Origin of the sequence: Klebsiella sp. X13, from assembly GCF_003323835.1 — a bacterium.
In the GTDB taxonomy this organism is placed as follows: domain Bacteria; phylum Pseudomonadota; class Gammaproteobacteria; order Enterobacterales; family Enterobacteriaceae; genus Klebsiella; species Klebsiella ornithinolytica.
In genome coordinates, this window is record NZ_CP030874.1 from 1,655,963 (window position 1) to 1,886,648 (window position 230,686).

Consider the following 230,686-nt stretch of genomic DNA (forward strand, 5'->3'; position numbering starts at 1 on the left):
CTTTTACGACCGCCTGTTTGCTGAAATGGCTCAGCACAATATCACGCCGCTGGTGACGCTATCGCACTATGAAATGCCGTGGGCGCTGGTGAAAAACTACGGCGGCTGGGGCAGCCGCGAGGTGATTGGCTTCTTCGAACGCTACGCCAGAACGGTGTTTGCCCGCTATAAAGATAAGGTCAAGCTGTGGCTGACCTTTAACGAAATCAATATGTCTTTGCATGCCCCGATGACCGGCGTCGGCCTGCCGGAAGGGAGCAGTAAAGAGGCGGTCTATCAGGCTATTCACCATCAGCTGGTGGCGAGCGCCCTGGCGGTAAAAGCCTGTCATGAGATCGTGCCCGAGGGCAAAATCGGCAATATGCTGCTGGGCGGTTTAATGTACCCGCTAAGCTGTAAACCGGAAGATATCTTTGAAACCCTGCAACAGAATCGCAGCTGGCAGTTCTTCGGTGACGTGCAGTGTCGGGGCGAGTATCCGGGCTACATGCTGCGCTACTTCCGCGACCAGGGAATGACGATTACCATCACCGATGCCGACCGCGCGGCGCTGAAAGAGACCGTCGATTTTATCTCCTTCAGCTATTACATGACCGGCTGCGTCACCGCCGACGAGGAGCTGAACAAAAAGGCGCGTGGTAATATTCTCAGCATGGTGCCGAACCCGCATCTGGCGAGTTCCGAGTGGGGCTGGCAGATCGATCCGCTGGGTCTGCGGACGCTGCTTAACGTGCTGTGGGATCGCTATCAGAAGCCGCTGTTTATCGTTGAGAACGGGCTGGGGGCGAAAGATAAAGTTGAAGCTGACGGCAGCATTAACGATGACTACCGTATCAGCTACCTGAATGACCATCTGGTGCAGGCGCGAGAAGCCATTGAAGACGGCGTGGAGCTGCTGGGCTTTACCAGCTGGGGCCCCATCGACCTTGTCAGCGCGTCGAAAGCGGAGATGTCCAAACGTTACGGCTTTATCTACGTCGATCGCGATGACAGCGGCAACGGGACCCTGGCGCGCAGCAAGAAGAAAAGCTTCTACTGGTACAAAGAGGTGATTGCCAGCCGTGGCGGCAGCTTGAAAGAGTAATCGCCAGATGGCTTTGGTGGTCAGGGAAGGTATTAACCGCCCCCGACAGAGAGGCGATCACCGTCGCTAAAATCGCGTCGTCACCCCGTTCAAGGCCCGGAGATTCTCCGGGCCTTTTACTTATCATGCCGGTTTGCGGGCGCGCAGCAGAAAGATCATCGGCCGCTCTTTTTCCTCATCCAGCCCCGGCTGGGCGGCGATTTGCTCCGCCGTTGGCCCCCATTCATCGAGATGCTCAATGACAAAACCGGCGGCAACCAGCAGGTTTATCCAGCTGGCCAGCTTGCGGTGCTGTTTTTTCACCCCGTCGGCAAACCAGTTGCTGATTCGCTCTCCCTCTTGCTGATAGTGACTCACCGGCCAGATTTTCTGTCCGGCGTCATCGTTCTGCCAGCCCTGGCGGAGGGGGGCGGTGTAGACAGGGTGTTCTGCGGAAAAGAGCAGCGTGCCGCCGGGGGTCAGCGCCTGGTAAATCACGGCGAACAGCGGGGCGACATCGGGGAGATAGTGCAGGGCCAGCGAACTGTAGACCAGCTCGCATGAGTCGGCCGGCAGGGTCAGCGTCTGCAAATCTTCACAGCGGTAGTCAATATCGTCTCCCTGGCCCATTTCACGCGCGCGGTCGAGCATCCGGCTGGAAAGATCCACGCCGGTCACCTGGGCGGCGCCTTGTTCTCGCGCCCAGCGGCAGAACCAGCCGTAGCCGCAGCCGAGATCGACGACGCGCAGGCCGCGTAAAGCCGGCAGCATACGTTGAATAGCCGGCCATTCCGGCGCGCCGTCGAGCCCTTTAACCGACCGATCGAGAGTGGCATATCCTGCAAAAAAATCAGGATCATCGTAGATGTTCTGGCTCATTATCACTCCATGAATTATTTGTTTATTTTTAATTATCCAGGTGTTTAGTCACACACTTTACTAAACGGCTTAATTTTATTTAACTTAGTATAACCAACCTTGTTTAGTTACCTGACCTGTCTAATGAATCTTACTCTGAGAAAAAGCGTATTGGCTGGGTTCCCCCTGGTCATCGCTCTGGCTGGCTGCGCGCCGTCCCATGATATTGGCGAGCCGCCGCAGCAGCAGATACCTGCCTCCCATGTGTCAATGGATCTGCCCGCGGCGGTTAAAAATGGCTGGCCGCAAAGCAACTGGTGGCAGGATTACCACGACCCGCAGCTGAATAATTTGATCCAGCGCGCTCTGGCGAATGCTCCGGATATGCAGATTGCCGAACAGCGTATCAAGCTGGCGGAAGCTCAGGCTCGTATGTCGCAAGCCAGTCTTGGGCCGGAGATGGATTTCTCTGCCAATGTTGAACGGCAGAAAATGTCGGCGGAGGGGCTGATGGGGCCGTTTGCCACGGATACCGACGGCAATACCGGGCCCTGGTACACCAATGGCACCTTTGGTCTGACGGCGGGCTGGGATCTGGATCTGTGGGGGAAAAACCGGGCGCTGGTGAAAGCCCGCATCGGTGAACTTAAAGCACAAGTGGCGGAAGAGGCGCAAACCCGCGAACTGCTGGCCAGCAGCGTGGCGCGACTCTACTGGCAGTGGCAGACCGAAGCCGCGGTGAAAACCGTGCTCCAGCAGGTTAAAAGCGAACAGAATAATATTGTCAGCGTTGACCAGGCGCTGTATCAGCGCGGGATCACCAACTCGGCCGAAGGGGCTGAAAACGATATCAATGTCAGCAAAACCGACCAGCAGCTGGCGGACGTTGCGGGCAGCATGAAAGAGATCGAAGCGCGCCTGATGGCGCTGACCAACAGCCAGAGTCAGGCGCTGAATCTGCATCCGGCTAATCTTCCGCAGGTGAGCGCGCAGATGCCGACGGAGTTGGGGTATGAGCTGCTGGCGCGCCGCCCGGATCTGCAGGTGGCCCACTGGTATATTGAGGCCTCGCTGAGCGAGGTGGATGCGGCGAAAGCGGCGTTCTATCCGGACATCAACCTGATGGCCTTCCTGCAGCAGGATGCGCTGCACCTGAGCGATCTGTTCCGCCATTCCGCCCAGCAGATGGGGCTGTCCGCTGGGTTGACGCTGCCTGTCTTTGATAGCGGCAGACTGAATGCCAACCTCGATATTGCCAGCGCGCAGAATAATCTGTCGGTGGCAAAATATAACAAAGCGGTTGTGGACGCGGTGAACCAGGTGGCGAAGACCGCCAGCCAGGTTGAGACCCTGATGGAGAAGAATCAGCAGCAGCAGCAGGTTGAAAAAGATGCGCAGCGGACGGTGAATCTGGCGGAGGCTCGCATGATCGCCGGGATTCTTCCGGGGTCACGTGTCAGTATGGCCAGGCTGCCTGCGCTTCAGGAGCGCATTACCGCGCTGCGTCTGCGCGGCCAGTGGCTGGATGCCAGCATTCAGCTGACCTCGGCGCTGGGCGGCGGCTACCACCAGACCACGAAGTCAGATTAACGCCTGGCAAGGCACCCTCTGCGCGGCCGGGCTTTCCGGTCGTCAGGCGGTGCCGGCTCGGCGCTACTCTTTCTTTTTCGCCTCGCGGCGTCGGAACCACCAGTGCGCGGCTACCACCAGCGCGACCACCAGAATCAGCCAGATCCAGTGCTTCAGATGCGCATCAAGATGATGCAGCCACGGTCCAATGGCTTCCCCGCCCAGATAGCCCAGCGTGGTGAATAACAGCGCCCACACCAGCGCGCCGAGAATATTCAGCGGCAGGAACACTTTTGGCGGCAGGCGGCTGGCGCCGATCAATAACGGCCCGATGACCCGGAAACCGTACATAAAACGGGTCCCAATCACAAACAGATAGGGGCGGCGCTGAATCATGCGCTGCGCTTTGCGTATCCGCGCCTGATGGCGGGAAAAACGCTTCAGCAGCTTGCCGCCGAAGCGTCGGCCCAGCAGATACAGCAGCTGATCGCCGATCATTCCCCCGAGGGCAACGGAGAGAACGACCAGGGGAAATTTTAATAACCCCTGATGCGCGACCACGCCGCCCAGCAGAGTGATGGTTTCACCTTCCGCCATGCTGCCAATGACCAGCGCAGCGTAGCCATACTGGGAAATCAGGTTATTGATATCCATACAAAAATAAACTCCCTTACCCCTTATGCTTCCGCGCATGTCTGGCGACCAGCGGGGCCGGTTGTGCAGCGCGAAGCATCAACGGGATCAATCATCAATGGGTTAATCATACACCCTGGGGCTTAAAACGAGGTTAAGCGTCTATCTCATCAGGACGCTTTTGCTGGTCATTTTGCCGCAGGGCAGGGATCTCAACGATTTATGGCGGCCTGCCAGGGGGAACCCGCCTGCACGTGCTACGCCTACGCGGCGCATTCTCCGCGCTGTCGGTGTTCAAACCGCCTGCGCCAAAAACGCCTGCCAGGACAGGCTCTGAGCGCATTTTTAGTGCTGTACATAAACGAATCGCGCAGGGTGAATTATACTTGGATCAGTGCTGTACGAGGCCGTGACAAGGGGGACGCTATGAACCATGTCTGGGGACTATTCTCTCATCCGAATCAAGAGATGAGCGTTATCAAGAGCGAAAACGAGACGATTTCGCACCACTATACGCACCATGTGCTGGTCATGGCAGCGGTTCCGGTTATCTGCGCCTTTATCGGCACCACGCAGCTTGGCTGGAACTTTGGCGATGGCACCGTGGTAAAACTTTCGCTGATGACCGGTCTGGCGCTGGCGGTGGTGTTCTACGCCGTGATGCTGGGCGGGGTCGCGGTGATGGGGAGGATTATCTGGTGGATGGCCAGAAACTATCCGCAGCGGCCATCGCTTAAGCGCTGCATGGTGTTTGCCGGGTATGTCGCTACGCCGCTGTTTCTCAGCGGGCTGGTCGCGCTTTATCCGCTGGTCTGGCTGTGCGCACTGGTGGGGACGATCGCGCTGTTTTACACCGGCTACCTGCTGTATCTCGGCATCCCGACCTTCCTGAGTATTAATAAAGAAGAGGGACTCAGCTTTGCCAGTTCCACCCTGGCCATCGGGGTGCTGGTGCTTGAAGTCCTGCTGGCGATAACCGTTATTCTCTGGGGATACGGCTACCGACTGTTTTAATTCTGTTGCTGAACCGTTTGATGAGTGAATCTATTGCTGGCATAAATGGATTTTTATGCCAGCAATGCAGCATTTGCTCACGATTCTTATTAGTCAGGTCGCGTTCTGCCGGGGTATGATAGGGTCTGCCAGCGTTGCCTGTTGCCCGGCGACGCAGCGTACGTTAATAACGTGCAAGAATACTTTTCAGAATGCTCACGATGCCGAAATTTCGAGTTTCTTTGCTCAGCCTGACCTTGCTTCTGGCTGTGCCTTTTGCGCCCCAGGCGATAGCAAAAACCCCCGTGGCCGCCACGGCCCTGCAGCCGGAAATTGCTTCCGGCAGTGCGATGATCGTTGATCTTGCCAGCAAAAAGATTATTTACCAGAGCCAGCCGGATCTGGTTCGCCCCATCGCATCGATTACCAAAGTGATGACGGCGATGGTGGTTCTGGATGCGCATCTGCCGTTAGACGAGATGCTCACCGTAGATATCAGCCACACGCCGGAGATGAAAGGCATCTATTCACGCGTGCGGCTGAACAGCCAAATCAGCCGCCGCAATATGCTGCTGCTGGCGCTGATGTCCTCCGAAAACCGCGCTGCCGCGAGCCTGGCCCACCATTATCCTGGCGGCTATGACGCCTTTATTCGCGCCATGAACGCCAAGGCCCAGGCGCTGGGCATGACCCATACTCGCTACGTTGAGCCGACGGGCCTGTCGATTCACAACGTATCGACCGCGCGCGACCTGACGAAGCTGCTGATGGCCACCGAGCAGTATCCGCTGATCGGCCAGCTGAGCACTACCAAAGAAGATACCGCCACCTTCGCTCATCCGGCCTATACGCTGCCGTTCCGTAATACCAACCACCTGGTCTATCGGGATAACTGGAATATCCAGCTGACCAAAACCGGCTTTACTAATGCCGCGGGCCACTGCCTGGTCATGAGAACGGTGATTAATCAGCGCCCGGTGGCGCTGGTGGTGATGGATGCGTTCGGGAAATATACCCACTTTGCCGACGCCAGTCGTCTGCGTACCTGGGTTGAAACCGGGAAGGTGATGCCGGTTCCGGCCTCCGCGCTGAGCTATAAAAAACAGCGTGAGGCGCAGATGGCGGATGCGATGCTGAAAGGCGGCGCGCAGACCGCGCAAAACGATTAATGCCTCTCCCCCGACTCGCGCACGCGGGCGGGGGATTTTTTATTCCGGTATGGTTAAGTCGCCCTCGCCGAGCTGGCGCTGCATAATTAACGTATCCCGCCAGTCGCCCATCTTGTACCCGACGCTACGCAGCTGACCCGCCACGGTAAAACCAAATTTTTTGTGAATGGCGAGCGAGCCGGCATTGTTATGCCCGTCGCCGATAATCGCCAGCATCTGCCGCCACGGGCCTTGTTCGCACTTTGCAATCAGCTGCGTGAGCAGGGCGCTGCCGATGCCGCGCCCGCCCATGCCGGACTCGACATAAATCGACTCTTCAAGCGTGTAGCGATAGGCGGGGCGGGGACGGTAAAACGTCGCGTAGCAGTAGCCGACGATGGTGCCGCGCCACAGCGCCACCAGCCAGGGCAGCCCGTTGTCACGCACGGTTTTGATGCGCTTGCGCATTTCATCGACGGTCGGGGGAATATCTTCAAAGGAGGCGCGTCCGTTCAGCACGTGCCAGACGTACAGCGCCGCGATGGCGTGCGCGTCATCGGGCAGGGCTTCGCGGATCTCTAATTCAGCGCCGTGTAACATATCCGCTTCGGACATGATGGGACTCCTTAACCAGGTTTGCCGGAGAGGCGTTTCTCCGGCGTGCAGCGTAATACAGAATCCCGTAACTCGTCACCCCTGATTAGTGCTCTTCAGCGCCGTGACTCCCGTCCGCCTGGCGCTCACCCCAGTACTTCTGCTTACTGGTTTTTCCGAGCCCCGGGTTCATGCTGTTGGTCGGGTCATTCTGGCGGTAGAACTGTTTTAAGCTCTCCGGCGCTTCATAGAGATGGCCGACGTTATGCTCGGCGGGGTATTGCGCCCCGCGCGCCTTCAGCAGCTCCAGCATCTTCTCTTTCAGTTCGTGGGCATCGACGCCTTTTTTGACGATGTAGTCCTGGTGGAAGACGTGGCACATAAAGTGACCGTAATAGAGCTTGTGTACCAGCTGACTGTCGATCTCCGGCGGCAGATGCTCAAACCACTCGGTATCGTTACGGCGCAGAGCGATATCCAGCGCCAGAATATCTTCCACTTCGTCGGCATGTACCGCCTGGTAACGGATGGCGGCTCCTGCGGCGGCGAAGCGGTGAAGAAACGCTTTGCTGCCTTCTTCCGGCGTGCAGGCAAAGAAATCGCCCTCGGCCTCGCGGAAGTATGCCGTCAGCCAGGTCTGGGCTTCTTCGATGCCATCGCCCGCCATTTTCAGCAGCAGGTGATGTTCATATTTATCGCGCCAGCTTTTCATCCGCTCCGGGAGATGCGCCGGGAAGACGTGTCCGAGCTTCTGCATGAAGCGGTCGGTAAAGTGGGGCTTAAACAGCGACACTTTCTCCAGCATGGCGTCGGTGCGGCCTTTCATCGTGAAGAAGAACGGCATTTTGTCGGTGCCGAGCTTATCGATCATCAGGAAGGTGTCTTTCCCGTAGCGCTCGGCGATATCGTAGATATCGCGATGCATATACTCACCCGCCACCGGCAGGTGCTGAAACTCGGCGAGAATATGGCGACGGATCTCCGTCAGCACCGCCGGGTTATTGCTACCGATGTAAAAGACCTGCTGGCGTTTTTCCGCCGGAAAGGTATCGAGGCGCGCGGCGAATACCGCCAGCTTGCCGGCGCAGCCGGAGGATTCAAACAGGCGATCCGGGTCGGCATTGTAGCGCGCCGGGGTATCGGCATTGACGTCGCGCACGCGGGTGACGTAATCGTGGTCATGGGCGTGGCGGCCATCGTGCTGAATATCATCTTCTTTGATACGGTCGTCGTCGAGGCGGCTGAGGATCTGTTCCGGCGTGGCGCCGAGGTCAATCCCGAGGTGGTTCACCAGCCGCAGCTTGCCGTTTTCGTCAATCTGCGCAAATAACGACATCTCGGTATAGGCCGGGCCGCGTTGTACCAGCGAACCGCCGGAGTTGTTGCAGATCCCGCCGATCACCGAGGCGCCGATGCAGGAAGAACCGATCACCGAATGCGGCTCGCGACCCAGCGGCTTCAGCGCTTTTTCCAGCGAGTAGAGCGTGGTGCCCGGGAACGCCAGCACCTGTTCGCCTTTATCCAGCAGGTGCAGCTTATCGAGGCGCAGGGTGCTGATGATGACGATCTCACGGTCGTAGTCGTTGCCGCTTGGGGTTGAACCTTCGGTCAGCCCGGTGTTCGCCGCCTGCATCAAAATGATTTTATCGGCGTCGACACAGGCGCTCAGCACGCGCCACAGTTCCAGCAGGGTTCCCGGGAAGACCACCGCCAGCGCGTCGCCCTGGCCGGAGCGGAAACCTTTACGGTAGCGCTGGGTTTTTGCCGGATCGGTTAACAGATGGGAGGAGCCAACCAGTCTTGCCAGTTCCGCCAGAAAACCAGAATTATTCGATGTTGTTGCCGATGACATGATCCACTCCTTGTGGTGGTACCGAAAATATCGGAATTAAGCATAGCGCTTTGTATGACAATTTTGTGCACCAATGTGTCGAAAAATCAGAGAAGAACCTTAGCATTGTGCAGGCGTCTTGTTTATATATATGGCAAACTGCGGTTTTTATTATGTTTTGCCGTAACCCCGGCCTGAGAGAAAGAGAGATAAAAATGAAATGGCTCTGCACTATAGGCGTCGCCGTCAGTCTGGCGCTGCAACCCGCGCTGGCGGATGAACTGTTCGGCAATCACCCTCTGACGCCGCAGGCCCGCGATGCGTTCGTGAGTGAACTGCTCAAGAAGATGACCGTCGATGAAAAAATTGGCCAGCTAAGGCTGATCAGCGTCGGGCCGGATAACCCGAAAGAGGCGATCCGCGAGATGATCAAAGATGGCCAGGTCGGGGCCATTTTCAATACCGTGACCCGCCCGGATATCCGCGCGATGCAGGACCAGGTCATGCAGCTCAGCCGGTTGAAAATCCCGCTGTTTTTCGCCTATGACGTGATTCACGGTCAGCGCACCGTGTTCCCGATAAGCCTTGGTCTGGCCTCTTCCTTTAACCTGGACGCGGTAAAGACGGTGGGGCGTATTTCGGCGTATGAAGCCGCCGACGACGGTCTCAACATGACCTGGGCGCCGATGGTCGATGTCTCCCGCGATCCGCGCTGGGGCCGCGCTTCGGAAGGTTTCGGCGAAGATACCTATCTGACCACCGAAATGGGACGGGCGATGGTTGAGTCGATGCAGGGCAAAAGCCCGGCGGATCGCTACTCGGTGATGACCAGCGTGAAGCACTTCGCCGCCTATGGCGCGGTGGAGGGGGGCAAAGAGTACAACACCGTCGATATGAGCCCGCAGCGCCTGTTCAACGACTATATGCCGCCGTATAAAGCGGGGCTGGATGCCGGGAGCGGCGCGGTGATGGTGGCGCTCAACTCGCTGAACGGCACGCCGGCGACCTCCGATGCCTGGCTGCTGAAAGAGGTGCTGCGCGATGACTGGGGCTTTAAAGGCATCACCGTCTCCGATCACGGCGCGATCAAAGAGCTGATCAAGCACGGCGTTGCTGCCGATCCGGAAGATGCCGTGCGGGTAGCGCTGAAGTCGGGCATCAACATGAGTATGAGCGACGAGTACTACAGCAAATACCTGCCGGGGCTGGTTAAATCCGGCAAGGTGACGATGGCGGAGCTGGATGACGCCACCCGCCACGTGCTCAACGTTAAATATGATATGGGGCTGTTTAACGATCCGTACAGCCATCTCGGTCCGCAGGGATCCGATCCGCAGGATACCAACGCCGAAAGCCGCCTGCATCGCCAGGAGGCGCGCGAAGTCGCCCGGCAAAGCCTGGTGCTGCTGAAGAACCGTCTGGAGACGCTGCCGCTGAAAAAATCGGGAACCGTTGCGGTTATCGGGCCGCTGGCTGACAGCAAACGTGACATGATGGGCAGCTGGTCGGCGGCAGGGGTGGCGGATCAGTCGGTGACGGTGCTGACCGGCATCAAAGAGGCGCTGGGCGACAAAGGCAAGGTTATCTATGCCCGCGGCGCTAACGTCACCAACGATAAAGGTATTGTCGATTTCCTCAACCTGTATGAGAAAGCGGTGCAGGTCGATCCGCGCTCGCCGCAGGCGATGATCGATGAAGCGGTGGCGGCGGCGAAACAGTCCGACGTGGTGGTGGCCGTGGTGGGCGAGGCGCAGGGTATGGCCCATGAAGCCTCCAGCCGTACCGACATCACCTTGCCACAGAGCCAGGGCGATTTGATTAGCGCCCTGAAAGCCACCGGTAAGCCGCTGGTACTGGTGCTGATGAACGGTCGTCCGCTGGCGCTGGTGAAAGAAGATCAGCAGGCTGACGCTATCCTCGAAACCTGGTTCGCCGGGACCGAGGGGGGCCATGCCATTGCCGATGTGCTGTTCGGCGATGCCAACCCGTCCGGTAAACTGCCGATGTCGTTCCCGCGCTCGGTGGGGCAGATTCCGGTGTACTACAGCCATCTTAATACCGGCCGTCCGTACAATGCCGATAAACCGAACAAATACACCTCCCGCTACTTTGATGAAGCGAATGGCCCGCTGTACCCGTTCGGCTACGGCCTGAGCTACACCACCTTTAGCGTTTCCGACGTCAAAATGTCGGCGCCGACCCTGCAGCGCGACGGTAGCGTCACCGCCAGCGTACAGGTGACCAACACCGGCAAGCGCGAAGGGGCAACGGTGATTCAGCTCTATCTGCAGGATGTGACCGCCTCGATGAGCCGTCCGGTGAAAATGCTGCGCGGCTTTAAGCGCGTGACCCTCAAGCCGGGAGAGACGCAAACCGTCGCCTTCCCGATTGAAATTGACGCCCTGAAGTTCTGGAATCAGAAAATGAAATACGATGCCGAGCCGGGCAAATTCAACGTCTTTATTGGCGTCGACTCCGCCCGCGTGAAGCAGAGTGAATTCGAGCTACTGTAAGCGAGGAAACGGCGGGTTTCGCCGGCCGGGCCAGGCGCCAGCCGCCTCCCGGCAGAAACGCGGGCGTCCTGTTTAAAACAGCGTTGTCATCCTTCTCAAAGGCCGAATATTCGGCCTTTTCTTTTTCCGGATGCACTAAATGAACTACGCTTTTCTCTTAAGCTCCTGTTAATGGAGCGCTAATTAAAGAGGGACGCGGGGATGATAAAGGCACGTATCTGGTCAGGCGCGCTGGCGCTGGTCGCGCTGGTCAGCCTGCCGCTTCAGGCGGCGGAGCCGGTCAAAGTTGGCTCAAAAATCGACACCGAAGGGGCGCTGCTGGGCAATATTATTTTGCAGGTTCTGGAAAGTCATGGCGTGAAAACCGTGAATAAGATCCAGCTGGGAACCACCCCGGTGGTACGCGGGGCGATTACGGCGGGGGAATTAGACATTTATCCGGAATACACCGGCAACGGCGCCTTCTTCTTTAAAGACGAAAACGACCCGGCGTGGAAGAACGCGCAGCAGGGTTATGAGAAGGTCAAAACCCTCGACGCGCAGAAGAATAAGCTTATCTGGCTGACGCCTGCGCCGGCCAATAACACCTGGACCATTGCCGTGCGTCAGGATCTGGCGGAAAAAAATCATCTGACCTCGCTGGCCGATCTCAGCGCCTGGCTGCAAAAAGGGGGCGACTTTAAGCTCGCCGCCTCCGCCGAATTTATCGAACGTCCGGATGCGCTCCCGGCCTTTGAAAAAGCCTATGGCTTCAAGCTCAAGCAAAGTCAGCTGCTGTCGTTGGCGGGGGGCGATACGGCGGTGACCATCAAAGCGGCGGCCCAGCAGACTTCCGGGGTGAATGCGGCAATGGCCTACGGAACCGACGGGCCGGTGGCGGCGCTGGGGCTGCAAACGCTCAGCGATCCGCAGGGCGTACAGCCGATTTATGCCCCGACGCCCGTGGTGCGCGAAGCGGTGCTGAAAGCCTATCCGCAGATCGCGCAATGGCTCCAGCCGGTCTTTGCCAGCCTTGACGAGAAAACGCTGCAACAGCTCAATGCCAGTATTGCCGTGGAAGGGCTGGACGCGAAAAAAGTTGCCGCAGATTATCTGCAGCAAAAAGGGCTGCTGAAGTAGATTATTGGTGGCTATTCGCTGTTATAACCGCGTATCGCTGCTGCTGGCCTGTCTGCTGCTGCTGGTGGTGGCTCTGCCGTTCGTCAACTATGCGCCTAACCGTCTGCTCTCCGGGGAGGGACGCTGGCTTTGGCAACTCGCGCCGTGGCTGACGGCGGTGCAGGTCTGCGGCGCGCTGCTGCTGATTCTGCTCTGCTGGCTACCGGGACGCAGGCCGCTGCTGCTGAGCTTGCTGATGCTGGATGCGCTGCTGGCGCTGCTGTTCTGGGGGGCGGGGCAGACGGCGGTACAGCTGGCGCACAGCGGCTCCTCGCTGGCCCGCACCTCGCCGGGAAGCGGCCTGTGGCTGGCGCTGGCGCTGTGCTTACTGCTGGCCAGCGAGACAATCCGGCGTCTGACCACGCGGGCGCACTGGCGCTGGCTGCTCAATGTGCAAATCTGGTTGATTCCCTGCGTGCTGCTCGGCAGCGGAGCGCTGAATCAGCTCTCGCTACTGAAAGAGTATGCCAACCGTCAGGAGGTGTTTGATGACGCGCTGCGTCAACATTTGACCCTGCTGTTTGGCACGCTGTTGCCGGGGCTGCTGATCGGGCTGCCGGTAGGCATCGGCCTCTGGCGCCGGCCGCGGTGGCAGGCCCCGGTGTTTACCTTTCTCAATGTTATTCAAACGATTCCCTCCGTGGCGCTGTTTGGTCTGCTGATCGCGCCGCTGGCCGGTCTCGCCCGCCATTTCCCCGGTCTGGCGGAGCGCGGCATTTCCGGCACCGGGATGACGCCAGCGCTGATTGCGCTGGTGCTGTATGCCTTGCTGCCGCTGGTTCGCGGGGTGGTGACCGGTTTACAGCAGGTACCGCGCGATGTGCTTGAGAGCGCCGCGGCGATGGGGATGAGCGGCGCGCAGCGCTTCTGGCACGTGCAGCTGCCGCTGGCGCTGCCGGTTTTGCTGCGCAGTCTGCGGGTGGTGAGCGTGCAAACCGTCGGAATGGCGGTGGTCGCCGCCCTGATCGGCGCCGGTGGGTTTGGTGCGCTGGTCTTCCAGGGGCTGTTGAGCAGCGCCCTGGATCTGGTACTGCTGGGAGTGATGCCGACGATTGCGCTGGCGGTGGTGGTCGACGCGCTGTTTGCGCTGTGGGGGGCATTATTGAAAGGAGAGGCGGGTGATTGAATTTAACGGGGTCAACAAATCCTTCGCCGGGCTGCCGGCGGTGAAAAACCTGAACCTGCACCTGCGCGAAGGCGCATTCTCGGTCCTGATCGGAACCTCTGGATCGGGGAAATCAACCACCCTGAAAATGATTAACCGGCTGGTCGAACATGACAGCGGCACCATCCGTTTTGCCGGGCAGGATATTCGCCAGCAGCCGGTGCTGGCGCTACGTCGACGCATGGGCTATGCCATTCAGTCTATCGGCCTGTTTCCGCACTGGACGGTGGCGCAGAACATCGCCACCGTCCCGCAGCTGCAAAAATGGCCGCAGCGCAAAATCGCGGCGCGCATTGACGAATTAATGGCGCTGCTGGGGCTGGAGCCGACGCTGCGGGAGCGCTATCCGCATCAGCTCTCCGGCGGTCAGCAGCAGCGCGTTGGCGTGGCGCGGGCGCTGGCGGCCAATCCTGAAGTCCTGCTGATGGACGAACCGTTTGGCGCGCTGGATCCGGTCACCCGGGAAGCGCTCCAGCAGGAGATGATCCGCATCCATCGGCTGCTCGGGCGGACGATTGTGCTGGTGACCCACGATATTGATGAAGCCCTGCGGCTGGCGGATCACCTGGTGCTGATGGACGGTGGCGAAGTGATCCAGCAAGGGGCGCCGCTGCAGATGCTGCTCGAGCCTGAAAATACCTTCGTCGAGACTTTTTTTGGCCGCAGCGAACTGGGCGTCCGGCTGTTGTCGCTGCGCGGGGTGGGCGACTATCTGCGGCGTAATGAACGGCTTGCCGGCGATACGCTGAACGTCGCGATGACGCTGCGCGAAGCGCTGTCGCAGTTTATTGCCCATCGCTGCGACGTCCTGCCGGTAGTGGATGAACAGGGGGAGGCGTGCGGAACGCTGCATTTTGCCGATCTGCTCGGCGAGGAGGTGCGGCATGCGCGTACTTCGTGATCCGCTGCTGTGGCTGCTGGCGCTGTTTATCGCCATTTTGCTGCTGCTGCCTTATAGCACGCCGCTATTCAGCGCGCTGTTCCCCGAGCTGCCGCGCCCGGTGTATCAGCAGGAGAGTTTTGTCGCCCTGACTTTCGCCCACTGCTGGCTGGTGGTGCTTTCCAGCCTGGCGGCGACGGTGGTGGGCGTCGGGGCCGGGGTGGCGGTGACGCGTCCCGCAGGCCGCGAGTTTCGTCCATTGGTGGAGACCATCGCCGCGATGGGACAAACGTTTCCGCCGGTGGCGGTGCTGGCGATTGCCGTTCCGGTACTGGGGTTTGGCTGGCAGCCTGCGCTGATTGCGCTGGCGCTGTATGGCATATTACCGGTCCTGCAGGGGACCCTGGCCGGGCTGAGCGCCGTGCCGTCGGGGGTCGTGAGTATCGCCAACGGGATGGGCATGACGGGCTGGCAGAGACTTATTCGCGTGGAGATGCCGCTGGCTGCGCCGGTGATGCTGGCCGGTATCCGGACATCGACCATCGTCAATATCGGAACGGCGACCATTGCGTCAACGGTCGGGGCGAATACGCTCGGCACGCCGATCGTTATCGGCCTGAGCGGATTCAATACGGCTTATGTCATTCAGGGGGCGCTGCTGGTCGCGCTGGCGGCGATTATCGTCGACCGCGGCTTTGAACGGTTGAACCGGCGAATCAGCCGACACCACCGCGCACAATAAACGAGTAACCGGCCAGCATGACGCCGCCGATGCCGCTGATGGCCATGAATAAGAAGAGGGTGATAACCGCAATTTTCGCTGGCTTCATAATAGGCTCCTGATGTTAACGGAGGGATTATACGGTGAAGCACAGGTGTTAATGAAACATTAATTGCTATTTAGCCAGATAACGTGCCCCTGCTGCTGCCAGGCCTGCAGCTGATCCTGCTGCGCCAGGGTCGGGGTTTCGCCGCACCATACCAGGAGCGTGCTGTCAGGAAACAGATCGGGACGGATCTGGGTCAGAGAGTGGGGGAGGACATCGACCCGCCAGCCTTGTTCGCAGGCGATCCAGCCCTCCAGCCACAGCCGCGTGGTGTCGTTGACATTCCAGCCGAGCACCAGCGCATGGCTGCCCGGACGTTTCCAGGCGCTGGCGAGGCTGTGCGCGACATGGTTGATGAGAATCCCGTCGAGGATGCTGCGCAGCGCGGTAAGCGTCGGCTGCGGGCTGAGCAGGCGGTGGCGTAAGGGGATAAACAGATGGTTAACCAGGGTCAGCGCCGTATAGCTATGGCTGCGCTCTTTGATCCACAGCCGTAAACGGTGGTAGCTGCCGTCGTGGAGATACCCCAGCAGAATCTCCTGCTGCTCCCGCCAGCCGTCTTCCTCTCCACTCGTGTTGTCGTTAAGCAAGGTTTTGACCTTACTCACCTGAACGCCGGAATCAATCCAGCGCTTAATCTCGCGGATTCGGTCAATTTCCTGCTCGTTAAACAGGCGGTGCCCTCCGTCGGTGCGCTGCGGTTTCAGCAATCCGTAGCGTCGTTGCCAGGCGCGAAGCGTTACGGGGTTAATGTCACAGAGCTGAGCCACTTCACCAATCGTATAAAGCGCCATATATCCTCTCCCGCAAAGTCTCCCCTATAACTGTAGAAGCTGTTTACGGAAGAGGAAATATTCGCTCATTTTTTGTTCGTTTAAGTAACGAGAGGCGGGCAAGAAGTGTGATCCTGACCATGATTTGTGATTTTCTTGTAGTGCTTCAAAGAAAGTGATGACCCGGCAGTGTATGTTACGCGCTTTCGAGTGAAGCGTGGTCTGTGGGTATGTACGAGTTTGATCTGGTGTTGCTGCTGCTTCAGCAGATGTGCGTGTTTTTGGTCATTGCGTGGCTGATGAGCAAGACACGGCTGTTCATCCCGCTGATGCAGGTTACCGTTCGTCTACCGCATAAGCTGCTGTGCTACGTGACCTTCTCCATTTTCTGCATTATGGGGACCTATTTCGGTCTGCATATTGAAGACTCGATCGCCAATACCCGCGCCATCGGCGCCGTGATGGGCGGTCTGCTCGGTGGCCCGGTGGTCGGCGGCCTGGTGGGGCTGACCGGCGGGCTGCACCGCTACTCGCTCGGCGGTATGACGGCGTTAAGCTGCATGGTTTCCACCATAGTCGAGGGGCTGCTGGGCGGCCTGGTTCACAGCGTGCTGGTCAAGCGCGGGCGGCCGGATAAGGTCTTCAGCCCGCTCACCGCCGGGGCGATCACCTTCTTTGCCGAGCTGGTGCAGATGATGATCATTTTGCTGATCGCCCGGCCATTTCAGGACGCGCTGCATCTGGTGCAAAGCATCGCCGCGCCGATGATGGTGACCAACACCGTAGGCGCCGCGCTGTTTATGCGTATCCTGCTGGATAAGCGAGCGATGTTTGAGAAGTACACCTCGGCTTTTTCCGCCACCGCCCTCAAGGTGGCGGCCTCGACCGAGGGGATCCTGCGCCAGGGATTCAACGAAGAGAACAGCATGAAGGTGGCGCAGGTGCTTATTCAGGAGCTCGATATCGGCGCGGTGGCCATTACCGATCGCGACAAGCTGCTGGCGTTTACCGGTATCGGCGACGACCACCACCTGCCGGGCAAACCTATCTCTTCATCCTATACGCAAAAAGCGATTGATAGCGGCGAAGTGGTGTATGCCGACGGCAATGAAGTCCCCTACCGCTGTTCCATTCATCCCAACTGTAAGCTGGGGTCGACGCTGGTTATCCCGCTGCGCGGTGAAAATCAGCGGGTGATCGGCACCATCAAGCTGTATGAAGCGAAAAACCGCCTGTTCAGCTCCATCAATCGCACGCTCGGAGAGGGGATCGCTCAGCTGCTGTCGGCACAAATCCTCGCCGGGCAGTATGAGCGGCAGAAGGCGCTGCTGACGCAATCGGAGATCAAGCTGCTCCACGCGCAGGTGAATCCCCATTTTCTGTTTAATGCGTTGAATACCCTGAAGGCGGTGATTCGCCGCGACAGCGATCAGGCCGGGCAGCTGGTGCAGTACCTGTCGACCTTTTTCCGCAAGAATCTGAAGCGGCCGTCGGAGTTTGTGACGCTGGCGGATGAGATTGAACACGTGAATGCCTATCTGCAAATTGAGAAAGCGCGTTTCCAGGCCAATTTACAGATTCAGATGCTGGTGCCCGACGCGCTGGCTCACCATCAGCTGCCGGCGTTTACGCTGCAGCCGATTGTTGAAAACGCCATTAAACACGGCACGTCGCAGCATCTCGGGGTAGGGGAAATTACCATTCGCGCCAGCCAGCACGAGCGCTGGCTGCAGTTAGATATTGAGGATAACGCCGGCCTGTACCAGGACAATCCCAACGCCAGCGGGCTGGGAATGAGCCTGGTAGATCGCCGTTTACGGGCGCGCTTCGGCGCCGACTGCGGCATTACCGTGACCTGTGAAGCGGAACGTTTCACCCGCGTCACGCTGCGACTGCCTCTGGAGGAGAACGCGTGTTAAAAGTGTTGATAGTTGATGATGAACCGCTGGCACGAGAAAATCTGCGTGTTTTACTGGAGTCCGCCAGCGATATTGAGATCGTCGGGGAGTGCGCGAACGCGGTTGAAGCGATTGGCGCGGTGCACAAGCTGCGCCCGGACGTGCTGTTTCTCGATATTCAGATGCCGCGGATCAGCGGCCTGGAAATGGTCGGGATGCTCGACCCTGAACACCGGCCTTACATCGTGTTTCTGACCGCTTTTGACGAGTATGCGGTGAAGGCGTTCGAAGAGCATGCGTTTGATTATCTGCTGAAACCCATCGAAGCACCGCGGCTGGAGAAGACGCTGGCGCGTCTGCGCCAGGAGCGTAGCCTGCAGGATATCTCGCTGCTCGACGATACCCAGCAGGCGCTGAAATATATTCCCTGTACCGGCCACAGCCGAATCTGGCTGCTGCAGATGGAGGATGTCGCCTTTGTCAGCAGCCGGATGAGCGGAATTTATGTCACCGATCGTGAGGGGAAGGAGGGGTTTACGGAGCTGACCTTACGCACCCTTGAGAGCCGGACGCCGCTGCTGCGCTGTCATCGACAGTATCTGGTGAATATGGCCCATCTGAAAGAGATTCGCCTTGAGGAAAACGGCCAGGCGGAGCTGCTGATGCGGGCCGGGCAAACGGTGCCGGTGAGCCGTCGCTACTTAAAAAGTCTGAAAGAGGCGATTGGTCTGTAAAACGACGGAATCATGGTAGACTTAGCGCCAGCATTTTTCATCATGAAGGCATTATGATCAGTAACGATATCTTACGTAGCCTGCGCTACACCCTGAAAACCAATAATAACGACCTGGTGCGCATTTTTGCGCTGGGCGATTCCGTCGTCAGCGCAGAGCAGCTGGTACCGTGGCTGAAAAAGGAGGACGAAGAGGGCTTCCAGCGCTGCCCGGACATTATGTTGTCGATCTTCCTCAACGGCCTGATCTATGACAAACGCGGGAAAGATGAGGCGGCCCCGCCGCTGGCGGTTGAGCGTCGGGTGAATAACAATATCGTGCTGAAAAAGCTGCGCATCGCCTTTTCGCTGAAGAGCGATGACATCCTCGCCATTCTGACTCAGCAAAAGTTTCGCGTTTCGATGCCGGAAATCACCGCCATGATGCGCGCGCCGGATCATAAAAACTTCCGCGAATGCGGTGACCAGTTCCTGCGCTATTTCCTGCGCGGTCTGACCGAGCGCATCCACGGCAAAGCGTAATCTTCCTCTCCTGTTTTGCCCGGTCGGCGCTGTGCCGGCCGGGCAAGTCCTCTGTGCCGCCCCGGATCTGCGAGACCTATTTCACCTCTGTAAAACCCTGTTCGGCGAGGAGCTTCTCGGACACCGACATCGACACCTCCTGCAGCGCGCAGTTGGTCACCATTGAGCCGGGCAGCTTACACAGTTCGCTCATGTTAGCCCGGGTAAAATCCACGCTGAGATGTTCCAGCGCCTCGCTATCTTTGTAATCGATGCTCTGTTCCACGCCTTTAACGTCGAGATAAACGCTTCTCATCGGTTCAATTAACGCCCGCGCCTGCTCCTGATTCGCCGCGCCGATGGTCTGATAGGGAATGGTGTTATTAGCTTCCTGACGCAGGACTTTGTCACCGACATAATGGTAGGTAAACACCAGCCCGACGCCGTTTTCCATCCGGGTAAAGGTTTTGCTCTTTTCGTCGGGGTTATCGCAGCCTGCGAGGCCGACAATCACAAGCGAAGCCGCCAGAGCGGTAACCATCCTGCGGTAAATGTTCATCACGGTCCCTTGGTTGATAGTGAATCACGTACCGGTTTTTCAATCGGCAGACAGGTTGATTATTGTCAGGATTGCCGTAGCGCGCAACGCACAGAAAAGGCTGCAGGGGGCTGAATGGTCCGGCGGTGGCAGCGCGGAAGGGAAGGCGGAAGGGACAAAAAAAGCGCTGCCGGAGCAGCGCTTGATGCGGGATTATTTTACCTGCTGACCCGGCTGGGCGCCGCTGTCAGGGCTTAACAGGAAGATATCCTTCCCGCCAGGGCCCGCTGCCATCACCATCCCTTCCGAGATGCCGAAACGCATTTTACGCGGCGCCAGGTTGGCCACCATCACCGTCAGGCGACCAATCAACACCTGCGGATCCGGGTAGGCGCTACGAATGCCGGAGAAGACGTTACGTTTCTCGCCGCCCAGATCGAGGCTCAGGCGCAGCAGCTTGTCAGAACCATCAACAAATTCGGCGTTTTCAATCAGCGCGATGCGCATATCCACTTTGGCGAAATCGTCAAAGGTGATGGTGTCCTGAATCGGATCGTCCGCCAGCGGACCGGTAACCGGTGCGGCGGTGGCTTTCACCTCTTCTTTCGACGCGTCGACCAGGGCTTCAACCTGCTTCATCTCGATGCGGTTGTACAGCGCCTTGAAGGTGTTGACCTTATGCGACAGCAGCGGCTGCTGGATAGCATCCCAGTTCAGTTCGCTGTTGAGGAAGGCTTCGGCGCGGGCGGTCAGCTGCGGCAGGACCGGCTTGAGCCAGGTCATCAGCACGCGGAACATATTCAGGCCCATGGTGCAGATAGCCTGCAGATCGGCGTCGCGGCCTTCCTGTCTGGCGACGACCCACGGTGCCTGCTCGTCAACGTAGCGGTTAGCCACGTCGGCCAGCGCCATGATTTCACGGATGGCTTTACCGAACTCGCGGCTGTCCCACGCTTCGCCAATGCTTGCTGCCGCATCGGTGAAGGTTTTGTACAGCGCCGGATCGGCAAGCTCAGCGGACAGCATGCCGTCGAAACGCTTATTGATAAAACCGGCGTTGCGCGAGGCGAGGTTTACCACTTTGTTGACGATGTCGGCGTTCACGCGCTGCACGAAATCTTCCAGGTTCAGGTCGATATCATCGATGCGCGAAGAGAGCTTGGCGGTGTAGTAATAACGCAGGCTGTCGGCGTCAAAATGGTTCAGCCAGGTGCTGGCCTTGATAAAGGTGCCGCGTGATTTGGACATCTTGGCGCCGTTGACGGTGACGTAACCGTGAACGAACAGGTTGGTCGGCTTGCGGAAACCGCTGCCTTCCAGCATCGCCGGCCAGAACAGGCTGTGGAAGTAGACGATATCTTTGCCGATAAAGTGATACAGCTCGGCGTCGGAGTCTTTCTTCCAGTAGGCGTCAAAGCTTTCGCTATCGCCGCGTTTGTCACACAGGTTCTTGAAGGAGCCCATGTAGCCGATCGGCGCATCCAGCCAGACGTAGAAATATTTGCCCGGCGCGTTGGGGATTTCGAAGCCAAAGTACGGCGCGTCGCGGGAAATGTCCCACTGCTGCAGACCGGACTCGAACCACTCCTGCATTTTGTTCGCCACCTGCTCCTGCAGCGCGCCGCTGCGGGTCCACGCCTGCAGCATTTCGCTAAAGGACGGCAGGTCGAAGAAGAAGTGCTCGGATTCACGCATCACCGGGGTCGCCCCGGAAACCACCGATTTCGGGTCGATCAGCTCGGTCGGGCTGTAGGTCGCGCCGCACACTTCGCAGTTATCGCCATACTGATCCGGTGATTTACACTTCGGACAGGTGCCTTTCACGAAACGGTCCGGCAGGAACATCCCTTTTTCCGGATCGTAAAGCTGAGAGATGGTGCGGTTTTTGATAAAACCGTTCTCTTTCAGGCGGCCGTAGATCAGCTCAGACAGCTCGCGGTTCTCGTCGCTGTGCGTCGAGTGGTAGTTGTCGTAGCTAATATCAAAGCCCGCAAAATCGGTCTGATGCTCCTGACTCATTTCGCCAATCATCTGCTCCGGAGAGACGCCAAGCTGCTGAGCTTTCAGCATGATAGGCGTGCCGTGGGCGTCGTCAGCACAGATGAAATTGACCTCGTTGCCGCGCATTCGCTGGTAACGGACCCAGACATCAGCCTGGATGTGCTCCAGCATGTGGCCGAGGTGGATTGAGCCGTTAGCGTACGGCAGCGCGCACGTTACCAGAATTTTCTTCGCGACTTGAGTCATAGTGAGCATTACATCTTCTGTTGTAAAAAGGGCTTTTGATATTACCAAAAGGGCACTGGGTGCGCCATAAATGGCTGACCATATATGGATAATCCTCAGCTGTGATAAACTCAATGATTACTGAAAGCCTCTCATAACAACAAAGGAGTCGGGATGAATTCGCAATCCCAGGCCAAATCCCCCGAACGTCTACGTGCGATGGTCGCCGGAACGTTGGCTAATTTCCAGCACCCCACTTTGAAGCATAATCTCACCGCGCTGAAGGCACTGCACCACGTCGCCTGGCTCGACGATACCGTGCATATCGAGATCCAGATGCCGTTTGTCTGGCACAGTGCTTTTGAAGATTTAAAAGAGCAATGTAGCGCCGACCTGCTGCGCATTACCGGCGCGCAGGCGATTGACTGGAAGCTGTCGCATAACATTGCCACGCTGAAGCGGGTAAAAAATCAGCCGGGCGTAAACGGGGTCAAAAATATTATTGCCGTCAGCTCCGGCAAAGGCGGGGTGGGTAAATCCTCCACGGCGGTGAACCTGGCGCTGGCGCTGGCCGCGGAAGGGGCGAAAGTCGGGATCCTCGATGCCGATATTTATGGTCCGTCGATTCCCACCATGCTCGGTGCGGAAGATCAGCGTCCCACCTCGCCAGATGGCACCCATATGGCGCCGATCATGAAATTTGGCCTCGCCACCAACTCCATCGGCTACCTGGTGACCGACGATAACGCCATGGTATGGCGCGGTCCGATGGCCAGCAAGGCGCTGCTGCAGATGCTGCAGGAGACGCTGTGGCCGGATCTGGATTATCTGGTGCTGGATATGCCGCCAGGCACCGGCGACATTCAGCTGACTCTTGCGCAGAATATCCCGGTCACCGGCGCGGTAGTGGTGACGACGCCGCAGGATATCGCGCTGATCGATGCGAAAAAAGGCATCGTGATGTTTGAGAAGGTGGACGTTCCGGTCCTCGGCATCGTCGAAAACATGAGTATCCATATCTGCAGCAACTGTGGTCACCATGAGCCGATTTTCGGCACCGGCGGCGCCGAAAAGCTGGCGGAGCAATACCACACTCAGCTGCTGGCCCAGCTGCCGCTGCACATCAATTTGCGTGAAGATCTGGATAACGGTAAGCCGACCGTGGTTGCCCGTCCGGAGAGCGAGTTCACCGAAATTTACCGTCAGCTGGCGGGACGCGTGGCGGCCCGGCTCTACTGGCAGGGGGAAGTGATTCCCGGTGAGATTGCCTTCCGCGCGGTGTAGCGTCGGCGGATAGCACAACGCCCTGGACTTTTCTGATCCGCAGCGGACAGCAAAAGGACAGGGCGTTTTTGTTGGTCCGTCAGCCGACGGACCGTCAGCCATTAGTGCTGATAGAAGATTTCGCCGTCGTAAATTTTGACAATTTTACCTTCGGTATCGGTGATCAGCACGTAGCTGCCGCCCATATAGGTGTAGTGAGTACCGGCGTCCGGCGCGGGCAGGTTACGCTGCTGCCACTGTTTAATGGTGTATTCTGGCGTCAGATAAAGCGGCGGCACGGTGTCGCCTACGCGAAACTGCGTGAAGTCTGCGGTGAAACCATCAAGTTCATATTTTTGTACGCCGCTGGTGGATGCTGCCCAGACGGTACTGGTGCTGGCCAACAGTACGCCCAGAAGCATCATTTTTGTTTTACGCATAATTTCCTCATTATTATCCTGGATTACCCTGGACACAAAATCGCAGCCTCGTATCATTCCTGAAGCATGGCCGGGAAGGCAAGCGTTGGTTGCGTTAAAAATGTAAGAAAACGATGGGCCGGTTGCCGGATTTGGCGTCGAGCGGCGGTTTTGAGAACAATCCTGGTAGCAGGATTCGGGAGTCAATATGTTCAGACTGGAAGATCTGACGCTATTTGTTCGTGCGGCGGCGCTGGGGAGTTTTAGCGATGCGGCGCGGGAGGTCGGGCAGCAGCCGGCGCAGGTGAGTGCGGCGATTAAGCGCCTGGAGACCACGCTCAATATTCGTCTTTTTGCGCGCTCTACCCGCAGCTTACGTCTGACGCCCGAAGGGGAAACCTGGCTGCCCTATGCCACCCAGATGCTGGATACGCTGCATGCCGGGCTGCAAAAAATTCAGGTGCCGGACGACGAGGTCCGCGGGACGTTGCAAATTGCGGTACCCTCCGATCTGGGGCGTAATCTGCTGCTGAACGTCTTCCGCGCCTTTCGCCAGCGGCACCCGGCGCTGAAGCTGCGCATTCTCTTTTCCGACCATCGGACCGATGTGTTTAAAGATCCGGTCGATGTCGCCTTTCGCTACGGTGACAACGACGATGCTTCGTTTATTTCTCTCCCCGTCGCGCCGGAAAACCGGCGGGTGCTGGTGGCTTCTCCGCAGTGGATTGCCCGGCACGGCGAGCCGCAGACGCCGGAGGCGCTGGCGCAACACCCTGCGCTCCTGTACGTACTGCGCGGCAGGCAGTTCGATCGCTGGACCTTAAGTCTCAACGGCGTGGTTGAACATATGCAGGTTTCCGGCGACATCATCAGCGACGACGCCGAGGTGATTCGCCGCCTGGCCATTGCAGGGGAGGGGTTTGCCTATAAGTCAGCGCTGGATGTCAGCGATGATATTCGCGCAGGACGCCTGCAGATTCTGCTGCCGCACTATCAGGGCGACAGAGTCCCGCTCAATATGATTTGCCCGCACCGCAAGCAGCTTTCTGCGGCGGTGCGGTTACTCTATGAAGAGGTCAAAGCGCACTGTGAAACGGTGCAGGCCGACGCGCTACGCGGGCCTGTGGACGTTTAGTGCCTCACCAGGGTGGCGAAATAGTAGACCAGCGGAACGGCAAGGATCCATAAACCCAGCGGGATTTCTCGCCACTTTCCGGCGACCGTTTTAATCATGATGTAGAACAGCAGCCCGCCGGCGATACCGGTACCGAAGCTGTTGGCGATCAGGGTGATCATCACCATCATTAATACCGGCAGCCCGTCGGTGAAGCTGGAGAGATCGACTTTGCGCAGGCCGCTAAACATGTTGAGACCAATCAGGATCAGCGCCGGAGCGGTGGCCTCTTTGGGGATCATCAGGGCGATCGGCGTAAACAGCAGCATCAGCAGGAACATAACCGCCGCGGCCAGCGCGGTGAGCCCGGTTTTACCGCCCGCTTCGGCGGCGGCGGAAGACTCAATCAGCGCGGTCGCCGCCGGGATCCCCAGCCACGGGCCGAGGGCTGCCGCAATCGAATCGACCATAAACGGCCGGTTAATATGCGGCATATTGCCCTCTTCATCCAGCAGTCCCGCTTCGCCGCCCACCGCCAGCGTGGTCCCCATGGTGGAGAAAAACTCAGAGGCGAAAAAGACAAACAGGAACGGCAGGAAAGCGATATTCAGCGCGCCCAGCATATCGACGTGGCCGAAGACCGGCGCCAGCGAGTGCGGCATCGCGATAAAACTGTCCGGCAGACGGGTGACCCCCGCCGGAATCCCCACCAGGGTGGCAAACAGAATCGCCCATAAAATGGCGCCCGGGATGCGCCGCGCCTGCAGCGCAATCGCCAGAAACAGGCCGCACAGCGCCACCAGCGCGCCGGGAGATAAGAAATCACCCAGCATCAGGGCATTGGTTTTGGCATTCGCCAGCACCAGGCCGGCATTGCGAAAACCGAGCACCGCCACGAACAAACCGATTGAAGCCGTCAGTCCCAGCTTGATGGACTGGGGGACAGAACGGGTGACCACTTCACGCAGGCCGAATTTGGTTAACAGAAAGAACAGAATACCTGACCAGCAGGCGATGCCGAGGCCAATTTGCCAGCCGATCCCTTCGCTACCGGCCAGGGTGACGCCCACCAGCACCGAGCCGCCGATGCCTGGGCCGACGATAAACGGCAGGTTAGCGTAAAACGCCATCAGCAGCGTACCGGCGACGAAGACCAGAATCGTGCCCGTGGTGGCGGCGCCTTTGTCCATGCCGCCCACCGCCAGCAGGCCGGGGATGACCACCAGCAGATAGGCGGCCGCAAGAAAGCCAGTGATCCCCGAGAGGCACTCGGTACGCAGCGTGCTGCCGCGGGAGCGCAGGGCAAAACGGCGCTCCAGCCAGCTTCCTTGTGTTGAGGTATGCAGTGTGTTGTCGGCCATGCTCAGGCTCCCCGGAGATTATTGTTGTGAGGGTCGGTGGCCGGGGTTTCCCGGCAGTCTATCAGCGGTTCGACAATCTGGCGGGTGGTGCCGTCGGTCAAACCTAAATCGGTCAAATGTGGTCCGGCATTGCAGGCGAGGCAAGTGCCTTCGATGGCCTTAAATACCCGGTAGGGCGGCTCCCAGTCGGCGATTTCTGCGCTCAGGTCGCGTAATTCGCGGAACTGCCGCGCGAGTTCTGCCGCCGGCAGATCGGAGAGCATGCCGGCAATCGGCATCGCCACGTGGGCAAGAATATCCCCCTGACGGGAGAGCGCCATCCCGCCGCCGGAGGCAATCAGCCGGTTGGCGGCCAGCGCCATATCCTCAGCGTTACGTCCCAGCACCACCAGGTTGTGTGAATCGTGCGAGTAGCTGGTGGCGATAGCGCCGCGCAGCTCTCCCCAGCCTTCGAGCAGGGCGATTTGCGGCGTCGCCTGATGGCGGCCGTGGCGATGCTTCACCCAAATCAGGCTAAATCCAGCGGGCAGCTGAACTTCGCCGTGGCGTACCTGCACCTCGACTTCTCCCCACTGCGTAAAGCGCGCGCCGCGGATATGTCGCAGGCGGGCAACGCCGTGGACAATACCGGGGACCCGCAGCACAAAATCCTCGGTATTCAGCGGCGCCAGCTGCAGCGTATTGCGCGGCGGAGTGACACCCTCTGCGGCTGGAATGGGCTGGAGCAGCGCGCCGTCGCGGGCGACCAGTTTCCCGGCGACGTACACTTTCCGGGCCTCAAGCCTTTCCAGTGAATCAAATACCACCAGGTCGGCGCGGCGGCCGGCGGCAATCAGCCCTGAATCGTGACGCTGCAGGCGAATGGCGGCGTTGAGGGTGGCGAAGCGCAGGACGTCGGTGGCGGCGAGACCGTGTTCAATCAGCAGGTTGAGCAGGGCGATAATGCCGCCTTTTTCCAGCAGCATATCCGGCGGGACATCGTCGGTGCACACCGTGATCTGCGAGGAGAGATGCGGCAGGGTTTTCAGGGCCTTGACGATATCCGGCAGCAGATAGGGGTGCGAGCCGCGAATTTCGAGGGTCAAACCGGCGCGCAGCTTTTCCAGCGCGTCTTCCGCGGAGGTTAGCTCATGATCGGAGGTGACGCCCGCCGCGAGGTAGGCCTGGAGATCGGCGCCGCTCAGGCCGCGGGCGTGGCCTTCAATCAGCTTGCCGCTGTCGAGACCGGCCTGAACAATCTCCTGCATCCGGGCGCTGCCGTTGAGCACGCCGTGCATGTCCATCACTTCCGCCACGCCGCGCACTTCCGGCCATGCCAGCATGGTCGCCATCTCCGCTCCGGCAAAATCGGCGCCGGACATTTCCAGCCCCGGCGTCGAGGGTACGCTGGAGGGGGCGGCGACCATCACCTGCAGCGGCAGATGGCGGCTGGCGGCGACGGCATAGCGCACGCCTTCGACCCCGAGGACGTTGGCCAGCTCATGCGGGTCCCAGAAGACCGCGGTGGTTCCCTGGGCGAGGACAATTTCCGCGTAGCGTTCGGGAGGGAGGTGGGAACTCTCGAGATGGACATGGGTATCCATCAGCCCCGGTGACAGGTAGGCGCCGTCCAGCGCATGGCGTTGGTGGGCATCGGCGCGGCTGCCGCGCGGGTGCACGCTGGCGATCATCTCGCCGGTGATGCCGACATCGGCTTCGCGGACTTCACCGGTGACCATGTCGACTATCTGCGCCCCGGTCAACAACAGGTCAAAAGGTATTTCGCCCCGGGCGGCCATGACGGCGCGGCGGCGGTTTTCAGCATTGCTGGACATAACAACTCCGGCACAAGGATAATGGGGGTACTCTAGGGGCACAGCAAACGTTTGCCCAGATGAATAAATTTATCACCCGATAAGCTCGGGTTATTCTGCCCGATTACCCTTAGCGAAGAATAAGATGACCGAACCGTGGCAGCGCCTGCCTGCGCTTTCTCTTAAACAGCTACAGTACTTTGTTACCCTGGCGGAGCTGCGTCATTTTACCGATACCGCCAACCGTCTGGCTATCAGCCAACCGGCGCTGAGCAGCGCCCTGCGGCAAATCGAAACGGTGCTGGGCGGCAAGCTGGTGAACCGCACCGCCTCGTCGGTCACGCTGACCGAACTGGGCGCCGCCATTCTGCCGCACGCCCGGCGCGTGCTGAGCGTGGCCCAGCTGGCGTTTCATGACATGGAACAGATTGTCGCGGCCGGCGGCGATGGTACCGTGCGTATTGGTCTGGTGCCCTCGGTGAGCTCGCTGCTCTTTCCGCTTCTGCCGCAGGTGCTGGCGCAAACCTTTCCCCGGCTGCGGGTCGAGTTTCACGATCAGACCAATGATGCGCTGGTGCGTGAGCTGCAAAGCGGGCAGATTGATTTCGGTATCGGCGCCATCGACAGCTCGCTACCCGCCGCGCTACAGGTCTACCCGCTGCGTGAAGATCCGTTTGTGGCGGTGCTGCACGGTGACGATCCGCTGGCAGACCAGCCGCACCTGCCGTGGAAACTTCTCGCCGGACGCGATATTGCGGTGTTCTCGAAAGGGAACATTCAGCGACTGGTTGGCGCGCTGGCGGAAAGCCATCGTCTGACGCTGAACACGCGGTTTCAGGTCGACTATATTGAAACGCTGTATGGCCTGGTGCGCTCGCGTCTGGCGATTGCTATTCTGCCCGAGCTGTATACCACCCATCTGCAGGATCCGGTGCTGAAAATCGCGCAGCTCCAGCAGCCGGCGCTGGCGCGGACGGTGGCGATAATGCGTGGGCCGCAGCCGCTGCCGCCGCTGATTGAGCAGTGCTTTACGCTGCTGCTCAATTCGCTACGCGAGTCGTCGGCGCGGCTCAGGGCAGATGCCTGATCAGCACGTCTATCGTCAGATGATTAATATACTCCAGCGAATGAGATGCCATGACTCCCAGCAGGCGGTTGTGATGCCCGGCGATAATCAGGTCAATCCCCCGCTGGTTTACGCAGGCTTCAACATCTTCAAAACGGCGGGTGGTGACCAGCGACAGGGTTTGCACCGGCAGCGAGACGCTGGTCGCCAGCTCATTGAGCAGCACTTTCGCCTGGATCACCTCCTGAGACACATCGTCGTTCAGCAGGCTGTCGGAGACGTAATTCAGCGCCCGATAATCGGTGCTGATATGGGCGAGCGTGATGCGCATAGCGTTCTCTTCCGCCATTCTGGCCGCATGCTGGAGCAGCGGAACGCCGTCCTGGCTGCTGTTAATCAGCACCAGGGCATGGTGATAAACGGGCATAGCCGTACCTCGACGAGTGGAGGGACCGGGAACGTCGCTCCCTGATGTTCATTTTGTGCCCGCCGCAGTGGGAATGCAAATGGCGCGGGAGAGCGGGCGCCGGTTCGGTGAAGAGAGATGAAGGTTAAAGCCGAGGGAAAAGACAAAATGCCCCACGGCCGAAGGTCATGGGGCAGGGCAGCGTAGCCCGGGGAATTACGGGGTGACGATGTTGAACCAGAACTCAAACTTGTCCATGTAGCTCAGCATTTCGTCCAGCTTCGCGCCATTACCGCTAATTTTTACGTCGCCTTTCTCTTCAGCCTGCTTCAGCGTCTCCTGTTTCAGGATGATGTTGTTCAACGTGTCGCGGCTCAGCGTGATAGTGGCGTCGGCATCTTTCGCTTCGACGTTGGCGGTGTGGTTAAGCACGCCGTTTTCCAGCTCCAGTTTGTACTTCCCGCCGTCTTTGCCGAGGTCGATATTAAACACCGCTTTAGCATGGCCGGCTTTCACGCCATCGATATGGACGGCCAGATAATCGAAGAACATTTCCGGCGTCATGGCGCGTACGGTATCCGGGCTGGCGGTGTTCGGCGTCGGCAGTTTCTGTACGCCGTTACGCAGCTCCTGGGCGCCGGTGAGGTAGAAGTTACGCCACGGACCGGATTCGGCCTGATAGCCCAGTTGCTCCAGGGCATCCGCTTCCAGGTTTTTCGCCTGCTGGTTTTTCGGGTCGGCAAAGACCACTTTGCTGGTGACCTGGGCGACCCAGCGGTAGTTACCCTGGCGGTAATCGTCCTGGGCCTTTTTCAGCACCTTATCCGCGCCGCCCATGTATTCGACAAACTTCTTCGCCGCCTGCTCTGGCGCCAGTTCGTCGAGGGTTGCCGGGTTGCCATCGAACCAGCCGAGATAGAACACGTAGGTGGCTTTCACATCATGACTTACCGAACCATAGTAGCCGCGGCTTGCCCACTGTTTTTCCAGCGATGGCGGCAGCTTAAAGTTAGCGGCGATTTCATCACGGGTCAGCCCTTCGTTGGCCATGCGCAGAGTCTGGTCATTGATATAACGATACATATCGCGCTGACCTTTCATCAGCTTAACGATGTTGTCGTTACCCCAGGTCGGCCAGTGGTGCTGGGCAATAATGACTTCGGCATCGTTGCCCCAACGTTCGATGGCGGCATTGATATATTTCGACCAGGCCAGCGGATCGCGAATTTTTGCGCCGCGCAGCGAATAGGTATTGTGCAGCGTGTGGGTCACGTCTTCCGCGGCTTCGATCATTTTCTTCTCTTTGACGTACCACAGCATTTCTGACGGTGCCTCAGAGCCGGGGGCCATCATAAAGTCGTAGGTCAGGCCGTCGATCGTTTCTTCCTGCCCGGTGTGCGTAATATAGTGAGTTGGCTGCAGCAGGGTCACGGTACCGGCGGAGGTGGTGGTGCCGAGCCCGGCGCCGACCTGGCCTTTAGCATCAGGCTTCAGCAGGTTACCGTACATATAGCTGGCGCGGCGGCTCATGGCGTTGCCGGCCATAATGTTCTCTGATACGGCTTCTTCCATAAATCCGGCCGGGGCGTAAATTTTGACTTTGCCCGATTTCACATCGGCTTCATCCACCACCCCGCGGATACCGCCGTAGTGGTCAACATGGCTGTGGGTGAACAGAATGGCCACCACCGGTTTTTTACCGCGGTTTTTGAAGTACAGCTCCAGACCTTCTTTTGCCGGTTCTGCGCTCAGCAGCGGGTCAATAATAGTGATCCCTTTCGCGCCCTCAATAATGGTCATATTGGAGAGGTCAAGATTACGGATCTGATAAACACCGTCGGTGACTTTGTACAGACCGCTGATGTTGATCAGCTGCGACTGACGCCACAGGCTCGGATTGACGGTGGCCGGCGCTTTTTCCCCTTCTTTGATGAAGTCGTATTTTGCCGGGTCCCAAATAACGTTACCCTGTTCGCCTTTAATGACGTCCTGCGGCAGGGCGGCAACAAAGCCTTTATGTGCATTGTCAAAGTCGGTTTTATCAGCAAACGGCAGCGTGTTATACAGCGCGTTATTTGCCTGCTGAGTGGCTGCGGTGGCCTCTTTCGGCATAATCTGCGCGAAAGCAGAAACCGACAGCGTTGTTAAAACACCGGCCAGCGCCAGATGTTTTGCGATTTTATTTAATTTCATTGAAGGGCCTCTTGGATAATTATCGTCGGCGGTAAAGAATAATGATGAAACGACGAAAGCAAATCTGGATTCATTGTTGACCATTGTAAGGAAAATGCATGCGGGCGATAGTCCCATATGGGACTGGTCAGCAAGCGGAGTAATACCGTAGTGAATAAGCGTGATATTCGCTGCTATACTAAAGCCGACAGCCACCGGTGCTGGAAGGAGAAACGCGTGAATTTTCAGGAAGTACACAGCTATTATCAAACGCTGAAAATAGATACCTATCTCGCAGAAATAATCGAGGAAGGCGAAGCGTTATCCGCAGGAATAAATAAAAAAATAGAATTAAATCCCGGCTATATTTATTTTTGCATGGCTGGATCGATCGCGATGTTCATGCCCGGGAACGGATTAATTGTCGGTAATACTATTGAACATATGCCGGTTGGCCTGCTGGAAAGGTATTGTCCGCTGGCGAAGTTTGAATATAGTGCGGTGACGCCGGTAGAACTGATCAAAATACCCTATGCCGCGTTCGACCGTATTTTTATCCACAATAACCCGCAGCGCGTTCAGGAGCTGGTGACGATCATGGCGTACATGACTATCTTCACGCTCGATCTGCACAACGAACGTCGGCAGCTGACCAGCTATCAGACGATTCGGCCGATGCTTTTTCGGTATCTTTACCGCCAGCAAACCCATAAAGGCGAAAATGAAGGGCTGGCGCTGTTTATCATTAAGCGAACGAACCTGTCGCGGACTCACGTTTTCCGGGTGCTGGCTGACCTGAAAGCCGGGGGCTACATCACGATGGTGAGGGGCAAGCTGATCTCCATCGATCGGCCGCTGCCGGAGGAGTACTAGGGGATACTCCCGCAGCCGGGGCTGCGGGAGCGAGGCGTTACGGCGTGACGATATTGAACCAGAATTCAAACTTGTCCATATAGCCCAGCATCTCGTTCAGCTTCTCACCGTTACCGGTGACCTTCACTTCGCCCTTATCTTCAGCCTGTTTCAGGGTCTCTTCTTTCAGGATGATTTTGTTGAGCGTCGCGCGGTCAAGCACGATGGTTGCATCGGCATCTTTCGCTTCGGCATTGGCGGTGTGGTTCAACACGCCGTTTTCCAGCTCCAGCTTGTATTTGCCGCCGTCATTGCCGAGGTCGATGTTAAATACCGCTTTGGCCTTACCGGCTTTTTCACCGTTGATATGCACGGCCAGGTAGTCGAAGAACATTTCTGGCGTCATGGCGCGCACGGTGTCCGGGCTGGCGGTGTTCGGCGTCGGCAGTTTCTGCACGCCGTTACGCAATTCCTGCGCACCGGTGAGGTAGAAGTTACGCCACGGACCGGATTCGGCCTGATAGCCCAGCTGCTCCAGGGCATCCGCTTCGAGGTTACGCGCATCCTGGTTTTGCGGATCGGCGAAGACAATCTTGCTGACCACCTGGGCGACCCAGCGGTAGTTACCCTGCGAGTAGTCTTCTTTCGCTTTCTTCATGATGGCATCGGCGCCGCCCATGTATTCCACGAATTTCTTCGCCGCTTCTTCCGGCGGCAGTTCGTCGAGGGTCGCCGGGTTGCCGTCAAACCAGCCGAGATACAGCACGTAGGTGGCCTTCACGTCATGGCTGACGGAGCCGTAGTAACCGCGGTTCGCCCAGGTATGTGCCAGGCTGTCCGGCAGCTTGAATTTGGCTGCGATTTCGTCACGGGTCAGCCCTTCGTTGGCCATGCGCAGGGTCTGGTCGTTGATATAACGATACAGGTCACGCTGGCTTTTCAGCAGGTTAACGACGTTTTCGTTGCCCCAGGTCGGCCAGTGGTGCTGAGCCATGATGATCTCAGCTTTATCACCCCAGCGTACAATCGCTTCGTTGATATATTTCGACCATGGCAGCGGTTCACGAATTTTCGCGCCGCGCAGGGAGTAGGTGTTGTGCAGGGTATGGGTGACATCTTCCGCCGATTCGATGAGTTTCTTCTCTTCGATATACCACAGCATTTCGGACGGCGCTTCGGAGCCCGGCGCCAGCATAAAGTCGTAGGTCAGGCCGTCGATAACTTCTTTCTGCCCGTCCTTCTCGATGATATTGGTCGGGGCAATCAGGGTCACGGTACCGGCGGAGGTGGTGGTCCCCAGCCCGGCGCCCACCTGGCCTTTGGCATCAGGCTTGAGCAGGTTGCCGTACATGTAGCTGGCGCGACGGCTCATGACGTTACCGGCCATGATATTTTCCGCCACCGCGGCTTCCATAAAGCCGGACGGCGCATAGATTTTGACTTTGCCCGCTTTCACGTCGGCTTCATCGATCACGCCGCGCACGCCGCCGTAGTGGTCAACGTGGCTGTGGGTGTAGATAACCGCCACGACCGGTTTTTTACCGCGGTTTTTATAGTACAGATCCATCCCCACTTTCGCCGTTTCGGCGGAAACCAGCGGGTCAACCACGGTAATCCCTTCTTTCCCTTCGATGATGGTCATGTTGGACAGGTCGAGGTTACGAATCTGGTACACGCCGTCGGTGACTTCAAACAGACCGCTGATGTTGATCAGCTGAGACTGGCGCCACAGGCTCGGGTTAACGGTATCCGGCGCTTTTTCTCCCTCTTTAATGAAGGCGTACTGCTGCGGATCCCAGACCACGTTGCCTTGCTCGCCTTTGATGACCTCGGTAGGCAGGGCGGCGATAAAGCCTTTGTGGGCGTTGGTGAAATCGGTGTTATCGGAGAAAGGGAGCTGATTATACAGTGCGTCATTCGCTTGCTTTGTTGCTGCTGTTGCCTCTCCCGGTGCAACCTCAGCCCAGGCGGGAAGGGTAATGGCCGATAGCATTCCTGCTAATGCCATTCCTTTCACTATGGGGGTTAAGCTCATTGGAATCCTCATGTTTTCGCTGATTCACTCGGTATTTTCGATATGACGTCATGTTAAGATTTGTAACACTTACTTAAACAATAACCGCTTGTTTCCATTGATCAAGTTTATGGTTACAAAAATGTTTATTTAGTTAATAAATGGTATTGGCGGCGTTGGGGGGGATCGCGGCGGGGCGCTTGCGTCAGGCGTCGGCTTCCCGTAACCTGCCTGCAGAGAACGTTTATATCTTCTCAATGACTCGGGGTGCCCTTCCTGGTGAAGGCTGAGAAAGACCCGTACCACCTGATCTGGATAATGCCAGCGTAGGGAAGTCAGAGACCAAAGGGTCGTTGCTTCTTCATCGCCTGGCTGGAGCAAACGATGCAAGCTGAGCCTCTCAATCCCGCGCATATTGCGCATCTGCAACATCTTTTTCGCCGTCATTCCCCCCTTGTTCACTGCATGACTAACGATGTGGTACAGACCTTTACTGCCAACGTACTGCTGGCGGTCGGCGCCTCGCCCGCGATGGTGATCGATCCGCAGGAAGCGAGCCAGTTTGCGGCGCTCGCGGATGCGCTGCTGATTAACGTCGGAACCTTAACCGTCGACCGTGCGCAGGCGATGCGCGCCGCGGCACTCAGCGCGCAAAACGCGGGCAAACCGTGGGCGCTGGATCCGGTGGCGGTCGGGGCGTTAACCCTGCGCAGCGCGTTTTGCCATGAATTGTTAAGCCTGCAACCGGCCGCCATTCGCGGCAATGCGTCTGAGATTATGGCGCTGGCCGGAATGAGCGCCGGCGGACGCGGGGTCGATACTACCGATACCGCGGCGGCGGCGCTGCCCGCCGCACAGGCCCTGGCGCGGCAGATCAATACCATTGTCGCGGTGACCGGCGAAGTAGATTACGTCACCGACGGCCAGCGTACGCGTGCGGTCAGCGGCGGCGATCGGTTGATGACCCGGGTCGTGGGGACCGGCTGTGCGCTTTCGGCGGTGGTGGCGGCCAGTACCGCCATGCCTGGCGATCGCCTCGAAAACGTTGCTGCCGCCTGCGGGCTGATGAAACAGGCGGGCGGCGCGGCGGCGCGCGGCAGAGGGCCGGGCAGTTTTACCCCGGCATTTCTTGACGCGCTGTACGGGGAGAACAACGGATGAAACGAATTAATGCGCTGACTATTGCCGGTACTGATCCCAGCGGCGGCGCGGGGATCCAGGCCGACCTGAAAACTTTCTCTGCCCTCGGGGCCTATGGTTGTTCGGTGATCACCGCGCTGGTGGCGCAAAACACCCGCGGCGTGCAGTCGGTCTATCGCATCGACCCGGATTTTGTTGCCGCACAGCTGGATTCGGTATTCAGCGACGTCCGTATCGATACCACGAAAATTGGCATGCTGGCGGAAACGGATATCGTGGAAGCCGTGGCGGAGCGTCTGGCGCGCTATCAGATTGACAACGTTGTCCTGGATACGGTCATGCTGGCGAAAAGCGGCGATCCGCTGCTCTCGGCTTCGGCGGTGGCGACGCTACGCACCCGCCTGCTGCCGCAGGTTTCGCTGATCACGCCGAATCTGCCGGAGGCGGCGGCGCTGCTGGATGCGCCGCACGCGCAGAGCGAGAAAGAGATGCTGGAGCAGGGGCGGGCGCTGCTGGCGATGGGCTGCGGCGCAGTGCTGATGAAAGGCGGTCATCTCGACAACGCGGAAAGCCCGGACTGGCTGTTTACCCGCGATGGCGAGCAGCGCTTCACCGCGCCGCGGGTCCAGACTAAAAATACGCACGGAACCGGCTGTACGCTCTCCGCGGCGCTGGCGGCGCTGCGCCCGCGCTATCGCGACTGGGGAGAGACGGTTGCCGAGGCGAAAGGCTGGCTCTCTGCGGCGCTGGCGCAGGCGGATTCGCTGGAGGTGGGCCACGGTATCGGGCCGGTTCACCATTTCCACGCGTGGTGGTAAGCCTGATATACTGGCGTGAGAATTCTGCCAGGAAAAGATAAATGGAACAGGCGCATACCCGGTTAATTAGCCAGCTTGTTGAACGGATTGCGGCGTCGGATAACGCGCCGCTCTATCTGAAGTTTGCCGACACGATTAAGGATGCCGTGCGCAGCGGCTGGCTGGAAAATGGCAATATTCTTCCCGGTGAACGCGATCTCAGCCAGCTGACCGGCGTGTCGCGCATCACCGTCCGCAAAGCGCTCCAGCTGCTGGAAGACGAAGGCGTGGTGACCCGCTCGCGGGGTTACGGGACGCAGATCAACAATATCTTTGAATATTCGCTGAAAGAAGCGCGCGGCTTTACTCAGCAGGTGGTTTTACGCGGCAAGAAGCCGGATACGCTGTGGGTGAATAAACGCGTTGTCAAATGTCCGGAGGAGGTTGCCCGCCAGCTGGCAATCGCGGTGGGCAGCGATGTGTTTATGCTCAAACGCATTCGGTATGTTGATGAGGACGCGGTCTCGCTCGAAGAGTCCTGGGTGCCTGCGCATCTGATCCATGACGTCGATGCGATCAGCGTCTCGCTGTATGACTACTTTCGCAGCCAGCAGATTCTGCCGCAGCGGACCCGCTCGCGCGTCAGCGCCCGGATGCCGGACGCCGAATTTCAGTCGCATATTAAGATGGACAGCGCCATCCCGGTGCTGGTGATCAAGCAGGTTGCCCTCGATCAGTACCAGCACCCCATTGAATACAGCATCAGCTACTGCCGCAGCGATCTATACGTTTTTGTGTGCGAGGAGTAGCGCTTCGCGGTGCGGGGCGCAATCGCCGCCCCGATGGCCCACGACCCAGGCCGCAACGGCATTCCCCAGCGTCACCGCCTCCCCCAGACTCCAGCCGGCGGCCAGCCCGGCAAGCGTACCGCCGGCGTGACTGTCCCCGGCGCCGATCGTATCGACGACCGTGGTCGGGAAAGGGGCGGCGAGACCGCTCTCCTGCGGGCTGAAATAGCAGGCGCCTTCTTTATCCAGACGCACAATCAGCGGTGCGGCATATTTCTTCAGCCAGGCGGCGCCAAATGCGCTGACCTCGGGCGAAAATCCGTGCGCTTCAGCCGCGATGACGGCTTCCTGGCGGTTGACGGAAACCAGTGGCTTCAGGGCCATCAGACGCGTCATCAGCGTTTCGGGAATATCGGCAATCCGCGGGCCAAAGTCGATAAAGGCGCTTACCTGCGGCTGCCGTTCCAGCCAGGAGACCAGGCGTTCGCCGCTGGCGGATGCCAGCTGATAGCCGGAAAGATAGACCAGGCTGCCGGAGGGGGCATGCACGCGTTCGAGCCACGCATCACACCACTGATTTTCCACACCGCTGAAGGACATAAAGGTCCGCTCGCCGTCCGGCTCTACCAGCGCCAGGCACCAGCCATTGTCGCCGTCCGCCTGGCTGATGACGCTGGTTAACCCCTCTTTGGCGAGGCGCTGGCGGATAATTTCCGCCCACACGCCCTGGCCAATCGGCAGCGCATTTTGTGCATCGATCCCCAGCCTTTTTAAGGTCACGGCGATGTTTAACGCGCAGCCGCCGACATTGACGCTCTGTTGCTGCAGTTCGATATCACATCCGCGCCAGGGCAGAGCATAGGCGTCGGCGATCACGTCAATCACCGCGGAGCCGAGGACGGTGACCGGACGTTGCGCCTTCAGCGTGGCCAGTTTATCCATTAACTGTTGGGCATTCATTCGGCCTCCCGCTGCTGACGATAGTGCATCAGGGCATCGGCGTAGCGCGTGAAGTCCAGCTTATTGACCTCATCCAGGCGTACCTTGAAAGCGCTATCGATGGCGGAAACCCCGTGTAACGCGCCGCAAATCGCCGTCGCCATGGCCCCGATGGTATCGGTATCGCCGCCCAGATTGGCGCAGAGAATGGCGCAGCGGTTAGGGTCGGTACCGGCCAGTTCCACCATCGCTATCGCGCACGGGACGGATTCAATGGTGCTGGTTCCGGCGCCAATCAGCTGATAAAGCTGCTCGCTGGCGGACTCGAGGCCATCTGCCTGGCGTACGGTGCGTAACGCCAGCTCAATACGCAGCGCCAGCGAGGCGCTAAAGGTTGTGGTCTTCTGTTCCTGCGCGTGGCGCGCCACGGCCGGCAGGGCGTCAACAATCGCTGGCCAGCCGGCGCCGTCAACGGCGCGGGAGATTGCCCAGGCGATAACCGTCGCGCCGGCGATGGCTAAATCCGATTTATGCGTCGGGCTGGAGGCCGCGGCCACGTCGCTGATAAATGCATCAAGATTGTCGCCCGGCAGCAGGCAGCCCAGCGGCGAGGCGCGCATCGCCGCGCCGTTGGTCACGCCGTTATTGTCCAGTTCGCTTACCGGTTTGCCGTTGCGAATCGCGTTGAGAGCAATTTTCGATGTCGGTCCTAAGACGTTTTTATTAAATGCATCAAAGCCTTCTGCCCAACGCAGAATATGTCGGCCAATGACATCCGGGACGATCTGCCCGTCGCATTCGATAATGGCGTCAGCGAGGCACAGGGCCATCGAGGTGTCATCGGTAAATTCCGCCTCGGCAAAGTAGCAGGCGGCGTTATTCTCCGCCGGGCCCGGCAGGAAGCGGTCGATCCAGCCAAAATGGGCTTTCACCCGCGATCGTGGCCATAGCTCTGACGGCATGCCCATCGCATCCCCTAACGCCTGCCCGTAAAGAGCACCGAGAATACGTTCTGCTTTCATTTCACTTCCCCTTGTTTAAGCTCAGCATTTTCTGTATCGACGTCGATGGTCGTAATTTCTTTGTCCGATTCCCGGAAAAATACCATGAACAGCACGGCGATAATCGCAATCATGATGGCGCCGAACGTCCACATGCCCGCCCAGTTGAAGGTGAGCCCGTTGACGGGTTGCGGGTAGGCGAACATTTTTTCCATCATCACGCCGCCGAGGCGGTAACCGAGCAGGCTGCCAAAGCCCTGGCAGCAGAGCGTAATTAACCCCTGGGCCGCATTACGCATCGATACCGGCGCCTTCTTATCAACGTAGATATAGGCGGTAACGTAGTAAAAATCGTAGCTGACGCCGTGCAGCAGAATGCCGAGGAACATCAGCGTATAGGTGAAATAGTTCTCCGCGCCGCCGAAGACAAAAAAGCCATAGCGAATGGCGGCGGTGATCAGACCAAGTAACAGAACCTTTTTAATACCAAACCGTTTAGTAAAGAACGGCAGAGCCAGCATAAAGAAGATTTCAGAGAACTGGCCGAGGGTCATCCATCCGGTGGCGTGCTTCATGCCGGCTTCGGTGAGGTAGCCGTTGGCGAAGATGTAATAGAAGGCCAGCGGCATGGCAAACAGAAAAGAGCAGAAGAAAAAGACGAGGAAGTTTTTATCGCGCAGCAGGATTAACGCATCCAGCCCCAGCATCACTTTCAGGTCCAGTTTTCCACGGCTTTTTGGCGGCGTGTCCGGCAGGAACAGGGCAAAGACGCCGAGCAGCGCAGAGCTGCCGGCGGCAATCAGCAGCGGGACATTGGTGGGCGAAATGTCGCTCAGACCGAACATCTGCGGTAAAAATCCGCATACCAGCCCGGAGCCGATCCAGCCGATCGTCCCCATCACCCGAATCCGCGGGAAATCGCGCTCAACGTCCGCCACGTTAGAAAAGGCGATGCTGTTGGTCAGCGCAATGGTCGGCATGTAGGTTAACGAGTAGGCGAGCAGGAGCGGGAAGAAGCCGCCGAAGGTCGTCTGCTGCGCGGCGAAGTACATCAATATCGCCCCGGCGAACATCAGCACCGCCAGCACTCTCTGTGCGGAAAAGAAGCGGTCGGTCAGCGATCCCACCAGGATCGGCGAAAGAATCGCGGCGATGGCGGTACAGGCATAGGACCAGCCGATTTCACCGGCGCTGAAGCCGCTTTTACTCAGCCACAGCCAGAGAGGGACAAACCAGGCTCCCCAGATAAACCATTCAACGAACATCATGAACGACAGCTTTGCTGTAGTTTTCATCTTTAGATCCTTCATGACAGGTAGGGTACGCCTTTAAGATACCACTTGATAATACCTTTAAAATACCTTTGAGCGGATTGTTTGAGCAGGCTAACACTTTTTGTCCCTGAATCGTGCCAGCTGAAATGGCTGAAAAGTGCGATTCCGGCTGGAAAATATGCTAAGACGGTACCAGGCTTAACCTGCCCAAATAAGTGGGTCAGGATAATACATGCCGGCTGCGGCCGGCACTTACGGGAGCATAGCTATGACTGATATTACGCAGTTGCTTGGCAAAGATGCCGACAGCCTTTTACAGCACCGTTGTATGACCATTCCAGCCGACCAGCTTTATCTGCCGGGGGCGGATTACGTTGACCGGGTCATGGTGGATAACAATCGTCCGCCGGCGGTGCTGCGTAATATGCAGACCCTGTACAATACGGGGCGCCTGGCCGGAACCGGATACCTTTCCATCCTGCCGGTAGACCAGGGCGTGGAACACTCGGCGGGCGCCTCTTTTGCCGCCAACCCGCTCTACTTTGATCCGAAAAATATCGTCGAACTGGCTATCGAAGCCGGTTGTAACTGCGTAGCGTCCACCTATGGCGTACTGGCCTCGGTATCGCGTCGGTATGCGCACCGCATTCCCTTCCTGGTGAAGCTAAATCATAACGAGACGCTGAGTTACCCGAACACCTTCGACCAGACGCTGTACGCCAGCGTTGAGCAGGCCTTTAATATGGGGGCGGTGGCGGTGGGCGCGACGATCTATTTCGGTTCCGAAGAGTCGCGTCGGCAGATTGAAGAGATCTCCGCGGCGTTTGAACGCGCGCATGAACTGGGGCTGGTGACCGTGCTGTGGGCCTATCTGCGTAACCCGGCGTTTAAGAAAGATGGCGTCGATTATCATGTGTCGGCCGATTTAACCGGGCAGGCTAACCATCTGGCGGCCACCATTGGCGCTGATATCGTGAAGCAGAAAATGGCGGAAAATAACGGCGGCTATAAGGCGGTGAACTTTGGTTACACTGACGATCGCGTCTATAGCAAGCTGACCTCGGAGAATCCTATCGATCTGGTCCGTTATCAGCTGGCGAACTGCTATATGGGACGCGCCGGGTTGATTAACTCCGGCGGCGCGGCGGGCGGTGAAACTGACCTGTCGGATGCCGTACGTACGGCGGTCATCAATAAGCGTGCGGGCGGGATGGGGCTGATTCTCGGTCGTAAAGCGTTTAAAAAATCGATGAGCGACGGCGTGAAGCTGATCAACGCCGTACAGGATGTTTACCTCGATGGCAAAGTGACGATCGCCTGATCCTGAATGCGGTAAAAAAATCGCTCTGTCGGGCGTCATGCTGGCCACTTAAGGTGACCAGCATTTTTTTTGCTTTATCACCGGCGAGGACAGCCTCGCCTGCAGACGTGTTGAAAACCTGACAGCGCCGCATAAAAAACCGCCAATCTCTGTGAGGTGACGGATTCTTACACCTTTGCCGGATCGGTCAGCCGACCCGTAAACGATCGGCATTACTCTCTGTCGGGAAGGGGTTTTTATGCTCAGGAGACGCTCGTTTTCAGCGCGACGGCGACGGAGGGGCGGGTCACGCCCGGCTGCTCGACGCGAATATAGGCGCAGAGGAAAAAGGCCAGCACGTACAGCGCGGTGTACGCCACCACCACTCCAATCGTACTGAAGTACGGCAGCAGCACCACCGCAATCGCCGGCGCCAGGAAGTTGGACAGCCCCGCCGACAGGTTGTAGACCGAAATGGCCGCCCCTTTATGCTGCGGCTCCAGCGCCGGGAAGACCGCCGCCATCGGCACAAACGCCGCCACAAAAATCCCCAGCGCAATCGCCGGCACCAGCGCCATGGCAAAGTTATGCCCGAAATGCTGCGGGATGTAGTAAAACGCCAGACTCGACAGCGCCATCCCGATACAGCCAAACCAGCGAATCACCTTCATCCAGCCCATCTTCTCCGCCACGATCCCCCAGAAAACGTTAGAGAAAATGGTGGTGAAGAAGAAAGCCGCCCATACCTGGAGCCACTCGGAGGTGGTAAAGCCCAGCTCATCGACAAACATCATCGGCATGATCACCGCAAAGCCAAACAGCGACAGGGTGTTGATGATGCGCACCATGCTGGAAAGCAAAATATTGCGGTTGGTGTAGAGCAGGGTGGCGGCGCGCCCCAGCTCGGCAAACTTCTCGCGGGTGGTGAGGTTCTGCATATGGCGCGGCGTCTGAATGTGGCGCAGCGAGACCAGGGCGATAATGCCGCCGGTGATGCAGAACACCAGCGCCAGCCACAGGGTGCCCAGCTCGCCGATATGCGGGATGGTAAAGCTCGGGATATAGCTGCCGAAGACGCCAATGCCGACCGAGTAGACCGCCCAGAACCAGCCCAGCGCCGAGCTGGCGCTGTCGCTTTTCACGTTGTGCACGATGGCGACGATAAAGGAGTAGAGGAACAGCGGGTAGGCAAAGCCGCGAATACCGTAGAACAGCAGGATCAGCGGGTAGTTGGCGTGGCCGAGGCCGAAAATCAGGAACAGCACGTGGAACACGCACCACAGCACAAAGCCGATCAGCATGGTTTTCTGCGGAGTGATGATCTCGGCGACCACGCCGGAGATCCACGCCGACAGGGCGGCGGCGAGGCCGTAGAGGGTAAAGGCGAAGGAGGCCTGGGCCGGGGTGAAGCCCAGCTCCTTGATGTAGTGCGAGAGAAAAGCCAGCTCAAAGCCGTCGCCGGTCATAAACACGGCGATGGCGATGTATCCCCAGATCAGATTCAGCGGCAGACCGAACCACTGTTTGCTATTCACGGACATAATGACCTCGTTTTCAGGGTACAGGAAGACACTCCGGTGTCGTCACCGGAGGTTTTTTTATTATTAAAAGAGTGGGGCAGAGCCTCGGGACGCTACTCCCGAATCAGCCGGGCGGCCTGTTGCAACGCCAGGTAAGCTTCGTAGCGACGCTGATGAAGCGCTTGATATTGCGTCGTACAGCGGTAGGTTTTATCTACCCGGGTGAATTGCTTCATCGCTTCCGGCAGCGAGGCGGAAACCCGGCCGGCCACGGCGCCCAGAATGGCCGAACCTAACAGCACCGGTTCGCTGCATTCGGTGCTGACAATCGTCATACCGCAGGCATCGGCCAGCAGCTGGCGCACCAGCGGATGCTGCCCTGCGCCGCCGCTGATGACGATATTCTCGCTGTTAATCCCGCAGGCCTTTTGCGCGTCAACAATCTGCCGCAGGCCGTAGCCGATACCGCATAATCCCGCGACGTAGAGCGCCAGCAGATTATCCAGATCGCGCTCCATGCCCAATCCGGCAATGACCGCTTTGGCATCCGGGTCCGCCAGCGGCGCGCGGTTACCTAAGAACTCCGGCACCACGTGCAGTCCGGCGGCGAGTCCGGCGGCCTCGGAAGGGGTCGCCACCTGGGCCAGCACCCGATCGGCGAGATAGACCGGCAGCGGTACGCCCGCTTCCTGTGCCAGCTCGCGTGCCTGCGCCGCCGCAGGATGGAAACTTAACAGCTGGTCGATGGCGGCGCCTGCCGCGCTTTGCCCGCCTTCGCTCAGCCACAGGCCCGGTACCATGGCAGAGTAGTAAGGCCCCCAGACGCCGGGCACGAAGACGGCGTCTGGGGTGGTAGTCATGGTGCAGGAGGAGGTGCCGAAAACATAGGCCATGTTGCTGACCGCGCCGTTGAGAACCCCCACGGTGCCGATACCGCCGGCGTGGGCATCAATCATGCCCACCGCTACAGGGGTACCGACCGGCAGGCCCATCTCGTGCGCCACTTCTGCGCAAAGGCCCTGACCGCACGGCGTTCCCGGGTCGACAATACGCTGGCCAATGCGCGCAAAGTTATCTTCGGCCAGATCTCCCAGACCAATTTGCCGGAAGTAGCCGGCATCCCAGCGCTGCTCATGGGCCAGGTAGGTCCATTTGCAGGTGACGGTACACACCGAACGAGCTAAGTCGCCGGTGGCGCGCCAGGTCAGGTAATCGGCCAGGTCGAAAAAGTGGCGCGCCTGCTCATAGATATGCGGGCGGTTCTCCTTGAGCCAGAGGATTTTCGGCGTTTCCATCTCCGGCGAAATCCTGCCGCCGACGTACTGCAATACGGCATGTCCGGTGGTGTTAATCTGCTCCGCCTGGCCGATGGCGCGGTGATCCATCCAGACGATGATGTTGCGGTCAGGATCGTCGGAAGGCCCGACCGCCAGCGGCTCTCCGTTTTCACCAACCACGACTAACGAACAGGTGGCGTCAAAACCAATCCCGGCGACCGACTCCGGCGGCATGCCGGAGTGCGCCACGGCGGTTTTAATACACTCGCAGACCGCCTGCCAAATCTGGCGGCTGGATTGTTCCACCTGGTTTCCCGCGCTGCGAAACAGGGTGATTTCCCGCGTGGCATGGGCAAGCAGCTTGCCCTGAAGGTTGAAGATGCCGGCGCGCACGCTGCCGGAGCCGACATCAACGCCAATAATGGTTTGGGTATCGTTATTCATAAAGCCGTCCTTAAGCCTCCCGGGTTAAATAATCACAGATCGACGCTGTTAGGCAGGATAACGAGATCGCGTACGGTCACGTTTTTCGAGCGCGTTACCATAAACAGCACCGACTCCGCGACTTCAATCGGCTGCATCAGGCTGCCGTTGGCCAGCGCCTCTTCCATTTTTTCTTTCGGCCAGTCGTCAAGCAGGGCGGTTACTACCGGGCCCGGTAAGACGGCACCGACGCGCACGCCGTGCTGCGAAACCTGGCGGCGGGTGGTGTGTACAAAGGCCTGCACGGCGAATTTTGAGGCGGTGTAAATCGGTTCCCAGATGACCGGCACGACGCCGGCGATGGAGCTGGTAAAGATGATGTCACCGGACTTTTGCGCAATCATGTGCGGGAGTACGCTGCGCACGCAGCGGAAGGCGGCGTTGGTATTGAGATGCAGGACGCGATCCCAGACGTCCGGGTCGCCTTCGGCCACCGGTCCGCCGATGTAGGCGCCGGCATTAGCATGGAAAATATCCAGTCGCCCGGTGAGATTGAGAATGCCGGCCAGAATATTATCGACCTGATCGGCCTGCATTAAATCCACCTGCAGCGCGAAGGCGTTTTCGCCGAGTTCAGCCACAATCTTAGTGAGTTTTTCGCCTTCCCGGTCGATCAGCACCACTTTGGCACCCGCCGCGAGCAGGGTTCTGGCGCATTCGAGGCCGATACCGGATGCCGCACCGGTGACGGCGGCGACTTTACCATTGAGAGAAGTATTCATAGAGGATACAGAGTGGTTCATTTTATAATCCTTCATTGAGTCTGTTTGGTCAGTCGATCTGGTCCTCGATAAGCATGGGCCAGCGTTGATGTTATGCATGAAAAATTGTTAAGGTGTTGAATCAAAGCGTTATTTATAAATATGCGCTGAAAACTGAGCGATGAATAACGTCATTCGCCATGGAGCATAATGGTTGCTCAATCGATGAAGCTAATGTTGCGCCAGCTTCATCGATTGAGCAAGTGGGGAAATTAACAGCGAAATGAATTTGTGACGCAAGTTGGGAAAATGAAAAAAATCACTATCTACGATCTGGCGGAATTGTCCGGCGTTTCGGCCAGCGCGGTCAGTGCAATCCTCAATGGCAACTGGAAAAAACGGCGTATCAGCGCCAAACTTGCGGAAAAGGTGACGCGGATTGCTGAAGAGCAGGGCTACGCGATAAACCGCCAGGCCAGCATGCTGCGCAGTAAAAAATCGCATGTGATCGGCATGATTGTTCCCAAATACGACAACCGTTACTTCGGCTCCGTTGCGGAAAGCTTTGAAGAGATGGCGCGCGAGCGCGGTCTGCTGCCGATTATCACCTGTACCCGTCGTCGCCCTGAGCTGGAGATCGAAGCGGTGAAGGCGATGCTCTCCTGGCAGGTGGATTGGGTGGTAGCGACCGGGGCGACGAACCCGGATAAAATTACCGAGCTTTGTCAGCAGGCGGGGGTGCCTACCGTGAATCTCGATCTGCCGGGGACGCTTGCGCCGTCGGTCATTTCGGACAACTACGCCGGCGCCCGAGCGTTGACGGATAAGATCCTCGACAACAGCGCCAGGCGTCACGGCAGGCTGGCGCCGCTGACCTTCGTCGGCGGGCGCAGCAGCGACCACAATACCCTCGAACGTCTGCGCGGCTTTCGCGACGCGCACCAGGCGCGGGGCCTGAGCGTTCCCGATGAGAACGTGCTGGCTCCCGGTTATTCAAAGGGCAAAGTCGAGGCCTGTATGCAGGCCCGGTTCAGTACCCCGGAGGAACATCTGCAGGGGCTCTTCGTCAACTCGACGATTTCGCTGGAAGGGGTGGTCAGATGGCTGGCGCAGCTGGGATTAACCGGCACCGAGCAGCCGCCGATGGGCTGCTTCGACTGGGACCCGTTTGTCTATCTTCTCGGCCACGACATCGATATGGTGCAGCAGAATGTCCCGGCGATGCTGGAGGCGGTGTTCAGCATTATTGATGCCGGCGAGGCCCGCCAACAGCTGGTCGAGATCCCGCCGCTGCTGATCGGTAGCCGCGAACACCTCTGAGTCGTTGAGCGCGGCGGCGGCATGGCCTGCCGCTAGCGCGTCAGCAGCCAGCGGGCGGTGTGCTCATCCGTGACCAGGCCATTGATCCAGCCCCCCTTCAGCGCCGCCAGAATCGCCGGACGTTTATATTCTCCGCAGGCCACCGCAATGCGCGGGCACTGATTCTGGCGAATATCGTAGCTGGTGATCATCCGGTTGATATTACTCTCCACCACGCCGCCGTCGGCATCAATGAAGCGGCCGAGAATTTCGCCAATCCCGCCCTGGGCCGTCAGCTCATCCAGCTGCGCCTGGTTGATAAAGCCGTCTTTAAAGATGGGGCTGTTGGTGCCAAGCGGGCCGATGCCGACGAAAATCACGTCCGCCTGCTGCGCCACGCCTGAGACGTTGCGGAACAGGCGGCTGGTGCACCACATTTCATGTTCATCTACGGTTTGCGCGTAGCGCGGCGCGGGCCATTGATAATATTTGGCCTGGATTTTTCGCGCCAGCAGCAGAGGAACATCGTCGTAATAGTTGCACTGGCCGTCGGCGTCCATAGCGCTAATCAGCGCCACGCAGCGCGTATTCAGGCTGTCGAAGTCGATCCGCTGCATGGTCTTTTTCAGCGTCAGCCCGGAGCCGATGCCGATAATTTTCGCTTTATCATCCTGCAGATAGCGGGCCATCAGCTGGTAACAGCCGAAAGAGACGCTGTCTAGCGTGCTCTCTTCGCTCCACGCGGGAACGATATTGCAGTCGAGCAGCTGGTATTTCTCCTGCAACAGCTGCGCGTAGTCGAGGCAGTTGGCCACCGGATGGTGAAGGCCGATCGAGACGATTCCCTCTTCTTTAGCGGCGGCGATCATTCGCTGTACCACCGGCCTTGAAGTCCCCAGCTGGCTGGCGATCTCGCTTTGATTCAGACCGGCAATATAGTACATCCATGCGGCGCGGACCTTCTGATCCAGCCTGATATCTTCTTCTTTACCCATGATTCCCTGCCTTAAGCGTATGGTCATAAACAGGCCCGGCCTCATTCGATCCGATAAAGGGTTCCCGCGGTCTCTGGCGTCAGGAGTCTGCATGGCGAATGATTCAGGTGATAGCCGCATTCTCGCCGCGGTTTTTAAATCAGGCAAGCTTTTGCTCTTATTTGGTCATTTGTAATTTTATTGGGTAATTGCTCTTTTGTGATCTATGGCTCTTATTTGGAACAAATGATCATCTACAGTGAGTCCCATCACTCAAGGAGATCAGAATATGAATCAGCAATTCACATGGCTTCACATCGGTCTGGGTTCATTTCATCGTGCGCACCAGGCGTGGTATCTGCATCGTTTGATCGCATCCGGCGATACGCGCTGGCATATCGCGGCGGGCAATATTCGTCAGGATGCCGAGCAGGTGGTTGAGGCGCTTATCGCCCAGAACGGGCGCTACGTTCTGGAAACCGTCAGCCCGGAAGGGGAGCGCGAATATGAAGAGATCGCCTCGATTCAAAAACTGCTGCCGTGGCAGAACGGACTGCAGCCGCTGATTGACGAAGGGGCAAACCCGCAGACCAAAGTTATCGCCTTTACCGTGACGGAAGGGGGGTACTACCTGAATACCAGCCATAAGCTGGAGACCAGCAATGCGGATTTAATTAACGATCTGCAGGGGGGCTGCAAAACCATCTACGGCACCATCGCACGCATTCTGGAAAAACGCATGGCGGATAACGCCGGACCGCTGACGCTGCTCAACTGCGATAACGTTCGCCACAACGGCGAGCGCTTTCACGACGGGCTGGTGGAGTTTCTCCAGTTAACCGGCAAGCGGGCGGTAATAGCATGGCTGGCGGCGAATGCGACCTGCCCGAACACCATGGTGGACCGCATCACGCCGCGGCCAGCGGCCGATCTGCCGGCGCGCATCAAGGCGCAAACCGGTATTGACGATAAAGCGCCGGTGATGGGCGAGACCTTTATTCAGTGGGTGGTCGAAGATAATTTCCGCGCTGAGCGTCCGAACCTGGAGGCCGTCGGCGTGGAGATGGTTGACTCGGTTATCCCTTACGAAGAGGCTAAAATCCGCATTCTGAATGCGTCGCACAGCTGTATCGCGTGGGCCGGTACGTTAATGGGTCAACGCTATATCCACGAAAGCACGTTGACCGATTTTATTTACACTATTGCCGACCGCTACGTCACCGAAGATGTGATTCCGTGCCTCGGCGACAACGGAATCGATCTGGCGACCTACCGCGACGTGGTCCTTAAGCGCTTCACCAACCCCTATATTCAGGACACCAACCAGCGGGTTGCGGCGGATGGGTTCTCAAAAATCCCGGCGATGATCGCCCCGACCCTACAGGAGTGCTATCAGCGCGGCGCCCGCCCGGAGGCGACGGCCATGCTGCCCGCGCTGTTCTTTGTCTTTATGGAACAGTGGCACAAAGGCACTCTGCCTTACGAATACCAGGATGGCATTCTCGATGCTCAGGCGGTCCATGAAATGTTTGAATCCAGCGACCCGATTGCGCTTTATGCCAAAGATCGGGCGCTGTTTGGTTCCCTGGCTGAACGGGCTGATTTCCTGGCGCTGATGCGCGAGAAGATTGCCGCCGTCTATTCCCTGATTCAGTAGGAGCGGGCTATGTACTTAGGCATCGATCTTGGCACCTCGGAAGTGAAAGCGCTGGTTATTGATGAGAATAATGCGGTTGTCGCCAGCCATAGCGCGCCGTTGACTATTCAGCGGCCTCATCCGCACTGGTCAGAACAGGCGCCGCAGGCGTGGTGGGAAGCCACGGAATATCTGGTCGCCACACTGCGGGAAAAATGTGGCCATCACTGGTCCGCGATTAAGGCCGTTGGCCTCTCCGGGCAGATGCACGGGGCGGTACTGCTGGATAGCGGCGGGGAGGTGATCCGTCCGGCCATTTTGTGGAACGATACGCGCTGTGCCCAGGAGTGTCGTGAGCTGGAGGAGAGGGCGCCTGAGCTGCATCAGGTCGCCGGAAACCTGGCGATGCCGGGCTTCACCGCACCAAAACTGCTGTGGGTGCGCCGTCACGAGCCGGCAAACTTTCAGCGCACGGCAACGGTGATGCTGCCGAAGGATTATCTGCGCTACAAAATGACCGGTAAAAAAATCTCCGATATGTCGGATGCCGCCGGGACGCTGTGGCTGGACGTGGCGAAACGCGACTGGTCCGATGCGCTGCTGGATAAGTGTGGCCTGTCGCGCAGTCAGATGCCGACGCTGGTTGAAGGTTGCGAGGTGTCCGCCACCCTGGACCCGCAGGTTGCCGCGCGCTGGGGCCTGAATCCCTCGGTGGTGGTGGCCGGCGGCGGTGGCGATAACGCGGTCAGCGCGATCGGCGTCGGCGCGGTCTCGCCGGGCGATGCATTTATCTCGCTGGGCACTTCCGGGGTGTTGTTCGTGGTGACCGATGCCTATCGGCCGGCGCCGCAGTCGGCGGTGCACGCCTTCTGCCACGTCTTACCGAACCTGTGGCATCAGATGAGCGTGATGCTCAGCGCCGCCAGCTGCCTGCAGTGGTTCTGCCGTTTAACCAGCACCACCGAAGTGGCGCTGCTGGAAGAGATTGCCCAGTTGAGCGAGGAAGAGAAAGCCAACGCACCGTTCTTTCTGCCCTATCTTTCCGGGGAACGTACGCCGCATAACGATCCGGACGCGCGCGGAATGTTCTGGGGGATGACCCATTCCAGCCTACGTGCCCAGTTGGGTTACGCGGTGCTGGAGGGGGTGAGTTTCGGTATCAACGATGGCTTGCAGGTACTGAAAGAGAGCGGCACGCGGATTGAACAGTGTTCGCTGGTCGGCGGCGGCGCCCGCAGTCCGTTCTGGGCGCAGCTGCTGGCGGATATTCTTGCTATGCCGGTTGTGACCCACAAAGGCGGCGAAACCGGCGGTGCGCTGGGGGCGGCGCGGTTGGCCTGTCTGGCGGCAGGGAAACCGCTGGCTGCCGTCTGCGAAAAACCAGAGGTCTACCAGACCTGGCGCGCCGCGCCTGAACGCCATCACATTCTGATGCAACGCTATGCGCAATTTAAAGCGCTATATCTCAACGACCTGAATTACCGACATCACTGATTTTAATAATAAAAAATCCTCCGGTGGTTGCACCGGAGAGTCTTCCTGCACCCTGAAAACGAGGTCATTATGTCCGTGAATAGCAAACAGTGGTTCGGTCTGCCGCTGAATCTGATCTGGGGATACATCGCCATCGCCGTGTTTATGACCGGCGACGGCTTTGAGCTGGCTTTTCTCTCGCACTACATCAAGGAGCTGGGTTTCACCCCGGCCCAGGCTTCTTTCGCCTTTACCCTCTACGGCCTCGCCGCCGCCCTGTCGGCGTGGATCTCCGGCGTGGTCGCCGAGATCATCACCCCGCAGAAAACCATGCTGATCGGCTTTGTGCTGTGGTGCGTGTTCCACGTGCTGTTCCTGATTTTTGGCCTCGGCCACGCCAACTACCCGCTGATCCTGCTGTTCTACGGTATTCGCGGCTTTGCCTACCCGCTGTTCCTCTACTCCTTTATCGTCGCCATCGTGCACAACGTGAAAAGCGACGGCGCCAGCTCGGCGCTGGGCTGGTTCTGGGCGGTTTACTCAATTGGTATTGGCGTGTTCGGCAGCTATATCCCGAGCTTTACCATCCCGCATATCGGCGAGCTGGGCACCCTGTGGCTGGCGCTGGTGTTCTGCGTCACCGGCGGCATTATCGCCCTGGTCTCGCTGCGCCATATTCAGACGCCGCGCCATATGCAGAACCTTACCACCCGCGAGAAGTTTGCTGAGCTGGGGCGCGCCGCCACCCTGCTCTACACCAACCGCAATATTTTGCTTTCCAGCATGGTGCGCATCATCAACACCCTGTCGCTGTTTGGCTTTGCGGTGATCATGCCATTGATGTTTGTCGATGAGCTGGGCTTTACCACCTCCGAGTGGCTCCAGGTATGGGCGGCTTTCTTCTTCACCACCATTTTCTCCAACGTACTGTGGGGGATCCTCGGCGAGAAACTGGGCTGGATGAAAGTAGTGCGCTGGTTTGGCTGCATCGGGATGGCGCTGTCGAGTCTGGCGTTTTACTACATCCCGCAGCATTTCGGGCATAACTTTGCCATGGCGCTGGTGCCGGCGATTGCGCTGGGGATTTTCGTGGCGGCGTTTGTGCCGATGGCGGCGGTCTTCCCGGCGCTGGAGCCGCAGCATAAAGGGGCGGCCATTTCGGTCTACAACCTGTCGGCGGGGCTGTCCAACTTCCTGGCGCCGGCGATTGCGGTGGTGCTGCTGCCGTACTTCAGTACGATTGGGGTGGTGGTGGCGTACACCGCGCTGTACGTGCTGGCCTTTTTCCTCTGCGCCTATATTCGCGTCGAGCAGCCGGGCTTTACCCTGAAGCCTGTGCCTGTGCGCAAAAGCGTTGAGTTTTCCTGACACAGTTCCCGGGCTGACAGGCGAGCCCCGTCAGCCCGGTTTGAGGTAGAAGATGAGCATCAAAGCGGTTATTTTTGACATGGATGGGGTGATTATTGATTCAGAAGCCCTGTGGCGGCAGGCGCAACGGGAGGCGCTGGCCAGCTGGGGGGCGACGGTCAGCGAGGAGGAGTGTGAAACGCTGACGAAAGGTAAACGACTGGACGATATTGCCCGCGTGTGGTGTCGGCACTGCCGGCTGGCGATTGCGCCACAGCAGCTGGAAGCGCTCATTTTACAACGCATCGTTGGATTAATTACCGCCAAAGGAGCGGCGATGAGCGGCGTCAACGAGACATTGGCGCATTTTCGTGGCCTGGGCTACCGGATTGCGCTGGCGACCTCCTCATCTCACCAGGTGATTTCCGCGGTACTCGATAAGCTCTCTCTGCGCTCCTGTTTTGATGTGATTTCCAGCGCCGATGATGAGGCGTGGGGCAAACCGCACCCGGCGGTCTACCTCTCGACCCTGGGCAAGCTGGGGCTGAGCGCCGGGGAGTGTCTGGTTATCGAGGACAGTTTTCATGGCTTTTGCGCGGCGCAGGCGGCGGGCATTGCCACGGTCGTGATTGCGCCAGACTGCCAGCATCCGCGTTTTGCCGCCGCCGTCGCCCGCCATCGCTCGTTACCGGAACTGCTGCAGACGCGCTCTGAACCTGCTCTGCCCCTCGGGTAACGACCTTATCGGTGAGCGCAGAAGCCCTGGAGATGTAAACGGTCTTTTAATCTCTTCGTTCTGCGCTCACTTTCCACCTGGTATTATTTCAGCAGCGCGCAGTCCGGCGGCAGGCGGCAGCGCAGGGCGCCCGGGAGAATTTCCATGCGGAAATGCTTCCCGCTCAGCGGCTCGCCATCGAGGTTAAAGGTCATCTCGTGCGGCGCGGTGATTTCAAACCACGACGACACGCCGTCCACCAGGTTAGGGGAGTTGTCGGGGTTCGCCAGGGTAGTAAACAGCGCGGGGAGCAGCTCTTCGCCGGTAAAAACCCGCAAATGCAGCAGACCATCGTTAATCAGGGCCTGGGGGCAAAGCTGCTGACCGCCACCGGCCTGACGACCATTACCGATACCAATAACCAGCGCGTTTCCGCTCCAGCTAAAGTTTTCGCCGCGGATTTCGCAGCGATCGGGTTTCAGGGTGTCCATACGCATCAGGCCATGAATCAGATAGGAGACGCCGCCCAGCGCGGCTTTGAGTTTTTCCGGCGTTTCGGTGGTGATCCGGGTGCCGAAGCCACCGGTTGCCATATTAATAAAGCCGGTTTTGTCATTCACTCGCGCCACGTCTATGGCGATATCGCGGCCGACGATCGCCAGTTTCAGGGCGCTGGCGAGATCTTGCGGGATCCCGACGCTGGTGGCGAAATCATTGGCGGTACCCAGCGGCAGAATACCGAGCGGCACCTGGCTCTGACGTTGGACCAGCGCCGTGGCGACCTCATTGATGGTGCCATCGCCGCCGCCGGCAATCACCGTCCCCACCTTAAGCTGCAGCGCTTCATCGACAAAACGGACGGCATCGCCTTTTTCCCAGGTCACACGGACATGGATGTCGACACCTTCCTCGCGCAACAGCGCGATCGCTTCGCGCAACTGCGGCTCGTTAGCTCCTTTGCCATTGAGAATCAGTAAGCTGGCTGGAAACACGGGCATAGTTATGGCTTCCTTTTTGTACGAGATGCAGAAAGTGTACCCCATGAAGGCGAGGATGGACATTTTGTAAAACCGGACGGCGGCGAGAAAAGAAGGAGCGCACAGCGGCGTGATAAAAAATAAGCCCGCGTAAGGGAAAATCAACTCTCTTACTATTAGGTGCTTTCAACGGAGGGATTCGGGTTTGCGCGGCATACAAGAGCATTAAAAACCATTACTAGCTACCTCAATGCGGACACTATGTGGACGCAGTGGCTTAAGTGACCTACTATTCCGTGCAGCTATTTAGAAAACAAATACTAAAATTAGCCCAGATGCTAAGCAAAGCATGGATGATACTATGCCTGCAATTAGACCAATGACCCAGTGACGTTGTAAGTATTTTGCGATGCTAACTGCAATTGATAACCAATAAATCAGGCTTAGAAAGCCAAAGGTGTAGATCGAAAAAACAAAATACTTCAACCCTGGATTGGAATTCCATTGTTTTTCCCATGCATCTTGGTTCGATATCAATGTCTGGGTGATCGCTGATGCATCAGTGTTAAACATCCATGAGTAAAGTTTGGGATTGTATGATTTGAGAAGGAAAAAACCAAATGCAAAGCCAATTGTTGCCACCATGCAATTGATACCAATAAAAATAACTGACTGGCAAACCAGAATGTCAGCAGTTACTTTGACTCGCGTTATGAACCAAGAGATTTTTGAAGCGACTACATAAAGAAACAATGGCAAAAAAAGTAATGGAACAAGTTTGGTAGAAAACTCTTCATTTGAGGCAACGGAAAAACCAATGCTTAAACCAATAAATATCAATAATCCACCAACACTTATACAGTCAGTTAACCTTTTATCACTACTTAGCATTGTGTTAAACGTAGATATTGGCGTTATGAAAATCATCACGCAATGAATTAAGTAAACCTTAAGTAGGTCAAAAAATAGTGACATTTCCGCACCTGCTTTGTTGAACGATAACGGTAATTTATAGTTTTATGCTGTGTTTAATATTGAAGTTAGTTGACGTAGTAAATTTGTCAAGACCGGCTTTAATCTGAGTTCGGTGTATTAGTATAGCAAAATTGTATTAGCTTAATGTTGTGTTGTTGATGGGGAAATTCGTATCAATTGCAGTCGGATGCCCCCGGCAGCCCCCTCTTCTGTATGAAAACACAAGCTACACTTCAGGATATTCTGCACCTGCTGCACAATCTGATCCGCACCGGCGTCATCATCAAGACTGACCTCGCGGATGGGGCTTTTACGCGAGTTGAACTGTCAGGTCGGGAGATCGAGGGCTTTCGTAAGATCTGCGCACAATTGGCCGTGACATGGTGACTGCTCGAAAAAAAACGAATGCGAAGTGGAAGCGCTGACTACTCAGTTTAAAAATACAGAACGCCCGACGCGTGCACAGGCACAGGTGCTCGAATCGGCGAAATGGGCAGTTGAAGGGCTGCAAGCGAAATACAACAGCCTCACCAGGTTGGTTAAGCGACAATAGAAAGCGCTCGGGACGACAGGAATTAATAACCAAAACCTGACGAATGCAAGTAAAGGTCGAAAAACCGCATCAGCGAAACGACAGCGTAGTTAAATCACCAGCGAGAAACACTCGCGAAGGTCAACGCACAGCAGGCGAAGCTATCCGCTGTGAAATCCCGCTATGAGTTCGGGCTGGCACTCGCCGCCGTTGTGTAATGTTGGCATAGCTGTGGTCAGTATCTCCATGGTGGGAACGCTCGCTGTGTGAGCCTGTTACGTCCGGGTTATGATTTTTTACAGAAAAATTCCTGGCTTCAAGCCGTGCTCGGTGCCGACAAATAATCTACTGAAATGCAGGCGCTGCGCAAACATGCCCATCAGTTCGGCAACAACACCTCCTCGTTTATGATGATGCAACCAGTACGTAAATCATCATTGCAAAAGGCGACGGGGATGAGGTGGCTATTCCGGTGACAATGCCAGTGACACTGATGGCATTTGCCAACCAGCGCACGATGAAAGAGAACACCGCCGCGTTCAAAGAACTGTATGAAGATGATGTCTCTCCGACGCTGGTTTCAAAGGTCACCGATGCCGTCATTGAATAAGTTGTTGAATGGCAACATCGGCCATTGGATGAAGTTTATCCTGTTGTTTATCTTGACTGTATTGCCCTGAAAGTTCGGCAGGATATCCGCGTCATCAACAAATCGGTGTCCTTGGTACTGGGTATCAATATCGAAGGCCAGAAAGAGTTACCGGATAAGTGGCAGGCCGAGAATGAAGGCGCTAAGTTCCTGCTGAACGTGCCGACAGAACTGAAAAATCTCGGCAGAACGATATCCTCATCGCCTGTGATGACGGACCTAAAGGCTTCTCGGATGCCATCAACGCGGTGTATCCGGAAGCCCGGAGCCAGTTGCGAATCGTGTATATGGTTCGCAACAGCATGCGGTTCATCTCCTGAAAGGACTACAAGGTCCCGTGACCTAAAGGCCAGCGGTAGCGCTACAGGCATTGGATGTGTTTTGCGGTGCATGGGACAGTCGCTACCCACAGATAAGTCGAAGCTGGCAGGCAAACCGGGCTAATCTGGCGACGTTCTCCGCATACCCGGCAGACATCCGCACAGTCGTATACACAACCAACGCCATCGAGTTGTTGAACAGCGTAATCAGGCATGTGATAAAGAAACGTAAGGTGTTCCCAACAGATAGCTCAGTAAAAAGGTGGTGTGGTTGGCAATCCTGGCGGCCTCACAAAAGTGGACGATGCCGCTGAGGGACTGGCACATGGCAATGAGCTGCTTTATTATCGAGTTCGGTGACTGCCAGGGCGGTCAGTCAGGTCCGGGGTGGAGGAAATCAGCCGCAGCGACAGTCCTTCCCAAAAAAATAAGCCCGCGTAAGGGAGATTACGCAGGCTAAGGAGGTGGTTCCTGGTACAGCTAGCATTTATGGGTTATGTTTTTCAGCAGGATGGATGATACCCGCTTCAAACGAAGCGGTGTGTGATCCGTTTCTAATATCCGTGCATCCTGAAAAAATAACCCTGATAAACTAGTTGCTATGCGGATTTCTGGTCGTCTGACCAGTAAAGTTGCGCATCAGCAAAGCATACTGCAGCTCCATCTCTTCCGGCACAGGTAACCATACTGTATAGCCATCGCCAGGGGCGACCGGCATTGCCTCGCCTTTGGCATTCACCATATGTTCAAGGGTGAAGTTAACGTTGCCCTGCGGGGTCATCAGCTCAAGGCTGTCGCCGACGGAAAATTTATTCTTCACCGCCACGGCGGCCAGCTGGCCGTTGCGCTCACCGGTAAATTCACCGACAAACTGCTGGCGCTCGGAGAGGGAATAACCGTACTCGTAGTTCTGATAGTCGTCATGGGTATGACGACGCAGGAAGCCTTCGGTGTAGCCGCGGTGGGCCAACCCTTCCAGCGTTTCCAGCAGGCTTTCGTCAAACGGTTTACCCGCCGCGGCGTCATCGATAGCCTTGCGGTAAACCTGAGCGGTGCGCGCGCAGTAATAGAACGATTTAGTGCGGCCTTCGATTTTCAGCGAGTGCACGCCCATCTGCGTCAGGCGCTCGACGTGCGCAATGGCGCGCAGGTCTTTGGAGTTCATGATGTAGGTGCCGTGTTCATCTTCGAAGGCGGTCATGTATTCGCCAGGCCGTTTGGCCTCTTCAATCATAAACACCCGGTCGGTTGGCGCGCCGATCCCCAGCGTCGGTTCGACGGTCTTGACCGGAATCGGCTCATGCTGGTGGACGATATTGCCGACGTCGTCTTCTTTGCCTTCCTGGACGTTATATTCCCAGCGGCAGGCGTTGGTGCAGGTGCCCTGGTTCGGATCGCGTTTGTTGATATAGCCCGAGAGCAGGCAGCGGCCGGAATAGGCCATGCACAGGGCGCCGTGGACGAAAATCTCGAGTTCCATCTCCGGGACCTGGCTGCGGATTTCGCCGATTTCATCCAGCGACAGTTCGCGGGAAAGAATGACCCGGCTCAGCCCCATCTGCTGCCAGAATTTAACGGTCGCCCAGTTAACGGCGTTGGCCTGGACCGACAGATGAATCTGCATATCGGGGAAGTTTTCCCGTACCAGCATGATCAAACCCGGATCGGACATAATCAGCGCGTCCGGCCCCATATCCACCACCGGCTTCAGATCGCGAATGAAGGTTTTCAGCTTGGCGTTGTGCGGCGCAATGTTGACGACCACGTAGAATTTTTTCCCCAGCTGATGGGCTTCATTGATGCCCAGCTGCAGGTTTTCATGGTTGAATTCGTTGTTGCGCACGCGCAGAGAGTAACGCGGCTGGCCAGCATAAACGGCGTCTGCGCCATAAGCGAAGGCGTAACGCATATTTTTCAGCGTTCCCGCCGGGGAAAGGAGTTCCGGTTTAAACATGATGTTCTCGTTCTGATGACAGGTCAGATTCGCCACACCTGATGCGGCGACTTGGGGAAGCACCGTTATGAACAGTGCCCACACATTAAGGGCGGGCATTGTAGCGCTGTGGGTAAGGAGAGTAAACCTTCCCCTTACCCCAATCTACCCGTGTGAAACGAGGAGGGGACCTACGCCAGGCGACAGGCGTCGGCCTCCCAGCGGTAGCCGACGCCGTAGACGGCGCGGATAAAGGACTGCTCGGCGTCCAGCGACTCCAGCTTACGCCGCAGGTTTTTGATATGGCTGTCGATCGTTCTGTCGGTCACCACCCGATAGTCATCATACAGATGATTGAGCAGCTGCTCGCGGGAGAAAACCTTGCCCGGCTCCTGCGACAGGGTTTTCAGCAGACGAAACTCGGCAGGAGTCAGATCCAGCAGCTTATCGCGCCATGAGGCCTGAAAACGGCCCTCATCGACAATCAGCGGGCTTTCCGCATCCAGCGCCAGCAGATCCCGGCGCGGCCGGCAGCGGCGGAGGATCGTTTTCACCCTGGCGACGACTTCGCGCGGGCTGTAGGGCTTGCAGATATAATCGTCGGCGCCGATCTCCAGCCCAAGCAGGCGATCGATTTCCTCAATTTTCGCCGTCACCATCACCACCGGAACGTCGGAAAAGCGACGGATCTCCCGACATAGCGTCAGGCCATCGGTTCCCGGCAGCATCAGATCTAACAAGATCAAGTGCGGCGGGGTCTGGCGAACGTAAGGCAGAACCTTGTCGCCGTGATTAATCAGCGTTGGCGCATAACCTGCTGCGAACAGATAGTCGAGCAGCAACTGACCCAGTTTGGGTTCATCTTCCACGACAAGAATGCGTGGGGTATTTTCATCAACAGGTAATTCACTCATACGTCTCTCGGTGTATCACGTTCCAGAGGTAACTCTACTTTAATGCTAACCCCGCCAAAAGGCGAATGGTCGGCCCGTAAGGTGCCGCCGTGGGCAGCCACGATGTTGACACAAATAGCCAGCCCCAGTCCGGAGCCGCCGCTGGCGCGGTTGCGTGAACCTTCGGCACGATAAAAGCGCTCGCACAGCCGTTCCAGCTGTTGATCGCTGACGCCCGGACCGCTGTCGGCAAAATCAAGGATGATGCGACGGCCTGTCTGGCTGGCGCTGATCAGCAGACGTCCGCCGCTATCGGTATAGCGGAGGCTGTTTTCCAGCAGGTTATTAAAAAGCTGCATCAGGCGATCGCCGTCGCCAAATACCGTCGCGTTTTCCGGAAGCGAAACGGCGATGGTCAGCCCCCGGCTGGCAAAGCGTTCACGGAAAGCGCCCGCCGCGACTTCCAGCAGCGTAATGATATCCACGGAGGTTTTTTGATAGGCCAATGCGCCTTCGTCGGACATCGATAGCTGGTGTAGATCGTCGACCAGTTTGGTCAGGGTGGCGACCTCCGCCTGGAGCGAGGTCACGGAATCCGGGGTGAATTTGCGTACGCCGTCCTGAATCGCTTCCAGTTCGCCGCGCAGCACCGCCAGCGGGGTCCGCAGCTCATGAGAAATATCCGCCATCAGGTCGCGACGCATTTGCTGGTTGCGTTCCAGGGTGCTGGCGAGCTGGTTAAAATCCTGCGCCAGGCGGCCGAGTTCATCGCTGCTACTGACCGCCACGCGGGTGGTGAAATCTCCCGCCGCCAGGCGGTGGGTCCCTTCGACCAGACGTTTGACCGGTGCCAGCAGGCCGCGCGCCAGCGGGAAGGTTGCCAGCGCAGCAAGGATCGTCGACAGAGCAACAATCAGCCAGCTGGTGCGCTTTTGCTGACGGTCAAAGTTAATATCGGTATTGCGCGTCAGACGCTCGACCGGTGACGCGATAACCGCGCCCACCGACACGCCGTTAACCACAATGTTGCGACGGCTGCCGTCTTCAGGCACCCGCTCGCGCGGGCCAACCAGCACTCGTCCTTTCTGATCGACAACCCAGAAAAGCGTGCGCCAGCCGTGCGGGGGCATATCCGGGCCGGGGCCGCGTGGACCGTCCGGCGGAGGACCATCCGGCGGAGGACCATCGGTGTCAGGGGGGCCGATATCCAGGCGGCCGTCAGGCGTGCCGCCGGCGTTTGTTTTGCGCCCGCCGGGGAAGCGATCGTCGTTATCGCGATCGAACGACTTTAACAGCTGGAAAATAAACCGATCGTTATTGCGCAGAAATTTCCAGTTGCCGTGCAGGGCATACTGCTCGCTCAGCGCATCGCCCAGCATCGTCAGCCGCTGTTCATTTCCGCGCTTGATATAATCGATAAATCCGCGTTCAAAACTGATGCGCACCGCCCAGTGCATGCTGATCAGCAGCACGATGCAGGTGGCCAAAATCGCCAGGAACAGCTTGCCGGTAATACCGGGACGCCATAGCTTCACGGCTCACTCCTTTTATGTCGGGCGATAGCGGTATTGCTTGCAGTATCATCCGGAACGCGGGAAAAAAGGCATGCCGGCAGCGCGATAATCACCGCCATGCTCAGATAGGTATAGAGAAAGACCTGATGGGTGGTGGCGGCATCGGCGCTGATATGCTGTTGACCAAACAGGCCGAGCAGCATCCCGGCGAGGGTCACGCCAATACTCATCGACAGCTGCATGACCATCGACAGCATGCTGTTGCCGCTGCTGGCGAGATCATCCGGCAAATCTTTCAGCGTCAGGGTGTTCATCGATGAAAAGCGGCTGGAGTTGATCATCCCCTGCACAAACAGCACCACCGGCAGCAGCCAGTACCAACCGGCCAGGGCGACGGCCATAAACAGCAGGCTAACCAGCGCGAGACCCACGGTCGCCACCATTAAGACGCGGCGGTAGCCAAAGCGGTTCACTACCTGCACCACGATACGTTTCATGCCCATGCTGCCAAGCACCATCGGAATCATCATCATCCCGGCGTGAAACGGCGTAAAGCCAAGGCCAATTTGCAGGAATACCGGCGTCATAAAGGGCAACATACCGCTGCCGATGCGCCCGGCAAAGCTGCCGCTGAGCCCGAGGGAGAAGGTGCAGTTGCGAAACAGGTTCAGGCTGAACAGGGCGTTGTCGTTGCCCCGGGCGTACCATAAATAGAGCACAATCGAGGCCACGCCAATGACCACCAGCGCGCTCAGCAGCAGCGGGGATATCCCCAGCCCTTTTTTACCGTCGAGCACGAGGGTTAAGGTCGCCATCCCCAGCGCCAGCAGGATAAAGCCAAACATATCGAAGCGCCGGGTCTGCAGCGTGTAGTTCGGCATCAGCCACAAGGTGGCGATGGCGCCGATAATGCCCACCGGAATATTGATTAAGAAAATCCAGTGCCAGGAGGCGTATTCCACCAGCAGGCCGCCGAGGGCCGGGCCAAGCAGCGGGCCGACCTGGCCGGGGAGCGTAACAAAGGTCATGGCCGCCATATACTGGGCGCGCGGAACGATTTTCATCACCGTCAGGCGACCGACGGGTACCATCATGGCGCCGCCGACGCCCTGCAGTACGCGGGCCAGCACCAGCTGATCGAGGGTTGCGGCCTGGGCACAAAACAGCGACCCGAGCGTAAACAGAATGATGGCGCTAAAGAAGATATTGCGTACCCCCACCCGGTCCGCCAGCCAGCCGCTGGCCGGCAGCATAATCGCCACCGTCAGGACGTAGGAGACGATAACCATATGCATGTGCAGGGGGCTCTCCCCAAGGCTTTTAGCCATCGAGGGGAGGGCGGTATTCACGATGGTGGTGTCCAGCGACTGCATAAAGAAGCCGAAAGCCACTATCCATAATTGCCAGCGGACGCTGGAGGGCAGTTCTGTCATGTTATTCGCTTACCGGTTGGCTGAGTTTTCGCGAAAAACGCAACCGCAGACGGTCAAAGAACAGATAGACCACCGGCGTAGTGTAGAGGGTCAACAGCTGACTCATCACCAGCCCACCGACGATGGTGATCCCCAGCGGCTGACGCAGTTCCGAGCCGTCGCCGCCCGAGAGCACCAGCGGCAGCGCGCCAAACAGTGCCGCTAAGGTGGTCATCATAATCGGGCGGAAACGCAGCAGGCAGGCCTGGAAGATTGCCTCTTCCGGCGGCAGATTGCCGTTGCGCTGCGCCTCGAGGGCAAAGTCGACCATCATGATGGCGTTTTTCTTCACTATCCCAATTAATAGCATGATGCCGATCAGCGCAATCAGGCTAAACGGAGCGCCAAAGAGCTCCAGCGCCAGCAGCGCGCCTACCCCCGCCGAGGGGAGGGTGGAGAGAATCGTTAACGGATGCACATAGCTTTCGTAGAGGATCCCCAGCACGATATAGACCGTCGCAATGGCGGCCAGAATCAAAATAACCTGCGAGTTCATGGTCTGCTGGAAGACCTGCGCGGTGCCGGCATAGGAGCCCCGGACGCTGGAAGGCACTCCAAGCTGAGTCATCGCGCGGTTGATGGCATCGCTGGCTTCCGACAGCGATTTACCGGTCGGCAGGTTAAAGGAGATCGTCGACGCTGCCGACAATCCCTGGTGGTTGACCGACAGCGGCGCGTTAGCCGGCTGCCAGCGGGCGAAATAGGCGAGGGGGATCGGCTTACCTTCGCTGTTGATCACAAACATCTTATCCAGCGCGCTGACGTCCTGGGTATAAACCGGATCGACCTCCATCACCACTTTATACTGGTTCAGCGGCTGGTAAATCGTCGAGATCTGCCGCTGGCCGAAGGCGTTATTCAGCAGATTGTTGGCATCCTGAACGCTGATCCCGAGGCGCGACATGGTATCGCGATCGTAGATGAGGTCCATTTCGGCGCCGTTATCCTGCTGGTCAGAGTTGACGTCCGCCAGTTCCGGCAGCGCGGCCAGCGCTTTACGAATCTTCGGTTCCCATTCGCGCAGCGCCGAAAGATCGTCTGACAGCAGGGTGTACTGATAGCTGGCGTTGGCCTGACGGCCGCCGACGCGAATATCCTGCACCGCCATTAAGAACAGGTTGGCGCCCGGTTCTTTCGCCAGTTTTTTACGCAGCCGGTCGATAATCTGCTGCGCCGTTTCATGTCGCTGGTCGCGAGGTTTAAGGGTGATAAACATCATCCCGCCGTTCACCCGTGAGCCGCCGGTAAAGCCGGTCACGTTATCCACCGCCGGATCTTCGCGGATGATCTGCATAAAGTCCTGCAGTTTGCCGCGCATCGCCTGGAAAGAGATACTCTGGTCGGCCTGAATGCCGCCCATCAGCACGCCGGTATCCTGCTCCGGGAAGAAGGTTTTTGGAATAGAGATATAGAGCCAGACGCTGAGCGCCATGGTCCCCAACAGCACCAGACCGGTCATGCGGCTGTGTCTGAGGACCCATTTCAGCGATTTACCGTAGCCGCCCTGCACGGCGACCAGCAGGCGGCCGAAACCGCGGTTACGCGTGGGTTGAGAAGGTTTACCGCTCTTCAGCAGCCAGCCGCACATCATCGGCGTCAGGGTAAGGGAGACCGCCAGCGAGATGCCGATCGCCACCGATAAGGTGACGGCGAATTCGCGTAGCAGCCGCCCCGGCAGGCCGCCCATCAGCAGCAGCGGTAAAAAGACCGCCACCAGCGAGAGACTCATCGACAGCACGGTGAAGCCGACTTCACGGCTCCCCTGCAGCGCCGCCTGCAGCGGTTTCATCCCGGCCTCAAGATGGCGGGAGATATTTTCCAGCACCACGATAGCATCGTCGACGACGAAGCCGGTGGCGATGGTCAGGGCCATCAGCGACAGGTTGTTGAGGCTAAAGTCGCAAAGGTACATGGCCGCAAAGGTACCAATCAGCGAGACCGGCACCGCCACCGCCGGGATCAGCGTGGCTCTGCCGGAGCGCAGAAACAGGAACACCACGAGGATCACCAGCGCCACCGAGATCACCAGCGTCTGCTCGACTTCCTCCAGCGAGGCGCGGATGGTCGGCGAGCGGTCCTGGGCGATTTGCAGGTCGATAGCCGCCGGAATGGTTTTTTGCAGATCCGGCAGGCGGGCGCGAATGCTGTCGACCGTCTGGATGATATTGGCTTCCGGCAGCTTGCGGATCATCAGCAAAATTGCCGGCTTCGCGTTGGTCATCCCGGCGTTACGCACATCCTGCACCGAATCGCTGATCTGCGCGACGTCGCCAAGACGCACCGCCGCGCCGTTGTTGTAGTGTACGATCAGCGGCTGGTATTCCGCGGCGGTTTTGAGCTCATCGTTCGTTTGTACCTGCCAGCGCGAGCTGTGATCTTCCAGCGCCCCCTGCGGTCTACGGACGTTGGCGTTATCGATAGCGGTGCGCACGGCGTCCAGCGACACGCCCTGGTTAAACAGCGCCTGCGGGTTGAGGTCGACGCGCACCGCGGGCAGCGAGCTGCCGCCCACGTCGACGTCGCCAACGCCGTCAATCTGGGCGATGGTTTGCGCCAGTTGAGTCGAGGCAAAATCGTACAGCTCGCCCTGGGAGTAGGTATCCGAGGTGAGCGTGAGGATCATAATCGGCGCATCGGAAGGGTTGGCCTTGCGATAGGTCGGGCGGCTTGGCATGCCGCTCGGCAGCAGGCTTTGCGCGGCGTTGATCGCCGCCTGCACATCGCGGGCGGCGCCGTTAATATCGCGGTCGAAATTGAACTCCATAATAATGCGCGTGCTGCCCAGCGAACTGGTGGAGGTCATTTCCGACACGCCGGCGATCCGGCCGAGCGAGCGTTCAAGCGGCGTGGCCACCGACGAGGCCATGGTTTCCGGCGACGCGCCGGGCAGCGAGGCGCTGATCATGATCACCGGGAAATCCACCTGCGGCAGCGGGGCGACCGGCAGCAGACGGAAACCGAGTACCCCGCACAGGGTGATGGCGAGCGAAATCAGAATCGTCGCCACCGGGCGGTAAATGAAGAGGGCGAAAAACTTCATTTACGCCTCCTCCTCATGCCGTGGGAAGCGGCTCTTGATATACAGCGACAGGCGGTCGAAGAGCAGATAGATAACCGGGGTGGTGAACAGCGTCAGCACCTGGCTTAACATCAGACCGCCCACCATACCGATACCCAGAGGACGCCGTAGCTCGGCGCCGACGCCGGTGCTCAGCATCAGCGGCAGCGCGCCGAGCAGAGCGGCAAGCGTGGTCATCAGAATCGGGCGAAAACGCAGCAGGCAGGCCTGATAAATCGCCTCACGTGGCGGCATGCCCTGTTCGCGTTCGGCGGCCAGCGCAAAGTCGATCATCATGATGGCGTTCTTCTTGACGATACCAATCAGCAGGATAATCCCGATAATGGCGATAACATCCAGCTCGCTGCCTGCCAGCCACAGCGCCAGCAGCGCGCCGACGCCGGCGGTCGGTAAGGTCGACAGAATGGTTATCGGGTGGATAAAGCTTTCATACAGCACGCCGAGCACGATATACATCGCCACGACCGCCGCCACCACCAGCCAGACGGTGTTGCCGAGCGCCGACTGGAAGGCGAGGGTGCTGCCCTGGAACTGGGTGCGGATATCGGTCGGCAAATCCAGCGCCTGTTCGGCGGCGAGGATGGCGTCGACCGCATCGCCCAGCGAGTAGTTATCCGGGACGTTGAACGAAATGGTGGTCACCGGGAACTGATCGAGATGGTTAATCGACAGCGGCGCGAAGCGCTGCTCGACGCTGGCGATGGACTTCAGCGGCACGATGCCGCCCCCGCTGCTGGTCAGGCGAATATTGTCCAGCGCCGCCAGCCCCGGCGTCTCCCGGGTGTCATGCTCCAGCACCACGCGATACTGGTTGGCCTGAGTGTAGATGGTCGAGATCAGCCGCTGGCCGAAGGCGTTATACAGCGCATTATCGACATCGGCCATGCTGATGCCGAGACGGCTGGCGCTGTCGCGATCGACTTTGATATAGGCGGCGAGGCCCTTATCCTGCCAGTCGCTGCTGACGTCGGAGAGCTGCGGAAGCGCCTGGAGACGCGTCAGCAGCTGCGGTACCCAGTTACTGAGGGCATCCAGCGAGTTCGCCTGCAAGGTGAACTGATACTGGGTCCGGCTGACGGTGGTATCGATAGTCAGATCCTGGGTCGGCTGTAGGTAGAGCTCGACGCCGGGGATCCCGTCCACCGATTTTTGCAGGCGGCTAATCACGGCCTGCACACGGTCGTCGCGTTCATCCAGCGGTTTGAGGTTAATCTGCAGGCGGGCGCTATTCAGCGCCGGGTTGGTGCCGTCCACTCCGACGTAGGAGGTCAGGCTCTCGACGGCCGGGTCTTTGAGGATCGCCGCGGAAACCTGCTCCTGGCGCTGCGCCATATTCGCAAACGAAGCGGACTGCGGAGCCTGTAACGTCCCCTGAATAATGCCGTTGTCCTGAATCGGGAAGAAGCCTTTCGGAATGAAGACCCACAGCATGATTGACAGCACCAGCGTACCTAAGGCCACGCTCAGGGTCAGCCACGGGTGATTCAGCACCCGGCTAAGCATCCGACCATACGCGGCGATGACCCGCTCGAAGAAGCGCTCGCTGGCCCGCGAGAAGCGGTTTTGCTTACGCAGCGACTCGTGACTGAGCATGCGCGCGCACATCATTGGCGTCAGCGTCAGCGAGACGACGGCGGAAATTAATATTGCCACCGCGAGGGTAATGGCAAACTCGCGGAACAGCCGGCCGACGATATCGCCCATAAACAGCAGCGGGATCAGCACCGCAATCAGCGAGAAGGTCAACGAGATGATGGTAAAGCCGATCTCTCCGGCACCTTTCAGCGCGGCGGCGAGCGGCTTTTCGCCCTTTTCGATATAGCGCGAGATGTTTTCGATCACCACGATGGCGTCATCGACAACGAAGCCGGTGGCGATAGTGAGCGCCATCAGCGTCAGGTTGTTGATCGAGAAGTCGAGGAACACCATCACCGCGAAGGTGCCCACCAGCGACAGCGGCACGGCGACGCCGGGGATAATGGTCGCCGGTACGTTGCGCAGGAACAGGTAGATGATCATCACCACCAGCGCAATCGCCAGCATCAGCTCAAACTGGGTATCGCTCACCGACGCGCGAATGTTGGTGGTGCGGTCGGAAAGGACCTGCACCTTGACCGACTTCGGCAGGCTCTCGGTCAGCTGCGGCAGCATCTGACGCACGCTATCGGCGGTGGCGATGATGTTCGCTCCCGGCTGGCGTTGAACGTTCATGACGATCGCCTGCTGATTGTTCGCCCATGCGCCGAGCCAGCTGTTTTCCGCCCCTTGCTCAATGGTAGCGACATCGCCGAGACGAATCGGCGCGCCGTTCTGCCAGGCGACGATCAGGCGGCGATAATCTTCCGCCGACTGCATCTGATCGTTAGCGGAGAGGGTCACGGCGCGGGAAGGGCCGTCAAGGCTGCCTTTGGCCGAGTTGACGTTGGCGCTGGTGATAGCGGTGCGGATGGTTTCGCTGGTCAGCCCCAGCGCGGCAATCGCCTGCGCATTGAGCTTCACGCGGACCGCCGGGCGTTGGCCGCCCGCGAGGGTCACCAGCCCGACGCCGGATACCTGGGAAATTTTCTGCGCCACGCGGGTCTCCACCATATCTTCCACCTGGGTCATCGGAATGGCGGAGGAGGTGACCGCGAGGGTCATGATTGGCGGATCGGCCGGGTTGACTTTACTGTACACCGGCGGGTTCGGCAGGTCGGATGGCAGCAGGTTGGTGGCGGCGTTGATCGCGGCCTGGACCTCCTGTTCGGCCACGTCCAGCGGCAGGGTCAGCTGGAACTGGAGCGTGACCACCGAGGCGCCACCGGAACTTTGCGACGACATCTGCTTCAGGCCAGACATCTGGCCAAACTGGCGTTCCAGCGGGGCGGTAATCGCCGATGTGACGACGTCCGGGCTGGCGCCAGGATAGAGGGTGACTACCTGAATGGTCGGATAATCCACTTCCGGCAAGGCGGAAACCGGCAGGAATCGATAGCCGATGATCCCCGCCAGCATAATCGCCACCATCAGCAGCGTGGTGGCGACCGGGCGCAGAATAAACAGTCGGGAAGGGCCGCCCGTACTGCTCGGGGGTAATACCTGCATCAGGAGCGCGCTCCTTTATGGCCATACTCACGGCTGGTGGCTTTCTCCGCCGCGGCCGCCGGCGCGCTGTGCGGGTCCACCACTTCCACTTTTGCCCCTTCGGTCAGACGATCGATACCGTCAGTAACCACCCGGTCACCCGCCGACAGCCCGGCGGTAATCACCACCTTCAGACTGTCCTGAATACCCGGCGTGACGGTGTGCTTGCTGACTTTATTCTCATCGTTCAATACCCAGACGAAATGGCCTTCATTGCCCATCTGCAGTGCGGCAGTCGGGATGACGATGGCGTTCTGTTCCGTGTCTACCAGCATACGGGCGTTCACGAACTGGTTCGGGAACAGGGTGTCGTCCTGGTTGTTAAAGCGCGCTTTCAGTTTGATGGTCCCGGTGGTGGCGTCAATCTGGTTATCCAGACTCAGCAGCGACCCTTCGCTGATTTTTTGTTTGTTGGTCCGGTCCCAGGCCTCAACCTGCAGCGTTTTCCCGGCTTTCTGCGCCTGGACAACGGTCGCGATATCATTTTCCGGCAGCGTGAAGACCAAATCGATTGGGTGGGTTTGGGTTAACACCACGATGCCGGTGGTATCGCTGCTTGAAATCTGATTGCCGATATCCACCTGTTTTAAGCCAACGCGGCCGTCAATCGGCGCGGTGATGCGGCTCCAGTTCAGCTGCAGCTGGGCGCTGGCCACGGCGGCTTCGTCGGCTTTGATGGTGCCTTCCGTTTCGCTGACCAGCGACTGCTGGGTATCCAGCTCCTGGCGGGAAACAAGATTGCTCTTCACCAGCTGTTGATAGCGGGCGAGATCGCGTCGGGCGTTAGCGAGCGTGGCTTTATCTTTCGCCAACTGGCCCTGGGCCTGCGCCAGCGCGACTTTAAACTGACTGGGGTCGATTTCGGCGAGCAGATCGCCCGCTTTGACCTGCTGGCCTTCCTGGAAGTGGATAGCTAACAGCTGGCCATCCACCCGGCTGCGTACGGTCACCGTGTTGGCTGCCGTCACCGTACCGAGGCCGCTGAGATAGCGAGGCACCGATTCGCTGGTGGCTGTTGCCGCCTGAACCGGTGCCAGGGCCGCGCCGAAGCGGCCATGGCGACCGCCGCCTGGCGCCTGCGGCTGTGAGCCATTTGCCGCCGCAGGCGTAGCGTTTGTCGCTTCACGACTCTGCCAGAACCAGTACCCGGCACCGGCAATGACGATGACCGCCAGCGCGATGCCCCAACGGAGTGTATGACTGCCTTTCATTAATTTGCTATCTCATCCTGAAACGTTTCGCGAAATGATACTAGTTTAGTGACCAAACGCCCCGCAAAAATGGAGGAATTATGAAAAGACTGTTGAGATATGTCTGGATAAAACGCTTTTCGATGAGCTGGTTAGGCTAAAAAAGAGGGCAAAACTGACCCGTCATTCGCCGTAGCCTGCGCGTTTGCTCCAGGTTCTGGCTGGACGAGGCGATTTTTCATGTCTGGTATAACCGCCCTGACGCCATTATTATCAAGATTATAGATCTGTACTGCAGGGACGGGTACGTCGGGTGTCCGGATTTGTCACGCGAATACCGGCATCCACCAGGAGTTGTGCAGAGACGATGAAATTTATCCATAAGACGAAATGGCTGTTGACGGGCGGCGGCATCGCCGTGCTCCTTTCCGTTTTGCTGACCAACGCTGTGATGTTAAACAACCAGCGCGCTCAGCTTGATACGTTGAGCCATGAGCTTCTCGCCCACGCCGAAGATGTGACCACGCAAATCATCTCTTCTATTGATCACGCGCAGAAGCGACATCTTGATGGCTGTAACAAACAGGCGATCGCGGCCTTGCGAGAGGTTATCTGGAAGTATGCCAGCGTGGAAGACATTGGCATCGTGGAGAACGGTAAGCTGGCCTGCACCGCCAACTGGGGCAGGCTGGATAAACCGCTGCCGCTCCCCGCCGAAAAATATGTCGTACCGAATGGATACCGTATTTACCCGGGCGTAAAAAACTATCTCCCGTACGGGGTGGTTCTCGATATGACCCAACAAGGCAATATTATTTCCTTTACCTCATCATTTGCCTTTAGCACATTTTCCCGCCAGCACCACGGTTTTAATTTTTCTTTAACCAGCCTGAACGGTGAACATGTTTTTCTTAATAATATGAAATCCGCGATCGGGGCAAGGTCGTCGATAAGCGTTAGCTTATGCAGCAGTAAATTCGATATTTGCACTCATCTGACGGAGCGAAAACAGGGATTTTTGTCCCTCTCTCCGCTCCTTATCGTCCTCATGGTGGGCGCGGCTTTTATTCTCGGCGCCGCGATTGTCTATTCCATTCTGAGCTATCTCAGCGAACGGCGATCGCTGGAGTTTCGCTTAAAAAAAGCGATTATTAATCAGCGCATTTACATGGAATATCAGCCGTTGGTGTGCGCTAAAAATGAACGCATAGTCGGCGTAGAGGCGCTGGTTCGCTGGCATGATCCGCGCTATGGTCACATCTCTCCGGAGCTGTTTATTTCAATGGCCGAACAGCTGAGTGTTTACCACGATCTTTCGCAGCTGGTGATGGAGAAGGCCACCAGCGAGTTGAAAACCATTCTGCTCGCCGACGCCCGCTTTACCCTCGCGATTAATATCGGCAAATATGAAATTAATGACCCGCTTTATTTAGATAATCTCCTGCGGGTTTTGCAACATAAAGGTATTCGCCCTCAGCAGATTAAAATTGAGATTACCGAAAGAAGCGGCGAATACTATAAAAAAATCGCCGCCTTTTCTTTACAGGCGATGAACCGCGGATTGCGCATCGCCCTCGATGATTTCGGCACCGGCTCTTCAAACCTGCAGTGGTTAACCGAAGTGTTTTATGATGAGATAAAACTGGATAAATTTTTCGTCAACGGACTTAAGAATGAGTATAAACGAGCTATTCTGACCTCGCTTCTTGATGTCGTTTGCAGGCTGAATAAGCAAATCGTTTTTGAAGGCGTGGAGAGTAAAGCGGATTTTGAGTTCGTCAAATCCTTCGATGAAAATGCGTTAATTCAGGGATGGTATTTTTACCGGTCGATGCCGATCGAAAAACTCACCGCGCTGCTCCTTCCCGTCTCTCCCTCTCATCCGGCGGCAAACGCGCCGCGCTAGCCTTCGGCAAGAGCCCGTCACCCGACAGCGGAATGCGTCGTTTCCCCGGCAATATACAGCGTAAATTGACCTTTGTGGCCGGCTATTCAGCCGGACTGGTGACAACATCTGTTTGATAATCAAGAAAACCCGTTGCTTTACCGGCATGTCGGGAACAACAACGATCACTAGTCACCTGAGGGTTCTCTATGCATTTTAACCAGGCTATCGCCCGCCTGCCGGCCGCAACCTGTGCCGCCGGTCAAACCACCGCCCGGCTCGGCGCGCCGGATATTGCCGGCACCACGCGTCAGTTCCTCGCCTATGTCGAAACCTTGCTGCAGCTCGGCCTGAAAGTGACCGTATTGCCTGCGGCCGCGGATTATCCGGATGCCCACTTTGTTGAAGATACCGCGGTCGTCATGCCGGAACTGGCGGTCATCACTCATCCCGGCGCGCCGAGTCGCCAGGGGGAAGTGGCATCGATAGCGCCGGTGCTTGCCGGTTTTCGTCCACTGGTGCACATGAGTGAGCGGGGTCATATGGATGGCGGCGACGTGCTGCTGGTCGGTAAACAGTTCTTTGTTGGCCAGACGGCGCGTACCGATGAGCAGGGGATCCGCGAGTTTGCCGCTGCCGTTGAGCCGCATGGCTATCAGGTGACGTCCATTGACGTGAGCGCCGGGCTGCACCTGAAGTCCATCGTCAACTATGTCGGACGCAATACGTTGCTGCTGACGGAAGGGTACGTCAATCACCCGGCGTTTAGCGGGTTCAATACCATTGTGATCCCGGAGGAGGAGTCGTACGCCGGGAATACGCTCTGGATCAACGACACATTAATTACGCCTCAGGGGTACCCCTATACCCTGGGCGAAATCAGCAAGCTGGGGATGCCGGTTGTGCAACTCGATACCAGCGAATTTAAGAAAATGGATGGCGGCCTGACCTGCCTTTCACTGCGTTTTTAGCCACGTCGTTGACATCAGGGGTAACAGAATATGAAAACACACATTACCGTTTTACTGGCCTGTATGGCGCTGAGCGCGCCGCTCGCCGCCCAGCAGTTTGACACCATCAGCTTCGGCGTTGACGGTGGCTATCCGCCCTTTGACGTGCTGGCGCCCAGCGGCGAGATCACCGGCTTTGATATCGACATTGCCAATGCGCTCTGTACGCAGCTAAAAGCGAAGTGCGTCTTCGTCAAGCAGCCGTTTGAGAGCATGATCGCCGCGCTGAATGCGCATAAATTTGATGCAATTATTGCTTCGCTGAATATTACCGACGAACGTAAGAAGGAAGTGGATTTCACCGACCGCTACTACCGCAGCGCGGCGCAGCTGGTGGCGCGCAAGGGGAGTCCGCTGCTGCCGGAGGCCGCCAGTCTTAAGGGCAAGACCGTCGGCGTACAAACCGGCTCAACCCATGAAGCCTACGCCAGAACCCACTGGGCCGGTCAGGGCGTGAAGATCGTCGGTTACGCCAACCAGGACAACGTCTATCTGGATCTGCTCTCCGGGCGTATCGATGCCTCCTTACAGGATAATATCCAGGCGGCGACCAGCTTTGTTGACACGCCGCGCGGGCAAAAATTCGCCTTCGCTGGCCCGGTTATCAGCGACGGCAGCATCTCGTCTGATGTCGGCATTGCGGTCAATAAAGACAATCCGGCATTGCGCGACGCCCTCAACGAGGCCATCAAGCAGATCCGCGCCGACGGCACCTACGCCGCGATTGAGAAAAAGTACTTTAGCTTCGATATCTACGGCAATTAAGCCGTAAAGGGGAGGGCGCGGTCGGCGAGCGGCGCCCCTTTACGCAACGGGTGGAAGACAGAATATGGTTGCAGATTATTTACCGCTACTGTTACGCGGCGCGGGGGTATCGTTGTGCGTGATGCTGGTCTCACTGCTGGTGGCGCTGCTGCTGGGGCTGGTGAATGCGCTGATTAAGCTGTTCGGACCGCGTTGGCTGCGCTGGTTTTCCACCGGCTATACCACGCTGGTGCGCGGCATTCCGGAGCTGGTGATTATGCTGCTGCTGTTTTTTGGCGGCGAGATGCTGGTCAACGCGCTGCTGTCGCTGGCAGGACTTGGGCCGGTGCGTTTTAATACCTTTATTTCCGGCGTGCTGGCGATTGGCTTCGTGTTTGGCGCCTATTACACCGAGACGTTTCGCGGCGCGTTTCTCACCGTCGATCGGGGACAAACCGAAGCGGCTGAAGCCTACGGCATGCGGCCGTGGCTGGTCTTCCGGCGGATTATGCTGCCGCAGATGCTGAGCTTTGCCATTCCAGGCATCAATAATAACTGGTTGGGTTTGATGAAGGCGTCGGCGCTGGTCTCCATTCTCGGTTTAGAAGATATGGTGTGGCTGGCAGAACAGGCCGGGCGCGCCACGCAGAAACCCTTTTTGTTCTACTTCCTGGTCTCGCTGATTTATATGGTCATCACCGCCTTGTCCAGCTGGCTGTTTAGCCTTCTGGCGAAGCGCTACGCCCTGCGTTCGTCAACGGCGGGGGCGACGCAATGAATCTGCAGACCTTTATCGAGGCGGTACCGGGCTATCTGTGGAGTGACGGCAACGGTTCCACGAGCGGGCTGGCGATGACGGCGGAGCTGTTTTTGCTCGCCCTGGCGCCCGGCATGGTGCTGGCGGTGCTGCTGGCGATTGGCCAGGCCTACGGTCCGCGCCTGCTGGCCTGGCCCGTGCGCGGCTTCACCTGGTTTTTCCGCAGCACGCCGCTTTATCTGCAGCTGATGCTGATCTATTACGGGCTGTCTCAGTTCGACATCGTCCAGCTGGGCTGGCAAAACGATCGGCCGTTCTGGCTGCTGTTCCGCGACGCAACCTTCTGCGCCACCCTGGCGCTGGTGCTGAACACCGCGGCGTATGTCGCGGAATTGCTGGCGGGGATGATGGCGACGTTTCCGCGTCAGGAGTGGGTGGCCGGGGAAGCCTATGGCATGACTAAGTGGCAGATTATTCGCCGGCTGGTCCTGCCCGCTACGCTGCGGCGCGGGATCCCGGCGCTGAACAATGAGATGGTGTTTTTACTGCACGCCACTTCGCTCGCCAGTACCGTGACATTGCTGGATATCACCGGCGTGGCGCGCGCCTTCTATGCCATTACCTACTCGCCGTTTATCCCGTTCCTGATGGCCGCCGCGCTCTATTTAGTGTGCACTTTTTTGCTGATTTACCTCTTTTCGCGGGCGGAACGACGCTGGCTGGCGTTTATCAAGCGCCCCTGATCAGGAGCGTTTGATGGACTGCAGTTCCGTCAGGGTGACGATTTTATCGACGCGAAATTTTTTGCTGGTCAGCCAGCTGTCGGCCAGCTGGCAGTAGTGCGCCATGCTGCGACAGCCGATACGCACCAGAAAGTCAAAGCTGCCGCTGACCAGCCAGCAGTCGAGCACCTCCGGCGTCTGGCGCATCTCCTGTTCAAATACCGGCTGTGAGCGGCCGTGGTCGGCCAGCGCAATTTGCGCCTGCACCACGAAGGCATGCTCCGGTTCGGGGAGTTCAATCACCGCGCTGTAGCCACGGATAATGCCGTCACGCTCAAGGCCACGTACGCGTTCCAGGCAGGGACGGGCGGTGAGGTTTACCTGCTCCGAGAGCTTTTGATAAGAAATGCGGCCATCCCGGCGCAGGATTTCAAGGATCTTGTGATCGATACGGTCAAGCCGGGCTTTCTTTTCCACAGATAGGATGTCCAATGAAAATTAAACACTATACCTTACCTGAACATGCGTTGAGTGGGCAGCGGCAATTAACCCATTTTCACTTTGGCGAACCCGGCCGTGGAGAAAAAATCTATCTCCAGGCGGGACTGCACGCCGATGAAATCCCGGGCATGCTGGTTCTGCATTATCTTAAAAGATTACTCAACCAGGCGGAACGGCGCGCCGAGCTGCGCGGTGAAATTATCCTCGTCCCGGTCGCTAACCCGCCGGGCCTGGCTCAGGTGGTGCTCAACGGCGGTATCGGGCGATTTGACCTGGCGAGCGGTCGCAACTTTAACCGCGATTTTCCCGATCTGGCCCCCCTTGCGCAGCGGTATCTCTGCGCCGATGAACCGCTGACCCGTGAAGCATACCTGCAGCAGGTGCGCGAGGCGATGCGTGAGGCGCTGGCCGCCGAACCGCTGCGCAGCGAAGTTCAGGCGCTACGCCACCATCTGCTGAGTCTGGCCTGTGATGCTGACGTGGTGCTGGATCTGCACTGCGACGATCGGGCCATTTTGCACCTGTATGCCGATCCGGCCTGGCAGGCGGAGGCCGGCGTGGTGGCTGCCTTTTTAGGTATTGAAACGGTACTGCTGTCGCAAGAGAGCGGCGGTTACTCGTTTGATGAAGCCTGCGGGTTGCCCTGGCATCGCCTGGCCGCCCGCTTTCCGCAATGGCAGCACGGCCAGCCTGGCTGTATGGCGGTGACCGTGGAGCTGCGCGGTCAGCAGGATGTGAATCACGCGCTGGCCCGTGAGGATGCCGAACGTCTGTACCGTTACTTGCAATACCGCGGCGTGCTGGCGGGCGCATGCCCGCCGGTCCCACAGCAGGAGACGCTGATGTTGCCCTTTTCAGGGGGAGAGATTGTCACCGCGCCGGCGAGCGGGATCCTCGTACCGTTGAAACAGCCCGGCGAGTGGGTCAGCGCCGATGAGGTGGTGGCCGAGATTATTGACCCTCTCACCGATATGATTCAATCGGTCCGTCCACAGGTCGGCGGGTTGATTTACGCCAGCCGGCGGGCGCCATTTGTCACCTTTGGCGCCGAGGTGATGAAAATAGTCGGCAAGCAGCCTTATGCCGGCGGCGGGGGGCTGGCGATGTAAAACGGGCGGCCGGGAGACTTCAGCCATCGGGCGTCAGAATCCGCGGCGGCGGCCGCGGAGTGGATGAGGATTGATATGCATCAACAGTTTTATCAACTGCAGAGATAAATAACTAAAAAAGAGTTGTAACCCTTGCGTCTTTTATTCAATTTATGTGGTGAATGTTTAATGCATACGGATAAAAAAAACATATGTGCATTAAAATCAATACATTAAATAAATCAGGGGTTCATTGTTGTGGCAAGTGCAAACAAACTCACGCTGTTTATCGTTATTTTCATGCTGTTGGGGATCCTCTCCGGCGCGGTGATTCATGCGTATGCCTCTCCGGGCACAATTACCTCATGGGCAGAAAATATTACGCTCTTTACCGACATGTTTTTGCGGCTGATTAAGATGGTCATTGCGCCATTAGTCTTCAGTACGCTGACGGTGGGGATTATGCGTCTGGGAGAAACCGCGACTATCGGGCGAGTGGGCGGTAAGGCGATGGTGTGGTTCATCACCTCGTCGATCCTCTCTATTCTGGTCGGGCTGGTGATTGTGACTATTGAACATCCCGGCGCAGGCTTAAACCTGGCGATTCCTAAAGAGTCGGTGGATACCGGCCTTGCGGTCAGCGGAATGAGCTTAAAAGGGTTCCTGTCTCACACCATCCCGACCAGTATTACCGAGGCAATGGCGAACAACGAAATTCTGCAAATCGTGGTGTTCTCGATGTTCTTCGGCATCGCCGGGGCCTCGCTGGGGGAGAAATTCAACGCGCCGCTGGTCGCCGCGCTCAACGTCGTCTCTCATATCATGCTGAAGGTCACCGGATATGTGATGTACGTGGCTCCGCTGGCTATTTTTGCCGCCATCTCATCGGTTATCGCCTCGCAGGGGATGGGCATTTTGCTTAACTACGCCTCCTTTATCGGCGGCTACTACATCGCGGTGCTGCTGACCAGCGCGGTGCTGCTGGCGGTAGGTTATATGGTGCTGAAAAAAGAGGTCTTCCGCCTGCTCAACATGCTCAAAGATCCGGTGCTGGTGGCGTTCACCACCAGCAGCTCTGAGGCGGCGTATCCGAAGACCCTGGAGCGGCTGGTCAGTTTTGGCTGCTCGCGCAACATCGTCTCCTTCGTGCTGCCCATTGGCTACTCCTTTAACCTGGTGGGGTCGATGGTCTACTGCTCGTTCGCTTCGATGTTTATTGCCCAGGCTTATAACATCCAGCTGAGTTTTAGCGAAATTACCGTCATGATGCTGACCTTGATGCTGGCATCAAAAGGGATTGCCGGGGTCCCGCGTTCTGCGCTGGTGGTACTGGCCGCCACGATCCCGAGCTTCAATATCCCCGTCGCCGGGATTTTGCTGTTGATGGGCATCGACCATTTCCTTGATATGGGCCGTTCGGCGATCAATGTGCTGGGCAACGGAATTGCCACGGCGATGCTGTCGAAAAACGAAGGGCTGTTGCAGGAAGAGGAGCCGGAAGCGCAACCTCAGCAGGTGCAGGCCTGATTGCTCAACGCCCTCTTCGCGGAGGGCGTTCTCTCGTATAGCGCGGGAAAATGTTGCGGAAAAAGAGGCCCCCAACAGGCACGCAAGGGGCAATGTGACGAAACGAATCCACCCCGATTAACCTATTATTTTCATGGTACAAAAATACGCGGCAGTATCTTTATACCCGGGTGGTGAATAATTTTATCGGTTAGCTACGGTGGATGAGAAGTTATTTCCCGCGGGTAAGCTTGTTTTCAGAACGGATAACCTGAGCAACCCGTTGAATTCCTAATTTTCCCTGTTTCAATTGTGCGTGCAGATGCGCTGATTGATTTTATCCGCGTTCTTTTAACACGCTAATGAACTGAAAGAAGTCATAATGATTATTCAGTCCGTATTTTTCCATGATCTGATTTTTATGATAAATCACGGTCTTCGGGCTGAGCTGATGAAGGGCGGAAATTTTACCAATATCAAAGCCATTCATCAGACCATGGGCAACGACGACCTGCGAAGGCGACAGGCTTTTGTGCGGGCAGTTGGCGCATATTGATGTTGAGTCGAGCGCCCGTTTTGACTCCGGTTCTTCACTCCTGGCGAGCGCCCGGCCAATAATCTCACTCAGGCTGTCAATATTGACCGTTCTGACGGGAACGAAGGTGACATCTTTCAGGCAGTTGACGATCCGCGTCTTTTCCGGCAGCTCATCATAGCGGTGCAAAATGATCACTGAACTGTTTTTCTTACGGTTTTTAATGCTGGTATTACAGAGGTGAATCTCACCCGGGAGAATCTCAGCGATGATGATGTCCTGCGCGGACAACTCGCTGGAGTGACCGCTGAACTCAATCGTCAGGGCGTCGCTGGCCCGGGTGAGATCGTGGATAATTGCCATTAGCGACGCCCTGAGGAAGGTGTTGCGGCTGATAATCGCGATATTTATTTTTCTCATGACGTGACTATCCTGCGGCACTGGCATATAGCCATGCTGCGAGCAACCTTTCGGGCGTTTACGGCAATTGCCGTGTCTCAGGAATATCGTATTTACGAACGGAAGAATAACCTTTCATAACCACGACGGCAGTGGCAGGAGGCTGCCACGATTATTTTCTGCGCATTTTTCTGTTCGCGAAAGGAATACGCTCTTTTCTCCTGTCTTTTATATAAGAAATAAGGCTGTAAACGGAGACAGCGAGGAAAAACAGGCATAGCAATAAGGCCAGCCACGTTTGTAAGGCCATAATGAATAATCCTTAACTGAGTTTTATGCTGTGATAAATACGCCTCGGCGTGAATGCGAATATTATTATTCTGTTATTCCGCGTGAAGCTGCTAGCGTCGCGGCGTCTGCCGCAGAGAATATTCGCGTAACGTCGCCGCCTTGAACGAAACCCTGGCAGGGTTAAACCCCGCCTGTCCGCAGGTTGGCTAGTGCGAAAGGGGGGCGCGTTCCCCTTCCGCAGCATGGCTGATTTCGGTCACGACATTGCGGCATGAGGTCAATGTAAGAAAATTCTTAATTCACTGTCAGTCTCATTTCTCTCATTTCTCTCAAAAAATAAGAAAAATTAACAACAACAGCAAAATGAATAACTTATGGATAATAAAACTGGCGAAGAGTGCGTCTGCCTGCTGGCACGACGGCGATGAGAAACCTCAGGGAATAAACGCCAGGCCTTTGCCAAAAATGGCCCGGATGGGCAACGTTACGCCGTGCAGTCGCGCTTTGTTGCGCAGTCGGCTGATCACCACGTCAATGCGGTGCAGCTCCGCCTCAACTTCATCGGGGAAAAGAAACGCGTGCAGATCGACCTTGCGACAGACCTCGCCTGGATTGCGCATTAAGCGCGCCATCATCCGATGCTCCTGCTGGGTCAGCGGCAGCGCTATGCCGGACGGCGCCACCAGGTTTTCCGGCTGCAGTACCCAGGATGAAGAGGCTAATTTCTCGGCTACGGGGGCCGCGACCGGGGAGCCGGGGTGTTGCTGCATCAGCCGGGCGCCCAACACATGGATGGTCTCTGCCAGAACGGAAAAATTCACCGGCTTGATGAGATAGAAATCTGCGCCAAGATTGAACGCCTGCAGTTTATCCTGCTCATGCCCCCTGGCCGTCATCACAATCAGCCCGTACTCGCCAAGCTCATGCAGATAGTCCAGAACGCTGAAGCCATCTTCGCCAGGTAAGCCAATATCAACCAGTACAATATCCACCGGGTCACGATGCAGCTGCCGCCAGAAGGCTTCCGCGCTGTGTACCCCCCATGCGTCGAAGCCGCGAAAGCGCAGGAAGGCCAGCAGTTCATCGAGGAGATCGGCGCTATCTTCAATGATGGCCACGCGTAATGTCATGATTTACCCTTCTGCTGTGGTAGGTCATCCTGGGGCAGCGTGAGCGCAAATTCGCATCCCGTCGGACCGTTATTGGCCAGCCAAAGCTCGCCGCCGTGAGCTTGTATGATTTGCCGGGCGACATACAGTCCAAGACCGGTGCCGGCGGGCGTCGCGGTGCGGACTGCGCCGCGCCGGTAACGCTCAAAGATCTGGTCGATATGATCGACGGCAATACCCGGTCCCTGGTCACGGATCGCAATTTCACAGCAGTTCGCGTTTGGGCGAATGGCAATCGCAATCTCGCTGGACGGCGTGTACTTCACCGCATTGTCCAGGAGATTGGCCAGCGCAATGCACAGCAGCGCGCTATCGGCAAAGAGGGGGGGCGAACGGGTCGTCGCGTCGACGGTGCGCCCGGCCAGGGTGATCGTCAGAAAATGGTTTGACGAGAGTTCAACCACTGTTGCCGCCATGCGAATGACCGCTAGCAGATCGGCATTTTGCTTATCGACATGCAGCGCGCTGGATGAGAGCCGGGCATCGGCCAGACAGTTATCGGTTAACTGAACCAGACGCGTGGTGGCGCGCTGCATGCGGTCCAGGCGCGGCCGTTGCGCCGGCTCCGGAGAGCACAGGCGCAGGTTCTCCAGCGCGGCCTGGATAACCGAAAGCGGCGTTCTGAACTCGTGCGCCACCATCCCCATAAACTGACGTTGATGAAAGCTTGCTTCGCGTTCGATCTGCAGTTCGCGCGTCAGCTGTTGTTTTTGCACCAGCCTGCGATTTTCGGCCCGTACTCGCAGGACCGCAATGATAAGGACGGTGACAATATGAACAATCAGCGCGTACTGCCAGGCGGAATAGATGGTGTTATGAAAAGGGATCACCCCGTGTATCGAGAGAAGCACCAGCGCGGCGGAGGCCACGTAGACGGGCGGAAGCAGTCCCAACAGCAGCGTATTTAAATCGATGGCTTTGCGTCGCCAGAGCAGCCATGAGGTGATCAGCAGAATCGGCGCGGCAATAAAGAACATCGCCGCCTCGATCTGCATGGCCTGTCCGTAAAAGCCGAGGGGCACGCTGGCGAGAAGCACAATATTGACGCCAATAGCAACGAGCAGCAGCCGGTGCAGGCGCGGCATATTGTTTTTAAGATCAAAAACCTCGCTATGCAACCACAGCGCGGTGGCGTAGCTGAGCAATGACAGGTAGCTGATCATCGCATCCTGCACGGGGAGAACGGCATCGCCAAAAAACCATTCCGGGTAGCCGTGTAGCGCCGCCACCAGCGGATAGTTGAGGGAAAACAGGCAAATTCCCCACAGCAGGCGGCGACGTAACACTAAGGCAAGCCACAGGGCAATTCCGCTGGCGATCGCCGCCAGGCCAAAATAGAAGCTCCAGAATGCGGTATCCCGGGTTGCGGTGCTGACAAACTCCTGTGGAGAAGAGAGCGTCGCCAGCAGGAGCAGGGTACTGCTGCTGCGCAGGCGAAAAACCATCTCGTATCCCGCGTCGCCAGGGGGCGGCGGTAAGATCAGAACGCTTTCACGATAGTCCAGGTCGCTATCGCGGGTCGAGGCGTGGTCGCCAAACTCTTTGTGCGTCCACGGAAGATCGCTGCCGGCAGGACGATAGAAAACGCTGAGATGATCGATAAAGGAGGGGCCGAGCTGCAGCCAGCGAGATTCACCGTCAAAATCGGCCGCCGGCAGGCGGCTCTTAAACCAGTACGTTTTCGATGAGTAGCCAAATGAGGGGATGCGCTGCCCCGAATTGAGCTTACTCTCCGGCAGGGCGAGAAACGCCTCCAGCGTCATCGACCCGTCAATATCGGTCACCCACTGCACGGGAATATCAATGCCAATCTGACGACTTTGCGCCGCGACGGGGGAAGAAAACGACAGGCTGGCCGCAATGCTAAAGCCGACCCAGAAGAGCACTCTGTAGCCCCAGGCGAACGACGCGGCGAAGCCAGGAACGGCGCGTATACGATTCAAACTCCCCCCTGCGGCATGGATGAATAACGGTGACTGGAATAATCAATCATGTCTGCGACATGCACAGGCGGTCCCCCCGGATGTCGGGAAATAAAAGCGCAGTTTCAGACGGCACAGCATTCTGCAGGGGGCGGGGAGATTGTACCAGCGTTATTTGCAGCAGGTCATACTGGCCAGACCTGTTCGCTACGCCGCGTCAGACAAGGAATGCGCGGTGAGGGTATCTGGCATGACGAGCCCCAAACGGGGTAACATGATGTCGCTCTGGCTATGCTGCGATATAAAACGCTACTGCCGGGAAAGCAGGGCGATGATAAAACCGCAGGGAGCGCATGTTTGCCTGGCGAGAGCCCATTTCCGGGAAGCTGATTTATGCCATGGCGCGATTTTCGGCGGTGGCGTTCCGGGAGGAGAAGCCACAGAGGAAAACGGGGCAGGGCTGCCCCGTGAACGTTAAGCGAAAACGACCTGCGCCCAGCGGGCCAGACCGGCGGTAACGGAGCCAAAATCATCTCCGCCGGCGATCGGAATACCCGGCAGGTGGGCCGCCAGCGCTTTCTTAATCAGCGGTGAGCGGGCGCTCCCCCCGGTCAGGTAGATCACATCCGGCGTTTCGCGGCTGTTGTCCAGCGCCAGCTGAACCTGCTCCATAATACGCGTCAGCGGCTGATTCAACGCCGCTTCCAGTCCCTGCTGGCTGATAGCCGTGGCCAGTTCATTGCCGATAAACGGCAGCCCGGCGGTCACCTGCTCCTGCGCGGAGAGGGCGATTTTACTCTCCTCCGCACTGCGCACCAGGCGATAGCTCAGACGCTGGCGCCAGACTTTCAGCAGCAGCGCCACTTTATCGGCATCGCGGGCATCGCGCAGCAAGTCATTGAGCAAACGACCGTTGGCGCTGCTGTAGAAATCGGTTTGCGCCGGCACATCGTTGATCGCCACGGCGTTCCACCACGGCAGCACCGGTAAGGCGATCCCTTTTTCAGTTTCGCCACCCATCCCCAGCAGCGGCATCAGGCATTTAAAGGCCAGCGCGATGTCGAGATCGTTCCCGCCGACGCGGCAGCCGCTGTGGCCGAGTAAACTTTGCTGACGATCGGCTTTCTGCCGCCACTGCGGCCCCATCAGCAGCAGCGAACAGTCGGTGGTGCCGCCGCCGATATCGACGACCAGTACGCGTTTTTCTTCGCTGAGCGTCGCTTCGAAATCCAGCCCGGCGGCAACCGGTTCAAACTGGAAAACGACGTCACGGAAACCGGCGCGTTTCGCCGCGCGCTCGAGGATCCCCAGCGCCTGGGCATTGGCGTCATCGCCGCCCAGCCCCTGGAAGTTGATCGGCCGGCCAATTACCGCCTGGTCAATCGTCTCCGGAAGCTGGGTCTGCGCCTGCTGTTTAATATGCAGCATCATGGCGCATACCAGGTCTTCAAACAGCGCAACCTGCTGCGGCTTCAGGCCGCTGGCGCCGAGGAACGATTTCGGGGATTTAACGAAGTACACTTCTTCCGGATCGTCGACATATTGATGCAGCGAGGCCAGACCGAACTGGACGCTGTTGCCGAGGACGTCGATGTCTTCATCGCGGTTATAGTTGATGGCGCGACGCAGCAGCGCCTGGTTTTCAGCGCCGTTGGTCGGCACGTCATGATGGCGATAGAGCCATTCGCTAACCGCTTCGCGGGTCGGCGCCGACAGCATTGATGGCAGCAGCTTGCTGCCGTTTTCCAGCGTTAACAATTGCGGAAGGTTATCGCGCATTACGGCAACCGAACAGTTGGCGGTTCCGTAGTCAAAACCAATAAACATGACCTGAAAAATCCCCATGCCAGTGAAGAAGGGGGGCGACTTTAGCGGATTGCCGCCACGGCGACAACTGGAATTTAAAAGCAAGGTATGTCGGACGTGGAGCGTCTATCATTGAGGCAATTAAAGAAGGAGAAATGATGACGCTGTTACCCTGGCACGCCCCCTACGACCCGGAATGGATATTCGGTTTTCTAAGCGCCCGTGCGGTGGCGGGTATTGAAACGTTCAGCGCGGGGCGTTACACCCGCAGCTTTTCCCTCGCGGGCCATCGCGGCCTGATCGTGGTTGAGCCCGATATGGCGGCGCAGGGATTACGCGTAACCTTATCTGACGGCCTGCAGCCGGTGGCCGATGCATGCCACGACCGGGTTGCGCGCTTGTTTGATTTAGCCTGTGACCCGCATCGGGTGGCCCAGACGCTGGGCGCGCTGGCCAGCGCGCGTCCTGGGCTGCGCCTGCCGGGATCGCTTGATGCCTTTGAACAAGGAGTGCGCGCGGTGCTGGGGCAGCTGGTCAGCGTGGCGATGGCGGCGAAGCTGACGGCAAAAGTGGCGGCGGCTTACGGGGAAACGCTGGCGGAGGCGCCGGAATACAGGCTCTTTCCTGAACCACAAAGCCTGGCGCGAGCGGATCCGTTAGCGCTTAAAGCGCTGGGGATGTCGCTGCGGCGCGCCGAGGCCCTGATCCATCTGGCGCAGGCGGTGATTGACGGTCAGCTGCCGCTGGTGGCGCCGGACGACATTGAGGCCGGGATGAAACAGCTGCAAACGCTGCCCGGTATCGGCCGCTGGACCGCCAGCTATTTTGCCCTGCGCGGCTGGCAGGCGAAGGACATTTTTCTGCCGGATGATTACCTGATTAAGCAGCGGTTTAGCGGTATGACCCCGGCGCGCATTGCCCGTTACGCCAGCCGCTGGCAGCCGTGGCGTTCCTATGCGTTGTTGCATATCTGGTATAGCGAAGGATGGGCGCCGACTGAGGAATAGCCATGCAGGGTGCATATCACTGGTATCGACGCGCTGAAATCCCTATAATTGCCGCGTTTGACGGTCAAACGTCACCCTTCCAATACATGAAATTATTCGAGATGCGCCTCAAAACTCGTTAGCGTTTTGAACAAACCCCACAGGGGCGAGGCTGCAAGCCGAGTCACGCGGCGGCAGCTCGAAGGGTTATGTGTATATACATCCAGGTTAATCAGGTCGCAAAAAAGTTATGACTGATACGTCTCATCAGTGCGTCATTATAGGTATCGCCGGCGCATCGGCTTCGGGAAAAAGTCTTATCGCCAGCACGCTGTATCGCGAATTGCGTGAACAGGTTGGTGATGAACATATTGGCGTTATTCCGGAAGACAGCTACTACAAAGATCAAAGTCATTTGTCGATGGAAGAGCGTGTTAAAACGAACTATGACCATCCCAGCTCGATGGATCACAGTTTACTGTTTCAACATTTGCAGATGTTGAAAAGCGGCCAGCCGATTGAATTACCGGTTTACAGCTACGTTGAACATACGCGTATGCCGGAAACGATCCACATTGAACCCAAGAAAGTGATCATCCTCGAAGGGATTTTATTGCTGACGGATGTTCGCCTGCGCAATGAGCTGAGCTTCTCGATCTTCGTTGATACGCCGCTGGATATCTGCCTGATGCGCCGCATCAAGCGCGATGTGAATGAACGCGGGCGCTCGATGGACTCGGTGATGGCGCAATATCAGAAAACGGTTCGTCCGATGTTCCTGCAGTTTATTGACCCTTCCAAGCAGTATGCCGACATTATTGTGCCTCGCGGCGGTAAAAACCGCATCGCGATTGATATTCTGAAGGCAAAAATCAGCCAGTTCTTTGAATAACACAGACGAATTGTGTAACGTGCAAAGAGAACCCAAATTGCCCTTAGCCCCGGAAGGTGTAGGGGCGCGATGCCATAAAGGAGAGAGCTCATGCGTCTGTGCGACCGAGATATAGAAGCCTGGTTGGATGAGGGGCGGCTATCTATCAGCCCGCGCCCGCCCATTGAACGTATTAACGGCGCGACCGTAGACGTTCGGCTGGGGAATAAATTCCGCACGTTTCGCGGCCACACTGCGCCCTTTATCGATCTGAGCGGGCCAAAAGCGGAAGTGACCGCGGCGCTGGATCGGGTGATGAGCGAAGAGATCGTGCTGCCGGAAGGCGAAGCCTTCTATCTGCATCCGGGAGAGCTGGCGCTGGCGGTGACCTATGAGTCGGTGACGCTACCGGCCGATCTGGTTGGCTGGCTGGACGGACGCTCCTCTCTGGCGCGTCTGGGGCTGATGGTGCACGTCACCGCTCACCGTATCGATCCCGGCTGGTCTGGCTGCATCGTGCTCGAGTTCTTTAACTCCGGCAAGCTGCCGCTGGCGCTGCGCCCGGGGATGCCGATCGGCGCATTGAGTTTTGAACCGCTGTCAGGCCCTGCGGCACGGCCCTATAACCGCCGTGAAGACGCCAAATATCGCGACCAGCAGGGCGCGGTGGCGAGCCGAATCGACAAGGATTGATAACGTAAGCGGTGTACTGAGGGTGCCATGAGACGAATTCTGACGACGCTGATGATCTTGCTGGCGGTGGTTGTCGCCGGGCTGACCGCGTTGGTATTGCTGGTCAATCCCAACGATTTTCGCGCCTATATGGTGCATAAGGTGGCGGAACGTAGCGGTTATCAGCTCGAACTCGATGGCCCGCTGCGCTGGCACGTCTGGCCGCAGCTGAGTATTCTTTCCGGCCGCATGACGCTGACGGCGCCGGGGGCGGCTGAACCGGTGGTGCGCGCGGACAATATGCGTCTCGATGTCGTCCTTATGCCGCTGATTTCCCATCAGCTGCAGGTCAAACAGGTGATGCTCAAGGGCGCGGTCATTCAGCTGACGCCGAAGACCGAGGCTGTTCGCGGCCAGGATGCGCCGGTGGTTCCTCATGATAATCCGCTGCCGCTGGTGGCGGAAGACAGCGGCTGGTCCTACGACGTGCGGCAGCTGCAGGTGGTGGACAGCGTCCTCTTTTTCCAGCATGAAGATGGCGAACAGGTGACCGTGCGCGATATTCGTCTGCAGATGGATCAAGATGAGCATCATCACGCGACCCTCGACTTTGCCGGGCGAATCAACCGCGATCAGCGCGATCTGGCGCTCTCTTTCACTGCTGAGGTTCAGGGCGGTGACTATCCGCACTCTCTGAAGGCTGACATCTCCCGGCTCGACTGGCAGCTGCGCGGCGCCGAGCTGCCGGCTAACGGGGTGAGCGGGCAGGGCAGTATGCAGGCGAACTGGCAGGAAGACGAGAAAAAGCTGAGCTTCGATAACCTCAATCTGACGGCGAACGGCAGCACGATTGCCGGCAACGCCAGCGTGATTTTAGGCGACCGGGCCGACTGGAATCTCAATCTTCACGCCACGACTCTTGACCTCGACAGTCTGCTGACGCACGGTTCACCGGCGACGGACTCTGGCGTCAGCCAGCAGGGACAAAGCCAGCCGAGGCAGCTGCGCCCGGTGATTGCCGACAGCGATATTCAGGAAGATTACGACAGCCTGCGCGGCTTTACCGCCCATATGGCGCTGACGGCCGACCAGCTTCAGTGGCGTGGGATGACCTTTACTCAGGTGAAAAGCGACATCAGTAATCAGCTCGGACTGCTGACCATCAACCAGCTTCAGGGCGAACTGGATGGCGGCCTGATATCGTTGCCCGGCACCCTCGACGCGCGGGGAGAGACCTCGCAAGCCTCTTTCCAGCCCAAACTGGATAACGTTGAGATTGCCACCATCCTGAAAGCCTTTAACTATTCGCTCAATCTGACCGGTAAGCTCTCTTTAAGCGGAGATTTCTCCGGCGAAAGAATTGATGCCGACGATTTCCGTCGTCGCTGGCAAGGGGATGCGCAGATACAGATGGCGAATACCCGCACTGAAGGGCTTAACTTCCAGCAGCTCGTGCAGCAGGCCGTTGAGCGCAGCACCAATGTGCAGGCGCAGGAAAATTACGACAACGCGACCCGCCTCGATGCCATGAGCAGCGAGCTGCAGCTGGCGCAGGGACAGGTCACCTTACATAGCCTGCAGGGGCAATCAGAGATGATGGCGCTGACCGGGCAGGGCGACCTGAATTTGCTGAAAGAAGAGTGCGATATGCGCTTTAACGTGCGCGTGCTGGGCGGCTGGAAAGGCGAAAGCAAGCTTATCGACAAGCTCAAACAGACCGCGATTCCGCTGCGTATCTACGGGAAATGGCAGGCGCTGAGCTACAGTCTGCAGGTTGACCAGGTACTGCGTAAACAGCTGCAGGATGAAGCTAAACAGCGGCTTAATGACTGGATTGAACGTAATAAAAACAGCCAGGACGGGAAAGAAGTGAAGAAGTTGCTTGAGAAACACTAACCGGGATTGACCGGTGGAGCGACTTTACCGGCCCGGATAGCGGCGCTAATGCCTTATCCGGGCTACCTGAGCGGACTCTCCCTGTAGCCCCGGTAAGCGCAGCGCCAGCGGGGCGTATCTGCCGACTGCGGGGATTACACTTCGTAGCTCAGTTCATCTTCCCGCGGCGGCGGCGGGATAATCTGCACTTTCTGTACCCGGTGGCTCTCGACCTGCAGCGTACGTACGATGTAGTCGCCGATTTTCACCTCTTCTCCCGCTTCGGGGACATGCTGCAGATTTTCCATCAACAGACCGGCAATCGTGTGATACTCGCGCTTATCATCGAGCGGCAGGGGGATGTACTGCACTAAATCTTCCAGCGGCATATGCCCATTGGCGGTCCAGCTGCCGTCAGGATTTTTTGCGATATCGTGGCGGGCATCAATCTCTTCAGCTTCGTTGGGTAAATTGCCGGCGATGGTTTCCATCACATCGCTCAGGGTCACTACCCCCTCAACGGAACCAAACTCATCCACCACGAAGGCGAAATGGGTCCTGGCATGGCGGAACTGCTCCAGCGCTGGCAACAGAGGCAGCGTCTCAGGGAACACCAGCGGCTGACGAAGCAGGACGCGCAGGTCGAGCGGTTCATGACGCAGCGATTGCTGTAGCAGGTCGATGACGTGAACCACGCCGAGCAGATCTTCATCATCATTTCCGCCGGTGACGACCAGTCGGGTATGCTGGTTTTTCTCCAGCAAGGCGCGAATTTCCTCTTCCGGGGCGCTAAGGTCTATATGCTCGATATCATGGCGCGAGGTCATAATGCTGCTGACGGTGCGCTGGTTGAGATTAAGCACCCGCTCAATCATCCGGCGTTCCTGGGGGTTGAACAGCGGGTTATCGGCCTGGCTGTCGATCAGCGCGGCCGTATCGCTGCTGAGCTCGGCGTGTTCTTTATGCCCGCTAAGTAGATTCATCACCGCTTCGGTTGTGCGTTGGCGGAGCGTGAGATTGGCGGAGAGGAAGCGACGGCGGTTGAACAGCGCCAGCTGGTTCAGCGACTCAATGATGACGGAGAAGCCAATGGCCGCATACAGATAACCTTTCGGGATGGGGAATCCAAACCCTTCGGCAATCAGGCTGAAACCAATCATCAGCAGGAAGCTCAGACAGAGAATAACGATAGTCGGGTGGCTGTTGACAAAACGCGTCAGCGCTTTGCTGGCGAGCAGCATCAAACTCATGGCAATAACTACCGCTGCCATCATCACCGCCAGATGGTCGACCATGCCGACGGCGGTGATCACCGAATCGAGGGAGAAGATGGCATCCAGCACCACAATCTGAGCGACCACTCCCCAGAACTTCGCGCCCTTGCGCTGAACCGGATTATCGCTGTCTTTGCCTTCCAGTCGCTCATTGAGCTCAACAGTCGCTTTAAACAGCAGGAATAACCCGCCAAACAACATAATCAAATCTCGCGCGCTAAAGCTGAGATCGTGGTAGGAGAACAGCGGTTTGGTCAGGGTGACCAGCCAGGAGATCGAGGCGAGCAGCAGCAGACGCATCAGCATCGCCAGCAGCAGGCCAATCACCCGCGCGCGGTCACGCTGAGTCGCAGGGAGCTTTTCCGCGAGGATCGCGATAAAAACGAGGTTATCAATACCGAGGACCAGCTCTATAACCACCAGCGTTATGAGACCGGCCCAAATTGAGGGGTCGGCAATCCATTCCATCATTCGCTAAAACCTATACTACCTGAGAGTGCCATCCGACGATCATGGATAAGCGACCGATAAATTGCAATATATTCTCGTCTTATGACGTCAGGCTGGCGCGGGGACGGGAGAAATGCCGCGGCTGGCAATATTAAACTGCATGAATTATAGCCGTGCGCGCTTATTTTTTATGCAAATAAGCTTATTAATAAAAGATATGACTGTGGACGACCGAATATAAACTTGCAGAGAGTGCACCGGATCAATAATGCCGGTTATTGCCCCTTCTGACCAAACAGAAGTATGAAAATCAGACGGATTCAGAAGCAGAGGTGTAAACACCCGATTCAATCACTCAATCGTAGCGATCCAGGTTTTCATACTACTGAATGTCGTGGCTTGCAAAATATCTTGTTTAATCAGACGATATCAGAAGATTTTAATCAGGTGTAAAAGCCAGTGCCGATGGATGACATGGATAGCGGGCAACAGGTGAAGGAGGGCATGATGAGCGCAGCGGTGAGCTTTCTGCGCTATTTTCTATTGAAAATAGTGTCTGCAGATTATTTTTATGAATTATGTCCTGGTGTTCATGGGAATAAACCCTCTTTTTTTCTGCATTTTACGCATTATCCAAACGCTTCTTCTGCAGTATTCTCTGCCGGGAATACAGCGATAAGTCCTGCGGGTGAAGAAAGTGCAGATGAAAATCCTGAGGCAGCGCGCCATATGACTCCTGAGTCATCAGAATTTTCTTAAACCGCTCTGTCGGAGCTAATACTTTGAGTGTATTCTCTGATGAAACATGTAGTTTCGGAATTTTGCTGGAAGTCGGACTGATAGCAAAACGGTAATATCATAGATTGATACCAGGGGAACCTGTAATCAGGCGGGTATCGAAGATTTATCACTATATGGGTGGATATGAGAATGGCAAGTTTGAAAGCAGTTATTCCGGTAGCCGGATTGGGGATGCATATGTTGCCGGCCACCAAGGCGATTCCGAAGGAGATGCTGCCAATCGTTGATAAGCCAATGGTTCAGTATATCGTCGACGAGATTGTGGCGGCAGGCATCAAGGAAATTGTACTGGTTACCCACTCGTCTAAGAATGCCGTGGAAAACCATTTCGATACCTCCTATGAACTGGAAGCGCTGCTTGAGCAGCGTGTTAAACGTCAGCTGCTGGCTGAGGTACAGGCAATCTGTCCGCCGGGCGTGACTATCATGAACGTACGCCAGGCGCAGCCGCTGGGGCTGGGACACTCTATTCTCTGCGCGCGCCCGATCGTCGGAGATAATCCGTTCGTTGTGGTGCTGCCGGACATCGTGCTGGACGATGCCAGCGCTGACCCGCTGCGCTATAACCTCGCGGCGATGGTGGCCCGTTTTAATGAAACCGGGCGCAGCCAGGTGCTGGCCAAGAGAATGGACGGCGACCTGTCGGAGTATTCCGTGATCCAGACTAAAGACCCGCTGAACATAGAAGGGCAGATTGGCCGGATCGTCGAGTTTATCGAGAAACCTGACGAACCGCAGACCCTGGATTCCGATCTGATGGCCGTAGGACGCTATGTGCTTTCCGCCGATGTGTGGGCCGAGCTGGAGCGGACTCAACCTGGCGCATGGGGCCGTATTCAGCTGACCGATGCGATCGCGGAACTGGCGAAGAAGCAGCCCGTTGACGCGATGCTAATGACCGGCGATAGCTACGACTGCGGGAAAAAAATGGGCTATATGCAGGCCTTCGTAAACTACGGGCTGCGTAACCACAAAGAAGGCACGAAATTCCGCGAGAGCATTAAGAAGTTACTCGCGTAAATAGGCTCTGCCGGATTTCAGAAGTGTGAAAATGTAGGGTTTACAGAAGTATGTGGCTTAAGTCCGCGATGTTGCATGCTTCTGTAGACAGCCCTGCGGATTAAATAAGTCTATTTTAGATAAATATTAATCAATATAAATCAGATGGTTATGCTGATTTGCTGAAACACGCTTAATGTGTAAACAAAAAGCGACTTCAGAGACATCTGGTTGTTGTGCTGGCCCTCCTGTGATGGAATGGTCGGAGTAGCATAATTTTATGTTTGCTAATAATGAGTTAGTCAGAATCTTCTTAAAAAAATATGCCTGCCGCTGGCTGTCATAAAAAAATAAAACTTGACTGAGATCATGCTTACGCATTAAACAACAGTGATGCATGCATAAAAATGTGAAGTTATCGGATGTGTATGCCCATACCAACGTCATGGACAAAGGCGCTGCGAACTGGAAAATCGTCAAAGGATGAAAAATAAATGAACTGGCAGTGGGTCTCTTTTTTTGGCGATAGTACCGTGCTGTTACCCAGCGCGGCAGCCGTGTTCATGGTTTTATTTCTGCGCAGGCCTTCCAGACAGATTGCCTGGCAATGGGGATTGCTGTTTGGTATTACCGGCGCCATCGTCAGTGCATCAAAACTGGCTTTTATGGGCTGGGGCATCGGCATCCGCGAGTTAGATTTTACCGGTTTTAGCGGGCACACCGCTTTATCTACCGCCTTCTGGCCTATTTTCTTATGGCTGCTCTGCGCTCGCGGTAGCGTTGTTTTACGCCGGACTGCCATGGTGATGGGGTATCTGCTGGCTGGCCTCGTGGGGTATTCCCGTCTGGCGATTCATGCCCACTCCCCATCTGAAGTGATTGCCGGGCTGCTGCTTGGCGCCTGCGGTAGCGCGCTGTTTCTGCTGCTGCAGCGGAATTCATCACGTGTCGTCGATGCGCAGCTCTCCTGGGGCGGGGTGCTCAGTCTGATTATCATCCCCGTCGTGTTACTAAATACCGGTACTAAAGCGCCGACTCAGTCTTTGCTGGGTGAAATTGCCGTCAAGCTTGGGCCGCTGGAAAAACCCTTTACCCGGGCGGATATGCATAAGCATTTTTACTGAGTGTGCTGCTGACAATGAAAGAGACCTGCGAAAATAATAGAATCAGTCCCGGCCTCGCACATTCATATTCATGAAATAAATAGTTGATACTACATTCTGCAGCAATGTTTTGCTGGCACAGGAAATAACGTGGCTGAGAACAATCCTAAATAGACAGCCAGGACCTGATACTCGAAGTTAAATTATCTTTGTCAAGTATAAAAAGGGAATGAAAGGTATTAATTTTTGTAGTTGACGAAAGTGATGACAATTTGAAGGGTTAGTTTATTTTGTCAGTAAAACCCTTAAAAAACATGATGTTACTTTTGTATTGATGCGTGGGTAAGTTTCGCTGGCTGGAACAGCGAGATATTATTAAACAATCTTATTGTGATGTCGTCCGCTTGTCGGAGGAGTAAGATTTGGTTGTTTTTATAAGCGAATAGTTGTCATTTTTACTCCCATTTGCCGGCAGAATCTCGTAAACTTGATGCCGCTAAAATATTGTCAGTGACTAATAATCCGGCGGGCGCTGCGCCAGCAAAAATGTATAAATGAAGTACAGTGCATTGGTAGCTGTTAAGCCAAGGGCGGTAGCGTATCGAAACCGTCAGCGTCAATTCTTCAGTCATCTTCTATATGTTCGAAATTCCTAAAACCGGTTGCGACGGATGATTATCCGCAAGCACCGTATATAATCGGCACTCTTTCTGACTCAACGGTGTTTTATCCCTCTGGTTGACCTGAGATAGCTCATGTCCAGGGTCGGCGGTGATCGATGTGAGGGGCGTCGCTGGCGTTTTGACTGTGGAACTGACATTTCAAATAGTGCGTGGCTGATTACGTTCGAAGGGACTGCTTATTGCATCATCACTGCTGAACAAACATACTACGACTGGCGTCAGCGTGCGCTCTCTAAACTCATATTCCCCATGACTCGCCAGCTTGCGGAAACGGGGCTAAAAATGGATCTTGTATAATGATGAAAATCGCGCGTCTTGCACTTGCTTTGGGGCTGTTGACATCGGTGAGTGCGCAGGTTTATGCCTCTGGTCTGGTACTCAATGATAACGAACTGCGTAACGATCTCTCCTGGCTGTCTGACCGGGGAGTTATCCAGCTTAGCCTTTCGACCTGGCCCTTGAGTCAGGAAGAGATTACCCGGGCGTTAAAAAAGGCCAAACCCTCCTATTCTTCTGAACAGGTGGTGCTGACGCGTATTAATCAGAGGCTTTCTTCATTAAAGGCTGATTTCCGCGTCAGCGGCTACACCTCTACCGATCAACCGGGAACCCCGCAGGGCTTTGCACAAAGCCAACCGGCAGATAACTCGCTATCGCTGGCCTTTAATAACAGCGGCGACTGGTGGGATGTTCACCTGCAGGGCAATGTAGAAGGCGGTGAGCGCATCAGCAATGGCTCCCGCTTCAATGCCAACGGCGCGTACGGCGCGGTGAAGTTCTGGAACCAATGGCTGTCGTTTGGCCAGATGCCACAGTGGTGGGGGCCCGGCTATGAAGGAAGCCTGATCCGCGGGGATGCTGCGAGACCGATGACCGGACTCCTGATGCAGCGCGCTGAACAGGCGGCTCCGGAAACCTGGTGGCTACGCTGGATTGGCCCCTGGCAGTACCAGATTTCCGCCAGCCAGATGAACCAGTACACGGCGGTACCTCATGCCAAGATTATCGGCGGCCGTTTGACCTTCACTCCGTTCCAGTCTCTTGAACTCGGTGCGTCACGCATCATGCAGTGGGGAGGTGAGGGACGCCCTCAATCCTTTAGCAGCTTTTGGGATGGTTTTACCGGGCATGATAATACCGGGACGGATGATGAACCCGGGAACCAGTTGGCGGGATTTGATTTCAAACTGAAGCTCGAGCCAACGCTAGGCTGGCCGGTAAGTCTGTACGGCCAGATGATAGGGGAAGATGAATCCGGGTACCTGCCTTCGGCCAATATGTATCTGGGCGGAATTGAAGGGCACCACGGTTGGGGTAAAGATGCGATAAACTGGTATGTTGAGGCGCATGATACCCGTACTAATATGAGCCGAACGGGCTATACCTATACCCACCATATTTATAAAGATGGTTACTATCAGCAGGGATATCCGCTAGGCGATGCTATGGGGGGAGACGGGCAGCTGTTTGCCGGCAAAGTTGAGCTGGTTACCGAAGATAATCAGCGCTGGAGCAGTCGTCTGGTCTATGCCAAAGTAAATCCTAAAGATCAATCAATTAATAAGGCATTCCCGCATGCTGACACATTGAAAGGTATACAACTCGGCTGGAGTGGGGATGTCTATAAGACAGTCCGCCTCAACACCTCGTTGTGGTATACCAATGCAGACCATAGCGATAGTGATGATGTTGGCGCAAGCGCAGGGATTGAAATCCCTTTTAGTTTATAGGCTGAATGCGGCAGATTGGTAAAGAGATTGTGTAACGTTGCAGGAAGCAAATCGTATAGATCTCTATATCTGACCACACAAGGATGTGCTGGATAATCAATAGCTGTTCAGGAAATGGCAAATTTTGGTTTACTGATGATGTGACATTATGAAGAAAAAAATTGTTAGATTTTCGGCATTAGCATTGGCAATAGGTTTTTTATCGGGTTGTACCATTATTCCTGGTCAAGGATTAAATAGCTTACGGAAGAATACGGTTGAACTACCTGATAGCGATTACGATCTGGATAAACTTGTTAATGTATATCCTATGACTCCTAGTTTGGTCGATCAGTTGCGCCCAGAAACGCTGATGGCGAGACCGAATCCGCAACTGGATACTTTGCTTAAAAACTACGAGTACCGTATTGGGGTTGGGGATGTACTGATGGTGACGGTGTGGGATCATCCTGAATTGACCACACCTGCAGGTCAGTACCGGAGTGCTAGTGATACGGGTAACTGGGTCAATTCTGACGGAACTATTTTCTACCCTTATATTGGAAAGGTCCAGGTTGCAGGCAAGACATTGAGTCAAGTACGTCAGGAGATTGCGAGTCGCTTGACTACCTACATCGAAAGCCCTCAGGTTGATGTAAGTATTGCTGCATTTCGATCCCAGAAAGTTTATGTCACTGGAGAAGTAACTAACTCAGGAAAGCAGGCGATAACAAATATTCCATTGACGGTTATGGATGCTATTAATGCTGCTGGTGGACTAGCTGCCGATGCAGACTGGCGAAATGTAGTGTTGACTCATAATGGCAAAGATACACTAATTTCATTATATGCTTTGATGCAGAAGGGTGATTTGACTCAGAACCATCTATTGTATCCTGGTGATATTTTGTTTGTGCCTCGTAACGATGATCTTAAAGTTTTTGTTATGGGTGAGGTTGGTAAACAGAGCACTATGAAGATGGATCGTAGTGGTATGACCCTTACTGAAGCGATTGGTAATGCTGAAGGTATGTCACAAGCATTTAGTGATGCCACTGGTGTATTTGTTATTCGCCAGTTGAAGGGAGATAAGCAAGGGAAAATTGCTAATATCTATCAACTCAATGCACAAGATGCTTCAGCAATGGTTTTAGGAACTGAGTTCCAGTTGCAGCCTTATGATATTGTCTACGTTACCACTGCTCCTTTGGTTCGTTGGAATCGAGTGATTTCACAGTTGGTTCCGACGATTACTGGTGTGCATGATATGACAGAAACAATGCGTTATATTCAGAGATGGCCCAACTAATGTTTGATTCAATTTTAATAGTATGCACAGGAAATATTTGCCGCTCTCCGATTGGTGAGCGCTTTCTACGTCGTGAGTTACCAAACAAAAAAATAGATTCAGCTGGTACAGGTGCATTAGTCGATCATGATGCAGACGAAAGCGCAATTAAAGTTTCTGCTAAACATGGATTATCCTTAGATGGGCATAAGGGTCGGCAATTCACAGCTTCTCTAGGACGTCAGTATGATTTAATACTAGTCATGGAAAAGTATCATATTGAACAAATTGGCCGTATCGCCCCCGAAGCCAGAGGGAAAACGATGCTGTTTGGCCAATGGTTGAATAGTAGAGAAATTCCAGATCCGTATCGTAAGAGTGAAGAAGCATTTAACTCTGTATATCAATTGATCGAGCAAGCCGGCTTGCGCTGGGTTGAGAAATTAGGCGCATAAATATCAGGAAAAATTGCATGTCATCAGTTAAGCATAAATCTGTTGAGAAAGAGACAGATGAAATAGATTTAGGACGCATAGTTGGGGAAATAATTGATTATCGGAAATTAATTATTTCGATAGTGTCATTATTCACATTACTAGCGATAGTATATGCATTATTCGCTACTCCAGTGTATCAAGCAGATGCTCTAGTACAGGTTGAAGAAAAGCAAGCAAATGCCATATTGAGTAATCTGAGTCAAATGTTACCGGATAGTCAACCTCAATCGGCTCCAGAAATTGCTTTGTTACAATCGAGAATGATCTTAGGCAAAACGGTAGATGATCTAAATCTACAAGCTGAAGTTAGACAGAAGTATTTTCCTGTTTTTGGCAGTGGTTGGGCAAGATTAATGGGGGACAAACCGGGCGAAATATATGTTTCTAGACTATATGTCCCTATGACTAATGAAGACATCCCTGAATTAACTTTGAAAGTTATAGATAATAGTAATTATACTATATCTGGAGATGGGTTCGAGTTGTCAGGAAAAACAGGTGTTTTATTAGATAGTAACGGATTATCAATAAAGATAGATAAAATAGATGCTAAACCAGGAACTGAGTTCACAATTACGTACTTAACTCGGTTGCAAGCCATTACGGAATTACAAAAAATACTCACTGTTACGGACCAAGGAAAAGATACTGGAATCTTGAGTATATCGCTCACTGGTGAAAATAGAAAACTAATTGAAAGCATTGTTGATAGTATAATTGGGAACTATTTAGCACAAAATATTTCTCGGCAGGCTGCTCAGGATTCTAAAAGTTTAGAATTTTTGAGTTTACAATTACCTAAGGTCCGGACTGAATTAGATTTGGCAGAAGATAAGCTTAATGCATATCGTCGTCAAAATGATTCCGTTGATCTTTCATTAGAAGCAAAGTCTGTTTTAGATCAGATAGTTAATGCTGACAATCAATTAAATGAATTAACTTTTCGTGAATCAGAAATCTCTCAACTCTACACAAAGGAACATCCTACATATAAAGCGTTAATGGAAAAAAGAAAGACGCTACAAGATGAGAAACTGAAACTAAATAAAAAAGTTTCGTCAATGCCAGAAACACAACAGGAAATATTGCGTCTTAGTCGTGACGTAGAATCCGGGCGTGCTGTATATATGCAGTTGCTGAATAGACAACAAGAGCTCAATATTGCAAAATCTAGTGCAATTGGTAATGTCCGAATTATCGATGAAGCCGTTACACAACCTAAACCTGTTAAACCGAAAAAAATATTAGTGGTTTTAGCTGGGTTTATTCTTGGCGGAATCATTTCAATTGGATTAGTAATGATTCAAATGTTCTTGCGTAGAGGTATAGAAACTCCCGAGCAATTAGAAGATTTAGGTATCAACGTATACGCAAGTATTCCTATTTCAGACGATTTTGCAAAGAGAGTAGCCCAGGAACAAAGATGGAAAAGAAGAAAGCTTAGTGAAGTCCATGGACTTTTAGCTATTGATAACCCTGCAGACCTTGCAATTGAGGCTATAAGAGGGTTACGTACAAGCTTGCATTTTGCAATGATGGAAGCAAGGAATAACGTATTAATGATTTCTGGAGCTAGTCCAAATGCCGGGAAAACATTTGTGAGTTCAAACCTTGCTGCTGTTATATCTCAAAGCAGTAAAAGAGTTTTATTTATTGATGTTGATATGCGTAAAGGTTATACGCATAAATTATTTAATGTAAGCAATGATAATGGGCTCTCAGATATACTTTCGGGTAAAGTTGAAGCTCAAAAAGCAATAAGGTCGATTTCGACGGTTGGATTCGATTTTATCCCACGTGGTATGGTACCGCCTAATCCAGCCGAACTACTGATGCATCGACGTTTTGGGGAGTTGGTTACGTGGGCTAGTGCTAATTATGATATGGTTATTTTAGATACACCGCCAATTCTGGCAGTTACGGATGCTGCAATAATTGGTAACTATGCTGGGACTACTTTGCTAATAGCACGCTTCGAGACGAACACAGCCAAAGAGATAGAGGTAAGTGTTAAACGGTTAGAGCAGAGTGGAGTACTAGTGAAAGGATGTATTCTATATGGCGTGGTAAAGAAAGCAGGTAGCTATTATGGATACGGATATAACTATTATGGTTACAAGTATACTGATGATAAATAACCGCTGATATCAGGCACTGAGGGAAGGTCCTTCAGTGCTTATATAATGTTATATTCTGTTTTCGAGAAATAGATGAGTAAGTTTTCTTTAAGATATACTACATTATTATATTTTAACTATGTTAAACCAAAGATGTATTGACAAAATATTATTTGTTAAATGACCGAATAAAATAAAGTGGTAACTTTTAGTTAGAGTAGAACATGAAGTTGTATATAGCGATATACGTATTAGTATTTTACCATCAGTGATTTCTGCTTTATATTCAATTCTATGACCTAATGGATTTAATGATGAATATTCTTCCTGAAAGGTATCAAATCTCTGGTAATGCTTCAATTATTTCAATGATACAGAGATTGTTTGATATTGTGGTTGTTTCTTCCTCTCTATATATAGTATATTTAATTAATAACCTACAATATGACTTAGCTTTCGGAGTGTTAATATTATTCGCTCTTGTTGTTTTTCAAATGATTGGTGGGATAACAGACTTTTATCGTTCATGGAGAGGAAATAAACTCTCACTTGAATTGTTAATGATAATAAAAAACTGGACGTTAAGCTTAACAATCCTGTTTTTAATCTCAACTGTATATCCAATACCCAATGCTGAGCATTATATTTTTTATCAATGGTATATTATCGTATGTGTTGGTTTTATTTCTTTTAGATGCTTCATTAGATATGGTATTGGTGTTCTAAGAAATCTCGGTTATAATCGCCGCACCGTCGCTATGGTTGGAGCTATGCCTAGTGGTATTGCATTATTCAAAAGTTTTCAGGAACAAACGTGGCTTGGATTCGTAGTTAAAGGTATTTACGATGATACATATACTGATAATTTACAAGGAATACCATATGCTGGCGATTTAAATAAACTTGTTGAGGATGCAAAGTCTGGGAAAGTGGATAGAGTTTATATTGCTCTTGCTATTGAAGATGAAGATAAAATAAAGCAAGTACTTAAAGAGTTAACTGATACAACATGCTCAGTCCTATTAATTCCTGATTTATTTACATTCAATATATTACAATCTCGAACAGAGGAAATTAATGGAGTACCTGTTGTACCATTATTTGATACCCCTCTAAATGGAATCAATATGGTTTTTAAGAGATTAGAAGATATAGTAGTTTCAACAGTTATTCTCATCTTAATTTCCCCTGTTTTGATATTGATTTCGTGTGTTGTTAAATTTACGTCTCCTGGTCCCGTCTTTTTTCGGCAGATACGTTATGGAATGGATGGTAAACCAATTAGAGTATGGAAATTCCGCTCAATGACTGTTATGGAAAATGATGGTAACGTCAAACAAGCAACTAAAAATGATGTTAGAATTACTAAAGTTGGTAAGATCTTACGTAAGACCTCTTTAGATGAGCTACCGCAGTTTTTTAATGTACTCTTTGGACAGATGTCAGTGGTTGGTCCAAGACCACATGCAGTTTCTCACAATGAGCAATATAGAGCACTTATCCAAGGATACATGTTAAGGCATAAAGTTAAGCCAGGTATTACAGGTTTAGCACAGATTAATGGCTGGCGTGGTGAAACTGACACGCTAGAAAAAATGGAAAAAAGAATCGAATATGATTTGATTTATATCCGTAATTGGAGTATTTGGTTAGATTTGAAGATAATTTTTCTTACAATTTTCAAAGGTTTTGTGAATAAATCAGCTTATTAGTATTTTCGTAGTAAAAAAGCAGGAGATAATTAAAGTGCTTTTATCTCCTGCCTGTCATTACTAATAAATATAGGCAATGTGTATTGGTTAAAACATGGCACGCAGTAATATAGTATCACCAAAGTACACTATATAAAAAGGTGAATGTTATTTATTATATTTTATCTTGATCTTTGTCAACATACACCTGTAATATAGAATACGTAATCTTAATTATCTATCAAGAAACTATCGTGTAATGGATAAAAGGAATTAAGACAAATTTTAATTATTACGAGATAAAAAATGCTCCCATATATTATTGCACTATTACTTGTCTATTCTTGGGTTGTTGCTGAATATAAAATATTAAATAGAAAATCCGTCCTCTTCCCATTGCTTATATTGGTGATCTTAGCCACGATGAGACATTATGAGATTGGGACCGATGCGAATGTTTATACTCGTTATTTCCGTTTTCCTTTTAATAATTATGCATTTCAATTCGATCCAGAAGTAGAGACTGGTTACCAATACTTAGTATATTTGGTTCGTGAGATTTATAGTAGTGATTATTCACTGTATTTTTTCGTGATGGCGATAGTTTCCATTTTTCCTGTTATATATACTTTAAAATCAAGGTCTGTAGATTACCCTCTTTCAATATATGTTTATATTACATTTGGTTTGTATATGGCGATGTACAATCAAATTCGCCAGTGTATTGCGATGGGGATTTGTTTCTTAGCGACAAAATATCTAGTGAATAAAAATTTCATTAAATATTTTATTGTAATCTTAATTGCATCACAATTTCATGTGACCGCGTCTCTTATGTTGATATTTTATTTCGTATGCCATAATAAATTGAGAATAGAATATAAAATAATACCTATTGTTTTAAGTAGCGCTATAGCTGCGCCTCTTATGATAGCACATATGGCTCTGAATAACTCAAGATACGAACATTACACAGAGGAAGCATCAAAAGGAAAAAATGGATTATTAACCGTTCTGTTATATGTAGTGATTGCATTATTTTTCTATATAATAGGAAAGCGATTAAGGAAAGAAAACTTAGAATATAGAATCTATGAGTGCATGTATTTATGTGGGGTAGCTCTGTTACTCCCTGTAGCTATGCTAGGAACAGATCCAGCAGGCCCTCAACGAATTATTCAGTATTTTTTATATTATGTTATGTTGATGTTTCCTATAGTATTCAAAAAAATAAATAACAAATTTATTTATGTTACCTTCATGATTGTATCTTTTATATATTTTGTACTGATGATTGCAAGCAATATTGCTGGTGTTTATCCATATCAATTCAATCCAGTGTTTGACTTTTTTTGACAATAGAAAATTACTGAGGTCATATAAATGAAAGTACTACATGTAGCAGAAACCTTTAAAGGAGGCGTTGCTACCGTTATAAATAGTTTGGCCACATATCAATTAAATAATAACGAAATTGACGGCGTAGAAGTCATTGTGCCAAATGAACATATTTCAGAAATATCACCAATACTAAAGGATAACGTGATAACCTTCAAAAGGAAAAAAAGAGGAGTAGCATCATTAATAAATCTTGGTATTGTTTTATATAAAAAGATAAAAATATATAAGCCCGATATAGTTCATCTTCACAGCACTTTTGCTGGAGTCATTGGACGCGTATTAATACTTACTGTATTTAATAATAAAAATATTAAAGTCGTCTATTGTCCTCATGCTTTTCCGTTTTTGATGGATTCGCATAAACTCAAAAAAACATTATATATAAAATGCGAAAAAATATTATCAAGGTGTACGAGTAAAATTATTTGCGTTGGGGATAGCGAATATAGTGATGCTTCTCTGGCTGGTATTCCTAGAGATAAAATGGTTGTAATTAATAATGGCGTCAATATTCCGACGGTATCAAATGAAGTTAATTGCAACAATTGTGAAGAATACACTTTGTTGTATGTTGGACGCTTCGATTACCAGAAAGGCACTGATATTTTCATAAAGGCATTGAAAATTATAGATAGTGCGGCATTAACTTATAAAATTAAAGTTATCATGGTTGGCGAACCAGTAAATGACAGTATTGATTATAAGAATCTAGAATTTAAAAACATCAATGTAATATTTACTGGTTGGATTAATCAAGAATCACTATTTGATTATTACCTAAAGGCCAATTGTTTAGTTATTCCTTCTCGATGGGAGGGGCTTGCTATGGTCCCACTTGAGGCGATAAGCTATAAGCTACCTGTTATCGCAAGCAATATAAGTGCCTTTCAAACAATAAATGATCTAAGTGGTCTCTCATTTACAAATGAAGATGCGGCTTCACTTGCAAAATTATTATCTAGTTTAAATGATTATGATTTGAACAAAATAAAAGATATCTTGTATGAAAAGGTTGTAACCGAATATACACAAGAATTAATGAATGATAAAACCTTTGCAGTATATAAAAATGCACTTTCTTAAGAGATATTGAAATGAAAGATAATCCGTTAGTAACTGTCTATATTCCGACTTATAATCGAATGGAGTTATTAAAGCGCGCACTTAACTCAGTTGTCAATCAGACGTATAAGAATTTAGAAATAATCGTCGTTGATGATAATTCGAGTGATGGAACTCAAGAGTTTCTTAAGAACTTTAATAAACAAGATTCACGGGTAAGTTATATCTTTAAAACAAATAACTCTGGCGCTTGTGTTAGTCGAAACTTAGCTATAGATAAAGCATCTGGGCTATTTATAACTGGATTAGATGATGATGATTATTTCGCACCAAACAGGATCGAACAATTAATAGATAAATCACATCTGTTGAACAAATATGTATTTTTATATACATATTACCTGACTGTTGTGGCTGGAGGGAAGTATAAAAAGGTTAGACACCTTAATTCAATCTTGCCAACGACAATAACAGGAAGAGATTTGTTACATAAAAATATCATTGGCAATCAATGTTTTACTTATACAAAAAGATTGAGAGATGCCGGTAAGTTTTCTCCAGATATGCCAGCATGGCAAGATATGGAACTTTTCTATAGATTGCTTACATATTCTGAACTAAATAAAGCATATCTGATTAATATGCCTTTGTATTACCAAGATACCTCACATGACAAAAATAGAATATCGCTAAGCAATAAACAGAAGATATATAATGCGTTCGAAATATTCTGCGAAAGGAATAATATTGAAAATAGAGAGCGAGAAATACTAAAAGCGCAGTTAATCAGTTATGGTATTAAAATAGAATATTCATCACTATTTAAACGTATCATAGGTAATACAAATGTCTATTCCTATTTAGTAGACATTTTCCTGCTTATAAAAAACATGAGCAATGAAAAAATCGTATGAGAAGCATATCTAGATGAGATAAGGTATTAATTATGCGTAACCTTTTGTTTATTATGTTTCTTTTGTTTTTCTCATCCACCGCGAATGCTGTCGACAACACAAAAATTCTAGGAGTGTGCTTTCACCCTGAAAAGTTAAGCATAGATAACACTACAATTTTTGAGTTGCTAAAAAAATATCATTTTGTTTCATATCGCACAGATTATAGATGGCAGTATGTAGAAATAAATAAAGGAGAATATAAAGTCCCTAATGACAGACTAGATAAGTTGATTAAAGAATCAAACAAAAATAATATTACGCCTTTACTTATATTAGGATATAAAAATCCAATATACAGTCATGAAAAACCGATCGATCCAGTGACCAGAACTGCGTTCGTCAACTATGTCAATTGGGTAGTGAATAGATACAAAAAATACAATGTAACTTATGAGATATATAATGAGTGGTGGTCGAAAGATATTAAGGGTTATAATTCCGATCGAATCATTATATCGGCAAATAATTATTTAGAGTTGATAAAGGAAACAAGCTCTAAAATTCGCTCTATTTCGCCAGGTGCTAAAATTATAGCTGGCAGTTTGAATCCTCTAGACCGACGACATGTTTATTGGCTAGAGGTGATGATGCAAAAAGGTTTAATGAACTATGTTGATGGCATATCTATTCATCCCTATTCTGTGAATGATCCTGAAAAAGATTTTAAGAAAATAGATGATTTTCAACGAGAGATCAGTAAAGGGTTCAATAATGGGAGAATGGTTGATATTTATATCACTGAAATGGGTTATTCAAATTCTAGTAAAGGAAGGATAAATGCTTTCGAACAAGAGCAATATATTACTAAATATATCAATCTTGTCAACTCAAGAGGCTATATAAAAGGAATTTGGTGGTATCAATTGGTCAATGAGAAGAATACAACGGAATATGAATCCAATTTAGGATTGCTCAATTCGGACCTATCAGAAAAAAGTATAATGAAAGGTTTGATGTCGAGATGACAAATTTAGATTTTATGTTTTTTTTAACTTCTAGATGTTAAATGTTATCATGAAACCTCTTACTTGCTAAGCATCTATTGAAAACCATCTAGGTAGAAATAGAATGCGTGCATACAGTATGCTCTTTTGAAGTATAAAAACTTATCAAATATACGTTATAGTACTTTTATTGGGATGCATCTAATACTCAGCGCTGTAGTGTATAGCTGGCGTACTGTAATGTTAAGTTTATAATTATCATACAATTCAATGTCCTTTTTTTATTTCCACCCAGTGTCACTTATAAAAATAATTTTACCCTATGCTCTTAACCATCTTTGAGCTAACATAATCATCACATTTAAGCTGCGAGCGTGTCGCAGTGACCACACCAGACAGGAGTATGTAATGTCCAAGCAACAGATCGGGGTTGTCGGTATGGCAGTAATGGGGCGCAACCTTGCGCTCAACATCGAAAGCCGTGGTTATACCGTCTCTGTTTTCAACCGCTCCCGTGAAAAGACCGAAGAAGTGATTGCCGAGAATCCGGGTAAGAAACTGGTCCCACATTATACTGTTAAAGAGTTTGTTGAATCCCTCGAAACTCCACGCCGCATCCTGTTGATGGTGAAAGCAGGCGCAGGCACTGATAGTGCGATCGATTCTCTTAAGCCATATCTGGACAAAGGTGACATCATCATTGATGGGGGTAACACCTTCTTCCAGGACACAATTCGTCGCAACCGCGAACTGTCTGCTGAAGGTTTTAACTTCATTGGTACCGGTGTTTCTGGTGGGGAAGAGGGCGCACTGAAAGGCCCGTCTATCATGCCTGGTGGGCAGAAAGAAGCTTATGAGCTGGTAGCGCCAATTCTTGAGCAGATCGCTGCGCGCGCCGAAGACGGTGAATCATGTGTCGCCTATATTGGTGCTGACGGTGCTGGTCACTATGTCAAGATGGTGCATAACGGCATCGAGTATGGCGATATGCAGCTTATCGCGGAAGCATACTCTTTACTGAAAGGTGGCCTGGCGCTTTCTAATGAAGAACTGGCAACAACCTTTACCGAGTGGAACGAAGGCGAGCTCAGCAGCTACCTGATTGATATCACCAAAGACATCTTCACTAAAAAAGATGAAGAAGGTAAATACCTGGTTGATGTGATTCTTGATGAAGCGGCCAACAAAGGTACCGGTAAATGGACCAGCCAGAGCTCACTCGACCTGGGTGAACCATTGTCTCTGATCACCGAATCTGTCTTTGCGCGCTATATCTCTTCACTTAAGGACCAGCGTGTAGCAGCGTCTAAAGTCCTGACTGGGCCAAAATCTCAACCGGCTGGTGACAAGGCTGAATTTGTAGAGAAAGTTCGTCGCGCTCTGTATCTGGGCAAAATCGTTTCTTATGCTCAGGGCTTCTCCCAGCTGCGTGCTGCGTCTGATGAATACAACTGGGATCTGAACTACGGTGAGATTGCCAAAATCTTCCGTGCCGGTTGCATTATCCGTGCTCAGTTCCTGCAGAAGATCACTGATGCCTACGAGCAGAATGCGGGTATCGCCAATCTGCTGCTGGCGCCATACTTCAAGCAGATTGCTGATGAATATCAGCAGGCACTGCGTGATGTCGTGGCTTATGCTGTTCAGAACGGCATCCCTGTTCCGACATTCTCTGCTGCTATTGCCTACTACGACAGCTATCGTTCTGCAGTCCTGCCGGCTAACCTGATTCAGGCTCAGCGCGACTATTTCGGTGCTCATACCTATAAGCGCACTGATAAAGAAGGTACATTCCATACAGAGTGGTCTAACTAATGTTAGACCAAAAATAATATTTTAATTTACATCGCAATAATTAAAACCACCTCTCTAGAGGTGGTTTTTGTACATTGAGTATTTTTATCGATTATTCTCATAATCAAGCGTGTTTATATTCTTTTTTCTTGTCTAATTCAATTGTCATAATAAACTGTAATAACCTAATTTATTTCTCTATTTGTATGGAATGTAAATTAATTTTATCATTAGGTAAAATCATAATGGATTTCATGGAATAAATTTAATTTAATTGACTTTATTATACTTCGATGGAAAAAGCTTAATGTTGGAAGGTGGTGATTTATTTTAGCATTGTTTATTAATTTTCTGTGTGCTTATATCTTAAATCTATCGGTTAATGGGATGTATACTAATAAGTAGCAGGAATAAGATATGTGATGTTAATTATTTATATCAATGACTTTTATATATAGATATAGAATTCAGTTAATACACTATAAAAGAATGACTTTTTTGAAATTAATTTGAGGTCTTATGAAATTACTATTGGTAGGTAATCATACGTGTGGAAACCGTGGAGATGCTGCAATTCTTAGAGGTCTTTTAGATACTCTTCGAAAGTTAGATAAAAATTTCGAAATTGATATTCTTAGTCGATACTCAAAAAGTTCAGAATATCTGTTGGGTGAAACTATAATTCAAGATCCTCTTTTTAACAAATCTTCTAAGAAGAAAACAGGGGCATTATCAATTCTTTTTGATAAAGTTAAAAACAAATGCTTACCACTTGTTTTGATGAGCCATATAGAAAAGAAAGGGTTATTAAGGGTATTCCCTTTACCACAACATATTACTGAATTTGCTGATCAATTAAAAAAATATGATGCTATAATTCAAGTCGGTGGTTCTTTTTTTGTCGACTTGTATGGTGTGTCTCAGTTCGAGCATATTCTATGTTCACTTCTTGCAAATAAAAAGATATATCTCATTGGGCACAGTGTTGGCCCTTTTGAAGGAAAAAACTTCAATCGTGTTGCAAAATACTCTTTTTCTCATGTTGAGTTGGTTCAGTTACGAGAAAGAGTGAGTTATGACCTTATGGTTAAATATGGATTTGACTTGAAAAATGTGTCTTCGAGTGTAGATACTGCATTTTTAGTTGGTCCTAATTCTGATGATTTAAATAATTATATGACTAATCATTGGAGCAAATTGATTTCGGAAAAGAAAACAATAGCTATAACTGTTAGGAAATTAGCGCCGTTTGATAAAAGACTGGGTGTGACTCAACTACAGTATGAAACGGCTTTCGCAAAAATAATTGATTATTTAAATGATTTGGGGTATCAAGTTATAGCTTTCTCTACTTGTACAGGTATTGAGAGTTATAATAATGATGATAGAATTATTGGCCTATCAATTAAAGATCTGGTAAAAAATAAAGAAAACTATCATGTTGTCATGGATGAATTAAATGATCTTCAACTTGGCTGCCTATTCCAGAAATGTATACTGACAATCGGGACAAGATTGCACTCAGCAATAATATCAATGAATTTCGGTACTCCAGCTATTGCTTTTAACTATGAACATAAATCACGAGGAGTGATGAATGAACTAGGCATGGATTTTCTGTCATCAGATATCAATGAATTAATAACGGGTAGTGTTATCGATAAAATAAATCATGTATTAGAAAATAATGATGATGTTAAAAATACACTAGCGCAAAGAATTAATACAACAAGGGCTAGAGGATATGAGAATATCAAGGAAATTTTAGAAGGTTTGAAATAAAATGAATATTACTTTTTTTTGTGCCACATTTCCAGTAGCTTCGGAAACTTTTATTCAAAATCAAATTATTTCATTTATAAAAATGGGACATGATGTGCGAATATTAGCGCTTTATCCGGGGGATATGAACTGTTTGCATGAGGATTTTCTAAATTATAACTTAAAGGAAAAAGTTGATTATGTATTTCCTTCAAACTTTACAACGCATGGGCGATTGGCAGTACTAGAGAAAAGGCTTTCACATTCATTAAAGTGCCTAACTCCCGGTAGAATAAAAGCATTTAATATATTTAAATATGGACATTTGTCTCATAGTTTATATTTGCCCTCCATTGTCGGGAATATAAGGTCAGTATATCAAGCTGATTATTTCGTAGCGCATTTTGGCACATGTGGTACCATAGCCAACTCTTTAAGAGAGTTGGGAGTATTAGACGGTAAAATAGTTACTGTTTTCCATGGTTTCGACATTTCGATAAAAGAGATTCTTTCCAGATATAAAAAACAATATACTAATTTATTTGCTGAAGGAGATCTATTCTTTCCTATAAGTCATTTGTGGAAAGACAAAATGATCTCACTGGGTTGCGAATCATCAAAAATTGAAGTTATCAGAATGGGTATTCATGTTGATGAGTTTTTATATAATGAAAGGAGCATTGGGGAGACATTAAATATAGTGTCTGTATGTCGACTTATTGAAAAGAAAGGCATCGAATATTCAATTCGCGCTTGTTCAATACTAAAGGCGAATAATATTCCTTTCAAATATACGATTGTAGGTTACGGTCCCCTTGAATCAAGTTTAAGGTCTTTAATAGATCAGCTTGGGCTGGCAGATATGGTAACGATAACAGGATTTCAATCTCAATCTAACGTTAAGACTATTCTTGATAAAAGTAATGTTTTTGTATTGCCATCAATAACATCTGAGAATGGTGATATGGAAGGGATACCTGTTGCTCTGATGGAGGCGATGGCGAATGGTTTACCTGTAGTATCGACCTTTCATAGTGGTATTCCGGAATTAATTGAAAACAACATTAGTGGATATTTGTGCGATGAAAAAAACATAAAACAAATTTCTGATAAATTAATGTTTATATTTAATAACCCAGATTCTGTTCTTAGCTCTACCGTTAATGCTCGTAAAAAAATTGAAGAGACATTTAATATAGATGTAGAATACAAAAAAATGACCTCACTTATGGAGAAATATCTGTGAGTGGAATAAAAGGACAGGCTGCATGGTTATTAGGTAGTAATTTTATTTCTGCAATTCTCCAAATAATACAAATCAGTATTCTTGCAAGAGTATTAGAACTCAATGAGTTGGGCGTTTTAGCAATAATAAATACCGTTCTTGCTATTGCTATGATTTTGCAAGACATGGGAATGAGTAGTTATATTGTTTACAAACAAGATATGACCAGGGAGCAACAAAGTACTATATATTGGATTAATTTTTTATTGAGTCTATTTACCGGGCTTATTGTATTCGCATCATCACTACCGATATCCGAATTTTATAATATGCCGCAGTTAGAATCATTAATTATGTTAGCTAGTATTAATTTTGTTTTTCTTGGTTCCTTGTCGCAATATCAAGCTCATTATATAAAATCTAAAAAAATGATTTTATTATCTCAAATTGAAATTGGGGCTAAGTTTATATCTTTCTTTTTCGTGGTATGGGCTATTTATAAAACGGATCTAAGAACTTCTGCTGTCATTTTAGGTCTGATATTGAATGCAGTTTTGAGGTTATGTTTTATGTCGTTATTTGGAAGTCGAGAATGGCGACCGCTTTTCAAATTTGAAAAGGGAATTGTGCATGATGTTTTTAAATATGGTGTGTATCAATTAGGCTCTCAAGTTATTAATCAATTGCGTACGCAATTAGATGTAATTATTGTTGGTAAAGTTCTTGGTGGAGAATCTCTTGGATTATATTCTTTAGCAAAAGATTTAATCCTACAACCTTTAAAATTAGTTTCACCAGTTATTAATAGATTAGCATTGCCAAGATTTGCAGAGAATCAGCGAGAGTTACATGAACTAAAAGCAATATTCCTTAAAGGTACTTTTATTATTGTGGCGTTTAGTTCATGCATTTATATAGGTATCTACTTGTTTTCTCCGGTAATTATAACATTACTGTATGGCAGTGAAAGAATGCCAATTATGAACATCTTGCCATTTATGCTGATTTTTGGAGCGCTAAGGCCTATGGGAGGATTGACCGGTGCCATTGCTCAAGCTAATGGAAAGACAAATGTTGAGTTTGTATGGAATATAGTTGCAGGGATTGCTGTACTATGTATTAGTTCTACCATAATTATGTTCCCTACTTTGTGGTATGTTTCATTAACATTATCGATAGCACAACTATTAGTGTCATTTTTAGTTTTCCCTTTCTTCATCAAACCTATTGTGAGTGTAAGTTTTATCTCTTATATACGACAGTGGATTCCTGTTATCGTGATATTTATCATAATAACAGCATTGATTTATGAATTTAATATTCATTTATATCCCTTTTGGTGATTATTGATATCGTAAATGAAAACTTATCGATGGAGTTAGGTTTATTTTTGAAAAAATAACGTGTTTTTTTTTACCCAAGCTGAGGGTTTTAAATGTCTCAGCCTTAATATCCTAAGGCATAAAGGTTACTTACTATATTTAGTAAGTTATAGCGGTTACTTTCAAGCAGACAGCATATTGTTTCCTTGACATGCACTAGAGCTCAGGGTAAAAACATTAACAGTGTTGATTCAGAACGTGGCTATCAGCCATTATCCAGTTAACTGATAAAAGTGTAATCGAATGAAAATTACTATTTCCGGTACAGGTTATGTTGGCTTATCTAATGGTGTTCTTATTGCACAGCATCATGAAGTTGTTGCATTGGATATCGTACAAGCCAAAGTGGATATGCTCAACCAGAAACTATCTCCAATTGTGGATAAAGAGATTCAGGAATATTTGACCGAGAAACCACTGAACTTTCGTGCAACAACGGACAAATATGATGCATACCGTGGTGCTGATTATGTCATCATTGCGACTCCAACAGATTATGATCCGAAAACTAACTATTTCAATACATCAACTGTTGAGGCTGTAATACGTGATGTTTCTGAGATCAACCCTGAAGCTGTTATGATTATCAAATCGACAATTCCGGTTGGTTTTACCCGTGGTATAAAAGAGCGTTTGGGTATCGATAATGTCATTTTCTCCCCAGAATTTCTTCGTGAAGGGCGCGCCCTGTACGATAATCTCCACCCTTCCCGTATTGTCATTGGTGAACGCTCAGAACGTGCACAACGTTTTGCAAATTTGCTAAAAGAAGGTGCTATTAAGAAAGATATCCCGATTCTTTTTACAGATTCTACCGAAGCAGAAGCGATTAAACTTTTTGCAAACACCTATCTTGCTTTACGAGTTTCATATTTTAATGAGCTAGATAGTTATGCAGAAAGTCAAGGATTAAATAGCAAGCAAATAATTGAAGGTGTATGCTTAGACCCTCGTATTGGTGATCACTACAACAATCCTTCTTTTGGTTATGGGGGCTATTGTTTGCCAAAAGATACTAAGCAACTACTCGCTAACTACGAATCTGTACCAAATAACATCATATCTGCAATAGTTGATGCCAACCGTACACGTAAAGATTTTATTGCTGATTCAATTCTAAGTCGTAAACCTAAAGTGGTAGGTGTATATCGACTTATTATGAAGAGTGGTTCGGACAATTTTCGGGCGTCCTCTATCCAAGGGATTATGAAACGTATTAAGGCGAAAGGAATTCCGGTCATTATTTATGAACCAGTTATGAAAGAAGATGAGTTTTTCAATTCTCGCGTAGTTCGCGACTTGAATGATTTCAAGCAAGAAGCTGATGTTATTATTTCTAATCGAATGGCAGAGGAGCTTGCTGATGTAAAAGAAAAGGTTTATACCCGCGACCTTTTTGGTAACGATTAGTTTTGTTGTTAAGCTGGCGACGTTTGTCGCCGGCTTTGATAAGTAATATTATTACATTCCTTTGTTTGTTATCATAAATAATATCAATCATTTATTGTTGCCACCCTAAAACATATCGATCTTTATTGGCTGGTGTAAAAAGAGATTTATATCCTCAGAAATATAATCTTCTAATATTTACTATTAGCAATCCTTATATAGAGCAGATTAGAAGTTAATGTAACATATTACTATACAAGTGTACTGCCTACTTACTCGATTCAGTGTACTCTGTCGGCTAGATACGTATACTATTATAGAAATATTGAAATAAAGTTTACTGCCAGCATTGATTTGCTATCTCTTACGACTGTTATAATAGTATGTGTGCTATAATTTTTAGTAAGTGAGGTTGCTCGCTGTAAATAAATTTATTGACTGGACTAAATGGGATTTCCTTAAGTAATGTAGCTGAGTATCTGCTTAGCTTGCTATTTTTTTTATCGCTTACTTACTGAATGCAATGAAATGCCCAGAGGTCTAAAAAATAAGATTATATTAAAATCTTAACTTCTCCTATTATTAAAAAAGGTAATGAACGAAAGTTCTTTTTAGAAGACGTCCAGCATCCATTACCAGATGACAATGGTAGTTACATAAATATAATTTACTTAATTGCTAAATTAACATAGTATAGTTTCATCATAAATTTCATATTCAGAGCTATTAATGAAAATTTCTGGACAAATCAATTCAATACAAATACTAAGGGGAATTGCTGCATTGGTAGTTCTTTTTAGTCATGCCAATCACAAAACGATACAGTTAGGGCTGCAAGATACAAATCTATTTTCCTGGGGGGGGATCGGCGTAGATATTTTCTTTATTATATCAGGCTTTATCATGATGCTTGTGACTAATAAAAATAGTTCAAAGTTACAATTTATTAGTAACAGGATAATTAGAATAATACCGGCCTACTGGACTGTTTCCTTTCTGGCTTTGGGCGTATATTTGATTGCTCCTTCTTTAGTTAACTCATCTGGAGGGCAAACTGGGATTATTCAATCTTTTACTTTAATAAAGTACCCGTTTGATATAAAGTTTTTAGTGCAGAATGGATGGACTTTAACGTTTGAGTTTTTCTTTTATCTTACATTTATTTTCTTTATAAACAGAAATGGAGCACAAAAAGCTTTTTTTACTTTTGTGTTGTTCCTGTTTATTGATATTATTTTTCTTTCTACTGGAGAAGGAATTCGGTCATTTTTAAACGATCCCATTAAGTATGAATTTATCTTTGGAGCAGCCTTATTCCTTATTTATGCTGGTTCATTGAATGAGAAAATAGTCGGGCTTTTACTTATCACTCTTGCTTCTTTTGCTGCTAAATTATTATCTATATCTATTGCAGTGAGAACCATTGAGTTCGGTCTTCCTGCATTATTATTCGTAGGTGGACTCTTAAGTATTGAAAGATTATTATTGCAGTGCAAGGATAAAATTAAATATCCTCTTTTTCTTGGTGAAATATCATATAGTCTGTATTTAATTCACCCTTTCGTTATCCAGACTATTGCTATTTTAACTAAAAAAATAAGATTTTTACAATATGCTCCTTTATTTTATATTTTGGTTATTGTTTTTTCGATAATTGCATCTAATATTTTTTATCATTTGATTGAGAAAAAGCTAACTATGAAGATAAGGGATTTATCAGTATTTAAATCTAGGTTGAAATCTGGTGTGGATTGAGTGGTTGGCCTTTTCTTTATTTAATTATAGAGAAAAGGCTAAATATTATTTTAGAGTTTAGTGAATGATAGTGTTTTCATTTTTTATAACAATGCTTTAAGGTTAATTGTGATAAATATTAATGGCAAAGTAAGTGTGGACAATGTGAGTATTATTCTATGTATATTTTTGTATTCTTGCTACCATATATTATATTCCTGTAAGCACACCTGTTTTAGTTCCACGCACTTTTTGAGAGTTCCGGGCTTTCCGCCATCAGTCGGTACTCTTCCGGCGTCAGGTTGTTCAGGGATTCATGAGGTCGCTCGCTGTTATATTCGGCCAGCCAGCGCTCCGTGATTTCCCGTGCTTCATTCAGGGTTCTGAACAGATAAAAATCCAGGATTTCTGTCCGGTACGTCCGGTTAAAGCGTTCGATAAACGCATTCTGCGTCGGCTTACCTGGTTTGATAAATTCCAGCATCACACCATGTTCCTCAGCCCATTGTGCCAGCGCCAGTGAGACCAGTTCTGGTCCGTTGTCCATCCGCATCTTCAGCGGGTAGCCCCGGTTTGCCACGATCCTGTCCAGCACTCTGACCATCCGCTGCGCCGGGATATTCAGATCGATTTCTATTGCGAGAGCCTCGCGGTTAAAGTCATCCACCACATTGAAGGTCCGGAAGCGTCTGCCACAGACCAGCGCATCGTGCATAAAATCGATGGACCAACTCTGGTTCAACGCACCTGGCGTCACCAGTGGCACCGGGTTGCGTCCTGGCGAACGTTGCTTTCCCTTGCGGCGAAAATTCAGTTTCAGCAGACAGTAAATGCGGTGAACGCGTTTATGATTCCAGGCCTTACCCTGCCTGCGTAGCAACTGGAACAGCTTCTTAAAACCTGGCGCTCTGCCAGCTCAGTCAGCACCTGGATCACCGGTTCATCACGCCAGGTATTGGGCTGGTAAAAATACACTGTCCTGCTCAGCGATAATGCCCTGCAGGCCTGGCGTAAGCTCATGGAAAATTGCGCCGTCAGGTAGCTGACGAGTTCACGCTTTATCACTGGTTTTAAAGCTTTTTTTCGATAACATTTTTCAGGACCCAGCATTCAAGGCTGAGATCGGCAAACATCTGTTTGAGACGGCGATTTTCGTCCTCGAGACCTTTTATCTTTTTGATATCAGAGGTTTCCATACCACCAAACTTCGTTTTTCAGTTGTAATAGCTGGCTTCTGAGATACCGGCTTCGCGGCAGACATCCTTAACGGTACGTTCGGCTTCGACGGACTTCAGAACGGCAATGATCTGATGCCCGGTGAATCGGGCTTTACGCATGGCGATCTCCTCAGAGGAAATAATCAGTATGTCGGAAGATCTCCAAAAGTGAATGGTGCGGATTGCAGGGATGCTTACACCCGGCTTACGGTGGTCGGATATGTTAAATCATACCTTGTGAAGAGCTACCGTCACTGAGATGTAGATGCCGGAGATAAGCGCCGGAAGGAAAAAGAAGCCTGCTATGCGGGCTTTTTTTGTTTTTGTACTCAGGGATCGGCTACTAGGCAAGCAGGAGAACCGACCAAAGCGGAGGCTAATCAAAGCTTGCGTAAAATTTGGGAACAAAAAACCGCAACCATCGATTGCGGTTCAGAAAGAATCAGGTAACCACTCAGGCGTTGTAATACGCCTTGTACCACTCCACGAATTTCTTCACGCCATCCTTAACGGATGTCTGCGGTTTAAAGCCAACCAGATCATACAGTGGTTTGGTATCGGCGCTGGTTTCCAGGACATCGCCCGGCTGGATCGGCATCATGTTTTTCTCAGCTTCCATCCCCATCGCTTCTTCCAGAGCGGTGATGTAGTCCATCAACTCCACCGGCGAGCTGTTGCCGATATTATAGATTCGATAAGGGGCTGAACTGGTGGCCGGTGAGCCGTTTTCTACGGTCCATTCAGGATCTGCCTGTGGAATGACATCCTGCACGCGGACAATCGCTTCTACGATGTCATCAATGTAGGTGAAATCACGTTTCATCTTGCCGTAGTTGTAGACGTCGATACTCTTACCTTCCAGCATCGCCTTGGTGAATTTGAACAGGGCCATATCCGGACGCCCCCACGGGCCATACACGGTGAAGAAACGTAAGCCGGTGGTGGGGATGCCATAGAGATGAGAGTAGGTATGCGCCATCAGTTCATTGGCTTTTTTGGTTGCCGCATACAGTGACACCGGGTGATCGACCGAATCATCCGTGGAGAACGGCATCTTGCGGTTCAGGCCATACACTGAACTGGAAGAGGCGTACAGCAAATGTTGTACTTTGTTATGTCGGCAGCCTTCCAGAATGTTCAGATAACCAATCAGGTTGGCATCGGCATAGGCATGCGGATTTTCCAGCGAATAACGCACGCCAGCCTGCGCTGCCAGATGGATCACCCGATCAAACTTCTCAGTAGCAAAAATTTGCGCCATGCCTTCGCGATCGGCAAGATCGGTTTTGTAAAAACTGAACAGAGGGGACTGTAAAAGATCCAGGCGAGACTGCTTGAGATTGACATCGTAGTAATCGTTCATGTTGTCGATGCCAACAACCTCATGACCCGCCTCCAGAAGGCGCTGACTTGCATGAAAGCCGATAAATCCTGCGGCTCCAGTGACTAAAAACTTCATATTCATCCTCCGGGTTCGGTGTTCCCCGCTATATATATTTGTCGATTTTACACTGGCTTGCCTTCGGGATCATCTGCTTTACCGTTGCAGGATATAAGCGTATGTGGAAGAGGCGGCATGACCTCGTACATAGCGCCTGATTGGTGAGTGTCTCCAGAGCGGAGTTTTATTGGAAATAGCAATCATTATCATTTTAGTAAGTTAGCACAATAATAATTCCGGATGTTTTTTTACGGTAGTTAATATTCATCGTTTCATCACGCCATTCCGGCCGGTTTCGAGACATGTACCGTCTGTTCATATTGTATCCGTTTATATATTTTCCGAACATTTCCTGAAAAACCATTCGTGATTACTATATGAATGGTTTGCTGGTTTGAGTATTTTTGTTTTAAATCAGATAGTTACGAGTTATTTGATTATGCGCTCAATTAATGTCACACAGTTGTTTAATTTTTACCTGAGCGCATTCATCATGCTTTTTGATTTTTATTCTTACAGACCAGAGCTATAATGCGCGCGTGATTCATCTGTGGTACGGATGCATTATTGAACAGATCAACATATAGCCCCAACAGATCGGTGGGTGAGCTGCACCGTAGAAGGCAGAGCAAATCACCTATAACAGAACATAAGATTCTCGTAGCGTTGCCATTTTAGCCGGGCTATCCCTGTTGAGTGATTTTGATGTCGTCCCGATAACGCTTTGTTGCCGGTTGTCGGTTTTTACTGCGTTGTTTGTAAGTACCGTTCTGATCCAGAGGCCCGGCTTGTCGTGAGACCGTTGAGCAAATGAGAAAGTCCTGATGGATAGAGTGGGGCATAAAGGCGAGAGTAATGGGCTCATTGTGCCATTTGATCTGTAGATAACAAGTTTGAAAACAGAGCTATGTCGGCTGATATACCTCTGTTTTTCGCTTTTAGGCGCCAGGTTGACTAGTCTGCTTGTGTTGGTGTGAACTTCACCGTTGAAGCCGGTGGGCAGCAGACGAGAGTTGCAGCCTCCTGTAACTCTCCGGCCGGGCGACATGAATACAGTCTGGTAGCGTTGCGCGCTTTGGTTGCGATAGCCAATGGCGGTAGCGTGTCTGAAATATAAGATATGTGCCCGAGCGGCATTTAACTCATTGAAAACGAGAGAGAGTATGAAGATCCTTGTCACCGGTGGCGCTGGGTTTATTGGTTCTGCCGTTGTTCGTCATATTATTGAGAATACCCAGGACGATGTACGCGTTGTGGACTGCCTGACCTATGCAGGTAATCTCGAATCTCTGGCCTCAGTAGCCGATAATGAACGCTATTCTTTCTCGCGTACGGATATTACCGACGCCCAGGGGATTGCAGAGCAGTTCAGTGAGTTTCAACCTGATATTGTGATGCATCTGGCGGCAGAAAGTCATGTCGATCGTTCCATTGATGGCCCGGCGGCTTTTATCCAGACCAACCTTATTGGTACCTTCACGCTGCTGGAAGCAACGCGTCATTATTACGCCTCTTTGAATGAAGCGCGGAAAACCAGTTTCCGCTTCCACCATATTTCGACGGATGAGGTTTATGGTGATCTGGAAGGTACTGACGATTTATTCACCGAAGAGACGCCGTACGCACCGAGCAGCCCTTACTCTGCCTCTAAAGCCGGGAGTGACCATCTGGTGCGCGCCTGGAACCGCACCTACGGTCTGCCGGTGGTGGTGACCAACTGCTCGAACAACTACGGTCCCTATCATTTCCCGGAAAAACTGATCCCGCTGACCATCCTTAACGCGCTGGCGGGCAAACCGCTGCCGGTATATGGCAACGGCCAGCAAATTCGTGACTGGCTTTACGTGGAAGATCACGCCCGGGCGCTGTATAAAGTCGCTACCGAAGGTCAGAACGGTGAAACCTATAACATCGGTGGTCATAATGAACGCAAAAACATCGATGTAGTGAAAACCATATGTGCCATTCTCGATAAGGTTGTTGAGACGAAGCCAGGCAACATCAGCCAGTTTGCAGACCTGATTACCTTTGTGACCGACCGCCCTGGCCATGACCTGCGTTACGCGATTGATGCGACAAAAATTGCGCGCGATCTCGGTTGGGTACCGCTGGAAACCTTCGAAAGCGGGATTGAGAAAACGGTCCGCTGGTATCTGGATAACCCGACGTGGTGGCAGCGCGTGCTGGACGGCTCCTATGCCGGTGAACGCCTGGGTCTGAATAACTAATAAAGGAACAGTAGAATGAAAGGTATTGTTCTCGCCGGGGGCTCTGGAACCCGCCTGTACCCAATCACGCAGGGCGTGTCTAAACAGCTGTTGCCGATTTACGATAAACCGATGATTTACTATCCGGTGTCGGTACTGATGCTGGCCGGTATCCGGGACATCCTGATTATTACCACGCCGGAAGATATGCCGGCGTTCCAGCGTCTGCTGGGGGATGGTTCTCAGTTCGGCGTCAATTTCTCTTACGCTATTCAGCCTTCTCCGGACGGTCTGGCGCAGGCCTTTATCATCGGTGAAGAGTTTATCGGCAATGATTCCTGTGCGTTAGTGCTGGGTGATAACATCTACTTCGGACAAAGCTTCGGTAAGAAACTGGAAGCGGCAGCGAGTAAAACCTCCGGTGCCACCGTCTTTGGCTATCAGGTCCTCGATCCGGAACGTTTTGGCGTGGTCGAGTTTGATGAAAACTTCACCGCACTGTCGATTGAAGAAAAGCCGCTGAAGCCAAAATCTAACTGGGCGGTGACCGGTCTCTACTTTTATGACAATGATGTTGTCAAAATGGCCAAAGAGGTGAAACCTTCCGCGCGTGACGAGCTGGAAATTACCACCCTCAACCAGATGTATCTGGAGCGCGGCGATCTGCAGGTTGAACTGCTGGGTCGCGGTTTTGCCTGGTTGGATACCGGCACCCACGACAGCCTGATGGAAGCTTCTCAGTTCATCCATACCATTGAGAAGCGCCAGGGCATGAAAGTAGCCTGCCTGGAAGAAATTGCCTTCCGTAACAAATGGCTGTCTGCTGAAGGGGTTGCGTCTCAGGCCGAACGGCTGAAGAAAACGGAATATGGCCGTTATCTGAATATGTTGATTAACGAGCGTTAATACCTTTTCGCGTGCGAAGTGACAATAATACAGAGTATTCGTTTATGAAGATTTTACTTATTGGAAAGAATGGTCAGGTCGGCTGGGAGCTACAGCGTGCGCTTGCCCCACTGGGTGAAGTGGTCGCCGTTGACTATTTCGATAAGGAACTGTGCGGCGATCTGACGGATCTCGCCGGGATTGCGCAAACCGTTCGCCAGGTAAAACCGGATGTTATCGTGAATGCCGCCGCTCACACGGCGGTGGACAAGGCCGAAAGCGAGCGTGAGCTTTCCGACCTGCTGAACGACAAGGGCGTTGCGGTGCTGGCGGAAGAGTCGGCGAAGCTGGGTGCCCTGATGGTGCATTACTCCACCGATTATGTGTTCGACGGGGAGGGGAGTCACTATCGCCAGGAAGAGGAGACTACCGGGCCGCTGAATGTCTACGGTGAGACCAAGCGTGCCGGAGAAATTGCGCTAGAGCAGGCAAACCCCCGCCATCTGATTTTCCGCACCAGCTGGGTGTATGCGACCCGTGGAGCGAACTTTGCCAAAACCATGCTGCGTCTGGCGAGTGAGAAAGAGACGCTGTCGATCATTAACGATCAGCACGGTGCACCGACCGGGGCAGAACTGCTGGCGGACTGCACTGCTATCGCTATCCGTGAAGCGCTGCGCAATGACGCGGTTGCCGGAACCTACCATCTGGTGGCCAGCGGTGAAACCAGCTGGTATGACTATGCCCGCTTTGTCTTTGATATCGCGCGTGCGAACGGCGTGCAGCTGGCCATCAAAGAGGTTAACGGGATCCCGACAACGGCCTATCCAACGCCGGCGAAACGTCCGTTAAATTCCCGCCTGTCGAATGAAAAATTCCAGCGGGTATTTGGCGTGACGCTCCCGGACTGGCGTCAGGGCGTTGAACGTGTTGTTGTTGAAGTTTCAGGTAAGTAAGCGAGTACAGAAGCATGAATATTATTAAAACGGACATTCCGGAAGTTTTAGTCTGTGAGCCACGAGTCTTTGGCGATGCGCGCGGATTTTTCTTTGAAAGCTTCAGCAGCAAGGTTTTTGATGAGGCGGTTGGTCGTCATGTCGAGTTTGTACAGGACAACCATTCGCAGTCGCAAAAGGGCGTTTTACGTGGCCTGCACTACCAGCTGGCCCCTCATGCCCAGGGAAAACTGGTGCGCTGCGTGGAAGGTGAAGTATTCGATGTGGCGGTGGATGTCCGTCGTTCATCGCCAACCTTTGGCCAGTGGGTCGGCGTCGTGCTCAGTGCTGAAAATAAGCGTCAGCTGTGGATCCCGGAAGGATTTGCTCATGGTTTTCTCGCGCTGAGCGACACGGTGCAGTTTGTTTACAAGGCAACTAATTACTATGCCCCGCAGTCGGAGCGCAGTATCCGTTGGGATGACCCGCAGATTAACATTGAGTGGCCCGATCTGAACGGCTGCGCGTTTTCATTGTCAGAGAAAGACATGCAGGCTCATACATTGGCAACAGCTGAAGTTTATGCCTGACAAGAAGTTATGTTTTACAATTGATTCACTTAACACATCCTCTTTTATTCATTAAAAATTATAACAATAACGACATAGCGGTGTTTACTCTAAAGGTAATAGATTAATGACTTATGAAGCAATGAAGCCGAAGATTATCGCTTCTATTGTATTATTTAATCATTCCTATGATGATATTAAGGATACATTGATCTCATTATGTCATGAGAATGGTGTTGAAAAAGTTGTCCTAGTTGATAATGGTGGCTGTCAATGGGTAACAGAGCTGGATGAACCAAAGGTCAGTTATATTAAATCGCCTTACAATTGCGGATTCGGTGCTGGTCACAATCTGGCAATCAAGGCCAATGCTGATTTTAACGGCTATTTCTTGATCTGTAACCCTGATATTAGTTTCGACCGCGGGGAGCTTGATAAGCTATTATCCTTTGCCTGGGATAATCAGTTTACGTTTGTCTCACCTAAAATTCTCTATAAAAATGGCGATCGGCAGTATAGCTGCCGTCTGTTACCCACACCCGTTAATCTGTTTTTACGTCGTTTTTTACCGACAACAGCGCTTAAATTTGATCTCGAGTATGAGCTAATGGATGCCGAGTACGATAAGGTTTTCTCTCCACCTTCTGTCTCTGGCTGCTTTATGCTCCTGACAAATGCTCTGTTACAGAAGCTTGATGGCTTTGATGAGCGCTATTTCATGTATCTGGAAGATGTTGATTTATGTCGCCGTGCATTGCCATTGACTAAAATATATTATTGCCCGGAAACGACAATTATCCACGTTTTCAATAAAGGGTCGTATAAAAGTAAACTGTTGCTTTGGTATCATGTTCGCTCTGCTATTGCCTACTTTAACAAATGGGGATGGTTTTTTGATCGCAAGAGGCATGCGTACAATAAAAAAGCCCTTCTTGAAATCCCCCGGAAGTTAGGTTGATTTTTCAGTTAATTTTATTACGAGTTTAAAATGAAAAACCCGCATCAAAAACTTTCATCATCACCGATAGAAATTCTACGTAGTATTTCTGGCCACTGGAGTATTATCCTCCAGATGGCAAAGCGTGATGTTATCGGAAGATATAAAGGTTCAGTGATGGGCTTGCTTTGGTCCTTTCTGAACCCACTGTTCATGCTGACTGTGTATACCTTTGTCTTCTCCGTGGTGTTTAAAGCGCGTTGGTCGACCGGCGGCGATGAGAGCAGAACTCAGTTTGCGATAATCCTGTTTGTTGGCATGATTGTGCACGGTTTCTTTAGTGAAGTTATCAACAAAGCACCGCTGATCATCCTCAGCAATACCAACTACGTAAAAAAGGTCATCTTTCCGTTGGAAACCCTGCCGGTCATTTCGTTGCTGGCGGCACTCTTTCATACCTGCATTAGTCTGTTCGTTCTGCTGGTGGCCTTTGTCCTCTTTAACGGCTATCTGCACTGGACGATTGTGTTCCTGCCGTTAGTTTTCTTCCCGTTAATCATTTTCTGTCTTGGTCTATCGTGGATCCTGGCCTCATTGGGTGTTTTCCTGCGTGACGTAAGCCAGACCACGGTAATTATTACCACCGTCATGATGTTCTTATCTCCGGTATTTTTCCCGATAAGTGCCTTGCCTGCGAAATATCATATTTGGATCATGCTTAACCCGCTGACTTTTATTATTGAACAAGCCCGAAACGTTCTGATTTGGGGCGGAATGCCTAACTTTTTGGGTATCTTACTGTATACCATCGGGGCCTTAGTTGTCGCCTGGCTGGGTTTTGTCTTCTTCCAGAAAACAAGGAAGGGGTTTGCTGATGTCCTCTAATGAAATTGCAATTCAGGTCACTAATCTGAGCAAATGCTATCAGATCTATGCGAGTCCGACCGATCGTCTAAAACAGTTTTTTGTGCCAAAAATTCAGCAAGTCGCCAGAAGAGAGCGTAACTGTTATTTCCGGGAGTTTTGGGCATTAGACGATGTTTCCTTCAGCATTAAGAAGGGAGAAACCGTTGGTATTATTGGTCGTAACGGCGCGGGTAAATCGACGCTTCTGCAAATTATCTGCGGGACTTTAACACCTTCGTCGGGCGATGTCCGGGTCAACGGGCGTATTGCTGCCCTGTTGGAACTGGGGGCCGGTTTTAACCCGGAATTTACCGGTCGTGAGAACGTCTATATGAACGGCTCGGTATTAGGGTTAAGCAAAGAACAAATCTCGGCAAAATTTGCCGAGATTGAAGAGTTTGCCGATATCGGCCAGTTTATCGACCAGCCGGTGAAAACCTACTCCAGCGGGATGTACGTGCGTCTTGCGTTTGCCGTGCAGGCCTGCGTGGAGCCGGAAATTTTAATCGTCGATGAGGCGTTGGCAGTCGGTGATATTGGCTTCCAGTACAAGTGCTATAAGCGGATGGAAGCGCTGCGTGCGAAGGGCGTTACCATCATCATGGTGACCCACTCGACCGGCAGCATTCTCGAGTATGCCGATCGCTGCCTGGTCATGGATCACGGTAAGCTGATTGGCGATACAACGGATGTCCTGGCGGCGGTTCTGGCCTATGAAAAAGGGATGATTCTTGCCAACGGCAGCGAGAAGCCCGCCGTAGGCAGCAAAACTGACAAAGATTCCGTTGAAGATGTCAGTCTTGAAGAGCTGAAAGCTATTCAGCAACGTACTACTAGTGAGGCGATTGGCGAGAAGCGCTTTGGTAGCGCGCGCGCAATTATTGAGGACCTGACAATTTATAAATCGGATGGTACCTCCCTTGCCGAGAAGCCGCTGATTAAATCCGGTGAAGATGTGACCTTTGATTTTTCGATTCTCGCATCCGAAGAGATTAAAGACATCGCGTTAGGGATTTCAATATCGAAAGCGCAGGGAGGGGATATCTGGGGTGACAGTAACATAGGAGCCGGTACCGCTATTACTCTGCGGCCCGGGCGCCAGCGTATCGTGTATAAAGCCACGTTACCTGTCAACTCAGGAGATTACCTCATCCATTGCGGGCTAGCGAAGGTTGGCAGCGGCGACAGGGAAGAGCTTGATCAGCGTCGTCCGATGATGAAAGTTAAATTTTGGTCTGCAAGGGAGTTGGGTGGTGTGATTCACGCTCCGTTGAAAATTATTTCGAATGGAGAGTAATGATGCTGGCCGTATTTTTACCTCCCTATCCGTTCAGGGGGCTTAAGGCCCCTTATTTATGGCTGTTTTACAAATATCTTCACTGCGCAACGGACAAAATTTTGTTTATTACCGGTGATGATTATTTAGACATTATAAATGATGACTCTCAACATGGACGCTGGGAATATGATTCGGCGTCGATGGCGTCGCTCGGGTATGCGTTACCCGATGATGCAAGTATCGCGCGTCATGAATACCTGCATCTCGATAATGGCTTATATGAAACGCTCCTTTCTCATCATCATCATGACCCGATTAAATCATTTTCGGCGTTTCTGACCGAGCGGATCCCCGAACTGGAAATGGAACTGCATGCTTTGCTGGGTAGCAAAGAAGGCATAGTTGACCAGATCGATGCGTTTATCTCTATTTGTAACTGTCCTTCTCTGGAGCATATTGCGAAGACTCTCGGGAAAGAGGTTATGCATATCGAGATTGGCCCGCTACGTGCACCGATGTACCGCAATACCGCCTATCTTGACTTTGCCGGGGTGAATGGCGGGACCGAGGCCAGCGCAAGGTATGAACAATGCCGGGCAGAACTGGATATCAAGGCCTCGCTGGACGATTTGCATCACTATTTTCTTGAGGCTTTGCCGCCCACTGAGAACACTAACTCTTCGGCTGCGGGCGTGGTGCTTCAGGTTGAGGATGATTCCAACCTGATCGCCTATAACCACGGCTTTACTAATATTTCACTTATTTCGTACGTTCGTCAGCTTCATGAAAAAGACGATATCCTGGTGCGTGCGCATCCGGGAAGTTTGTTTCGTTTAAGAAACGATGTCTTTACGATTGATGATTCGGCCAATAGCCTTGCTTTCATTAATAAGTGCAAAGAAGTGTTCACCATTAACTCAAGCGTCGGTCTTGAGGCCATGTTAACCGGAAAGAAAATTACGGTTTTAGGTGACTGCTCTTACTCTTTTATCAATGAATTAAGCGGAGATCCGGCCAGAGTCAATGCCGCCGCGTTTTATCTCTTCTCTTACCTGGTACCTTTTGATCTGGTATTCGATCAGGAGTATCTCAACTTCAGATTACGCCATCCTGAAGAACAAGAGATTGTCGGCAAACATCTTGAGTTTTACTCAGCGGATATGCCGGGTAACCCCTCAGAGGTTGCGCATACCCTGTCATCATTGATAAATGAAGCCATTTCCCAAGACAAAGCGATGAGAAAGATTTTAGAAAATTCCCTGCAGGAACATAACAAACAGCTTGATTTGTTAAAGAACCAACTTGCTGCTGAAGTGGCCGAACGTGAAAAGCTTGCGGCCACGCTCGTGCAATTGCAGGACAAGGCTGAGGCTGAGACGCATGCCAAAGCCGGATGGATATCGGCTGTCGAAACGAAGCAGGAAGAGATCAACCGCATGCGTAATAGCCTGTCGTGGAAACTGACCATGCCGGTACGTATGTCGGGCCGAGTTTTACGCGGTGAATTCTCAACGATTAAGGCGATGGCACGCTATCACGCTACGTCGGGGAATGGAACGTTATCGCGTTTTCTGCTCTCGGGGGGGCTTCTGTCAAAATCGAAATATAAAACCGCCCTGCGTCTTATTATGTCCGGTAACTGGAAAGGGGCAGCGGACGGTTTTAAACGTGTGATGAATCGCGCGGCGACAGATTCGGCCCCGGCAGCGGCATTCCTTGATAACGGCGATGTGCGTATTCTCGCCACGCAACATACCTTGTTCGTTGCCCATCTCATCGAGAAGAGTCTGCGAGAGAACGGGGTGACCGCGCAAGTCAGTACCGCTTATGTCGCAGAGCATGATAATGGTCAGCTGCATATCGTCGTCTGTCCACAGATGTTTGAACAACTGCCTAAGCACTATATCGCTTTCCAGATGGAGCAGTCGGTTAACTCCAGATGGTTCACCGAGGACTATTTTGCCCGCTTAAATAACGCAGTGGCGATATTTGATTACTCGCTGAAAAATATTGAGTACCTTCTGCAGCAGGGAATCGCCTATCAGAAATTGTTCTATATGCCGATCTCCAGCTATGCAGATTATCCTTCTTATCTCTCGCAGATTGGTTATGACCTGAGCGAGAAGAAGGGCGATAAAGCCGCTGACGTTCTATTCTATGGCGATCCGAATTGCGAGCGTCGTAAAGCCTATCTGCAGGAGTTGAAGAAACATTTCAATGTCACCGTCGCTTCTGAAGTGTTTGGCGATCGCCTGACCAAAATGGTTAATGATGCGCGGGTCGTCATCAATATCCATTATTATGAGGATGCGCTGCTGGAGACGACGCGTTTGTATGAAACGCTGTCGTTAGGTACGCCGATCGTCAGTGAAAGCAGTTCGGATATTGAAGAACATCAGGACCTGCAAGGGGTGATTGATTTCTGTCCGGTTGGCGATATCCAGTCGATGGTGGAAAAGCTACGGGCGCTGCTGTCTGATGAGCAACACTACTGCGAGAAGCGGGCAACAATTGCGCGATTTACCGCCGAGGATAAGAAAAACAACGTCTATCTTAAGCGTTATTTACTGTCGATCGATAAGCTTACGTTCCCGCAATACGAAAGCAGCTACAGCTTTGAGGATATCGAGGAAAACGATATTCCCCGTCTGTGTCTGTCGCTGTCTGAAACGCCGGTGCGCAGAAAGGCGTTCTTTAAGAGCCCTTCGCATGGCTTCCGTTTCTTTGACGGTATTCGTTATCGTATCGGCTGGATTGGTTGCGGGATGAGCTATAAATATATGCTTACCGCGATGTTGGCCAGTAAGGCTAAAATGGGCATTATCTGCGAAGATGATGTAATTTTCCCGCTTGATTACGACCAGAAGCTGAATAAGATTATCGACCATCTGCAGACGACCGAGGTCGAATGGCATATTTTTGCTGGTATCATCGCGCATCTTCATGACGATACCCGAATCATTGATGTCAGAGAGATCGACGGTATCGAATATGTCTATATCGATAAAATGACCAGCATGGTGATGAATATCTACTCGCGCAGCGGGATGGCGTTGATTTCGCAGTGGGACGAAACCAACATCGATGCGGAGACCAATACTATCGACCGCTACGTCGAATCTGCGCAAGATCTGGTGGTGGTCACCACGGTTCCATTCCTGGTGGGATATGCGGAAGAGCAGCAGTCGACGTTATGGGGCTTTGAAAACTCGCAATATACCTCGCTAATCAAAGCCAGCGAAGAGCTGCTGGCGAAGAAGGTAGCTGAGTTTAAACGCAACCGCTAGTCATCTGCGGCGGTAGAGCAAAAGGCCGGGAGTTGAACAGGATCCTGAGTAAGGATGGTTCAATTCCCGGCCTTTTTTATAGCCTAAACCTGCCTTTCTTACTGATGGCGGCTTTTTAAGTTGGCAATGATATCGTCCAGCGACAGCCCCTGATCCTGCAGCAGTACCAGTAGGTGATACATCAGATCCGACGCTTCGTTCTTCAGTTCGAACTGGTCATGCACCGTCGCGGCCAGCGCGGTTTCCACGCCTTCTTCCCCGACCTTTTGCGCAATACGCTTGGTACCGCTGGCGTACAGCTTCGCGGTATATGAGCTTTGCGGATCCGCATGCTTACGCTCGGCCAGCAGTTGCTCCAGCTGATACAGGAACAGCCACTGGTGGCCGGCGTCACCGAAGCAGCTTGATGTGCCTTTATGGCAGGTCGGACCGATTGGGTTAACCAGCACCAGCAGGGTATCGTTGTCGCAATCCGGCGTAATGCTCACCACGTTGAGAAAGTTGCCGGAGGTTTCCCCTTTGGTCCACAGACGCTGTTTGGTCCGCGAATAAAAGGTCACTTTACCGCTCTCTTCGGTCTTCGCCAGCGCATCCTGATTCATATAGCCCAACATCAGGACTTCGCCGGAGATGGCGTGCTGTACGATGGCCGGCATCATGCCGTCGGTTTTTTCCCAGTCCAGCTGTTCAGTTAACATACCCTAATCTCCACGCCCTGTGCTGCCAGGTACGTTTTTAGTTCACCAATATTAATAATCTGCTTGTGGAACACCGACGCCGCCAGCGCACCGTCGACGTTGGCGTCGCGGAAGGCTTCAAGGAAGTGCTCCATGGTGCCGGCGCCGCCGGAGGCGATAAGCGGTACGTGGCAGACGGCGCGGACTTTGCGCAACTGCTCAAGATCGTAGCCGTTACGCACGCCGTCCTGATTCATCATGTTCAGCACGATCTCGCCGGCGCCACGTTTCTGGACTTCCTGCACCCAGTCGAGAGTCTCCCACTGAGTCACGCGCGTGCGGCTCTCATCGCCGGTGTACTGGTTAACGTGATATTTACCGCTCTCGGCATCAAACCAGGTGTCGATACCCACCACAATACACTGCACGCCAAAACGATCGGCCAGACGGGTAATCAGCGTCGGATCGGCCAGCGCCGGGGAGTTAATCGAAATCTTATCGGCGCCGAAGGAGAGAATCTGCGCCGCATCGTCGAGGGATTTAATTCCGCCCGCGACGCAGAAAGGAATATCGATCACTTCCGCTACCCGCGACACCCAGCTTTTATCGACGACGCGGCCGTCGCTGGAGGCGGTGATATCGTAGAACACCAGCTCATCAGCGCCTTCGTCGGCATAGCGTTTTGCCAGCGGGACGATATCGCCGATGATTTCGTGATTACGGAACTGCACGCCTTTCACTACCTGGCCGTCACGAACGTCGAGGCAGGGGATTATCCGTTTTGCCAGCATTGAATGGCCTCCGTTACATTAAATTTACCTTCCAGTAGCGCGCGACCGACAATCACGCCGCGCACACCGGTTCCGCGCAGCGCGGCAATATCCTGCAGTTCGCCGATACCGCCAGAAGACTGAAAGGCCACCTGCGGATAGCGGGCGCACACTTCTTCATACAGCGCGACGTTGGACCCCGCCAGAGTGCCATCGCGAGAGATATCGGTGCACAGGACGTGCTGCAGCCCGACGGATTGATAGCTCTCCACCAGCTCCTCCAGCGTCACGCCGGAGTTTTCCTGCCAGCCGCTCACTGCCACCTGCTTGTTGCCTTCCGCGTCGATACGCACGTCCAGCGCCAGCACCAGATGCTGCGGGCCAAAACGCTTAAACCAGCCTTTTACCACTTCCGGCGATTTCACCGCCGTCGAACCCACCACCACGCGCGCCACGCCTGCGGCAAGCAGGGCCGCCACATCTTCTTCCGTCCGCACGCCGCCGCCAACCTGCACCGGTACGTTCACGCCGGCCACCAGCGTTTTCAGCAGCGGGATCTGGCGCCTGGCCGGGTTTTTCGCGCCGGTCAGGTCGACCAGATGCAGCACTTCGGCCCCTTGGGCCGCGTAGGACTGCAGGCGCGGCAGCGGATCGTTGCCGTAGTCGCGCTGCTGACCGTAATCGCCCTGATGGAGACGGACAACCGTGCCGTCAATTAAATCTAAAGCAGGAATGATCATCACATCTCCAGGAAGTTTTTCAGCAGCTGCGCGCCGGCGCTGCCCGAGCGTTCCGGGTGGAACTGGACGCCAAAAAAGTTATCTTTCTGTACCGCCGCGGTGAACGGCTCGCCGTAATGACATTGGGCGATGGTGTAAGGATTCACCGGCATGGCATAGCTGTGAACGAAATAAAAATAAGCGCCGTCATCGATACCGCGGAACAGACGGTTCCCGGCTTTCGGATAGACCCGGTTCCAGCCCATATGCGGCAGCGGCAACCCGTGGTCGGTCATTTTAGGCACGTCTTCTTCGATAATGCCCAGCAAATCCACGCCGTTGCTCTCTTCGCTGCGCCGCCCCAGCAGTTGCATGCCGAGGCAGATGCCGAGCACCGGCTGGGTGCAGGCTTTCACCAGCTCAATCAGCTCGCGTTCGCGAATCTGGTCCATAGCCGCCTGCGCGGTACCGACGCCGGGTAAAAACAGTTTATCGGCGCGCAGCACCACATCCGGATCGCGGCTGACCGCCGGCTCGTAGCCGTGGCGGCCGATTGCCGACTTTACCGAATTGAGGTTGGCGCAGCCGGTGTCGAGGATCACCACGTTCATCACAGGACTCCTTTCGACGAGGGCAGCGTATCGCCCTGCACGCGAATGGCCTGACGCAGCGTACGGCCAAAGGCCTTAAACAGGCTTTCGACGCGATGATGGTCGTTCTTGCCCTTCGTTTTCAGGTGCAGCGTGACCGCCATGGTGTAGGAGAGCGAGCGGAAGAAGTGCTCAACCATCTCGGTGCTCAGATCGCCGACGCGCTGATAGGCGAAGTCGGCTTTATATTCCAGGTGCGGGCGACCGGAAATATCCAGCGCGCAGCGGGCCAGACATTCGTCCATCGGCAGCACAAACCCAAAACGGTTGATCCCGCGCTTATCGCCCAGCGCCAGCCTCAACGCCTCGCCCAGCGCCAGACCGGTATCTTCCACGGTGTGGTGATCGTCAATATAGAGGTCGCCGCCAACGTTAATTTCAAGACGGAAGCCGCCGTGGGTGGCGATTTGATCGAGCATATGATCGAAGAAGCCGACGCCGGTGTGGATTTTGCTGCCGCCTTCGCGATCCAGCCAGACTTTGACATCCACCTGGGTCTCTTTGGTGTTGCGCTCAACGTGGGCATAGCGGTCGCGGCGAGTCAGCTGTTCGCAGATAGTCGGCCAGTTCAGCGTCTCGCGATCATAGCGCAGGCCAGTAATGCCCATGTTATCCGCCAGCTGGATGTCGGTGGCGCGATCGCCGATAACATAGCTGTGAGCTTTATCCATGACGCCTTCTTCCAGCCACGGCAGCACCAGCTGGGTTTTCGGCTTACGGCATTCGCAGTTGTCAGCCGGCAGATGCGGACAAATCAGCACGTCGTCGAAACTGACGCCCTGGGAAGAGAACACCTGCATCATCAGATTGTGCGGGCCGTCAAACTCCGCCTGCGGCAGACTGTCGGTCCCCAGACCGTCCTGATTGGTGATCATCACCAGTTTGTAACCTTCCTGCTGCAGTTTCAGCAGGGCCGGGATCACCTGCGGCTCAAAGGCCAGCTTTTCAAAGCGGTCTACCTGAAAATCAACCGGTGGCTCGGAAATCAGCGTACCGTCACGGTCAATAAAGAGAAACTTCTGGGTCATACATTCTCCGCAGTCAAAGCGTCAATCACGCGCTGGCTCTCTGCACGGGTACCGATAGTGATACGCAAACAGCCGCTTAATGAGGGTTGTTTATTCTGGTCTCGTAAGATAATGCCCTGATCCCACAAAGATTTAAACACTGCGCTGGACGCTTTAAAGCGCACGAGGACATAGTTAGTCTCGGAGTCAAAGACCTGTTCAACGCACGGGATACCGCGCAGCTGGCCGATCAGATACTCGCGCTCGTCGAGAATCTGCGCCACGCGCGCGCGCATCGCGGCGATACCCTGCTCGTTGAGCGCCTGGGCGGCAATGTCGGCTACCGGCGTTGACAGCGGGTAGGGGGCGATGACCTTCATTAACAGGCTAATCACCTCGGCGTTCGCGAGGGTAAACCCACAGCGCAGTCCGGCGAGGGCAAAGGCTTTTGACAACGTGCGCAGCACCACCAGGTGCGGATAGTCGCTCAGCCAGCCGGCCAGCGTCGCCTGTGGGCAGAATTCGATATAGGCTTCATCGGCCACCACGATCGCCTTCCCGCGGGTCATCTCCAGCAGCTTACGCATGTCGTCGGGATTGATAATCTGTCCGGTCGGGTTATTGGGGCTGCAAACAAAAACCACCTTCACACCGTCGAGATTGGCGGCAATACCGGGCAGATCGAGCTGCCAGTCGCTCAGGGCCGGCACGGTATGACAGGCCACGCCGATGGTTTCGGCGCTGACGCTGTACATGCCGTAGGTTGGCGGGCAATAGAGCACCGCATCTTGTCCCGGTTCGCAGAAGGCGCGGATCAGCAGCTCGATACCTTCATCGGCGCCGCGGCTGACCAGAACCTGCTCCAGCTTAACGCCGGCATAGCGGGCATAATTCTCAACCACCGCCTTGGGCTGGCATTCCGGATAGCGGTTCAGCGTCTGCTGGGTCAGCTGAAATTCGACGGCGGTCGGGAATTCATTGGCGTTCAACCAGACATCGCCTTTGCCGCCCAGACGGCGAGCAGACTGATAAGGCGTCAGATCGCGCACGTTAGCGCGGGCTAAATCTTCGATGCTCATGCTTGCTCCTTAAGGGCTGCAACGCGCAGCGTAACGGCATTTTTGTGGGCGGTCAGGCGCTCTGCGGCGGCGAGGATCTCAATGGTCGAGGCGAGGGCGGCAAAACCTTCGCGCGACAGCTCCTGCACGGTCATTCGTTTCTGGAAGTCCGCCAGTCCCAGACTTGAACAGGTGGCGGTATAGCCATAGGTCGGCAGCACGTGGTTGGTGCCGGAGGCATAATCACCGGCGGACTCCGGCGACCAGTCGCCGAGGAACACCGAACCGGCGCTGGTAATGCTGTCAACCAGTTCACGGGCGTTACGGGTCTGGATAATCAGGTGTTCCGGACCGTACTGGTTGGAGATTTCTACGCACTGGGCGAGATCGCGGGCCACGATAATACGGCTGGCCGAGAGCGCTTCCCGGGCGGTCTCCGCCCGCGGCAGTTCCGCCAGCTGGCGCTCAACGGCGCGGGCGACCTGTTGCCCCATCGCCGCATCCGGCGTCAGCAGGATCACCTGAGAATCCGGGCCGTGCTCCGCCTGCGACAGCAGATCAGAGGCGACAAAGTCCGGCGTCGCGCCGCCGTCGGCAATCACCAGCACTTCCGACGGTCCCGCCGGCATATCGATCGCCGCGCCGTCCAGTCGCTGGCTGACCTGGCGCTTGGCTTCGGTGACGAAGGCGTTGCCCGGGCCAAAAATCTTATCAACTTTTGCCACCGACTCGGTGCCGAAAGCGAGGGCGGCAATCGCCTGAGCGCCGCCGACGTTGAAGATTGTGCGCACGCCGCAAAGCTGGGCCGCGTAAAGAATCTCATCGGCAATCGGCGGCGGCGAGCACAGAACCACCTGCTGGCATCCCGCGATGCGCGCCGGCGTCGCCAGCATCAGTACCGTCGAGAACAGCGGCGCAGAACCGCCGGGAATATAGAGGCCGACGGAGGCGATAGGGCGAGTCACCTGCTGGCAACGTACGCCCGGCAGCGTCTCCACATCCACGCCCGGCAGTTTTTGCGCGTTGTGGAAGGTCTCGATATTGCTGACCGCGACCGCCATGGCTTGTTTCAGCTCATCGCTGAGGCGCGCGCCGGCGGCGGCAATCTCTTCTTCGCTGACTTGCAGCGTTTTGACGTCGGTTTTATCAAACTTTGCGCTGTATTCACGCAGCGCCGCGTCGCCATTGTTTTTGACGTTATCAAGAATGTCCGCCACCGTGCGGGTGATGCTGTCGGAGGCAGAAATCGCCGGGCGCATTAAGAGCTGCTGCTGCTGTTGTGCGCTACAGCTGTTCCAGTCGATGATGGTATTGAAGCTCATGGTCGTTTCCCCTGTCTAATCTCTGAGACAGACCCGTCGGGCCTGTTCCCCGTGGATTACTCCATCATTTTCTCGATGGGCAGTACCAGAATGGAGCTGGCACCCAGCGCTTTCAGTTTTTCCATGGTTTCCCAGAACAGGGTTTCGCTGCTGACCATGTGCATGGCAACGCGCTGTTTGTCACCTGCCAGCGGCAGAATGGTCGGGCGCTCAGCGCCAGGCAGCAGGGCCACCACTTCCTCCAGACGTTCGGTCGGGGCGTGCATCATGATGTATTTGGATTCGCGCGCCTGAATCACCCCCTGAATACGGGTCAGCAGGCGGTCGATTAGCTGCTGTTTGGCATCGGCCATTTCGCCATCGCGCTGAATCAGGCAGGCTTTAGAGCGGAACATCACTTCTACTTCGCGCAGACCGTTGGCCTCCAGGGTGGCGCCGGTGGAGACCAGGTCGCAAATGGCGTCGGCCAGGCCAGCGCGCGGGGCGACTTCAACGGAACCGTTCAGCAGACAGGATTTAAAGGAGATGCCTTTCTGATCGAGGTAGCGCTTCAGCAGGTGCGGGTAGGAGGTGGCAATACGTTTGCCGTCCAGCGACGCCGGGCCGTCCCAGCGTTCATCCGCCGGAGTGGCCAGCGACAGGCGGCAGCCGCCAAAATCAAGACGACGCAGAGTGAAATAGCGCGGGTCTTCACCCTGAGCGCGACGGCTCAGCAGCTCTTCTTCCAGCACGTTCTCGCCAATGATGCCCAGATCCACCACGCCGTCCATAATCAGGCCCGGGATATCGTCATCGCGGACACGCAGAATGTCGATCGGCATATTTTCCGCCAGCGCAATCAGACGCTGGGTGTGCAAATTCACTTTAATGCCACAACGGCTCAGTAATTCGCGTGAATCTTCACTCAGGCGGCCTGATTTTTGAATAGCTATGCGTAAACGGCTGTTGTCTAACATTCTTGTTTCCTCTTAATTCCTGTCTGAATCTGTCCGAATTTGGTTCAAAAAAAAGCCCCCGGAAGTAAATCTTCCGGGGGCTCTATTCGCGCTCATGCACCTCTGGAAGATCTAAACGTCTTCCAGCACACATCGCCTGAAAGACTAGTCAGGATGATGGTGATGATGATGGTGTTTAAATTGAACGCTGTTCATAAAATTCTCTTTGAATGACTATGCATTTGATGCCTTTTAACCTAAACCACTTCAAGCGCAGAAAGCAAGGGCTTTTTACCATCATTAATTCATTTCATCTTCACTGAAGAAATTGTCAGTTGCCGCTGGCTGGCGTAGCCTTAAGTCAGCACAGCGAAAGAGTCAGGAGCCAGGTATGAAAAAGGTCGCAATTGTCGGTTTAGGATGGCTGGGCATGCCGCTCGCTTTGTCATTGAGCGCGCGGGGATGGCAGGTTACCGGCAGCAAAACCACCCAGGACGGCGTGGAGGCGGCGAGGATGTGCGGTATCGACAGCTTTCCGTTACGCCTGGAGCCGCAGCTGGTCTGCGATGCCGAAGATCTGGATGCATTGATGAACGTGGATGCGCTGGTGATTACGCTGCCGGCTCGCCGCAGCGGGCCCGGGGAGGATTTTTATCTGCAGGCGGTACAGGAGCTCGTCGATACGGCGCTGGCCTACCATATCCCGCGGATCGTCTTCACCAGTTCCACTTCCGTATACGGCAATGCCAGCGGGACGTTAAAAGAAAATTCGCCGCGCGATCCGCAAACCGCCAGCGGCAGGGTGTTGAAGGAGCTGGAGGACTGGCTGCACAACCTTCCGGGCACCTCGGTGGATATTTTGCGTCTGGCCGGACTGGTAGGGCCCTCTCGTCATCCCGGGCGTTTCTTTGCCGGGAAGTCCGCGCCGGACGGTCAGCACGGCGTGAACCTGGTACACCTGCAGGATGTCATTTCAGCAATCGAGCTGCTGCTGCAGGCTCCGAAGGGCGGACACATCTATAATATATGTGCGCCCAAACATCCGGCGCGCGGCGTGTTCTATCCGCAAATGGCCCGTGAACTTGGCTTACCGGCCCCGGTGTTTGCCGATAGTCCAAATGGCGGCAGCGGAAAAATTATCGACGGTAACCGTATCTGCTATGAACTGGGGTTTGACTATCAGTACCCCGATCCGCTGGTGATGCCGATGGAGTAATCCGCCAGCGGGGAATCGCGAACCTAAGGGGGCGGCGATGAAACCACTGCTGGATGTCCTCGTCATTCTGGATGCGCTGGAAAAAGAGGGGAGCTTTGCCGCGGCGTCGGCAAAGCTGTACAAAACGCCTTCTGCGCTGAGCTATACCATTCATAAACTGGAAAGCGATCTCAATATTCAGCTGCTTGACCGCAGCGGCCATCGGGCGCGCTTTACCCCCACCGGACAGATGCTGCTGGAAAAGGGGCGCGAAGTTCTGCATACCGTCCGCGAGCTGGAAAAACAGGCGATTAAACTGCATCAGGGCTGGGAAAATGCGCTGGTGCTGGCGGTGGATAACACCTTTCCCTTCTTTTTACTGGCGCCTCTGGTGAGCCGCTTCTATCAGCAGCATACCGCTGCCCGACTGCGTTTTGTCCGCGATACGCCGGCCAGCGGCTGGAGTGCGCTGGTGGAAGGGCGGGCTGATATCGTCGTAGGGGTCTTAAGCGACCCGCCGGCGCTCGTCGGCTATGGTTTTAGCCCGCTGGGCGAGCTGGCGCACATCTTTGTTATCGCGCCGCAGCATCCGCTGGCAAAAATGGATGCGCCGCTAAGCTGGCGGGCGATGAAACACTATCGGGCTATCGTCAGCGGGGGAGAATGGCCGCCGGTTGACGATCAGGAAAGCCTCGTGACGTACGATTTTGCCGGCCAGCTGATGTTGATTAGCGCGGGGCTCGGATGGGGGTATGTGCCCAGGTATCTGGTGCAGGATCAGCTGGAAAGCGGTGAGCTGATAGAGAAAGAGGTGGCCTCTCATTTACCCGCGCATCGGGCATGGCTTGGCTGGAATGAAGACGCCGCCGGGCTCTCTTGCGCATGGTGGCGCAGCGAGATTTTAGCAAATAATGCTATCCATACGATCTATGATATTAAAATTGTATAAATATTAATCTGTTAAGTAATTGTGGCGACGATTTGCCGCTTCAACATCTTGTCATTTGGCCAGTAAGTGTTGCAAAATACGCGGCCTGAAAAAATAGAAACTAGCCGACGCTTTTTTAAAGTGTCGGTTATTTTTTTGCTTTAAAGACACATCATTCAATACCAAGAGGCCGGGCTTCGTACCGGATAGATATTTACTAAAAACCGACAGTCGTTGTCGCTGAGGAATACACTAAAATGGGGCAATTTTTTGCTTACGCGCTGGCCTTCGCCGTAAAAGGGGATAACCACCATGTCGCATAACGCTACTCCAAAAACCTCTCGCGTGGAATTACGTAAAACGCTTACGTTGATTCCGGTTGTAATGATGGGCCTGGCCTATATGCAGCCGATGACGCTGTTCGATACGTTTGGTATCGTCTCTGGTTTGACCGACGGTCACGTCGCGACGGCTTACGCCTTCGCGTTGATCGCCATTCTCTTTACGGCACTCAGCTACGGTAAACTGGTTCGTCGTTTCCCGTCAGCGGGTTCCGCTTACACCTACGCTCAGAAATCCATCAGCCCGGCCGTGGGCTTTATGGTGGGCTGGTCATCGCTGCTGGACTATCTGTTCATGCCGATGATCAACATTCTGCTGGCCAAAATTTACTTTGAAGCGCTGGTGCCTTCTATTCCTTCGTGGATCTTCGTTGTCGCGCTGGTGGCCTTTATGACCATCTCTAACCTGCGCAGCATCAAGACCGTAGCAAACTTCAACACCCTGATCGTTATCCTGCAGATGGGGATCGTGGCGGTGATTGTTGGCCTGATTATCTACGGCGTGATGCACGGCGAAGGCGCAGGCACACTGACCAGCACCCGTCCGTTCTGGTCTGAAGGGGCGCACGTGGTGCCGATGATTACCGGTGCGACCATTCTGTGCTTCTCGTTCCTGGGCTTCGATGGCATCTCTTCGCTGTCTGAAGAGACCAAAGACGCTGAGCGCGTGATTCCGAAGGCTATCTTCCTGACTGCGTTGATTGGCGGCCTGATTTTCATCGGTGCCTCTTACTTCCTGCAGCTCTATTTCCCGGATATCTCGCGCTTTAAAGATCCGGACGCATCGCAGCCTGAAATTATGCTGTACGTCGCGGGTAAAACCTTCCAGTGGGGCGTGCTGATCTTCTCCAGCGTGACCGTGCTGGCTTCCGGCATGGCCGCACATGCAGGCGTTTCTCGTCTGATGTACGTCATGGGCCGCGATGGCGTGTTCCCGACCCGTTTCTTCGGCTACGTACACCCGAAATGGCGTACTCCGGCGTGGAACGTGCTGCTGGTTGGCGCGATTGCTCTGCTGGCGATTAAATTCGACCTGGTGACGGCGACGGCGCTGATTAACTTTGGTGCGCTGGTGGCATTTACCTTCGTTAACCTGTCGGTCATCTCCCAGTTCTGGATCCGTGAAAAGCGTAACAAGACGCTGAAAGATCACTTTAACTACCTGATCCTGCCGGTGTGCGGCGCCCTGACCGTGGGTGCGCTGTGGATTAACCTGGAAGAGAGCTCAATGATTCTGGGCCTGATCTGGGGCGGTATTGGTCTGGTGTACCTGGCCTGCGTGACCAAAAGCTTCCGCAACCCGGTACCGCAGTACGAAGACGTAGCGTAACCATCGCCCGTTGTGATTAAAAAAGCCGGAGGGAAACCTCCGGCTTTTTTGTTTTTGTCCTCGGCCGTTCCCGGCCTGACTGCGGCTGATAACCCGAATCACGCCTTCCTACATCACCTTCAGAAGCGCATCCAGCAGCCCGGGAAAGCGCGCGTCGAGATCCTCCCGGCGCAGGGAAATCATATTCTCCCGCCCCTGAGGGCGCTGCCAGATGACGCCGCTATCGCGCAGGACGCGCCAGTGGTGGGTCATCGTCGACTTGGCGATGTCTTCATGACGCAATGCGTTACAGCTCTGCTCGCTGCCGTCGGCCAGGATGCGAACGATCTCCAGGCGCATCGGGTTACCAAGGGCAAAAAGAACATTTTCCAGGCGAATGTGTTCACGTTCGGGGTGATTGGCGATCATAATAATCCTGTGTCGGCGGTTGCGCGGCTCCCGGGAGTCGCGGCCCGTATCGGCGGCTGGCAGCTAATATATCCAAACTGAGGGTCTAACGCCACGCGTGCAAGCCGTCGCTTCACCAATGACAGTAATAGCAAAAATAGTTCGAATATACTCGTACAGTTGTACTATGATGACGGCAGTTAACCACTCTGCGGCACCATTTGGCCGCTTACTGACAGTCAAAATGACTAAGGACGCATCATGCCCCGACCCATCCCTCTCGAACGTTATCGCAACATCGGTATCTCCGCGCATATCGATGCCGGTAAAACCACCACCACCGAGCGCATTCTGTTTTACACCGGAATGAGCCACAAACTGGGTGAAGTACACGATGGCGCGGCAACCACTGACTGGATGGCGCAGGAGCAAGAGCGCGGAATTACGATTACTTCCGCTGCGGTGAGCTGCTTCTGGCCCGGCATGGACCGTAGCTTCGAGCCGCATCGTATCAATATTATCGATACCCCGGGCCACGTGGATTTCACCATCGAAGTAGAGCGCTCGATGCGCGTGCTGGATGGTGCGGTGATGGTCTATGACTCCGTCGGCGGCGTGCAGCCGCAATCGGAAACCGTGTGGCGACAGGCGAATAAATATCACGTTCCGCGGCTGGCCTTCGTCAATAAAATGGACCGTCCGGGCGCCGACTTCTTCCGCGTCGTGCAGATGATGATTGACCGCCTGAAAGCGAATCCCGTGCCGATCGTAATCCCCGTTGGTGCCGAGGAGCATTTCACCGGCGTGGTGGATCTCATCAAAATGCGCGCCATTTTATGGGATGACGCAACCCAGGGGATGACTTTCAGCTATGCGCCGGTACCGGACGAGCTGCTGGCAACCGCCCGGCAGTGGCGAGAAAAAATGGTCTCCGCAGCGGCGGAAGCTAACGATGAGCTGATGGATAAATATCTCGAGAGCGGCGAGTTGAGCGAGGCCGATATTGTGGCCGGGCTGCGTAAACGTACCGTCGGCGGCGAAATTCAGCCGGTGCTGTGCGGCAGCGCCTTTAAAAATAAAGGCGTGCAGCGGATGCTGGATGCGGTTATCGAACTGATGCCTTCGCCGCAGGATGTGCCGGCGATTGACGGCGTTGATGAGAAAGGGCTGCCGGCGGAACGCCATCCTGGCGACGACGAACCGTTCTCGGCGCTGGCGTTTAAACTGATGACCGACCCGTACGTCGGCCAGCTGACCTTTATTCGTGTCTATTCCGGCACCCTGAAAAAAGGCGATGCGGTCTATAATCCGGTCAAAGGCAAGAAAGAACGTATCGGGCGTATTGTGCTGATGCATGCCAACGATCGCCATGAAGTGGATGAGCTGCATGCCGGAGATATTGCCGCCTGCGTCGGGTTGAAAGATGTCACCACCGGCGACACCCTGTGCGATCCGAATGCGATCATTACCCTGGAACGGATGGAGTTCCCGGAGCCGGTGATTTCGCTGGCGATTGAGCCGAAAACCAAAGCGGATCAGGAGAAAATGGGGATTGCCCTACAGCGGCTGGCCTCTGAGGATCCCTCTTTCCGTCTGCATACGGATGAAGAGTCCGGACAGACAATTATTTCCGGGATGGGCGAACTGCACCTGGAAATTATCGTCGACCGGATGAAGCGTGAGTTTGGCGTTGAGGCGAATATCGGCCGTCCACAGGTCACCTACCGCGAAACACTGCGTAAAACGGTGAAAGAGGTGGAAGGTAAATTTGTCCGTCAGTCCGGCGGGAAAGGGCAGTATGGTCATGTTGTGCTGACCCTCGAACCGCTGGCGCCGGGGAGCGGTTTTGTGTTTGAAGACGCAACGAAAGGCGGCGTGGTGCCACGCGAGTACATTCCTTCGGTGGAGAAAGGCTTGCGTGAAGCGATGGGCACCGGCGTGCTGGCGGGTTATCCGGTCGTCGATGTCAAAGCGACCCTGACATTTGGTTCGTATCATGATGTCGACTCATCGGAAATGGCCTTCCGCATGGCGGCGATTTTTGGCTTCAAGGAGGGGGCGCGCAGAGCCGATCCGGTGATTCTCGAACCGGTGATGCATGTGGAGGTGGAAACGCCGGAAGAGTATGCCGGGAATATTATGGGCGATCTCTCTTCTCGTCGTGGCATGGTGCAGGGGATGGAAGAGCGATTCGGCAGCCAGATTATCCGCGCGGATGTTCCGCTGGCTGAAATGTTTGGCTATTCCACTACGCTGCGCTCGATGTCGCAGGGACGAGCGACCTACAGTATGGAGTTCCATCACTACGCGGAAGCCCCGCGCAACGTGGCTGACGCGATTATCGCCAGCCGCGCCAAAGGCTAAATCACCGTTCCCGGGTCGTGGCTCTTGCCTCACCCGGGAGACGGGAGCGTGCTGTATTGGGTTTTATCGCCCGGACAGGGCGCAGCAAGCGCCGCCTCCGGGCGCTCCCGCAAATTAAACAATCTCCTGCGCGTATTGCCACAGCGCCTTCAACTGCGCGAGCTTTTCACTGTCCTGTTCATGCTGTTGATACAGCATCTGCAACTCATCGGCATAGGCCTGCAAAAACGCCGGCGTAAACACCTCGCGACGATGTTCTAACCAGCGCTGCTGCTCGGCCTCGTCAAGGCTGCCGGGGAAGTTGCGGGCGCGGTAGTTAAACAGCAGACGCTCGATCCGTTTGTCGGCAAAAGTAATATCCAGCGCCGGCAGGTTGCGCGGCTCGGTTTCCAGCACAATTTTCATCGCCGCGCGGTCGGCATCGCTGAAAAAGCCGTTATAGAGCTGAGTATCGACGTTGTCGGAGGGAACAAACGGCTCCGCTTCAGCGAAAATAGCCACCGCTTTTTCCCGCACCTGCGGATGACTGCGCAACAGCTGCAGGTTATCCAGACAGCGCTGGCGGTTAATCCCCAGGCGGTCGGCATCCTGCGGGCGTAGCGTATTATCCTGAGCCAGCACCGGGCATTTGTTGAGATGAACCAGCTTAATCGGTACCGCCGCCAGTTCGCCCAGATCGGCTTTTGGCGTGTACAGACGCTCGCGTAGGGTATCGGCATCCAGTTCCAGTAGCGGAGTCATATCGCCGGCCAGATCGACCATGATCACCGCATTGCGGTTATCCGGATGCCAGGCCAGCGGAGCCACCAGGCTGGTGTTGCCGCGCGCCGCGCCGAACATGCCGGAAACATGGACCAGCGGCTTCATTTGCGGAACGTCGATCAGCGTCGCCAGCTTGCGCTTGTTGCGATGACTATAGAGATAGTCAAACAGACGCGGTTGCCGGGCTTTGACCAGTTTTGCCATGGCGATGGTGGCGTAAACGTCGGCCATCGCGTCGTGGGCGTTGCTGTGTTCAATATCATTAGCGACAGTCAGATGCTCAAGGCGAAAGCTTGGCAGTCCGTCGTCGTTCTCCGGCCAGTTGATCCCTTCCGGGCGCAGGGCGTAACAGGCGCGCATTACATCCAGCAGATCCCAGCGAGAGTTGTCGTGCTGCCAGCTCCAGGCGTAGGGATCGTAAAAGTTACGATAGAAAATATTCCGGCTGACCTCATCATCGAAGCGCACGTTGTTATAGCCGACGATGCAGGTTTTCGGCACCGTGAACAGATCGTGAATCCGGCGGGCAAAGGCGGCTTCATTATCGCCTTTGGCGTTCGCTTCCTGCGGGGTGATCCCGGTTATCATCACCGCCTGCGGCTGCGGCAGATAGTCGTCGGCCAGTTTGCAGTAGAAAACCTCCGGCTCACCGATGATATTCAGTTCGGCATCGGTGCGAATGGCGGCGAACTGGGCCGGCCGATCGAGCGCAGGGTGGGTACCGAAGGTTTCGTAATCGTGGAATAAAAATCCGGGCTGGTTGGCGCTATCTTGCATAATCTGTTCATTTTCCATGGTGGCTGGCACCCGTTATGGTAAACGATTTACCTGGGCATCAGAAGGGCGTTGGCTGCGCGGCGCTTTTGCCGTGTCATATTTTCTTGCAATTAAACCCTGATTTGAAAGGAGAATTTCCGTAAAAAGGACGGCGAATCTGTCAATTTAGAGGATATGCCGTTGAAAGGCCGTTTTTTTATTGCTGTAACTTTGCTCGCTTCGAGCGTTTCTTGCGCATTTGCTGCCAATGATTTCCCCGTCACCGTGCCGCCACCGTCCATTCAGGCGGGCTCCTGGGTACTGATGGATTACACGACCGGGCAGATCCTGACTGCGGGTAATGAACACCAGCAGCGCAACCCTGCCAGCCTGACCAAACTCATGACCGGATACGTCGTCGATCGCGCCATCGACAGTCATCGTATCTCCTTTGACGATATTGTGACCGTCGGCCGCGACGCCTGGGCGAAAGGCAACCCTGTCTTTGACGGCTCGTCGTTGATGTTCCTTAAGGCCGGCGATCGGGTCAGCGTCCGGGATTTAAGCCGCGGCCTCATCGTCGACTCCGGCAATGATGCCTGCGTGGCGCTGGCTGATTATGTCGCAGGCGGCCAGCCGCAGTTCGTGGCCATGATGAATGAGTACGTAAAAAAACTGCATCTGCAGGATACCCACTTTGAAACCGTGCATGGCCTGGATGCGCCGGGTCAACACAGCTCGGCGTACGATCTTGCGGTGCTGTCGCGGGCGATCATTCACGGCGAGCCTGACGTTTATCACATGTACAGCCAAAAAAGCCTGACGTGGAACGGGATCACCCAGCAGAACCGGAACGGGCTGCTGTGGGATAAGACCATGAATGTTGATGGATTAAAGACCGGGCATACCTCCGGCGCCGGCTTTAACCTGATTGCCTCCGCGGTGGACGGCCAGCGGCGCCTGATTGCCGTAGTGATGGGGGCCGATAGCCCGAAAGGGCGCGAACAGCAGGCGGCAAAACTGCTGCACTGGGGTCAGCAAAATTTCGACACCGTTCAGGTGCTGCAAAAGGGCAAAAAGGTCGGCAGCGAACGTATCTGGTACGGTGATAAAGAACAAATCCAGCTGGGCACCGATCAGGATTTCTGGCTGGCGCTGCCAAAGTCGGAAGTGCCGCGTATTAAAGCCAAATATGTGCTGGATAAAAAAGATCTTGAGGCGCCAATTGCCGCAAATCAACGGGTCGGGGAAATCTCACTCTATGACGGCGATAAAGTGGTCGCTCACTGGCCGCTGGTGACGCTGGAAAGCGTCGGCAAGGGCGGGGTGTTCTCGCGGATGAGCGATTATCTGCATCACGCGCTGTAACCGCAACGCCCCGCACGGGGCGTTTTTTTTGCTCATTTTTCGCCCCCCTTCATTGGCCACTCTGTGAATCAGCGCACATACTGATGTGCATCACCTGGCTACAGTATATGTACATTTATACAGTTGTTATCACTGGTGGAGGCAATATGAACTACAGCGTGAAGTCCGTCGGCAAACGAACCATTGCCGGTTTTCATATGGTGGGGCCCTGGGAGCAGACCGTTAAGCTGGGTTTTGAGCAGCTTATGGCGTGGGTCAGCGGCCGTCAGATTCCGGCACAGGAGTGGGTGGCCGTTTACTATGACAATCCCGATCAGGTTCCACCGGAGAAGCTGCGCTGCGATACGGTGGTCACCGTAGCAGACGATTTCGTCATTCCGCCCAACAGCGAAGGGGTTATTCTCACTGAGATTGCCGGGGGAGAGTATGCAGTCGCCAGCGCGCGGGTGGAAAATCACGACTTCTCGACGCCGTGGCTGGCGTTCTTCAATAGCCTGGTGCAGAGCAAGGCGTATCGGCTGGCGGAAAAACCCTGTTTTGAGGTCTATCTCAACGACGGCAATCAGGACGGTTATTGGGACATCGAAATGTATGTCGCGGTGGAACGGGTGGCGAAATAAGCGCTTACCCCTGCAGTGGACAAGGTTTTTTACATTAGCGTACTGCTTACATTGAAAAAGCAGTTACAATTGGCCTTTGCTTCCTGCCGCCGTTTGCTTGCTGGAGAGGTCTGTGCGCGCTGATAAATCACTTAAGCCTTTCGAAATCCGTCTGTATCGCCACTATCGCGTGGTGCATGGTATTCGAATTGCTCTGGCCTTTGTCCTTACCTTTTTGCTGGTTCGTTTGCTGAATGTACCGGAAGGGACGTGGCCTCTGATCACTCTGGTGGTGGTGATGGGGCCGATTTCGTTCTGGGGCAACGTCGTACCGCGCGCCTTTGAGCGTATCGGCGGCACTATCCTGGGCTCGGCACTCGGGCTGGTGGCGTTAAAGCTTGAGCTTATCTCCTTACCCGTCATGGTGCTGTGGTGCGCGGTGGCGATGTTCCTCTGCGGCTGGCTGGCGTTAGGGAAAAAACCGTATCAGGCGCTGCTCATCGGCATTACGCTGGCGGTGGTGGTGGGCGCGCCGCCAGGGGATATGCACACCGCGCTATGGCGAAGCGGCGATGTTATCTTTGGTTCCCTGCTGGCCATGCTGTTCACCGGCATCTGGCCGCAGCGGGCGTTCCTGCACTGGCGAATCCAGATGGCAAATTACGTCACCGCCTTCAACCGTCTTTATCAGGCCGGATTCTCCCCCAATCTGGTGGAAAGACCGCGGCTGGAAAAACATCTGCAAAAAGTGCTTAACGATGTGGTGAAGATGCGCGGGCTGATTACCCCGGCGAGTAAAGAAACCCATATCCAGAAAGCCATCTTTGAAGCTATTCAAACCGTGAGTCGTAACCTGGTCTGCATGCTGGAACTGCAGATCAATGCATACTGGAGCTCGCGTCCCGGCCATTTTGTGATGCTGAACGCCCACACGCTGCGCGAGACCCAGCAGATGACCCAGCAAACGCTGCTGACGATTGCGCATGCGCTGTATGAAGGTAATCCGCAGCCGATTCGCGCCAACACGGAAAAACTCAATGATATCGTCGCCGAACTGCGCGAACTAATGAAAGAGCATCAGGGAGATAGCCTGGCGGAAACCCCGATCCACGGCTACGTCTGGCTGACGATAGAACTGGCGCGCCAGCTTGAACTGCTGTCGAATTTAATCTGCCGGGCTTTGCGTAAATAAAAACCAGATGCGCGCAATTTGCCCACAGGTTGCTTCGATTCAGCAGCATTTAGGGTTATGATAAACGTAAAGGAAAAAACATTGTCATCCGCGGCTGCTAACAGTTATGTTAGCCCTATATAGCAGTCGCTTTAGCGAATCCGAATCTCAAATATTAGGGGTGTAAAAATGGAAACAACTAAGCCTTCTTTCCAGGACGTACTGGAGTTTGTTCGTCTGTATCGTCGTAAGAACAAATTGCAGCGTGAAATTCAGGACGTTGAGAAAAAGATCCGTGATAACCAGAAGCGCGTACTGCTGCTGGACAACCTCAGTGACTACATCAAACCGGGCATGAGCGTTGAAGCTATTCAGGGCATCATCGCCAGCATGAAAAGCGATTACGAAGATCGTGTTGATGACTACATCATCAAAAACGCCGAACTGTCGAAAGAACGTCGTGACATTTCCAAAAAGCTGAAAGTCATGGGCGAAGCGAAGGTCGAAGAGTAATCGCATCGTACCTGCCCGGCGGCGGCTCTCGCCGTCGGGAATTATCCCCTCTCTGATTTATCTCCTTCTCCCGGTGGCGAACCGCTGCGTCACGCCAGCTTTCATGCGCGACGGCGTTCACGACGGGCTATGGCAAATCACCTGCAAGTGCTACGAGGAACATGATGGACAATCTTTCGGCCTTCATCGCCGACATTCCGCTGCCGGACCGCGCGGCGATGGCTCAGGCGCAACAACATCTGGATGGGTTATTGAAACCCCCGGGCAGTCTGGGACGACTGGAGGCGCTGGCAGTACAGCTGGCCGGAATGCCAGGGCTGCAGGGACAGCTGCAGCTGGCGGAAAAAGCCATTGTGGTGATGTGCGCCGATCACGGCGTCTGGCACGAAGGGGTGGCGATCTCGCCGCAGGCCGTTACGGCGATTCAGGCGATAAACATGACCCGCAAGAATACTGGCGTCTGCGTGCTGGCGGCCCAGGCGGGCGCGCAGGTGCATGTAGTCGATGCCGGTATCGACGCGGATCCGATCCCTGGTCTGGTGGATATGAGAGTGGCGCGCGGCAGCGGTAATATTGCCCGCACGGCGGCAATGAGCCGGGAACAGGCGACGGCGCTGCTACTGGCCAGCATTCGCTATACGCGAGAACTGGCGTCGCAGGGCGTACGCGTGTTCGGCGTTGGCGAACTGGGGATGGCGAACACCACGCCGGCGGCGGCGGTCGTCAGCGTTCTTACCGGGAACGACGCGCAGGATGTGGTGGGCATCGGCGCTAACCTGCCGGTCTCCCAGCTGGGACACAAAGCCGATGTCGTCCGTCAGGCGATTGCTGTGAATCAGCCGCAGGCCGACGATGGTCTTGACGTGCTGGCAAAAGTCGGCGGATTTGATTTGGTGGGGATGACCGGTGTGATGCTGGGTGCCGCCTCCTGCGGACTGCCGGTTGTGCTGGACGGTTTCCTCTCCTATGCCTCCGCACTGGCAGCCTGCCGTCTGGCTCCAGGCGTGCATTCGTATCTGATCCCTTCACATCTGTCGGCGGAAAAAGGGGCGCGTATTGCGCTGGAACATCTGCAGCTGAAGCCCTATCTGGATATGGATATGCGGCTGGGAGAGGGGAGCGGTGCCGCGCTGGCGATGCATCTTGTGCAGGCGGCGTGCACCGTATTTAACGAAATGGGCACCCTGGCGGAGAGTAATATCGTGCTGCCGGAAAGCCGCTAAGCCAGATTCAGGGCGACGGCCGTCGCCCTGAATTTTTGCGGATTTACAGCGCTTTTTGCCATACGCTCTGCGGCAGCAGATAGACATTCGCTTCCGCGTTCATGCCGTCCGTGACGATGTGATGAATCCCGCTGGCCATGACGGCGAGGGTTACGTCAAAGGCGTTCAGGCTGTCACCAAATCCCGCAGTCAGGTTCAGCATTGAGCCGTTGGCCATCAGGTAGACGGTTTTATCGCCCACCCGGTACGCATTAATATACGGCATCACCTCATCGTGGCTGAACTGACGCAGGTAGCCGCAGTCGATCTCTTCCGCAACGTGGCCGACATTGAGAATAAAGACGCCATCTTTGGCGTTATCCAGCGCCGTACTATTGACCACTTTTTTTGCACCGGTTGCCGTAGCGACCACATCTGCCGAGGCGATGGCATCCTGTAAATCAACAACATGCCAGCCATCATAGGCCGCCTGCAGGCGACGGGCGGGATCGATCTCTGCCACCATCACCTGTCCGCCAAAGGCTTTTGCTGCGGCGGCAACGCCTTGTCCCACCAGACCGTAGCCAATGACCAGCACTTTCTTCTCATGCAGCGTCAGGTGAGTCGTCTGGAAGAAGGTGTGCCAGGCCGTGAGACCCACCATATGGCGGTTATGCAGTCCCTCTTTAACCGGGAGATCGTCCCAGTTAAAGATAGGGTAGCCGGGACGAATATCGCCCAGGCGGCTGACGCCGGAACCGGTTGCTTCCAGACCGGCGACGATGTTGCCAAATTCCCCGCGCTGGTGCAGCAGGGTGGTGATATCGGCGCCCATTTCACACAGATGGGTCGGGCCCCAGGCGATCGCTTTTTCCCAGGACTGCTGCCAGTCGGCATCGCTCATATCGCGCCAGGCGCAGGCTTGTGCACCGCGCTCTACCAGCCAGGCGACAACGTCGTCCTGAACGGTGGTGGGGTTACAGGTGGTCAGAAAGACTTTCGCTCCTTTCTCCAGTATCCCCTGCACCAGCGGAATCATTTTCATATCCAGATGCATGCAGCAGGCCAGGCGGACATGGCTCAGATCGGGAAGGGCGGCGACCTGACGCAGCGTGCGCGGCATATTCTGGCTGGCCCATGCCACGTCTTTCACTAAATTTGTCTTATTATTCACTGTATTGTGACCTTCAATCCGTAGAGTGGGTTAAATCCCGGTGGGGAAATGATTCTAACGTAGTGTCCCGGGATCACATAACGGCGGCGCATCGCTAAATTCAGGGGGGGGAGGGAAGTAGCCCTTCGAAAGATATGGTTGTTAAAATATGGTTAAAAAATGAAAATAAAATATAAGTAATTTATATGACGTGAGTGAGCCGTTCGATGTTAAGCGTTTTACCGACCGCACTGTTTTCGCGGGTCCGCATTTTTCTTGGCCGATTAAAGCCGCATGCTCTGCCCGTTGCCCGAAAACATATCCTCATCGGCTCGATAGGTGCCGGTACGGGGCTGGCCGTCACCAGTATGTTCAGTCACTGGCTGCTGGGTGAGATGAATCTGTGGTTTATTGCGCCGATGGGGGCCTCTGCAGTGCTGCTGTTCGGCGTGCCGAGCAGTCCGCTGGCGCAGCCGTGGTCAATCGTCGGGGGGAATGTGGTTTCGGCGTTGATCGGTGTTACCGTCGGGATGTGGGTGCCTCAGCTTGCCCTGGCCTGTGGTCTGGCAGCCGGACTGGCTATCGCCGCCATGTACTTCCTCCGCTGTCTGCATCCGCCCGGCGGTGCCGTTGCGCTGACGGCTATCCTCGGCGGAGCGGGCGTACACAGCGCGGGATACCACTTTGTGCTGACGCCGGTACTGCTAAATTCGGCGATGCTGGCGCTACTGGCAATCATCTTCAACAACCTGGTCGGGCGCCGCTATCCCCACCCTCTGGCGGCTGAAGAGGTCAAACCCAAGGTTGTGCCGCTGGGGATCCCGGTGACTCGTGAAGATATTCATGCCGCATTACTCGACGGTCAGTTCCTTGATATTGATGAGGATGACGTGCAGGAACTGCTGGAAAACATCGAGCAAAAGGCACGTATGCGGATGGCCGCCGCGCCGAAAGCATAACGGCACGGGGCCCGGGAAGGTTAAAGCTCTCCGGTCATATATTGGGCGACGCCGCGGCCAAAACTCCAGTCGCCTTTCTGGTTACCGATCATGGAAATCATCAGGTCATCAGCGCTGAGTCCGCAATGTTCCTGCAGCTCAGCGAGCAGGGTGGCATAGAAGAGCTGCTTTTGTTCTTCGCTGCGCGGGCTGGTGTACACCCGCACGACCAGCAGCTTGTTGCTGCGCGTGAATCCCAGTCCGGTATCCTCAATCACCATATGGTGGGCCTTGTTTTCGTGAACAATCTGGTAGCGATCGCGCTCCGGCACTTTAAACGCATGAATAACCGCGCGATGTGCGGCATCCAGCAGAGTATTAAGTTCGCGTTCGCTACGGCCTTCAATCACATCAAATATCAGTAACGGCATGGCAGGTACTCCTTACTTCCGCGGTTGGTAAGCTGACTTCCGCGATGCTAATCCATGTTCTGCCGGGCAAAAACCGCTATAGTGGAATTCATTGTTTATACAGGTGAACAATCGAGATGAATGAGATTCGCCCGGAGAGTTACTGGACCCATCTGTACTGGCTGACGGTGCTGGAAGAGCAAAAAAGCTATACCCGCGCCGCGGAAAAACTGGCGGTCAGCAAGTCGGCGATCAGTCAGAAAATTAGCGAGCTGGAACGGATCACCGGCAAAAAGCTGGTGCATCGCACGACGCGGAATGTGACGCTCAGCGAGGATGGCCTGCGGCTGGTGGCGGAGCTGAACGAACCTTTCGGACAGCTGCGCGATATTTTTGCCGGTACCTGTGATGAAGGCGGGCCGCTGCGGGGAACGCTACGGGTCACGGCGCCGGTCGCCTTTTCCCGTCAACAGCTGGTACCGGCGATTACGCCATTTTTGCACCAGCACCCGCAGCTGCAACTGCAGCTGGAGGTGACCGACCGGCTGGTATCCCTGGCCAGCGAGGGATTTGACCTGGCGATACGTCACTGCCGCCGCGAAGCGTTGCCGGAGACCCACGTGGCCTGGCCGCTGTGCAGTACGGCGACGCTGATCGTCGCCTCGGCAGAGTATATCCGCCGTTTTGGCCGTCCGGATTCCCCGGAGACGTTGCGCCATCATCAGTGTCTGACCTATCCGCGCGGGGCGCAAAGCCCGCAGTGGACGTTCGAGTCCAGCGAGCAACCGGCCGAACGGGTGAGTGTCAAGGTTCATGGCCCCTTCGCGACCAACAATAGCGAATCGCTTCGTGATGCGGTGCTGGCAGGGCTGGGTATTGCGCTGCTGCCTGATTTCAGCGCCCGGGAGGCCATCGGCCGTGGGCTGGTGCAGGAGTTGCTTCCTGGCTGGCGGCCGGTCGAGGTTTTCGCGCCAAATCTGTACGTTATCCGCCCCTATGCACCGCGCGTATCACGCGCGGTAGAGACATTCAGCCACTATTTGAAGCACACCTTCAGCTGAACAGCGCCAGCTGTTCCGCCAACGCCTGGTGAAAGCGGGGAAGTAACTCTGTTTCGCCGGGCAGCAGCTGCGCCAGCGTCACGGTTTTATCAGCACGATAGACCCGGCCACTGTTGAGGCGGGCTTCAAAATCGTTCGCGGCCTGATGCGCGCCGATCAGATCGGTATCCACTAAAATCACCGCATGCGCCAGGACAACATGTCCTCGATCATCGGCCAGCGGTCGCCAGTACTGGGCAGTACCGACAATTTTGCGGGCATGGTCACCCTCGCCGCAGGCCAGATTGTAGCGCCCGTCGCAAAATGATCCCGTCACCGCCTGATAGTGACTCCCGACGCCAAACGTTGCCAGCGTGCGCTGAAGTAGCCCGCAGAGCTGCTGATAGATAGGTTCTGCCGCTTCGCCCAGCGGTTGCGCGATAGGCCAGGCGAGGCTGAGATTGATAATCCCGGGGCCCTGCGGGACCAGTCCACCGCCGGAGCGGCGAAGCCACACCGGCCAGCCGCGGCGGGAAAAAAGCGCGCTGACGGCGCTGAGCTCACTGAATTTGCGATAGCTGCCAGGCACCACCAGTCCTTGCGGCGCCTGCCAGATCTGCGCCACCGCATCGCCGCGGCGGGCCTGTTCAAACAGCGGCTGCTCAGCCAGCGTCGGGTCAGGGCAGTAGAGCAGCGGTAGCGGCTGGGGATGAAACTGTGCGGGCCAGCAGGCCGGGCGGTTGTCCTGAATCATAAGGTCTCCATGTACGCGGCGGTTCCCCGGCGCGTACCGCGCAATCAGGGGTGAGGGGTCTTTTTCATCAACATGGCGGTGACGGCAGAGAGCAGACAGCCGCCGGTCAGGTAAATCGCCACGCTGTGCCAGGAGCCACCGGAGAAGGTGACCAATGCCGCGGCAATAAATGGCGTAAAGCCGCCGCCAATGACGCTGGCGACCTGATAGCCGACGCCGGCCCCGCTGTAACGATAGCTGGCGCCAAACATCTCGGTGAACATCGGTTGCTGAACGCAAACCACCATATCATGGGCGATATTGGCCAACATCAGGGCGAAAAAGAGGATCCAGAAGTACGACTGACTCTCCAGCGCCATAAAGAACGGGAACGCGCTGAGCGTGCCGATTAGCGCACCGGTAATGTAGATCCGCCGGCGGCCAAAGCGATCCGCAAGCCAGGCGAAGCAGGGGATTGTCAGACAGCTAATCCCACCGACCAGCAGGCCGATATTAAGGAACAGTTCACGCGGCAGGCCGAGGTTCTGCGTTGAGTAATTCAGGGCGAAGGCGGTGACAATATACATGGTCAGCAGTTCGCACAGACGCAGGGCGATAATCAGTAAAAACGCCCCGGGATGACGAAACAGGGCTTCGACGACCGGCAGGCGCTTTTTGGCCGTTTTCAGCTGCGCTTCCTGCTGCTGATTTTCAAATTCGGCGGATTCGGCCATGCCGTTGCGGATCCACAGCGCAACTAACACCAGCACCACGCTGAACAAGAACGGCAGGCGCCAGCCCCAGCTGAGAAACTGCTCGTTGGTGGTGTTGGCGCTGATCAGCGAGACCAGGCCGGTGGAAAGCAGCAGACCCACGCCGTAACCCACCTGAACTCCGCTGCTGTAGAAGGCTTTTTTATTTTTGGGCGCACTTTCTACTGCCAGCAGCGCCGCGCCGCCCCATTCTCCGCCGACGGCGAAGCCCTGAATAGCGCGTAGGGTGACAAGCAGCACGGGGGCCCACCAGCCGATTTGATTGAAAGAAGGGAGCAGACCAATGCAGGCGGTCGCAATCCCCATCATCCAGACGGTCATCATCAGCATCCGTTTGCGGCCGAGGCGATCGCCGAAATGACCGAAGATAATGCCGCCGAGGGGACGAAACAGGAAGCCGACGCCGAAAGTTGCAAAGGCGGCCAGCGTACCCATTGCCGGGCTAATCTGCGGGAAAAATTCGCGGTTAAAAACCAGCGCGGCGGTAATGCCGTAGAGTAAAAAATCGTACCAGTCAACCACCGCGCCGGCAAAGCTGCCCCAGGCCGCTCTTCTGGCGCGATTGAGTGAACATGTCTCCTTGCCGGGGCGGGAGGAAATAAGCGTTGAGTCCATACCTGTCCTGTCTGTTGCCGTGTTTATCATTATTGGAATGAGACGCAGTCTTAGCGGCGTCTGTACAAAGACTACCGCGCTCCAGGATGAGAGAAAAGATTTTTACCGAAAGTGCTGCCTTAATGGCAAAAAATGTGCTTTTTATCGTCAGGCGTAAACACAGGTTCAGAGTGTTCTGGAAAGAGAAAATATTTTTAATCGAGAACCTCACAACCCGCTGCTGACGTCTTTTAAGAATTGACCTTAATGGTTTACAATTAACTTATCTCCAATTCCGGAATGGTGAGCTAAATGCGTCTACTTTTCGCAGTTTTATTTTGTGTTATGGTTTTGCCTAATGCTTTTGCAGAAAAACTGCCTGCCCCTACGGGGAAGCCCGTTTTAACCATTTCCGGCTTGATTGGAAATACAAATGCAGGCGATACCGCGGTTTTTGACCTGGCGGCATTAGAAAAACTGGGGATGGAGACCATTGTCACCACCACGCCCTGGTACTCAGGAAAAGTGCGCTTTGAGGGCGTTTCCCTTAGCAAACTCATGGATTTAGTCGGTGCCAGAGGCAAGACGGCCAAGGTTATTGCCTTGAACGACTATACGACGATGGTCCCGCTCGATGATTTTCGCCAGTTCCCTGTTATCCTCGCGCTAAAATTAAATGGCGAATATATGCACATCCGTGATAAAGGCCCTTTATTTATTGTTTATCCGTACGATAGCAGCCCTGAACTGCAAAACCAGGTTTATTATTCCCGTTCAGCGTGGCAAGTTTCAAAAATTATCATTGAGTAAGGGTTTGATCTTGAATCGAATACTTACCGGGATTATTTTGTCGCTGTTCATCATCACCGGATACATTACCTATCTGGTGCATGAGCGGCAAAGTGAGTTACAGAAATTAACCCGCTATACGGACTCCTGGTCAGTCGCCCAGATAGTATCCGAGTATATGCGGCTGGAGTCGAGTTTAGGCGCATTCGCACTTGGCGTGGAGAGCGCTGACCGCGATCAGGTACGTCTGCGCCTGGATATTATGTTGAGCCAGATTGAACTGTTGCAGCAGGGCGAACTGAGGAATTTTATTCATAAAGATGCCGGGCGCCAGGCTACCGTCGATACGTTGTTCGCTATTTTGCAGCAGCTCGATAGCGGGCTGGATAAAATGACACCTGCTCAGATTAAGACGGTGTTAGGCAAAATGAGAGAGATTGACGGCCCGATGACCTCGCTCGCCTCCACCTCGCTGGTGCAGGGGATTGACGTTGTTAATCATACTCACGATAAAATTCAGAATCTGTATTACATCTATTCAATTATCTCCATCCTGTTGATTACAACCTGTATCACGTTGGGCCTGTTGATGCTGCGGCAGAATAACAATCTGCGGCGTGCCCATGTGCGAATGAAGCTGCTGGCCGACGATCTGCAGCTGTCAAAAGAGAAGCTGCAGGTGCAAAACCGCCGTCTGCAGTACGATGCTTACCATGACTCGCTGACCGGTATGCCGAATCGGCTCTCCTTCTGGCAAAAGTTGCAGGAAATTGTCAATCAGGTCAGGCCTTACGATGGCTGTGCCGTGGTGATGCTTTTCGACCTCGATAATTTTAAAGATGTAAACGATACGCTGGGCCACGATTCCGGCGATAAACTGCTGCAGGAACTGGCCAGCCGCCTGTCGTTTTTCCGTAAAACTGCGGAAACGCTCTATCGTCTGGGAGGCGATGAATTCGCCCTGATCTCCTGTGACCTGAGCGAAGAGATGGCGCTGGAACGGGCGATGGTGATCCGGGAAAAAATCATCCAGCCCTATCAAATCTATGACTCGATGATCAACATCGATGCCTGCATCGGCATCGTGCTTTCCGATCGCGAAACGCGCACCGATTATTTATATAAATGTGCCGATCTGGCGCTGTATGAGGCGAAAAAAGAGGGCGCAGGTACCGTCAAGGTCTTCCGCGCCGGCATGCTGCAACGTCTGCAGGAGAATAAATCGTTCGAGGATGATCTGCTGCAGGCGCTCGGTAATGGTGAATTCCGGGTGTATTACCAACCGATAGCCGACACGGTCAGCGGTGAAATTTACGGTTACGAAGCGCTGGTGCGCTGGTTCCATCCGGTACGCGGCGTGGTTCCGCCGAGCACCTTTATTCCGATTGCCGAGAAAACGGGCATGATAAACGCCCTCGGCGAGTGGGTGCTCAGCACCGCCTGCGAAGAGGCGGCGCGTTGGTCATCGCCGCTTAAGGTCTCGGTAAACGTGTCGCCTATTCAGTTGATTAACAGCTCGTTGACCGATGTGATTGTCAGCGTATTGAAAAAAACGGGCCTCGATCCGCATCGTCTGGATCTGGAGATTACCGAGTCGGATGTGTTCAATGAAAACACCCGCTCTTTAGAGATTCTCAGCCAGCTGCGTGAGCTGGGGATCCAGATTTCGATTGATGATTTTGGTACCGGCTACTCGTCATTGTCGCGGTTGAGCTATTTCCCGTTCGATAAGATAAAAATCGATCGCTCGTTTGTGATTAATATTCCGCTGCAAAAAGACGATCTTGATATTGTGCGTCTGATCATCAGCATGGGAAAAAGTTTACATATGCGTATTGTCGCCGAAGGCGTCGAAACAGAAGAACAACTCCATTCGCTGCAACAATTAGGTTGCGATCTGGTTCAGGGTTATCTAATTGGTAAACCCGGCCCCCTGAACACGCCGGTAAAATAAATCATCTTCTCTCCTGTCTTATCGCGGATCTGATTCACAGGTCCGTCCATTTTTATATTTCAGAAAAACTAACCCTTATTGAGTATTAACGGGGGTAGAAAATTCTCATCTTTAAAAATAATACCCTTAGTGATTAAAAGGGGTATATCATATGCAACATATTTCACCGTTCCCACCGCACGCAAGGGTGCGGAAAGCGAGGCCGAATCATGCAGCGAATTATTATTCCCACCCACTATGTTCATACGCGAACTACGCCCCTGTGGACTACAGAGACGGCGCCCGCCTCTATCTGGCAGCGGCATCTTGATGCCGGAACCCGGCAGGGAGTCTATCCCCGTCTGGCTGTGATGCAGGGGGCTATCCGCTATTACGGCTATGCCGATGAGACCAGCCCGCAGCCGGTGGAAACGCTGACCATTGAAGCCGGACAGTTTGGCGTATTTCCGCCGGAGAAATGGCACCGAATTGAAGCATTGACTGAAGACACCGTCTTCAACGTAGATTTTTATGTCGATCCTCAAATTCTGATAGAGGGATAAGGCTGCACGTATGAACAACGAAAATAGAGGTTATTCACTGGCTGTTGCTAATGGCAACAATAATGACAGACAAGAGAAAGTCTATTTGAAGCCGATGGCGCTATATATTCCCGCCATGGCCGAGCAGGCGCTGGCAGAACTTGTTGCCCCGCTGTCGTCTGACAATAGCCAGGGGAAGGGGTTCACGCTGTCGGTGACCAATAATAATAATGGTGTATCGGTGGATAAAGAGTTTGCCTCCCTGAATGAGCTGCAGGCGCCGGGGGTGGCTGCCGATGCCGTCAAAGATCTGATTAATATCGTGCGCGGTTATGAATCGGATGAAGAGACCAACGTCTGCGGCTGGTAGTTTACAAGCGAAATATCGGGCAGACACCCCGGGTGTCTGCTTTCTTCACCGGCCAGCCCATCTTAGCTGGCGGTATTGTCACTTCCGCTCTTTCCGCTGTCACCTGAAAAGCAGCATCTGACGCTCCTTCGGATCGATTTTCGTACGACAAGCTTATTGTCCCGGCACGGATCCGTCGCCTGCCGTTCCCTCGCTTTATGCGCGTTCTTATTTATAAATATAACTAACTAGTTGGTTATGTGATTGCTGTCGTATTTACCCAACATATTAATTTCTATAATGCTTTGTTGAGAAAAATGATGCTCAACTTATCTGGTTTAACGTTTTTCAGGCACAAAACACTGAGGTCACAGAGATGAGTCAACCCGACAGCCGTAAACTATCCCTCAATACCGCCACGGTGCGGGAGAAATGGACACTTGATCAGATCATTGAAGGCTGTGCCCGGCATGAGATTCGCGGCATTGCGCCCTGGCGCGATCAGGTCCAGGCGCTGGGGCTGAAAGAGTCCGCACGTCTTATCCGCCACCATGACCTGCTGCTGAGCGGCTATTGTCGCGGCGGTATGTTTCCCGGCAGCACCCCGGAGGAGCGTCGGGAGAAGGCTCTGGATAACCGGCGGGCAGTGGATGAAGCTCTGGAGCTTGGCGCACCTTGCCTGGTGCTGGTGGTCGGAGGGCTGCCTGCGGGATCGAAAGATTTACTCGCCGCCAGGCAGCAGGTGCGTGATGGGCTGAGTGAACTGCTGGACTACGCGCGCCCGCTCGGCATGCCGCTGGCGATTGAGCCCCTGCATCCGATGTACGCCGCCGAGCGCGCCTGCGTAAATACGCTGGCCCAGGCCAACGATCTTTGCGACGAACTAGGCGACGAGGGGCTGGGTATCGCCGTGGATCTCTATCACACCTGGTGGGATCCGCAGTTTCAGCAGCAGATTGAACGGGCAGGCGTCGATCGGCTGTTGGCTTTCCATATTTGCGACTGGTTAGTGCCCACTACGGATATGCTGCTGGATCGCGGCATGATGGGGGACGGAGTTATCGACATTCGTAGCCATCGCCAGGCTATCGAGGCGCTGGGCTACAGCGGTCTGCACGAAGTGGAGATATTCTCCCGTAACAACTGGTGGCAGCGGGACCCGGATGAGGTGCTTGCTATCTGCAAGCAGCGGCACCGCGAATTTGGCTAGGGGAGGGGGTTCCCAGAGCGGTGACTCTGGGAAATAAACGCCTCGTCGCATAATACTCAGAGGCCATAAACCGTCAGCAGATTTTTCATTCGCCGGGTAGCCAGCTGCGGATCTTGCAACAGACCGGCCTGGTCCGCCAGGCGGAAAATTTCGGCATAGTGGCTAATCTCGCGTGCCGCCTGCATGCCGCCGGCCATCGAGAAATGACTCTGGTGACCGTTGAGCCAGGCCAGAAATACAATGCCCGCTTTGTAATACTGCGTCGGCGCTTTAAAGATTTCCCGCGACAGGGCGACAGTGGGGTTCATCAGCCGATAGTATTCCCCGCTATTGCCCAGCGCCAGTTCGTTGAGTGCGGCGGCGGCTACCGGGGCGATAGCGTCGAAAATACCTAACAGCGCATGCGAGTAATGGCCATCCTCTCCGGCAATCAGTTCGGGATAGTTGAAATCGTCGCCGGTGTACATTTTCACCTGTGAAGGCAGGCGCTTACGGAAGGCGACCTCTTTTTCTTTACTCAGCAGCGAAATCTTAATGCCTTCCACTTTATCAACGTTGTTGGCGATGATCTCCAGCACGGTATCCGCGGCGGCGGCATAATCCGTCGACCCCCAGTAGCCGGCTAACGCCGGGTCAAACATCTCTCCCAGCCAGTGGAGGATAATTTTATCCTGGCTTTGTTCCAGCAGACGGTTATAGACGGCAAGATAATCCTGCGGCGTTTTTGCCACTTTGGCTAAGGCCCGGCTGGCCATCAAAATGATTTTGCCGTTATGTTGTTCGACCAGTTCCATCTGCTCTTCATAGGCCGCGATAACCTGTTCCAGCGTGGTGGCGTGGGCCGCCTCCAGCTGATCGGTCCCCACGCCGGCAGCAAGATCGGCACCGGGTACGGTTTGCGCCTCTTGCAGCGAACGGATAATCAGCTCTTTGGCGATCTCCCAGCTGACTCCCATGCCGCGCTGGGCGGTGTCCATTGCTTCGGCAATATTAAACCCCAGTCGCCAGAGATGGTGGCGATAGGCCAGCGTCGCGTCCCAGTCTATGCGCGGATTGTTCAGCCAGTCCGCTCCCTGATGCCGCGGGTCGATCACCACGTGGGCGGCGGCATAGGCGATACGGTTAAACGCGGGGGTGATAACCGTCGGACGTTCTTCTGTGGTCACGAGCGGATAATTCGTCATGATCCCTTGTGGGGTTGGCAGGTGAATGCTAAGCATATTGACTCCTCAGTTAAGTATCTATTTAGTTACTTTTAGGTGTACTTTTTGCCCGCGGAAAAGTCAAGATACTCACGACTAAAGTGATAAGCCGGGCAGCGAATGGTGAGCTGACCGCTGCCTGTGATTGCAATATTTGTCGATTGGTTAACAACAATTATTTAACTGGATTGACAACCATATTTATCCAATGTAGTAACTATCTGGTTATTTAATTAATGTGTTCGAATGTCGTGAGAAACAGACGGCATGACTAATAGCTGGCAGGAGGATGACCATGTATTTGACTGAAACCCATCAACAGATCCGCGAGATGACCCGTAAGTTTGCCGACGAAGTGATTCGGCCTCAGGCGGAAGAGCTGGACAGAGAAGAGCGCTTTGCCGCGGAGATCTACCAACAAATGGGGGAGCTGGGGCTGTTCGGTATCACCGTTCCGGAAGAGTATGGCGGCGTCGGACTGGATGCGGTGGCCTATGCCGTGGTGATGGAAGAACTGTCGCGCGGTTACGCCTCGATTGCCGATCAGTGCGGCCTGGTCGAGCTGCTGGGAACGCTGTTATCAAAATACGGGGATGATGCGCAACGCGCCCAGTGGCTGCCGGGCCTGCTGAATGCCTCGCTGAAAGGGGCCTATTGCATCACCGAAGCCGGGGCCGGTTCCGATGTCTCAGGAATTAAAACCACCGCGACCCGTACTGCGGATGGTTGGGTGATGAACGGGAGTAAGCTGTGGATCCATAATGCGCCGGTGGCCGATGTGGCCTTTGTGCTGGCGCGCACGGATAAAGAGGCTGGTCACCGCGGCATGAGCATCTTTATTGTCGATTGCTCCCGCGATGGCGTCTCCCGTGGCCCGAAAGAGCACAAAATGGGTCAGCGCTCATCGCAGGTGGGCGAACTGCATTTCAACCAGGTCAGACTGCCGGCACACGCGCTGCTGGGGCCGGAAAACCGCGGCTTTCACATTATGATGAGCGTGCTGAATAAAGGTCGGGTGGGCATCGGCGCGCTGGCAGTCGGTATTGCCCGCGCCGGGCTGGAAGCGGCGATTGAGTATGCGAAACAGCGCGAACAGTTCGGCAAACCGATTGCTGATTTCCAGGGCGTGCAGTTTATGCTGGCGGATATCGCCAAAGATACCGAAGCCGCTCGTCTGCTGGTGCACAGCGCGGCCTATAAAATTGACACTGACGCCGCGGATACTTCGATTGCCTGCTCGATGGCGAAATGCTTTGCCGGCGATGTTGCGGTGCAGCACAGCGGCAATGCGGTGCAAATTTTTGGCGGCGGCGGCTATATTCGCGGCGTGGAGGTGGAACGCCTGTACCGCGACGCCAAGATAACTCAGATCTATGAAGGGACTAACCAGATTCAGCGCATGATTATCGGTCGCAATTTACTGGCGTAATCCTCTGTTACCCGGAAGAACAGGCACTCCAGACGGGGTGCTTTTTTTTGCCTGTCACCGGCATATAGCGGGAAGGGGGCAGAACGCAGGTAAAGCAAACCCCGATAAAGAAAACCCCGGCGCTGCCGGGGTAAAGAACTGATCACATATTCGGGTAGTTGGGGCCGCTGCCCCCTTCGGGCACCGTCCAGACGATATTCTGCAGAGGATCTTTGATGTCGCAGGTTTTACAGTGCACGCAGTTTTGCGCATTAATCTGCAATTTAGGCTTTCCGGCAAGGGTGATGATTTCATAAACCCCCGCCGGGCAATAACGCTGGGCCGGTTCAGCAAAACGCGGCAGCGTTTCCCGTACCGACAGCTCAGGATCTTTTAACCTGAGATGGCAGGGCTGATCTTCATCGTGCGACGTGTTCGCCAGATAGACGGAGGAGGGCTTATCAAAACTCAGCTGGTTATCCGGTTTGGGATAGTTAATGGGGGGGCTTTGTTCCGCTGTCTGCAGCTGCAAGTGATCCGCTTGACGGTCATGCAGCGTGAACGGTAGCTTACCTTTGAACCAGTTCTGATCGATATAGTTAAGCGCCCCGCCTGTCAGCGTACCAAAGCGGTGCAGCAGCGGGCCAAAGTTACGTGACTGGCGTAGCTCTTCCCCGAGCCATGATTGATGAAACGCCTGCGCAAAATCAGCAAGGTCCCGTTTGTCATCGGGGGTTTGTATCAGCGCCCGATAGACCGATTCAGCGGCCAGCATCCCGCTTTTCATCGCCGTGTGGCTTCCTTTAATTTTGGCGAAATTGAGCGTGCCCGCGTCGCAGCCAATCAGCAGCCCGCCGGGAAAATGCATTTTGGGCAGCGCGTTGATACCCCCTTTGGTGATGGCGCGCGCGCCGTAGGAGAGACGTTTTCCGCCGCTGAGGGTTTCGCTAAAGGCCGGGTGATGCTTCATACGCTGAAACTCATCGAACGGGCTTAAATAAGGGTTACGGTAGTTGAGATCGACAATCAGCCCGACGACCACCTGATTATTCCCGGCGTGGTAGAGAAAACTCCCCCCCGATGCGCCGTCGCTCAGCGGCCAGCCGGAAGCGTGGATAACCTCTCCGGGGCGGCTTTTTTCCGCTGGGATCTCCCACAGCTCTTTAATACCCAGCGCGTAGTGCTGCGGATCCCGGCCGGCATCAAGTTGATAATTCGCGATCAGCTGTTTGCCCAGATGACCGCGGCAGCCTTCGGCGAACAGCGTATATTTCGCCAGCAGGTTCATACCCGGGGTAAAACCGGGTTTTTCTTCCCCCCGGGCATTAATCCCCATATCGCCGGTGGTGATGCCGGCGACGGCGCCGGCATCGTCATACAGGATGCTGGCGGCGGCAAAACCGGGGAAAATATCTACTCCCATCGCTTCTGCCTGGCGGGCCAGCCAGCGGCAAAAATCCCCCAGGCTAATGACGTAATTACCCGCGTTATGCATTGGGGCAGGGATAAAAGCCGCCGGGATCTTCCACGCTTTTTCACCATCGCGCAGCAACAAGAGTTCATCTTGCGTCACCGGCGTGTTCAGCGGTGCGCCGAGCGACGGCCAGTCGGGGAAGAGTTCGTTGAGCGCCCGGGGTTCGAACAGTGCTCCGGAAAGAATATGCGCGCCAACCTCAGCCCCTTTTTCAATGACGCAAACGCTCAGCTGACGTTGTTCCTGCTGCGCCATTTGCATCAACCGGCAGGCTGCCGATAGCCCGGCGGGTCCTCCACCGACAATGAGGACGTCAAATTCCATCGTTTCACGTTCCACCATAACCTCCATCTTTTGTTGCCTGCCCCATGCTCATCACAGTTTCGCGACCAGCTGCGGCACAATCTCAAACAGATCGCCCACGAGGCTGTAGTCGGCGATTTTGAAAATTGGCGCTTCTTCGTCGCTGTTGATCGCCACGATGACTTTGGCATTGCTCATCCCGGCCAGGTGCTGAATGGCCCCGGAAATACCCACTGCGATATACAGCTCCGGCGCGACAATTTTTCCGGTCTGCCCGACCTGCAGATCGTTGGCGACCATCCCGGCATCGACCGCTGCGCGGGATGCGCCGACGGCGCCGTGCAGTTTGTCGGCAAGCTGTTCGATCAGAGCAAAGTTTTCGCGGCTGCCCAGCGCGCGACCGCCGGAAACCACCACGCGGGCGGTAGCAAGCTGCGGGCGATCGGATTGCGCCAGCTCTTCATGAATAAAACGGGATAGCGGCTGGTGAGCGACGCCGGCGACCTGCTCAATGGGCGCGGCAGACTCGCTTTCTTGCGCTGCCGGGAAGCTGGAGGCGCGCAGGGTCATGACCACCTGCGGGTCGAGACTCTCAACGGTGGCGATTGCGCTGCCCGCATAAACCGGACGTTTGAAGACCCTGGGGCCGACCACTGCAATCACGTCGGAGATTTGCGCGACGTCGGCGAGGGCCGCAACGCGCGGCAGGATGTTTTTCCCGTTTGCGCTGGCGACGGCGAGCAGATGGCTGTAATCCCCGCGGAGCGAAAGCATCAGCGCGGCGACGTTTTCGGCCAGCTGATGTCTAAAGGCGCTATCGTCAGCGAGCAGCACTTTCGCCACCCCGGCAATGCGCGCAGCCTGTTCCGCCACCGCGCGGCAGTTTTCGCCCGCCACCAGCAGGGTCACCTCGCCACCCAGCTCCCGGGCGGCGCTGACCGCATTTTTGGTCACTGCGTTGAGCTGGTTATTGTCATGTTCGACAAGGAGTAAAGTAGCCATATCAAATCACCTTCGCTTCGTTTTTCAGCTTGTTCAACAGTTCATCCACGCTATCGACGCGTACGCCGGCTTCGCGCACTGGCGGGGTTTCGACTTTTAACAGGGTCGTGTGCGGGCGTAGCTCAAGACCAAACTCCTCCACCGGCAGGATGCTGAGCGGTTTCTTTTTCGCTTTCATCATGTTGGGCAGGGAGGTATAGCGCGGCTGGTTAAGGCGCAGGTCGGTGGTGACCACTGCCGGCAGCGTCAACGACACGGTCTGCAGGCCGCCGTCAATTTCACGGGTAACCAGCGCCTGGCCATTCTCAATACGCAGCTCGGCGGCAAAAGTTCCCTGCGGATAACCGCACAGCGCGGCAAGCATTTGCCCGGTCTGGTTATTGTCGCCATCGATGGACTGTTTCCCCATCAGGATTAACGACGGCTGCTCCCGTTCGACCACTTTCGCCAGCAGCTTTGCCAGGTTGAGCGGTTCGAGGGACGAAGGGGTAGCGATGAGCAACCCGCGGTCGGCTCCCATCGCCAGCGCGCTGCGCAGCTGCTCCTGGGCCACTTCTTCACCGATGGTGACCACTACGATCTCGCTGGCGATGCCGAGCTCTTTCAGGCGAATGGCTTCTTCAACCGCAATTTCGCAGAACGGGTTGAGCGCCATTTTCGCGTTGCTCAGATCAACCTGGCTGCCATCGTTTTGTACGCGGATCTTAACGTTATGATCGACAACGCGTTTTACGGGGACGAGAACTTTCATCGTTACCTCTCGGGATGTTGACATGTCTTTCTGGTTTTAAGTAAATAACTATTTAGTTATTTATTCAACCAATTTTTGCCCATGAAAACGAACATGGGCGACAATTTGTGATCAGTGCGACGCGATAATCAGATCGCTGGCTTTCTCGGCGATCATAATGGTGGGGGCATTGGTGTTGGAGCTGACCAGATCGGGCATCACCGACGAGTCCACCACGCGCAGCCCTTCAATGCCGCGAACGCGTAATTGGGTATCGACCACCGACATTTCGTCGACGCCCATTTTGCAGGTGCCCACCGGGTGATAGCAGGTGCGCGCAAACTGGCGGATGTAGTTTTCCAGATCTTTATCGCTTTGCGCGTCCTGTCCCGGCATATGTTCGCGGCGAATATAGGGCGAGAAGGCGCTTTGTTGCATGATATCGCGCATCAGCTTGCAGCCTTCGACACTCATTTTGAGATCGTACGGATCGCTGAGATAGTTCGGGTCGATCAGCGGAGCATCGCTGGCGTTAGCCGAGCGTAATGTGACCCGACCGCGGCTGCGCGGACGCAGGAAGTAGCTGTTAATCGTCACCCCGGAGCCGGAAGGCACCGGTTCGATACCGGCTTCCACCCCGGCACCCGCCAGGAAGTGAATTTGCGTATCGGGAGTGACGGACTGTTTATCGACATACCAGAACGCGCCGCCTTCGACGATGTTCGAACATACCGGCCCTTTGCGGAACAGCAGATATTCCAGCCCGGCCCACAGCATCCAGTGCGTCTTTTTGTACTTGTCATAGCTCAGCGCGTTACTGAGCTCAAAGATCAGGTCGATGCCCAGATGGTCCTGCAGGTTTTCCCCGACCCCCGGGAGATCGGCAACCACCGGAATGCCTTTTTTACTCAGCTCATCGGCCGCGCCAATTCCCGAAAGCTGCAGCAGTTTAGGAGAACCAATGGCTCCGGCGCTGACGATGACTTCACGGCTGGCATGCAGTCGTTGCGGTGTGCCATCCTGATAGATCTCCACGCCGACGGCGCGCTGGTTATCGATAAGCAGCCGGGAAATATGGCAGCCGGTCTTAATCGTGAGATTGCTCCGCTGGCGCGCGTCTTTCAGATAGCCCACCGCCGCAGAACAGCGACGGGCGTTGCGGGTGGTGGTCTGATACAGACCGCAGCCGGCCTGGGTCGCGCCGTTGAAGTCGGGATTGTAGGGCAGTCCCGCCTGCTGGCAGGCTTGACTGAAGGTTTTGCTCATCAGATTAGCGCCGATCGGGCTGGAGACGCCGAGCGGGCCGCCGACGCCGTGCCAGGCGTCAGAAAAGGTGTCGTTATCTTCGGATTTAATAAAATAGCGCTGAATATCGGCAAATGACCAACCGTCACAGCCCTTTTCCGCCGCCCAGCGGTCATAGTCCGCCGGCGTACCGCGGGTGAATACTTCGGCGTTGATAGAACTCCCGCCGCCCAGCACCCGCCCCTGGGCAAACAGCAGCTCACGATTGCCGAGCTGGGGCTGCGGTACCGTTTTATAACCCCATGTCAGCGGCCCGGCGGTGAGTTTGCTAAAGCCAACCGGTAAATGGATGTAGGGGTTGCTGTCCTTTGGACCGGCCTCAACCAGCAGCACTTTGCAGTCGGCGTTTTCGCTTAAGCGCGACGCAAGGACGCTGCCCGCCGAACCGCCGCCAATAATAATGTAGTCGTACATGTCTGATCCTCTGCCCCAAAATCACTCAGCGAGCCATTTAGCGCGCTTGCCCAACTGGATATGTACGGATTTAATCTCGGTATATTCATCCAGACCATAGCTGCCGCTTTCGCGCCCGATACCGGACTGTTTAAAGCCGCCGGAAGGGAGCTCGGGGCCGCCGGCGATAGTGGTATTCACCCACAGTCTGCCCGCCTTCAGATCGCGGAAGCCCTGCACCGCCTTATCCAGATTCGACGTCCAGATGCTGGCCGCCAGCCCGTAGCAGGTGTCATTGGCAATGCCGATCGCCTCTTCATAGCTGTCGAACGGGGTAACGCAGAGCACCGGGCCGAAGATCTCTTCGCGGAAAATAGTCATTTCCGGGGTCACATCATCGAAAATGGTCGGTTCGATAAACAGCCCATTCCCGGTGGGAACCGCCTTGCCGCCGGTGAGCAGGGTCGCCCCCTCATTTTTCCCCTGCTCGATATAGCCGAGCACGGTCTGGTAGTGTTTCTCCGTAACGATCGCGCCAATCTGGGTGCTTTCATTCAGCGGATCGCCGCTGCGCACTTTCTGCGCGCGTTCAACCAGCTTCTGGCAGAAATCTTTATGGATAGAACGTTCAACCAGTAAACGACTGCCGCTGACGCAGCACTGCCCGGTATTGAACAGGAAGCCAAACAGCGTACCGTCCAGCGCGGCGTCAATATCGGCATCGGCAAAAACCACCTGCGGATTTTTACCGCCCAGCTCCAGACCAAGGCGTTTGATGTTTTTTGCCGACGCGTGCAGCGCCATCTGTCCGACGGCGGTGGATCCGGTGAAAGAGACCATATCGATATCGACATGTTCGGTGATCCGCTGGCCGACGACCGAACCGCTGCCGGTGACGACGTTAAATACGCCGTCGGGCAGCCCCGCCTCTTTAAGAATACCGGCCAACAGCAGAGTCGTGCCGGATGTGATCTCGGCGGCTTTCGCCACCAGCGTACAGCCGGCGGCCAGAATATAGGGGTAGCGTTCTGCGCCAATAAAGAAAGGGAAGTTCCACGGCGTGATGACGCCGACGACGCCGATGGGTTCGCGAGTCACCAGACCCAGCATGTTGTCGCCGAGATTATTAAAGCTGTCGCCATTGATGCTGCGCGCCAGGCCGGCGGCATATTCCCAGATATCGGCCGCGCCCTGGATCTCGCCGCGCGACTGGGCGATAGGTTTACCGGTTTCCAGCGTTTCCAGCAGCGCCAGTTCCGCAAGGTTCTCGCGAATGAGCTGGGCGGTTTTCAGCAATACCGCCGCACGCGCTGCGCCGCTAATGCGCGACCATTTTCCGCAGTTAAAGGCGTCTCTGGCTGCCTTTACCGCCTCATCAACGTCTTCAACGGTTCCCGCCGGATAGGTGCTAACGACAATATCGTGGGCCGGGCTTTTACGAACAAAACTTTCGCTGCTGTGGCCCGTGGTCCATTTGCCATTGATGAACATCTGAAATTCACGCGCTTTTTCAGGCAGCAAAGGGTGGTTAACGTCTACAGGGTGAAATGTATTACTCATCGTCCTCTTCCCATCGTTCATAGCCTTCCTTACCGCTCGGTAAGAGCCAGCGAGTGATCGTTGTCATCCTGTCCATCGCATTTTTAGATGGGGACAAGATGGGTTGATTGTGTTTGTGTTTAACTTTATGTTTTATAAGTATAATGTTATTTATATATAACTATATGGTTACATATATTAGCATGCTGTTTTTGGATTGAATAAGGAAACGCCAGCCCTTGTAATGAAATTGTTAAGCGGCTAGCAGAAAGGAGATTAGCGAAAAATTTTTCTTGATTTCCGCCAATGAGTAAGGGTTAATCATCAGCCAGATCCGCAACCAAAACGATGTAATGACTAAATCAGCTACGGAAAAAACAGTACAGGTCCGTGACCCTGTTGCGACACAAAATCGGATCCTGAAAGCCGCGAAACGAGAGTTCGCGCAAAAGGGACTCGGCGGCGCACGCATTGACGTTGTCGCTGAAAAAGCAAAATCAAATAAGCGTATGATTTATCACTATTTTGGTAGCAAGGAGCAGCTTTTCCAGAAAGTGGTCGAAGATTCCTACCTTGATATTCGTGCCGCGGAAAAAAAATTAAATCTCGACAGTCTGGAGCCGAAAGAAGCGGTTGAAGCGCTGGTCAGGTTTACCTGGAACTACTACCTGAAAAACCCGGAGTTTCTGACGCTGGTGAACAGCGAAAACCTGCATCGCGCCGTACATCTGAAAAAATCAGTGGCGATCAAGTCGGCACAGAAATCAATGGTTACCCTGATGGAGGGGATTCTGCAGCGCGGTGTGGAGCAGGGTGTTTTCCGGGCGGGCGTTGATGCTGAACAGCTGGTGATCACCATTGCGGCGGTCAACTATTATTACTTCAATAATAAATATACCGGCGCCATTCTGTTCGATCGCAATTTCATGGATGCTGATTCCCTTCAGCAGCGCCTTGATTTTAACGTCGAAACGATAATGCGGATATTACAGCCCTGATATCCGCATCGCTTTGCTCATTCAGAGAGAGACGACCGCGGGGCTGTCGACTTTCGGGCAGAATTGCATACGCTGCAATACATCCTGCTCGAGGTTAACCCCGCTGACGATTGCCGCCAGCTCCACGCCTTCTTCCGTCAGCCGGAAAATGGCGCGCTCCGTAACGTACAACACTTCCTGTCCGCGTTTTATGGCTTCCGGCCCGCTGAAAGTGATATGGCGAACTTTCCGCACCAGTTTGGGAATTTGCCCATGGGACTCGATCTGTAAACGCGCACCCTGCTGGCACACCTGTAGGCCTTTTGCTTCGAAGGTGCCGCAGAAAACGACCTTTTTGGCACCGCAGGTAATATCGATAAAGCCGCCCGGTCCGACGATAGTGTCGCCCAGCTGCGAAACGTTGACATTCCCTTCAGCGTCCATCTCGCCCATGCCGAGGAAGGTGATATCCAGCCCGCCGCCGCTAAACAGATCGAACTGATCGAGCGAGCTGACAATGGCATGCGGATATTTTGCCGCGCCGAACAGCGCGCCGTCGAGAAGCTGGCCGTTGTGAATGCCTTGTTCCACCATTTGCCAGCAGGAGTCGACCAGCGATTTGTCCGCCATGGCTGAGATCCCGCCGGGGATGCCGAACCCATAATTGACCCGCATATTTGGCTTCAGCTCCCGTACCGCCAGACCCGAGATCAGGCGGCGAATGCCCTCTGCCGGCGCGTCGAGCGGGTGTTCATCCGGCGGGGCGACCTGTCCGGAGATGGCCGGATCGTATTCGGCAAGATAGCTCTGCCACTGCGCCGGGCATTCAACGATATGGTCGATCATCACGCCGGGGACGGTGACCTTACGGGCCGGGACAAAGTGCTGATCGGCGGTGGATTTCACCTGGGCGATAACCATCCCACCGTTGTTGTGTGCTGCTAAGGCGACGGCATAAGTATCCAGCTCCGCGGGCTCTTCGCTGGTGGATATGTTCGCCACGACGTCCGCCTGCGATCCGTGAATCACCGCAACATCCACTTTAAACGGTTTGTAATGCAGCCAGGTTTTACCGTCGAGTTCAATACGCGAAACGATATCCTCGCAGGTGATGTCATTGCATTTGCCACCGCTTATCAACGGGTCGACAAAAGTGCCCAGCCCGACGCTGGAAATGACGCCCGGTCGCCCGGCGCCGCTTTCGCGATACAGCGTCATGATGATGCCGGTGGGCAGACAGTAGGCCTCGATCTCATTGTCGCGGGCCATTTTTTGTAGCTCGGAAGACCATGACCAGTGGCCGCCGATGATCCGTTTCACCAGTCCCGGTATAGCGAGGCGGCCAAGACCGGATCCTTTGCCATTGCCAATCCCTAAAGCATGAATCAGGGTGAGATTCCGCGGATGTCCGGTTTCGCGGTAGCGCGTCGCGATGGCCGCCATGACGTAGTCAGACTCCAGCAGGCCGCCGCCGGAGCCGGTGAAGGCAACGGTGGAGTTATCTTTAATCAAAGCAACCGCTTCTTCGACGCTTTTTAGTTTGCCATGCATGCTCGTTATCCTCGTTGAACTCAGTACAAAATAAACTAACTAGTTAGTTACAATTGCAGAAAGTAAAAGCCGGATCAACGTCATTAATGCCGCTTTGTTATCCAGGTAACATTTTCACAACATTCGTTTTGATATAACTATCTTGTTAGTTAATTAAACTCTAAACCTGCAGGAGCACAGACATGGATCCATCACAGAAGAATGCGTTTGGCCGTACCGCTGTTCAGGTTACGGCAATGGGTTACGGTGCCGCGCCAATTGGCAATATTTTCCGTCCCATCAGTGAACAAGAATCGCAGAACATGATTCGCCAGGCGTGGGACAACGGTCTGCGCTATTTTGATACCGCGCCGCTGTATGGCCATGGTCTGAGCGAAGCGAGGATTGGCCACGGTTTGCGCTGGTATCCACGCGATGAGTATGTGTTGTCCACTAAGGTCGGTCGTCTGCTGAAGCCGAAAAAACGTAGCGAAATTGATTCCGGGGTGTGGGTCAACCCGCTGCCGTTTGAGGCGGTCTTTGATTACTCCTATTCGGCAACGATGCGATCCATCGAAGACAGTCTGCAGCGCATGGCGCTGGAGCATATCGATATCGCGTTTATTCACGACTGCGATTTTTATACTCACGGGGATAAACAGCCGCACTACTTTCGTCAGGCGATGGACGGCGCATGGCGCGCGCTGGCGCAGCTGCGCGATGAAGGCGTGATTAAAGCGGTAGGGATGGGCGTCAATGAATGGCAGGTGTGCCATGCTGCGCTGCAGGAAGCCGACTTTGACTGTTTCCTGCTGGCCGGGCGCTATACGCTGCTGGAACAGGAGGCGTTAAAAGCGTTCCTGCCGCTGTGCGAAGAGCGTAATGCGGCGGTGGTGATTGGCGGGGGATTCAACAGCGGGATACTGGCGACCGGGGCGGTTGAGAACGCGAAATATAACTATGGCCCGGCCAGCCCGGCGATTCTGCAAAAAGTCAGCAAAATTGAAAACGTCTGCCGCGATTATCACGTCAGTCTGCCAGCGGCCGCGCTGCAGTTTGTCCTGGCTCACCCGGCGGTGCCCACGATTATTCCCGGCACCCGCACGGTAGCGCAGCTGGAAAACTGCCTGGAGTGGATTGCCGCGCCGATCCCGGATGATTTCTGGCGTACGCTGCAACAACAGGGCCTGCTGGATGAAGGGGCGCCGACGCCAGCCGACCGCAAAGCCTGAGTGACCCGGGAAGGCAAAAAAGGTGCTCATCAGGAGCACCTTTTTTTATTGTCATCCCTAAACCACCTCCTGGGGAGGTGGTGATTGATTCTGCCGTCTTATCCGTGCGGCGGAAATCTTACTCCTCGGCAATACGTAGCTGAATTTTCAGGTGCTGCGGATGAGCGAGCAGGGTGGAGAAAACCTGCTGAATATCCTCCAGCGGGTGAACGGACTCGCGGAACGGGGCGGTAATAAAACGTTGATGGCTCAGCAGATGCAGCGCCTGGTGCATATCTTCCCCCATCCCGGCCACGCTGCCCTGAATCCTTTGCTCCTTTAAAATTATCTCCAGCGGTTTAATGGCTATCTCGGTTTCCGCATCGGTTAAACCGAAGGCCAGCAGCCGTCCGCCTGGGCGCATAAACGTTAGCGCCTGTTGATACAATTCCGGATGGCCGACGCTTTCGATGACCACGTCGGCGCCGCGTCCCTCCGTAAGCGCCTTGATCTGCTCCAGCGCGCGTTCGGGGTCGGTGATGACGCTATCCGCACCGCACTGTCTGGCGAGCTCGGCCCGCTGCGGATTCAGCTCCACGGCAATAATCGGCGCGGCGCCCAGCAAACGCGCCATCTGAATATGCATGTTGCCCACCGGGCCCGCGCCAATCACCACCACGGACTCTGCCACGCTGAGGCCGATTTTTTTACTGGCGCGCACCACGCAAGAGAAGGGTTCGGTCAGGCAGGCAACGCTATCCGCAATCTCATCGCCGATCGGGATCACCAGACGGGCTGGAATCGCCACATACTGCGCAAACGCGCCGTGGGTGTGAATGCCGAGCTGGCGGATCTCCGGGCAGTTCAGCAGTTCGTTGCGCCGACAATAATAACAGTGGCCGCAGCCGATATTGATATCGGCGACCACCCGCTGGCCCGGCGTCAGAGTAGAGACCTGGCGACCAACGGCAACAATTTCCCCGCTGAACTCGTGGCCGGGAATTAACGGCAGCTTATCCTGGGAGTAATGGCCATTATAGATATGAATATCGGTTCCGCAGATTGAACAGCGGGTGACGCGAATCAGTACCTCGTCGTCGCCGTAGGCGGGGACCGCAACCTGGCGTATTTCGAACGTTTTAGGTGCCGTCAGCACCGCGGCCTTCATTAATTTGGGGATCATCGCCTGCTCCGGTTATTTAACGGTGGAAATTTTGGCGCGATCGATGGTCATCGCGATCGCCGCAATCATCAGCACGCCGAAGAAGATCTGCTGCGCCTGCGCTTCGACGTTCAGATAAGTCATACTGGTACGAATAACGGCCACGATGAGGGTGCCGATAAGCGTGCTCAATACGCCGCCCACGCCCCCGGTCAGCGGCGTGCCGCCCAGCAGCACCGCAACGATGGCCGGTAGCAGGAACTGGTCGGCCATGGTCGGCGATGCGCCGGAAAGACGCGTCGCCAGCAGCACCCCGGCGGCGGCGGAGAACGCGCCGGCAATGGCGAAGGTGATAATCTTCACCTTGATAACCTTCACGCCGCTGGCGAGCGCCGCGGACTCGCCGGCGCCAATCGCCTTCATGTGGCGTCCCAGCGCGGTGCGTCTTTCCATCAGCAGGGCCAGCAGCAGCAGTACCGCCGCGATAATGATTTCCATCGGCAGCGTAAAGACAGTGGAGGTCATCCAGCCAACCGTCTGGCTGCGAATATCCCCTGGAATATAAAACGCGCGTTGTCCGGAAATGACCTGTCCGCTGGCATAGGCAATTCCGCCGACGGCGAGCGTGGTTATGAATGACGATATTTTGAAGCGGGTATGCACCCAGCCGGAGATCGCGCCGAACAGCGCGCCGACCGCCAGGGTGAGCGGAATCGCCAGCACGCCGGTTTGCGACAACAGAATGACCAGCACCACCGTTGACATACTGGCAATCGACTGGGCGGATAAATCTATGCCGCCGATATAAATCACAAAAGTCATGCCAATCGCCATAATAAACAGCGTCGACGCATCCTGCAGGAGCTGGAATATATTGTCGGGTTTAAGAAAATCCGGGTTATAGAGGCTGACGAGGGCGACTAATACCACCAGGGTCAGAATGGGTAAATAACGGGTGATTTTTTCACGCCCGGTTAACGGCGGCCGGGTCGGGCTGCCGGTATTATTTTTTGTCGGCACTGCTAATAAATCAGAACGGGTGATTTTCATGGAGATTTGCCTTAATAACCTAGACGAAGTGCTGCAATAATTCATATTGCTCCGGACGCTTCTCTTCACAGCCGGTGAACTGATATCTCAGCTGGCCGTCCTTAAAAATAGCGATGGTATGGGCGAGACCGATGGCCTCCTCCAGAGAGTCGGCGATCAAAATGACGCCGCATTGTTCATCGGTGAAGTCGCGGACTAAGTCGTAGACATCCTCTTTGGCGCCGATATCGAGGCCGCGGGTAGGGTGGTCGAGCAGGATGATTTTCGCCTCGGCGGTTCGCCATTTAGACAGCACCACCTTTTGCTGATTGCCGCCGGAGAGCTTGCCGCACTGTGTATCAATGCTGGCGGTTTTAATCGACAGCTTTTTAACCCACTCATTGGCCAGCTGGCGCTCGTGATGCACCTGCAGCAGTCCGGCGCGGGAATAGTCCTGCAGGTTGGCGAGAGTGATGTTTTCCACCACCGACATTCCTTCGACGATACCCTCGATTTTGCGCTCGCGCGGGATATATCCCACCCCTTCAGCGATGCTGTGCGTGGGGCTGAATTTACGTACCGCTCTACCGTTGAGGATCACTTCTCCCTGCTCGGGCTGCAGCAAACCGAAGATGGTGCGGATAATCTCTTCGGTACCTGCCCCTTCGGTGCCAACCAGCGCCAGCACTTCGCCGGCGTGCAGCGACAGCGAGACATTCTGATAATGGCCCGGTAATGAGATATTTTTTAACTCGACGAGGGTGGTCGCTTTATGAATGCCATGCTTGCGATGCTCGCGATAATAGCGTTCATCAATATCCCGACCGACCATCTGGCGCTGAATATTCACCACATCAAAACGGTCGCGGGTGAGCATATCCATGACCTGCCCGTCCTTCATCACGTAGATGCGGTCGGAAAGGGTCATCACTTCGTCAAGACGATGCGAAACAAAAATGAAAGAGGCCCGGCTTTTTAGCTCTCTGACCAGCGCAAACAGCAGCTCTATCTCCTGGGCAGGTAACACCGAGGTCGGCTCATCGAGCAGGATGATTAAATGGCCGCTGCTCCTCTCCTCGAGAGTTAAAACCTTCGCCAGCTCTACCAGCTGACGTTGGGTAAACGAAAGCTCTGAGGTGATTGTTTTCGGGTCGATATCCAGTTTGACTTTCGCCAGCTGCTTTCTGGCGGCCGCCGCCATTTTTTTCCAGTTAATCACCCCAAGTTTTTTAAACGGTTGTTCAAAGCCGAGGAAAATATTTTCCATTACGCTCAGATTGGAAATTAGCGACTGCTCCTGAAACACCATCCCGATACCTTGCATCATGGCATCGCGCGGTGAGCGAAATACCACCGGCTGGCCATTAATCAGCACTTCGCCTTTATCGTGCTGATAGGCGCCATATATGATTTTCATCAGCGTAGATTTTCCGGCGCCGTTTTCACCGACTAATCCAACAATTTCTCCGGGATTAATTTGCAGATTAATATTTTGCAAAGCCAGAACGCCCGGAAACGATTTACCAACATTTTTGAATTCAAGCATAATCGTCACTTCACTATTTGCAGACGTTTACGATTAGTGACTAATGCCACCGAGATAATAACTAACGCGCCTAAAACGCCCTGTTGGATATAGGTCGGGAACCCGACCAGCACCATGCCATTGTTAATCACGTTGATAATCAGCACGCCGATCAGGCTTTGCCATACGCCGCCGTTGCCGCCCATTAAGGAGGTACCGCCGACGACCACGGAGGTGATGGCGATAAAGGTGTAACCGTCGCCCAGGTTGCTGGCGACCGACCCCAGGCGGGCCACCGCGAAGACGGCGCCCAGGCCGTAAAAGACCCCGGCCAGCGCAAAGCCGAGCACGCGAATACGTTTTACCGACAGACCGGACGCGTAGGCCAGGTGCTCGCCGCCGCCGACCGCATAAAAATTACGTCCCAGCGCGGTATAGCGTTGAATAAACCAGGCGCACAGCAGGGCCGCCCCGGCGAGATAGACCATCAGCGGGAAATCAAAAATGCGTTCGGTCAGCAGGAGCCGGAATGTCCGGTCGGGCAGGGGAATGCGTTCGCCGCCGGTAATCACCATGGTGACACCAATTAAGCTGAAACCAATTCCCAGGCTGACCAGGAACGAGGGGATTTTTAGCGTGACGTGAATCAGACCATTAATGAGCCCACAGGCGGCCGAAATAAGAATCGCTGCGGGGATCGCTAAATAACCGAGTTCGCTAAAGCCGCCCAGCTTCACCATAATAATGGCCAGCATCGAACCGCAGAAAGCCATAATGCCTTCAATTGACAGGTCGATCGAACCCATAATGATGATAAACGTCACGCCAATCGCGATCATTAACGGCGCGGCGCTGGCGGTCAGTAAACGCGAGAAATTACGCACCGATAAAAATCCGGGATAAATCACGCTGATGATGGTGCACAGGAGCAGCAGCACCATCAGCGGCGCCCATTTGCGCAAAAACTCTTTATAGCTTGAATGTGATGACATGTTCGACCTTCACTCATTGAATGTATAACGTCTTCATTGAGAATAAATATTCGCAGAAGGGGGAATACTATAATTTGCGATACTGAATGGGGCCTTTCGACGCCTGCCAGAAATTGTTCCAGTCGACCACCGGCGTATTCACGATATTCTCCTGATACCATTTCTGCGCGTCATCTTTGGTTATCATGATCGTCGGGCCATAAAATTCGCGATGCTCATGCGGTTCGGCGGATGGTTTGAAGCTGCCGATAGCCGCATGGTGAGCCAGGGAAAGCGCGATGCCGCCGGCCCAGTAGGGGTCAGTGCTCACGGTGCAGAGTATTTCACCGCTGATGCACAGCTTGACGGCGTCCGGGGTACCGTCGTAGGAGACAATGGGTATCTGCCCCGCGAGGCCTTCAGCGCGCAGCGCTTCAATAATGCCGAGAGTCATGCTGTCGTTGGAGGAGAAAATACCTTTGATATCATCCCCGAAGCGGGTGAGCATCGTTGACATCATGTCGTTGGCTTTTGACGTACTCCAGTCCGCATCCTGCCAGTCCAGCAGCTTGATATCCGGATTCTCCTTCAGCTTGTGCATCAACCCCGCTTTGCGTTCAATCGCCGGGACGTTAGAGGCGATACCGCCCAGCCCGACAATCCCGCCCTTTTTGCCCATCGCGTCAAACAGCAGCTGCGCGCACTGCTGGGCCGGTTCGAAATCAGACCAGCTGATATGGGCGACGTAGTTGTCGCCAAAATCCCACGGATGCAGATCGTCGGTTTTGTTCCAGATAGTGGTAATAAATGCGCCGCGCTGCTGACAGGCCGTCACCACCGCCCGGGCGTTAGGGGCATCGTTCGGATCGCAGCCGATCGCCAGCTTCCCTTCGGTTTTCGAGAGCAGGGCTTTGATATCAGAGAGCACCTTCTCGTTATTACCGCCGTTAATCAGACTCACCATCGGCGAGTTTTGCGTCTTCGCATAAGATTGCCCCCCGGCGGCAATCGCGTTCCAGTAGGAGTTATCAGGATCGCGGTAGCCCCAGGCCAGAGTGAAATTCCCCCCTTCGGCTGCCATGGCTTTCGACAGTGGGCTGATAAGCGGGAGCGCAGCCATGCCGCCGATGCCAAGGGCGCTTTTCAGCAGGAATTCACGTCGGCTAATCACGCTTTTTTCAACGAATTTTTTAATAAATGACATAGCGATATTTCCTGTCTTTTCGGTTCACATGGAGGATCGTTTCTGGTGATAAAACCCGTAACATGTAAATAACTAATTACTTACAAGTTGAGGATATATCATCCAGGAAAGTAATTGGCAATGAAGGGGGAGAGAGACAGTTTGCCTGGCGTTTTTATCTGATTAGGAATTATCTAGTTATTTGTTTTTATTGATTATTCATGAATGTACCGTTGGCAAATGCGTCAGCGCCGGTGTGACGGTTCTTTGTCAGCGAATTACTCTTATCGCTATGATTTATATTGTTTTTGTTGTTATTTTTCTGCGGGCGGTGTTTTGCTTGCGTTTGGGAGATCAGTCACAAAGATTTTGCTGACGATCTTGCCCTCAACTCCGCTATCTACCTGGATCGCATATTTGACATTTGTAAGTAACTATTTATTTACAAGTGGCGAGAGCCGTCGCTATGATTTCGGCGTATGCTCAACCAACAATGGGACGAAAAGATGACGGTTAAAACACGACAGGTTGCGTTTATCACCGGCGGGGCTCGCGGCATTGGTTTTGAGATTGCTGCGAAGCTGGCGCAGGCCGGTTTTGATATTGCGCTGAATGATTATCAGGATTCCGCCACGCTACAGGCATCCGTAGCGCGGCTGGAAGGTTGGGGGGTGAATGCGGTTGCGATCCCCGGGGATGTGGCGGATATCAGCCTGCACGACAGGATGCTGGCGCGGGCGGAAAATGCGCTTGGACCGTTGACGACGTTCGTGAATAACGCCGGCGTCTCGGTGACCAGCCGCGGCGATCTCCTCGACGTGACGCCGGAAAGCTACGATCGCTGTCAGGCGGTTAACGCCCGCGCCACGTTCTTCCTCTGTCAGGCTTTTGCCAGACGCCTGCTGGCGCGCACCTGCCAGCCAGAACTGCACTACAGCCTGATCGTGGTCTCTTCTTCGAACGCCTCCGCGGCCTCCATCAATCGCGGAGAGTACTGCGTGTCGAAAGCCGGGGCGGCGATGGTGGCGAAACTGTTTGCCGCGCGACTGGCGCAGGCCGGAGTGCAGGTTTTTGATATCCAGCCGGGGCTGATTGTCACCGAAATGACCCAGCCCTCGCTGGCCATGTATCAACAGCGCGTCGATGAAGGCTTAACGCTGTTGCCGGAGCTGGGGACTCCCGCTCAGATAGGCACGATCGTGACCACCCTCGCCAGCGGGGGAATGCCCTATTTAACCGGTCAGGTGATTAGCGCCGATGGCGGAATGCTGGTTCCCCGTTTCTGATTTAAGCAGGTAAATGCGATGAAAATAATTATTGCCCCGGACTCCTTCAAGGAGAGCCTCTCCGCCAGCGCGGTGGCTGATGCTATCGAACGCGGTCTGCGCAGAGCGCTGCCAGATGCGGAATACGTGAAACTGCCGATCGCCGATGGCGGCGAAGGCACGGTTGACGCGCTGATTAATGCCACCGCCGGACAGCTGATTTTCGTCCCGGTTACCGGGCCGATGGGAAGGCCGGTGAACGGTTTTTTTGGCCTGCTGGGGGATGGGAAAACGGCGGTCATTGAAGTGGCCGCCGCCTGCGGTTTGCAGTGGGTGGCGCCGCAGGAGAGGGACCCGCTGATAGCGACCAGTTATGGGGTCGGGGAGCTCATTCGCGCGGCGCTGGATCGCGAGGTCGACAAAATCATTATTGGTCTGGGCGGCAGCGCCACCAATGAGGGGGGGATTGGCATGCTGCAGGCGTTGGGCTGTCGCTGTACCACCGCCGGCGGAGACGAGGTCTCGTGGGGCGCCGGGGGACTTGATCAACTGGCTGAGATTGATTGCTCCGGTCTCGATCCGCGATTAGCCGGGGTAACGTTCCAGCTGGCCTGCGATGTGAACAATACGTTGCTCGGCGAGCAGGGCGCTACGGCCGTTTTTGGTCCGCAAAAAGGGGTGACCGCGCACACGGCGCTGAGAATTGAAAACAACCTCGCCCGGGTCGCCAGCGTTCTCAAGGGCCGCTCCGGAACGGATATCGCCAGCCTCAAGGGCGGCGGTGCGGCCGGCGGAATGGGCGCTACGCTGCAGGGGATACTGGGAGCCGATATCTCCAGCGGCATCGATCTTGTGCTCAACACGCTTAACTTTGATGAGCAGGTGCGCGGGGCCGATCTGGTGATTACCGGTGAAGGGCGCCTTGACGCCCAGACCAGTCGCGGCAAAGGGCCTGCCGGCGTGATCAGCCGTGCGCATGCCCACGGTTGCCCCAGTATTGCGCTGGCCGGGTCGCTCGGCAGTGGTTATGAAGCGCTGTACGCGCTCGGGCTCCGTTCGGCATTTTCGCTGGTTCCCGGCATTATCTCCTATGAACGCGCGCTGCGCGAAGCCGCCGCTCTGCTGGAATCGACGGCGTTCAATATTGCCTCGTTGTGGCATCTGGCTGCGAGCCAGGCGGTTTGTCGCCAGCGCCCTCCGTTGAGGGAAAAAGCATGAATATTCTTTATCAGCCCGAGTTTATCCGCGGTTTTGGCACCTATAAACTGCGCGCAGAGAGATTAATGACGGCCCTGGAACAGGCTCTGAACGTGGGCTATCGGGCGATTGATACCGCGCAGATGTACGAAAATGAACAGGAGATTGGGCAAGTCCTGCGTCATCATCCCGTCGCTCGCAGCGAACTTTGTATTACCACCAAAGTGCTGCCGGCGAATTACTCCGCTGAGCGGTTTATGGCTTCGGTGGCGCAAAGCCTGGTGGCATTGAATGTTGAACAGGTGGATGTGTTGTTGCTGCATAGTCCGCCAAAGCAGGATTTCAGCGCCACGTTGCGTTTGCTGGAACAGGCGCAGCGGCAAGGGCTGACGAAATATATCGGCTTAAGTAATTTCTCTCCGCAGCAGATGGTAAGGGCACGTGAAGCCATTGCCGCGCCGCTGGTTGTCAATCAGGTGGAGTTCCATCCGCTGCTGGATCAAAGCGACTTATTGCAGGCCGCGGTCGCTACGCAAATCCCGCTCTCCTCATACTGTTCAATAGCCCGGGGGGAAGTGCTTAAATACCGGCTTATTCAGAGTCTGGCGGAATATTATGCCCGCACGCCAGCGCAAATTATTTTGCGCTGGATTTTACAGTCGGGCGTGCAGTCAAATACCATGTCCTCCGATCCGCAGAGAATGGCTGAGAACTTCGCGATCCTCGATTTTACGCTGTCCCATATCCACATGCAGCAGATAGCCGAATTAAAAAGTGCCAATTATCGCGTTGTGATGGTGTAAGCCGCGTTATGCGGCGGTGTCTGACGGGGAAGGCGAGTATCGCCTTCCCCGTTATTGTTTATTTTGACGCTGTGACCGTGTCAGCGTCTGGCTGGCGGCTAAGACGTGAAACCGAGTTGTTCCCCCACAGTTCCTGATAACGCAGACCGGTAATCTCCTCGAGAATACGCTGGTTTTGCGGACTTGCGGGGGCGAGTGGCCCGCCGGCGAGGCGCATTCTGTCGCACTCCTCGCGCAGTACCGCATGCGTTTTGATATTCAGCGTAAAGCGACGTGACGCCAGGTAACCGCCAATCAGAAGCAGAGTGGTGCCGAGACTGAGTACGGCCAGGATAATGTAATGCACCGACGCCGGTTGCTGTGGCTGGCCGGGATTAAAATGCGCCAGCTGCAGCAGAACGCCGACGAGCATCACCGCGACCGCCTGCGATGCCTTACGCGTCATGGTCATGACGCCGGCGAAAATACCTTCGCGCCGCAAACCGGTGATCGCTTCGTCGACGTCGGCCATATAGGTGTAGGTATTCCACGGGATATAGTTAATACCGCCGCGACCGAAGCCCGCTACCGCCGAGACCAGCATCAATACGGCAAGATGGGTAAAATCCCCGAGCCATAAAAAACCGTAGGTCAGGCAGGCAAGCGCAAAAAAGGCCACCGCCAGACGATAGGCCGGGGCGGGGCCCCAATGAATACACAGTGGGATCATGCAGAGTACGGCGATCAGCTGCATGATGGACATGATGCCGAGCAATTCGGAGGAGACGGTGGCGGTCTGGAACAGGACGTAGATGACGTAGTAGGTGAAAACGGCATTAAATACATCCTGGGCGATAAACCCGCCGAGATACATCCCAAGATGGGTGCGGAAGGCCTTCACTTTCAGGGTGGAGAGTGCGTCGCTGAAAAAACGCTTGAGTAAAGATCCGGACGCCGCAGGCGGCGCCTGCTGGTCAACGCTGCGCTCTCGTTCCCACGTATTGCAATACACCAACGTCAGGGCGATGGCGCAGATGATGGCAATCACCAGCCCGGCATAAAAGAAGGCGTGGGGGTTATCTTTTCCATACCAGCTAAAAAACAGGGCCGGCAGGTAGGCCGTGATGATGTACGACAGCTGGGCGAAAGAGATTCTGGCCCCTGAGAAGCGGGTTTTCTTTTTGAAGTCATCGGTCATTTCCGGAACCAGGGTTTCATACGGCACCAGAACCATGCTGTAGACCAGTTCGAAGACAAGGTAGGTCAACAGATAATAGAGGTAACCCATATCGCTGACCCAGATAAAACAGTAGGAAAAGACGGCGGGGATACCCGACAGAATAAAGAATTTGCGGCGACCAAACTTTTTCCCCAGAAAAGTATGGCCGAAGTTATCGGTAATATAGCCCATTAACGGACTGGCGATGGCATCGAAGACTCGCGCAATGGCGAAAATGGATGCCGCTTCAACCGCGCTCAGGTGACAGAAATTGGTATAAAAGAACAGCAGCCAGGCACCGGTGAGTGCCGTCGTTCCCATACCAAAAAAATCCCCTGAGCCGTAGCTGAGATAGTGTTTTAACGTGATTTTTCTTGCCATGATATACGCCTGTTATCTGAGTAACGAGTTCGCAGTACCATAGTTCACTGATATCTAAAAGTAACCAACTTGTTAGTTACTTTTGATCGTGGATCACATTTCATTAACCACCAGTCACGCCGTTACCGGCAGCAGGGGAACGTGAAAAAAGCAGCGGTCTACGCCCGATGGGCGCGGCGTGCATCCCGGGTAAATCGGCTGCTTAACCAAAACAGCGGGAGCTGAGCTATCGTCACCAGGAGTACACCGGCTAAGGGGGTCATCGCCATCAGCCCCTTCGCCACGACAGCACTGCCCAGCGTTTCACCGAGGGTTATCCCCAAATTAAACGCCGCAATATTTAAGGCTGAAGCAAAATCGACGGCTTTTGGCGTCCAGCGTTCAGCGGTGCTCAGCATGCCGGCCTGAAAAGCCGGTGACATCCCGAACGCCAGCAGTCCCCACAGGAATAACAGGACCATCACAGGCAGGCGCCAGGGTAATGCCACGGCCAGTAAAATGAGGGTGACTGCCAGCAGCAACAGCATCCGGCGTAATGCGGATGTCCAGCCCCGGGTCACCGTCAGTTTGCCGCCGAGTTGATTCCCGATTAGCGTGGCGATGCCAAAAATAATCAGCAGCAAACTCGCGGTCTGCGATGAAAAGCCGCTGATGTCGGTCAGGATCGGCGTAATAAACGTGAACGCGGCAAAGCTGGCGCCAAAGCCGGTGACGGTTATCGCCATCATGGCCAGAATTTCCGGCCGCAGTAACGCCGCGAGTTGCGTGACGGTTTTACCGGCCTCAGGTACGGCCAGCCGGGGCACCCAGATTGCCGTGGCGACCCACGCTATCACCGCCAGCCCGGCGACGGCGTAAAACGGTAGCCGCCACCCGACGCTATTACCGATCAGGCTGCCCAGCGGGACGCCGATCACCATGGCTAACGTCAGGCCGGAAAACATCAGGGCAATCGCTCGTCCGCCTTGCCCAGGTGGCGCGAGGCGGCTGGCCACGGTCGCGCCGATGGCAAAGAAACTGCCGTGCGCCACCGCGGTGATGGCCCGGCCTGCCAGCAGCAGCGGGTAGCTGTCCGCCAGCGAGGAGAGGATATTGCCGGCCAGGAATAGCGTTATCAGGCTCAACAACACCGTTTTACGCGCTAACCGCGCCAGACCCAGTACCGCCAGCGGCGTGCCAATCGCCAGTGCGAGCGCATAGAGTCCGACCAGTTTACCCGCCGCGGCCAACGAGACGTGGAGATCTTGCGCGATGGCCGGAAGAACCCCGACAACAATGAACTCAGCTACGCCAATGGCAAAAGAGGTCACCGCCAGGGCCCAAATCCCCGGATGTATTGGCGTTTTCTGACTCATCGTTCACCTGCAGCGGCCTGGGCGATAGACTGATCCTGTTCAACCGTGGCGCCCGCGACACCGACGGCGCCCAGTATGTCGCCATTCGTATCATGTAGTACCACGCCGCCGCCAAAGCTGATTAATCCGCCGTTGGTGTGTTCCAGGCTATAGATGGCCCCGCCGGGCTGGGCGTGTTCGCCAAGGTCAATGCTGTCGACGCCAAATAAGGCGGCGGTGCGCGCTTTCTTGATCGATACGTCAATGGTTCCGGCAACCGCACCGTCCATACGCAGGAACTGACACAGCAGGCCTGAATCGTCGACGACGCAAATTGAAACCGAAAAACCTCGCTCACGGGCCAGGGTTGAGGCACGTAAAATAACATCCCGGGAAAGCTGCTCTAATTTCATTTTCAAAACTCCTCGTGTTAACAGGTGTTTTGATGATTCCAGAACGGCCGGGATGAAGAAACAGGGGAGGGAGATATCCGCTTATTGTTTGATAATGTCAAACTTTCCACCGCATCAATTGTGTGACGAGGTGGTTGATTCGCTCTGCGCTCAGGCGCTGAGAGGGGCCGGAAATACCCAGCGCGGCAACAATTTTCCCGTGTTGACGTAGCGGGAGCGCCAGGCAGTGCAATCCGCATTCAGCTTCTTCGAGATCAACGGCATAGCCCTGACGGATAATCGCCTGCAGTTCTTTTTCCAGCTCTGCGGACATCCCGTCCGCCCGGCGCAGGCTGCGAATAATTTCCGCTTTATCGGCGAGGAGCACTTTGCCGATGGCTGAGGTGGTCATGCCTTCTCTGCGGCCACGCGCGCTGAATACCGGCAGCGGGCCGTTAGCATCGATGGCATCCAGGTAGAGGTATTCGCGCGTTCCGCACGGCACCGCCAGATAACACACCTCGCCGCTGATTTCCGCCGCATATTGCAGCAACGGGGCGAAAAAGGATTTCACCTCCTGGTCGGCATCAATCAGCGTCTGGGCAATGGTTCTTAAGCGCAGACCCAGCGAGTAGCGGGTGCCGTTACGGGTGATATACCCCATTGACGCTAAAGTATTCAGCAACCCGTATATCGTACTTTTATGCAGTGCCGACCGGCGGGCCAGATCGACTAATCGGGCATCGCCACCCTGCTCAGCGATGATCTCAAGGAGATTCATCGCCCGTTCTACGGACTGAATTTTACGACTTTCATCGATCATCGATGTTTCTCTCTGTTGTCGATCCCGACGCTCAATGGCGGGGCAGATAATGGGGCGAATAATGAATAAAAAAGACCGGTGATACAATACGGCGTGTCGATTGCCGCGCGCTCCTGTGCCGTCACTTTTTTGCGTAATTGAAAATGATATTGCTAACCATTATCATCATGGCGCTACGTGAATAAGGCTTATCCGCCAGAGTGATACGGGAAAAACAGGTGAAGAGAGAGTATCAACAGGGGAAGGATCATCCGTCCCGAAACAGGGTCCAGCGCATCGCGGTATCTTGCATGCTCTCCTGTATGGCGCTGCTGTACGCCGGAAAAAGCGCGGCGAAACCGGATATGAAACCGCTGGGGCCGAATATTGCCGATCGCGGGTCTGCGGTATATCACTTCAGCGTTCATCAGTTTGACTCTGCGGATGGCAAAAGGCACTACCGGGTCTGGACCGGCGTACCTGACACATCGCCGCCGCCATCGGGCTACCCGGTCCTGTATATGCTGGACGGTAATGCGCTGATGGACCGCTTGTCTGATGAGCTACTGAAACAGCTGACCCAAAAAACGCCGCCGGTGATTGTGGCGATTGGCTACCAGACGCCGCTGCCTTTCGACACCCGCGCCAGAGCCTACGACTATACGCCTGCGGTGCAGCAGGGGGCCGGGGCCGTTGCCGTCGGCCATTATACGCGCGAGGGCGGCGGCAGCGCGACGTTCCGCCGGCTGCTGGAAGGGCGTATCGCCCCGACGGTAGAAAAAAATATTAACATCGACCCTAATAAACGAGGCCTCTGGGGACACTCCTTTGGCGGGCTGTTCGTACTGGACAGCTGGTTAAGCTCCTCTTTCTTCCACTTTTATTATGCGGCCAGCCCCTCTCTGGGCAGAGATAATTTCGCCCTGCTGACGAGAATGGAATCGCTTAATAAGCAAGAGGCCTGCCACAAGCAGCTCTATTTACTGGAGGGCGACGACCCGTTGGGAAGCAGCGCCGCCGCCGGTGCGGCCGGTGTGCTGAGCAGAGTGCGTAACACGGTTTCCCTCCTGAAGGAGGAGGGGCTGGCAGCCACCTACTGGCATTATCCGGGGCTGACGCACGGGCCGATGTTTAATGCCTCCTTCCGGAGTGCTTTGCTGCATATCGCTACGGCTGGCGAGAGCGGTGAGCAACGGTGCGAACACCGCTAGCCCGAACGGTGTGCTCGGCGAGGCATCTCTCCTGACGCGCTGTCACTGAGGGGGCGCGAGGTGATAATTTAAGCGAGCCGCCGGCGCGGTCTGTCGCATCGGGGGGCATCTTCCTCCCGATGGCAGGGGCTGTTTCGCTGAGCGCAGAAAAGCAAAAAGCCTGCTCGAAAGCAGGCTTTTCTATGTATGGCTCCTCTGACTGGACTCGAACCAGTGACATACGGATTAACAGTCCGCCGTTCTACCGACTGAACTACAGAGGAATCGTTGTGGAGTCGTATCTTAGCGGCGAAAAAAATTTTGTCAAACATCAATTTGCCCGCAAATGTTCAACTGCCGCTTCCATCAACAATTTGTTGCTATTACCGACAATTAATAAGGAAAAATGTTTTGCAGGATCCCTCATTCTCTATCATTATTTGAAATGTAGTTTCAACTTTTCTCACTAAGGTCTCCTTTGAACGTCACCTCCGCAGTAAGCCAGGTCCTGGGACGCACCACCTGGTTCAAAAAGCGTAAAAGTTATCGTGTACTTTACTGGCGTGAAATCAGCCCTCTTGCGGTGCCGATTTTCCTCGAAAACACCTGCGTTTTGCTGATGGGCGTCCTGAGTACGTTCCTCGTCAGCTGGCTAGGAAAAGAGGCCATGGCCGGGGTGGGACTGGCCGACAGTTTTAATATGGTGATTATGTCGTTCTTCGCCGCCATCGATCTCGGCACCACGGTGGTGGTCGCCTTTAGCCTCGGCAAACGCGACCGGCGGCGGGCGAGAGCGGCGGCAAGACAATCGCTGGCGATTATGACGCTGTTCTCGGTTCTGCTGGCGGTCGCGATCCATGCATTTGGCCGCGAGATCATTAATTTTGTCGCCGGCGATGCCTCGGCGCAGGTGAAGGCCATGGCGCTGACCTATCTGGAGCTGACGGTCTTGAGCTACCCGGCGGCGGCCATTGCGCTTATTGGCAGCGGAGCGCTGCGCGGGGCGGGGAATACCAAAATTCCCCTGCTGATCAATGGCGGGATGAACATCCTCAACATCATTATCAGCAGCATCCTGATCTACGGCATTTTTTCCTGGCCGGGTCTGGGGTTTGTCGGCGCCGGTCTCGGGCTGACCATCGCCCGCTATATTGGCGCCGTGGCGATAGTCTGGGTGCTGGCAATTGGTTTTAACCCGGCGCTGCGCATCTCGCTGAAGAGCTACTTCCAGCCGTTCAATCTGGCGATTATCTGGGAAGTGATGGGCATTGGCATCCCGGCGAGTATTGAGTCGGTCCTGTTCAATGGTGGCAAGCTGCTGACGCAGATGTTTGTTGCGGGGATGGGGACCAACGTTATCGCCGGCAACTTTATTGCTTTTTCCTTCGCTGCGTTGATTAACCTGCCGGGGAACGCGCTGGGTTCCGCTTCGACGATTATTACCGGTAAACGGCTGGGGAAAGGGCAAATCGGACAGGCAGAGCGCCAGGCGTGGCATGTTTTTTGGTTATCCACCATCGTTCTGACGGTGATTGCCTGGGGGACGGCGCCGTTTGCCAATCTTATTGCCTCTTTCTACACCAGCGAAGAAGATGTCAAAGTAGTGGTTAAAGAGCTTCTGTGGCTCAACGCCTTCTTTATGCCTATCTGGGCGACTTCGTGGATCCTGCCCTGCGCCTTTAAAGGCGCGCGCGATGTGCGCTACACCATGTGGGTATCGATGCTGGGAATGTGGGGCTGCCGTGTCGTGGCGGGTTATACCCTGGGCATTGTGCTGGGAATGGGGGTGATTGGCGTCTGGCTGGGAATGGTGCTCGACTGGGCGGTGCGCGGCATGCTGTTCTATAGTCGAATGGTCAGCGGGCGCTGGCTATGGAAATATCCGCGCAGCAAGATTCAAGTGGACGAAACATAACCATTTTTCGGGCGTAACGGTACTTTTTGCCCAAAGTGGAGAATAAATCGGCAAACGATTTAAATTGTGAAAACAGCCTTTGACAAGGCCCGGCGGCGCCGTTAATATTCGCCCCGTTCACACGATTCCTCTGTAGTTCAGTCGGTAGAACGGCGGACTGTTAATCCGTATGTCACTGGTTCGAGTCCAGTCAGAGGAGCCATATTTAAGAAGCCCGCTTAAGGAAACTTAAGCGGGCTTTTTGCTTTCAACGCTATCCCCGATAGCCGACCACAATCCCGCGTCGTCCTACCCACGCGACTGCTGGGCCCTGAGGGGGGCGCTGCTATCGCCGTCAGGCATTCGCTTTCATCTACTGACTTCGCCGTTCCCGCAAGATGTGCTCCGGATGCCGGGCGGTGAAAAGAGAGTGCCGATACCCGCCCCCAAAGCGACCGCCCGGGATAAAACGATTTCCGCCTGGCGGGAAGGTCAACTCTCTCTATGCCTGCTGACGGCTACCGGCGGATTAAAGCCCGGCCTTAAGCCGCGATGCCGGCGCTGTTTTGTGCTCCAGTATTTTATCCACCCCTTCGATAAAACCGTCTCCCCCGGGGCCCACGCTTATCCACGCAGGCAGCGTCGGGATGGTCGCCAGGTGATGGCGTAGGGTACTCATACCGAGGGTATGTCTGAATCCGGCAAACATCGGGGCGTCATTTTCAGAGTCTCCGCTATAAAAGACGCTCTCCAGTCCGGCCCGTTCATCCAGGTGGTAAAAGGTCCTGAGGACGTGACGGCTCATGATTAACTTATCGTATTCCCCGGACCAGGCCAGCACCCATAGATTATTCACCGTGGTCTTTAACCCGGCCTCGTGCAACGACTCACGCAGCGTGTCAGTGCGCGCGGTATGAGCGGGCAGGTCAAAGGCCAGGCCGGACAGGCGGAAGGGCTGGTCTGCCGCAAGGGTTGCCCACCGGTATTGTTCGGTGATTTTCCGCGCAATCGCGATGAGTTTTTCCTGCACGTCGGCCTGCTTGTCCGCATGCCAAAAATAGCGGTTTACCCCATGGCCATCGGCGGCACGCTGAAAGAAAAAGCCGCCATTCTCGCCGATGACGCCATCGACAGGCCACATTCTGACCATCTGATCGCACCATCCTGCCGGGGCGCCGGTAACGGGTATCACCCGGATACCGGCAGACTGCAGCCGCTCTAACGCCGCATAGGTGGCGGCGGAAAGCCGTCCGCGAAAGGTGAGCGTTTCATCCATATCGGTCAGAACATATTGCACCGAAGAGAAGAGTCCCTGTGATGCCAGCGCAAGCGGCCGCATATCCACTCCCAATATAAAGAAACGATGTTATCGCGCTTTGGGTCGCAGGCGTTATAACGGAAGGCGATGAGTTATACCGTGGCTGAAGTCCGGCGCTGGGAGAAAGCCCGCCGGTGGGCGGGCCGATGGTGGTCGGTCGCGAGACCGCTTTGTCGCTTTCTCTTTACCTGTAATGGCGTCGGATAAAGAGGGTGAAAGGTTAGCGGAACGGCGGTTCGTTGAAGGTACGCAGCTTGCGCGAATGCATGTGGTCACCCTCGGCGCGCAGCAGATCAATAGCTTTAATACCTATTTGCAGATGCTCGGAGATTGCCCCTTCATAAAAGCGGTTGGCCTGGCCCGGTAGCTTAATTTCGCCGTGCAGCGGCTTATCGGAGACGCATAGCAATGTGCCGTACGGGACGCGGAAGCGGTAGCCCTGGGCCGCGATGGTGGCGCTCTCCATGTCGATGGCCACGGCACGGCTGAGGTTGAAACGCAGCGCCGAGGCGGAATAGCGCAGCTCCCAGTTGCGGTCATCCGTGGTCACCACCGTACCGGTACGCAGCCGCTGTTTAACCTCTTCGCCAGGCATACCGCTGATTTGCTTGGTAGCGTCGTACAGCGCGCGCTGTACTTCGGCAATGCTGGGAATCGGGATATCCGGCGGCAGCACGGCATCCAGAACGTGGTCATCACGCAGGTAGGCGTGGGCCAGCACGTAGTCGCCGATGGTCTGGCTTTCACGCAGACCGCCGCAGTGGCCAATCATCAGCCAGACGTCAGGGCGCAGCACCGCCAGATGATCGCAGATGTTCTTGGCGTTCGCCGGGCCGACGCCAATATTAATGAGCGTAATACCCTGGCCATCTTTGGTGATCAGATGCCAGGCGGGCATCTGATGCTTTTTCCACGCCAGATCGGAAATGGCCTGTTCCGGCGCTTCCGTATCGGCGGTTATCCAGATCCCGCCGGCGCAGGAAAGCGCGATATAAGGGCTGTCAGGATCGAGAATCTGACTGCACCCCCAGCTCACGAACTCATCAACATAACGGGTATAGTTGGTAAACAGAACGTACGGCTGAAAATGATCGACCGGTGTCCCGGTATAGTGCCGCAGGCGCGCGAGAGAGAAATCGACGCGACGGGCGTCAAAATGAGAAAGCGGGTGGTGTTCGGTGGGATGGAACAGCCCGTCTGCGGTTTCATCGCCAATTTGCGACAGCTCGGTGGTCGGGAAATGGCGGGTCAGGCCCGCGCTCATCGAACGATCGAGCGTTAAGGCGGAGCCGTCGATGACATACGGATAAGGGATTTCATGCTGCGATAGCCCGACGCTGATATGCGCGCCGTAATCCTGATACAACGACGTGAGCTGCTCCAGCAGATAGGCGCGAAACAGCTTAGGATTGGTAATGGTGGTGGTGTAGCAACCGGCATGGGTGAAGCGGCCCCAGGCCCGGGTTTTTAGCGCTTTATGGTCTGCGCCGTCCCACGAAACGGACAGCTGCGGATAGACAAACAAGCCGTTAGCTCGATCGTCGTCATCCGGGAGAACGCTGTGGTTGATATATTCGCCGATGGCTTTACGTAATGCATTGACCGAACGCTCATACTGCAGTTCAAGCTGATTCAGCGCTTGTTCCGGGGTCAGACTGGCGGCCTTGTGGTTCATCTTCGCTCCTTTTTTCAGGTCTGCTGACATGCTTGATAGTATGTCACAGACGGAAAAGAGCGAAGGGGAATTTCAGCCGTTCCACGGTGAAAGTGATTGAATTAAATATTGTTGCTGCAGGGTCGGGTGCTGATTTATTGCCCAGGCTGGGTGATTTCCGCCCAACGTTCGCTGCTGAAGTGCGTGGCTTTTATCACTTTTAATGTCATAGCAGGATTGTCATTGAGGCAATACAGGGCATTTGCCAGCGGCGTGAGTTTATCCCCACACTGCAAAGCGCATTGCCGGGTGGTGATTTCGGCAATCACCAATAAATGCGCGCTTTGTAATACTGCGTAATAGTCTTGTGCGTTCTTAGATGATTGTACTTTTTTTATCCGCCATTCCATAAGACATTCCCTGATCTGCGCTATTCCTGGCGATAATTGCCCGTTACCTCTTTTCTTACAATAAGAATAGCCTAATGGTTTAGGATGCGTTTAATCTGAAAAGATTCAGAATATCGTCACATGCATAATGGTCCGAATAAGAATACCAATGATCGCGCCAGGGGCGGCAAAGCGGAACAGTCGAACAAAGCGCGAGCTCACGCCAAGGAATATACCAATGCCGGGCAGATCGAAGGTCTGAATTAATAGTCCGGCTGAGGCGTTGAGTTGGCTGACGGTGACTTTGCCTTGCTGCAGCAGTTCAGAGACCACGCCAAAATAGGCGGTACCGCCTGCAATACATTTGACCAGCGCAGGAAGAACAAAGTTGACTGGAATATGCAGCCACTGCAGCAGCGGCATCAGCAGATGCTGAAGCATGCCGATGATGCCGGCCGCTTGCATCACCCCGACGATGGTTAATGACAGGATCAGCATCGGCACCGCGCCGAGCGCAAGACGAATGGCATCTGATCCCGCATTGTTAATGACCGCAATCACCCCCTGGCTGTTTTGTTCGGCGTTGGGTAGCGCCTCCGCCCGGGCATTCTCCATCACTGACAGACGGCGCCCGATGACGTGCCAGGTGACCGCCCCCGCACACAGACCGCCGATAATCGAAATGCAAATCGAGGCCATCCAGTGCAGTCCGAAAGGAGTGAGAGGGTAAAAGACGTTGCCCTGGCCCATGGCAAAGACCATAGCGAGCGTGGCGGCCATCTGGCGATCTGAGACGCCACGCTTATCCATAATGGCCAGCGTCGCCAACGGGGCGGCGAAACTCACGAAGTTAATCTGAATCAACGCGAAGGCGCTCATCCCGCCAAGGCCAAAAGGTTTGAGCAGCGGCGCGACCCAGCGGACGATAACGTCCAGTATTCCGCGGACTTCCAGATATTTCATGATCATCAGCATGACGACCATAATGGGCAATAGCGTATAAAGCGCGACATCAACGGAAGATTTTCCCGCCGACATAATAATGCCGATAAGATCCATTTAACTCTCAATCATCGAATAGCGAAATGATAATGGTCATCATCATAATCCTCGTCAGACGGAAATGATACGGCTACCCGTTATCAGCCGTCCAGCAATGAAATGAAAGAATAAGCTAACGATATGACTTCATAATATGACGGCTTGCGGTTTATATGTCGTGTTTCGGTTTTGAATGAGGAGGGCTGTTGGTGAGATATTTTTTCATTCGATGCGTTAACGACCTGGGATGCTATCTGGAAAAATATGGTCAACTATATGGCCAACTAACGTCATCAGCGAAGCCATCAGAAAATAACCCGGTGACGACACATATCGTCACCGGGGGAAGTTAGCGAATCATTTCGGACGCAATTTTCTCAGCCACCATAATAATAGGCGCATTGATATTGGCGGTGGGGACACGCGGCAGGATGGAACCGTCGACGATACGTAATTTCGACAGACCATGAACCCGGCCCTGATTGTCCGTAACCGCCATCTCATCGCTGCCCATACGACAGGTGCTGGTCGGATGATGTTCCGTATTTGCTACCCGGCGTAGCCAGGCTTCTATCTCGCTATCACTTGCGGAGAGCGAAGGCGTGTCGACAAATCCGCTAAGATAGCCCTCCCATGCGGGCTGATGAACCATTTCCAATGTTTTCCTGATCCCCTGAATCATCTCCGTAATGTCCCGTTTGTCGGATAAATAGTTGAAGCGAATCACGGGTTTTTGCCGAGGATCTGCCGAGCGAAGTGAGACGGACCCCCGACTGTAAGGACGCATCTGGCTGACAAAATACTGGAACCCATCGGCGATATGCACTTTTCCTGACTGGAAATCGGCCAGGAAAGGTAAAAATTCATGCTGCATATTGATGTAGTCAACGTCATCGCTGCTCTTAAAGAAAGCGCCAACTTCGAAGAAATTCGTCGCCCCTAACCCGGATTTGAATAATGACCATTCAGCTCCGAGCTTGAGACGTCCCAGCATATTAAGCTGTTTGCAGATAGAGACTCCTGCCGGGGAGCGAAAACGCAGAGGGGCCACAACGTGATCCTGCAAGCAGGCGCCGACGCCAGGAAGATGGGTGACGAGATCTATGCCGAGCTTGCTGAGCTGCGCCCGGTCGCCCACGCCTGACAGCAGGAGTAGATGAGGAGAGCCAATACTTCCTGCACACACAATAACCTCGCGAGAGGCGTGAATATCCTGGCGTGTTCCGCCATGTTGCAATGTCACGCCTGTCGCCTCTGTACCAGAAAAAAGAATACGCTCGACCAGACAGTCGGTCATCACGGTCAGATTCGGTCGGTTTGCCACAGGTTTGAGATAAGCCAGGCTGGTACTGCACCGTACCCCGTTGCGAATCGTTGCCTGAGTGACGTGGACGCCTTCTTGAGAACCGCTGTTATAGTCCCCGGCATTTTTCAGGCCAAACTGTTGGCCAGCGTCGAGAAAACGCTGATACAAAGGATGGTCTGCTTTACTGCGTGTTACGGAGATTGGACCATGACCCCCGCGTTCGGGGTCGCGTCCATCCTCGAAGTTTTCCAGTTTTTTGAAAAAGGGGAGGCAGTCGGCAAAATCCCAACCGCTGACGCCTAGATTTTTCCAGTTGTCATAATCTTTGTGGTGGCCTCGGACATGAACCATCCCATTGATCGATGAGCTTCCTCCCAGACAGCGCCCGCGCGCCTGACCGATGGTGCGACCGCCGAGTTCTGTTTCTGGTTCGCTTTCAAATTTCCAGTTATAGATATCGCTCTCAATCGGAAAGGTCAGCGCTGCGGGCATCTTGATAAAGATGCTGTTATCTCGTGGGCCCGCCTCTATCAGGCAGACGCGTATTTCAGGATTGGCCGTGAGTCTGTTTGCCATCACACAGCCTGCGGAACCTGCGCCAATCACCAGATAATCAAACTCCTGAATATGTTTAACCATGTTTTTAACCTGACTCTTATGACTTAATGGATACGGATTGTTGTCTGGCAGATGACGTAATATCGGTATGTTCGGGTTCATTGGCGACAACATATAGTGATAACGCTTCCCAACGGCGCTGACCGCTGCTTTTCAGCTTATATAAGCGCCATAAGCCGATGAGTAATAGCCCGGCAAAAGCAACCGGCGCGTAACCGACCGGCGGCTCCGGTAAAGGAAACAGAGAATAGTAGAGGACGCACAGCAGGACTGCGCTGGAAAAGATGGGGAACAGGATGTGCATCGTAATGCTTAACGATTTGCGCATGGTTGTGGTGAAAAAGCGGATCACGCCGATATTGCCCATTATGTAGACGAAAACATAAATAATGGTCGCGAGCGTGGCCAGCATAAAGAACACCTGATCGGGGGCGACAAGAGATCCCGCAATGAGGCCAATCACCAGACTTAACAAGGTTTGGGTCAGAATTGCGATGTGCGGCGTACGATGCTGTGGATGCACTTTTTTCAACCATACCGGCATGGTCTCTGAACGAGCCATGGCAAACCAGTTACGCGTGGCATCAACCGTGCAAGCAATACAGACCGCGATACCAGAGTTCAGTAACGCCAGTAATACCAGTACCCACGCCGGTCCCCACAAACGATGCGCGACGGTTAATGCCGGGTTCTCCGTTGCCGCTCCTAGCGTGTCCATATGGGCAATTCCCCAGCCGGACTGAATTCCCCATGCGCAGAAGACATAAAAAATACCCAGTAAAATGACAGAGCCTACGATAGCCTGAGGAATGACTTTCCGCGGGTTGCGTGCCTCTTCTGCAACGGCGGCCGCACCTTCCCAGCCGGTGAACGCAAAGATGGATAAAACCACGGCCAGGAAAAAACCGTGAGAGGTTGGCGCGTTGGTTGGCAGGAAGCCAGCAAGTGTGACGCCCCCTTCACCGGGTGAAAGCAGACCACATAATGCCAGGGCAGCGACAATAAGAATTTCGAAAACCGATAAGACAGTCAGCATTTTTCCGGAGGTTTTAATGCCTCTGTAGGCCACCGTTCCGACCAGAATCAAAATAAACAACGTGATAGCCTGCCAGGGAATATGAATTCCGTAGTTCCTGGCAATTTCATTTTGCATAACAAAACCGGTATAGGCAGCCAGTCCGCCTGGAATCAGTGCCACTATCCATGAATACATCCAGCCGACGATAAAACCTGCGCTCGGGCCGACGGTGGCGCTCACGTAGGTATAGAACCCTCCCGCAGATGGAAAGTGTTTCCCCAGCTGTGCCAGCGAAACCGCGACGATGAGGCCGATGATGAAAGCCACAATGTAGGCGGAAGGTGCGCTCAGGCCTGCCTGCTGAGTATTAAATGCAATCGTGGTCAGTACCCCCACGGCGGGGGCTATCTGCGCAATGCTTTGCATCAAAACGGTAGGCAGGCCAATCGAGTTACGCTGCAAACCCGTCTCTTGCCCAATGGAAGAACGATCGGCTTTCATTGAAAACTCCTGGTTCAGTGTTAGGAAAATTCATCAAATGTTGTTGATATGTTTCGCTGGGGAGTATGTATGCATGAAATCGTGCAAGTCAACGCCTGATCTTGTGTGTTGTGATGATTTATTCGCCTTTTTGTGACTTGTATAGCGTTTTTTTAATATTGACTGCACGAATTCGTGCATGTAGCATGAAAACATCATCAACAAAGAGGGTAAACTTATGTCACTTAAGGACAGTCCATACGAAGCCGATCTTCATGAACAGGTCACTGCGCTAAAGGCGCAGCTTGCTTATACCTTACCGCCGGCATTAGGTGAATTGGATTTGCACGCTTTCGGGCGAATTGTGTTATCAGGTATGGGCTCATCAGACTATGCAACCATCCCGGTGGAGCGTGAGCTGCTGGCGATGGGATTACCCGTATGGCGCGTGGATGCAGGGAAATTGATGGATACGCCTGAGCTTGTTACGTCGGATACCCTGCTGTGGCTAACGTCTCAGTCAGGAATGAGTGGTGAAGTGGTGGCACTACTGGATATGTTGAAAGGGGAACGGCGACCGGCGACTATCATTGGCGTCACGAATGGCGAAACCAGCGAGCTGGCAAAGCAAAGCGATATTGTGGTTACGCTGAAATCTGGGCATGAGTCCACCGTCAGCGCGAAAAGCTATCTCAATACTCTGGTCGCGCAGTATCGTATTTTCCTGGCGCTGACCGGGCAGAGTGAAGCTTCATTACTGGCAGAACTGACGGCATTTTTACCACATGTTGCCGGACTAATTGCCGAAGATACCTTCGTACATCCTTTAACCGAGGCGCTATTTCGCCATTCACACCCGCGCATTGCGTTAATTGGTATTGGGGCTGATGGCACAACAGCTATGACGGGAGCACTCATTTTGAAAGAGGCCAGCAAAATGACCGCAGAAGGTTATCTTGGTGGTGAGTTCCGACACGGTCCAATGGAAACCTCCGGCGAAGGAATGCTGGCTCTGTTAATTGGCGATAAAGGCAGTGAAACGCTGACCCACCTTGCTGAGGAGCTGGGTGCCAATGGTACGACCGTGGTGACTATTGGACCAGAACGTTATGGGAATGGAGTACATCTACCGACCTCGTCCGGTGAAGCTTTATTACGCCTGATTGGCGGGATGCTGTACATCCAGCACATGACCGTAGCGTTTGCGAAAGCGAAAGGACTGGTGCCAGGCCAGTTTTTCTATGGACAGAAAATTACGGTAAAAATTTAATATTCCGTCGGCGCTGTCGGCATACACGGTAGGGAGAGTAGGTTGAGATGATGCAGCCAAATGTTTGTGCTGGCCTTGATATGGGGGGGACGGGCATCCGGATTGTTATTATGCGTGAAGAGCGTGTTTTGGCCTCCACGACGATATCGACAGCATCGTTTGCCGATCTCGCGCAACGACAGCGAGTTTCGATATTAGCGCAGAGTATTCTCGGCTTGCTTCCCTACGGTACCCGACTTATTGGCGTGGGTATCGGGGCCAGCGGGCCGGTTAATGTCGAGACGGGGGTGATTGATAATCCGTATACCTTGCCAGCTTTTTCAGGTTTTCCTCTCGCGGCACAGATGGAAACCTGTCTGCAGGTACCGGTCAGAATGGATAACGATGCTACGACAGCCGCATTGGGCGAGCACCATTTTGGCGCGGGGATTGGCAGCTCGCGGATGTTGATGGTGACACTGGGTACCGGAGTAGGGGTCGCATTGCTCGATCGCGGTAAGCCGTTTCGGATGGCAAACGGCAGCCATCCGGAAGCCGGGCATATTGCTGTCAGTGATGATGAGCGGGTTTGCTACTGCGGTCTGACCGGGTGTTGGGAAAGCCTGGCTGCACGTAGCTGGTTGCAAACTACGCTCATGGAACGAGTGCCAGAGGTTGATTATCGGCGGCAACGCCTGGTCGACTGGCTGGAAATTTGCCGGCAGTCTCCGGAGATAGCCGGCGTGTTTTATCAGTATGGACGGCAGGTCGGGAAAGGGTTGGGATCTCTCTTGATGGCGTACGGTCCTGACACGACGGTATTGAGCGGCAGCGCGGCGTCACTCTATCCGTTGTTCGAACAGGGTCTGCAAAGTGTTCTTCAGCGCGCTGCGGGTTTCGAGATTAATCGCGATATTCATATTTCGCTGCTTGGCGATACTGCCGGAGCCATGGGAGCAACCCGGCTTCTTCCTGATGCGACTTTGCTTATTTAGCTGATTACTATTACTATTCACACGAAATCGTGCATATCACATGGGATGTAGTCAATGACCGCGACAGAGCGCAGAAATCAAATTATCGAGCTGATCAATGAGCGGGGATACATCAATAGCGGCGAGCTATCCGCTTTTTTTTCTGTTGATAGCTCAACCATTCGCCGTGATTTAGCGTTTCTTGAAAAGAATGGCCGCCTGTTGCGCACCCACGGCGGCGTTCTGCCGCAGCAAGACTCGTTGGATGGCGATTCTCCCTGGAACGTGCGGCGTGATATGAACGTTCAGGCCAAATGTGCAATAGCCCAGGCGGCATTGGCCTGTATTCAAGATGGTCAGACGCTGATTCTGGATAATGGCTCAACCGTATATCAGCTGGCCGTTGCGCTGCGGGAAAGAAAAAATATTACCGTTATTACTAACGATTTGATGATCGCCATGCAACTCTCTCAGCATCCGTCTATCACTTTGCATGTCGCTGGCGGAGTGATGCTCAATAATGTGTATACCCTTGTTGGACCGGATACCCTCAGTAAATTTGCGAACGTGCATACTGATTGGGCGTTTCTTGGCGCTGAGGGCGTTCATTTCGATAGCGGGATTACCAACATCAATACGGTAGAAGTCTCTGTAAAACAGGCGATGATCGCAGCGGCAAACCAGACAATAGTGCTAGCCGATAGTTCTAAAATTGGTCATAAAGCATTCTCACATGTATGCGGCCTGGATCTTATTACCCGGGTTATCACTGACGATCGGCGCGCTATCAAAGATGTTAAGCGCTACGGTGATAAACTGGAAATAGTGAGTATGTAAAGGGCGGGGAGGTCACGAGGGCTATTACGCGGCGAGGTCTTTTCAAATCAGATGGAAGGCTGTGGCACTCACGATCCGAAACCAAAGAGTAGGGAACAGGCGTAGCGAGAGAAAGTAAAAAGGCCGCTTAAGTTTCTTTAAGCGACCTTGTTAAATATGACCCGGTGCTGGCCCTGACGCAACAGGTTGAAAGGGATGGTGTCATGTTGGTATTTATCAAACCCGGTCGGACAGCACCGAATACCTTTATCGAACGGTGCAACCGGATGCACCGGACAGAATACTGAATTTTTAACTGGTCAGAACGCTAAATAAGTTAACCGGAGAGGTGACTTTTTACTTCGGGAAATATTGCAGATATTGCGGTGAGGGGTAATTTGGGCATCCAGGTACGGGTTGTTCTACGAGAGGTTTAAATTTCCGCGGCTTCCCGAGGATGGGTAAATAAGGTTTTTGGTCTGTGATGATCACAATACCAATTCAGTTGTGAGAGGGGTGCGGTGACAGCACCCCTTTATACACTCTTAGAAGAAATCAATGCGCGTATTGATACCGACGGTGCGACCCATATTGACCTGCGCTACGGCGCTGCTGCCGTTCATATAGCCATAGGTACGGTAACGACGATCGAACAGGTTATCGACATAAACGGAAATATTCATCCGTTCAGTCGCCTGCCAGCCCAGGCTGCTGTCCAGAGTGGCGTAAGCGCCTTGCCGCAGCTGGTTGTCGCCATCGAAATAATGCGGCCCGACAAGATTGACCGCCAGTCGGGGCATCAGCGCCCCATAGCGGGTATCGATCAGGCCGTTTACGCTGCTTCCTGCGCCATAACGCGGCACGAACGGCACCCGGTTACCGCGATACAGCTCACTGTCATTGGTGAATTCGGAACGGATCGCGTTGCCATTGATATCCCATGACCAGCCCGGTGCGAACCGCCATTTTGCTTCAAGCTCAACGCCGGTGGCGTCGGCTTTCCCCGCATTGCTTAAAGTTTGCATCCCGACCGGACCTGAGTAGAGCTGCATGTCTTTGGTATGGGTATAAAACGCTGCGGCTTGTAGCGTAACATCGGCGGTTTCGTAGCGAGTGCCAAGCTCATAGTTAATAGATTTCTCTGCCATGAACGGTTTGGCATCAAGACCCGCCGTAGGCACAATATTATATCCGGAAGGTTTATATCCCTGGGCTACGCGGGTATACACTCTCCAGTCGTCGGCCAGCATATAGCCTGCGGAGAGTTGCCCGAGCACCCGATCGTCATTGCTCTTACCCTGGTCGCCAAATGGGCTACCGAGCACGCTGCCGTGATATTGCGTGCTGGCCTTATCATGTGAGAAGCGAACGCCGCCACCGATATCAAAACGATCGCTTAAATGCCAGGTCAGGTCACCGTAGGCGGCCAGAGTTTCAGCGCTGGTATAGCCGGTGCTGCTTAAATAAGGCATTGTCGGCATGTCGTAGGTCGAATTTATCTTCTCGCGGGTGTTCTGCCGATACAACCCGAACACCATATCAACGGTACGCGTATCGCCGAGGGTGGCGGCGCGCAGCTCCTGCACATCCTGATTCCAGCGCTGGGGCATATTGACGATTAACGAGCCAGAAGGGAAGGTTCGCGAATAATCCTGCTGCTGCCAGGCGCCGATCAGATTGTAAACCCAGTCAGCGGTGGTGTACTTCGCGCTCAGGGTCTGGCTGTCAGTGCAGCGCCGCATGTACGGGTCTGGTGAACCCTCGCCGAGCGACAGCTTACGGCTCTTAATATCATTCCATGCCACATAGGCATCCTGGGTGGCGCGAGTACATTCGCGTGAGGCGGAAAAACCCATCTCCCAGGGCCGATCGTCCGGCGCCAGACGCAGTTTCACATTCCCTATGCTGGCGCGGGTGCCGCCTAGATCATCGCTTCCCGTCGCGGGGTTAATCATCTCACCATCATCAACCTGGCGTAACAGAGTGACGCTACCGTACAGCAGGCCATCCTCAATGGGGCCGCTCAGGTTGAATTTGCTACGATAACTGTCGCGACTGCTGACACCACCTTCAATATAGCCGCGAAGCGTGCTGTCCGGCTGCTGGGTGACGATGTTGATAATCCCGCCCTGAGCGCTTTTGCCGTATAACGTTCCCTGCGGGCCACGCAGCAACTCTACGCTTTGCACATCGGTTAGCGCCTGGATGGTGTTAGTGGAAAGCTGAGGGACGCCATCGACATACAGGGTGACGGCAGGGTTATAAAAATCCTGGGCTGAAGAGATGCCGCGTAGCGAGATCGTTGAAAAAAGCATGTTGCCGCTATTTTCAATATTGAGCCCGGGCAAGACTCTGGGAAGTTTGTCGCTGGCGGTCACGCCGGCGTCGCTTAACTCCGGCGCGCTGACAACGGTAGAAGAGACATTGTTGGCTGAGGCCGAACGAGAAGATTGTTTACTGGCGGTTACCACCATCGTGCTTTCGTCCGGATGGGAAGTTTGGGCATGGGCAATGGCAGGAAGCAAAAAACCTCCCAGAACCAGAGGATAAAACCGTGTCATTTTCATTGTTATGAGTCCCTGTAAAACGGCGAAGCGCCAAAATACCGACAATATTGAGTTGAAAATGATAACCATTTCTAATTGCGCTGCTACCCGAAACGGGTTTATTTCAACCTGTTTCGGGTAGGGTTACGCTTATTGGGCAGAAGGGTGATAGCGGTCGATGGCGAGAGCCGTCAGGCGCTTTTTGTCTATCTTGCCGACGGCGGTGAGCGGCCAGTGGTTCAGGAACTCGATTTGGTCAGGGATTTTCCACGCGCTGAGCCCCATACTGGTCAACTGTTGACGTAGCTGCTGATAGTCAGATGGTGTTTGTTGCGCGATGATAAATGCGCAAATCCGCTCGCCAAGTAGCGTGTCCGGCGCGGCGACCACGGCGCAATCCTTCACCTCTTCTAAACGCATCAATGCCGATTCGACTTCCGCCGCGGCGATTTTTTCTCCGGCACGATTGATCTGCTCTTTTAGGCGCCCCTCAACGCACAGGTTTCCCGCCTCATCCAGCCTGACATTGTCACCAGTGCGGTAAAACCCCTGCGCATTAAAGGCGTGCGCGTTGTGAGCAGGAGCGCGGTAATAGCCCGAAATGGTGTAAGGGCCGCGTGTTAACAACTGCCCGATCTCGCCCGGGGCGACGTCGTTCTCGTTTTCATCAACGATTTGGATTTGATCCTCGGGAGACAACGGACGTCCCTGGCTGTGGAGAACGGTGGTTCGCGGATCGTCCAGCCGGGTAAAACAGAGCAGCCCTTCCGCCATACCGAAGACCTGTTGCAAGGTGCAGTCAAAGGTGGCGATAACCTGCTCAGCAAGCGTCGGGTCGAGCCGGGCGCCGCCCACCTGAATGACGCGCAGAGAGGAGAGATCGCTCTCTTCCCACTCTCTGGCCTGGATCCACAATTGCGCCAGCGCCGGAACCAGAGCAACGTGGGTGACTCCTTCATTAGCGATTAAGGGCATCACCTCATCGCAACTGGGGCTGTCGGTCAGCACCACTTTTCCGCCGCAGGCCAGCGTTCCCAGAATGCCGGGGCAGGCTAGCGGAAAGTTATGCGCCACGGGGAGGACGGCGAGATACACGCTCTGTTGACTGATGCCGCACAGTTCGGCAGACGCGCTGAAGTTATAGCTATAGTCGGCATGCCGGCGCGGGATAAGCTTTGGCGTCCCGGTTGTGCCGCCTGAGAGCAGCAGCAGCGCGGTGGCGGAAACATCAGGCTGCGGCCACTCCTGCCGTTCACCGCGCAGCGAGAAGAGAGGCGTAAAATCGTCGCCTGCGCGCTCTTCTACAACCAGAACATGACGTAAGCAGGCGTGTTTATGCGCCATCTGGCGGGCCAGCTCTGCGTGGTTTTCCCCGTGAATAACGTAAGCGACGGGTTGCGCCAGCGCCATCAGCGCGTCGATATCCAGCGCCCGTTGGGAGGGCATCGCCAGAACCGGGATAACGCCCAGTCTTAACAAGGCAAACAGCAGGATCACAAACGCGTTGCCGTTAGGAAGCTGCACAATCACCTGCTCCCCCGGGTGCAAACCCAGTGAGGACAGACCTGCGGCAAGTTCGTCGACCCGTGCATCAAGCGCGCTGTAGGTAAGTGAACCCTGTGCATCAACGACGGCAATTCGCGAGGCATAGCGGACCGCCCAGTGGCGCAACTGCTCGGCAATGGGGAAGGGATACGGTTTAATCAGAGATTCAAAAGAAGAATGCATACATCACCTTTCTAAAATGCTGGGCCGTTTTTGCAAAGCGGTCATCGCAGAAAATGCGTGGGGAAAATGGCGGACAATCTGCGTAAAAAAAGACCGGGATTGTTGAAGGGGATAGAAATGGTCGCCGTCAATCACGACCGGGCCTGTAACGTGGCGCAGCCACTGATGCCAGGCATCGACCTGTTGCCAGGAGGCTTCGCGATCGTGGCTGCCGCACAATAGCAGCGCGGGAGTGCGCAAGGGGGGACAGACATCGGGCGAGTCGTAGTGATAGCTCTCGGTGGCGTAAAAGTCAGCGCGCAGGAGAGGAAGAAACAGCGACATTAACTCCTTGTTTTGCCGTAGTTCAGGAGAACATCCGCCAATGTCTATCAGCTCAGCGATAAAGTCGGCATCATCGCGGTGGCTGAGCTGGCGTTCAGAACGCAGATGCGGGGCATGGCACCCGGAAATAATCAGTCCTTGCGGCGCATGCCCCCGCTGTTCCAGAAGTCGGCAGGTTTCAAACGCCACCTGAGCGCCCATGCTGTGCCCGGCGAGTAAAAGCGGTGTATCAGGCGATAGCGTCTCTTCCAGTTCGTTGGCCAGCAGCTCCGCCAGTTGCGTAATGCTTCTGACCGGCGCCAGATGGCGAAGGCGATCGCGCCCCGGCCAGATCACCAGGGAAAGCGCGCAGTTCGCCATTTGAGCATCTCGCCAGTGGCGAAACGCGCTACTGCTGCCACCAGCGAAAGGGCACATGACCAGATGCGCAGTATTGGCGCCCCGGGCGGGCCACAGCGGGATACACATTGTAGATTGCATCACAGCGCCTCCTTATCATCGGTGTAGAAACCGACTAAGCGGTCGTGGTGCGGCGGCGTAAGGCGTCTGATCTCCGCGCTGCCAGCCTTACGTAATATCTGCTGCCATAAACGGGATAGCGCTATCTGATGAGCACTGTGGCAGGCCGCTGGCGCATGTTCGCCCGCCAGATGGCCGCACAGCTGTTGCAGCAGCCAACTGACGCCCTCCGGCCCGGCGCTTTCGCAACAGTCACGCCAGTTCAAAGGGGCTACGCTGCGCGTCAGACCGGGTGGGTCGCGCAGGATCTCCGGCCTGCGATAGAGGCTGTGGGCGTTCTCTTGATGGTCTGCGACAAACAGGCTGGATGACCAGATGACGGGGCCGTAGCTCGCCTCCAGCGAAAGGTGGCCTTCCGGCCAGCCCAACAGCAGGCGGTGCATAATAAGACTATGCATATCCGGATCCTCAGGGTCGAGATAGCGCTGAAGCAGCAGGCAGGCTTCTCCTTCCGGCCAGCGGAGTTTCAGGCAGTGAAAATCATTAAAGCTGCCGACCACGTCGCACTCTACGGTGGCGGCATCCACGCCCAGCGCCAGCAGCAACAAATCCAGGGTCGAGTAGAGCAACTGTCGGCTGGTGGTGGCGTGGACTACCGGCGGCGCCTTCGCCAGGCAGCGCCGCAGCTGCTGCGCATCGCTAAGCCATGTGCGTCCTGCAGGCGTATGCGGATAAAACGTGTTGACCCAATAGCAGCAGCCCTGTTCCTGCGCCAGCGTTTGTAATGAACTGATGTCATCCGGATGGAGGGGATGCTCCTGAATGACGTGCACACCGCGCGTCAGAAAGTGTCTGGCAAGCTGCGTACCGGTGCCACCGGCGACGGTCGAACGCACGACAATACAGGCAATATCCGGCATCTCGGTTATCTGCTCCGGCGAGGTATACAGCGGAATACCAAAGGCATGAGCCAGCTCCCTCGATCGCGCGCTTCCCTGGGCCAGCAGGCCAACCAGTTCCAGCCCTTTCCCGGGCCGCATAAAGGCATTAAGGTACATTTCGCCAAATTTGGCGCCCACAATCAGTACGCGTTGTTTTGGGATGGCAGACTGCATCATAACGTGTTCTCCGGTTGCGTTGAGGTGGCGCCAAGCCAGCGCTTAATGTGTCGTGCGCAGGCCTGAACGTGGGGAAGTTCCAGCATGATTTGCCAGTGGCTGGCTTCAATCACATAGTCGTCAGCGTTGTTTATCCAGTCCTGCCATTCGGTTTCTGCCGGCGTCCAGCGCGCGGGTCTCCCGGCGGCATAGACCATGAGACAGGGGATCGGAACGCTTTCGCATGGCGTATGCTCAACCAGCAAACGCAGCAGATGCGCGATGTTGTTGAGCCACGCTTCTGCCGCTTGCTGCGTCAGGTTTGGCGACACCATACCGGCCGTTTTAGCGAGGCTGATAAAGTCGGCCAGCTGGCTGTCGGGCGCCTGTTGGTCGAAATGTTCCGCCAGCGCCAGAGGCGTTTGTCCTGCAGCTAACAGGCGCAGCAGGGCTGTCCGGTTTTGGCAACAGAAATCCTGTCGACACACGGGATCGATTAACGCGATCCGAACCGGCTCGCCCCTGGCGTACAGGCGCTGTGCGGCGCCCGCCGCAAGAAAAGCGCCGTACGACCAACCCGCCAGCACGTACGGGCCGTGAGGCTGCTGGCGGCGGATGCACTCGACATATTCGTCGATCATCTGGTCAAGCGTTGCAAAGCGCTGCGGTGATTTTGCCTGCAGGCCGAAAACGCGCATATTCAGCGTACTGGCGAGCGGGAGCCAGGCGCTGACATCGCCGTCCGAGGCGTGGAAGACGAACAGGGTTTCGTCGCCATCGCCCTGGCAAATGGGGATCGGGTTGTCCTCTCCCGCCGAACAGGCCTGCAGGTGGGCGCAGAAGTCGCTCAGCGTTGAATGGGTGAACAGATCCTGAAGGTTGGCCCTCGCAATCCCTCTTTGGTTCAACTGCGCCACCATCCTTGTCGCCATCAGACTGTCGCCTCCCGACTCGAAAAAGTCGTGATGTCTTGCCACAGGGCGAGACAGCAGCGATTGCCAGAGTTCAGCCACCTGTTTTTCCAGCGCCGGGTTCCCCCCGGCAGCTGGCATGGGTTCAGCAGGTTCAACCAGCGCATCAGATGGAGCATGCAGCGGCGCAAACAGCGTTTCTCTTTGCCGGATCTGTAAAACGGGCAGACCGCTGCCGAAACGCTGCTGTAAATCGCGGCGCACGGCTTCTTTGTCCGGGCGATTTACACCGGGTGAACGGGCCACCAGCAGATGCTGGCGCAGCGGTGACGACTCCTGCGCGGGCCACGCCAGCTCGTTGGCAAACCCGGCCTGAACAAGAACCTCCTGCCACGCCGAAAGGGTGAGCATCGGCTTCTCATCCCGACGGCGGAAATCGCGGTATCCGCTTAATCCCTCAATAAAGCCCACGCTCGCCAGCTGGAATACACTGTTTCGCTCCGTCGCCTCAACGATCAGCAAGCGTCCGCCGGCGTTCAGCAACAGTTTTAATCGGCGCAACGTCTGGACGACATGGCTGGCGTCGTGGAGCACGTTGACGGCAATGATCAGGTCGTAACCCGCCTCCGGGTGGGCGCTGAAATCCAGCGGCTGGTTGATATCGAACAATGCGTAAGTGACGCATGATTGATCGTGGAAACGGCCTCTGGCATCGTTGAGGAATTGCGCAGAGACGTCGGTAAAGTGGTACGACTGCCGCGTGTTCCGCGTGGCTTCCAGCACCGGTGCGGCAGTGGCCGCGGTTCCGGCGCCAACCTCCAGAATCCGTTCTGCACCGCACAAGGCGGCAATCTGCGCGGTGTAGCGATTCAGACAGGCGCTGGCAGGGTTGTCCCGATACAGTGCGTCAGTGACGCGCAGCGACTCGTTGAACAGCAATTCCAGCGGAGAACAGCGTCCGGAGAAGAGATCGTCGTGCCGGGCGATGCAGGTGTCCAGATACTGCGCCAGCGCCTGGCTCCATTGGCTTTGCGGGCATGCCTGCTGAGGTTCAGGAATCTCGCTGAGCGGAATACGGCAGCGCCAGCTTTCACCTTCGCGGATTAACCATTCTCTTTCCGTCAGACACTGTAGCCACTGGCGCAGCAGGCGCTGGTGAGACGCTTGCGCGGACAGCGCCTCTGCTATCCCGGTAAAGCGATGGGCGATCTCCGGCGTGGTGAACAGGCCGTGGCGATTTAGCGTAGCCGCAATACCCTGCAGCGCACGCGCTTCCAGCCAGCGCCAGGTCGCCTCCAGCTCATCAAGTTGCGCCTGCTCAGGCAACGGCAGCGCCAGCCGGGCGAGATCGTGCCCGTCAGAAGCGGCGGTTAAGCGCGGCGGATCGTCGGCCATCACAATATCCAGCGTTAACGCGCCTGCATCGCTTATTTCCGCCCTGGCCTGTTGGATGTGCGGATGTTCGAGCGTCGCCTGCTCAATATCCCGCAGATCGTAGTCGGCCTGCGCGCTCAGCGGCCAGCGTCGGCGGGGAATATGCCCGGCGATGCCACTGGTGCTAGTCTTCAGGCTTTCAGGACTGGTCATGACGGCCTGCAGAATGGCGCAGTAGTCATTGAACATCGCTTCAGCAGCGCCTGGCTCCAGTACGTTGTCCATGCAGTACCAGCTAAACATCAACTCGTCGTCGCTCTCCATGACCTGATGATCCAGCCAGACCTGCGGCGTTTGGGTGAACACATAGCAGGGTTCGCCAAACAGATGGCTCATTGCCCGATCGATAGTCATCCCTTCCAGCGTCATCCCCAGCATGCTGGTAAAGACTATCGGCATGAGCGGTTGACGTTGTGACCCGCGCAGGCGACCCAGCTCACGGATCACCTCAACACCGTTCATTTCACTGTGTGCCATGTTTTGCCAGAGGCGCCGTTGGGTCTGTTGCATTTGCTCCTGCAGCGTCACCGGTGTTGAGAAGTTAAAATCGACCAGCGTGACGGAGGTAAAATCACCAATCAACTGGTTGATTTGCGGATGGATCGGCTGGCGATTGAAGAAGGTCAGGTTTAGCGTAAAGGCCGGGGTGCGACTCCAGCGTTCAAGGGCGGTGGCAAACAGCGTGAGCAGCGCGGCAGACGGCGTGACGCCTTGCTGCTGCCAGCGCTGTTTTACTGCCTGCCATTCTTTCTTGCCGATCGTCGATTTGAAGGTGGTGAAGCGTGGCGTTTCCGCGGCTGTTTCAACCACCGGGAGCTCGGGCGCTAAGGGCAATTGCGGCAGTTTTTCCTGCCAGTAGTCCCAGGCATCGTGCCATGCCGGGGTCTGTCGACGCGCCTGTTCAGCCATCACATAATCACGGAAGGTAATATCGAGCGGCGCCAGCGTTTCGCCGCGCCAGGCCTGCGCCAGGTCGTCCATCATGACTTTAAAACTCTGCACATCGAACTGCAAAAGGTCGAGGTTCATGTGCAGGCGGTAGTGGCAATCGTCGATTTCGCTGACCGCCAGCTCAAAGAGAGGCCACTGGTCGGCAGGCAAAACGCGATAGCTAAGTTCATGCCGCCGTTTTTCCAGCGCTATGCGCTGTTCTGTCGGGGAAAGCGTGCGCAGATCATCACGGGCGATGCGATATTTCGGCGTTGTCGCCAGGATTCGCTGCTGCCCGTCGGCATCCACCACCATGCGCAACATATCGTGACGGGCAATGAGCTGGTTCCAGGCTTTCTCCAACACGGTGAGATCGAACTCATCGTGGCGTTTATCCCACTCAAACAGGACGTGGCAGGCAACGCCACCATAGCCAATGAGATGTGTGCGCCCCAGCCAGTAGGCGTGCTGAATGGGTGTCAGCGGGAAGGGCATATAACGCTCACCGGCGTCGTGCCGCAATACTTCCGGCTGCGAAGCGCCAGGCGTCGCCTCGGGCTTACCGCAGATAAGCTGCGCGAGGCCATGAGGCGACAGATCCTGCCATGCCCGTTCCGCATTGATGCGTACGCCCAGGTAGTGCTGAATATCGCTACTGAGTTCAAGGAAGAGCAGCGAGTCCATGCCAAGTTGCAACAGATCCTGGTTAGGGAGCAATGACGCCGGATCGTTTAGTCGTAGCTGAACCGCAATCCGCTTTTTCAGCCATGCCATCACCGCCGTTTCATCGCTCAGGCTGCCGTTAAAGGCGTTGTCATCAGCAGGAGGGATGACGGGCGTTGCGGTTTTTCCGGCAGCACCGACGTTAAACAGAGCCTGTTGTAACGGGGGCATTTTGTCGATGAAAACGCGCATCGCCAGCCGCCACGGAGTACCGCGCATCACCGCCTGTTCCAGGTGCCAGCAGCCTTCAGCATCGCTTAACGCACCCATGCCACGGCTGGCGAGCGCCGCCAACATTTCCGGCGTGGCCGCCCGACCGCTTTCCCCCCATGCGCCCCAGGCGACAGAGAGCGTTTTCGGCGCATCAAGGGTGGAAAACTGTTGGGCCAGCCCGTCGAGATAACCGCAGGCCAGCGCATGGGCGCTTTGACCCGAGGCGCCGAGGGTGGCGGCAGCGGAGGAGTAGAGAATAAGATAACGTCCGCCGTGGTTGCGCAGGGTTTGCAATAGCTGGGTTGCCGCCTGCGCTTTTACCGCGAAAACGGCGGCCAGCGGGGGGTGATCAAGCTCCTGCAAGGGGGCATCAGCCAATACGCCAGCGGCATGAATCGCCCCGGCAATGCCGCCGTTGGCCGCCAGTTCATCAAGAACCGTGGCCAGTTGTCCGGCATCGCCCACATCACAACGGCAGACGCGGGTCTGCTCATCCTCGATGTCGCGTAGCCATGATTCATCCACGCGCGGCGCCAGCAGGGCGATGCGTCGCGCCCCTTTTTCTCTGAGCCAGTTCACGGCAAGACGGCCTAATCCGCCAAACGCTCCCGTTACCAGATGCCAGCGGTTATCGCCAGCAAACACGTTTGCCGGTAATTCGGCGGCGCATCCCGTATTGGGCGCCAGTGAAGGGAGCCAGAGGGTGTTACCCCGCGCGGCGAGCCAGCGCTGAGAGAGGGAGACGGCGCTCAACCCTCGATGCAGCGTTTCTCCCGGGGTGTTTTCGGCGAGATCGATGGCGGCAATCAACCGTTCTGGCTGTTCGTTGGCCGCGACACGAAGCAAGGCCCATAGAGCATGATGGGAGGCAGAAAGCGCCTCATTTTCCTCGATTCGCCACGCGCGGTGAGTGACCACAATCAAACCGGCTGTGCTGGCGGTAAGTGCCTCCATCACTTTCTCCGCTAAGGCCAGAGTATCCTCGCTCTCCTCAACAACCATCAGGAGCAAAGAGGCCTGCGGATCGTGGATGATGCCGTATTGCGCCAGCTTGTCGCCGCGCGCAAGCGTATTGGCGCTGAAGCTGAAAGTAAGAGGATGGTCAACGCTGGCGACGTTGCAGGGCGTCCAGCGCCATTGATAATGCGTTTGCGGGGCAGGAAGAGGCGCGGCGGGCGAAAGCGGCAGCCACTCGCCATCAGGACGACGGGCTTCAACGCGCATCTGACCGCGGGAAAACGCGTTGTTTTGCCAGCTTAAACGAACGTCCCCCAGCCATTCCGGGGCGGTGACGAGGGGCGGCTCCCCGGGAAAATCATCGCCATGACGCTGTGAAAGCAGGCGCCAGGCCTCCTGCCAGCGGGCGTTAAACCGCTCAGGCTGACCAGCACAATCAGACCAGTCGGCGAGGTAGTCAGCGCTATCCGTCAACGCCTGTCCCAACACCGGGTCTGATGGCGCGCTGCCTGAGGTTGCACAAACCGCCTGACCGGGCAGCGTGGCAAGAATGATATGTTCGCTCATCCCGGCGGTTGGGCTGCCATCCTGCGGTAGCCACTCCACTTTGCTGAATCCGGCCCGGCGACACTGTTGTTGCCACTGATCGGTGGTGAGGAATAACTCACCTTCGCGGGCGCCGATATCCTGTAGCGGGAGGACCAGCGGACCGAAAACGAAATCAAACAGACGCATTGGCTGGGTGATTTCGCGCATCAGCAGGCGTCCGCCCGGTTTGAGCAGGGGGCGCAGATTGTCGAGCGTGTGGCCAATATGGCGCGTGGCATGAATCACGTTCGCCGCCACGATAAGATCGTAAGACTGCGCCTGGAAACCCTGAGATTGGGCCTCTTTTTCGAGATCCAGCTCGTTGTAATGCACAAAGTCATAGTCGGCGAATTTCTGCTGCGCGCGGCGGGTGAACAGCGCGGAGATATCGGTGAAATGGTACTCCAGCGCTGGAACGCCTCTGAGTTCCGGCAGTAGCCACGCGGTGGTCCCGCCGGTTCCGCCGCCGACTTCAAGAATGCGCAATGGCTGGCGGGGCTGACGCGTCTGGAGGATACCGCGTAATACCCCAGCGGCGATTTGGTTGAAATAGCGGCCAAAACTGAACTCCTGGTACAACACCTCCACGCCGTCGGAGGCGCTTTGCGGGAAGATAATCGCCACCGGTTCTTCCGCGCCGCTCATCATTTCATATAACCGATCGCCGGCACGGGCGATGGTGTCGGGAATGGCCTGAAAACCCTCACAATAACTGGCAAGTTCCGTCAGCAGTGATTCCCGCTGTTGATGATCTATGGGACAGGCGCGGGTGTAACGTCCGTCGGCGCAGCGGTAATCGCCGTCGACCACGCAGTTGTTGAGCAGGCGCTGGAGCAGCTGCTGGTAGCGGGGCAGCAGACGGCCACGGCGCATGATGGTTATGGCGTCCACGCCGTGCTCAATGGCATCGCCGGTACAGCGTTGAACCAGCCGATCGACATAGATGGCGTGCAGTCGCGTGGCGCACTGTTTAAGCGCTTCCAGACGGGGGAGATCGAGCGCTGTCGCGGCGCGACTCGCCACCGCCAGCCCGGCGGACAGCGCTGCGTCGGCAGGCTCGTTGGCGCGGGAGGCGCGATCTTTCCAGTAACGCTCGGTATCAAACGGATAGCAGGGGGCAGCGATACGTTGTCCATCGCCCGCCAGCAGGTCGGCCCACGGTAAGGCGACGCCGGCCGCGTAAAGCTGGAGCAGGGCCTGATTGAGGACATCGCTCGCCTCTTTGCTACGTCGGGCGCTGGCTATCCAGTATGCGTTATCGCGATATTCGCGCTGCCCGCAAGCAACCAGCTGAGCATCAGGCCCTGTCTCAAGAAAAATGCGGGCGCCGAGTTCATGCGCCACCTGAATACTCTGGATAAAACGTACCGGCTGGCGCATGTGTCGGCGCCAGTAGTCCGCCTGATTGAGCGTTGACTCATCGATGACGTCGGCGATGAGCGTGGAGATAAGCGGTATTTGTCCCGGCTCAGCGAGCAGCCCCGCGCAGGCTTCCTGAAAGCGGTCGAGTATGGGTTCCAGTAAAGCGGAGTGCGCGGCGCCGGTTACGCTCAGACGACGATAGTTGATGTCATGCTGAGAAAGTGCGGCGCAAAATTCCGCGAGACGGGCTTCCGGCCCGGAAAATACCGTATGTTGCGTGCCATTGTTGGCGGCGAGATCCAGCTCAAAGCGGCGGGCCAGCGGCATTAGCGTGTCTTCGTTTGCAAATACCGCCACCATGGCGCCGCTCGCGCACTGCTGCATGAGCGCGCCGCGCCGACAAACCAGTGGCATGACCTGTTCAATCGTATAGTGTCCGCAGACGACGGCAGCGGCAAACTCACCGACGGAATGACCCATAGCGAAGTCTGGTTTTAGCCCTTCAGCGCGCCAGTGCGCCGCCATTGCGATTTCAAACGCGACAATCGCCGGCTGGGCCCAGGCCATATTGTCCAGCTGCGTCGAGTCGGGGTTAAACATCGCTTCCCGCAGTGATGGCGTGAGCATTTCGCTACAGGCGGAAAAACAGCGATCCAGCGTGTCGGCAAACGCCGTCGAATGTCGGTACATTGCCTGGCCCATCGTGCGCCAGTGCGAACCCTGCCCGGTAAACAGCCATGTCTGCTTGCCGCTGGCGCCGTGGCCGCTGTAAACAGGCGGCCCCGATTTATCAGTAGCCCAGGCACTGAGCGCAGCGGCGGTTTCACGGTTTAATGACACCGCCAGGCGGAAGGGAAGATCGAGACGGCGCGCGTGCATGGTCGTAAAGGCCAGATTGTTGGCATCTGCATTCTGCGCCAGCGCCCCGGCATAATTGGTCGCCAGTTGCCGCAGCGCGCTGTCGCTGGCGGCGCTGAGTAGTAGCGCGGTGCTCTCTCTGTCGCCATCGGCATTGGGGAGGCGCGTTTTGAGCGCATCGGGCAGCGAGACGACGATCATATGGCAGTTGGTGCCACCAATACCAAAGGAGGAGACGCCCGCATAGCGTATTTCGTCCTGCCACGCCTGTGCCGACACCGGTATGGTAAAAGGGCTCTCTTCAAGCTTAAGCGCCGGGTTGGGCGAGTGAAAATGCAGCATTGGCGGGATTTGGCCGCGGCTTACCGCCAGAACGGTTTTCAGCAATCCGGCAATACCCGCTGCGGTATCCAGGTGGCCCATGTTACTTTTCACGGAACCCAGCGCACAGCGTTGCTCCTGCGGACGTGGCGCGTAGACGTTGCGTAGCGCTTCAATTTCAATCGCGTCGCCCAGCGGTGTGCCGGTGCCGTGCGTTTCAATGTAACCGATCTGCCTGTCGTCGATGGCCGCCAGCATTAACGCCTCTTCGATGACCGCCTGCTGTCCTGCGACGGAAGGGGCGGTATAACCGACCTTTCTGTTGCCGTCGTTGTTGACCGCGCTGGAGAGGATCACCGAGATAATCGGATCGCCTGACAGCAGCGCATCTCTCAGGCGACGCAAAACCACGCAACCCAGACCGTTACCGGCCCAGGTACCTTCCGCTGAGGCGTCAAAAGGACGACAGTGACCATCGGGAGAAAAAATCATCCCGGGCTGGTAGCGGTAGCCCGCCTGCTGGGGGAAAGAGAGCGCCACGCCGCCGGCAACCGCCATATCGGATTCACCTGCGCGCAGGCTTTCGCAAGCCAGATGCACGGCAACCAGCGAACTAGAGCAGGCGGTCTGTACTGAGAGTGCCGGACCGTGCAAATTGAGTTTGTAGGCGGCGCGGGTGGCAATATAGTCCTTGTCATTGCCCATCAGAGATTGCAGGCCCTTTACCTGCGCGACTTCAGTCACGTTCAGCGCCTCACGACCGGGATAGGTACTCATCCGGGAAGAGGCGAAAACGCCGGTCTTATGCGGGACGGCGCCGGGGGCATAACCGGCATGCTCCAGCGCATGCCAGACCGCCTGTAAAAACAGGCGCTGCTGCGGGTCCATCGATTCCGCTTCCTGTCGTGAATAGCCAAACAGAGTGGCGTCGAAGCAATCGGCATTTTCTAAAACCGTACCGATATTGACGTAATGAGGATCGTCAACGGTGGCGGCTTCCAGACCGACGGCCAGAAGCTCTTCGCGCGCAAAGCGTCGGCTGCATTCACGACCTTCCAGCAGGTTTTTCCAGAACGTTTCGCCATCCGGCGATTCAGGAAAATGGCAGGCATAGCCGATAACCGCGACAGGTTCGCAGTCCGGGAAGTGTTGAGCGATCGATGCATCAATGGAATCTGCTGTCGGCGCAGAAGAGAAGCGCAAGTTATCCATAATCGGTCCCGTTTCCTAAGATTCACAAAGTCAATGGAACGCCATGCATGCACGATAGCGTTCCGGGGAAAATCAGTTTGCTTCGCGCTATATCCGTCGCTGACGACGGCGAACAGGGCGAGGGCGTTGGGTTTTCTCCACCGAGGCGATGCCGGTCAGATAATCAGCCAGGGCGGCAGGAGAAGGGTGGGTGAAGAGATCCAGCAACGTCAGGGTGGAAAATTCGTGACGCTGTAATAAAACGTGCAGTTGCACCAGATTCAGCGACGTTGCGCCCGCCTCAAAGAAGTTTTCAGCTGGGGTGACTGGCACGCCAGCCACTTCGCGGAAGGCGTCGCAAATCAGGCTGACCGTGCGCTCGTCCGCCGCACCGTGTGGCTGAGCGTGCTCAGGGCATACGCGCTGTGGGCGCTCTGCGCGTTGCCCCGCGTGCTCAGCGGGGGGCACCAGCGCGGCGAGCGGCCGTTGCCAGGCGCTTTCATCCTCGGCCATTCGGTTGAGCAATGCGCAATACTGTTCAAACTGGCGTTCCACCTGGCCCGAAGGAAACAGGGCAGCGACAAAATCCCAGTTGAAGCGCAGTTCGCCTTCGGACTCATAAACCTGGTGATCGAGCCAGACCTGCGGCGTCTGGGAAATGCCCCAGACCGGCTTGAGCAGATTGCGCCGGGCAAGGAAGTTATCCTGTTCAAAGCCCAGCGCGCTGGTAAAGACGACGGGCATCGAAACGGCGGGCACGTTTTGCCGCTGCGCCAGTTGACGCATCACGCGGATTGCTGACACATCGCGGTGGCTGAAGTTTTGGCTCAGTCGCTGCTGCAGTAACTGCGCGCTGTGCAACCAGCTCTCCCCGGGATGCCAGCTCAGCAGCATCAGCGAGGTGAAATCGCCGAGGATCTGGTTGATTTGCGGGTGCAGTGGCCGTCTGTCGAAAAGCGTAAGGTTAAGCGTGAAGTCAGGCTGCGCACTCCATGCAGAGAGAACCGTTGACCATACGGACAACAGCACGGCCGATGGGGTGAGGTGTGCGTCAGCCGCCCGTTTTTTCAGACGACGCCAGCGCGCACTATCCATTGCACCGTTCAGGCGAGCGAAGCGCGGCGCCTCAACCTCCTGAGGCAAGCAGCGCAGCGGCAACGCAGGCGCTGGCGGAATATCATCAAGTCGCGCCTGCCACCAGGCCAGAGAGTCTGCATTGGGCGACTGGAGCGAGGATTGCTGTAGATAGTCCCTGAAGGTGACGGGAAGCGGCGGAGGGAGCTGTTGCGGATAGCGATAGCCGTGTTCCAGCTCCGCCAACAGGATCTGCATGCTCAGCCCGTCCAGCAGCAGGTTATCCAGACATAGCCACAGGCGGGCGGGCATCCCGTCCACAAATCCGGCCTGGAGATCGAATACCGGCCAGACTTCGGGATTGAGTACCTGATGCGCCAGTTTTTCCCGTACCCGCAACGCCTCTTCAGGCGTATGGAAGGTGTGCGTGGGTATCACCCAAGGGGGCGTCTGTGCGAGAACCTGCTGTTGACCATCACGCACAACGGCGCGCAGCATATCGTGGCGGGCGATTAATCGGTTCCAGACCGTCTCCAGCCGGGTGATGTCCAGTTCGGCAATTTCAAATTCAACAAAGAAGTGAGAGCCGACGCCGCCCAGGGCAAAGCCCGGCTGACGCCCCACCAGGTAAGCCTGCTGCACGTCGGTAAGCGCAAAGGGCTGGTAGCGTTCTTCAGGGGAGTGGACAAATTGTTGTTCGACAGGAACGTCGATTTTACGCAGCGTGGCGGCAAAATCTGCCAGCCGGGGCTGATTAAACAGGTCGCTTAATTGCGCTTCGTAACCTGCCTGACGGAGTTGCCCGGTCAGACGGGTAGCCAGCAAACTATCGCCGCCTTGTTGGAAAAAGTCGGTCTCTCTGGTGACGGGGCCCGTCGATAAGAGTTGTTGCCAGAGGGTGGCAACCTGTTTTTCAATGTCGCCCCGAGGTAAATCCGCCTCGGCCCGGTTTTCCGCTTCCGGGGTATGACGCTGCTTCAGCGCCTGATAGTCAATTTTCCCGTTAGCCGTCAGCGGTAGGGCATCGAGGAAGACAATTCGTTGCGGCACCATCCACCCCGGCAAGCGTTCGGCGAGGGCGGCCTGAAGTTTACGAGGATCGCGACGCACCTGGCTATCAGGACATTGTACGAGGAAGCGTTGTAACCCCGCGACCTCATCGCCATGCTGGCAGTTGAAGGCGGCGGCGGTAAATAATGCCGCCCAGTCTGCGCTGTTATGGAGCAAAGCCTCCGGCTGCCCATCGGTTAACAGGAGCGTGCTGAGCAGGGCAGACGGCGTTAACTGACGAAACTCCATCACGTAGAGCAGTGCGCCGGGGGCGGCAAGCTGTTGTAATGTTGCCAGGAGAGCGGGGTCTTCTGGCAACAGACGATGCAGAGCGTTGTTAAGCCAGATAATGTCCGCCGAGTGGGCGTGCGCCGCCAGCGTGTCTGCATGCCAGGGGAGCAGCCGGGCGTCGGACCAGGGAGAAAGCCTCTGCCGGGCGTTCAGCAGCATCTCCTGGCTATGCTCAAGCCCGACATACTCAATCTGTTCAGCATTAAGCTGTGTTAACAGCGATTCTGCGGCGCGGCCAGTGCGGGTTCCCACCTCAAGCAGGCGTACCGGACGCTGTAAACGTGACGCAAGCCGTTGGCAAATTGTCGCCAGTTCCTGAATATACCAGGCGCTGGCCGGATGGTCGAAGGCCAGATTTTCCGGCGACCACCGGGCATCGTTCAGTAATGACAGTTCGTCGCGGGCGCCGCGAAGAATTTGCGCTAAGGTGACATCATGCCCGCTGAAATGCGGGTGTTCGTCCTCGCGTTCTTCATGAGCGCAGACTTGATACCCTTCAGCTACGGGCTTCAGGCGCTGTTGCGTGACGAGAAATGCTAACCAGCGCTCCACCACGGCCTGCCAGCGTGGCTGGATAGCGAGTGCGTTCATCAGGGAGAGCGGATCGGCGCCAGGGGTTTGACCCGGCTTCAGTTTTAACAGCCGATGCTGAAGGAAATCGGCGACCTGTTCGGCGGATATCTCTGGCGAGAGCGTGCAGCAGGGCAATGCGCCCGCAAGCGCGTGCCATGCCTGCGGTAGTGCCGGGTCTCGATGATGGGTAACGCAAAAATCCTCGCCTTGAGGAACAACATATGCCACCAGCGTCTTTTCTTTTTCGCCAACCGCCACCACGGTTGATTGTTTCACGCCCGTCAGCTGGCTGAGCGCGTTTTCTATTTCGCCCAGCTCGATGCGATATCCTCCGACTTTGACTTGCTTGTCACGACGACCGAGGAACTCTACTGTGCCGTCTGGCCAGTAGCAGCCGAGATCGCCGGTGCGATACCAGCGCTCGCCGGAGAGCGTCAAAAATTGCTGCTCGCTGCGCAGGGGATCGTTGAAATAGCCTTCCGCGACCCCGATGCCGCCAATCCATAATTCGCCTGACACCCAGTCAGGGCAGTCCCGGTTCTGTTCATCCACCACCCGGTAGCGTTGGTTGGTTAGAGGAAAACCGTAAGGGATGGCACGCCAGTGGTCAGGGACCTGCTTAACCTCGCAGACGTTAGACCAGATCGACGCCTCGGTGGCGCCGCCCATGGCGATAAATTGTCCTTGCGGCCGGAAGGCCCGATAACGGGCGGGGAGCGCAAGACCGATCCAGTCGCCGGAAAGCATCACCGCGCGCAGATTTTCCGGCGTGGCGTCGGCGAAACCTTCACACCAGGTCAGCAGCATATCGAACAGCGCCGGGACGCTGTTCCAGAGCGTGACATGATGGCGTTGGATCAGCTCACACCATGCGTGAGGATCGCGCCGTTGATTTTCCATCACCAGAACCAGCGCGCCGCCGGCGCTCAGCACGCCAAAAATGTCGTAAACCGATAAGTCAAAATGCAGGGCGGACAGCGCCAGCATCCTGTCTCCGGGGCCAACCTGATAGCGGCTGTTGATGTCGCAACAGGTGTTGAGCGCTCCCCGGTGCGAAATGACTACGCCTTTCGGCGTGCCGGTAGAACCGGAGGTGTAGATAATGTAGGCCGGTTGCGTGGAGGCGCGTGCCACCGGGTTGGCGATCGGCTTCGCCTCAATGGCCTGCTGCCAGGCAAGGACGGGTATCGCGTCTGACCAGACGCCGGCGTCGTGCTGGCAAATGAGCACCAGCCGGACGCTGGCGTCAGCGTAGATTTTCTCGCGCCGGGCGGCGGGCTGGTCCAGCGAAACCGGAACGTAAACCGCGCCGGCCAGCAGGACGGCCAGAACGGCAACAAGTTGTCCCGCGCCTTTCGACATCGTGATAGCCACATTGTCGCCGGGCTGAACCCCGCACTCAATTAACCTGCCCGCGCAACGGTGGGCGTAGTCTGTCAGCTCACGATAACTCCACTGATAACGCATGTCCGTCACCGCCAGCGCCTGCGGCTGTTGCAGAGCGATACGGAAAATGCCTTCATGCAGCAAGCCTTTGGGAATGGGGCCGTCGGTGGCGTTGGCCCGTTCGCGTATCGCGCGCTGGCTGGCGGGCATCATATCGGCGAACGGCTTTTGCCAGGCGGTTTCGTCATCGCAGAGTTGGTTAATCAGCTGGCAGTAGGCGTCGAACAACGTCTCGACTAAGGCCGGAGGGAACAGCGCGTCGTTGCTGTCCCATTGCAGCCAGACCTCGCCTTGATGCTCGAACGCCAGATGATCTATCCAGACCTGCGGCGTTTGCGAGATGCCCCATTCAGGCTCGCCCAACGGTGACTCTGCGCGACTGCTGTAGAGGGAACGCCCCAGATTGCTGGTAAATACCACCGGGGCGCCGTGGGGGTAGCGCTGCTGGCGTTTGAGTTCACGGAGCAGTTCGACGCCGGACCAGTGGCGATGCTCCCAGTCTTCAGTAAACGTCAGCTGGTTTTTCCGCGCCAGGTTGCTGACGGTATCGCCGTCGCAGGCGGTATCCAGCAAAAGAATATTGGTGAAGTCGGCAAGCATTGCGTCAACCGCCGGGTGCAGCGGCTGGCGGTCGAATAAGGTGATGTTAAGCAGCAGACGCGTCAGGCCGCCCCAGCGAGCCAGAACGGCGGAAAAACAGGTCGCCAGTGCCATTGTCGGCGTGACGCCATATTCGCCAGCCCGTTGGCTAAAGACGTGCCAACGTGTTGCCGGGACAATCATGCGGCGCCGGGTATTACGGACTTCACGTAGCGTGGCGGGCTCGCAGTCCAGCGGCAAGACAGGCGCGGGAGGAAGCGTCGGTGCTTTCGCCAGCCAGTAGGCGCGCGCTTCGTCTCTCAGCGGTTGATTAATCTTCTGCTGGTGCAGTAAATACGAGCGGAAATCATAGCCGGTGTCGATAGCCGATAGCGATTCTCCGGCCAGCAGTGCGTTGAGTTCATCGAAGAAAAGCGTAAAGCTGGAGGCATCCATAATCAACAGGTCAATATTGACATGGAGGCGGTGGCGATTGTCCGGTAAGAGCGTTAGCTGAAAATCAAACGTTTCGCCGATCTCCACGCGTAAAAGACGGTGGCTCAGGCGCTGGCGCAGCGCTTGCAGATAGGCCTCGCGGCTTTCAGCATCATTATGGCGTAAATCATGAAGGGTGACGCCGTTCCAGTAAGGTTGCGGCAACCAGACCTGCTGCCCGTCGGGGCGAAAGGCGATATGCAGCATCGGGTGGCGTTGCAGCAAGGTCGTGATGGCCTGCTCCAGCTGCGATGCCGTCAGACAATGGCCTGCAAACTCCTGATACAGGTGGCACCCCACGCCGCCAAGCGTCTGTCCCGGCATACGGCCCGTCAGGTAGGCGTGCTGTACCGGCGTCAGAGGGAAGGGGGTACTTTCAGCCATTTTCGGCCAGGCGGTTTCGTCCGGCGGTGTTTCGTCGTCCGGTTTTTCAACACTACGGCTGCGCATCAACTGGCGCCATGCGGCCAGCGTGGGGGCGGCATACAGTTCGCGAAGGGTAAGGCGATAGCCTTTTTTACGGAACCAGTGTAACCATCTCATCAACCTGATTGAATCCAGGCCTGCCTGGATCAGATTGCTCTCTTCATGTAACTGCTGCGGCGTTAAATTCAGCTCCTGCATGAGCCGCTCGCGTAATTGTTGGTAATCAGCCGTGTGGCGGTTGCCCGGTAACAGCGAATCCTGAGAGGGTGCGCCAGAAATCATTCTTCCTCCTGATGGCACGTCTTACCAAAAAGCATTGTCTACATGAGAATAATAATTATTAACAATTGAGTGCTACCCGAAACGGGTTTATTTATGCCCGTTTCGGGTTGGCGGCAGGCAGAAAGCGCAGAGGCCCGGATGGGATATCCGGGCCTCTGTCAGGGAGGAATTGATGAGGAGACAACCCCGATTACATCACGCGTTTAAAGGTCGAAGGGGTAACACCAAACTGTTTCTGGAAGGCGGCAGAGAAATGGCTGGCGTTGGCATAGCCCAGATCGGCTGCCACCGTCATGACCGAGGTATTGCCATTGGCCAGGCGTCTTCTGGCTTCCTGCATGCGTTCTGCCTGAAACAGACCATAGACGCTGTTGTTGAACAGAACGCGGAACCCCCGCTTAATTTTGAGCACGCTCAGACCGGACTCTCTGGCCAGCTCTGCGACGCCCGGTGCTTGCGTCAGGTCTGCCAGCAGCAGATCCTTCGCCCGCAGCAGTTTCTGGCGTTCCATTGGGTTGAAGTGGCAGGAGAGGCAACCGGTGTCTTCGCGATGTTCATCCAGCACCAGACTGAGCATCACCAGACTTTGTCCCTGTAGCCAAAGCGTCGACGGCTTTTGCTCATGACTGAAGCCGCTGTGCATCCGCATCAGCGCGTGACGCAAGGCTTGAGCCGTTAAGTGGGTTTCAGCATTACAACGCTGCTGCTGACAGCAGCAGTGGGAGTCGATCTTCTTCTTAATGACCGCGCTAATATCCGGCACCCACAGCGCGAGGGTTTCAGGGCTGAAGGAGAGCGTAATGCTCTCGAAGCGGCCACAATAGGAGGCGCTGCCGCGGCAGCCGGGCGTATGGGTAATGTAATGGCGATTACGCGCAAGCTCCCAGTCGGTATGGCGTCTGAGTCCCTGGATAGCAAAGTGAGATGTGCCTTCCAGAATGCACGAGAAGTTAATCCTGCCCAGATCGTCATGTAGCTGCAACGTCTCAGGCCGCGCAAAATTCCCCCTCCAGAGCAAAATATCCATCCCTTCCTGCAACGAACAGCGTAGCAGTTCACACTGGGCAGGAATATTGCCATCCTTTACGGGTTTCCCGGCTACCAACTGATGAATAGAGATTTCAGATTGCGTTTGTGGTGACTCCGTCATGACCTGGTTATCTCCCTGTGGCTTAGTCCAATGCGGGTATATACCCCTCATACTTCAAGCTGCATGTGCGTTGATTGGGTTACTCGGCTCATTCATGAGCTTTACCCTGGCGGGCCGCCGCGACACGGCATTCAACTCTGTTCCAGACAGATTTGTCCCGCCCCCCCGTCAATGATTGCTATAAATTTCTGGGATTCCCTCGCTTGCCGCCTTCCTGCAACTCGAACTATTTAGGGTAAAAATAGAACCGAATGGGGTAGATGAGTAATTGATAATGGTTATTATTCACATTAATTATCAGAACGCCACTCTGAATTGTCGTTTTTGGTGTGCGTAAAAATTCATCAGGAAATTCAGCCATTCCCATGTCATCTCAATCATCAAATACTGAATCGCTATCCCGATTTCCGCTCTGGCAGGTGATTACACCGGTTCGCCGGAAGGTTATTTTAGCGATGGCGCTGGCGGGGCTGGCGGCATTAACCAGCCTGGGAGCGCTCCTTTTTCTGGCGTGGAGTCTGCGCGACATCCGCGCGACGCCTGACGCGATTCCTGCCTGGCCGCTGAGTGGCCTGATTAGCTGCGTGGTATTGACTTTTGTCCTGCGCCTGCAGGCATTCAATATCTCTCATTACGCGGCTTTTCATCTGGAGAACATTCTGCGCAGCAGGTTAGCCCGTAAAGCATTGCAGCTTTCGCCTGGCGCGTTACAGCAAATGGGCAGCGGATCAGTGGCGAAAGTGATGCTGGATGATGTGAAGTCGTTACATATTTTTGTGGCTGACAGCACGCCGCTCTACGCCCGCGCGGTCATCATGCCGCTGGCGACTATCGTTATCTTGTTCTGGCTGGATTGGCGACTGGCTATCGCGACGCTGGGGGTACTGGCGTTTGGCTCGGTTGTTCTCGTGCTCGCCCGCCAGCGTTCGGAAGATTTGGCCCAGCGTTATCATCAGGCGCGCGAGCAAGTCAGCGCGGCGGTTATTGAGTTCGTGCAGGCCATGCCCGTAGTGAGAACGTTTGACAGCGGCAGCAGCAGTTTTTTGCGCTACCAACATGCCCTTGAAGAGTGGGTTGGCGTGCTCAAAACCTGGTATCGCAAAGCCGGTTTTTCAGCACGTTTTTCATTCTCGATTCTGAATCCTCTCCCGACCTTATTTGTCCTGATCTGGTCGGGATACGGCCTGTTGCACTATGGCGGTTTCGACTTTATCGCGTGGGTGGCCGTTTTACTGCTCGGCAGCGGAATGGCCGAAGCCGTGATGCCAATGATGATGCTCAATAACCTGGTCGCGCAAACGCGTTTAAGCATTCAGCGTATTTATCAGGTTCTCGCAATGCCGGAGTTATCGCTGCCGCTATCTGACCAACAGCCGAAAGAGGCGAGTATTACCTTTGAGCAGGTGAGCTTCCATTATCCGCAAGCGCGGGCTGATGCCGCGTTGCAGGAGGTGAGCTTTCATGTACCTGCCGGGCAAATTGTGGCGCTGGTCGGGCCAAGCGGCGCCGGGAAAAGCACCGTGGCACGCTTGCTGCTGCGTTACGCCGATCCCGACAAAGGCCACATCCGTATTGGCGGCGTGGATCTTCGCGATATGCAGACGAACACCTTGATGAAGCAACTCTCTTTTGTGTTTCAGGATAACTTCCTTTTTGCCGACACAATCGCCAATAACATTCGTCTGGGCGCGCCGGATACGCCGCTGGAGGCGGTAGTCGCGGCGGCCAGGGTGGCGCAGGCCCATGAATTTATTAGCGCACTGCCAGAGGGGTACAACACGCGAGTCGGGGAACGCGGGGTATTTCTCTCCGGCGGTCAGCGACAGCGCATCACCATCGCCCGGGCGCTTTTGCAGGACCGCCCCATCCTGGTGCTCGATGAGGCGACGGCGTTTGCTGACCCGGAAAACGAAGCCGCGCTTATCAAGGCGCTGGCGGCGGCGATGCGCGGCCGGACGGTCATCATGGTCGCGCATCGCCTCTCAATGGTGACTCAGGCTGATGTGATATTGCTGTTTTCCGACGGGCGGCTCAGGGAAATGGGCAACCATGCGCAACTCCTGGAACAGGGCGGCTTGTATCAACGGCTCTGGCAACACTATCAGCAGGCGCAGCGTTGGGTACCGGGTGGCGTACAGGAAGAGGGAGTGGAAAATGGAAGACAATAATCCTGCGGATAACCTGGCCTGGCGCGTCATCTGGCGTCAGCTTATCTCCAGCGTTGGCAGCCAGGTCGGGATGCTGCGGCGCAGTATGCTGGCGCTATTGCTGGCGGCATTCATGCAGGGGATCGCCTTTGCCTGTCTTTATCCGATCATTGATGCGCTGTTACGGGGGGATGCATCGTCACTTCTCAACTGGGCAGTGGCCTTCAGCGTTGCCGCGATTGTGACGCTGGCGCTACGTTGGTATGGCCTGGGCTTTGAATACCGCGGCCATCTGGCGCAGGCTACCCATGAGTTACGTCTGCGCCTGGGCGAGCAATTACGCCGCGTGCCGCTGGAGAAACTCCAGCGCGGACGGGCAGGGGAAATGAACGCTTTGCTGCTGGGCAGCGTGGATGAAAACCTTAATTATGTTATTGCGATAGCCAATATTTTGTTACTCACCCTTGTTACGCCATTGACGGCGTCGCTGGCGACTTTGTGGATAGACTGGCGGCTGGGGCTGGTGATGCTACTGGTCTTCCCTCTGCTGGTGCCGTTTTATTACTGGCGCCGTCCGGCGATGCGGCGACAGATGCAGATGCTGGGGAAAGCGCATCAGCAGCTGAGCGGTGATATCGTTGAATTTGCTCAGGGGATGATGGTATTGCGTACCTGCGGTAGCGATGCCGATAAAAGCCGGGCGCTGCTGGCGCATTTCGATGCGCTGGAAAACTTACAGACCCGCACTCACCGTCAGAGCGCTGGCGCGACGATGTTGATCGCCAGCGTCGTAGAGCTGGGTCTGCAGGTGGTGGTGTTATCCGGGATCGTCTGGGTGGTGACGGGGACCCTGAACCTCGCCTTCCTGATTGCCGCCGTCGCGATGATTATGCGCTTCGCAGAACCGATGGCGATGTTTATCAGCTACACCTCGGTCGTGGAACTGATCGCCAGCGCCCTCCAGCGGATTGAGCAGTTTATGGCGATTGCGCCGCTTGCCGTCACAGAACAAAGCGAGCTGCCGGAACGTTACGATATCCGTTTTGATCATGTCAGCTATCGCTACGAAGAAGGCGACGGGCAGGCACTCAATAACGTTTCTTTGACGTTCCCCGCAGCCAGTATGAGCGCGCTGGTGGGCGCCTCTGGGGCAGGCAAAACCACGGTCACAAAACTGTTAATGCGCTACGCCGATCCGCAGCAAGGACAGATTTCTATTGGCGGCGTCGATATTCGCCGCCTGAGGCCAGAACAGCTCAATAGCCTGATTTCTGTTGTTTTCCAGGATGTCTGGCTGTTTGATGACACGCTGCTGGCGAATATCCGTATCGCGCGCCCACAGGCGACGCAGCAGGAGGTGGAGGAAGCCGCCCGCGCGGCGCAGTGCCTTGAGTTTATTTCCCGTCTTCCGCAAGGCTGGTTGACGCCAATGGGTGAGATGGGTGGGCAGTTATCGGGCGGCGAGCGCCAGCGGATTTCCATTGCCCGAGCGTTATTGAAAAATGCGCCGGTCGTCATTCTTGATGAACCGACCGCCGCACTGGATATTGAAAGCGAACTGGCGGTACAGAAAGCTATCGATAACCTGGTTCACAATCGGACGGTGATTATTATCGCCCACCGTTTATCAACCATCGCCGGAGCGGGAAACATCCTGGTGATGGAAGAGGGGCGCGTGGTTGAGCAGGGCACTCACGCGCAATTGCTCTCCCGTCCAGGACGTTATCAGGCGCTGTGGCAAGCGCAAATGGCCGCGCGCGCGTGGCGCGACGAAGGGGCTTCTGCGCCTGGAGAATGGGCTCATGAGTGACCTTCAGTCGAATGTGAAACCGCTGACGTTAACAACCGGGCGGGTGATTTTTGCTATTGCCGGCGTTTATGTGACGCAGAGTCTGGTATCGGCGCTGTCTATGCAGTCCTTACCCGCGCTGGTGCGCGCTGCCGGCGGATCGCTGGCGCTTGCTGGGGCGACAACGCTGTTTATGTTGCCCTGGGCGCTGAAGTTTATTTGGGCGCCGTGGATCGAGCGCTGGCGGCTCCCGCCCGATAGCCCGGAGCGCCGTTCCCGCATGTTAATCCTGCGTGGTCAGGTCGCGTTAGCAGCGCTCCTGATGATGGCCGCTGCGATCGGCTGGTTCGGGCGAGAAGGGGGATTTCCCGATACGCAAATCGTGGCGTTATTTGTGCTGTTCATGGTGGCAGGCACGGTCGCCTCCACCATTGATATCGCCAGCGACGGTTTTTGCGTCGATCAGCTGACCCGCGCGGGTTATGGCTGGGGAAACAGCGTGCAGGTTGGCGGTAGCTATCTGGGGATGATGTGCGGTGGCGGGGTGTTCCTGATGCTGTCGGCGGCATCCGGCTGGCCTGTCGCCATGCTGATCATGGCGCTGCTGATTATGGTGTTATCACTCCCGCTGTGGCGCATTACGGAGCCGACGCGAACGGTGACGGTCCCGCATGTTCCGGCGTTAGGTTATGCGCTAAGGCGAAGACAGGCGCGTCTGGGCTTACTGCTGGTATTGATGCTGAATTCCGGTATGCGGTTTGTGCTGCCTCTTCTGGCGCCGCTGTTGTTGGATCATGGGCTGAGTATGTCAGCGCTGGGTGCGCTGTTTAGCGGCGGTAATATTGCGGCGGGCATAGCAGGAACGCTGGCCGGCGGATTACTGATGAAGTACACCTCACCCGGCAGAGCGCTGTTGACGGCTTATGGCGTCCAGGGGATCGCACTGCTGGCGGTGGTGGTGACGCTGATGATGGCGCCGGGTCATCTGCTGCTGCCCGTTCTCCAGTGTCTGGTCATTATCCAGTCCATTTCGCTGGCCTGCGCGCTGGTCTGTCTTTATGCCACGCTGATGTCGCTTTCATCACCCTTACAGGCCGGCGTCGACTTCACCCTCTTTCAATGTACTGACGCGGCAATCGCCATTCTGGCTGGCGTTGTCGGCGGCATTGTGGCCCAACATTTTGGCTATGCGGCCTGCTTCCTGTTTGCCGGGGTATTCACGTTACTGGCGGCGTGGGTTGCCCATACCCGGCTGCATTCGGCAAGCAAACTGATGACCAGCTCAATTGATTGAACCGGGAATAACACAGAGAGGTAAGGGATGAAAATCAGTGAATTTTTACACCTGGCGCTACCAGAGGAACAATGGCTGCCGACGATTTCTGGCGTCTTACGCCAGTTCGGAGAAGAAGAGTGCTATGTCTACGAGCGTCAACCCTGTTGGTATTTAGGTAAAGGATGCCTGGCACGGTTGCACATTAATGCCGACGGAACGCAGGCGACATTCATTGATGATGCCGGGGAGCAAAAATGGGCGGTGGATTCCATTGTCGACTGCGCGCGTCGTTTTATGGCGCATCCGCAGGTGCAAGGACGTCGGGTATATGGGCAGGTTGGGTTCAACTTTGCGGCGCATGCGCGGGGAATTGCCTTCGACGCCGGCGAGTGGCCGCTGCTGACATTAACCGTTCCCCGGGAAGAGCTTGTGTTTGAAAAGGGAAATGTCACCGTTTATACGGACTCCGCTGAGGGATGTCGACGTCTGTGCGAGTGGGTAAAAGAGGCCAGTACAACCACGCGAGGGGACTCCATGGCTGTGGATACCGCCCTCAATGGTGAGGTGTATAAACAACAGGTGGCGCGCGCCGTTGCGGAGATCAGCCGGGGCGAATATGTCAAAGTGATTATCTCGCGCGCCATTCCGCTGCCATCGCGGATTGATATGCCCGCTACCCTGTTATACGGGCGGCAGGCAAACACGCCCACGCGGTCGTTTATGTTCCGCCAGCAAGGACGCGAAGCGCTGGGTTTTAGCCCGGAACTGGTGATGTCGGTAACGGGCAATAAAGTGGTCACTGAACCGCTTGCGGGCACCCGCGATCGCATGGGAAGCCCGGAGCAAAATAAGGCGAAAGAGACAGAGCTGCTGCACGACAGTAAAGAGGTGCTTGAGCATATCCTTTCTGTCAAAGAAGCGCTTGCTGAACTGGCGGTGGTTTGCCAGCCGGGCAGCGTGGTGGTTGAAGATTTAATGTCGGTCCGCAAGCGTGGCAGCGTTCAGCATCTGGGGTCTGGCGTGAGCGGTCAGCTTGCGGAAAACAAAGATGCCTGGGATGCATTTACCGTGCTGTTCCCGTCGATTACCGCCTCGGGTATCCCTAAAAATGCTGCTCTGAACGCCATTATGCGAATTGAGAAGACCCCGCGAGAGCTCTATTCCGGCGCAATCCTGCTACTGGAAGATGCGCGCTTCGATGCGGCGTTAGTCCTGCGTTCCGTATTTCAGGACAGTCAACGGTGCTGGATACAGGCGGGAGCAGGGATCATTGCCCAATCTACGCCGGAACGTGAACTGACGGAAACCCGGGAGAAATTAGCGAGCATTGCGCCCTATCTCATGGTATCGGAGTGATGGCTAAGCCGTTCCGGTCGTCCCTCCGGCACAAGGGCGGAAGAGTGGCGCCGATGGGCGATGTCATCACGTCATCGCGACTGGTCACCGTGTTGCTGTCGATTAATCCCTGATGGATGGCCTGGCGCTTGTTATTACCGTGGTACTGCCGTCTGCAGGAAGCCACTTCCCGCAGAACTTTTCTTCAATCCCTTTCAGTCGGTCAATGAGATGACGAGTTTTATTGGCGGTCGAACTGACCTGTCCGGATTTGACGACGCATTTTGCCGATGCTGAGGATGACATCAAAACGCAGCGGGAAAATTTTCACGCTAGCTTATTGAATCAACGCGATATAAGGATTCATAAGGATACGCCAAAGCAAAAAGCCCGCTTAAGTTTCCTTAAGCGGGCTTCTTAAATATGGCTCCTCTGACTGGACTCGAACCAGTGACATACGGATTAACAGTCCGCCGTTCTACCGACTGAACTACAGAGGAATCGTGTGAACGGGGCGCATATTAACGGCGGCGCATGACCTTGTCAAAGACAGAATCACCCGAATCTGTTTGATTGCTGACAATTTCAGCAATGGCGATGCGTTTGCGCTGTTTTCCATCAATGCGCACCGTTGTGGTGCACATATACCCCTAATGGAGCATAGCGTAATCCGCTTACCGGGCAAATAAATGCTCTGTTGCTATCAGAATCGCTTATCACGCCGCCTGGCGCGGCCTTTGCACCGTTGCGAAAAAACTGGCAAGCAAATTGCAAAACCTCTGTAACTCAATAGCCAGCGTTGGTACTGGCTTTCCTTACAGGAGGCAAAATGAACTTAAGACGACTGAAGTATTTTGTGAAAATCGTCGATATCGGCAGTCTGACTCAGGCTGCTGAAGTCTTGCACATCGCACAACCGGCGCTGAGCCAGCAGGTGGCGACCCTGGAAGGCGAACTGGACCAGCAGCTGCTGATTCGGACAAAGCGCGGCGTGACGCCGACCGAAGCCGGGAAGATTCTCTACACCCATGCGCGCACAATCCTGCGTCAGTGCGAGCAGGCGCAGCTGGCGGTGAATAACGTGGGTCATACGCTCAGCGGCCAGGTCTCGATTGGCCTTGCGCCGGGGACCGCGGCTTCTGCCATTACCATGCCGCTGCTGCAGACGGTCCGCAATGAGCTGCCTGAAGTGATGGTCTACCTGCAGGAAAGTAGCGGGACAATCCTGAACGACAAATTGCTTAGCGGCCAGCTGGATATGGCCGTGCTCTACGAGCGCTCGCCGGTTGCTGGCATCATCAGCCAGCCTTTGTTGAAAGAAGATCTTTATCTGGTGGGAACCCGCGATTGCCCGGGCCAGAGCGTCGATCTGACCGCAGTGGCGGAGATGAACCTGTTCCTGCCGCGCGATTACAGCGCAGTACGTGCGCGAGTGACGGAAGCGTTCACCCTGCGTCGTCTGTCGGCGAAAATTATCGGCGAAATCGAATCCATTACGACGCTAACCGCGGCGATTGCCAGCGGAATGGGCGTCACCGTGCTGCCTGAGTCCGCGGCGCGATCGCTGTGCGGTGCGGCAAACGGCTGGATGGCGCGGATCAGTACCCCATCGATGAGTCTGTCGTTATCGCTGAACATGTCGGCGAAGGGCAGCCTGTCGCCGCAGGCACAGGCGGTGAAAGAGATTCTGCTTTCGCTGGTGAGTCGTCCTTCGCTGGAGAATCGTGAATTGTTGTTGGTAAGTTAATCTATATTCCCGAAAGGAATAAGTTGCTGGTTTTTATTATTTGTTAGTAAGGACAACAGACTTTAACAATAGAGCATATGTTATGTCTGATAGCCCGGAGGAAAGGGTGAATTTCCAGCAACTAAAAATTATTCGTGAGGCTGCCCGTCAGGACTACAACCTGACGGAAGTCGCAAATATGCTGTATACATCGCAATCGGGCGTGAGCCGTCATATTCGTGAACTGGAAGAAGAGCTGGGGATCGAGATCTTCATCCGA

The 230,686-nt window shown here is 54.6% G+C and carries 179 protein-coding genes, 3 tRNA genes, 3 pseudogenes, 1 riboswitch and 1 other annotated feature (2 of these 187 cut by a window edge); of the genes and pseudogenes, 100 read left to right on the plus strand and 85 right to left on the minus strand.

The annotated features are described in order from the left end of the window. Positions 1-1,084, plus strand: partial view of a glycoside hydrolase family 1 protein gene (locus tag DSD31_RS08025; protein WP_004864744.1) — the 3' portion only. Its footprint begins 311 nt before the window's first position; the window shows 1,084 of its 1,395 coding nt (coding positions 312-1,395); its start codon lies beyond the left edge, outside the window; it ends in the stop codon at positions 1,082-1,084. A 123-nt stretch (positions 1,085-1,207) separates the two neighbouring features. On the opposite strand, the gene DSD31_RS08030 is transcribed toward DSD31_RS08025, so the two are convergent. Beyond that, positions 1,208-1,942: a class I SAM-dependent methyltransferase gene (locus DSD31_RS08030; RefSeq protein WP_032717953.1), complete on the minus strand. Its 735-nt coding sequence runs from the start codon at positions 1,940-1,942 to the stop codon at positions 1,208-1,210. Between the two features lie 123 nt (positions 1,943-2,065). Here DSD31_RS08030 and mdtQ point away from each other — a divergent pair, with 123 nt between their 5' ends. Further along, positions 2,066-3,511: a multidrug resistance outer membrane protein MdtQ gene (gene mdtQ / locus DSD31_RS08035; protein ID WP_113990935.1), complete on the plus strand. Its 1,446-nt coding sequence runs from the start codon at positions 2,066-2,068 to the stop codon at positions 3,509-3,511. Positions 3,512-3,574: 63 nt separating this feature from the next. Here the strand turns inward: mdtQ and DSD31_RS08040 are convergent, their stop codons facing one another. Then, positions 3,575-4,144 carry a DedA family protein gene (locus DSD31_RS08040; RefSeq protein ID WP_004864738.1) on the minus strand — a complete coding sequence of 190 codons (570 nt, stop codon included), beginning with the start codon at positions 4,142-4,144 and terminating at the stop codon, positions 3,575-3,577. A gap of 405 nt (positions 4,145-4,549) precedes the next feature. Here DSD31_RS08040 and DSD31_RS08045 point away from each other — a divergent pair, with 405 nt between their 5' ends. Beyond that, complete coding sequence (locus DSD31_RS08045) at positions 4,550-5,137, plus strand: Yip1 family protein (protein WP_004864735.1); 588 nt, start codon at positions 4,550-4,552, stop codon at positions 5,135-5,137. 200 nt (positions 5,138-5,337) lie between these two features. Continuing rightward, positions 5,338-6,285, plus strand: coding sequence for a D-alanyl-D-alanine endopeptidase (gene pbpG / locus DSD31_RS08050; RefSeq protein ID WP_015583849.1), 948 nt, complete (start codon positions 5,338-5,340; stop codon positions 6,283-6,285). Positions 6,286-6,324: 39 nt separating this feature from the next. Here pbpG and DSD31_RS08055 read toward each other — a convergent pair whose 3' ends face one another. Next, complete coding sequence (locus DSD31_RS08055) at positions 6,325-6,879, minus strand: GNAT family N-acetyltransferase (RefSeq protein ID WP_004864731.1); 555 nt, start codon at positions 6,877-6,879, stop codon at positions 6,325-6,327. A gap of 85 nt (positions 6,880-6,964) precedes the next feature. Then, the gene (gene dld, locus DSD31_RS08060) at positions 6,965-8,710 is read right to left on the minus strand and encodes a D-lactate dehydrogenase (protein ID WP_004864729.1); all 1,746 of its coding nucleotides are present in this window, start codon (positions 8,708-8,710) and stop codon (positions 6,965-6,967) included. Between the two features lie 194 nt (positions 8,711-8,904). Between dld and bglX the strand changes: the two genes are divergently transcribed. From bglX to DSD31_RS08085, 5 genes are all read left to right on the plus strand, one after another. Continuing rightward, complete coding sequence (bglX, locus tag DSD31_RS08065) at positions 8,905-11,202, plus strand: beta-glucosidase BglX (protein ID WP_113990936.1); 2,298 nt, start codon at positions 8,905-8,907, stop codon at positions 11,200-11,202. A gap of 201 nt (positions 11,203-11,403) precedes the next feature. After that, positions 11,404-12,321 carry a glycine betaine ABC transporter substrate-binding protein OsmF gene (osmF, locus tag DSD31_RS08070; protein WP_004864724.1) on the plus strand — a complete coding sequence of 306 codons (918 nt, stop codon included), beginning with the start codon at positions 11,404-11,406 and terminating at the stop codon, positions 12,319-12,321. 7 nt (positions 12,322-12,328) lie between these two features. Further along, the gene (locus DSD31_RS08075) at positions 12,329-13,486 is read left to right on the plus strand and encodes an ABC transporter permease (RefSeq protein WP_004864722.1); all 1,158 of its coding nucleotides are present in this window, start codon (positions 12,329-12,331) and stop codon (positions 13,484-13,486) included. Further along, a complete protein-coding gene (locus DSD31_RS08080) occupies positions 13,479-14,426 on the plus strand; it encodes an ABC transporter ATP-binding protein (protein ID WP_004864720.1) in 948 nt (315 codons plus the stop codon). The genes DSD31_RS08075 and DSD31_RS08080 overlap by 8 nt, the downstream gene beginning before the upstream one ends. After that, complete coding sequence (locus DSD31_RS08085; RefSeq protein ID WP_044350051.1) at positions 14,410-15,147, plus strand: ABC transporter permease; 738 nt, start codon at positions 14,410-14,412, stop codon at positions 15,145-15,147. Before DSD31_RS08080 ends, DSD31_RS08085 begins: the two co-directional genes overlap by 17 nt. Here the strand turns inward: DSD31_RS08085 and DSD31_RS08090 are convergent. Next, entirely contained in the window at positions 15,122-15,235 is a 114-nt protein-coding gene (locus DSD31_RS08090; RefSeq protein WP_004103838.1) for a protein YohO, read from the minus strand. The two genes, DSD31_RS08085 and DSD31_RS08090, sit on opposite strands and share 26 nt — an antisense overlap. 59 nt (positions 15,236-15,294) lie before the next feature. After that, a complete protein-coding gene (locus tag DSD31_RS08095; RefSeq protein ID WP_004864715.1) occupies positions 15,295-16,026 on the minus strand; it encodes a MerR family transcriptional regulator in 732 nt (243 codons plus the stop codon). Positions 16,027-16,235: 209 nt separating this feature from the next. On the opposite strand from DSD31_RS08095, the gene DSD31_RS08100 reads away from it, so the two are divergent. From DSD31_RS08100 to DSD31_RS08110, 3 genes are read left to right on the plus strand one after another with little or no spacing between them, the layout of a single operon-like run. Next, on the plus strand, positions 16,236-17,924 hold the full coding sequence (locus DSD31_RS08100; protein WP_004864713.1) for a sensor histidine kinase: 1,689 nt from the start codon (positions 16,236-16,238) through the stop codon (positions 17,922-17,924). Next, complete coding sequence (gene btsR, locus DSD31_RS08105) at positions 17,918-18,637, plus strand: two-component system response regulator BtsR (protein WP_004864711.1); 720 nt, start codon at positions 17,918-17,920, stop codon at positions 18,635-18,637. The genes DSD31_RS08100 and btsR overlap by 7 nt, the downstream gene beginning before the upstream one ends. Before the next feature lie 53 nt (positions 18,638-18,690). Beyond that, entirely contained in the window at positions 18,691-19,158 is a 468-nt protein-coding gene (locus tag DSD31_RS08110) for a YehS family protein (RefSeq protein WP_004864709.1), read from the plus strand. 76 nt (positions 19,159-19,234) lie between these two features. Here the strand turns inward: DSD31_RS08110 and DSD31_RS08115 are convergent, their stop codons facing one another. Both DSD31_RS08115 and metG read right to left on the minus strand, forming a co-directional pair. Beyond that, positions 19,235-19,696, minus strand: a complete 462-nt coding sequence (locus tag DSD31_RS08115) for a YehR family lipoprotein (RefSeq protein WP_015583854.1) — start codon at positions 19,694-19,696, stop codon at positions 19,235-19,237. Between the two features lie 192 nt (positions 19,697-19,888). Beyond that, complete coding sequence (gene metG, locus DSD31_RS08125) at positions 19,889-21,922, minus strand: methionine--tRNA ligase (protein ID WP_015583855.1); 2,034 nt, start codon at positions 21,920-21,922, stop codon at positions 19,889-19,891. 153 nt (positions 21,923-22,075) lie between these two features. On the opposite strand from metG, the gene apbC reads away from it, so the two are divergent. Further along, positions 22,076-23,185 (plus strand): iron-sulfur cluster carrier protein ApbC, encoded by a 1,110-nt coding sequence (apbC, locus tag DSD31_RS08130; RefSeq protein ID WP_015583856.1) that lies wholly within the window; start codon positions 22,076-22,078, stop codon positions 23,183-23,185. A gap of 101 nt (positions 23,186-23,286) precedes the next feature. Here the strand turns inward: apbC and DSD31_RS08135 are convergent, their stop codons facing one another. Beyond that, entirely contained in the window at positions 23,287-23,604 is a 318-nt protein-coding gene (locus DSD31_RS08135) for an RcnB family protein (RefSeq protein ID WP_004864698.1), read from the minus strand. A 187-nt stretch (positions 23,605-23,791) separates the two neighbouring features. Here DSD31_RS08135 and DSD31_RS08140 point away from each other — a divergent pair, with 187 nt between their 5' ends. Next, on the plus strand, positions 23,792-24,718 hold the full coding sequence (locus DSD31_RS08140) for a LysR family transcriptional regulator (protein WP_004864695.1): 927 nt from the start codon (positions 23,792-23,794) through the stop codon (positions 24,716-24,718). On the opposite strand, the gene DSD31_RS08145 is transcribed toward DSD31_RS08140, so the two are convergent. Both DSD31_RS08145 and DSD31_RS08150 read right to left on the minus strand, forming a co-directional pair. Then, the gene (locus DSD31_RS08145) at positions 24,715-26,058 is read right to left on the minus strand and encodes an NCS2 family permease (RefSeq protein WP_015583857.1); all 1,344 of its coding nucleotides are present in this window, start codon (positions 26,056-26,058) and stop codon (positions 24,715-24,717) included. The genes DSD31_RS08140 and DSD31_RS08145 overlap by 4 nt on opposite strands. Positions 26,059-26,060: 2 nt before the next feature. Then, on the minus strand, positions 26,061-27,872 hold the full coding sequence (locus DSD31_RS08150; protein ID WP_004864692.1) for an adenine deaminase: 1,812 nt from the start codon (positions 27,870-27,872) through the stop codon (positions 26,061-26,063). A gap of 124 nt (positions 27,873-27,996) precedes the next feature. Here DSD31_RS08150 and DSD31_RS08155 point away from each other — a divergent pair, with 124 nt between their 5' ends. Continuing rightward, entirely contained in the window at positions 27,997-28,938 is a 942-nt protein-coding gene (locus DSD31_RS08155) for a LysR family transcriptional regulator (RefSeq protein ID WP_015583858.1), read from the plus strand. Here the strand turns inward: DSD31_RS08155 and DSD31_RS08160 are convergent. Beyond that, positions 28,922-29,344: a universal stress protein gene (locus DSD31_RS08160; protein ID WP_032724796.1), complete on the minus strand. Its 423-nt coding sequence runs from the start codon at positions 29,342-29,344 to the stop codon at positions 28,922-28,924. The two genes, DSD31_RS08155 and DSD31_RS08160, sit on opposite strands and share 17 nt — an antisense overlap. 195 nt (positions 29,345-29,539) lie before the next feature. Next, positions 29,540-31,516, minus strand: coding sequence for an alkyl/aryl-sulfatase (locus DSD31_RS08165; RefSeq protein WP_064359070.1), 1,977 nt, complete (start codon positions 31,514-31,516; stop codon positions 29,540-29,542). 216 nt (positions 31,517-31,732) lie between these two features. On the opposite strand from DSD31_RS08165, the gene DSD31_RS08170 reads away from it, so the two are divergent. After that, positions 31,733-32,368: a helix-turn-helix domain-containing protein gene (locus DSD31_RS08170; RefSeq protein ID WP_069476545.1), complete on the plus strand. Its 636-nt coding sequence runs from the start codon at positions 31,733-31,735 to the stop codon at positions 32,366-32,368. Between the two features lie 37 nt (positions 32,369-32,405). Here the strand turns inward: DSD31_RS08170 and DSD31_RS08175 are convergent, their stop codons facing one another. Then, positions 32,406-34,382 (minus strand): alkyl/aryl-sulfatase, encoded by a 1,977-nt coding sequence (locus DSD31_RS08175; RefSeq protein WP_004864681.1) that lies wholly within the window; start codon positions 34,380-34,382, stop codon positions 32,406-32,408. 232 nt (positions 34,383-34,614) lie between these two features. Next, positions 34,615-34,711, plus strand: a riboswitch (TPP riboswitch). 34 nt (positions 34,712-34,745) lie between these two features. Here DSD31_RS08175 and thiM point away from each other — a divergent pair. The 3 genes from thiM to DSD31_RS08190 are packed head-to-tail and all read left to right on the plus strand — an operon-like array spanning position 34,746 to position 37,107. Further along, on the plus strand, positions 34,746-35,522 hold the full coding sequence (gene thiM / locus DSD31_RS08180; RefSeq protein ID WP_044350880.1) for a hydroxyethylthiazole kinase: 777 nt from the start codon (positions 34,746-34,748) through the stop codon (positions 35,520-35,522). Further along, entirely contained in the window at positions 35,519-36,319 is an 801-nt protein-coding gene (thiD, locus tag DSD31_RS08185) for a bifunctional hydroxymethylpyrimidine kinase/phosphomethylpyrimidine kinase (protein ID WP_015583862.1), read from the plus strand. Before thiM ends, thiD begins: the two co-directional genes overlap by 4 nt. A gap of 41 nt (positions 36,320-36,360) precedes the next feature. After that, positions 36,361-37,107, plus strand: coding sequence for a GntR family transcriptional regulator (locus DSD31_RS08190; RefSeq protein ID WP_015583863.1), 747 nt, complete (start codon positions 36,361-36,363; stop codon positions 37,105-37,107). Here the strand turns inward: DSD31_RS08190 and DSD31_RS08195 are convergent. Genes DSD31_RS08195 through DSD31_RS08205 form a run of 3 tightly spaced genes read right to left on the minus strand, consistent with a single transcriptional unit; the run spans position 37,081 to position 40,321 of the window. Next, on the minus strand, positions 37,081-38,046 hold the full coding sequence (locus tag DSD31_RS08195; protein ID WP_113990938.1) for a PfkB family carbohydrate kinase: 966 nt from the start codon (positions 38,044-38,046) through the stop codon (positions 37,081-37,083). The two genes, DSD31_RS08190 and DSD31_RS08195, sit on opposite strands and share 27 nt — an antisense overlap. Then, positions 38,043-39,047: an ADP-ribosylglycohydrolase family protein gene (locus DSD31_RS08200; RefSeq protein WP_048756308.1), complete on the minus strand. Its 1,005-nt coding sequence runs from the start codon at positions 39,045-39,047 to the stop codon at positions 38,043-38,045. Before DSD31_RS08200 ends, DSD31_RS08195 begins: the two co-directional genes overlap by 4 nt. After that, complete coding sequence (locus tag DSD31_RS08205; RefSeq protein WP_015583866.1) at positions 39,044-40,321, minus strand: nucleoside permease; 1,278 nt, start codon at positions 40,319-40,321, stop codon at positions 39,044-39,046. The genes DSD31_RS08200 and DSD31_RS08205 overlap by 4 nt, the downstream gene beginning before the upstream one ends. 247 nt (positions 40,322-40,568) lie before the next feature. Between DSD31_RS08205 and fbaB the strand changes: the two genes are divergently transcribed. Then, entirely contained in the window at positions 40,569-41,621 is a 1,053-nt protein-coding gene (gene fbaB / locus DSD31_RS08210) for a class I fructose-bisphosphate aldolase (protein ID WP_015583867.1), read from the plus strand. 242 nt (positions 41,622-41,863) lie between these two features. Here fbaB and DSD31_RS08215 read toward each other — a convergent pair whose 3' ends face one another. The 3 genes from DSD31_RS08215 to DSD31_RS08225 form a co-directional block, all read right to left on the minus strand. Then, a complete protein-coding gene (locus DSD31_RS08215; protein ID WP_064359069.1) occupies positions 41,864-43,141 on the minus strand; it encodes an RbtT/DalT/CsbX family MFS transporter in 1,278 nt (425 codons plus the stop codon). A 92-nt stretch (positions 43,142-43,233) separates the two neighbouring features. After that, positions 43,234-44,841, minus strand: a complete 1,608-nt coding sequence (locus tag DSD31_RS08220; RefSeq protein ID WP_015583869.1) for an FGGY-family carbohydrate kinase — start codon at positions 44,839-44,841, stop codon at positions 43,234-43,236. Positions 44,842-44,873: 32 nt separating this feature from the next. Continuing rightward, positions 44,874-45,623 carry an SDR family oxidoreductase gene (locus DSD31_RS08225; protein WP_004864656.1) on the minus strand — a complete coding sequence of 250 codons (750 nt, stop codon included), beginning with the start codon at positions 45,621-45,623 and terminating at the stop codon, positions 44,874-44,876. A gap of 267 nt (positions 45,624-45,890) precedes the next feature. Here DSD31_RS08225 and DSD31_RS08230 point away from each other — a divergent pair, with 267 nt between their 5' ends. After that, a complete protein-coding gene (locus tag DSD31_RS08230; RefSeq protein ID WP_004864654.1) occupies positions 45,891-46,901 on the plus strand; it encodes a LacI family DNA-binding transcriptional regulator in 1,011 nt (336 codons plus the stop codon). A 32-nt stretch (positions 46,902-46,933) separates the two neighbouring features. On the opposite strand, the gene DSD31_RS08235 is transcribed toward DSD31_RS08230, so the two are convergent. Beyond that, positions 46,934-47,875, minus strand: a complete 942-nt coding sequence (locus DSD31_RS08235) for a sugar-binding transcriptional regulator (RefSeq protein ID WP_113990939.1) — start codon at positions 47,873-47,875, stop codon at positions 46,934-46,936. A gap of 268 nt (positions 47,876-48,143) precedes the next feature. On the opposite strand from DSD31_RS08235, the gene dalD reads away from it, so the two are divergent. From dalD to DSD31_RS08255, 4 genes are all read left to right on the plus strand, one after another. After that, positions 48,144-49,511, plus strand: coding sequence for a D-arabinitol 4-dehydrogenase (gene dalD / locus DSD31_RS08240; RefSeq protein WP_113990940.1), 1,368 nt, complete (start codon positions 48,144-48,146; stop codon positions 49,509-49,511). 9 nt (positions 49,512-49,520) lie between these two features. Next, on the plus strand, positions 49,521-50,984 hold the full coding sequence (xylB, locus tag DSD31_RS08245) for a xylulokinase (protein WP_015583873.1): 1,464 nt from the start codon (positions 49,521-49,523) through the stop codon (positions 50,982-50,984). Between the two features lie 69 nt (positions 50,985-51,053). Continuing rightward, entirely contained in the window at positions 51,054-52,331 is a 1,278-nt protein-coding gene (locus DSD31_RS08250) for an RbtT/DalT/CsbX family MFS transporter (RefSeq protein ID WP_113990941.1), read from the plus strand. A gap of 52 nt (positions 52,332-52,383) precedes the next feature. Then, positions 52,384-53,046 (plus strand): HAD family hydrolase, encoded by a 663-nt coding sequence (locus DSD31_RS08255; RefSeq protein WP_113990942.1) that lies wholly within the window; start codon positions 52,384-52,386, stop codon positions 53,044-53,046. An 83-nt stretch (positions 53,047-53,129) separates the two neighbouring features. Here the strand turns inward: DSD31_RS08255 and yegS are convergent, their stop codons facing one another. Then, complete coding sequence (yegS, locus tag DSD31_RS08260) at positions 53,130-54,023, minus strand: lipid kinase YegS (protein WP_015583876.1); 894 nt, start codon at positions 54,021-54,023, stop codon at positions 53,130-53,132. 285 nt (positions 54,024-54,308) lie between these two features. Then, positions 54,309-54,977: a hypothetical protein gene (locus DSD31_RS08265; RefSeq protein WP_015583877.1), complete on the minus strand. Its 669-nt coding sequence runs from the start codon at positions 54,975-54,977 to the stop codon at positions 54,309-54,311. Between the two features lie 1,055 nt (positions 54,978-56,032). Between DSD31_RS08265 and DSD31_RS08270 the strand changes: the two are divergent. Then, positions 56,033-56,839, plus strand: a pseudogene (locus DSD31_RS08270) (IS256 family transposase); the annotation flags it as partial. Between the two features lie 231 nt (positions 56,840-57,070). On the opposite strand, the gene trhP reads toward DSD31_RS08270, so the two are convergent. The 7 genes from trhP to DSD31_RS08305 all read right to left on the minus strand — a co-directional run bounded on the left by trhP (position 57,071) and on the right by DSD31_RS08305 (position 69,703). Next, positions 57,071-58,432 carry a prephenate-dependent tRNA uridine(34) hydroxylase TrhP gene (gene trhP, locus DSD31_RS08275; RefSeq protein ID WP_015583880.1) on the minus strand — a complete coding sequence of 454 codons (1,362 nt, stop codon included), beginning with the start codon at positions 58,430-58,432 and terminating at the stop codon, positions 57,071-57,073. Positions 58,433-58,602: 170 nt separating this feature from the next. Then, on the minus strand, positions 58,603-59,325 hold the full coding sequence (gene baeR, locus DSD31_RS08280; protein WP_004864635.1) for an envelope stress response regulator BaeR: 723 nt from the start codon (positions 59,323-59,325) through the stop codon (positions 58,603-58,605). Then, the gene (baeS, locus tag DSD31_RS08285) at positions 59,322-60,839 is read right to left on the minus strand and encodes an envelope stress sensor histidine kinase BaeS (protein WP_015583881.1); all 1,518 of its coding nucleotides are present in this window, start codon (positions 60,837-60,839) and stop codon (positions 59,322-59,324) included. The genes baeR and baeS overlap by 4 nt, the downstream gene beginning before the upstream one ends. Then, a complete protein-coding gene (gene mdtD / locus DSD31_RS08290; RefSeq protein ID WP_113990943.1) occupies positions 60,836-62,251 on the minus strand; it encodes an MFS transporter in 1,416 nt (471 codons plus the stop codon). The genes baeS and mdtD overlap by 4 nt, the downstream gene beginning before the upstream one ends. Position 62,252: 1 nt before the next feature. Beyond that, a complete protein-coding gene (gene mdtC / locus DSD31_RS08295) occupies positions 62,253-65,330 on the minus strand; it encodes a multidrug efflux RND transporter permease subunit MdtC (RefSeq protein ID WP_113990944.1) in 3,078 nt (1,025 codons plus the stop codon). Beyond that, on the minus strand, positions 65,331-68,453 hold the full coding sequence (locus DSD31_RS08300) for an MdtB/MuxB family multidrug efflux RND transporter permease subunit (protein WP_032717917.1): 3,123 nt from the start codon (positions 68,451-68,453) through the stop codon (positions 65,331-65,333). Further along, positions 68,453-69,703: an MdtA/MuxA family multidrug efflux RND transporter periplasmic adaptor subunit gene (locus DSD31_RS08305; protein WP_015583885.1), complete on the minus strand. Its 1,251-nt coding sequence runs from the start codon at positions 69,701-69,703 to the stop codon at positions 68,453-68,455. Before DSD31_RS08305 ends, DSD31_RS08300 begins: the two co-directional genes overlap by 1 nt. Positions 69,704-70,049: 346 nt before the next feature. Between DSD31_RS08305 and DSD31_RS08310 the strand changes: the two genes are divergently transcribed. The 5 genes from DSD31_RS08310 to DSD31_RS08330 all read left to right on the plus strand — a co-directional run bounded on the left by DSD31_RS08310 (position 70,050) and on the right by DSD31_RS08330 (position 74,821). Then, on the plus strand, positions 70,050-71,588 hold the full coding sequence (locus tag DSD31_RS08310; RefSeq protein WP_113990945.1) for an EAL domain-containing protein: 1,539 nt from the start codon (positions 70,050-70,052) through the stop codon (positions 71,586-71,588). A 188-nt stretch (positions 71,589-71,776) separates the two neighbouring features. Beyond that, positions 71,777-72,538: a dimethylarginine dimethylaminohydrolase family protein gene (locus tag DSD31_RS08315; protein WP_032717915.1), complete on the plus strand. Its 762-nt coding sequence runs from the start codon at positions 71,777-71,779 to the stop codon at positions 72,536-72,538. A gap of 30 nt (positions 72,539-72,568) precedes the next feature. Continuing rightward, a complete protein-coding gene (locus tag DSD31_RS08320; RefSeq protein WP_113990946.1) occupies positions 72,569-73,342 on the plus strand; it encodes an ABC transporter substrate-binding protein in 774 nt (257 codons plus the stop codon). A gap of 64 nt (positions 73,343-73,406) precedes the next feature. After that, entirely contained in the window at positions 73,407-74,099 is a 693-nt protein-coding gene (locus DSD31_RS08325; protein ID WP_015583889.1) for an ABC transporter permease, read from the plus strand. Next, positions 74,096-74,821 (plus strand): ABC transporter permease, encoded by a 726-nt coding sequence (locus DSD31_RS08330; protein ID WP_015583890.1) that lies wholly within the window; start codon positions 74,096-74,098, stop codon positions 74,819-74,821. The genes DSD31_RS08325 and DSD31_RS08330 overlap by 4 nt, the downstream gene beginning before the upstream one ends. On the opposite strand, the gene DSD31_RS08335 is transcribed toward DSD31_RS08330, so the two are convergent. Next, a complete protein-coding gene (locus DSD31_RS08335; protein ID WP_004864612.1) occupies positions 74,822-75,277 on the minus strand; it encodes an Lrp/AsnC family transcriptional regulator in 456 nt (151 codons plus the stop codon). A gap of 14 nt (positions 75,278-75,291) precedes the next feature. Here DSD31_RS08335 and DSD31_RS08340 point away from each other — a divergent pair, with 14 nt between their 5' ends. Both DSD31_RS08340 and DSD31_RS08345 read left to right on the plus strand, forming a co-directional pair. Then, a complete protein-coding gene (locus tag DSD31_RS08340) occupies positions 75,292-76,410 on the plus strand; it encodes a succinylglutamate desuccinylase/aspartoacylase family protein (protein ID WP_064359066.1) in 1,119 nt (372 codons plus the stop codon). Positions 76,411-76,689: 279 nt separating this feature from the next. Next, positions 76,690-77,916 (plus strand): dicarboxylate/amino acid:cation symporter, encoded by a 1,227-nt coding sequence (locus tag DSD31_RS08345; RefSeq protein ID WP_155075235.1) that lies wholly within the window; start codon positions 76,690-76,692, stop codon positions 77,914-77,916. 316 nt (positions 77,917-78,232) lie between these two features. Here DSD31_RS08345 and DSD31_RS08350 read toward each other — a convergent pair whose 3' ends face one another. From DSD31_RS08350 to yegD, 5 genes are all read right to left on the minus strand, one after another. Continuing rightward, positions 78,233-78,850, minus strand: a complete 618-nt coding sequence (locus tag DSD31_RS08350) for a helix-turn-helix transcriptional regulator (RefSeq protein ID WP_065906838.1) — start codon at positions 78,848-78,850, stop codon at positions 78,233-78,235. Between the two features lie 151 nt (positions 78,851-79,001). Then, positions 79,002-79,139 carry a small membrane protein gene (locus DSD31_RS26145; RefSeq protein WP_054829388.1) on the minus strand — a complete coding sequence of 46 codons (138 nt, stop codon included), beginning with the start codon at positions 79,137-79,139 and terminating at the stop codon, positions 79,002-79,004. A 415-nt stretch (positions 79,140-79,554) separates the two neighbouring features. After that, complete coding sequence (locus DSD31_RS08355; RefSeq protein ID WP_113990947.1) at positions 79,555-80,250, minus strand: response regulator transcription factor; 696 nt, start codon at positions 80,248-80,250, stop codon at positions 79,555-79,557. Continuing rightward, positions 80,247-82,175, minus strand: coding sequence for a sensor histidine kinase (locus DSD31_RS08360; RefSeq protein WP_113991385.1), 1,929 nt, complete (start codon positions 82,173-82,175; stop codon positions 80,247-80,249). The genes DSD31_RS08355 and DSD31_RS08360 overlap by 4 nt, the downstream gene beginning before the upstream one ends. A gap of 510 nt (positions 82,176-82,685) precedes the next feature. Next, the gene (yegD, locus tag DSD31_RS08365) at positions 82,686-84,038 is read right to left on the minus strand and encodes a molecular chaperone (RefSeq protein ID WP_113991386.1); all 1,353 of its coding nucleotides are present in this window, start codon (positions 84,036-84,038) and stop codon (positions 82,686-82,688) included. Between the two features lie 137 nt (positions 84,039-84,175). Between yegD and alkA the strand changes: the two genes are divergently transcribed. The 4 genes from alkA (at position 84,176) to asmA (ending at position 88,442) form a co-directional block, all read left to right on the plus strand. Next, positions 84,176-85,024, plus strand: coding sequence for a DNA-3-methyladenine glycosylase 2 (alkA, locus tag DSD31_RS08370; protein ID WP_113990948.1), 849 nt, complete (start codon positions 84,176-84,178; stop codon positions 85,022-85,024). 229 nt (positions 85,025-85,253) lie between these two features. Continuing rightward, positions 85,254-85,895 carry a uridine kinase gene (gene udk, locus DSD31_RS08375; protein WP_004864593.1) on the plus strand — a complete coding sequence of 214 codons (642 nt, stop codon included), beginning with the start codon at positions 85,254-85,256 and terminating at the stop codon, positions 85,893-85,895. A gap of 90 nt (positions 85,896-85,985) precedes the next feature. After that, positions 85,986-86,567: a dCTP deaminase gene (dcd, locus tag DSD31_RS08380; RefSeq protein WP_004864592.1), complete on the plus strand. Its 582-nt coding sequence runs from the start codon at positions 85,986-85,988 to the stop codon at positions 86,565-86,567. A gap of 27 nt (positions 86,568-86,594) precedes the next feature. Further along, positions 86,595-88,442 (plus strand): outer membrane assembly protein AsmA, encoded by a 1,848-nt coding sequence (asmA, locus tag DSD31_RS08385; protein WP_113990949.1) that lies wholly within the window; start codon positions 86,595-86,597, stop codon positions 88,440-88,442. A 134-nt stretch (positions 88,443-88,576) separates the two neighbouring features. Here asmA and DSD31_RS08390 read toward each other — a convergent pair whose 3' ends face one another. After that, complete coding sequence (locus DSD31_RS08390) at positions 88,577-90,163, minus strand: TerC family protein (RefSeq protein ID WP_065907404.1); 1,587 nt, start codon at positions 90,161-90,163, stop codon at positions 88,577-88,579. Positions 90,164-90,604: 441 nt separating this feature from the next. Here DSD31_RS08390 and DSD31_RS26150 point away from each other — a divergent pair, with 441 nt between their 5' ends. From DSD31_RS26150 to DSD31_RS08480, 18 genes are all read left to right on the plus strand, one after another. Beyond that, on the plus strand, positions 90,605-90,904 hold the full coding sequence (locus tag DSD31_RS26150; RefSeq protein WP_162786314.1) for a hypothetical protein: 300 nt from the start codon (positions 90,605-90,607) through the stop codon (positions 90,902-90,904). A gap of 171 nt (positions 90,905-91,075) precedes the next feature. Continuing rightward, complete coding sequence (gene galF / locus DSD31_RS08395) at positions 91,076-91,966, plus strand: UTP--glucose-1-phosphate uridylyltransferase GalF (protein WP_032717908.1); 891 nt, start codon at positions 91,076-91,078, stop codon at positions 91,964-91,966. Between the two features lie 473 nt (positions 91,967-92,439). After that, on the plus strand, positions 92,440-93,069 hold the full coding sequence (locus DSD31_RS08400) for a phosphatase PAP2 family protein (RefSeq protein WP_113990950.1): 630 nt from the start codon (positions 92,440-92,442) through the stop codon (positions 93,067-93,069). 958 nt (positions 93,070-94,027) lie between these two features. Further along, a complete protein-coding gene (locus DSD31_RS08410; RefSeq protein WP_113990952.1) occupies positions 94,028-95,461 on the plus strand; it encodes a capsule assembly Wzi family protein in 1,434 nt (477 codons plus the stop codon). Positions 95,462-95,609: 148 nt separating this feature from the next. Further along, positions 95,610-96,749, plus strand: a complete 1,140-nt coding sequence (locus tag DSD31_RS08415) for a polysaccharide export protein (RefSeq protein WP_113990953.1) — start codon at positions 95,610-95,612, stop codon at positions 96,747-96,749. After that, the gene (locus DSD31_RS08420) at positions 96,749-97,183 is read left to right on the plus strand and encodes an arsenate reductase/protein-tyrosine-phosphatase family protein (protein WP_113991387.1); all 435 of its coding nucleotides are present in this window, start codon (positions 96,749-96,751) and stop codon (positions 97,181-97,183) included. The genes DSD31_RS08415 and DSD31_RS08420 overlap by 1 nt, the downstream gene beginning before the upstream one ends. Before the next feature lie 17 nt (positions 97,184-97,200). Then, positions 97,201-99,363, plus strand: coding sequence for a polysaccharide biosynthesis tyrosine autokinase (locus tag DSD31_RS08425; protein ID WP_113990954.1), 2,163 nt, complete (start codon positions 97,201-97,203; stop codon positions 99,361-99,363). A 293-nt stretch (positions 99,364-99,656) separates the two neighbouring features. Continuing rightward, the gene (wcaJ, locus tag DSD31_RS08430; RefSeq protein WP_113990955.1) at positions 99,657-101,054 is read left to right on the plus strand and encodes an undecaprenyl-phosphate glucose phosphotransferase; all 1,398 of its coding nucleotides are present in this window, start codon (positions 99,657-99,659) and stop codon (positions 101,052-101,054) included. A gap of 285 nt (positions 101,055-101,339) precedes the next feature. After that, on the plus strand, positions 101,340-102,389 hold the full coding sequence (locus tag DSD31_RS08435) for an EpsG family protein (RefSeq protein ID WP_113990956.1): 1,050 nt from the start codon (positions 101,340-101,342) through the stop codon (positions 102,387-102,389). A 27-nt stretch (positions 102,390-102,416) separates the two neighbouring features. Then, positions 102,417-103,517 carry a glycosyltransferase gene (locus tag DSD31_RS08440; protein ID WP_113990957.1) on the plus strand — a complete coding sequence of 367 codons (1,101 nt, stop codon included), beginning with the start codon at positions 102,417-102,419 and terminating at the stop codon, positions 103,515-103,517. Positions 103,518-103,528: 11 nt separating this feature from the next. After that, entirely contained in the window at positions 103,529-104,410 is an 882-nt protein-coding gene (locus tag DSD31_RS08445) for a glycosyltransferase (protein WP_113990958.1), read from the plus strand. 32 nt (positions 104,411-104,442) lie between these two features. Further along, the gene (locus DSD31_RS08450; RefSeq protein ID WP_113990959.1) at positions 104,443-105,417 is read left to right on the plus strand and encodes a glycosyl hydrolase; all 975 of its coding nucleotides are present in this window, start codon (positions 104,443-104,445) and stop codon (positions 105,415-105,417) included. Between the two features lie 387 nt (positions 105,418-105,804). Next, positions 105,805-107,211 (plus strand): NADP-dependent phosphogluconate dehydrogenase, encoded by a 1,407-nt coding sequence (gene gndA, locus DSD31_RS08455; RefSeq protein WP_113990960.1) that lies wholly within the window; start codon positions 105,805-105,807, stop codon positions 107,209-107,211. Between the two features lie 498 nt (positions 107,212-107,709). Then, positions 107,710-108,972 (plus strand): colanic acid biosynthesis pyruvyl transferase WcaK, encoded by a 1,263-nt coding sequence (gene wcaK / locus DSD31_RS08460; protein ID WP_113990961.1) that lies wholly within the window; start codon positions 107,710-107,712, stop codon positions 108,970-108,972. Position 108,973: 1 nt separating this feature from the next. Beyond that, positions 108,974-110,197 (plus strand): glycosyltransferase, encoded by a 1,224-nt coding sequence (locus DSD31_RS08465; protein ID WP_113990962.1) that lies wholly within the window; start codon positions 108,974-108,976, stop codon positions 110,195-110,197. Beyond that, complete coding sequence (locus tag DSD31_RS08470; protein WP_113990963.1) at positions 110,194-111,519, plus strand: oligosaccharide flippase family protein; 1,326 nt, start codon at positions 110,194-110,196, stop codon at positions 111,517-111,519. Before DSD31_RS08465 ends, DSD31_RS08470 begins: the two co-directional genes overlap by 4 nt. Positions 111,520-111,801: 282 nt before the next feature. Beyond that, positions 111,802-112,968: a UDP-glucose 6-dehydrogenase gene (ugd, locus tag DSD31_RS08475; protein ID WP_113990964.1), complete on the plus strand. Its 1,167-nt coding sequence runs from the start codon at positions 111,802-111,804 to the stop codon at positions 112,966-112,968. A 708-nt stretch (positions 112,969-113,676) separates the two neighbouring features. After that, positions 113,677-114,702, plus strand: coding sequence for an acyltransferase family protein (locus DSD31_RS08480; protein ID WP_113990965.1), 1,026 nt, complete (start codon positions 113,677-113,679; stop codon positions 114,700-114,702). 214 nt (positions 114,703-114,916) lie between these two features. On the opposite strand, the pseudogene DSD31_RS26400 reads toward DSD31_RS08480, so the two are convergent. Next, positions 114,917-116,018, minus strand: a pseudogene (locus DSD31_RS26400) (IS3 family transposase). Between the two features lie 334 nt (positions 116,019-116,352). Further along, positions 116,353-117,357 (minus strand): NAD-dependent epimerase, encoded by a 1,005-nt coding sequence (locus DSD31_RS08490; protein ID WP_048023817.1) that lies wholly within the window; start codon positions 117,355-117,357, stop codon positions 116,353-116,355. A gap of 1,145 nt (positions 117,358-118,502) precedes the next feature. Here DSD31_RS08490 and rfbB point away from each other — a divergent pair. The 8 genes from rfbB (at position 118,503) to DSD31_RS08530 (ending at position 128,344) form a co-directional block, all read left to right on the plus strand. Further along, the gene (gene rfbB, locus DSD31_RS08495; protein WP_099001757.1) at positions 118,503-119,567 is read left to right on the plus strand and encodes a dTDP-glucose 4,6-dehydratase; all 1,065 of its coding nucleotides are present in this window, start codon (positions 118,503-118,505) and stop codon (positions 119,565-119,567) included. Between the two features lie 15 nt (positions 119,568-119,582). Further along, positions 119,583-120,452 (plus strand): glucose-1-phosphate thymidylyltransferase RfbA, encoded by an 870-nt coding sequence (rfbA, locus tag DSD31_RS08500; protein WP_113990966.1) that lies wholly within the window; start codon positions 119,583-119,585, stop codon positions 120,450-120,452. A gap of 44 nt (positions 120,453-120,496) precedes the next feature. Further along, the gene (rfbD, locus tag DSD31_RS08505) at positions 120,497-121,387 is read left to right on the plus strand and encodes a dTDP-4-dehydrorhamnose reductase (protein ID WP_113990967.1); all 891 of its coding nucleotides are present in this window, start codon (positions 120,497-120,499) and stop codon (positions 121,385-121,387) included. Positions 121,388-121,401: 14 nt separating this feature from the next. Next, a complete protein-coding gene (gene rfbC, locus DSD31_RS08510) occupies positions 121,402-121,956 on the plus strand; it encodes a dTDP-4-dehydrorhamnose 3,5-epimerase (protein ID WP_113990968.1) in 555 nt (184 codons plus the stop codon). 106 nt (positions 121,957-122,062) lie between these two features. Beyond that, entirely contained in the window at positions 122,063-122,893 is an 831-nt protein-coding gene (locus DSD31_RS08515) for a glycosyltransferase (protein WP_113990969.1), read from the plus strand. A 30-nt stretch (positions 122,894-122,923) separates the two neighbouring features. Next, on the plus strand, positions 122,924-123,757 hold the full coding sequence (locus tag DSD31_RS08520; RefSeq protein WP_113990970.1) for an ABC transporter permease: 834 nt from the start codon (positions 122,924-122,926) through the stop codon (positions 123,755-123,757). After that, positions 123,747-125,075 (plus strand): ABC transporter ATP-binding protein, encoded by a 1,329-nt coding sequence (locus DSD31_RS08525; RefSeq protein ID WP_113990971.1) that lies wholly within the window; start codon positions 123,747-123,749, stop codon positions 125,073-125,075. The genes DSD31_RS08520 and DSD31_RS08525 overlap by 11 nt, the downstream gene beginning before the upstream one ends. After that, entirely contained in the window at positions 125,075-128,344 is a 3,270-nt protein-coding gene (locus tag DSD31_RS08530) for a GT99 family glycosyltransferase N-terminal domain-containing protein (protein WP_227538645.1), read from the plus strand. Before DSD31_RS08525 ends, DSD31_RS08530 begins: the two co-directional genes overlap by 1 nt. A gap of 98 nt (positions 128,345-128,442) precedes the next feature. Here the strand turns inward: DSD31_RS08530 and hisIE are convergent, their stop codons facing one another. The 9 genes from hisIE to hisL form a co-directional block, all read right to left on the minus strand. Then, complete coding sequence (gene hisIE, locus DSD31_RS08535; RefSeq protein ID WP_113990973.1) at positions 128,443-129,042, minus strand: bifunctional phosphoribosyl-AMP cyclohydrolase/phosphoribosyl-ATP diphosphatase HisIE; 600 nt, start codon at positions 129,040-129,042, stop codon at positions 128,443-128,445. Then, positions 129,036-129,812, minus strand: coding sequence for an imidazole glycerol phosphate synthase subunit HisF (gene hisF / locus DSD31_RS08540; protein WP_004864530.1), 777 nt, complete (start codon positions 129,810-129,812; stop codon positions 129,036-129,038). Before hisF ends, hisIE begins: the two co-directional genes overlap by 7 nt. After that, on the minus strand, positions 129,794-130,531 hold the full coding sequence (gene hisA / locus DSD31_RS08545; RefSeq protein WP_113990974.1) for a 1-(5-phosphoribosyl)-5-[(5-phosphoribosylamino)methylideneamino]imidazole-4-carboxamide isomerase: 738 nt from the start codon (positions 130,529-130,531) through the stop codon (positions 129,794-129,796). Before hisA ends, hisF begins: the two co-directional genes overlap by 19 nt. Then, complete coding sequence (gene hisH / locus DSD31_RS08550) at positions 130,531-131,121, minus strand: imidazole glycerol phosphate synthase subunit HisH (RefSeq protein ID WP_015583936.1); 591 nt, start codon at positions 131,119-131,121, stop codon at positions 130,531-130,533. Before hisH ends, hisA begins: the two co-directional genes overlap by 1 nt. Next, positions 131,121-132,188, minus strand: a complete 1,068-nt coding sequence (hisB, locus tag DSD31_RS08555) for a bifunctional histidinol-phosphatase/imidazoleglycerol-phosphate dehydratase HisB (RefSeq protein WP_015583937.1) — start codon at positions 132,186-132,188, stop codon at positions 131,121-131,123. The genes hisH and hisB overlap by 1 nt, the downstream gene beginning before the upstream one ends. After that, on the minus strand, positions 132,185-133,246 hold the full coding sequence (gene hisC, locus DSD31_RS08560) for a histidinol-phosphate transaminase (RefSeq protein ID WP_113990975.1): 1,062 nt from the start codon (positions 133,244-133,246) through the stop codon (positions 132,185-132,187). The genes hisB and hisC overlap by 4 nt, the downstream gene beginning before the upstream one ends. Beyond that, the gene (gene hisD / locus DSD31_RS08565) at positions 133,243-134,547 is read right to left on the minus strand and encodes a histidinol dehydrogenase (RefSeq protein ID WP_048023833.1); all 1,305 of its coding nucleotides are present in this window, start codon (positions 134,545-134,547) and stop codon (positions 133,243-133,245) included. The genes hisC and hisD overlap by 4 nt, the downstream gene beginning before the upstream one ends. A gap of 56 nt (positions 134,548-134,603) precedes the next feature. Further along, positions 134,604-135,503, minus strand: coding sequence for an ATP phosphoribosyltransferase (gene hisG / locus DSD31_RS08570; protein WP_015583940.1), 900 nt, complete (start codon positions 135,501-135,503; stop codon positions 134,604-134,606). A 46-nt stretch (positions 135,504-135,549) separates the two neighbouring features. Further along, positions 135,550-135,672 (minus strand) — a sequence feature (His leader region). Then, a complete protein-coding gene (gene hisL / locus DSD31_RS08575; RefSeq protein WP_099130698.1) occupies positions 135,648-135,698 on the minus strand; it encodes a his operon leader peptide in 51 nt (16 codons plus the stop codon). (Overlaps the previous feature by 25 nt.) 175 nt (positions 135,699-135,873) lie before the next feature. Here hisL and DSD31_RS08580 point away from each other — a divergent pair, with 175 nt between their 5' ends. From DSD31_RS08580 to DSD31_RS08595, 4 genes are all read left to right on the plus strand, one after another. Beyond that, on the plus strand, positions 135,874-136,698 hold the full coding sequence (locus tag DSD31_RS08580) for an SDR family oxidoreductase (protein WP_015583941.1): 825 nt from the start codon (positions 135,874-135,876) through the stop codon (positions 136,696-136,698). 37 nt (positions 136,699-136,735) lie between these two features. Further along, positions 136,736-137,626, plus strand: coding sequence for a LysR family transcriptional regulator (locus DSD31_RS08585; RefSeq protein ID WP_032717873.1), 891 nt, complete (start codon positions 136,736-136,738; stop codon positions 137,624-137,626). Between the two features lie 236 nt (positions 137,627-137,862). Then, entirely contained in the window at positions 137,863-137,928 is a 66-nt protein-coding gene (yoeI, locus tag DSD31_RS26600; protein ID WP_099002043.1) for a membrane protein YoeI, read from the plus strand. After that, entirely contained in the window at positions 137,918-139,276 is a 1,359-nt protein-coding gene (locus DSD31_RS08595; protein WP_004864512.1) for an APC family permease, read from the plus strand. Before yoeI ends, DSD31_RS08595 begins: the two co-directional genes overlap by 11 nt. A 108-nt stretch (positions 139,277-139,384) precedes the next feature. Here the strand turns inward: DSD31_RS08595 and DSD31_RS08600 are convergent, their stop codons facing one another. Continuing rightward, positions 139,385-139,684 carry an ArsR/SmtB family transcription factor gene (locus tag DSD31_RS08600; RefSeq protein ID WP_004864510.1) on the minus strand — a complete coding sequence of 100 codons (300 nt, stop codon included), beginning with the start codon at positions 139,682-139,684 and terminating at the stop codon, positions 139,385-139,387. Positions 139,685-139,924: 240 nt separating this feature from the next. Here DSD31_RS08600 and fusA point away from each other — a divergent pair, with 240 nt between their 5' ends. Continuing rightward, positions 139,925-142,027, plus strand: coding sequence for an elongation factor G (gene fusA, locus DSD31_RS08605; protein ID WP_015583943.1), 2,103 nt, complete (start codon positions 139,925-139,927; stop codon positions 142,025-142,027). A gap of 114 nt (positions 142,028-142,141) precedes the next feature. On the opposite strand, the gene sbcB is transcribed toward fusA, so the two are convergent. Next, positions 142,142-143,566, minus strand: coding sequence for an exodeoxyribonuclease I (gene sbcB, locus DSD31_RS08610; protein WP_015583944.1), 1,425 nt, complete (start codon positions 143,564-143,566; stop codon positions 142,142-142,144). A 180-nt stretch (positions 143,567-143,746) separates the two neighbouring features. Here sbcB and dacD point away from each other — a divergent pair, with 180 nt between their 5' ends. From dacD to cobT, 5 genes are all read left to right on the plus strand, one after another. Then, positions 143,747-144,913: a serine-type D-Ala-D-Ala carboxypeptidase DacD gene (gene dacD, locus DSD31_RS08615; RefSeq protein ID WP_004864504.1), complete on the plus strand. Its 1,167-nt coding sequence runs from the start codon at positions 143,747-143,749 to the stop codon at positions 144,911-144,913. 146 nt (positions 144,914-145,059) lie between these two features. Beyond that, the gene (sbmC, locus tag DSD31_RS08620; protein WP_064367671.1) at positions 145,060-145,533 is read left to right on the plus strand and encodes a DNA gyrase inhibitor SbmC; all 474 of its coding nucleotides are present in this window, start codon (positions 145,060-145,062) and stop codon (positions 145,531-145,533) included. Between the two features lie 112 nt (positions 145,534-145,645). After that, complete coding sequence (locus tag DSD31_RS08625) at positions 145,646-146,704, plus strand: FUSC family protein (RefSeq protein ID WP_004864501.1); 1,059 nt, start codon at positions 145,646-145,648, stop codon at positions 146,702-146,704. A gap of 168 nt (positions 146,705-146,872) precedes the next feature. Beyond that, on the plus strand, positions 146,873-147,196 hold the full coding sequence (locus DSD31_RS08630; RefSeq protein WP_004864499.1) for a DUF496 family protein: 324 nt from the start codon (positions 146,873-146,875) through the stop codon (positions 147,194-147,196). A 164-nt stretch (positions 147,197-147,360) separates the two neighbouring features. Next, positions 147,361-148,419, plus strand: coding sequence for a nicotinate-nucleotide--dimethylbenzimidazole phosphoribosyltransferase (gene cobT, locus DSD31_RS08635; RefSeq protein ID WP_015583946.1), 1,059 nt, complete (start codon positions 147,361-147,363; stop codon positions 148,417-148,419). 43 nt (positions 148,420-148,462) lie between these two features. On the opposite strand, the gene DSD31_RS08640 is transcribed toward cobT, so the two are convergent. Further along, entirely contained in the window at positions 148,463-149,572 is a 1,110-nt protein-coding gene (locus DSD31_RS08640; protein WP_004864495.1) for an adenosylhomocysteinase, read from the minus strand. 206 nt (positions 149,573-149,778) lie between these two features. Between DSD31_RS08640 and DSD31_RS08645 the strand changes: the two genes are divergently transcribed. Continuing rightward, positions 149,779-150,510 carry an HPP family protein gene (locus DSD31_RS08645; RefSeq protein ID WP_015583948.1) on the plus strand — a complete coding sequence of 244 codons (732 nt, stop codon included), beginning with the start codon at positions 149,779-149,781 and terminating at the stop codon, positions 150,508-150,510. 20 nt (positions 150,511-150,530) lie between these two features. On the opposite strand, the gene DSD31_RS08650 is transcribed toward DSD31_RS08645, so the two are convergent. Continuing rightward, positions 150,531-150,920 (minus strand): tautomerase family protein, encoded by a 390-nt coding sequence (locus DSD31_RS08650; protein ID WP_015583949.1) that lies wholly within the window; start codon positions 150,918-150,920, stop codon positions 150,531-150,533. Between the two features lie 116 nt (positions 150,921-151,036). Here DSD31_RS08650 and DSD31_RS08655 point away from each other — a divergent pair, with 116 nt between their 5' ends. After that, positions 151,037-151,960 carry a LysR family transcriptional regulator gene (locus tag DSD31_RS08655; RefSeq protein ID WP_015583950.1) on the plus strand — a complete coding sequence of 308 codons (924 nt, stop codon included), beginning with the start codon at positions 151,037-151,039 and terminating at the stop codon, positions 151,958-151,960. Here the strand turns inward: DSD31_RS08655 and DSD31_RS08660 are convergent. Beyond that, positions 151,953-152,693: a lipoyl protein ligase domain-containing protein gene (locus tag DSD31_RS08660; protein WP_004864487.1), complete on the minus strand. Its 741-nt coding sequence runs from the start codon at positions 152,691-152,693 to the stop codon at positions 151,953-151,955. The genes DSD31_RS08655 and DSD31_RS08660 overlap by 8 nt on opposite strands. A 44-nt stretch (positions 152,694-152,737) precedes the next feature. Further along, positions 152,738-154,060 carry a shikimate transporter gene (gene shiA, locus DSD31_RS08665; protein ID WP_004864485.1) on the minus strand — a complete coding sequence of 441 codons (1,323 nt, stop codon included), beginning with the start codon at positions 154,058-154,060 and terminating at the stop codon, positions 152,738-152,740. A gap of 291 nt (positions 154,061-154,351) precedes the next feature. On the opposite strand from shiA, the gene DSD31_RS08670 reads away from it, so the two are divergent. The 5 genes from DSD31_RS08670 to DSD31_RS08690 all read left to right on the plus strand — a co-directional run bounded on the left by DSD31_RS08670 (position 154,352) and on the right by DSD31_RS08690 (position 158,862). Further along, complete coding sequence (locus tag DSD31_RS08670) at positions 154,352-154,849, plus strand: putative pterin-binding protein (protein ID WP_004864483.1); 498 nt, start codon at positions 154,352-154,354, stop codon at positions 154,847-154,849. A gap of 10 nt (positions 154,850-154,859) precedes the next feature. Beyond that, positions 154,860-156,782, plus strand: coding sequence for a putative bifunctional diguanylate cyclase/phosphodiesterase (locus tag DSD31_RS08675; protein WP_004864480.1), 1,923 nt, complete (start codon positions 154,860-154,862; stop codon positions 156,780-156,782). Between the two features lie 209 nt (positions 156,783-156,991). Further along, a complete protein-coding gene (locus tag DSD31_RS08680) occupies positions 156,992-157,324 on the plus strand; it encodes a TehB family protein (RefSeq protein WP_004864478.1) in 333 nt (110 codons plus the stop codon). A gap of 10 nt (positions 157,325-157,334) precedes the next feature. Continuing rightward, complete coding sequence (locus DSD31_RS08685; protein ID WP_004864476.1) at positions 157,335-157,673, plus strand: DUF1869 domain-containing protein; 339 nt, start codon at positions 157,335-157,337, stop codon at positions 157,671-157,673. A gap of 355 nt (positions 157,674-158,028) precedes the next feature. Further along, complete coding sequence (locus tag DSD31_RS08690; protein ID WP_004864474.1) at positions 158,029-158,862, plus strand: sugar phosphate isomerase/epimerase family protein; 834 nt, start codon at positions 158,029-158,031, stop codon at positions 158,860-158,862. A gap of 56 nt (positions 158,863-158,918) precedes the next feature. Here the strand turns inward: DSD31_RS08690 and DSD31_RS08695 are convergent, their stop codons facing one another. Beyond that, positions 158,919-160,082, minus strand: a complete 1,164-nt coding sequence (locus DSD31_RS08695) for a dihydrodipicolinate synthase family protein (RefSeq protein ID WP_113990976.1) — start codon at positions 160,080-160,082, stop codon at positions 158,919-158,921. 277 nt (positions 160,083-160,359) lie between these two features. On the opposite strand from DSD31_RS08695, the gene DSD31_RS08700 reads away from it, so the two are divergent. Continuing rightward, positions 160,360-161,493: an acyl-CoA dehydrogenase family protein gene (locus DSD31_RS08700; protein ID WP_113990977.1), complete on the plus strand. Its 1,134-nt coding sequence runs from the start codon at positions 160,360-160,362 to the stop codon at positions 161,491-161,493. Between the two features lie 142 nt (positions 161,494-161,635). On the opposite strand, the gene DSD31_RS08705 is transcribed toward DSD31_RS08700, so the two are convergent. The 5 genes from DSD31_RS08705 to DSD31_RS08725 all read right to left on the minus strand — a co-directional run bounded on the left by DSD31_RS08705 (position 161,636) and on the right by DSD31_RS08725 (position 168,239). Further along, positions 161,636-163,297: an electron transfer flavoprotein-ubiquinone oxidoreductase gene (locus DSD31_RS08705; protein WP_113990978.1), complete on the minus strand. Its 1,662-nt coding sequence runs from the start codon at positions 163,295-163,297 to the stop codon at positions 161,636-161,638. A gap of 24 nt (positions 163,298-163,321) precedes the next feature. Further along, positions 163,322-164,251 (minus strand): electron transfer flavoprotein subunit alpha/FixB family protein, encoded by a 930-nt coding sequence (locus DSD31_RS08710; protein WP_004864466.1) that lies wholly within the window; start codon positions 164,249-164,251, stop codon positions 163,322-163,324. 1 nt (position 164,252) lies between these two features. Next, a complete protein-coding gene (locus tag DSD31_RS08715) occupies positions 164,253-165,002 on the minus strand; it encodes an electron transfer flavoprotein subunit beta/FixA family protein (protein WP_004864465.1) in 750 nt (249 codons plus the stop codon). A 111-nt stretch (positions 165,003-165,113) separates the two neighbouring features. Beyond that, positions 165,114-166,700, minus strand: coding sequence for a GMC family oxidoreductase (locus tag DSD31_RS08720; RefSeq protein WP_044351168.1), 1,587 nt, complete (start codon positions 166,698-166,700; stop codon positions 165,114-165,116). Positions 166,701-166,721: 21 nt separating this feature from the next. Beyond that, positions 166,722-168,239, minus strand: a complete 1,518-nt coding sequence (locus DSD31_RS08725) for an aldehyde dehydrogenase family protein (protein ID WP_064359037.1) — start codon at positions 168,237-168,239, stop codon at positions 166,722-166,724. 332 nt (positions 168,240-168,571) lie between these two features. Between DSD31_RS08725 and DSD31_RS08730 the strand changes: the two genes are divergently transcribed. Then, positions 168,572-169,216, plus strand: a complete 645-nt coding sequence (locus tag DSD31_RS08730; protein ID WP_004864459.1) for a TetR/AcrR family transcriptional regulator — start codon at positions 168,572-168,574, stop codon at positions 169,214-169,216. Positions 169,217-169,237: 21 nt separating this feature from the next. On the opposite strand, the gene DSD31_RS08735 is transcribed toward DSD31_RS08730, so the two are convergent. Next, positions 169,238-170,746, minus strand: a complete 1,509-nt coding sequence (locus tag DSD31_RS08735; RefSeq protein WP_004864457.1) for an acyl CoA:acetate/3-ketoacid CoA transferase — start codon at positions 170,744-170,746, stop codon at positions 169,238-169,240. 182 nt (positions 170,747-170,928) lie between these two features. On the opposite strand from DSD31_RS08735, the gene DSD31_RS08740 reads away from it, so the two are divergent. Then, positions 170,929-171,957 carry an aldo/keto reductase gene (locus DSD31_RS08740; RefSeq protein WP_004864455.1) on the plus strand — a complete coding sequence of 343 codons (1,029 nt, stop codon included), beginning with the start codon at positions 170,929-170,931 and terminating at the stop codon, positions 171,955-171,957. A 118-nt stretch (positions 171,958-172,075) separates the two neighbouring features. Here DSD31_RS08740 and DSD31_RS08745 read toward each other — a convergent pair whose 3' ends face one another. The 5 genes from DSD31_RS08745 to DSD31_RS08765 form a co-directional block, all read right to left on the minus strand. Next, positions 172,076-173,119, minus strand: a complete 1,044-nt coding sequence (locus tag DSD31_RS08745; protein WP_032717864.1) for a zinc-dependent alcohol dehydrogenase — start codon at positions 173,117-173,119, stop codon at positions 172,076-172,078. 12 nt (positions 173,120-173,131) lie between these two features. Beyond that, positions 173,132-174,148: an ABC transporter permease gene (locus DSD31_RS08750; protein WP_004864451.1), complete on the minus strand. Its 1,017-nt coding sequence runs from the start codon at positions 174,146-174,148 to the stop codon at positions 173,132-173,134. A gap of 19 nt (positions 174,149-174,167) precedes the next feature. Then, positions 174,168-175,673 carry a sugar ABC transporter ATP-binding protein gene (locus tag DSD31_RS08755; RefSeq protein WP_069475797.1) on the minus strand — a complete coding sequence of 502 codons (1,506 nt, stop codon included), beginning with the start codon at positions 175,671-175,673 and terminating at the stop codon, positions 174,168-174,170. A gap of 5 nt (positions 175,674-175,678) precedes the next feature. Then, positions 175,679-176,644, minus strand: coding sequence for an ABC transporter permease (locus DSD31_RS08760; protein ID WP_004864446.1), 966 nt, complete (start codon positions 176,642-176,644; stop codon positions 175,679-175,681). A gap of 67 nt (positions 176,645-176,711) precedes the next feature. Next, a complete protein-coding gene (locus DSD31_RS08765) occupies positions 176,712-177,827 on the minus strand; it encodes a sugar ABC transporter substrate-binding protein (protein ID WP_004864444.1) in 1,116 nt (371 codons plus the stop codon). Positions 177,828-178,312: 485 nt separating this feature from the next. Here DSD31_RS08765 and DSD31_RS08770 point away from each other — a divergent pair, with 485 nt between their 5' ends. Genes DSD31_RS08770 through DSD31_RS08780 form a run of 3 tightly spaced genes read left to right on the plus strand, consistent with a single transcriptional unit; the run spans position 178,313 to position 181,071 of the window. Beyond that, entirely contained in the window at positions 178,313-179,092 is a 780-nt protein-coding gene (locus DSD31_RS08770; RefSeq protein ID WP_004864443.1) for a 3-ketoacyl-ACP reductase, read from the plus strand. 18 nt (positions 179,093-179,110) lie between these two features. Further along, complete coding sequence (locus DSD31_RS08775) at positions 179,111-180,289, plus strand: glycerate kinase (RefSeq protein WP_032717862.1); 1,179 nt, start codon at positions 179,111-179,113, stop codon at positions 180,287-180,289. Further along, the gene (locus DSD31_RS08780) at positions 180,286-181,071 is read left to right on the plus strand and encodes an aldo/keto reductase (RefSeq protein WP_032717861.1); all 786 of its coding nucleotides are present in this window, start codon (positions 180,286-180,288) and stop codon (positions 181,069-181,071) included. Before DSD31_RS08775 ends, DSD31_RS08780 begins: the two co-directional genes overlap by 4 nt. 58 nt (positions 181,072-181,129) lie before the next feature. Here the strand turns inward: DSD31_RS08780 and DSD31_RS08785 are convergent, their stop codons facing one another. From DSD31_RS08785 to DSD31_RS08800, 4 genes are all read right to left on the minus strand, one after another. Beyond that, complete coding sequence (locus DSD31_RS08785) at positions 181,130-182,650, minus strand: MFS transporter (RefSeq protein ID WP_004864436.1); 1,521 nt, start codon at positions 182,648-182,650, stop codon at positions 181,130-181,132. Between the two features lie 158 nt (positions 182,651-182,808). Beyond that, positions 182,809-184,005 carry an MFS transporter gene (locus DSD31_RS08790; protein ID WP_004864434.1) on the minus strand — a complete coding sequence of 399 codons (1,197 nt, stop codon included), beginning with the start codon at positions 184,003-184,005 and terminating at the stop codon, positions 182,809-182,811. Then, entirely contained in the window at positions 184,002-184,397 is a 396-nt protein-coding gene (locus tag DSD31_RS08795; RefSeq protein ID WP_088911390.1) for a GlcG/HbpS family heme-binding protein, read from the minus strand. The genes DSD31_RS08790 and DSD31_RS08795 overlap by 4 nt, the downstream gene beginning before the upstream one ends. Before the next feature lie 97 nt (positions 184,398-184,494). Continuing rightward, the gene (locus tag DSD31_RS08800) at positions 184,495-185,199 is read right to left on the minus strand and encodes an IclR family transcriptional regulator (RefSeq protein ID WP_015583964.1); all 705 of its coding nucleotides are present in this window, start codon (positions 185,197-185,199) and stop codon (positions 184,495-184,497) included. A gap of 290 nt (positions 185,200-185,489) precedes the next feature. Between DSD31_RS08800 and DSD31_RS08805 the strand changes: the two genes are divergently transcribed. Then, positions 185,490-186,389, plus strand: a complete 900-nt coding sequence (locus tag DSD31_RS08805) for an alpha/beta hydrolase (RefSeq protein ID WP_113990979.1) — start codon at positions 185,490-185,492, stop codon at positions 186,387-186,389. A gap of 187 nt (positions 186,390-186,576) precedes the next feature. On the opposite strand, the gene DSD31_RS08810 is transcribed toward DSD31_RS08805, so the two are convergent. Continuing rightward, positions 186,577-186,652 (minus strand) — tRNA-Asn (locus tag DSD31_RS08810). A 6-nt stretch (positions 186,653-186,658) separates the two neighbouring features. Between DSD31_RS08810 and DSD31_RS26605 the strand changes: the two genes are divergently transcribed. The 3 genes from DSD31_RS26605 (at position 186,659) to DSD31_RS08820 (ending at position 188,485) form a co-directional block, all read left to right on the plus strand. Then, positions 186,659-186,838 (plus strand): DUF5951 family protein, encoded by a 180-nt coding sequence (locus tag DSD31_RS26605; protein WP_219173556.1) that lies wholly within the window; start codon positions 186,659-186,661, stop codon positions 186,836-186,838. Between the two features lie 8 nt (positions 186,839-186,846). Further along, complete coding sequence (locus tag DSD31_RS08815) at positions 186,847-188,283, plus strand: EmmdR/YeeO family multidrug/toxin efflux MATE transporter (RefSeq protein ID WP_113990980.1); 1,437 nt, start codon at positions 186,847-186,849, stop codon at positions 188,281-188,283. Between the two features lie 126 nt (positions 188,284-188,409). Next, positions 188,410-188,485, plus strand: a tRNA-Asn gene (locus DSD31_RS08820). Positions 188,486-188,791: 306 nt separating this feature from the next. On the opposite strand, the gene DSD31_RS08825 is transcribed toward DSD31_RS08820, so the two are convergent. The 6 genes from DSD31_RS08825 to DSD31_RS08850 form a co-directional block, all read right to left on the minus strand. Then, positions 188,792-189,601 carry an HAD-IIB family hydrolase gene (locus DSD31_RS08825; RefSeq protein WP_113990981.1) on the minus strand — a complete coding sequence of 270 codons (810 nt, stop codon included), beginning with the start codon at positions 189,599-189,601 and terminating at the stop codon, positions 188,792-188,794. A 199-nt stretch (positions 189,602-189,800) separates the two neighbouring features. Next, positions 189,801-191,255, minus strand: coding sequence for an AMP nucleosidase (locus tag DSD31_RS08830; protein WP_004864423.1), 1,455 nt, complete (start codon positions 191,253-191,255; stop codon positions 189,801-189,803). 134 nt (positions 191,256-191,389) lie between these two features. Next, positions 191,390-191,644: a histidine kinase gene (locus tag DSD31_RS08835; protein WP_004864420.1), complete on the minus strand. Its 255-nt coding sequence runs from the start codon at positions 191,642-191,644 to the stop codon at positions 191,390-191,392. A 105-nt stretch (positions 191,645-191,749) separates the two neighbouring features. Then, complete coding sequence (locus DSD31_RS08840; protein ID WP_113990982.1) at positions 191,750-192,682, minus strand: nucleoside recognition domain-containing protein; 933 nt, start codon at positions 192,680-192,682, stop codon at positions 191,750-191,752. A 331-nt stretch (positions 192,683-193,013) separates the two neighbouring features. Next, the gene (locus tag DSD31_RS08845; RefSeq protein ID WP_113990983.1) at positions 193,014-194,609 is read right to left on the minus strand and encodes a choline dehydrogenase; all 1,596 of its coding nucleotides are present in this window, start codon (positions 194,607-194,609) and stop codon (positions 193,014-193,016) included. A 16-nt stretch (positions 194,610-194,625) separates the two neighbouring features. Beyond that, a complete protein-coding gene (locus DSD31_RS08850; RefSeq protein WP_048023866.1) occupies positions 194,626-196,107 on the minus strand; it encodes an APC family permease in 1,482 nt (493 codons plus the stop codon). A 217-nt stretch (positions 196,108-196,324) separates the two neighbouring features. Here DSD31_RS08850 and DSD31_RS08855 point away from each other — a divergent pair, with 217 nt between their 5' ends. The 4 genes and pseudogenes from DSD31_RS08855 to DSD31_RS26610 form a co-directional block, all read left to right on the plus strand. After that, positions 196,325-197,356 carry an SIS domain-containing protein gene (locus DSD31_RS08855; RefSeq protein ID WP_113990984.1) on the plus strand — a complete coding sequence of 344 codons (1,032 nt, stop codon included), beginning with the start codon at positions 196,325-196,327 and terminating at the stop codon, positions 197,354-197,356. A 110-nt stretch (positions 197,357-197,466) separates the two neighbouring features. Further along, a complete protein-coding gene (locus DSD31_RS08860) occupies positions 197,467-198,330 on the plus strand; it encodes an ROK family protein (RefSeq protein WP_237184006.1) in 864 nt (287 codons plus the stop codon). Positions 198,331-198,384: 54 nt separating this feature from the next. Continuing rightward, positions 198,385-199,146, plus strand: a complete 762-nt coding sequence (locus DSD31_RS08865) for a DeoR/GlpR family DNA-binding transcription regulator (protein ID WP_048023871.1) — start codon at positions 198,385-198,387, stop codon at positions 199,144-199,146. A gap of 167 nt (positions 199,147-199,313) precedes the next feature. Continuing rightward, a pseudogene (locus DSD31_RS26610) lies at positions 199,314-199,427 on the plus strand (IS3 family transposase); the annotation flags it as partial. A 243-nt stretch (positions 199,428-199,670) separates the two neighbouring features. Here DSD31_RS26610 and DSD31_RS08870 read toward each other — a convergent pair. From DSD31_RS08870 to ybtA, 7 genes are all read right to left on the minus strand, one after another. Further along, complete coding sequence (locus tag DSD31_RS08870) at positions 199,671-201,692, minus strand: TonB-dependent receptor (RefSeq protein WP_113990985.1); 2,022 nt, start codon at positions 201,690-201,692, stop codon at positions 199,671-199,673. Positions 201,693-201,821: 129 nt separating this feature from the next. Further along, entirely contained in the window at positions 201,822-203,399 is a 1,578-nt protein-coding gene (gene ybtE / locus DSD31_RS08875; protein WP_113990986.1) for a yersiniabactin biosynthesis salycil-AMP ligase YbtE, read from the minus strand. 3 nt (positions 203,400-203,402) lie between these two features. Continuing rightward, entirely contained in the window at positions 203,403-204,206 is an 804-nt protein-coding gene (gene ybtT, locus DSD31_RS08880; RefSeq protein WP_032724263.1) for a yersiniabactin biosynthesis thioesterase YbtT, read from the minus strand. After that, entirely contained in the window at positions 204,203-205,300 is a 1,098-nt protein-coding gene (gene ybtU / locus DSD31_RS08885; protein ID WP_044348100.1) for a yersiniabactin biosynthesis oxidoreductase YbtU, read from the minus strand. Before ybtU ends, ybtT begins: the two co-directional genes overlap by 4 nt. Continuing rightward, entirely contained in the window at positions 205,297-214,788 is a 9,492-nt protein-coding gene (gene irp1, locus DSD31_RS08890; RefSeq protein WP_113990987.1) for a yersiniabactin polyketide synthase HMWP1, read from the minus strand. Before irp1 ends, ybtU begins: the two co-directional genes overlap by 4 nt. A gap of 87 nt (positions 214,789-214,875) precedes the next feature. Continuing rightward, a complete protein-coding gene (irp2, locus tag DSD31_RS08895) occupies positions 214,876-220,983 on the minus strand; it encodes a yersiniabactin non-ribosomal peptide synthetase HMWP2 (protein WP_113990988.1) in 6,108 nt (2,035 codons plus the stop codon). Between the two features lie 190 nt (positions 220,984-221,173). After that, positions 221,174-222,133 (minus strand): yersiniabactin transcriptional regulator YbtA, encoded by a 960-nt coding sequence (ybtA, locus tag DSD31_RS08900; protein ID WP_004864402.1) that lies wholly within the window; start codon positions 222,131-222,133, stop codon positions 221,174-221,176. A gap of 455 nt (positions 222,134-222,588) precedes the next feature. Here ybtA and ybtP point away from each other — a divergent pair, with 455 nt between their 5' ends. From ybtP to ybtS, 4 genes are read left to right on the plus strand one after another with little or no spacing between them, the layout of a single operon-like run. Beyond that, positions 222,589-224,301: a yersiniabactin ABC transporter ATP-binding/permease protein YbtP gene (ybtP, locus tag DSD31_RS08910; protein ID WP_004864400.1), complete on the plus strand. Its 1,713-nt coding sequence runs from the start codon at positions 222,589-222,591 to the stop codon at positions 224,299-224,301. Next, complete coding sequence (gene ybtQ, locus DSD31_RS08915; RefSeq protein WP_113990989.1) at positions 224,288-226,090, plus strand: yersiniabactin ABC transporter ATP-binding/permease protein YbtQ; 1,803 nt, start codon at positions 224,288-224,290, stop codon at positions 226,088-226,090. Before ybtP ends, ybtQ begins: the two co-directional genes overlap by 14 nt. After that, entirely contained in the window at positions 226,083-227,363 is a 1,281-nt protein-coding gene (gene ybtX / locus DSD31_RS08920; protein ID WP_113990990.1) for a yersiniabactin-associated zinc MFS transporter YbtX, read from the plus strand. Before ybtQ ends, ybtX begins: the two co-directional genes overlap by 8 nt. A gap of 27 nt (positions 227,364-227,390) precedes the next feature. Continuing rightward, complete coding sequence (gene ybtS / locus DSD31_RS08925) at positions 227,391-228,701, plus strand: yersiniabactin biosynthesis salicylate synthase Irp9/YbtS (protein ID WP_113990991.1); 1,311 nt, start codon at positions 227,391-227,393, stop codon at positions 228,699-228,701. A 403-nt stretch (positions 228,702-229,104) separates the two neighbouring features. Here the strand turns inward: ybtS and DSD31_RS08930 are convergent. Then, positions 229,105-229,180: transfer RNA gene (locus DSD31_RS08930), tRNA-Asn, on the minus strand. A 329-nt stretch (positions 229,181-229,509) separates the two neighbouring features. Here DSD31_RS08930 and nac point away from each other — a divergent pair. Both nac and cbl read left to right on the plus strand, forming a co-directional pair. Further along, positions 229,510-230,427 (plus strand): nitrogen assimilation transcriptional regulator NAC, encoded by a 918-nt coding sequence (gene nac, locus DSD31_RS08935; RefSeq protein WP_004864391.1) that lies wholly within the window; start codon positions 229,510-229,512, stop codon positions 230,425-230,427. Between the two features lie 106 nt (positions 230,428-230,533). After that, positions 230,534-230,686 carry the 5' portion of an HTH-type transcriptional regulator Cbl gene (cbl, locus tag DSD31_RS08940; protein ID WP_015583978.1) on the plus strand. The gene runs 798 nt beyond the window's last position, so the window shows 153 of its 951 coding nt (coding positions 1-153); it begins with the start codon at positions 230,534-230,536; its stop codon lies beyond the right edge, outside the window.

Bases quoted from the DNA above. Each gene is read 5' to 3' on its own strand.
- DSD31_RS08030 (WP_032717953.1), bottom strand. From the start codon at position 1,942: ATGAGCCAGAACATCTACGATGATCCTGATTTTTTTGCAGGATATGCC.
- mdtQ (WP_113990935.1), top strand. From the start codon at position 2,066: ATGAATCTTACTCTGAGAAAAAGCGTATTGGCTGGGTTCCCCCTGGTC.
- DSD31_RS08040 (WP_004864738.1), bottom strand. From the start codon at position 4,144: ATGGATATCAATAACCTGATTTCCCAGTATGGCTACGCTGCGCTGGTC.
- DSD31_RS08045 (WP_004864735.1), top strand. From the start codon at position 4,550: ATGAACCATGTCTGGGGACTATTCTCTCATCCGAATCAAGAGATGAGC.
- pbpG (WP_015583849.1), top strand. From the start codon at position 5,338: ATGCCGAAATTTCGAGTTTCTTTGCTCAGCCTGACCTTGCTTCTGGCT.
- DSD31_RS08055 (WP_004864731.1), bottom strand. From the start codon at position 6,879: ATGTCCGAAGCGGATATGTTACACGGCGCTGAATTAGAGATCCGCGAA.
- dld (WP_004864729.1), bottom strand. From the start codon at position 8,710: ATGTCATCGGCAACAACATCGAATAATTCTGGTTTTCTGGCGGAACTG.
- bglX (WP_113990936.1), top strand. From the start codon at position 8,905: ATGAAATGGCTCTGCACTATAGGCGTCGCCGTCAGTCTGGCGCTGCAA.
- osmF (WP_004864724.1), top strand. From the start codon at position 11,404: ATGATAAAGGCACGTATCTGGTCAGGCGCGCTGGCGCTGGTCGCGCTG.
- DSD31_RS08085 (WP_044350051.1), top strand. From the start codon at position 14,410: ATGCGCGTACTTCGTGATCCGCTGCTGTGGCTGCTGGCGCTGTTTATC.
- DSD31_RS08090 (WP_004103838.1), bottom strand. From the start codon at position 15,235: ATGAAGCCAGCGAAAATTGCGGTTATCACCCTCTTCTTATTCATGGCC.
- DSD31_RS08095 (WP_004864715.1), bottom strand. From the start codon at position 16,026: ATGGCGCTTTATACGATTGGTGAAGTGGCTCAGCTCTGTGACATTAAC.
- DSD31_RS08100 (WP_004864713.1), top strand. From the start codon at position 16,236: ATGTACGAGTTTGATCTGGTGTTGCTGCTGCTTCAGCAGATGTGCGTG.
- DSD31_RS08110 (WP_004864709.1), top strand. From the start codon at position 18,691: ATGATCAGTAACGATATCTTACGTAGCCTGCGCTACACCCTGAAAACC.
- DSD31_RS08115 (WP_015583854.1), bottom strand. From the start codon at position 19,696: ATGAACATTTACCGCAGGATGGTTACCGCTCTGGCGGCTTCGCTTGTG.
- metG (WP_015583855.1), bottom strand. From the start codon at position 21,922: ATGACTCAAGTCGCGAAGAAAATTCTGGTAACGTGCGCGCTGCCGTAC.
- apbC (WP_015583856.1), top strand. From the start codon at position 22,076: ATGAATTCGCAATCCCAGGCCAAATCCCCCGAACGTCTACGTGCGATG.
- DSD31_RS08135 (WP_004864698.1), bottom strand. From the start codon at position 23,604: ATGCGTAAAACAAAAATGATGCTTCTGGGCGTACTGTTGGCCAGCACC.
- DSD31_RS08140 (WP_004864695.1), top strand. From the start codon at position 23,792: ATGTTCAGACTGGAAGATCTGACGCTATTTGTTCGTGCGGCGGCGCTG.
- DSD31_RS08145 (WP_015583857.1), bottom strand. From the start codon at position 26,058: ATGGCCGACAACACACTGCATACCTCAACACAAGGAAGCTGGCTGGAG.
- DSD31_RS08150 (WP_004864692.1), bottom strand. From the start codon at position 27,872: ATGTCCAGCAATGCTGAAAACCGCCGCCGCGCCGTCATGGCCGCCCGG.
- DSD31_RS08155 (WP_015583858.1), top strand. From the start codon at position 27,997: ATGACCGAACCGTGGCAGCGCCTGCCTGCGCTTTCTCTTAAACAGCTA.
- DSD31_RS08160 (WP_032724796.1), bottom strand. From the start codon at position 29,344: ATGCCCGTTTATCACCATGCCCTGGTGCTGATTAACAGCAGCCAGGAC.
- DSD31_RS08165 (WP_064359070.1), bottom strand. From the start codon at position 31,516: ATGAAATTAAATAAAATCGCAAAACATCTGGCGCTGGCCGGTGTTTTA.
- DSD31_RS08175 (WP_004864681.1), bottom strand. From the start codon at position 34,382: ATGAGCTTAACCCCCATAGTGAAAGGAATGGCATTAGCAGGAATGCTA.
- thiM (WP_044350880.1), top strand. From the start codon at position 34,746: ATGCAAGCTGAGCCTCTCAATCCCGCGCATATTGCGCATCTGCAACAT.
- thiD (WP_015583862.1), top strand. From the start codon at position 35,519: ATGAAACGAATTAATGCGCTGACTATTGCCGGTACTGATCCCAGCGGC.
- DSD31_RS08190 (WP_015583863.1), top strand. From the start codon at position 36,361: ATGGAACAGGCGCATACCCGGTTAATTAGCCAGCTTGTTGAACGGATT.
- DSD31_RS08195 (WP_113990938.1), bottom strand. From the start codon at position 38,046: ATGAATGCCCAACAGTTAATGGATAAACTGGCCACGCTGAAGGCGCAA.
- DSD31_RS08200 (WP_048756308.1), bottom strand. From the start codon at position 39,047: ATGAAAGCAGAACGTATTCTCGGTGCTCTTTACGGGCAGGCGTTAGGG.
- DSD31_RS08205 (WP_015583866.1), bottom strand. From the start codon at position 40,321: ATGAAAACTACAGCAAAGCTGTCGTTCATGATGTTCGTTGAATGGTTT.
- fbaB (WP_015583867.1), top strand. From the start codon at position 40,569: ATGACTGATATTACGCAGTTGCTTGGCAAAGATGCCGACAGCCTTTTA.
- DSD31_RS08215 (WP_064359069.1), bottom strand. From the start codon at position 43,141: ATGTCCGTGAATAGCAAACAGTGGTTCGGTCTGCCGCTGAATCTGATC.
- DSD31_RS08220 (WP_015583869.1), bottom strand. From the start codon at position 44,841: ATGAATAACGATACCCAAACCATTATTGGCGTTGATGTCGGCTCCGGC.
- DSD31_RS08225 (WP_004864656.1), bottom strand. From the start codon at position 45,623: ATGAACCACTCTGTATCCTCTATGAATACTTCTCTCAATGGTAAAGTC.
- DSD31_RS08230 (WP_004864654.1), top strand. From the start codon at position 45,891: ATGAAAAAAATCACTATCTACGATCTGGCGGAATTGTCCGGCGTTTCG.
- DSD31_RS08235 (WP_113990939.1), bottom strand. From the start codon at position 47,875: ATGGGTAAAGAAGAAGATATCAGGCTGGATCAGAAGGTCCGCGCCGCA.
- dalD (WP_113990940.1), top strand. From the start codon at position 48,144: ATGAATCAGCAATTCACATGGCTTCACATCGGTCTGGGTTCATTTCAT.
- xylB (WP_015583873.1), top strand. From the start codon at position 49,521: ATGTACTTAGGCATCGATCTTGGCACCTCGGAAGTGAAAGCGCTGGTT.
- DSD31_RS08250 (WP_113990941.1), top strand. From the start codon at position 51,054: ATGTCCGTGAATAGCAAACAGTGGTTCGGTCTGCCGCTGAATCTGATC.
- DSD31_RS08255 (WP_113990942.1), top strand. From the start codon at position 52,384: ATGAGCATCAAAGCGGTTATTTTTGACATGGATGGGGTGATTATTGAT.
- yegS (WP_015583876.1), bottom strand. From the start codon at position 54,023: ATGCCCGTGTTTCCAGCCAGCTTACTGATTCTCAATGGCAAAGGAGCT.
- DSD31_RS08265 (WP_015583877.1), bottom strand. From the start codon at position 54,977: ATGTCACTATTTTTTGACCTACTTAAGGTTTACTTAATTCATTGCGTG.
- trhP (WP_015583880.1), bottom strand. From the start codon at position 58,432: ATGTTTAAACCGGAACTCCTTTCCCCGGCGGGAACGCTGAAAAATATG.
- baeR (WP_004864635.1), bottom strand. From the start codon at position 59,325: ATGAGTGAATTACCTGTTGATGAAAATACCCCACGCATTCTTGTCGTG.
- mdtD (WP_113990943.1), bottom strand. From the start codon at position 62,251: ATGACAGAACTGCCCTCCAGCGTCCGCTGGCAATTATGGATAGTGGCT.
- mdtC (WP_113990944.1), bottom strand. From the start codon at position 65,330: ATGAAGTTTTTCGCCCTCTTCATTTACCGCCCGGTGGCGACGATTCTG.
- DSD31_RS08300 (WP_032717917.1), bottom strand. From the start codon at position 68,453: ATGCAGGTATTACCCCCGAGCAGTACGGGCGGCCCTTCCCGACTGTTT.
- DSD31_RS08305 (WP_015583885.1), bottom strand. From the start codon at position 69,703: ATGAAAGGCAGTCATACACTCCGTTGGGGCATCGCGCTGGCGGTCATC.
- DSD31_RS08310 (WP_113990945.1), top strand. From the start codon at position 70,050: ATGAAATTTATCCATAAGACGAAATGGCTGTTGACGGGCGGCGGCATC.
- DSD31_RS08315 (WP_032717915.1), top strand. From the start codon at position 71,777: ATGCATTTTAACCAGGCTATCGCCCGCCTGCCGGCCGCAACCTGTGCC.
- DSD31_RS08320 (WP_113990946.1), top strand. From the start codon at position 72,569: ATGAAAACACACATTACCGTTTTACTGGCCTGTATGGCGCTGAGCGCG.
- DSD31_RS08325 (WP_015583889.1), top strand. From the start codon at position 73,407: ATGGTTGCAGATTATTTACCGCTACTGTTACGCGGCGCGGGGGTATCG.
- DSD31_RS08330 (WP_015583890.1), top strand. From the start codon at position 74,096: ATGAATCTGCAGACCTTTATCGAGGCGGTACCGGGCTATCTGTGGAGT.
- DSD31_RS08340 (WP_064359066.1), top strand. From the start codon at position 75,292: ATGAAAATTAAACACTATACCTTACCTGAACATGCGTTGAGTGGGCAG.
- DSD31_RS08345 (WP_155075235.1), top strand. From the start codon at position 76,690: ATGCTGTTGGGGATCCTCTCCGGCGCGGTGATTCATGCGTATGCCTCT.
- DSD31_RS08350 (WP_065906838.1), bottom strand. From the start codon at position 78,850: ATGAGAAAAATAAATATCGCGATTATCAGCCGCAACACCTTCCTCAGG.
- DSD31_RS26145 (WP_054829388.1), bottom strand. From the start codon at position 79,139: ATGGCCTTACAAACGTGGCTGGCCTTATTGCTATGCCTGTTTTTCCTC.
- DSD31_RS08355 (WP_113990947.1), bottom strand. From the start codon at position 80,250: ATGACATTACGCGTGGCCATCATTGAAGATAGCGCCGATCTCCTCGAT.
- yegD (WP_113991386.1), bottom strand. From the start codon at position 84,038: ATGTTTATTGGTTTTGACTACGGAACCGCCAACTGTTCGGTTGCCGTA.
- alkA (WP_113990948.1), top strand. From the start codon at position 84,176: ATGACGCTGTTACCCTGGCACGCCCCCTACGACCCGGAATGGATATTC.
- udk (WP_004864593.1), top strand. From the start codon at position 85,254: ATGACTGATACGTCTCATCAGTGCGTCATTATAGGTATCGCCGGCGCA.
- dcd (WP_004864592.1), top strand. From the start codon at position 85,986: ATGCGTCTGTGCGACCGAGATATAGAAGCCTGGTTGGATGAGGGGCGG.
- asmA (WP_113990949.1), top strand. From the start codon at position 86,595: ATGAGACGAATTCTGACGACGCTGATGATCTTGCTGGCGGTGGTTGTC.
- DSD31_RS08390 (WP_065907404.1), bottom strand. From the start codon at position 90,163: ATGGAATGGATTGCCGACCCCTCAATTTGGGCCGGTCTCATAACGCTG.
- galF (WP_032717908.1), top strand. From the start codon at position 91,076: ATGGCAAGTTTGAAAGCAGTTATTCCGGTAGCCGGATTGGGGATGCAT.
- DSD31_RS08400 (WP_113990950.1), top strand. From the start codon at position 92,440: ATGAACTGGCAGTGGGTCTCTTTTTTTGGCGATAGTACCGTGCTGTTA.
- DSD31_RS08410 (WP_113990952.1), top strand. From the start codon at position 94,028: ATGATGAAAATCGCGCGTCTTGCACTTGCTTTGGGGCTGTTGACATCG.
- DSD31_RS08415 (WP_113990953.1), top strand. From the start codon at position 95,610: ATGAAGAAAAAAATTGTTAGATTTTCGGCATTAGCATTGGCAATAGGT.
- DSD31_RS08420 (WP_113991387.1), top strand. From the start codon at position 96,749: ATGTTTGATTCAATTTTAATAGTATGCACAGGAAATATTTGCCGCTCT.
- DSD31_RS08425 (WP_113990954.1), top strand. From the start codon at position 97,201: ATGTCATCAGTTAAGCATAAATCTGTTGAGAAAGAGACAGATGAAATA.
- wcaJ (WP_113990955.1), top strand. From the start codon at position 99,657: ATGAATATTCTTCCTGAAAGGTATCAAATCTCTGGTAATGCTTCAATT.
- DSD31_RS08435 (WP_113990956.1), top strand. From the start codon at position 101,340: ATGCTCCCATATATTATTGCACTATTACTTGTCTATTCTTGGGTTGTT.
- DSD31_RS08440 (WP_113990957.1), top strand. From the start codon at position 102,417: ATGAAAGTACTACATGTAGCAGAAACCTTTAAAGGAGGCGTTGCTACC.
- DSD31_RS08445 (WP_113990958.1), top strand. From the start codon at position 103,529: ATGAAAGATAATCCGTTAGTAACTGTCTATATTCCGACTTATAATCGA.
- DSD31_RS08450 (WP_113990959.1), top strand. From the start codon at position 104,443: ATGCGTAACCTTTTGTTTATTATGTTTCTTTTGTTTTTCTCATCCACC.
- gndA (WP_113990960.1), top strand. From the start codon at position 105,805: ATGTCCAAGCAACAGATCGGGGTTGTCGGTATGGCAGTAATGGGGCGC.
- wcaK (WP_113990961.1), top strand. From the start codon at position 107,710: ATGAAATTACTATTGGTAGGTAATCATACGTGTGGAAACCGTGGAGAT.
- DSD31_RS08465 (WP_113990962.1), top strand. From the start codon at position 108,974: ATGAATATTACTTTTTTTTGTGCCACATTTCCAGTAGCTTCGGAAACT.
- ugd (WP_113990964.1), top strand. From the start codon at position 111,802: ATGAAAATTACTATTTCCGGTACAGGTTATGTTGGCTTATCTAATGGT.
- DSD31_RS08480 (WP_113990965.1), top strand. From the start codon at position 113,677: ATGAAAATTTCTGGACAAATCAATTCAATACAAATACTAAGGGGAATT.
- DSD31_RS08490 (WP_048023817.1), bottom strand. From the start codon at position 117,357: ATGAAGTTTTTAGTCACTGGAGCCGCAGGATTTATCGGCTTTCATGCA.
- rfbB (WP_099001757.1), top strand. From the start codon at position 118,503: ATGAAGATCCTTGTCACCGGTGGCGCTGGGTTTATTGGTTCTGCCGTT.
- rfbA (WP_113990966.1), top strand. From the start codon at position 119,583: ATGAAAGGTATTGTTCTCGCCGGGGGCTCTGGAACCCGCCTGTACCCA.
- rfbD (WP_113990967.1), top strand. From the start codon at position 120,497: ATGAAGATTTTACTTATTGGAAAGAATGGTCAGGTCGGCTGGGAGCTA.
- rfbC (WP_113990968.1), top strand. From the start codon at position 121,402: ATGAATATTATTAAAACGGACATTCCGGAAGTTTTAGTCTGTGAGCCA.
- DSD31_RS08515 (WP_113990969.1), top strand. From the start codon at position 122,063: ATGACTTATGAAGCAATGAAGCCGAAGATTATCGCTTCTATTGTATTA.
- DSD31_RS08520 (WP_113990970.1), top strand. From the start codon at position 122,924: ATGAAAAACCCGCATCAAAAACTTTCATCATCACCGATAGAAATTCTA.
- DSD31_RS08525 (WP_113990971.1), top strand. From the start codon at position 123,747: ATGTCCTCTAATGAAATTGCAATTCAGGTCACTAATCTGAGCAAATGC.
- DSD31_RS08530 (WP_227538645.1), top strand. From the start codon at position 125,075: ATGATGCTGGCCGTATTTTTACCTCCCTATCCGTTCAGGGGGCTTAAG.
- hisIE (WP_113990973.1), bottom strand. From the start codon at position 129,042: ATGTTAACTGAACAGCTGGACTGGGAAAAAACCGACGGCATGATGCCG.
- hisF (WP_004864530.1), bottom strand. From the start codon at position 129,812: ATGCTGGCAAAACGGATAATCCCCTGCCTCGACGTTCGTGACGGCCAG.
- hisA (WP_113990974.1), bottom strand. From the start codon at position 130,531: ATGATCATTCCTGCTTTAGATTTAATTGACGGCACGGTTGTCCGTCTC.
- hisH (WP_015583936.1), bottom strand. From the start codon at position 131,121: ATGAACGTGGTGATCCTCGACACCGGCTGCGCCAACCTCAATTCGGTA.
- hisB (WP_015583937.1), bottom strand. From the start codon at position 132,188: ATGACCCAGAAGTTTCTCTTTATTGACCGTGACGGTACGCTGATTTCC.
- hisC (WP_113990975.1), bottom strand. From the start codon at position 133,246: ATGAGCATCGAAGATTTAGCCCGCGCTAACGTGCGCGATCTGACGCCT.
- hisD (WP_048023833.1), bottom strand. From the start codon at position 134,547: ATGAGCTTCAATACCATCATCGACTGGAACAGCTGTAGCGCACAACAG.
- hisG (WP_015583940.1), bottom strand. From the start codon at position 135,503: ATGTTAGACAACAGCCGTTTACGCATAGCTATTCAAAAATCAGGCCGC.
- DSD31_RS08580 (WP_015583941.1), top strand. From the start codon at position 135,874: ATGAAAAAGGTCGCAATTGTCGGTTTAGGATGGCTGGGCATGCCGCTC.
- DSD31_RS08585 (WP_032717873.1), top strand. From the start codon at position 136,736: ATGAAACCACTGCTGGATGTCCTCGTCATTCTGGATGCGCTGGAAAAA.
- DSD31_RS08595 (WP_004864512.1), top strand. From the start codon at position 137,918: ATGTCGCATAACGCTACTCCAAAAACCTCTCGCGTGGAATTACGTAAA.
- DSD31_RS08600 (WP_004864510.1), bottom strand. From the start codon at position 139,684: ATGATCGCCAATCACCCCGAACGTGAACACATTCGCCTGGAAAATGTT.
- fusA (WP_015583943.1), top strand. From the start codon at position 139,925: ATGCCCCGACCCATCCCTCTCGAACGTTATCGCAACATCGGTATCTCC.
- sbcB (WP_015583944.1), bottom strand. From the start codon at position 143,566: ATGCAAGATAGCGCCAACCAGCCCGGATTTTTATTCCACGATTACGAA.
- sbmC (WP_064367671.1), top strand. From the start codon at position 145,060: ATGAACTACAGCGTGAAGTCCGTCGGCAAACGAACCATTGCCGGTTTT.
- DSD31_RS08630 (WP_004864499.1), top strand. From the start codon at position 146,873: ATGGAAACAACTAAGCCTTCTTTCCAGGACGTACTGGAGTTTGTTCGT.
- cobT (WP_015583946.1), top strand. From the start codon at position 147,361: ATGGACAATCTTTCGGCCTTCATCGCCGACATTCCGCTGCCGGACCGC.
- DSD31_RS08645 (WP_015583948.1), top strand. From the start codon at position 149,779: ATGTTAAGCGTTTTACCGACCGCACTGTTTTCGCGGGTCCGCATTTTT.
- DSD31_RS08650 (WP_015583949.1), bottom strand. From the start codon at position 150,920: ATGCCGTTACTGATATTTGATGTGATTGAAGGCCGTAGCGAACGCGAA.
- DSD31_RS08655 (WP_015583950.1), top strand. From the start codon at position 151,037: ATGAATGAGATTCGCCCGGAGAGTTACTGGACCCATCTGTACTGGCTG.
- DSD31_RS08660 (WP_004864487.1), bottom strand. From the start codon at position 152,693: ATGATTCAGGACAACCGCCCGGCCTGCTGGCCCGCACAGTTTCATCCC.
- shiA (WP_004864485.1), bottom strand. From the start codon at position 154,060: ATGGACTCAACGCTTATTTCCTCCCGCCCCGGCAAGGAGACATGTTCA.
- DSD31_RS08670 (WP_004864483.1), top strand. From the start codon at position 154,352: ATGCGTCTACTTTTCGCAGTTTTATTTTGTGTTATGGTTTTGCCTAAT.
- DSD31_RS08680 (WP_004864478.1), top strand. From the start codon at position 156,992: ATGCAGCGAATTATTATTCCCACCCACTATGTTCATACGCGAACTACG.
- DSD31_RS08685 (WP_004864476.1), top strand. From the start codon at position 157,335: ATGAACAACGAAAATAGAGGTTATTCACTGGCTGTTGCTAATGGCAAC.
- DSD31_RS08690 (WP_004864474.1), top strand. From the start codon at position 158,029: ATGAGTCAACCCGACAGCCGTAAACTATCCCTCAATACCGCCACGGTG.
- DSD31_RS08695 (WP_113990976.1), bottom strand. From the start codon at position 160,082: ATGCTTAGCATTCACCTGCCAACCCCACAAGGGATCATGACGAATTAT.
- DSD31_RS08700 (WP_113990977.1), top strand. From the start codon at position 160,360: ATGTATTTGACTGAAACCCATCAACAGATCCGCGAGATGACCCGTAAG.
- DSD31_RS08705 (WP_113990978.1), bottom strand. From the start codon at position 163,297: ATGGAGGTTATGGTGGAACGTGAAACGATGGAATTTGACGTCCTCATT.
- DSD31_RS08710 (WP_004864466.1), bottom strand. From the start codon at position 164,251: ATGGCTACTTTACTCCTTGTCGAACATGACAATAACCAGCTCAACGCA.
- DSD31_RS08715 (WP_004864465.1), bottom strand. From the start codon at position 165,002: ATGAAAGTTCTCGTCCCCGTAAAACGCGTTGTCGATCATAACGTTAAG.
- DSD31_RS08720 (WP_044351168.1), bottom strand. From the start codon at position 166,700: ATGTACGACTACATTATTATTGGCGGCGGTTCGGCGGGCAGCGTCCTT.
- DSD31_RS08725 (WP_064359037.1), bottom strand. From the start codon at position 168,239: ATGAGTAATACATTTCACCCTGTAGACGTTAACCACCCTTTGCTGCCT.
- DSD31_RS08730 (WP_004864459.1), top strand. From the start codon at position 168,572: ATGACTAAATCAGCTACGGAAAAAACAGTACAGGTCCGTGACCCTGTT.
- DSD31_RS08735 (WP_004864457.1), bottom strand. From the start codon at position 170,746: ATGCATGGCAAACTAAAAAGCGTCGAAGAAGCGGTTGCTTTGATTAAA.
- DSD31_RS08740 (WP_004864455.1), top strand. From the start codon at position 170,929: ATGGATCCATCACAGAAGAATGCGTTTGGCCGTACCGCTGTTCAGGTT.
- DSD31_RS08745 (WP_032717864.1), bottom strand. From the start codon at position 173,119: ATGATCCCCAAATTAATGAAGGCCGCGGTGCTGACGGCACCTAAAACG.
- DSD31_RS08750 (WP_004864451.1), bottom strand. From the start codon at position 174,148: ATGAAAATCACCCGTTCTGATTTATTAGCAGTGCCGACAAAAAATAAT.
- DSD31_RS08755 (WP_069475797.1), bottom strand. From the start codon at position 175,673: ATGCTTGAATTCAAAAATGTTGGTAAATCGTTTCCGGGCGTTCTGGCT.
- DSD31_RS08760 (WP_004864446.1), bottom strand. From the start codon at position 176,644: ATGTCATCACATTCAAGCTATAAAGAGTTTTTGCGCAAATGGGCGCCG.
- DSD31_RS08765 (WP_004864444.1), bottom strand. From the start codon at position 177,827: ATGTCATTTATTAAAAAATTCGTTGAAAAAAGCGTGATTAGCCGACGT.
- DSD31_RS08770 (WP_004864443.1), top strand. From the start codon at position 178,313: ATGACGGTTAAAACACGACAGGTTGCGTTTATCACCGGCGGGGCTCGC.
- DSD31_RS08775 (WP_032717862.1), top strand. From the start codon at position 179,111: ATGAAAATAATTATTGCCCCGGACTCCTTCAAGGAGAGCCTCTCCGCC.
- DSD31_RS08780 (WP_032717861.1), top strand. From the start codon at position 180,286: ATGAATATTCTTTATCAGCCCGAGTTTATCCGCGGTTTTGGCACCTAT.
- DSD31_RS08785 (WP_004864436.1), bottom strand. From the start codon at position 182,650: ATGGCAAGAAAAATCACGTTAAAACACTATCTCAGCTACGGCTCAGGG.
- DSD31_RS08790 (WP_004864434.1), bottom strand. From the start codon at position 184,005: ATGAGTCAGAAAACGCCAATACATCCGGGGATTTGGGCCCTGGCGGTG.
- DSD31_RS08795 (WP_088911390.1), bottom strand. From the start codon at position 184,397: ATGAAATTAGAGCAGCTTTCCCGGGATGTTATTTTACGTGCCTCAACC.
- DSD31_RS08800 (WP_015583964.1), bottom strand. From the start codon at position 185,199: ATGATCGATGAAAGTCGTAAAATTCAGTCCGTAGAACGGGCGATGAAT.
- DSD31_RS08805 (WP_113990979.1), top strand. From the start codon at position 185,490: ATGCTCTCCTGTATGGCGCTGCTGTACGCCGGAAAAAGCGCGGCGAAA.
- DSD31_RS08825 (WP_113990981.1), bottom strand. From the start codon at position 189,601: ATGCGGCCGCTTGCGCTGGCATCACAGGGACTCTTCTCTTCGGTGCAA.
- DSD31_RS08830 (WP_004864423.1), bottom strand. From the start codon at position 191,255: ATGAACCACAAGGCCGCCAGTCTGACCCCGGAACAAGCGCTGAATCAG.
- DSD31_RS08835 (WP_004864420.1), bottom strand. From the start codon at position 191,644: ATGGAATGGCGGATAAAAAAAGTACAATCATCTAAGAACGCACAAGAC.
- DSD31_RS08840 (WP_113990982.1), bottom strand. From the start codon at position 192,682: ATGGATCTTATCGGCATTATTATGTCGGCGGGAAAATCTTCCGTTGAT.
- DSD31_RS08845 (WP_113990983.1), bottom strand. From the start codon at position 194,609: ATGGTTAAACATATTCAGGAGTTTGATTATCTGGTGATTGGCGCAGGT.
- DSD31_RS08850 (WP_048023866.1), bottom strand. From the start codon at position 196,107: ATGAAAGCCGATCGTTCTTCCATTGGGCAAGAGACGGGTTTGCAGCGT.
- DSD31_RS08855 (WP_113990984.1), top strand. From the start codon at position 196,325: ATGTCACTTAAGGACAGTCCATACGAAGCCGATCTTCATGAACAGGTC.
- DSD31_RS08860 (WP_237184006.1), top strand. From the start codon at position 197,467: ATGCGTGAAGAGCGTGTTTTGGCCTCCACGACGATATCGACAGCATCG.
- DSD31_RS08865 (WP_048023871.1), top strand. From the start codon at position 198,385: ATGACCGCGACAGAGCGCAGAAATCAAATTATCGAGCTGATCAATGAG.
- DSD31_RS08870 (WP_113990985.1), bottom strand. From the start codon at position 201,692: ATGAAAATGACACGGTTTTATCCTCTGGTTCTGGGAGGTTTTTTGCTT.
- ybtE (WP_113990986.1), bottom strand. From the start codon at position 203,399: ATGCATTCTTCTTTTGAATCTCTGATTAAACCGTATCCCTTCCCCATT.
- ybtU (WP_044348100.1), bottom strand. From the start codon at position 205,300: ATGATGCAGTCTGCCATCCCAAAACAACGCGTACTGATTGTGGGCGCC.
- irp1 (WP_113990987.1), bottom strand. From the start codon at position 214,788: ATGGATAACTTGCGCTTCTCTTCTGCGCCGACAGCAGATTCCATTGAT.
- irp2 (WP_113990988.1), bottom strand. From the start codon at position 220,983: ATGATTTCTGGCGCACCCTCTCAGGATTCGCTGTTACCGGGCAACCGC.
- ybtA (WP_004864402.1), bottom strand. From the start codon at position 222,133: ATGACGGAGTCACCACAAACGCAATCTGAAATCTCTATTCATCAGTTG.
- ybtP (WP_004864400.1), top strand. From the start codon at position 222,589: ATGGCGCTGGCGGGGCTGGCGGCATTAACCAGCCTGGGAGCGCTCCTT.
- ybtQ (WP_113990989.1), top strand. From the start codon at position 224,288: ATGGAAGACAATAATCCTGCGGATAACCTGGCCTGGCGCGTCATCTGG.
- ybtX (WP_113990990.1), top strand. From the start codon at position 226,083: ATGAGTGACCTTCAGTCGAATGTGAAACCGCTGACGTTAACAACCGGG.
- ybtS (WP_113990991.1), top strand. From the start codon at position 227,391: ATGAAAATCAGTGAATTTTTACACCTGGCGCTACCAGAGGAACAATGG.
- nac (WP_004864391.1), top strand. From the start codon at position 229,510: ATGAACTTAAGACGACTGAAGTATTTTGTGAAAATCGTCGATATCGGC.